Here is a 228,276-nt window from a genome sequence, read left to right as displayed (position 1 = left end):
CGCGGGGCGATTTCGAGGGTGGGATCCGTCTTCAGCCGGTAGTACTGCCTGATGATGTGCAGGACCGACAGATGCTGGCGCTTGTATTCGTGGATCCGCTTGACCTGGATGTCGAACATCCAGCTGGGGTCCAACTGCACGCCCGTCGCAGTCTGCAGGAAGTTGGACAGCCGAGCCTTGTTGGCCCGCTTGACCTCTCGCCACTGCTGACGGAACTCGGGGTCGTCGACGAACCCCTCCAGTCCACGCAGGCGGTCGAGGTCGGTCAGCCAGCCGTCGCCGATGGTGCTGTCGAGCAGTCCGCGCAGACCGGGGTTGGACAGGGCGAGGAAGCGCCGCGGCGTCACACCATTGGTCTTGTTGGAGAAGCGTTCCGGCCACAACTCGTAGAAGTCCTTGAGAACGCTGGCCTTCAGCAGGTCCGAGTGCAGGGCCGCAACACCGTTGATTGCGTGGCTGCCCACGGTGGCGAGGTACGCCATCTTCACGGTCTGGCCGCCGTCCTCACCGATGAGCGACATCCGGCGCACCCGCTCGACGTCGCCGGGGAACTTCGCCCTGACCTCGTCGAGGAATCGGCTGTTGATCTCGTAGATGATCTCGAGGTGCCGCGGCAGCGATTCGCCGAACAGGCCGAGCGACCACTTCTCCAACGCCTCGGGAAGCAGCGTGTGGTTGGTGTAGCCGAACGTGGCCACCGTGATCGCCCAGGCTTCGTCCCAGCCGAGTCGACGTTCGTCGACCAGGATCCTCATCAGTTCGGCGACGCCGATGGACGGGTGAGTGTCGTTGAGCTGGATGGCGAATCGCCTCGGCAGCTCGTGCAGAGACACGTCGGCCAGGTCGTCCATGATGTGCACGATGTGCTGTAGCGAGCACGACACGAAGAAGTACTGCTGCAACAGCCGCAGCCGCTTGCCCGCCTCGGGCTCGTCGTTCGGGTAGAGCACCTTGGTGACGGTCTCGGAGGTGACCTCCGACTCGACCGCCTTGTAGTAGTCGCCGGTGTTGAAGGCGTCCAGCGCGAACGACTCGACCGCGCGGGCGCTCCACAGCGTCAGCACGTTGCAGGTGTGCACGCCGTAGCCCTGAATCGGCGTGTCGTACGCGACGCCCTTGATGACCTGCTTGGGCACCCAGCGGATCCGGTCGAAACCCGAGTCGTCGATGTAGTGCTCGGTATGGCCGCCCCAGTTGACGGGGTAGTTGACGTCGGGTTTGGCGATCTCCCAAGGGTTTCCGTTGGCCAGCCAGTTGTCGGTCAGCTCGACCTGCCACCCGTCGGAGAACTCCTGCCGGAAGATGCCGAACTCGTAGCGGATGCCGTACCCGATCGCCGGACGCTCCAGGGTGGCGAGCGAGTCGAGGTAACACGCCGCCAACCGGCCGAGGCCACCGTTGCCGAGACCCGGCTCGGGCTCGCAGGCGAGAACCTCGTCGTAGTCCTGGCCCAGCGAGGCCAGTGCCGTGCGGGCGGCGTCCTCGATCTCGAGGTTCAGCAGATTGTTTCCGAGCTGGGGTCCCATCAGGAACTCGGCCGACAGGTAGCAGGTTACCTTCGCGCCGCTGTCGAGCGACTGCTGGGTCGAGGCGACGCGGTTGTCCTGCATGCGGTCGCGGACCGCCAGGGCGAGCGCCCGGTAGTAGTGGTCGGGCCGCAGGGCGGCGGCCGGGCGTCCGATCGTGTAGCGAAGGTGGTCGGTGATCGCCACTCTCAGATCGGCGGCGTCCAATCCGGACCGGAGATGGGAGGCTTCTTCTGCTGCTGTACTCACGACGTCGGTCACCGCGCGATTGTGGCAGCTACGCGTGCACGGCGCACTCGCAGTGCCCGACGCGCAGGTGAACGCCCGGTGCTCATCCCGCGCCCTTGCCGTTGTCGACCCGGTACACGGCGCCGTGGACCGCGGCGGCGTCGTCGCTGGCCAGGAACGCAATCACCTTGGCGACGTCGGCGGTGTCCATGAACCCCCGCGGCGAGGCGATGCGCATGATCAAGTCCCAGTCGGCGTTCTCGGGCGCCTCGAATTCGGTGGCCTGGGCCGTCGGCATGCCGCCGGGGCACACCACGTTGACGCGCAGCTTGTCCTTGGTGAACTCGACGGCCAACGCCCGGGTCAGACCCACCAGCGCGTGCTTCGCGGCGCAGTACCCCGCCGAGTACACCTCACCCTCGACCCCGGCGATGGAGGACACGTTGACGATGTTGCCGCCCACCTCCAGCAGGTGCGGAAGGGCCGCGCGGGACAGGTAGAACGGACCGTTCAGGTTGACCGCCAGGTCACGGTCCCAGTCCGCGTCGGACATCGTCGTCGTGTGGCGCATCTGGTGGAACCCCGCGACGTTGACCAGGACGTCGAGCTTGCCGAAGGCCGCGACGCAGTCGGCGACGGCCTGAGCGCAGGCGGCGGGCGTGGTGATGTCCACCGACGAGAACCTGCCGCCGGGAACGTCGGCGAACACCTCGCCCATCCGGTCGGCGTCGCGGGCGATCCCGAAGACCGTTGCGCCCCGCTCGGCGAACACACGTGCCGTCGCGGCCCCCAAACCTGCCGACGCCCCGGTGATCAGCGCGACCTTGCCAGTCAGATCAGTCATGCCTGGACCCTCTCACGCCCAACCGCGTGCGCCGGTGCGCATCGGGCAAACCGCTGACTTCGGAGCGGTCGCGCTGCGATACTCGGGTCATGACGATCGCCCGGGTGTTCGCCGCTGCCGCAATTCTGTTCACCTCGACGCTCGGCTTCGCCGGTCCTGCCAGCGCAGACCAGGTGATGGAGGGCGTCTACAGCTACACCCAGGGCGACCTGAAGGCGGAGTGGACGATCTACCCCAGCTGCGTTCCCACCGTCGGTGACCTGCGCGACAACCTCGAGCTTCCGGTGGCGTGCCGACTGCACGTCTCGCCAAGCACGCCGAGGGTCAGCGGCGGCGACGCCCGCCTGACCGGCGGGCAGTGGGCGTTCTCCACCAACATCAAGGAGGGGTTCCCGTGCCCGGACGGGGGCTGGGTGCCCGTCGTGGAGACCTACAAGTTCGACGACCTGACGATGGCCGGTACGCGCTCGGTGGCCAACAGTGCGGCGTGCGACGGTCAGGTCGGCCCGAAGATCGTCGTCTCGCCGTTCACCATGGCGTTCGCGCGGCCGCTGCCCATCCCGGTCGACCGGTATCCGCTGTATTGCGACCCGGCCGGCCTGAAGCGGTGCCGCTGACATGAGCAAGCGAATCGTGGTGTGGGGCACCGGTTTCGTCGGCAGGATGGTGATCGCCGAGATCGTGAAGCACCCGTCGTTCGACCTCGTCGGCGTCGGTGTCAGCAATCCCGAGAAGGTGGGCCGCGACGTCGGCGAGATCTGCGGGCTCGGCGCCCCGATCGGCCTCACCGCCACCGACGACGTCGACGCGCTGATCGCGCTCAAGCCGGACGCGGTGGTGCACTACGGTCCGACGGCCGCGCACGCCGACGACAACATCGCGCTGATCACGCGGTTCCTCCGGGCCGGCGTCGACGTGTGTTCGACGTCGATGACGCCGTGGGTGTGGCCCAAGATGCACCTGAACCCTCCCAACTGGATCCAGCCGATCACCGATGCCTGCGAGGAGGGTCGGTCGTCGTGCTTCACCACCGGCATCGACCCGGGTTTCGCCAACGACCTCTTCCCGATGACGTTGATGGGGCTCTGCTCGGAGATTCGCACGGTGCGGGCGTCGGAGCTGCTGGACTACACCAACTACGAAGGTGACTACGAGTTCGAGATGGGCATCGGGCGGCCACCCGAGCACCGGCCGCTTCTCGAGACGCCGGACATCCTGGTCTTCGCTTGGGGCGCAACGGTTCCGATGATCGCCCACGCCGCGGGCATCCAACTCGACGAGATCACCACCACCTGGGACAAGTGGGTGACGCCCGACGAGCGCAAGACAGTCAAGGGCGTCATCGCACCGGGCAACGTCGCCGCCGTCCGCTTCACCATCAACGGAATCTTCAACGGCGAGACGCGAATTCAGCTCGAGCACGTCAACCGGATCGGACAGGACGCCGCCCCGGACTGGCCGTCGGGAAGCGACAACGACGTCTACCGGGTCGACATCGAAGGCACCCCGAGCATCTTCCAGGAGACGGCCTTCCGGTTCACTGACGGGTCCGGACGCGACGCCGCGGCGGCGGGCTGCCTCGCCACCGGCCTGCGCGCACTCAACGCGGTGCCCGCTGTCAACGACCTGCCCCCGGGCTGGGTGACCCCACTGGATCTGCCCCTGATTGCTGGACAAGGCACAATTCGATGACGTGGCAGACGGAATAGGGCTCTCGGTCGGTGCCACCGCTTTGCGGGCGGTGGCAATAGGCCGGTCCGCGGTGACCCGATCGCCGGTCCTGACGCGCTACCCCCACCGGCCCGCGGAAGTGGGCGTACCCAGCGAGAACCCCAACCTCACCGAGCGCGGACTGATCATCACCGACTTCGTCGACCGCGTCGGCGACCCGGTGCCCATCGTCGCGCCCGACGGCTCGTCGCACCGAGCCGAGAGCCTGCTCGCCGAGGCGCTGCGGTCACTGCTGGCCGCGCTGACCGGCGGCCGGCCGCCCACCGAACCGGTCGGGGTTACCCACCCGGCCCACTGGGGACCGGCTGCCGTCGAGGCCCTGCGCCGCGAGCTGGACGGGATGACGCTCGGCTCCGACGCCACCGCGGCACTCACCGCCCTTCGGGACGACCCTGGCGTGCCGAGCCGAGGCGTCGTCGCGCTCTGCGACGTCGGCGGAACCGGCACCAGCATCACCCTGGCCGACGCCGCCAACGGGTTCGCCCCGATCGGGCCCACCGTCCGACACCCCGACTTCTCCGGCGACCTCGTCGACCAGGCCCTGCTGACACGCATCGTCGGTGACCTCGCGGCGTCGGGATCGGTCGACCTGTCGTCGACCTCGGCGATCGGGAACCTCAACAGGCTGCGTGGTCAATGCCGCGCGGCCAAGGAGCGCCTGTCGACGTCGGCGAGCGCGTCGGTGACCGTGGACCTGCCCGGCCGGCAGTCCGAAATCAGGATCACCCGCGCCGAACTCGACGAAGCGGTCCGCGAACCCCTGGCCGGATTGTTGGACGCCGTGCAGGACACGTTGCAGCGCAGCGGGATTCGACCCGGCGACCTGGTCGCGGTGGCCACCGCCGGCGGCGGTGCGCTGATCCCCGCCCTCGTCACGTCGCTGTCGGAGCACCTCCGGGTTCCGGTCGTCACGTCGGCGCGGCCCGAGTTGGCCGCAGCGATCGGCGGCGGCCTCTCCGCGGCGCGCGGTCTGGTACCCGACGACGCGACCGCGATGGCGCCCGCCGCCGTCGCCCCGATCGCGCCGCTCCCGCCCGTCGACCAGAGCGCACCCGCGTCGTCGACGTTCCGGGCCTTGGCCTGGTCGGACGCCGAGCACATCCCCGAACCCGAGCCGGCGACCCAGGAACCCGACGTCGAATACGCCGACCCCCGGCCGCCGATCGCCTTCGTCGACGACGAGGACGACGCTGCCGAGCCTCCGCCGCCGTGGTACCGCACGCCCGCCGGGATTATCGCCGCCGCTGCGGCTGCGGTGCTGGTGGCCGTCGGTACCGCCGGCTACCTGCTGCTGCGAGACGACGAGTCGCCGGCGTCCACGCCGGCCACGACCACTCAAGCCCCACCGCCGTCGTCCGAGGTCAACCCACCGCCGGCGGAGCCACCGGCGGAGGTGCCGCCCGAGCAGCCCGCGCCGGAACAGACCGTCGTCCAGCAGGCGCCCCCACCACCGGTGACGGTGACGCGGGAGGCGCCGCCCCCGCCAGCCACCACCACCGAGGCGCCGCCTCCGACCACCGAGGCCCCGCCGCCGACCACCACCACCGAGGCGCCGCCGACGACCACCCAGCCACCGCAGACGTCGACCACGCAGCCCCCGGCCATCCCGACGCTGCCGTACCAGACCATCCCCGGTCTGCCCTTCGTTCCGTCACCGTTCCAACCGCAGCAGCCCTAGGCTCGGGGGCATGACTGCTGTATCTCCGCGCACCGACGGTTTGCTGTTCAACCCGCACCACTACGACGGATCCGAATTCGACGCCGAGACGCGCCGCCTGCTGCGCGCCACCATCGACTTCTTCGAGGGCCAGGGCAAGAAACGCATCCTCGACGACGACCTCCGGGCGCAATGGCCCGCCGACTTCGTCGAGTTCGTCAAGCGGGAGAAGGTCTTCGCCACCTTTCTGACGCCGTCGGAGTTCGCCGACGGCAATCCGGACAAGCGGTGGGACGGCGCCCGCAACGCCGCCCTTGCCGAGATCCTCGGCTTCTACGGGCTGACCTACTGGTACACCGAGCAGGTCACCATCCTCGGTCTAGGTCCGGTCTGGCAAAGCGAGAACAAGGACGCCAAGTTGCGGGCCGCCGACGACCTCGACGCGGGCGAGGTGATGGCGTTCGGGCTCTCCGAGCGCGAACACGGCGCCGACGTCTACAGCACCGACATGGTGCTGACCCCGGCCAGCGAGGAAGACGTCGCCGACGGCATCCTCTACCGGGCGTCGGGGGAGAAGTACTACATCGGCAACGGCAACGTCGCGAGCCTGGTGTCGGTCTTCGGCCGCCGAGGGGACGTCGAGGGCCAGGACGGCTACGTCTTCTTCGCCGCCGACAGCCGCCACGAGAACTACCACCTGGTCGACAACGTCGTGCACATGCAGATCTACGTCAGCACGTTCCGCCTCGAGAACTATCCGGTGCGCGCCGAGGACATCCTGCACACCGGGGTGGAGGCCTTCAGCGCAGCGCTCAACACCGTCAACGTCGGCAAGTTCAACCTGTGCTCGTCGTCGATCGGAATGTGCGAGCACGCCTTCTACGAGGCGATCACCCACGCGCAGAACAGGATTCTGTACGGCAACCCCGTCACCGACTTCGGCCACGTCCGGGCCAACTTCGTCGACGCCTACTCGCGGATGATCGCGATGAAGGCCTTCAGTCGGCGGGCGGTCGACTACTTCCGCAGCGCCAGCCTGGACGACCGCCGCTACCTGCTGTTCAACCCGATGACCAAGGCGAAGGTCACGATGGAGGGCGAGACCGTCGTGCGCTCACTCCACGACGTCGTCGCCGCCAAGGGCTACGAGAAGAACACCATGTTCCGCGAGGTAGCCCAACTCATCGGATGCCTGCCGCGGCTGGAGGGCACCGTGCACGTCAACGTGGGCCTGGTGCTGAAGTTCATGCCCAACTACATGCTCAATCCCCGTGTCTACCCAGAGATTCCGACGCGCAACGACGCGGCCGACGACACCTTCTTCTGGAAACAGGGTCCGACCCGCGGAGCGGGTGCCATCCAATTCGCCGACTGGACACCGGTATACGAGCAGCACCAGCACGTCCCCAACGTCGGCGTGTTCTACGAGCAGGCCAAGGCGTTCCGCGACATGTTGCTCACGGCCGCACCGGACGCCGCGCAGGCCAAGGATCTCGACTTCATGCTCAACGTCGGACACCTCTTCTCGTTGATCGTCTACGGGCAGCTGATCCTCGAGCAGGCGGCCCTCACCGGCCTCGACGACGACATCGTCGACCAGATCTTCGGCTTCCAGGTCGACGACTTCAACTCCTATGCCATTGCGCTACAAGGAAAGCCGACGTCAACCCAGGCGCAGCAGGACTGGGCATTGGGTGCCGTCCGCAAGCCGGTGCCCGACGCGGCGCGGTTCGGTCGCGTGTGGGAGCGGGTCAAGGCATACGACGGCGCCTACGAAATGACGCCCTGACCGACAGTTAGTGGTGCGCGCGCTGCTGCTTCTCGATGACGACCGCCGCCAGCGGAATGCGCACCTCGGCGGGGGCGGCGGTCAGCCGTTCGGCGACACCGGCGCTCAGCTGGTCGACGAAGCCGGGGCGGCGGTCGACGGGAAGGGCGGCGGCCAGGGTCGGAAACGCGATGATCCTGAGGAACGCCGCCCACCTCTGACCGAACTCCTTGGCCTTCTTGTCCGTTCGATACTGCGCCCAGAATCTGTCCTCGCCGCCGAACACCTCGAGATGCTGGACGGTAAGCTTCTCGAACGTGCCGGACGGTGCGAACGGTGAGAGAAAGTCACGGGTGCGCCGCGCGGTGAACGGGATCGACATCGCCCGCGACTCGTCGTCGGTGAGCACCTTCTGCTCGACCAGGTCGGCGAGCGTTTCGGACGTGGCGTCCAACAGGGGCCGGTAGCCGACGTCACCGTCCTCGTCGACCGCCATGGTCATGACCACCAACCGTCCGCCGGGGCTGAGCTCACGACCGCGGAACGCGACGAACTCGTGCCAGTCGCGGGCGGCCTGCCGCTCGTAGGCGGCGCGCACCTCCGTGTCGCGGCTGAGCGCCGCCAGCAGGTGGTCGGGGACCGGCATCGGCGGGCGTGACAACCACTGCACCGACCACGCAGACCAGGCCAGGTTCACACTGTTCGACGGCAGGATCTGGGAGTAGAACGAGCGACCGACCGCGGAGGCGAACGTCGACTCGTCCTTCTTCAGATAGGTGTCGGGATCGTCGCTCAGGGTGCGGAAGAGTTCGGTGAAGTCGTTGTCGGGGATGTCCGTGTGGGTCACCAGGATCGAGTGCTCGGGCCGGGTCCGCTTGCGTAGCGCGGCGATCGCCGCGCTGACGGGCAGAAGGGAATTGTGCCCCGTCGCCGCACCGTAGTCGGCGATCACGACGGGTCGCGGTGACCGCGGCAGGGGAACGCTCGCGGCGGCCTCGGTGAAAAGAGTTGTCGCCCGGTGCAACCCGGCCGCCTGCAGTCGTGAGGCGGCGGTATAGGAGGCACTGGTCATCGGCTCGGGCCGCACCACCGCACTCGATTCGGGCATACCGTGAACGGTAACGCCTCTGCCGCTCCGGCGTGACAGACTGCGTGCCATGAAGAGCTCGACCGCGCCGCGCATCCTCACCGTGGTCGCCGTGTTGACGATGGTCGCCGCCGGGATCGGGTTCGTCGTGACGCTGATCCTAAACGCCTTCGTATTCGACGAGTACGACGCATACGGCGAGGTTCCGATCCCCGGGTCGAGCAGCGTGCAGTTGCCCGCAGGTGAGGTCACGGTGACCTTTCACACGGTGCTCGTCGGGGCCAGCGGCAACGGGTTGCCCGTTCCTCCGCTGAACTATCGGATGACGGGGCCCGACGGAACCGACCTGCAGCTCGCCGAGGACTACGGCGGCATGACGACGGTGAACAACGACGCGCGCGTTCGCATCGGGTACCTCCACGTCCCGGCCGCGGGCGCCTACGACGTGAAGTTGGACGGCAACGTCAGCGCCTACCTCAACCCCTCGCTGGCCTTCGGCCACGGCAGCAACTACGGCCACCTACCGTGGATTCTGGCGGCGATCTTCGGCTTCGCCGTCGTCGACCTGATCGTCGTGCGGGTCTGGGCGGCCCGGACGAGGCGACGTGACGTGAACCCACCGCCGTGGGCTGCGGACGACGACGTGCCAACGCCGATTCGGGCGGTCCCCAGCTACGCGTCCTCCGAGGATGCCATTCGGGTGCGAACCCTGGAATCTCTTGCTCGGCTGCGGGATTCGGGCGCGCTGACGCCGGACGAGTACGACGCGGAGAAGAAGCGGGTGCTGGACGGCCGCTAGCGGCCGGATGCGGAGAGGATCGACCGTAGCTTCGCCAGAGCGGGAACCGCGGCCGCCACGGCCGCTCGTTCGTCGGGGTCGAGTTCGCTCATCGCCGCGGTCAGGATCGCTTCGCTCGCAGCGTCGTAACGGCGCAGGAGCTCCAACGCCGTCGCGGTCGCGGTGACGTGGACGCGGCGGGCGTCGTCGACGTCGCGGGTCAGTTCGATGAGGTGCGCCCGCTGCATCGTCTTCATCAGATTGCTGACCGTGGGGCGGGCCAGTCGGAGCTGCTCGGCGATTGCCGGCGGTCCCAGCCCCGGTGTGTCGGCGACGGTGCGCAGCACCTCGATGTGGGTCTCGGGGAGGTCGGGGAGATCCTCGGCCAACCGGGTCGCGCGGAGCACGGCGCGGCGCAGCGGACCGAGCGTGCGCGAGAGCGCAGCGGCATTCGACAATTATGTTCCTAACAAACATAGTTTGTTCTAAACTGAAATCGTGAGCATCGACGACACTACCGACAGTGACCGCGCCTCGGACGTGAACGGGCTGGTCGGACACCGTTTCATCTACACCTACGCCAACGGGTGGCAGTACGAGATGTACGTCAAGAACGCCACCACCATCGACTACCGGATCCACACCGGCCACGTCGGCGGCCGGTGGGTGCGCGATCAGGCGGTCGACCTCGTCACCCTCGCGCCGGAGGTCTACAAGATCTCCTGGACCGAGCCCACCGGAACGAGCGTCGTCGTCAACGTCATGCCTGCCCTGCGGCGACTGCACGGCACGATCTTCTTCCCCGAGTGGATTCGCCTCGACGGATCCAAGACCGTCCTGTTCCAGAACGAGCACCTCGACGAGATGCGGGCCTACCGCGACGCAGGCCCGACCTATCCGATCTACGTCGTCCCCGAGTTCGCCGACATCACCCTGTTCGAGTACGTGGGCGTCGACGACCAAACCATCGTCGCCGCGGCACCTGCCGACCTGCCACCGGGCTTCGCCGACCGGCGCAACTGACGCCGTGACGGAGAAGCCCCCGCTGCTTCTGCTGCACGGCGTGACGATGTCGGCCGCCGCCTGGGACGACGTCGTGCCCCTGCTCGCTGACCGGTTCGACCTCATCGTTCCCACCGCCGCCGGCCACCGCGGTGGGCCGAGACTTCATGGCCGGCCGACCATCGCAGCCCTCGTCGACGCCACCGAGGCGCTGCTCGACGAGCGCGAGTTGGCTACGGTGCACGTGGCAGGCAACTCCATGGGCGGGTGGATCGCTGTCGAACTAGCCCGTCGCGGTCGGGCCCGATCGGTGTGCGCGTTCTCTCCGGCGGGCTTCTGGACCGCAGGCGCGCACGACGAAACCCACGCCACCGACACGCTTCGTCGCACCCGAAAGCTGGCCGCGGCAACGAGATTCGTCGCTCCTGCCGCACTGGGGGTGCCGCTGGTTCGCCGGTTGGCGATGCGCGACGTGGCCGAACGTGCCGATCGCCTCACCCGTCGCCAGGCCGTCGAGTCGACGCGCGACCTACTCGGGTGCGACGCCGCCGACGACCTGCTTGGCACCACCGAACAGGTCGAACCGTTGGGTCGCACGTGCCCGGTCACCATCGCCTGGGCCGACGGTGACCGCATCTTCCCGCCCGAGGTCAACGGCGTGACCGCGCGGCAGCGAATCCCGCACGCGCACTTCGTCATGCTCCGCGGCGTCGGCCACGTCCCGATGATCGACGATCCCGCACTGTGTGCGCGGACCGTCGTCGACGCGACCGAGCGCGACGCCGACTAACTGCCGTTCTTGACCCACTCGTCGTAGTTGACGAGCTCGTCGCCGATCACCGTGGTGTCACCGTGACCGGTGTAGACCACGGTGTCGGCCGGCAGCGTGCCGAGGCGCTCGGAGATCGACGCCAGGATGGTCGGGAAGTCCGAGTAGGACCGGCCCGTCGCACCGGGGCCACCGCTGAAGAGGGTGTCGCCGCTGAACACCGCACCGAGGTCGGGGGCGTACCAGCAGACCGAACCGGGCGAGTGGCCCGGGGTGTGCAGCGCCCGCAGCTCGACGTCGCCGGCCCGCAGCACCAGGCCGTCCTCGACGCCGCGAAAGTCCTCGTCGGGGTGCGTCATTCGCCACAACACGTCGTCGGCCGGATGCAGCAGGACCGGTGCGTCGAGGGCCTTGGCGAGTTCCGGGGCGACGGTCACGTGGTCGTTGTGACCGTGGGTGCAGACGACGGCGACCACGTTGCGGCCCGCGACGGCCTCGACGATGGGCTCGGCGCTGTGGGCGGCGTCGAAGACGATCACCTCCTTATCGTCGCCGACGATCCAGATGTTGTTGTCGACGTCCCAGCTGCCGCCGTCAAGCTCGAAGGTGCCGCTGGTGACCAGTCGTTGGATGGCGCCCACTAGAGGATCACCACCGAGCGCAGAACCTCACCGGCGTGCATCTTGTGGAAGGCGTCTTCGATCCCGTCCAGGCCGATGCGCTCGGAGACGAACTTCTCCAACGGCAAACGGCCCTGGCGGTAGAGGCTGATCAGGGTGGGAAAGTCACGCTCGGGCAGGCAGTCGCCGTACCAGGAGGACTTCAACGAGCCGCCGCGGGAGAAGAAGTCGACCAGCGGCATCTCCAGCGTCATGTCGGGCGTCGGAACGCCGACCAGGACCACGGTGCCCGCCAGGTCGCGGGCGTAGAACGCCTGCTTCCAGGTCTCCGGGCGACCCACCGCGTCGATGACGACGTCGGCGCCGTTGCCGCCGGTGAGGTCCTGGATGGTCTCCACGACGTCGAATTCGCGGGCGTTGATCGTGTGGGTGGCGCCAAAGTCGCGCGCCCAGTTCAGTTTCTGCTCGTCCATGTCGACGGCGATGATCATCTTCGCCCCCACCAGGGCGGCCCCGGCGATCGCGGCATCGCCGACGCCGCCGCAGCCGATGACCGCGACGGTGTCGTCACGCTGGACGTTCGCGGTGTTGATCGCCGCGCCGATGCCGGCCATCACGCCGCAGCCGATCAGTCCTGCGACGGCGGGGTCGGCCTCGGGGTCGACCTTGGTGCACTGTCCTTCGTGGACGAGGGTCTTGTCGGCGAATGCGCCGATACCCAGGGCGGGGGTGAGTTCGGTGCCGTCGGTGAGGGTCATCTTCTGGGCGGCGTTGTGGGTGTTGAAGCAATACTGGGGGCGACCGCGCTTGCAGGCGCGGCACTGCCCACACACCGCGCGCCAGTTGAGGACGACGAAGTCGCCGACCTCGACGTTGGTCACGCCCTCGCCGATCGACTCCACGGTGCCGGCGGCCTCGTGGCCGAGCAGGAACGGGTACTCGTCGTTGATGCCGCCTTCGCGGTAGGTCAGGTCGGTGTGGCAGACCCCGCACGCGATGACGTCGACGACGACTTCGCCGGGACCGGGGTCCGGGATCACGATGTCGACCAACTCGACAGGCTGCTTCTTGGACCGGGAAATGACACCACGCACCGTCTGACTCATGGCCTACAACCTAGCCGCCGAGGTGCGATCCTTGGTCGGTGATCCCCGCTCTCTTTTTGTCCCACGGCGCACCGCCGCTCGTCGACGACGACAGGTGGGTGTCACAGCTGGTCGGGTGGTCCGCGGAGCTGCCTCGACCCGAGGCGATCCTGGTGGTGTCCGCCCACTGGGAGGCCGCCCCGCTGACCATCGGCTCCACCACCACCGAAACCCCACTGACGTACGACTTCTGGGGCTTCCCGCAGCGCTACTACGACGTCACCTATGACGCGCCGGGTGCGCCAGAATTGGCCCGGCGCGTCGAGGCGATGATGCCCGACGGCGAGACCGTCGCCCACGACCCGAACCGCAGGCTCGACCACGGCGCCTACGTGCCGCTCACGGTGATGTACCCGGACGCCGACATCCCGGTGCTGCAGATGTCGATGCCGACGCTGGACCCGCGGCGGCTGTTGGAACTCGGCGCGCGGCTGCGGCCCCTTCGCGAGGAAGGCGTCCTGATCGTTGGGTCGGGGTTCACCACGCACGGCCTGCCGTACCTCACCGACCCGACCCCGAACGCTGCGGCGCCGACGTGGTCGCAGGAGTTCGACGCCTGGGCCGCCGAGCAGTTCGCCGCGGGTGACCTCGACGCGCTGCTCGACTTCCGCGCCAAGGCGCCGGGGATGCCGTACGCGCATCCGACCGTCGAGCACTTCGCGCCGCTGTTCGTCGCGCTCGGGGCGTCGGCGGATCCCGAACAGATCCCGACCCAGGTCGTCGACGGCTTCTGGATGGGTCTGGCGAAGAGGTCGGTCCAACTGTCGTGACCGCGCGTCAACTGCTGCCACAACTCGCCGGTGACCAGATGTTCGTCACCGACGGGGGTCTCGAGACCGACCTGCTGTCGCACTACGGCGTCGACCTGCCGTACTTCGCGGCGTTCCCCCTTCTCGAGCACGCCGACACCCGCGAGGTGCTCCGCCGCTACTACGCGAGCTACCTCGACATCGCGCGTTCGCACCGAACCGGTTTCGTCGTCGAGTCGGCCACGTGGCGTGCCAACCCCGATTGGGCTGCCCGGCTTGGCATTTCACCCGACCGGCTCGACCAGCTCAACCGGCGGGCGATCGAACTCGCCGAAGAGGTGCGCGCCGCGGCGGCCGCCGACGGGATCACCGCGGTGATCAGCGGCTGCGTCGGGCCCCGCGAGGAGGCGATGACCGCCGCCGAGGCGCAGGACTACCACGCGCCGCAGATCGCGTCCTTCGCCGCGACCACCGCGGACCTGGTCACCGCGGTCACCATCAACGACGCCGCGGAGGCCGTCGGCATCGTCAGGGCCGCCGCGGCCGTCGACGTCCCCGCCGCCGTCTCGTTCACGGTGGAGACCGACGGACGGCTGGCCACGGGACAGTCGCTGCGGGAGGCCGTCGAGCAGGTCGACGCCGACACCGGAGCCAGCGCGGCCTACTTCATGGTCAACTGCGCCCACCCGACCCATCTGGCGACGACGTTCGACGACGGTGACTGGCTGCGCCGGGTGGTCGGTCTGCGGCTGAACGCCTCCACGCGGAGCCATGCCGAGCTGGAGGAAGCCGAGGATCTCGACGAGGGCGATCCCGAGGACTTCGGCGCGGGACTCGCGGCGCTGCGCGAGCGGCTGCCCGCGGCCACGGTGTTCGGCGGGTGCTGTGGCACGGACACCAGACACGTGGCGGCGATCTGGCGTCGCCTGGCCCCGCACTAGGCTCCCTCGACATGTCAGCTCTGGACGTCCTCGGCGAATGGCCGGTCACCAACGCCGCTGCCGCGGTGGTCGGGCCGCACGGTGTGCTCGCGTCCCACGGAGACGTCGCCCGCAGGTTCCCCCTGGCGTCGGTGACGAAGTTGCTCGTCGCCCGCGCGGCGCAGGTGGCGGTGGAGGAGGGCGCCGTCGACCTCGACACCCCGGCGGGCCCGCCCGGCTCGACCGTGCGGCATTTGCTCGCCCACACCTCCGGCCTCTCGATGCGCTCGCCCGACGTCATCGCCGAGCCCGGCACGCGCCGGATCTACTCGAACGCGGGGTTCGCCGTGCTGGCGGCGGCGTTGGAGCAGGCCACCGAGATTCCCTTCGACCGCTACCTCGCCGAAGCCGTCTTCGAGCCGCTCGACATGGGCGCGTCGGCGCTGGTGGGTGGCGCGGAGGCCGCCGGGTTCGGGGGAGAGGCGTCGGTCGCCGATCTCGCGCTGTTCGCCGTCGAGCTGCTGCGCCCGACGCTGGTCTCGGAGCAGATGCACGCCGACGCCGTCGCGGTGCAGTTTCCCGGTCTCGCGGGGGTGTTGCCCGGTTACGGCAGCCAGCGGCCGAACGACTGGGGGCTCGGTTTCGAGATCCGCGACGGCAAGTCCCCGCACTGGACCGGTTCGCTGAACAGCGCCGCGACCTTTGGGCACTTCGGCCAGTCGGGCACCTTCATCTGGGTCGATCCGGTCGCCGACCTGGCGCTGGTCGCACTCACCGACCGCGATTTCGGCGAGTGGGCGCACCCGCTGTGGCCGGCACTCTCTGATGGAGTGCTGAGAGAATTCGGGACACACTAGCGCAACACCCGCCTCACAGGGCACAATAGACACGCACGAAACAACTGCATCTTTTTGGCGCTCAGCAGGTCGTCGGGGAAGACGTCCCTATTGAGCCGAAGGAGCAGATGATGCGTGCGTCGAACCAGTTCGCCGACACGGCCACCGGTGTGGTGTACGTCCACGCCTCGCCCGCGGCGGTATGTCCACACGTGGAGTGGGCTCTTTCGTCGACCCTGTCGGCAAGGGCGAACCTCAAGTGGACACCGCAGCCCGCGATGCCTGGACAGCTCCGTGCCGTCACCAACTGGGTAGGTCCCGTGGGTACGGGAGCTGCCCTGGCCAACGCGCTGCGGTCATGGTCGGTGCTTCGTTTCGAAGTCACCGAGGACCCCAGTGAGGGAGTCGACGGCCACCGCTGGTGCCACACTCCGCAGCTTGGGCTGTGGAACGGCGTGATGAGTGCCAACGGTGACGTCATGGTCGGCGAGATGCGACTGCGCGGGCTGATGGCCTCCGGCGCCGACGCCATGGCCGCCGAGATGGACACCGTGCTCGGTACCGCATGGGACGAGGCGCTCGAAGAGTTCCGCGGCGGCGGCGACACGGGCGAAGTCACCTGGCTCAACCGCGGGGTCGGCTAGCCGCTCGCGTCGGCACGTCCGGCACGAGGCATAACTGGTGGCGGCCGCTGACGGCGTGTCGTCGCCATGGCTTATGTCTCGCGGGAAGGCTCACCCCGCTGGCCGCAGGATTCGTAGCGCGCCGGGCACCGCGGTCACCTCGACCGGTAACGGGCAGACGAACTCGCCGTCGGCGTAGGCGTTGATACCCGGGGAGTCGACGGTGATCACCTTTGCCCTGGCCGTCCGCACCTGGTCGAGGTCCACGTGCGTGCCCTTGAACACCGTGGGAAACAAGCGGATCAGCTTGGCGCGCGACGCGGACTGCACCATCGTCACGTCGAGCTGGCCGTCGGAGTGGTCGGCGTCCGGGCAGATCAGCATGCCGCCGCCGTAGCTTCGGGTGTTGCCGAACGCCGCCAGCGTCAGGTCCGTCACCACCTCTTCGCCGTCGAAGGTCAACCGGAACGGCAGCAGGCGCAACTTCGAGATCTCGGCGACCATCGCGAGGTTGTAGCGCATCCGGCCGTGCGGCCACGTCATCCGGTTGGTCCGATCGGTCACCAGCGAGTCGAAGCCGGCCGCCATCACGGTGCCGAACCAGCGGACGGTCCCTTCGGCGCCCGTGATCCGGCCGAGGTCGACCGTCTCGGCCACCCCGTCGACGACGACGTCCGCCGCCGCCTCGGGCTTCTTGGTGGGGATACCGAATTCGCGGGCATGGTCGTTGCCGGTGCCTGCCGGGATGATGCCGAGCGGAATGTCGTTCTGCGCCAGCGTCTGCAGCGCCAGCGAGACGATGCCGTCACCGCCCACCACGACGAGGGCGTCCATCCCGCGTTCCAGCGCTCCCTCGACCAGGCGACGCGCATGGTCGGCGTCGGTGCCCGCGATGGCGACCACGTCGACCCCGCGGCGGTGGAACTGGGCGATCGCCCGCTCCGCCACGTGGGTGGCGCCGCCGTGCCCGGACGCTGGATTGGTCAGCACGGTGATGCGGCCGAGCGGCGCCTGGCTCACGGGATCAGCTTGCCGGGGTTGAGGATTCCGGCGGGGTCGAGCACCGCCTTCACGGCGCGCAGCACCTCGACACCGAGGTCGCCGATCTCGTCGCGCATCCACGGCCGGTGGTCGGCGCCGACGGCGTGGTGATGGGTGATGGTCCCGCCGGAGTCGACGATGGCCGCCGACGCGGCGGTCTTCGCCGTGCGCCACTGCTCGATCGGGTTGCCGCGCTGCCCAGCCACGACGGTGAAGTACAGCGAGGCTCCGGTCGGATACACGTGGGAAATGTGGCACAGCACCAGCGCCGGGGTGCCGGTTTCGGCGAGCGACGTCGTCAGGGCCTCGGTGACGGCGGACTTCAAGGTGGACAGGTTCGACCAGTTCGTCGCCGTCTCCAGCGTCTCGCACAGCGCCCCGGCCGCCAGCAGCGAGTCGCGGAGGTACGGCGCGCCGAACCGGCCGTGCTCCCACGCCTTCGCGGGCTCCTCGCCGAGGCTGGTGCCGCCGTGCGCCGCGACTACCGCCCTGGTCTCGGCGTGTCTGCTCTCGGTGTGGGCGGCCGTGCCCTCGAACGCGGTGATCGCCAAACATCCACCGGTGACCGTCTTTTCGCCGATGCTTTCGGTAGTGGCGAGGTTGACGCCGGTCTCGGCTTCGTCGGACAACCGGATGACGGTGGGGCCGGTGCCGTTCTGTACGACCGCTCGCAATGCGGCTGCGCCGGTGCCGAAGTCGGGGAACGACCACGCCTCGTATCGGGTGGTCTCTGGGACGGGGTGCACCCTGACCCGAACTCTGGTGATGACGCCAAACACGCCCTCGGAGCCGACCATCAGCTGACGCAGGTCCGGTCCGGCGGCGGACGCCGGCGCGCGGCCCAGGTCCAGTACGCCCGCGGGGGTCACCACGCGCAGACCGCGGACCATGTCGTCGAAGCGTCCGTATCCCGCCGAGTCCTGTCCCGAAGACCGTGTCGCCGCGAAGCCGCCGATGGTGGCGAACTGGAAGCTCTGCGGGTAGTGGCCGAGTGAGAAGCCTTGGGCGCCAAGCAGTTCTTCGGCGTCGGGTCCGGTGACCCCGGCGCCGAGCTCGGCCTCACCGGACACCTCGTCGATGCCGTGCAACGCGTCGAGGCGGCGCAGGTCGAGTGACACCACGGCCTTGAAGTCACCCCGGGCGGGATCGAGGCCGCCGACGACGCTGGTGCCGCCCCCGAAGGGGACGACGGCGATGCTGCTCTTGGCGCAGTGCCGAAGGATCTCCGCGATCTCGTCCTCGTCGGCAGGCAGCAGCACCGCGTCCGGCGCGTCCTGGACTCCGGTGCCGTTGCGGCGCAACAGGTCCAGGGTTGACTTGCCGCCGGCGCGCAACAGCCTGGCGTAGTCGTCGGTGACGCAGTGCGCCTCGCCGACGACGGCTGAGAGCGCCTTGCGGTCGGCGTCCGAGAGTGCCGACGGGCGCACGTGCACCTGGTCGGCCGCTGGCTCGGGGGCGGGTTCGGTCGTGACCCCGAGGGCCTGGACGAGAAGTGTGCGGATGCCGTCGGAGAGGGGTTTGGCCGCCGCCGGGTCGCCCCAGGCGTTCCACTTCATCGGGGGCGTTGACTGGTCGTGCGATCGGGTCATGCGTTACAGTATTACAGATCATGTCAATCAGTAACGAAGAGCGGTCGGCGACGGTCGAGGAGCGCATCCTCGCCGCGGCCGCCGACTGCGTGCTGGCCTTCGGTGTCGACCGCGTGACGCTCGCCGAGATCGCCCGCCGCGCAGCGATCAGCAGGCCGACGGTCTACCGCCGCCATCCCGACACCCGGTCGATCCTCGCCGCCCTGCTCACCGCGCGGATCACCCACGCCCTCGACGCCGTGCCCAGCGCGGGCGTCGGACGCGAACCGCTCGTCGACCGCGTCGTCGGCGTCGCCCAGCTGGTGCGCCGCGACGACGTCGTCATGTCGGTCCTTCGGCAGGACCCCAACCTCGCGATGTCCTATCTCTCCGAACGGCTCGGCACCAGTCAGCAGATGCTGCTCGACACCGTTGCCGGCGAGATCAAGTCCGCGCAGGACGAGGGCAGCGTGCGGCCCGGCGACGTCCGACAACTGGCCGTGATGTGCCTGCTGATCACGCAGTCGACGATTCTGGCGGCGCAGATGGTCGAGGCCATCCTGCCCGCCGACGACCTGGTCACCCAGCTGACCCACGCCCTGAACGGATACCTCGCGCCATGACCAGTCCAGCCCTCAACGCCGCCCGGCGCACCGCCGACCTGAGCGCGCTCGGTGACACCGCCCGGGTCGACGTCGTCGTGATCGGCGGCGGCATCACTGGAACCGGGATCGCGCTGGACGCGGCCTCCCGCGGGCTGTCGGTGGTCCTGGTCGAAAAGCACGACCTGGCCTTCGGGACCAGTCGGTGGAGTTCGAAACTGGTGCACGGCGGCCTGCGCTACCTCGCGACCGGCAACGTGGGCATCGCGCGCCGTAGCGCCGCCGAACGCGGAATCCTGATGACGCGCAACGCTCCTCACCTCGTCACGGCGATGCCCCAGCTGGTGCCGCTGCTGCCGTCGATGAGCGGCGCCTCCCGGGCGCTGGTCAGATTCGGCTTCGCTGCGGGCGACGGGCTGCGCAAGCTGGCGGGCACGCCCGCGTCGACCCTGCCGAGGTCTCGGCGAGTGGACGCGGCGCGGGCCGTCGACCTGGTGCCGACGGTGCGCCGAGACGGCCTCGACGGCGCCTTCCTGGCCTACGACGGCCAGCTGGTCGACGACGCCCGACTGGTCGTCGCGGTCGCCCGCACCGCCGCCCAGCACGGCGCGCGCATCCTTACCCGCGTCGCCGCGTCGGACGCCACCGGCACGTCGGTGCGCCTGACCGACCAGCTGACCGGCGAGACCGTCGACGTGACCGCCCGTGCGGTGGTCAACGCCACCGGCGTGTGGGCCGGCGACGTCGACCCGTCGATCAGGCTGCGCCCCAGCCGCGGCACGCACCTGGTGTTCGACGCCGCGGCGTTCGGCAATCCGACTGCGGCACTGACGGTTCCGATCCGCGGCGAGACCAACCGGTTCGTCTTCGCCATGCCTGAACAGCTCGGGAGGGTGTACCTCGGTCTGACCGACGAGGACGCGCCGGGGCCCGTCCCCGACGTGCCCGAACCCACGGCCGCCGAGGTGTCGTTCCTTCTCGACACCGTGAACACCGCACTCGACGTCGCGCTGACGACCGACGACGTGGTCGGCGCATACGCGGGGCTGAGACCTTTGATCGACACCGGCGCGGGCCGCACGGCCGACGTGTCCCGCGAGCACGCGGTGGTGGAGTCGGCCAACGGGGTGCTCAGCGTGATCGGCGGCAAGCTCACCGAATACCGCTACATGGCCCAGGACGTGTTGGACCGCGCGGTGGCGTTGCGCGGACTGCCCGCCGGCCCGTGCCGCACCGGCAATCTGCCGTTGGTCGGTGCGCCCGCCAACCCGGTGTCGACGCTGCGGACGTCGCTCGAGCTGCCGTCGTCCCTCGTCGCGCGGTACGGCGCCGAGGCGCCCAACGTCGTCGCCCAAGCCACCTGCGACCGGCCCGGTGCGGCGGTGGCCGACGGAATCGACGTCATCCGAGCCGAATTCGAGTACGCGATCACCCACGAGGGTGCGCTGTCGGTCGACGACGTCCTCGACCGCCGCACCCGCATCGGGCTGGTGGCTGCGGACCGAGCGAAGGCCGTCGTCGCCGCCGAGGAGTTCCTCGCCGCGCGATGAGTTTCGCCGCCGCGGCGTGTCTCAACGACCATGAGACGACTGATCACGAACACGTTCCTGACCCTCGACGGCGTCATGCAGGCTCCCGGCGGTCCCGAGGAGGACGCCGACGGGGGATTCGACCTGGGTGGGTGGTCGGTGAACTTCTGGGACGAGCACATGAACCAGACCATGGGAGAGGCCATGGGGGTGCCGTTCGACCTGGTGTTGGGCCGACGTACCTACGACATCTTCGCCGCGCACTGGCCACGCGCCGGTGACGACGACGGCGCCAAACCCCTCAACGAGGCCACCAAGTACGTCGCCTCACGACAGCGGCCCGCCTTGGAATGGCAGAACTCGGTGCTGCTCGACGACGACGTGCCCGCGGCGATCACTGCGCTGAAAGAGACCGACGGACCCGAATTGCAGGTGCACGGCAGCGCCGACCTGCTTCAGACGTTGATGCGCCACGACCTGATCGATGAATACCGGCTGTGGATCTTCCCGGTGCTCGTCGGCACCGGCAAGCGACTGTTCGCCGACGGCGTCGTGCCCGCAAGGCTCGAGCTGGTGACGAGCTCGGTCTCGACGACCGGTGTGGTGATCGGCACCTACCGTCCGGCAGGTGCCGTCACCATCGGTTCGTTTGCGCTGGAATGACTTACAGCGGGATGTTCTTGTGGCGACCGCGACGTGCGGGGGCCTCGGCCAGCGCCTGGGTGAGCAAGCTGCGGGTGTGCGGCGGGTCGATCTTCGCGTCGACGACACCGATCTCGATGGCGCTGTCCACGCCACCCGCGATCCGCTCGTGCTCGGCCGCCAGCTGCTCGTGCAGGGCCTCGCGGTCCTCGGGGGCGGCGGCGGCGAGCGTGCGCTTGTGCAGGATGCCGACGGCGGGCTTGGCGCCCATCACGGCGACCTCGGCGTTGGGCCACGCGAAGACCTTCGTCGCACCCAGCGAACGCGAGTTCATCGCGATGTAGGCGCCGCCGTAGATCTTTCGCGTCACCAGCGTGACGCGAGGAACGGTGGCCTCACCGAACGCGTGCAGCAGCTTCGCGCCGCGGCGGACGACGCCACCCCACTCCTGGTCGACGCCGGGCAGGTAGCCGGGCACGTCGACGATGACGACGATCGGGATGCCGAACGCGTCGCACAGGCGAACGAATCGGGCTGCCTTCTCGGCACTTTCGGAGTTCAGGCAGCCGCCGAGACGCAGCGGGTTGTTGGCGAGCACGCCGACGCTGCGGCCGGCCAGCCGACCGAGGCCGACCACCATCGACGGCGCCCACTTGGACTGGAACTCGTCGAACGGCGCGTCCTCGTCGAGCAGCGCGGAGATGAGCGGGTGCACGTCGTAGGCGCGACGGGCCGAATCCGGCAGCAGCGCGCGCAGGTCGGAGTCGCCCGCCTCGGCCTTGGTGCGGTCGAAATGCCCCTGCTGGCAGAACAATCCGATCAACCGGCGGCCACGCTCGTAGGAGTCGGCCTCGTCGTCGGCGACGATGTGGCAGACGCCCGACTTCTTGTGGTGGGTGTCCGGTCCACCGAGGGACGCCATGTCGACGTCCTCACCGGTGACGCTGCGCACGATGTCGGGTCCGGTGACGAAGACGCGGCCCTCGGGCGCCATGATGACGACGTCGGTGAGCGCAGGCCCGTAAGCCGCTCCGCCGGCGGCGAATCCGACGACGATGGAGATCTGGGGGATGTAACCCGACGCCCGGATCATGGCCTCGAAGACGAGGCCGACGGCGTGCAGGGCCTTGACGCCCTCGGCCAGTCGCGCGCCACCGGAGTGCCAGATGCCGATGATCGGGCTCTGCTCCTCGATGGCGGCGTCGTAGGCGTTGACGATGTGGGCGCAGCCCTCGACGCCCATGGCGCCACCCATCACGGTGCCGTCGGTGCAGAAGGCGATGGTGCGCACGCCGTTGACCGTGCCGGACGCCGCGAGCACGCCCGAGCGGTCACGCTCGTGGAGCAGTTCCACGGTGCCGTCGTCGAAGAACGTACGCAGGCGTAGCAGGGGGTCACGCGGGTCGAGGGACTCGTCTACCGTCTCGGGCGCCATCGTCGTCATCTCTAATCTCCTGTATCTCAGTACTTCCCGAAGGCGATCGCGACGTTGTGTCCGCCGAATCCGAATGAGTTGTTGATTGCGTACTCGTAATTGCCGCGGCGTGGTTCGCCTGCGACCACGTCGAGATCGATCTCTGGATCGAGGTTGTCCAGGTTGAGCGTTGGCGGGACGACGCCGTCCCGCAGTGTCAGCACCGTGAGGATCGACTCCACCGCGCCGGTGGCGCCGACGGAGTGGCCAAGCGCCGACTTCGGTGCGTAGACCGCAGGCCGGTTGCTGCCCAGTGCGTTGTTGATGGCCTTGCCCTCGGCGACGTCGCCGACCTGCGTGCCGGTCGCATGGGCGTTGACGTGGTCGATGTCGTCGGGTTGGAGGCCGGCGAGCTGGATGGCTCGCGTGATGGCCTGTCCGGCGCGGTCGCCGGTCGGGTCGGGGGCGACGATGTGGTAGCCGTCGGAGGTGATCCCGGCGCCCATCAGCCGCGCAATGATGTTGGCGCCGCGCGCCTTTGCGTGCTCCTCGGTCTCGATGACCATCAAGCCGGCGCCCTCGCCGAAGACGAAGCCGTTGCGATTCTGGTCGAACGGCTTGCAGGCTCCGGCGGGGTCGTCGTTGGTGGTGGACAACACGATTCGCATCTGGGCGAACCCGGCGATCGGAACCGCTTCGATCCTGGTTTCGACACCGCCGCAGATGGCGATGTCGGCCTCACCGAGGACGATGCTGCGCCACGCGTTGGCGATGCCCTCACTGCCGGAGGCGCACGCCGACACCGGAGTGATGACGCCTGCCTTGGCGTGCCGGTCGAGGGCGACCGCGGCGGCGGGGGAGTTGACCACGTACTTCTGTACGGCCAACGGGGAGACGGCAGAGATGCCGTTCTCCTGCATGCCGTCGTAGGCGTAGAGCAGCTCCTCGGTGCTGCCCATGCCGGTCCCGATCGAGACCATCAGACGCCTGGTGTCGACGTCGGGCGAGCCCGCGTTTTCCCAGGCGCGCCGTCCCACGACGGTCGCCATCTTTTGGAGATAGGAGAGTCGACCGAGTTCGTCTGGCGTCAGCTCACTCTCGAAGTCCTCGAGCAAGTGACCACCGATGCGAACCGGAAGGTCGTACAGGTCGACGAAGTAGTCGTCGAGTGTGCGAATGCCACTTTCGCCGTCCTGCAGACGCTTCCACGTGCCCTCGGTGTCGGTCGCCAATGCGGTCGTCATCGCACATCCGGTGACGACCACATTGGGGAGACCGCTCCCCGTGGCTAGACGGGTCAACTCTGCCAATCCTCTCCGTGCCCAGGGCGCTTAGTAGCGCCCAAAGGCCAGGGCGACATTGTGTCCACCAAACCCGAACGAGTTGTTGATGGCGTACTGGTAGTCACCGTATCGAGGCTCACCCGCGACGACATCGAGATCGATCTCGGGGTCGGGCGTCTCGTAGTTGAGCGTCGGCGGGATGACGCCGTCGCGCAACGCCAGCACCGTCAGGATCGACTCCAGGGCGCCGACGGCACCGATGGAGTGGCCCAGTGCCGACTTCGGGGCGTACACCGCGGCGTGCTCCACACCGGCGGACCGGATGGCGTTTGCCTCGGCGACGTCGCCGATCGAGGTGGACGTCGCGTGCGCGTTGACGTGGTTGATGTCCTTGGGGGACAAGCCCGCCGTCTCGATCGCCCGCTTCATCGCGTGGCCGGCCCGGAGGCCGTCCGGTGCAGGAGCCACCATGTGGAAGGCGTCCGACGAGATGCCGGCACCCATCAGTCGGGCCAGCGGCTTGGCGCCGCGGGCCAGGGCGTGTTCCTCGGTCTCGATGATCATCATCGCGCCCGCCTCGCCGAAGACGAAGCCGTCGCGATTCTTGTCGAACGGTCGAGACGCAGCCTCGGGGTCGTCGTTCCTGGTCGACATCGCCCGCATCATCGAGAACGCCGCGATCGGCAGCGCCTCGATCATGCCTTCGACGCCACCGCAGACGGCGAAGTCCGCGTCACCCATCACGATCTGGCGCCATGCGTGAGCGATGGCCTCCGAACCGGACGAACATGCCGAGACAGGCGTGATGACGCCGGCGCGGGCACCGAGTTCGAGGCCCACCACTGCGGCAGCACCGTTGGGCATGACCATCTGGACGGCGAGGGGGGACACCTTGCGGGGGCCACCCTCGTTCATCGCGTCGTACATTTCGACGATCTTCTCGCCGCCACCGAGGCCCGTGCCGATCACGACCGAGAAACGGTCGGGATCGACCTCGGGCCTACCGGCGTTCTCCCACAGTTGATTGCCGACGTACTTGGACATCCGCTGGACATACGACATGCGTCGGTGTTCCAGACGGGACATCAGGGGGTCGAGGGGCTCCGCGAGGTGCCCGCCGATCTTGACCTGGAGATCCCACTTGCCGACGAAGTCGTCGTCAAGCACGCGGATGCCGCTCTCGCCCGCCAGCAGACCCTTCCACGTGCTCTCGATGTCCGGAGCGAGCGCAGTGGTCGCCGTGACGGCGGTCACGACGACGCTAGGGAAGGACCCGTTAGCAGTGGAAGGGCGGGTCACGAAGTGAACTTGTCGCGCAGTGCGGCGGCAGCCTCGGGGTTCTCTTCCTCGAGCTTCTGGATGTAGGCGACGACGTCACCGACGGTGCGCAGACCGGCGAGGTCCTCGTCCGGGATCTTCACGCCGTACTTGTCTTCGGTCTGAACGGCGATCTCGACCATCGACAGCGAGTCGATGTCCAGGTCGTCGACGAAGGACTTCTCGGGGGTGACCTCAGACGGCTCGATGCCGGTGACCTCTTCGATGATCTCTGCGAGACCCGAGATGATTTCCTGCTGGCTGGCGCCCACTATGGCTCCTTCTATTCTGTGTTTCTCGGTGCGCCGGCACCCCCTGCTGGAGTGCCGACATGAGTTTTCTGGCTTAAAGCTCGGAGAGCCCGTCCAGGTCTGCGGGTGTCTTGACGGCGTACGTCGGTACTCCCCGAAGTTCTCGTTTGGCGATGCCCACCAGCGTTCCCGCGGGCGGGAACTCGATGATCGCGGTGACCTCGCGCTGGCGCATGGTCTCGGTGCACAGGTCCCAGCGCACCGGCTGCGTGAGCTGGGCGACCAGCTTGGCGACGGCGTCGGCTGCCGAGGCGACGGGCTGGCCGTCGGCGTTGGACAGCAGGCTGGTGGTGGGCGCACTGGCGGTGACGGCGTCGGCCGCTGCGGAGTAGCCGTCGAGTGCCGATGCCATGAAGTGCGTGTGGAACGCGCCCGCCGTGGCGAGCTTGCGCACCCGGGCCTTGGCCGGGGGATCCTCGACCAGCTTGTCGAGGGCGGAGATGGCGCCTGCGGCGACGATCTGCCCTGCGGCGTTGCGGTTGGCGGGCACCAGGTCGAGTGCCTCGAGGCGAGCGAGCACCTCGGCTTCGTCACCTCCGAGCACCGCGGCCATGCCGGTCGGCTCGACCGCGCAGGCCTTCGCCATCTCGGAGCCGCGGGTGGCGGCCAGGCTGACGGCGTCGTCGGCGGAGAGCACCCCGGCGATCGCGTAGGCCGCGATCTCGCCGACCGAGTGGCCCGCGACGACGGTGTCGGCTCCGGCCAGCAGGCCGCGCTTGGTCATCTCGAGGTGTGCGAGCAGGGTGGCGGCGACGACGAGGGGTTGCGTGACCGACGTGTCGGTGATCTCCTCGGCCGTTGCCGTCGTGCCGAGCCGGGCCAGGTCGAGCTTGATCGAATCGGACCACGCTGCGATGCGTTCGTCCGCGCCGGGCAGCTCCAACCACGGCGAGAGCATGCCGGGAGTCTGCGATCCCTGTCCGGGAGCGAGCAGCGCAAGCACGGGTGTTTGGGGCACGGATTAAGAAAACACTGTGAAACCGGTTTTGTGCGGTGTAAGAGATTATGAACCTGGTCTTATGTTTTTGTGGGGAACCTACAAAACTGCATGTGATGGGACTGCAACGAGATCGGATTGCGACCAATCATCCGAGAAACGAAGCGACATCACGGTCGCGTCGGGCTGTTACCTGGGCCACCGGAGCGTTTGTCGTGCTGGCGTGCGTCGTCTGTCGACCGAGCCTGCCGACCGTCGACGCCACCCTGAGAACGTAGGCGTCGCGAGGCAGTGTGGGATCGCGCCCGGTGAAGTCCGCGATGCGTTTGAGACGGTAGCGGACGGTGTTTGGATGAACGAACAATATGCGCGCACAGGCTTCGATTGCGCCCCCGGAATCGAGGTAGGCGTCGAGGGTCTCCATGAGTGCCGGACCGGCTTCGGCGAGCGGCCGCATCACGTCGGAATCGAGCGCGGCGATCGCCGACGGGTCACCGAGCAAGGCCCGCTCCGGCAACAGCTCGCGGGCCGAGACCGGTCGAGGCGCCCCGGTCCAACCGGCGACGGCGTTCATGCCTGCGATGGCCTCCGCGGCGCTGTAGTGAGCCGCCACCAGCGACGCCGCGAACGGGCCGATGACCACCGGTGCGTCGGCGAACACCTCGAGTAATTCACCGAGGAACTTGTCGGTCGGGGTCAGATGACCCGAGACGATCGCCACCAGCCAGGTGCCGTGCACGTCCGACAGCGCCGCCCGTCCGTTGCGGGTGACGATCGCGTGGACGTCCTCGCTGGCGAACTCGGCGCGGCCGGGTTGGGGAAATCCGACGAGTACCGTCGCCGGTGCCGTGGCGTCCCAGTTCAGGGCCGCGGCTTGGGACTGGAGCTGCGGGCCGATGTCGCCGCGGACCACCGCGTCGACGACGTTGGCCTCCATCCGGGTGTCCCACGCGCCTCGAGCCTCGGCGGCGTCGGCGTACCCGGATGCCGCGGCGAACGCCAGGTTGCGGCTGTAGCGCAGGATCCCGATGGTCAGCGCCGTCGTCTGCTCTTCGTTGCGCGCCAGCATGGGCACGGCGTCCTCGAAGTGCTCCATCGTGACCCGCACCATGTCGACGGTCTGCCGCAGGGCGATGCGACGTGTCAGCTCCTGGGGAACCAGCGCGAACGCCTCGGCGGTGTAGCCGACGTCGCCGCGCGGGTTGCGCATCCACTCGGCGAAGTTGACCAGCGCCGTCTGCACGACCAGCTGGACGCTGGCGCGTTGAGATGCCTCCAGGTCGGCGAAGAACGGCAGTCGGTCGCCCATCACGTGGACGGCCTCGGTGGCAAGGCGACCGGAGTACTGCTTCACGCGACGGACGAGCGATTCGGGTACCGATTCCAGCACTTCGAGTGAAGACGCCGGGGCTTCGTCGGCCTGTTTGTCGGTCACTTCTAAAACATACGCCCGATTACTGGTGGAAACCTCTAAAACGTCGCACCAGTTTCTCTGTCGAGTGTGCGGTGAGATCGCGATTTCGCGTCCGCACGCGATCTCACCGCACACTCGATGGGTTGGAGCGGGCTAGGCGCCCGGCCCGGGATCCGACGTCTGCACCGGAGCCGCCATCACGTCGTCGATCTGGTACTGCTTGGCGGCGGCGATCGCCACCGACGGGTCGATCTCGCCGTCCCGCGCGAGGGCCTCCAGCACCGCCACCACGACCGACTCGGCGTCGGTGTTGAAGTACCGGCGCGCGGCAGGCCGGGTGTCGGAGAAGCCGAAACCGTCGGTGCCGAGCGTGACGTAGGTGTTGGGCACCCACGGCCGAATCTGCTCGGGAACCGCCCGCATCCAGTCCGACACCGCGACGACGGGGCCCGCAGTGGACTCCAGCACCTTGGTGATGTACGGGACCGGGGCCTTGCGGTCCGGGTGGCGGAGCAGTTCCTTCTCCACGGCGATTCCGTCCCGGTTGAGCTCACCCCAACTGGTCACCGACCACACGTCGGCCGCGACGTCCCAGTCGGCCGCGAGCAGATCGGCGGCCCGAAGTGCCTCGGGCATCGCGACGCCGGAGGTCAGGATCTGCGCGACGTTACTGCGCTTCTCCTTCGCCGCCCGATACCGGTAGATGCCCTTGAGCAGGCCTGAAGGATCGAAGTTCTCGGGCTCGGCCGGCTGGACGTACGGCTCGTTGTAGATGGTGATGTAGAAGAAGACGTTCTCGGCGTCCTCGCCGTACATCCGGGCCAGGCCGCTCTCCACGATGTAGGCGATCTCGTAGGCGAACGCCGGGTCGTAGGCCACCACGGCGGGATTGGTGGCCGCCAGCAGCATCGAATGCCCATCCGCGTGCTGCAGACCCTCACCGGTCAGCGTCGTACGCCCCGCGGTGGCGCCGAGGACGAAACCGCGAGCCATCTGGTCGGTCGCCGCCCACAGCCCGTCGCCGGTGCGTTGGAAGCCGAACATCGAATAGAAGATGTACAGCGGAATCATCGGCTCGTTGTGCGTCGAGTACGACGTGCCCACCGCGGTGAACGATGCCGTCGACCCCGCCTCGTTGATGCCCTCGTGCAGAATCTGGCCGAGGTCGCTTTCCTTGTAGGCCAGCATCAATTCGGCGTCGACCGAGGTGTACAGCTGGCCGTTGCGGTTGTAGATCTTGAGGCTCGGGAACCACGAGTCCATGCCGAACGTGCGGGCCTCGTCGGGGATGATCGGCACGATGCGCTTGCCAATCTCCTTGTCCCGCAACAACTCCTTGAACGTGCGGACGATCGCCATGGTGGTGGCGACGGACTGCGTGCCCGACCCCTTCTTGAGCGACTTGTAGACGTCGCGGCTTGGCAACGGCAACGCCTTGGCCTTGTTGCGCCGAGCGGGCACGAAGCCGCCGAGGGTCCTGCGCCGATCCAGCAGGTAGCGGATCTCGGGGGCGTCGGGCCCGGGGTGGTAGTACGGCGGCAGGTACGGGTTTTCCTCGAGCTGGGCGTCCGTGATCGGAATGCGCTGAGCCTCGCGGAAGTCCTTGAGATCCTGCAGGGCCAGCTTCTTCATCTGGTGGGTCGCGTTGCGGCCCTCGAAGTGCTTGCCAAGCGTGTAGCCCTTGATGGTGTGGGCCAGGATGACCGTCGGCTGACCCTTGTGCTCCATCGCGGCCCGGTAGGCGGCGTAGACCTTGCGGTAGTCGTGTCCACCGCGCTTGAGGTTCCAGATCTCGCCGTCGGTCATGGGTTCGACCAGTGCCTTGGTGCGCGGGTCACGGCCGAAGAAGTGGTCGCGGACGTAGGCGCCGTCGTTGGCCTTGTACGTCTGGAAATCACCGTCGGGCGTCGTGTTCATCAGGTTGACCAGGGCGCCGTCCTTGTCGGCGTGCAGCAGGGCGTCCCATTCGCGGCCCCACACCACCTTGATGACGTTCCAGCCCGCACCGCGGAAGAACGACTCCAGCTCCTGGATGATCTTGCCGTTGCCGCGCACCGGTCCGTCGAGGCGCTGCAGGTTGCAGTTGATGACGAACGTCAGGTTGTCGAGACCCTCGTTGGTCGCCACCTGGAGCAGGCCCCGGCTCTCCGGCTCGTCCATCTCGCCGTCGCCGAGGAACGCCCACACGTGCTGATCGGAGGTGTCCTTGATGCCGCGGTCGTTCAGATAGTGGTTGAACCGCGCCTGGTAGATGGCATTCATCGGGCCGATGCCCATCGACACCGTCGGGAACTCCCAGAAGTCGGGCATCAACCGCGGGTGCGGGTAGGACGGGATGCCGCCACCGGGATGAGAGTGCTCCTGGCGGAACCCGTCGAGCTTGTCCGCGGTTAGCCGGCCCTCGAGGAACGCGCGCGCGTAGATGCCGGGCGACGCGTGGCCCTGAATGAACACCTGGTCGCCGCCGCCGGGATGGGACTTGCCGCGGAAGAAGTGGTTGAAGCCGACCTCGTACAGCGCCGCAGACGAGGCGTAGGTCGAAATGTGGCCGCCCACACCGACTCCGGGGCGCTGCGCGCGGTGCACCATGATCGCGGCGTTCCACCGGATCCAGGCGCGATACCGCCGCTCGACGTCCTCGTCACCGGGGAACCACGGCTCCAACTCGGTCGGGATCGTGTTGACGTAATCCGTCGACGTGAGCGCCGGAATGGCGACCCGCTGTTCGCCAGAACGCTCCAACAGGCGCAACATCAGGTACCGCGCGCGGGCCGGTCCGGACCGCTCGAGCAGAGCGTCGAAGGACTCCAGCCACTCGCTGGTTTCTTCCGGATCGATGTCGGGCAGGTACGAGGCAACGCCCTCGCGAATGACGCGGACCCGGTCGGGTTCGCTTGCGGTGCCAGAGTTTTGGGCCAGGTCCTGGCGCGCGAACTCGGTGGTCAACTGCAACTCCTCGGTAGACGTGATCGGGGGCTCGTGGCCCCTTCACACGTGATTTTCGTCGTGATCCATAGCGACGTGTCCATCGTGCCCCTATCGTGCCGTAGATGCTCGGGCGGGGTGGGGCCTACTGGGAACCGACGAGCAATCGGGCAAACCGGTACGGTCTGAAGGCGTGACGACATGGGGGCGAGCCGGGCGGCTGCGTGCCGTCGGCCTCGTCGCCGGGGTCATGGCCGGGCTCGCGATGATCGTCGTCGGATGCACGTCCATCACCCAGGGAACCGCCACCTACGACGCCGCCGAAGCCCCCGAGTACCGCGCGTCCGTCCAGTCCTCGATCGCCGTGTCGGAATCCGAGCGGCAGGTCGCGGTGACCAAGGCTGCGGTGCACACGTCCTGCGACGCCTTCGGCTCGAGCAGTGTGGCCGCCGTCGACGCCGTCAACGACTACGTCGACGCCTTCAACAACGACGCGCCGGACGCACCGGGCAAGGTCGGACCGGCCGTCGACGCCCTCAACCGCAGCGCTGACCAGGTCACGGGCAGTCTGTCCGGGCCGCTGGCGCCGGAGCTGACCGACGCGCTGAACGGCTGGGCGGACTCCTCGCGGAAGATGGCAGGGGTGCTGGCAGGCAACCCAGGACCCGACGAATTCAACGTCGCAATCCGTGAACTCAACGATTCGAAGACCGCCGCGGGGACCGCCTGTGAGGCCGCATATTGATAATTCGGTGTGCCAGGCGTCGAGCGAATGCCCACGGCGTGCGACGATAGGAAAAGATGACACGCTGGCTGAAGGAGGAACAGGTGGTTGCGGCGGACTCGCCGAACTACGCCCGAAAGCTGGGCATCGAGAAGAATCAACTCGTCCAAGAGCTTGGTTGGGACGAGGACACCGACGACGACATCCGGTTCGACATCGAAGACGCATCTGGTGCCGAACTGCTGGATGAGGACGCCGAAGACGTCATCGACGTGGTGCTGCTGTGGTGGCGCAACGACGACGGCGATCTCGTCGACCGACTGATGGACGCCATCACGCCCCTCGCCGAAGACGGCGTGGTGTGGGTGGTGACGCCCAAGACCGGACACCCAGGACACGTCAAGCCGTCCGACATCGCCGAATCCGCGCCGACGGCCGGTCTCATGCAGACCTCGTCGGCCAACCTCGGAGACTGGATCGCCAGCAGGCTGGTCCAGCCGAAGTCGGGTCCCACGGGGCGGCGCTGACGACCGTGCTGGACGTGGGCGCCCAGGCGCCTGACTTCACGCTGAAGGACCAGGACGGTCGACCCGTGACGTTGCGGCAGCACCGTGACGTCACGGACGTGCTCCTGGTGTTCTTTCCGCTTGCCTTCACCGGCATCTGCCAGCGCGAGCTCGACGACATCCAGACCCACCTGGCCGACCATGACGGCACCCAGGCCCTCGCGGTTTCGGTGGGGCCGCCGCCCACCCACAAGGTGTGGGCGAAGCAGAGCGGCTTCACGTTCCCGTTGCTGTCGGACTTCTGGCCGCACGGGCAGGTCGCCCAGGCCTACGGGGTGTTCAACGACGACGCCGGATTCGCGAACCGGGGCACCTTCGCCGTCGACCGGGCAGGCATCGTCCGGTACGCCGCGATGGTGGGGCCGGGGGAGACGCGCGACCACTCCGTCTGGGCCGAAGCCTTGGCGGCGGTACGAGGCGGCTGACGGGATTTCCCGTCGTGGCGCTCGGCCGTGTAGCTTGTCCGAGCACGGGCGTGTAGCTCAGTGGTAGAGCTCTGGTTTTACACACCAGCGGTCGTGGGTTCGATCCCCTCCGCGCCCACCAAGGTCTCAGCAGGTCACGGACGGGGTTCACCCCATCAGCACCGGTTGGATGTCCAGCCCGTGTCGGATGTGGGCGTCGTCGACCAAGTCGTCGACCGTCTGTCTGGCGTGTACCCCGCTGTAGACCAGCCACATCGGAAAAGCGTCCAGGTTCAGATCGCGCAGCTGTCGAACCAGTGCATCCAGGAGCGCGGCAGTCGCATCCCTTCCGACGTACTCGACGACGATGCACGGCGTCACTCCCGCGTCGGAGAAGGACGCCAGACGTCTGCCGATGACCCCCTCCTCCAGTTCGGTGCGCCCGATTCGCATGGGGAGGAGATGTGGACGACGGCGGACGTCCACCGTGGGCGTTTCAGAGGCGTAGCGGCGGTCGGTCTGGAACTTGAGGACCTTCTCGAAGAGGTCGGCTCGTGAACCGACGTTCTTGACCAGGAGGGGGGTGAGGGACAACCGGGGCGTGTCCGTAGGAGACGCCACTCGACGCCGATGTTCGCGGATGAGGCTCGAGGTGACCTCGGCCGAGACCGGGGCGATCTCGTCGTCACGGTGGACGGCTGGACGATTGGCGGCACGATAGTCGGCAGGAGTCTGTGTGAACCAGTCGGCGAAACAGCGGGTGAAGTACTTGACGTCGGAGAATCCGCACCGCGCCGATATGTCACGCATCGTGTATTCGGTTGTGAGCAGCAGCCTCTCGGCGAGCATGACACGGGCGGCGTTCACGGCGTTGGTGAAACCAATTGCGGCGGTGTCCTTCACGAAGTGCGATACGTAGGACTTGGAGTAGTGGTGTTCTCGCGCCACTTCGTCGAGCAGATCCCGGCTGTCGAGGTGGGTCTGGACGTAGGCCATGATGCTCAGGAATCGTTGACGCGCAGCGGAGGTGAGCGGCCGGTCCCGCTGGTAGTAGTCGGCGAGGGAGTACCCGGCGCACAGCGCCTGGACCAGGTCTGCGGCCGACTTGTCCGCGTCCGGGTAATCGGCGGCCTCGATCGTGTCGAGCAGCAGGCCTCTCAGCAGCGCTTCCTGTCGTCGGTACCTCGGCAGGTCGAAGGACTCGCAGGCGAACATCATGTTGGCGACGAAGGGGTCGACGTCCCGAAATGCCTCGAGGTCGACGTGCAGCACCGCGGTCGCGTTGTCCGGTGACCCGACGTGGACGTGGGGGTCGGCCCGATTCAGGACGGCGTAGTCACCGGCGTCGAGGTCGAAGGTCTCACTGCTGACCCGGGTCTTCAGGCTGCCGCGCAGGACGTAGACGATCTCGAGCGCGTTCGGGTGGGCGTGGAGGTTGGTGTGTCCGATGGCGACGACTGCTGCGCTGACCCGGGTTCCGGGCGCGAAGCCGATGGGTACGTCGAGCACCCGACCACGGTAGTCCCGCGTGTCAGGTCACCGCTGGTTGACGCGATTCGTCGACGGCGCCGCCGTCGTCCTCGGACATGTCGATGTCCTTGGGTGGACTGCGGAAGCCCTTGGTGGTGACGCCGAGGTAGACGACACCGGCGGCGAGCCAGACGAGCCCGAGGATCTTGGCGTGAACGTCGACGTTGTAGAGCAGTGTCGCGCAGACTGCCATCCCGATGCCGGGAAGCAGCAGGTACCGCAGGAGGTCAGTGCCGGTGCGCCGGCGTCCGCGGATGACGAAGTGACTGATGACTGCGTAGTTGACCATGATGAAGCCACTGAGCGCTCCGAACGCCACCAGTGCGGCTGCGCCAATCAGGTTGTCGGCGTAGAACACTGCGGTTAGGGCGATGGCCGACATCAGCAGGATGTTGTTGACCGGTGTTTGAAGGCGTTCGTTGAGCGTTCCGAAGAAGCGCCGGGGCAGCACGCCGTCTCGGCCCATGCCGAAGAGGATGCGAGACGCCGCGGCCAGGCCGGCGATGGCGCAGATCATGCTCGCCAAGTTGTCGGTGATCAGGAACGCCGTCGACAGGGTGTCTCCACCAACGCGGACGAGCAACTCGAAGATGCCGGCGTCGGGATCTTCGAGCTCGGTGGCGGCGCCCGGCCACGCGATCTGCAGGAAGTAGGAGATGACGGAGAAGCCGATGCCGGCGGCGATCGGGACGATCAACACCGCTCTTGGCATCGTGCGAGCCGGGTCGACGGTTTCCTCGGCCATCGTCGACACCGCGTCGAATCCGAGGAAGGACGCGGCCAGGATGGACGCAGCCCACAACACGTCGGGGCCGTTGAAGGTGTCCGGATTGAAGAGCGCGGCGGAATCGACCAGCGTGCCACTGCCGTTGCCCTGCAGGACGAACGCGACGACGATACCGATGAGGACCAGGGCGAACAGGATCTGCGCGGCGACGATCACGGTGTTCACCCCGGCGGCCAATTTGACGCCGACGATGTTGGTGACGGCTCCGATGCTCGTGGCCAGCACCACCCACACCCAGACCGGTACGGCGGTGACGAACTCGTTCATGTAGATGCCGATGAGCAGATAACACACCATCGGCAGCAGCATGTAGTCGAGCAGCATCACCCAGCCGGTGAGGAAGCCGAGGTGCGGGTGCACGGCCTTGCGCACATAGGTGTAGGCCGAACCGGCAACCGGGAATGCCCGCACCATCTGCGCGTAGCTGTAGGCGGTGAAGAACATGGCCACGGTGGTGGCGATGTAGGCCAGCGTCATCATGCCGCCCGTGAGGGTGGTGACGACGCCGTAGTAGTTGAACACCACCGTCGGCGCCAGGTAGGCCAGGCCGAACACCACCAAGTTGCGCAGGTTCAGCACGCGCTTGAGGTCAGTCATTCGGCAAATGTAGAGAGGATGGAGCCGTCGGGGGGAGTGCCAAGCCGCATCACAGCCGAATCGTCCTGCGGACTCAGCATGATCGTCATGTCGCGCCACACGGGCGGACCCATAGGTTCCATTCATGGGAATGGTGCTGACCAACGCGAAGGTGTACACCGCCGACCACGACACGCCGGTGGCCGACACCGTGGTGATCGAAGACGGGTTGATCACCTACGTCGGTGACGCAGACTCGTGGGTCGACGAAAGACGTTTGCCCGTCTACGATCTCGGCGGCCGGTGTGCCGTGCCCGGGTTCGTGGACTCGCACACCCACCCGAGTATGGTCTCGCAGAGTTTCTGGCACGTGCGCCTGCCGTGGACCACCGACGTCGACGAAATCCTGCGCTTCATCCGCGAGTACGCCGAGGCGCATCCGCCGGAGGAGGTGCCGTTCCTGTACTTCGAGTACTACCCCAGTGCCACCTTCCGTGACGGTGCGCCCACCAAGGAACTGCTGGACACCGCGGTCTCGGACCGGCCGTGCCTCTGTCAGGACTTCAGCGAGCACGAGCACTGGGTCAACAGCAGGATGCTCGAACTGATGGAGATCACCAGGGACACACCGGATCCCGTACCGGGACTCGAGATGTTCGTCCGCGACGAGAACGGTGATCCCACGGGCCTTCTGCGCGAACTCGTACACCTGCACTTCATGGACGGGCTCTACGAGAAGATCGGGTGGACGCCGCCACAGGAGCTCACGGCAGAGCGGGTCGGCAGGTTCTTCCGGTTCATGACCGAGCACGGGGTGACGGCCGTGTTCGAAGCGCTGGTCGAAGACGACGAGATCCTGAAGGCGGTCGTCGAGCTGGATCGGCGCAATGAGCTCAACGTGTATTACGAAGGCGCGCTGCGCTTTCGTGGGTTGGAGGATCTTCCCGACACGATTCGGCGGCTGAAGCGCTACCACGCGGAGTATTCGAGCGCCCGTGTCGGCATGAACACGCTCAAACTGTTCCTCGACGGCACCAACGAAAGCGGTAACAGCGCCGTCCTGGCGCCGACCTGCAGCCACGCGTCGGAAACTCACCACGGGGACATTGGTCTGGACGTCGACGAACTCACCAGCTGTTTCCTGCTGTGCAACCGCGAGGGTGTGGACGTCCACATCCACCTGGTCGGTGACCGAGCCTTTCGGGTGGCTTGTGACGCGGTGGAGGCGGCCCGCGCGACGCTCCTCGCCGACGGTGCCCGATGGACTGTTCAGGTGACGTTGGCGCACTGTGAACTCGTCGATCCCGGTGACATGCACCGTCCCGGCGAACTCGGGATCATGGTGAACTGGACGGCGCACTGGGCCGGGGGATACTTCGGGGAGGGCGCGAAGAAGCATCTTGGTGACGAGCGGTGGAACCGCATGTACCGCTTCAACGAAATGGCCCGCGGTGGCGCCAATGTCGCATTCTCGAGTGACGTCGTGACCGCCTACGAGCTGCACAGGGGCAATCCGCTGCTGGGCATGCAGGTTGCCGCGACGAGGATCGACCCCGAGTATCCCCTCGACCCCGCGGTGTATCCGGGCAGCGTGCGGCCCACGGCGGATGCCGCACTGTCGCGTGAGCTCCTGCTGGACGGCTACACGATCAACGGAGCGAGGCAGATGCGGTTGTCGGATCGGATGGGCTCCTTGACGGTCGGCAAGGTCGCCAACGTGACGGTGCTGAGTCACGACCTCTTCGACGTCCCGGCCGGTTCGCTCGGCGAGATCAAGGTCGACGCCGTGCTCTTCGAGGGGAATGTCGTCGCCGGTTCGCTGTGAACGTCGCGACCGCCGTCCGTGGAGGTGGTCATTCGCACTCGACGCAACGCTCGGCCTGACGATCCACCACGCGACCGCCAGTGCAAGGATGTCCAGCGATGAACACTCCCGAACCCAACCTCGTCGCAGGTGTGCCCCGGGGGCGCATCGTCGTCGCGTCGATGGTCGGCACCACCATCGAGTTCTACGACTTCTACGCCTACGCCACCGCGGCCGTCACCGTCTTCCCGCACCTGTTCTTCCCCAAGGGCGATCCGACGACCGCACTGCTGGCGTCGCTGGCGACCTTCGGCTTGGCGTTCGTCGCCCGTCCGCTCGGGTCGATTCTGTTCGGACACTTCGGTGATCGGATCGGTCGCAAGACCACGCTGGTGGCGTCGTTGCTCGTCATGGGCATCGCGACGTTCCTCATCGGTGTCTTGCCGACCTACCACCAGGTCGGTCTGCTCGCTCCCGCGCTGCTCGCGGTGATGCGCTTCAGCCAGGGCCTGGCGCTCGGTGGGGAGTGGAGCGGCGCGGCGCTGCTCGCGACCGAGACGGCGAAACCCGGCAAGAGAGCCTGGGCGGCGATGTGGCCGCAGCTCGGCGCCCCGTTCGGCTTCCTGCTCGCCAACGGCGTGTTCCTCATCCTGGTGCTGTGGCTCGGGTTCGACACCGCCAATCCCGATCTCGACGGTGCGTTCCTCACCTGGGGTTGGCGAATCCCCTTCCTGCTCTCTGCGGTGATGGTGGCCATTGGGTTGTACGTCCGGCTGCGGCTGACGGAAACCCCGGTGTTCTCCCGTGCCGTCGAACGTGGCGAGAGGCTTCGCGCACCGGTGGCCGAGGTCTTCCGAAAGCACTGGCGCCAGTTGATCATCGGCACCTTCGTCATGCTGGCCACCTACACCTTGTTCTACGTCGTCACCACTTGGGCGCTGAGTTTCGGCACGGGCAAGAAGGCCGCCCATGGCGGTGGGCTGGGCATCCCGTACCTCGAATTCCTCCAGCTGCAGTTGATCTCGGTGCTGTTCTTCGCCGCGATGCTGCCCGTCACCGGCCTGCTGGCCGACCGATTCGGCCGCAGGGTGACACTGTTGGTGATCACCGTCGGGATCATGATCTTCGGCACGACCTTCGGACTACTGCTGAGCCCCGGCTCGGCGACGACGACGTCCACGCTGGTGTTCCTGATCATCGGCATGACGTTGATGGGACTGACGTTCGGACCGATGAGTGCCGTTCTGCCAGAACTGTTCCCGACGAACGTCCGATACACCGGATCCGGCGTCGCCTACAACGCCGCGAGCATTCTCGGCGCCGCGATCGCTCCCTTCGTCGCGACGTGGCTGGCGACCACCTACGGGGTGGCATGGGTGGGGGTGTACCTGCTCTCGGCAGCTGCGCTCACCGGCATTGCGCTGCTGGTGATGCGCGAGACGCGGGACACTTCGCTCGACGAGGTCGGGCAGACGGTGGCTTAGCCAGCCCGTTTAGACGGAGGTCGGTGGGTGGCGAGGGCACGAAATGCGGGCATGGGAGTGGCGTCGTGCTCACCGGTCAGGACGTGGATCCCAACGTGGTCCGCACCGGCGGTCACGTGTTCGTCGAGGCGCCGGTAGATCGCTTCTGGGGAGCCGTGGACGACGAGGGCATCGATGAGGCGGTCACTGCCGGCACCGGACACGTCGTCCTTGGTGAACCCGTGGCGCTGCAAGTTGTCGGTGTAGTTCCGCAGGCCTAGATAGGGGTGTTGCACCGCCGGACGGCCGATGCTGCGCGCCTGCTCGGCGTCGTCGGTCATGACCACCTTCTGCTCCGGTGCGAGGAATGCCTGGGCCCCCAGGATGTTTCGTGCGTGTTTTGTGTGTGCCGGCACGGTGAGATACGGGTGGGCGCCAAGGGTGCGGCGTCCGGCGAGGTCGAGTGTCCGTGTGCCGAGCGCGCCGATCACCACGGCGTCGGCGGGGACCCGCTCGTGCAGGAGCACGTCGACGTAGTCGGTCATCCGCTGCAGTGGTGCTTGGTAAGAAGGTCGCTTCTCGGGGTGTCCCAGCCCGACGCCCAGCAACAGGCGGGGACCGTGTCGGTCGACGATGCGGTGGTAGTGGCGAGCAAGGCTGTCTGCGTCGTCGTTCCACATGTTCACGATGGCGGTCGCGATCACCGCGGTGCGGGTCGCGGCGAGCATCTCCTGCAGGAGGCGCATGTCGCCGACCGGTTCGGCTCCGATGCCGACCCACACCGTGCGAAAACCGAGGTCTTCGAGTTCGGCGGCGTATGCGATCCGTGACCGTCCCAAGCCCGGGTGCAGCCATGCCCCGTAGGCGCCAAAACGCTCGTTCATGCACATTCCTTTGGTTGCAGAGAACTCAGTCGTCGTCCGTCGGCGGACGCTCGGACGACGCTGACGAAGAGCGTGCAGTCTGCCCCTACGGGAGGGTCAACGGCTGCATCTACAGCGCGGCGAATGCCGCGCGGAGACGGTCGTCGAGATTGCCGCCGCCGCGGGCATAGAGCGGCCCGCATCCGTCGGAGAGCACTCGTTGCAGGCGTGCCATCCCGCGAGCGCTCACGCGCCGCGGCGAATGCAGTCGCAGGGTGATGCGGTCGATCACGTCTTGCGCCGCCGCGACGTTGTCGCGGTTGACGGGCACCGTAGGAGTTCCAAGGGGGCGGCCTCGACGGGATTCGACGACGGCGCGGCGAAGTGCACGGGCGACCGAGTAGCGCTCGTCATCGGACTCGAGGCGAGCGGCGCGGACGGCCAGTGCGCTACCGGTCGGTCCGACGAACCCCACTGCCAGCTGTCGGTCGAGGTAGTCCGCGAAGAGTCGCGCTGCCAATTGCGCGCGCCACGACGTTCGTTGTACCGCAGTCACGGGGCGGTCGACGCCGGTGTTGGGGGTCATCTGGTGTGCATGCTCGTTCACGATCGTCCTCGATGTGTTTCGACGGGTTGTTGCACGGCGTGAAACGTGCGCGGAGCCGTTCTTATTCGCGCTGACCCAGATGTCACCCGACCGACGCGGGTCGGTCGCTGGTGCATCCCTGAAATTCATGAATCGAAAATGACTGCACAAGAACAGTATTGAGCTCTCATGTGGCCGACCTGACCCGGGATCGTGGACTGCGAACGGCGAGGGGCGCTCAAGCAATTCCTTGACGGGAATGCAACATGCAATATATTGGTTGACAGCGACGAGGTTCAATTGACGCCCGATGGGCGCACCTCGACCCGGAGAGGGCATCGATGATGTTTCGAAACTTCAAGACGGCGATGACGGCCGGTGTTGCCGTGGCGGCACTGACAGTTGGATGCGCAGGGGCGCAAGCCACGGAGGAGGCCGCGTCGGGCGACAAGCCGACGGTGGTGCTGGTCCACGGGGCGTTCGCCGACTCGTCGAGCTGGAACGGAGTCGTCAGATCACTGGAGGCTGACGGATATCCGGTGATCGCGGTGGCCAATCCGCTGCGAGGCCTGGCCAGCGATGCGGGACACGTGCGCAGCGTGGTCGACGGCGTGCAGGGTCCGGTCGTGCTGGCCGGCCACTCCTACGGCGGGTCGGTGATGAGCCAAGCCGCCGACGGTCTGCCCAACGTCAAGGCTCTGGTCTACATCGCCAGCTTCATCCTGGAGGCGGGGGAGAGCACAGGGGACTTGGCGGCGAAGTTCCCCGGTGGCCAACTCGGCCCCGCGCTGAAGGCGCTGCCCGTCCCGCTGCCCGGCGGGAAGGAGGGCAGCGACCTCTACATCGAGCAGGACCAATTCCGCAGGGTGTTCGCCGCGGACGTTCCGGAGGACGTCACGGCGTTGATGGCTGCTACTCAAAGGCCTATCACCGCAGCCGCATTGGAGGAACCGGCCACCAAGGCCGCCTGGAAGACCATTCCGTCGTGGAACTTGGTCACCACCGACGATCTCGCCATCCCGGCGGAGTCCATGCGGTTCATGGGGAAGCGGGCGAACTCGCACACGCTCGAGATCAAGGCATCTCATGCGGTGGCGGTGTCGCAACCCGATGCCGTCGCGGACTTCATCACCCAGGCCGCAGACTCCACGCTCCGCTGAGTGCCACCCGAGAAAGGAACGGACACATGGAGATAACCGAACAAAACATCACCGACGTCGCCGCGGAACGTTGGTCGACCGCCCACGAGCCTCGGGTCGCCCAGATCATGCCGACACTGGTTCGGTACCTACACGACTTCGCGCGCACGGTCGGGCTCACCGAATCGGAATGGTCAACCGCCGTCAAGTGGCTCAGCCGCACGGGCCAGATCAGCGACGACAAGCGCGAAGAGTTCATCCTTGCCTCGGACGTCCTGGGTCTGTCGATGCTCGTCGTCGACGTGAACCACCGTTTCGACCCGGCTGCCACGCCGGCGACGGTGCTCGGCCCATTCCACGTCGACGGCTCGCCCGCGTTCGAGTTCGGTGCGGACATGTCCGACGGGGTGCCCGGGACACCGCTCTTCATCGTCGGCACCGTCCGTCGAGTGGATGGCACGCCGGTGGCGGACGCGGTGCTCGACGTGTGGCAGGCCGACGCCGAAGGTGCCTACGAGGCCCAGCTGGACGTCGACGAGGCGCGCTTGCGCGGGAAGTACACCTCGACGTCGACGGGAGCTTACTGCGTGCGGACGATCGCACCGGTCGGCTACAGCATTCCGATGGATGGTCCAGTCGGCGAACTGATTTCGCAAACCGACATCAGCCACTACCGACCGGCGCACGTCCACTTCCTCATCGACGTGCCGGGCTGTGAACCACTGGTCACCCACCTGTTTCCCAAGGGCGCCCATTTCCTGGACAGCGACGCGGTGTTCAGCGTGAAGAGCCAACTGATCGTCGACTTCGAGCGCCGTGCGCCAGGGCCTACGCCTGACGGCGGCGTATGTAAGGTCCCCTGGCTGTTCGCGCGTTACGACTTCGTGCTGCAACCACGGAACCCCAACCACTGACGTCGGCGCGACCCTCGCCGACGCAATCCCCAATCAACGAGTGACGAAAGTGTGGAAGACATGACGACTACCAGCAGTACATCCGACCGTTACGACTACGTGGTGATCGGCGCCGGCTCGGCCGGATGCGTCATCGCCGCCCGACTGTCCGAGGATCCGTCCGTCCGGGTGCTGTTGCTCGAGTCGGGGACGGCCGACACCAGACCCGAGATCGCCACGCCGCCGGCCTGGCCCTCTTTGTGGGGGACCGACGTCGACTACGCCTACGACACGGTCCCGCAGACGAATGCCGATGGCCGCAACCGAAACTGGCCACGCGGGCACACGCTCGGTGGCAGCGGCAGCATCAACGCGATGGTGTTCCTGCGAGGCCATCCAAGTGATTTCGACGCCTGGGCCAAGGCCGGCTGCACCGGCTGGGACTACGAGTCGGTGCTGCCCTACTTCCGGCGCATGGAGACGGTCAACGGCCGTGACCCGCAGTACCGCGGCACCGACGGGCCCCTGCACCCCGCGCCCGCCTCGTCCGAGGTTGCCAACCCCGTGTCCCAGGCGTTCCTCGACGGTGCCGTCGCGGCAGGCTACCCGCTGACCGACGACTTCAACGGCGCCACCGCCGAAGGCGCCGGGTGGCACGACCTGACGATCACCCAGGGTGCGCGGCAAAGTACCGCCGCGGCATACCTGCACCCGGTGAGTCATCGGCCAAACCTGACCATCTCCACCGAGTCCCGGGCGCGGCAGCTGCGGTTTGAAGGGAACCGCTGCGTCGGAGTCGATTTCGATCGAGGTGGGCGACTCGTCACCGCCCATGCGGATGCCGAGGTCGTGCTGAGTGCGGGTGCGGTGGATTCGCCCCGGTTGCTGCTCCTGTCCGGGGTGGGGCCGGCCGCAGAACTGCGCGCCGCCGACGTCACCGTGGTGCACGACCTTCCAGGGGTGGGGCGCAATCTGCACGACCACCCGCTTTGCGGTGTCGTGTACGAAGCCGCGCAGCCGGTGCCCGCCGGCCAGACCAACCTCGCCGAGACGTCGATGCTGTGGCGCAGCGACGACTCGCTCACCGGTCCGGACATGCAACTGATGTTCATTCACGTGCCGTTCCACCTGCCCCACCTGGTGACGCCGGTGAACAGCGTCACCTTCGGCATCGCCACGGTGCCCGACGCCAGGGGTTCGATCCGCCTCGCGGGGCCAGACCCGGCGACTGCGCCGCTGATCGATCCGAATTACCTTGGTGCGGAGTCCGACGTGCGACGGATGATGCACGGCCTGGCCGTGGCACGCGAGATCGCGACCAGTGAACCGTTCCGGCCATGGCGCGGTCGTGAGGTGCTGCCGGGGCCCGATGCCACCGACGAGAAGGCGCTGCGCGCATTCCTGGCGCACAACACCGGCACGTACTACCACCCAGTTGGCAGCTGCGCCATGGGAACTGGGTCCGAGGCGGTGGTGGACCCGGAGTTGCGCGTGCACGGACTGACGGGCCTACGGGTGGCCGACGCCTCCGTCATGCCCAGAATCGTGCCCGTCAACACCAATGCCGCAGCGATCATGATCGGCGAGAAGGCCGCCGACTTGATCCGCGGGCGCTTCACGTCTGAACGGTGAACCTGGCATAAGATATTTTGCATGCCGGTGCCAGCTGAACACGGAAGACATCGACGGTCGCTGTTGCGAGACCAGGCATACGTGTCAATCAGGGATGCCATCGTCAACGGAACCCTCGCACCCGGGGAGACGTTGCGCGATCCCGAACTGGAGAAGTGGCTGGGAATCAGTCGCACTCCGATCCGGGAAGCGATTGCCCGGCTGGAGACGGCCGGCCTGGTTCACACGTTGCCTGGTCGGTCGACCGTGGTCTCGACCATCGAGCGCAAGGCGGTACTCGACGCACAGGACGTCGCAGCGTCCCTCCACGCGCTTGCGGTCCGGATCGCCGTTCCGCTGATGGGCAAGGGCGAGTACGCCGCGTTGACGCGGGCGAACAAGGAGTTCGCCGGTGCGGTCTCCGCGAAGGACGCCGAGTCCGGGATGCGCGCCGACGACGCGTTCCACGACATCTTCGTCGTCGCCAGCCTCAACGAGGTGATCCCGGTCGTCCTCGAACAAGTCACCCCGGTGCTTCGCCGAGTCGAGTTCTTGCGCTTCTCTTCGCTTTCGGGCCGTCAGTCGATAGCGCAGCACAAGCGGATCATCGAACTTTGCCGTCACGGCGATGCGGAGGGCGCCGCGGAGGCCACCCGGCAAAACTGGGAAGCCCTGTCGCCGATCTTGGACGAGCTCGACGCGGAATGACGGCGTCAGCGACTCTGCGGCGACAGGGCTCCGGCTAGCGTGTCCAGGACGTCGTCGTTGACGCGGTAGTACGCCCACTTGCCCCGCTGATCGCGGCTGACGAGGCCGACGTCGACGAGCATCTTCATGTGGTGGGACACCGTGGGTTGGCTCAGCCCAAGCGGTTCGGTGAGGTCGCAGATGCACGCTTCGCCGCCGTCTGATGCCGCGATCAGTGACACCAGCTTAACCCGCGCCGGGTCGGCGAGCGCCCTGAACATCGATGCGAGTCGTTCGGCGGCAACGGTTTTCAAAATGCCGCCGGTCAAGGGCGAGCAGCAGGCCGCCAGGTCGGCTGTCGTCACGGAAGCGGCCATGCCGTCCATCGTGCCACACGCATTGACAACTATCGATGCGTTGCGGACGATGGGACCCATCGAAGAACGTCGATGGAAGGAGCGCGGCATGTCGGAGTTGCCCGTCGTGGTGATCGGCGCCGGACCGTTGGGCCTGGCGGCTGCCGCCCACCTGCTGGAGCGCGGCTTGGTGCCGCTGGTGCTGGAGGTTGGGCACGGTCCGGGATCGGCAGTCGAGCAATGGGCGCACGTGCGCACCTTCTCGCCCTGGCCCGAGCTCGTCGACCCCGCCGCCGCCCGGCTGCTCGAACCGACCGGATGGGTGGCCCCGATGGCGGGCTTTCCCACCGGCCGCCAGTGGGTCGACGAGTACCTCGCACCGGCCGCGGCCGCCCTCGGTGAGCACGTGCACTACGGCACGCGAGTGCATGCGGTGACCCGGCTGGGCCGCGATCGGCTGGTCAGCCCCGGCCGCGCCGACGTTCCGTTCGTCGTCCACACGTGCAACGCCGATGGGCCCAATGTACGGGTTCGGGCACGTGCGGTGGTCGACGCCTCGGGTACCTGGGGCCAGCCCAATCCGGCTGGAGCCGACGGTGTTCCGGCCCTGGGGGAGCGGGAGGCCGTCGCCGCCAGCCTGGTGAGCTACGTTCCGCCGACGCCGGAATTGACTTCGACAGTCGCGGGCAAGCACGTCGTGGTCGTCGGCAGCGGGCATTCGGCGATGACCGCGGTGATCCAGCTCGGCGAGGTCGCGCGCGAGGCCCCGTCGACGAGGGTGACGTGGGTGCTGCGCCGCGGCGTGACCGACGGAACCTTCGGCGGCGGTGCCGCCGACGAACTTCCCCAGCGTGGTGCCCTTGGGGTGCGATCGCGTGACGCCGTGGAGTCGGGGCTGGTCTCCCTCGTCACCGGATTCCGGACCGAACGCGTCGACCTGGTGGATGGGCGGGCCGTGGTCGTCGCCGATGAGGGTCGTGCGCTGCCGCCAGCCGACCACGTCGTCGTCCTCACCGGGTTCCGGCCGGACCTGTCGTTCCTGTCCGAGATGCGCATCGAATTGGATCCGATCATGCAGGCGCCGGTGCGGCTGGCCCCGTCGATCGACCCCAACGCGCACTCCTGCGGGAGCGTACTGCCGCACGGCGCAACCGAACTCGCACATCCGGAGCAGGATCTCTACATCGTGGGGATGAAGTCCTACGGGCGTGCGCCGACCTTCCTGGCGATGACCGGCTATGAACAGGTCCGTAGCATCGCCGCCGAACTGGCCGGTGACCACGAGGCCGCGCGACGCGTCGAACTCACCCTCCCCGACACCGGGGTGTGCAACGGCGCAGGGCTGTTCGACGGTCCCGAGGAGGATGGCTCGGCCGGGTGCTGCGGTTCGGCACCGACGTTGACACTCAATACGATTGGCGGATGACGCCCGGACCCGCGCAAGCGCCACCCGCATCCCACCGGTTGCGCTGGGTGCTGACCACGCTGTGCGTCACCGAGATCACCAGCTGGGGCGTGCTGTACTACGCGTTCACCGTTCTGTCCGAGCAGATCAGTGCCGACACCGGCTGGTCGGCGCCGGCGGTCACCGCGGCGTTCTCGGCGGGCCTGGTGACCGCGGCGGTGGTGGGAATCCCGGTGGGGCGGTGGTTGGACCGCGTCGGCCCGCGCTGGATCATGACGGCCGGGTCGGCACTCGGTTGCGTGTCGGTGGTCGCGGTGGTGGCTGCGCCGAACTACGGCGCGTTCGTCGCGGCGTGGATCGTCAGCGGGGTGGCGATGAGCGCGGTGTTCTACGCACCCGCCTTCGCGGCGCTGACCCGATTCTTCGGCGCCGACGCGGTGCGGGCGCTCACGGTGTTGACCCTTGTCGCCGGTTTCGCCAGCACCGTGTTCGCGCCGCTCACCGCGGCGTTGTCGGCGCACATGGACTGGCGCCGAACATATTTGGTGTTGGCGTTGATCATGGCGGTGGTCACCATCCCCGCCCACTTCTTCGGACTTCGGCGCCCGTGGCCGCCGGTGGTGACGCACCACGTCGAATCCCCCACGCGCACAGCGCGCAGCGGCGCATTCGTGGCGCTGGTCGCGGCGTTCGCGCTCGCCGGGCTGGCGTCGTACGCGGTGATCGCGAACCTGGTGCCGTTGATGGGCCAACGCGGCATCAGCACCGGCGCGGCGGCCGTAGCACTCGGGCTCGGTGGCGCCGGCCAGGTGCTCGGGCGGCTGGGCTATCAAACTCTGGTGCGGCGCGTCGGCGCCGTCACCCGAACGGTGATCATCATGGCCGGGGTCGCGGCCACCACGGTGCTGCTCGGAATGTTCGCTGCCTATGTAGCTTTGGTGGCGGTGGCCATCGGGGCGGGAGTGATGCGCGGCATCATGACGCTGCTACAAGCCACGGCCGTCACCGAACGGTGGGGTGCGACCCACTACGGCCATCTCAGCGCATATCTCAACGCTCCCGTCATGATCGCCACCGCCGTCGGCCCGTTCGTCGGCGCCGCACTGGCCAGCCTGCTCGGCGGGTATGCCGCCATGTTCGTGGTCCTCGGCGCGGTCGCGGCCGTTGGGGCGCTGCTGGCAGCGGCGTCCCGGCCGCGAGTCATGGAGCGGTAAGCGTCGAATGGAGGCGTCGCACGCGGGCGGCGATGTCGTCGCGGATCAGGCGCATACGTTCGAGGCCGTCGACGCCCCGTTCGGAGGGTTCGTCGGTGTCCCAGTTCTCGACCCTGGTTCCCGGCAGCGGATCGAGACGGGCTTCCCGGCCCAACGTCACCACGACGTCGACCTCGCGGGCCAGCGCGTAGTCCACCGGCGTTGGCACCTCGGCGGTGATGTCCACGCCAACCTCCAGAAGTGCTTGCGCGGAAAGACCGTTGACGGTCGTGCCGGGTGCGGTGCCCGCTGAATGAACTTCCACGGTGTCGCCGGCCAGTTGGCGCATCAGTCCGGCGGCCATCTGTGACTTGCCGCCGTTCTTCACGCAGACGAACAAGACGGACGGTGTGGTCACGATGCCCCCTGTCCCGTCGAGGCGGCCTGGTGTTGGTCGGCGAAACGGCGGCGCAGTGCCAGTGACACGTACACCAGGCCGACGAGGACGGGCACCTCGATCAATGGGCCGACGACGCCGGCCAAGGCTTGGCCGGAGGTGGCGCCGTAAGTGGCGATCGCAACGGCGATCGCCAGTTCGAAGTTGTTGCCGGCCGCGGTGAATGCCAGGGTGGTGGTGCGTTGGTAGCCCAGCCCGATCGCGGCGCCAAGAAGGTAGCCGCCGCCCCACATGACAGCGAAGTAGACGAGCAGCGGGAGCGCGATCCGCACCACGTCCAGCGGTCGGCTGGTGATCTGTTCTCCCTGCAGCGCAAAGAGAATGACGATGGTGAACAACAGACCATAGAGCGCCCACGGCCCGACGCGAGGCAGGAACGTGGACTCGTACCAGTCGCGGCCCTTGACGTTCTCACCAAGTCGGCGCGACAGGTATCCGGCAAGGAGGGGGATGCCGAGGAAGATGAGTACCGACTTGGCGATCTGCCACGGCGAGGTGCTGATGGTGGTCTGCTCCAGCCCGAGCCAGCCGGGTAGCACCGTCAGGTAGAACCAGCCCAGGACGGCGAACATCACGACCTGGAAGATCGAGTTCAGTGCGACCAGCACGGCGGCAGCTTCGCGGTCACCGCAGGCGAGGTCGTTCCAGATGACGACCATGGCGATGCAGCGGGCCAAGCCCACGATGATCAGTCCGGTGCGGTACTCGGGCAGGTCCGGGAGCATCAGCCAGGCCAGCGCGAACATCAACGCCGGGCCGAACACCCAGTTCAACAGCAGTGAACTGAGCAGCAGCTTGCGGTCTCCGGTGACGGTGTCGAGGCGGTCGTAGCGAACCTTGGCCAGCACCGGGTACATCATGATCAGCAGGCCGAGGGCGATCGGCAGCGAAATGCCTTCCAGCTGAACGCTTTCCAGTACGGTGTTCAACCCGGGTATCCAGCGGCCCAGCAGCAGGCCGGCGACCATCGCGACACCGATCCACACCGGAAGCAAGCGGTCCAGGGTGGACAGCTTCGCCGCCACCGGCGAGGCCGAGGTCACGCGGTCACCGGCGTGGCGAGATCAAGCAGGGCCGAGATCTCTTGCAGCGCTTTGGGAACGACGGCGTAGTACACCCAGGACGCCCGGCGTTGCGAGGTCAGCAGACCTGCGTCGCGCAGCACCTTGAGATGGTGCGACACCGTGGGCTGCGACACGTCCACGCCCACGGAGACGTCGCACACGCAGGCCTCGCCGCCGGCGTGGCTGGCGATGGCGCTGAACAACCGCAACCGCACCGGATCGGCGAGCGCCTTCAGTTTCTTGGCCATCTCGACCGCGGCGAGCTCGGTCAGCGGCTCCCGCAGCAGCGGTGGCCTGACGCAGCAGTCATCCGCGGCCCCGGTTTCTGGATTCGACACTTGTCGATATTGACCGATATCGAATCAGTGCGCAAGCGGGTGACGGAGTCGTCGCACTGGTGCGACTGGGCTAGTCGGGGGGGCGCGCCATCCGCTCGAGTAGGGCGTAAGTGGCCGCAGGGTCTTCGGCCGCACGCCAGAGGCGATGGTCGGCCGGCAGGGCTCGAAGGGCGGCACGAACTGCACGGCGGTCGTCGGGACGGGCCTGACCGATCACCGCGCGTGGATCGCGCAGTGCGACTTCCGACATCGCGATCAAGTCCTGGGCGTGGCGTTCCGGGTCGCGGAGGTCGACTGTCCACGCCCGGGCCTTGGCCACCAAGCTCCCGAGGAGGGTCGGTCGGCGGACGTAGCCAACCCGGTCGTCGAGGCGGATCGGCAGGCTCGGCTCGAGTCAGTGCTTGATTTCCACCGTCGGCCTGCAGGCCACGTCGTCCTGAACCCGTTGTCGGGTAACGCCGTTGGCGATCGAACCCTTCGGGAATCATGACGTCGATCGTCGTTCTGCCCCGGGTGAAGCGGTAGCCAAACCCGTCGCTGGTCGATTGTTCGGCGAATCCGCGGCCGGTCAGGTACGTCGTGGTCCCTCTCAGCGCGTCGCGCCGCGTCCACACTCCGACTACCAGGTCCCCGTCGTCGGTCGGTCGATGTGCCGGGCTCCCGCGCTCGACGAGCTGTAGCGCGGTCATCTGTCCGCCGACCAGCACCCATGGCGGCGGGTCGGTCTCCTCGAAGTCCAACAGCGTCGTCCACATCGCGTGTTGGTATTCGGGCATGTCGGGCAACTCGACTGGTTCCCGGAGCACGGTTGGAATCTTCTGCGGCGTACTGCGCAGCAGTTCCTCCCAGGTGCTCAGGTCACCACGGGTTACCGCGGGAGTGTTGCCTGAGATCAGTTCGCGAAGCGCTCGGATGTGGTGGTCGCGGTCATCGTGCATCAGCGCGGGCGCAAGCCCGACACGGGTGCACAACCGGTCGACTGCTCGTTCGACGCCAGCTGCGTCGGCGGGGGCCTCGTCGGGTCGGGACGCCCGAGCGGTGCGGAAAATTTCGGTCGCGCTCGACAGTGACTGACCGGTGATCGCGGCGATGGCCGCCAACGCCTCCGCGCTGCCCGGGCCGGGCGTCACGTCCCCTGGATCCCGCGAAGCGCTTCCGAGATCAGCCGGCATCCCGCAGCGTGGGTGCGTGCATCCGTGTCGTCGGCGAGGTCGACGCCTGCGATGAGCCGCGGTGCCTTCGTCAAGTCGGCTATCGCCGCATCGGTAACCCGCAGGGTCAGATTGCCGCGGACGCTGTCGATGAGAACGTACGTCTTCTCGAGCTCGCGGCGGGTGTGTTCGCTGACGTAGGCGTCGGCGGCGCCGCCCGTTGCCAGTCCGAGGTTGTAAGTGTCGGCGGCGCTGATGCCCGTGGGTGTGACGCCACGGGCTTCCAGGAGCTCGACCAGGTCGCGTTCGCCAATTCGGTAGCGGTGCAACGACTGTGCCCGTCGCGACAACCATCGCCGAACCAATGCGCAAGTGTCGACTGTGCTGGCCGTGGCGTGTACGAGGCGGTTGCGCAGGCGATGCCGCTCGGCGGAGGAGATGCCGTCGGCAAGGTCGTCGCACAAGGCGGCGGCGGCCCACGCTATGCGAGGAGCGAAGGGTCGTCCGGTGGCACCGGCGGCGACGAGATCGGCTTGTCGGTCCAAGCTGTCGGCATCCACGAGCCACTGGTTGCCAGCGCGTGTGGCCGCCAAGTTCCCCGCGGCAATGAGTGCACGCACCCGTGAGGCATGTACACCCAGTCGTTGGGCGGCCTCCCGCGTGGTGATCACAACAGCCATGTGCACAACTATAGCGGTTACGCTATATATGTGTCTATGTCGACCTCGTCGATGCGGGCGAATCTCAGTCCAGGTCGGCGAGGGTCCTTCGCGCGGCTTCCAGTTCGGCTTCGAGGGCGGCCACCTTGGCGGCCTGCTGGGAGCGGGCCTCTTCGATGACCGCGTCGATCGGCGTGGAGAGGTCGTCGTGCAGTTCCTTCGCCGCCCGGGAGACGGCGGCCGCGGCGACCGCGAGGTCGCGAGCCAGGAAGGTGGTGCCCTGCTTGAGTTCTGCGCGCCATTCGCCGTCGGCGGTGCCGATGACGGTTAGGGTCAACTCGAGCGTCTTGGTCTTCTTGCCGGCCGTCTTCCGCGGCGCCTTGACGGGCTTTTCCTCGGTCGCGGCGACTACTTCGGGTTCGGGGGTGGGCTCGGTGGTGGGCTCAGTGCCGGGTGCGCGGGCGGCCGCGACGGGGGCGACGAACTCGGTGGACGGCGCTTCTGCTGTCATGGTGTCTACGGTCATCGGTGCGGCTCTCTCCTTCGGAACGGCGCCCGCATTCGGCGGGGCGCTGCGGGCAAATCCATTAGAACACGCGTTCGATGGTGCGCGGTGGACGGGCGCCGTCCGGCGTTCGGGGTGAGGCGATCGGTACACGTCGGCCACCGTCGATTTGACGCCTGCGCTGAATCTGGCAAACGAAGAATCGCTGCCCGATCTGGTCCGGCGACCGCCACCGGCCGCGATCTTCGATGGTGAACGGTCGTCGACTGAAACGTTTTCGGTGGCCGCGTGTGAAACGCCATCCTTGATCTTCATTCTTTGTGCCCAATTCGACTATGACGGGCAGACGGCAAATCAAATGTCCCGATGACGCGCGATTTCGGGGCTACGAATCACACCGGCCATTAATTTGCTGAAGTCACCGAACCGGGTCGACTGCGGGTTTGTGCTCGGCGCTTTCACCTCGAGTAAACGCGCTGATCAGATGCATTTATGCAGAAAATTGTGGGTTGGGTCACATGGCAACGGGGCATCACTTAACTAGCGCGGTTCCACGCAGACCGTCGAGCCGCGAAGACGTATTCAGGAAAGGAAATGTGCCATGCGGCAACGCGCTGACAGGAGCTGCCACTCACCGGCTTACAAAATCGTCGTCGCGGGGGTGGCGACCTTGGCCATCTCCGCAGTCGGCGCCACCACGACGGTGCCGACCGTGCGCACGATGGCGACGAACGTCGTCCCTCTCGCGGCGATCGACGAATCCAGCGACACCATCGGATTCGCCGACTCCGACCTGTACGGCATGACGCCGACGCAGATCGACGCCCAGCTCGACCAAATGCAGGCGATGGGCGTGGAAGACGTCCGGGTGATGATTCCGTGGGCCGGAGTGGAGTTCTATCCCGGCTACTACAACTGGAGCACCGTCGACTACATGGTCAACGCCGCCGACTCGCGCGGCATGGGTGTGCTCGGCGTCATCAACTCCACCCCGTTCTGGGCGACCGAACCGGGGCAACCCGCCCTGAGCGGCGCTCCCGCGTCGCCCGACGCCTACGGGCAGTTCGCCGGCACGGTAGCCGAGCGCTACGCGGGAAAGGTTGGCGCCTACGAGATTTGGAACGAGCCCAACGCGTACCTGTTCTACGCGCCGCAACCCGACCCGGCGGGTTATACGAACCTGCTGAAGGCCGCCTACCCGCAGATCAAGGCCGCCGACCCAGACGCCACGGTCATCGGCGGCGTCGTCGGCTCGGTGGTCACCTACGGCAACTTCACTATGAACCCGATCGACTTCGTCGACGGGATCTACGGCGCAGGCGGAGAGCCGTACTTCGACGCCCTGTCGTTCCACCCCTATCAGTACACGACCCCGTTCTCCGATGGCGGTTATCTGCCCGACTCGCCGATCAACCAGCTGGCGGCCGTACACGACCTGATGGTCGCCAACGGCGACGGCGACAAGCTCATTTGGGCCAGCGAATACGGCGAGCCGAGTTCAGTTGCCGGAGAGGCCAATCAAGCCGACTACCTCCAGGACATGCTCACGACGTGGCGGACGCTCGACTACACCGGTCCGACGTTCGTGTGGACTCTGCAGGATCGCAACACCGCGAGCACCGACCCCGAGGACACCTTCGGCGTCGTCCGCTCCGACGGCACGTGGAAGCCAGCGGCCTACGTGATTCGTGAGTTGACGTCACGAGGTGACTCGACGCCCGCCTTGGCGCGGATGGCACTCGCCCTGCCCGAGACGCAGCAGGAGGCGCCCGCCGACCTCGTCACCCCGCCCGTCATCGCCGAGACCCCGACCCCCTCGTTCGCTACCACCGACCTTCGGCAGCCGATGGATGCCGTGGTGCAGGTCGCCGTGCCCGCCCGCGAGAGGTCGGTTGCGGCGCAGGCGAAAGACGTTGCCATCCAACGCAAACTGGACCGGCAAAGCCGACGCGCGGAACGCGAGGCTCAGGCACCGTCGGTGCCGAGGGCCGCAGCGGATGGTCCCAGGCGTTCGGCCGCGGCACCCGAGAAGGAGCCTGCGGCCGCGTCGAAGCCAGACGCGGGCAAGCGACACGCGGACAAACGCGATGCGGACAAGGGCGAGCGCCGCGGTGACGACCGTCGACGGGACCGCCACGAAGGGCACCGCGGCTGACGCCGACGGCGGCGGCGCACCGCCCTCGTGAGACGCTGCCGGGGTGTCCCAGTCCATCCGTCGCGGCAGAGCCGTCGGTCTGGCCGCGGGATACCTGGCCGACGTGCTGTGGGGCGACCCGCGCCGGGGCCATCCCGTGGCGGCCTTCGGCACCGCGGCGATGTCGTTGGAACGGCTGACCTACTCCGATCGCCGGCTCGCCGGTGTCGCGCACACCGGGATTCTGCTCGGAGGGCTCGGCGTGCTCGGCGGGGTGGCCGAGCGAATGGCGGCGCGGCGCGGACCGGGTTGGACGGCTGCGGTCACGGCCGCCGCCACCTTCGTCGTGTTGGGTGGGACGTCGCTGGGCCGCACCGGGGCCGACATGGCCCGTCGGCTCGAGAACGGTGACCTCGACTCCGCCAGGGAGTTGGTGCCGTCGCTGTGCGGGCGCGATCCCAACTCGTTGGACGAGGAAGGCATCGCGCGGGCCACGGTCGAGTCGGTCGCCGAAAACACCGCCGACGCGCAAGTGGCACCGCTGTGGTGGGGCGCGGTCGGCGGGGTGCCCGGCCTACTGGTCTACCGGGGAGCCAACACCCTGGATGCGATGATCGGCCACAAGTCGCCGCGCCTTCTTCAGTTCGGTTGGGCGGCAGCCCGATTCGACGACGTCGCCAACTACCTGCCCGCCCGCGCCACGGGGCTCCTCACGGTGCTGTGCGCACCCGTCGTCTCGGGATCCCCGCGGGCGGCGGTGGCCGCCTGGCGCCGCGACGCCGCCAGCCACCCGAGCCCCAACGCAGGGGTGGCCGAAGCGTCGTTCGCCGGCGCCCTCGGCGTGAGGCTGGGCGGGCCAACGCAATACGCCCACCGCCTGGAGATCCGGCCGACGCTGGGGGAGGGCCGCGCCCCTGACGTCGCCGACGTCACGCGGTCGGTGCGGTTGTCGCGCGCCGTTCAGCTCGCCGCTGCGGTCGCGGCGGTGATGGTCACTGCCGTCTGCCGTAACGGTCGGCGAGTTTCTGCTCCGCGGTGAGCGGCGCCGGCGTGGCGGCCCGCGAATCGCTCTGAGCTTTCTCCCGGCGGCGCTGCTTGACCTCGGCCAACACGAAGTACCCCACGCCGATCGGCGCGATGATCCCGAACGCGATCCACTGGATGCCGTAGGACAGGAACGGCCCCGCGTCGAGATGGGGGAGGCCGATCACCCCGAGCCCGCCGGGCTGACCGTCGACGAGTTGAAGGTAGGACCCCGTCAGCGGAACGCCCGTCACCTGGGCCACCTGGCCGGGGTTGATCGAGTACACCTGCTGAATTCCGTTCTCGCTGAACGGTTCCTTGCCGACGACGACGGATTCGGGATCACGCAACCGGGCGGTGATCGTCACCGTCCCGGTAGGAGGTGCGGCGAACTCCGGCACGTCGGTGCCGCGGTCGGGTTTGACGTAGCCGCGGTCGACGAGAACGGTGGGGCCGCCGTCGACGTGGAACGGCAGGAGCACCTCATAGGCCGGGTTGCCGTCGACGACGCGCAGGCGCACCAACACCTGGGCCTCCGGCTGATACCTGCCGGTGGCGGTGACCTGTCGCCACTGGTCGCCAGGCGCCGAGGAATCCTGTTGCGGCAGAAGCGTCGTCACCGGAACCGGTGCCTGGGACACCGAGTTGGAGATCTGGGCGTTCTCCCGAGACGTCGTCGTGTTCTTGCCAAGCTGCCACGGTGCCAGCACGGTGAAGCACAGGTACGCAAAGGCGATCGCGACGACGTAGAGCGCGAGCCATTGTGGCTTCAACAAGAACGCGAAGCGTCGGAGGGCAGGAGCGGAGCGACCCGGGGATTCAGTAGGCATCAGCTCGCGGCCTCGCGTGCGGCGAGTCGGTCGTCGACCCAGGCGTGCAGCCCGGGCAGCGACGCTTCGATAACGGCGAAGGTCTCCTCGTAGTCCTCGAGCGTCCCGTAATAGGGGTCCTCGACGTCCAACGCGTTGGCCGCCGAGCGAGGGTCGAACGAGCGCATCATCCGGATCCGGTCCTCGGCCACGCCGAGATCCCGCAGGATACGGACGTGGTTGCGCCCCATCGCGACGACCATGTCGGCCGCCATGTGGTCGTCCCCCACGTGGGACGCCTGGTGCGACGTCGGATAGCCGTGCTCACGCAGTACGTGGACCGCCCGTTCGTGGGCGGGGTCTCCGACGTGCCAGCTGCCCGTTCCCGCGCTGGAGACCCGAACCGCCTCTGCGAGGCCGCGTTCGGCGATCTGATGGGCGAACATCTTGTCGGCCATCGGGGACCGGCAGATGTTGCCCGAGCACACGAACGTCACGTGCAGCTGAGTCCAATCCCCGGGTCGCTGCGCTCCTGCCCGCCGGTGCTCAGACACCGAGCACCTCCCGCAGATCGGCCATCGTCGCCACGTGCTTGAACGCGCTCACCGCGTCGGGACCGTCGAAGTCCGAGGCGCCGTAACCCCATTCCACGACCACGGTGTCGATGCCGTGACTGGCCGCGCCGAGCACGTCGTGGGAGCGGTCGCCCACCATCAGCACCCGCTCCGGCAGTGGTCCGAGTTGGGCCAGGGCATGGGCTACCACGTCGGCCTTGGCCGAGCGAACGCCGTCGGTGCTCGCTCCGGCGATCACCTCGAAGTGCTCCTCGATGTCGAAGTGCTCGATGATTCGTCGGGCCGTCACCTCGTTCTTCGAGGTGGCGACCGCCAGTCGCACCCCGGCCGTGCGCAAGTCGGTCAGGAGGTCGGTAACGCCGTCGAAAAGGCTGTTCATCGACCAGCCCCTGGTGGTGTAGTCGGCGCGGTAGGCAGCGAAGGCCTGATCCGCCCGATCGCCGAGGCCCATCGCCGCCAGCGTCTGGTGCATGGGCGGGCCGACGACCAGGCTTGCGAGGTCGCCGTCGGGCACTGCCGCACCGATCTCACCCAGCGCCTGGCGGAAACTCGCCACGATGCCGGGAGCGGAATCGGTGAGCGTACCGTCGAGATCGAATAGGACCAGCTGGGGACTCACCGCTCCATTGTCTACTGTCTTGTTGTGAGCAGTCTTTCCCGGTCGCCGGGACCGCAGGGTGGCGGCGTCTACGCGACGACCGCCGAGCCCCCGTCGGGGCTGTTGAACTCCCTTTCTGCGCTGGTGGCGTCGTACGCTCTCGTCGAGGCAACGGCAGGGGAGGGACGGCGATGAGCGCGCGGTTGGCCGACGTGATCGAGGTGCTCGAGCACGCCTACCCGCCCGCGTTGGCCGCGGAGTGGGATTCGGTCGGGCTGGTCTGCGGCGACCCCTCCGAGTTCGTCGAGTCGGTGACGATCGCGGTCGACGCGACGCCGTCCGTCGTCGCCGAGGTACCCGACCGGGGCCTGCTTCTCGCCCACCACCCGCTGCTGCTTCGCGGAGTGGACACAGTGGCGGCGAGCACCGCGAAGGGTGCGATCCTGCACCGCCTGATCCGTAGCGGCAGCGCGCTGTTCACCGCCCACACCAATGCCGACTCGGCCAACCCCGGGGTCTCGGACGCGCTCGCCGAGGCGCTGGGACTGATCGTCGAGGACGTCCTGTCGCCGGTGTCGGACGGCACCCGGCTCGACAAGTGGGTGGTCTTCGTCCCCGCGGCGGACGCCGACGCGGTGCGCACGGCCGTCTTCAATGCGGGTGCGGGCGCACTCGGCGACTACTCGCACTGCAGCTGGACCGTTGCGGGCACGGGGCAGTTCCTGCCGCACGACGGTGCAACGCCGGCCATTGGCACCGTCGGTGCGGTCGAGTACGTCGCCGAGGAGCGCATCGAAGTCGTCGCACCCGCCCGGGTGCGGGCCGCGGTGCTCGGTGCACTGCGCCATGCGCATCCGTACGAGGAGCCCGCGTTCGACGTGGTTGCCTTGGCGGCCTTGCCGTCCGACGTCGGCATCGGCCGCATCTGTGCGTTGCCGGTCCCGGAAACGCTGCGCGCGTTCACTTCTCGGGTGAACCGTGGCCTACCTGCCACCTCCTGGGGAGTGCGGGCGGCAGGCGATCCCGACGCCGTGGTCTCGCGAGTTGCGGTGTGCGGCGGGGCCGGTGACTCACTTCTCGACACCGCGGCGGGCGCCGGCGTCCAGGCCTACGTCACCGCCGACCTCCGACATCATCCGGCCGACGAACACCTCCGTACCTCCGACGTCGCCCTCGTCGACGTTGCTCACTGGGCGAGTGAGCAACCCTGGTGCGGTCAAGCCGGGGCGTTGCTAGGCAAGCACTTTGGTGGCGCGCTCGACGTGCGCGTCAGCCCGGTCCGGACGGATCCATGGAATCTAGAGAAGGACACCAGCACCACATGAAAGCCGAAGAGTCACAACAGCGGTTGGTTCTCGAACTGGCCGCGGTCGACGCCGAACTGAGCCGCCTCAACCACCAGGCCACGCACCTCGACGAGCAGCAACGGCTCGACGCCGCCGAAGCCGAGCACCGCGAAGCCGGTGACGGACTCGCGGTGTTGGGAATCGCCCTCGACGATCTCGACGGCCAGGCTGCCAAGTTCGAGGCCGAAATCGACGGGGTGCGCAAGCGTGAGGATCGTGACCGCGGCCTGCTCGACGGTGGCACGGTCGACTCCAAGCACGTCGGGGAGATCCAGCACGAACTCGAAACGCTGCAGCGACGTCAGGAAAGCCTCGAGGATTCGCTGCTGGAGATCATGGAGCGTCGCGAGAAGCTGCAGAACGACCAGGCGGCGCAACAGAGCCGGGTCGACGAGACCCAGACCAACCTGACCGCTGCCGTCGCAGCCCGCGACGAAGCGCTGGTGCTCATCGAGGAATCCCGGCACCAGGCGGTGGCCCGGCGCGAGAAGGTGGCCGCATCGGTGCTCCCCGAACTGGTCGAACTCTACGAGCGTCAGCGGGCTCTCGGCGGCGTCGGAGCCGGTCGACTGCAGGGGCGACGGTGTGGCGCGTGTCGCATCGAGATCGACATGGGAGAGCTGTCCCGCATTTCGGCCGCCCGCGAGGACGAGGTGCTCCGTTGCCCCGAATGCGCCGCAATCCTGGTGCGGGTGAGGGACTTCAAGTAATGAAGGTGATCGTCGAGGCGGACGGCGGATCGCGCGGAAATCCCGGTCCCGCCGGTTACGGCGCCGTGGTCTGGTCGGCAGATCACTCGACGGTACTGGCCGAGCGCAAGGACGGCATCGGGCGAGCCACCAACAACGTCGCCGAGTACCGAGGTCTGATGGCGGGCCTCGAGGCGGCCGCGGAGGTGGGCGCGACGGAGGTCGCCGCGCGGTTGGATTCGAAGTTGGTCGTCGAGCAGATGTCAGGGCGCTGGCGCGTGAAGCACCCCGACCTGATCCCGTTGCGGGAACAAGCGGTGGAGTTGACCCGCGCCTTCGACGGTGTCACGTTCGCGTGGATACCGCGGGCCGAGAACTCCCACGCCGACCGGCTGGCCAACGAGGCGATGGATGCGGCGGCCGAGCAGGTCGGGACGGGCGCGGCGGCGGCCGAAGTGGTGTCACCGGCGGGCTGGACCGGTGCGCGCGGTGCGCCGACCCGATTCTTCCTGCTGCGGCACGGGCAGACCGCACTGTCGGTGGACCGCCGCTATTCGGGCCAGGGCGATCCTCCGCTGACCGAACTGGGGCGGCAACAGGCCGAGGCGGCGGCCCGCTACCTCGGCAAGCGGGGTGGCATCGCGGCGGTCGTCTCGTCGCCACTGCAGCGCGCCCACGACACCGCGTCGGCGGCGGCCAAGGAACTCGGGCTCGACGTGACCGTCGACGACGATCTGATCGAGACCGATTTCGGCGAGTGGGAGGGTTTGACGTTCGGCGAAGCGGCGCAACGGGATCCGGAGGTGCACGGCGCGTGGCTGCGTGACACCAGCGTCGCCCCGCCCGGTGGGGGAGAGAGCTTCGACGCGGTCGCGAAGCGGGTGCGACGGGCGCGGACTCGGATCATCGCCGATTACGGCGACGCGACCGTTCTGGTGGTGTCGCACGTGACGCCGATCAAGTCGATTCTGCGCTTGGCGCTCGACGCGGGGCCCGGCATCCTCTACCGCCTGCACCTCGACTTGGCCTCGCTGTGCATCGCAGAGTTCTACCCCGACGGCGGGTCGTCGGTGCGGCTGGTCAACGAGACGTCGTACCTCGAGTAAGGCTCGGCATCAGAACCTCGTCGACCAACGCGCGCACCGTCTCCTCGGTCGGCGGTCGGTCCGCGACCAGGGAGCGGAACACCAGATAGCCGGGCAGGACGTCCCAGATCTCCGGGTTGATCGCCTCGGCCTGAATCTCCCCGCGTGCGACGGCGTCACCGAGCACCTCTCGGATCAGGACGTTGCGGTGATAGATGAACTTCTCCTGCATGGCGGCGCTCAGGGCTTCGCTGCGGGACATCTCGTTGAGCACCGCGCGCATGGTGCTCGCGTGTTCCCGGCTCTGCGCGCAGACCGCCGTGCCCATGGCCAAGAGGTCAGTGCGGAGCGAACCGGTGTGCGGATGGACCGCAGACTCACGGGTGCCCTCGATGAACGCCGCCAGCACGAGGTCGGCCTTCGACGGCCAGCGCCGGTACATCGTGGACTTGCTGGCCTTGGCCTCGGTGGCCACGGCCTCGACCGTCAGACGTTCATATCCGTGTTGCTGCAACAACTTCAGCGTCACGGCGAGGAGTTCGGCCTCACGAGCGCTCCATGGACAGCCGTCAGTTCGAACTGACGGATCCGTCGAATCGGAGACCATACATACACCTCGTGCGCAAGGGGTTGGGACGACTTGCACCGCCCCGTACCGTACCGTACCGTCTCTCAGGTCGCTCTTAGTATGACTAAGAGAGGGCAATCGGATGGATGCCGCGTCGCCGGCTGTCGAAAGGCGTACGGGTGAGCAAGCTTTCGATCGGACGTGTCCTCAAGCGGCAATGGACCGTCATCGTCGCAGTAGTGGTGGTGGGCCTCGTGGTCTTCAGCGTCACCCGGCTGCACGGGATCTTCGGGTCCGACAACCAGGTGTCAAGACCAAGCGCCGATTCGCTGGAGAACACCGGATACAACCCCAAGCGAGTCCTCTTCGAGGTGTTCGGCACCCCCGGCGCGACGGCCACCATCAACTTCCTCGACGAGCACGCCCAACCCCAGCGCGTCGACGACGCCCCGTTGCCGTGGTCGCACACCTTGACCACCGACGACCCCACGCTCTTCGCGGATCTGCGCGCCCAGGGTGACTCCGCTCCCATCACCTGCCGCATCACCGTCAACGGCATCGTCAAGGACGAAAGGTCCGCTAGCAACGTGAACGGATACATCGCTTGCCTGGACAAGTCCGCATGAGCCAGCACGCTGATCAGAGCTCGCAGGAGAGGTCGCGGCCCGCGCGGCTGATCTGGACGCTGGCCCTGCCAATCCTGTTGCTGTGGATCGCGATAGCGGTGTTGAGCAACGTCATCTCGCCGCAGCTGGAGACGGTCGGTGAAGAGCGGTCCGTGGCGATGAACGCACCGGATTCGCCGTCGATCATGGCGATGCGCCACATCGGGCAGAAGTTCGAGGAATTCGACTCCGACAGCGCGGCCATGGTCGTCCTCGAGGGCGACGAGAAGCTCGGCCAGAATGCCCACGACTACTACGACGTCCTGGTCAAGAAGCTCAACGCCGACACCACCCACGTCGAGCACGTTCAGGACTTCTGGGGTGACCCCCTGACCGCGGGCGGCGCCCAGAGCAAGGACGGCAAGGCCGCTCTCGTGCAGGTCTATCTGCGGGGCAATCAGGGTGAGGCGCTGTCCAACGAGTCGGTCGACAGCATCCGCACGATCGTCGCCGACACCCCGGCTCCGCCCGGCGTGAAGGCGTACGTCACGGGCGCCGCACCGCTGATCACCGACAACTTCGAGGTCGGCAACGCGGGCACTCACCAGGTCACTGCGATCACCTTCATCGTCATCGCCGTGATGCTGCTGATCGTCTACCGATCGGTGGTGACCATGCTCATCATGCTCGTGGTCGTGGCCGTGGAGCTGATGGCCGCCCGAGGCGTCGTCGCGACGCTGGCCCACCAGGGCGTGATCGGCCTGTCGACCTACGCGACCAACCTGCTGACCCTGATGGCGATCGCCGCGGGCACCGACTACGTCATCTTCCTGGTCGGCCGATATCAGGAAGCCCGCAACCGGGGACTAGAGCGCGGCGACGCGTACTACGACATGTTCCGCGGGACGGTGCACGTCATCGTCGGCTCGGGCCTGACCATCGTCGGCGCCGTGGCCTGCCTCTACTTCACCCGGCTGCCGTACTTCCAGACCCTCGGGGTGCCCGCCGCGCTCGGCGTGCTGGTGACGCTGATGGCGGCGTTGACACTTGGCCCCGCCGTCATCGTGATCGTCTCCCGGTTCGGACTACTCGAGCCCAAACGCAAGGTGCGCAACTCCGGATGGCGCCGCATCGGCACCTCGATCGTCCGGTGGCCCGGCCCCATCCTGGTGGTGTCACTGGCCATCGCCGCCATCGGCGTGCTCGCGCTGCCGGGGGCCAAGATCAGCTACGACGGCCGGCCGTATCTTCCCGATACCGCACCGGCCAACGTGGGTTACGCCGCGGCCGAGCGGCACTTCTCCGAGGCGCGGTTGAACCCGGAGCTGTTGATGATCGAATCCGACCACGACATGCGCAACCCGTCGGACATGCTGATCCTGGAACGCGTCGCCAAGGCCGTGCTGCACACCCCGGGCATCGCGCTGGTGCAGTCCATCACCCGACCGTTGGGTACGCCGATCACGCACAGCTCCATCCCGTTTCAGATCAGTGCCCAGAGTGCCGGGCAGATCATGAACCTGAGCTACCAGCAAGCACGAGCCCAGGACATCCTCAAACAGGTGGACCAGACCAGCAAGTCCATCGCCGTCCTGCAACAGCAGTTGGAGCTGCAGAAGCAGAGTGCTGCGGCCACCGACGAGCAGGTGCAGGCCTTCCACGACACCGTGGGAACCATCAACGAAGTGCGGGACAACCTCGCCAACTTCGACGACTTCTTCCGGCCGTTGCGCAACTACTTCTACTGGGAGCCGCACTGCTTCGACATCCCGTCGTGCGCGGCACTGCGGTCGGTATTCGACTCGTTGGACGGCATCTCCGCACTCAGTGACCAGTTCGCCAAGGTCACCGCCAGCCTCGACAAGCTCAACGCCCTGCAGCCGCAACTGATCGCGTTGATTCCGCCGCAGATCGACATTCAGGAAGCCAATCGCGATCTGTTGCAGTCGAATTACGCCACCACCGGCGGCACCAACACCCAGAGCCAGGAGGCGCTGAAGAACGCGACCGCACTGGGCAAGGCCTTCGACGACGCCAAGAACGACGACTCGTTCTACCTGCCGCCCGAGGCCTTCGACAACGCCGACTTCAAGCGTGGCCTCAAGTTGTTCATGTCGCCGGACGGCAAGGCCGCCCGGATGACGATCACCCATGAGGGCACGCCGGCCACGCCCGAGGGCATCTCGCACATCGACGCCCTGCGGAACTCCGCGTTCGACGCGATCAAGGCCACCCCGTTGTCGGACGCCAAGATCTACGTTGCAGGCACCGCGTCGACCTACAAGGACATCCAGGAAGGGTCGACCTACGACCTGCTGATCGTGGCGATCGCCGCGATCGCCCTGATCCTGCTGATCATGGTGTTCATCACCCGCAGCATGGTCGCCGCGGTGGTCATCGTCGGCACCGTCGTGTTGTCGTTGGGTGCCTCGCTGGGGCTCGCGGTTCTGGTGTGGCAGTACATCTTCGGCATCGAGCTGTACTGGATCGTGCCCGCCCTGGCGATCATCCTGCTGCTGGCGGTGGGAGCGGACTACAACCTGCTGCTGATATCGCGGTTCAAGGAGGAGATCGGGGCGGGCCTGAACACCGGCATCATCCGCGCGATGGCCGGCACCGGCGGTGTCGTCACCGCAGCCGGCATGGTGTTCGCCGGCACCATGGCCTCGTTCGCCTTCAGCGACCTGATCGTCCTCGGCCAGATCGGCACCACCATCGCCCTGGGTCTGCTGTTCGACACGCTGATCGTGCGGTCGTTCATGACGCCGTCGATCGCCGCGATGCTCGGCCGCTGGTTCTGGTGGCCACTGAACGTCCGCACCCGCCCCGCGAGCCAAATGTTGCAGCCCTTCGGATCCCGCATCTCGGTACGCAAACTCCTCGGACCCGAGACCAAGGACACCGGCTCAAGCGTGTAGGTGCAGCCGCTCGCCGTGCGGTCCCAGGATGACCACCGCTTCGACGGGTCCGTCGACGGCACCGAACCAGTGCGGCGTCCACGTCGAGAACTCGACGGCCTCACCGGGTTTGATGGTGAAGTCGCGCTCGCCGAGGATCAAGCGCAAGCGGCCGGACAGCACGTACATCCAGTCCTGGCCGTCGTGCACCGGGAACTCGTCGGGCGGAGTGCGCCTGCGCGCGCTAACGCGAATCTTGAAGGCGTGCAGGCCTGCCGCGGGACCGTTGTGCGTCAGCGGCCAGTAGGTCACCCCGTCGTGCGTGTGAGATGCACCCTTCACCCTGGGGTCCTCCGTGGCGGGTGCCCGCAACAGGTCGTCGGTGCTCACCGACAGCGCCGCCGCAAGACGGGGGAGGTGGTCGAGCGCCAGCCTGCGCTTGCCCGACTCCAGCCGACTCAACGTGGAGACGTCGATGTCGGCCTTCGTCGCGACCTCGTCGAGCGTCAGCCCACGCTGGGTGCGCAATTCGCGCAGTCGGCGTCTGACCCGGAGGTCCACGTCATCGGTGCCCTTTGCCTGCATGGCAAATGATGTTGGCAGATGTGACCGCAGTCGGCAAGGTGGTACCCATGGACGTCACGGAATGGGATTGCGTCGTCATCGGCGGCGGAGCGGCAGGTCTGAGCGCGGCACTCGTGTTGGGCCGCGCCCGGCGCCGCACGCTCGTCGTCGACGCGGGCCGTCAAAGCAACCTGCCCGCACACGGAATCGGCGGACTCCTCGGCCACGACGGTCGACCCCCGGCAGAGTTATATGCAATGGGCCGTGCGGAACTCGCGCAGTACCCCACCGTCGAGGTGCGGCCCGGTGAGGTCACCACAGGCGTGGCCGACGGCGCCGGCTTCACGCTTGGCCTCGCTGACGGCAGCCACGTCCACACCAGGCGAGTGCTGTTGGCCACGGGCATGGACTACGTGGCACCACCGATCCCTGGGCTGACCGAACTGTGGGGACGGTCGGCGTTCCACTGCCCGTTCTGCCACGGGTGGGAGGCCCGCGACCAACCGCTAGCCGTGTTGGCCAGCGGCGAGCGCGCCGTGCACATGGCGCTGATGCTGCGCGGGTGGACCGACGACGTCGTCATACTCACCAACGGCCCAGCCGGTTTCACCGCCGACGTGCCGACAGACGAACGCGAAATCGCCGGATTCGTCTCCGAGGCAGGCGAACTGGTCGCCGTGGAGTTCGCCGACGGCGACCGGCTGGCCCGCCGCGGCGTCCTGGTGGCGGCAACCTTGCGACAGCGGAGCGACCTGGCCGCCCAACTCGGCGTCGCGATGGCGCCACCGGGACCCGTCGCCGAAGATGCCGTCGCCGTCGACGCGTTCCACCGCACCTCGGTACCCGGCGTGTTCGCCGCCGGCGATCTCAGCGCGTCGATGCCACAGGTCGCCGCGGCGATCGCGGCGGGCTCGCTGAGCGCCGCGGCCGTCGTCCAAAGTCTGCTCGCCGACGACGTCGGCCTGCCCGTGCCACCATGGCCCAACCAGAAGGAGAATGCCGATGTCACAGCATGACGATCAGAATGCCCAGGAGTTCTGGGAAGCGCATTACGGAGAGCGCGAACGCATTTGGAGCGGCCGGGTCAACGCCCAGCTGCCCGGCATCCTCGCCGGCGTCGAGCCCGGCCGGGCTCTCGACCTCGGCTGCGGCGAGGGAGGCGACGCCGTCTGGCTGGCCGAGAACGGCTGGCAGGTGAAGGCGGTCGACATCTCCGACACGGCCATCGGGCGCGCTGCCGCCGCGGCCGACGCGCGAGGAGTCCGCGATCGCATCCAGTTCGAACGCCACGACCTCTCGGACACCTTTCCCGAGGGCACCTTCGACCTGATCTCTGCGCAGTTCCTGCACTCCACGGTGCGCCTGGAGCGGCCCCAGATTCTGCGCAACGCGGCCGACGCCGTGGCCCCCGGCGGCAGGCTCGTCATCGTCGACCACGCCGCACCGCCGCCGTTCTCGAAGAAGGTCCCGCACGACCACCCGTTCCCCAGCCCCGAGGAGGTGCTCGCCGAGCTCGACCTGCCGGACGCACAGTGGGAGAGGGCCCGCGTCGACGTCGTGGAACGTGACGGCACCGACCCCGACGATCAGCCGTTCACGTGGCGCGACAACGTGATGGTGCTGCGGCGCCGCGCCTGAGCGTCGGCGTCCACTCGGCGTCCACTGCGGGAAAGTGCGAGTAGCCGTGACGGCCACCGCAGAGTCGGGCCGGTGCCAGCCTCGGCCCGACTCGCGGAGTACGGTGATCAGCGCGGACGAGTTGGCCGGGCGGCCGCGGCATCCAGGTTCGCCTGGACGTCGAGGAAAGTCCGGACTTCACAGAGCAGGGTGATTGCCAACGGCAATCCGAGGTGACTCGCGGGAAAGTGCCACAGAAAACAGACCGCCACCCCCGGGTGGTAAGGGTGAAACGGTGCGGTAAGAGCGCACCAGCATTCCGGGTGACCGGAGTGGCTAGGCAAACCCCACCCGAAGCAAGGCCAAGAAGGCCGCAACCTCGTTGTGGCTGCGCAGACGTTCGAGGGCTGCTCGCCCGAGCCTGCGGGTAGGCCGCTCGAGGCACCCGGTGACGGTGTGTCCAGATGGATGGTCGCCGCCGTGCCGTCAGTCATGACGGCACGGAACAGAATCCGGCTTACAGGCCAACTCGTCCGCCCCCCTTGGCCTGAAAGATCAACTGGTCGACGTGTCGGGTCGCCGGAATCGGGCCACAAGTGTAGAAACCGTCCCGCCGGTCGGGAGCCGCGCTAGGTTGCGACGCATGGGGGCTTCTGTTATCGATGTAATTCCGTCCGACCAGTATCGTGCCCGCGCCGTACTCGCCACCCCGAAGGGCAAGTTCACCGCGCTGGTCGAGTCGAACACCTCGCTCGATCAAGGGGCGACTGGCTGGGTTGCCGCGCTCACTCCGCTGGCGATGAAGATGCGATCTCCCATCCACACCAACGCCGTCGTCGACGAAGAGTTCTCGACAAACCTGATTGAGGTGCAGCGGCTTCTGGCTTCGTGGTATCACGACCTTCATCCCGTACCGGTGGAAGCACCTACGCGCCGCCTCGAGGCCCCCGCGGGCCGCGGGATCGGGTCGTTCTTCTCAGGTGGAGTCGATTCGTTCTACTCAGCCCTCGCACCCGAAGTCACCCACCTGGTGTTCGTTCACGGCTTCGACATCCGCATCGACGACAACGTGTTGGCCGAGAAGGCGTTGTCCAGTGTCCGGAAGGCCGCCCGCGAGTTGGGCAAGGAGCTGATTGAAGTTCGGACGAACATCCGAGGATTCAGCGACCGATCATCGCATTGGGGATACCGATATCACGGCGCGGCGATGGCCCACATCGGCCATCTGCTCGCCGAACATCTCGAGACGGTCTACTTTCCGTCGTCGTATGACGACGGCACGTTGATGCCGTGGGGCAGCCACCCCCAACTAGACCACTTGTGGTCGAGTTCCTGCGTGCGGTTCGTGCATCACGGTTTGTCGGCTCGCCGGGTGCAGAAGATCATGCGGCTGGTCGACTGCGCTCCGGCGATGGAACATCTCCGTGTGTGCTGGCTTCATCCCGACAGCGTGTACAACTGCGGCAAATGTGAAAAGTGCATCCGTACCGTGATAAGCCTGCAAGTCGCCGGCGGTGCGGGCCGGTGCCGAACGTTGCCCGCGGCCGTGCCCGTCGAGGAGATCGCGAAACTACCGATCACCAATCACGGCAGTCTCGTTTTCGCGGAACAGAATCTGGAAGCACTGCGGGAGTCGGGCCGCAACGATCCCGAGCTCGAGGAGGCGTTGGAGCAGTGCATTCACCGCGGGCACCGGCGTGAGGCGAGACGCGAACGGCTGTCCAATCTCGTGGCGCCCCTGACCCGAAGATGATCCCTCGCCCCTAGCCGGCGGCGCGCGCCGCCTTCTTGAGCTGGGTGAGCGCCGCGTCGAGCTGCTCCTCGGCCCGCCGGGCGATCTCCGACTCGAGCTGGAACAGCACGCCGTAGGTGAAGGTGTCCTCGCCCGCTTGGTGCGCCGTCACCGCCTCCTCGGACAAGTGCGTGCGACTGACGACGCTGTCCTGGTGATCCCCGAGCAGCGACTGGATCGACTTGGCCTTGTCGGCCACCTCGTCCTCACCGAGAGCCGACGCCGTGTAGCGAAGCTGCTTGGCGCGTTTGCGGATCGCGTGCAGCGCCTCGTCGGCGTCCTCGGGGGAGACCGTCTCGTCCGCGGCGGCGGCCTCGGCCTTCTTCGCGGACTTGCGAAGCTTGCGATAGGCCGCGGCGACGGTGACCGGCTCGTGCGCCGCACCGCTCTGCGTCGGCACCGGCTCCGCGGTGAGCAGCGCCTCGAGACCGTCGAGCAGCCGGAAGTAGCGCTCCGAGCGCATCGCCACCAACGACCGCTTCCAGCCGGCGCGATACCGCCGTTTCGCACCCTCGACGAGCCGTTCCCGGACCGGTCCCCGAATGAGCTCGGCGGGCAACTCCTCGAGCACGGTCTCGTACTTCTCGGCCAGCACCTCTGCGTCGCGGGCGCCCCCGAGGATTCCGGCCAACACCCGAAGCTCCTCGAGCAGCCAGGAATCGTCGGCGATGCCGAACGACTCCTCGGAGGCGCGCAGCAGGCTGCGGATCTTGCGCGTGGTCACCCGCATCTGGTGAACGGAGTCCCAGGCGTCGGCTCGAACTGCCCTGTCCCACACCAGAAGTTGCTCGACCTGCTCGGCCACGGCGCGGTGCACCGGATCATCGGAACGCGGCACCGACTCGGCCGCGGGAGTGCGCAGCACCTTCGCCAGCTTCGAGCCGTGCCCGGCGGGTTCGGCGCCCGCGTCGAACAGTCGATTGGCCAGTCGGTCGAGCAACGCCGCGCCGCCGTCGGAACCGGCGTCGCCCAGGAGTTCGAGTTCCCACTCCCGCCACTCCTGGGGCTCGTCGTCGCCCTCCGCCGATGCCCGGACGCTGTCGTCGCAGAACTCGGCCAGCGCCTGACCCTCCGGCCCGTACAACACGTCGACGGTCCGGCTGGTCGAGATTCGCGCGACCGGGCGAATCGGCCGGTCCCGCACGATCGCCAGCACGACGTCGCGCAACTCGTCGGGCACCGTGTCGTCGGGGGCGCCCGAATCGTCGAGCGGGGTGCGGACCTCGGTCCTCGCGTCCGCACCTGCGGGAAGCTTCAGATGCCAGCCCGCGTCGGGGCCACCGGTGCGGCGGCGCAACGTGATCCGATGCCTGGCCAGATCCTGATCCGGGGTGTCGTAGTAGACGGCGTCGAGCTGCTGAACGGGGGAGCGTTCCACCGTCGCCACGGTGGACAGCCCGCCGAACGACGGAGACACGGTGGCTGGGGTGACCGCAAACTTGCGTTCGACCTCCGTGTGGCGCGACGGTTTGCGCTTTTGGGCTGGCATCTTCACCTTCGGCTCGATTATGACGTTGGTGAACAGGTTGCCACATCAAGGTGAACGAACGGCCGCACGAGCCCCAGCCCCCGTCGACGGGTGCGATAACGTCTCGCCATGCCCGAATTCGAAACGCTGAAGTTCGCCCGGTCCGGACCCGTGATCAGCATCGTTCTGGCTCGACCCGAGGCCGCGAACGGCATGAACGCCACGCTGACCCGCGAGCTCGCCGAGGTCGCCGCACTCTGCGACGACGACACCGCCAAGGTGGTCACACTCACCGGTGAAGGCAGGTTCTTCTGTGCGGGAGGCGATCTCAAGGCAGTCGCCTCCGCCGACAGCCCCGGAGCGTACGTCAACGGCATGGCCGAGGACCTGCACCGCGCGATGTCGACCTTCGCCAGGATGGACGCGGTGTTGATCACGGCGGTCAACGGTGTCGCCGCAGGCGCGGGCTTCCCACTCGCGGTGTCCGGCGACCTGGTGCTGGCAGCCGAGTCGGCGTCGTTCACGATGGCCTACACGAAGGCCGGCCTCAGCCCGGACGGCGGCTCGTCCTACCTGCTGCCCCGCCTGATCGGACTCCGCAAGACCCAGGAACTGATGATCACCAACCGCGTGCTCACCTCCGCCGAGGCGGCGCAGTGGGGGCTGGTCACCACCGTCGTCCCCGACGCCGAACTGCCCGCCGCGCTCGACGAGCTTGCCGCCCGAACCGCTTCTGGGGCAAGGAATTCCAACGCCGCAGTCAAAGAGCTGCTGCTGACGGCCTACGCGGAGAGCTTCGAAGACCAGGTGGCCCGCGAAGCGCGGTTGATCTCCGAATGCGCCGATTCGGCCGACGGCAAGGAAGGCGTCGCCGCGTTCCTCGGCAAGCGCAGGCCCGACTTCGCCTAGCTAGAAGGAGTGCTCCTCGGCCGGGAACGCTCCGGTCGCCACGTCGGCGGCGTATTGCGTTGCCGCGCGGCGCAATTCGTCACCGACGGCACCGAACTGCTTGACGAACTTCGCGGTGCGGCCCGCCGTCATCCCGGCCATGTCCTGCCAGACGAGGACCTGGGAATCGCAGTTCGGCCCCGCGCCGATACCGATCGTCGGAATGGTCAGCTTGCCGGTGATCTGGGTGGCCAACTCGGCGGGAACCATTTCCAGCACGACGGCTATCGCTCCCGCCTCGGCGACGGCGATGGCGTCGTGGACGGTCTGCTCGGCGGCGTCACCCCGGCCCTGGACGCGGAAACCGCCGAGTCCGTTGACGCTCTGAGGCGTGAACCCGATGTGCGCCACCACCGGTATGCCGGCCTGCGTCAGGGTCGCGATCTGCTCGGCGACCCGCTCGCCGCCTTCGAGCTTCACCGCGGCAGCACCGGTTTCCTTCATGAAGCGCGTCGCGGTGGCCAAGGCCTGCTGCGGACCGGCCTCGTAGCTGCCGAACGGAAGATCGGCCACCACCAGCGCGTGCGGGGCGCCCCGCACCACGCCGCGCACCAGGGGGATCAATTCGTCGGCCGTGACGGGCACCGTGGTGTCGTAGCCGTAGACCACGTTCGCCGCTGAATCGCCGACCAGCAAGACGGGGATCTCGGCCTCGTCGAAGATGCGCGCGGTGGAGTAGTCGTAGGCCGTCAGCATGGCCCACTTGTGGCCCTCGGACTTCCACTTCAACAGGTGGTGAGTGCGGACTTTGGTCCGCGGAGCTTGCGGAGCGGCCGATTCGGCCGAAGTACGCGCAACTGGAGAATCGGTGGCAGCACCGTAAACCGTCATTTCAGACATCGTCGTCCTCAATCTCGTCGATTCATTCCTCGAGGCCCATCCGGGTCCCCGGGTCATCTGACACAGCAAGTGTGTCACCCCGACCGGAGAAGGTGAACCGTCGATCGAGTGCAGTTCCTCACACCCGAACCGCTAGCGGGCCTAACATCAGCGACATGCAACGGCTCAGCGGACTCGACGCCAGCTTCCTCTACCTCGAAACCGCCGCACAGCCACTACACGTGTGCTCGATCCTGGAGATCGACACGTCGACCATTCCCGGCGGCTACAGCTTCGACCGCATGCGCGACGCCCTGAACCTGCGCATCAAGGCCATGCCCGAGTTCCGGGAGAAGCTCGCCGACAACCGGTTCAACCTCGACCATCCGGTGCGGGTGGAGGACAAGGACTTCGACGTCGACCGGCACCTGCACCGCATCGGGCTTCCGGCACCTGGCGGACGGGTCGAATTGGGTGAGATCTGCGGGCACATCGCCTCGCTGACCCTGGACCGCAGCAAGCCACTGTGGGAGATGTGGATCATCGAGAACGTGGCGGGCACCGATCCGCACGACGGCGGCCGGCTCGCCATCCTCACCAAGGTGCATCACGCCAGCGTCGACGGCGTCACCGGGGCCAACCTGATGTCGCAGCTGTGCACCACCGAAGCCGACGCACCCGCACCCGAGCCCGTCAAGGGCGTGGGTGGCGGAACGGACCTCGAGATCGCCGTCAGCGGCGCATTCAAGTTCGCCACCCGGCCGTTGAGCCTGGCCAACGTGGTGCCCGCGACGCTGTCGACCGTGGTCGACACGGTCCGTCGGGCACGCAACGGTCTGACGATGGCGGCACCCTTTGCGGCGCCCAAGACCCGGTTCAACGCGACGGTCACCGGACGCCGCAACGTCGCGTTCGCCCAACTCGACCTCGAGGACGTCAAGACCGTCAAGAACCACTTCGGCGTCAAGGTCAACGACGTCGTGATGGCGTTGGTGGCCGGGGTGTTGCGGCGGTTCCTGCTCGACCGTGACGAACTTCCCGACAGCACGTTGGTGGCGATGGTCCCGGTGTCGGTGCACGACAAGTCGGACCGCCCCGGCCGCAACCAGGTCTCCGGCATGTTCGCCAGCCTGTACACCGACATGGACGACGCGGGTGAGCGGCTGCGGGCGATCGCCGGCGCGAACTCCGTTGCCAAACAACATAGTGCGGCAATCGGGGCGACGCTGCTGCAGGACTGGTCGCAGTTCGCGGCGCCCGCGGTGTTCGGCGTCGCGATGCGCGTCTACGCCTCGAGTCGGCTGACGAGTGCGGTGCCGGTGCACAACCTGGTGGTGTCCAACGTGCCGGGACCACAGGTGCCGCTGTACTTCCTGGGTGCACAGGTCAACGCCATGTATCCGCTGGGACCGATCTTCCACGGATCGGGGCTCAACATCACCGTGATGTCGCTGAACGGCACACTCGACGTCGGCCTGATTTCCTGCCCCGAACTGCTTCCCGATCTGTGGGACATGGCCGACGACTTCGAGGTGGCGCTCAAGGAGTTGTTGGACGCCACTCGGTAACACCCTCAACTGGGCCGACGACGCGTCATGGCAGCATGACAGCCATGAACCTCAGACGCGGGGTCCTCGCGGCCGTCCTAGTGGTGTTGCTGGTGGCCGGCTGCAGCACGGTGGTCGACGGACGTGGCGTCATCGCCACGCCGAGGCCGGGCACCCCGATCGACTGGTCGCAATGTGACGTCGCGGCGTCGGACGTCCGCATCCCGGCGGGCGCCGAATGCGGAAAGCTCTCGGTACCGGTCGATTACACGAAGCCCGACGGTGACGTGGCGCGCCTGGCGATGATCCGCTTCAAGGCGACCGGGGACAAGATCGGTTCACTCATCATCAATCCCGGCGGGCCCGGCGAGTCGGGTGTCGGAGCGGCGGCCTCCTTGGTTGGCGCGATGCCTCCCTCCATTCGTGAACGCTTCGACCTCGTCGGCTTCGATCCCCGCGGAGTCGGCGCGTCGACGCCGGCGGTGTGGTGCAACTCAGATGCCGACAACGACAGGCAACGCGCCGACGACCAGGTCGACTACACCCCAGAAGGTGTCGCCCACATCGAATCCGAGACCAAGGACTTCGTCGCGCGCTGCGTCGAGAAGATGGGCAACGAATTCCTCGCCAACGTCGGAACGACAAGCGTGATAAAGGATCTCGACGCCATGCGGGCGGCGCTCGGTGACCAGAAGCTGACCTACCTTGGCTACTCCTATGGCACCCGCATCGGGTCGGCGTACGCGGAGGCCTACCCGCAGAACGTTCGCGCGATGATCCTCGACGGCGCGGTCGACCCCAACGCCGACCCGGTGGAGGCCGACATCCGTCAGGCCGCCGCCTTCCAGACCGCGTTCAACGACTACGCCGCCGACTGTGGCAAGAGCCCGAACTGCCCGCTCGGAACAGACCCCGCCAAGGCGGTCGACGTCTACAAGAGCATGGTCGAGCCCTTGGTGAAGGACCCGGCCAAGACCAGGGACCCGCGCGGGCTCAGCTACAGCGACGCCATCGTCGGCACCATCCTTCCGCTCTACTCGCCGAATCTCTGGCGCCACCTCACCCAGGCACTCTCCGAGCTGAAGAACGGCTCCGGTGACACCATGCTCAAGCTCGCCGACCTCTACATGGGTCGCGACGAGGACGGGCGCTACAACAATTCGACCGACGTCCGGGTCGCGGTCAACTGCGTCGACGAGCCGCCGATCACCGACCGCAAGACCGTCGTCGACGAGGATCGCCGCGTCCGTGAGGTTGCCCCGTTCATGAGCTACGGGCAGTTCACCGGAAACGCGCCGCTTGGCACGTGCGCCTTCTGGCCGGTGCCCGCCACGTCCAAGCCACACCGAATCTCCGTCGCGGGTCTGCCTCCCGTCCTGGTGGTGTCGACGACCAACGACCCCGCGACGCCGTATCAGGCGGGCGTGGACCTCGCCAAGCAACTCGGCGGCACGCTGCTGACGTTCGACGGCACCCAGCACACCGTCGTGTTCCAGGGTGACAAGTGCGTCGACGACATCGCCGCCAAGTACCTCGTCGACGTCGTGGTGCCGCCGCCCAACTCGACCTGCTGACGCCCAGGTCACCGTCGGATCACCGTCCGGTTGCCGAGTAGTGTCTGGCCGAGCCCCACTCGGCCACCGAACACCTTTGCGTGCAACGATGTTCGCCATGTGGTTGGTGGGCAGGCTGATCGCGGCACTGCCCGCCATCGTGGTGGCGTCGACGGTGCTCGGTCCGGTGGCAACGGCGTTCCCCGAGGTTTCGCCCGAACTTCAATACGGGCAGCCCCCGGTCTGGGGGAGCTGCGCAAGCTTCCTCGGGTCCGCCGCCGCGCTGCCGACCGCGCAGTGCGGCACTGTCAGCGTGCCCGTCGACTACGCGAAACCCGAAGGGCCGCAAGCACAGTTGGCGGTCATCCGGGTGCCTGCCACCGGGGACCGGATCGGCGCGTTGATGGTCAACCCCGGCGGACCCGGGGCGTCTGCAGTCGACGCCGTCGCGGCGATGGCAGGCAGCGTCGGCGACAACGACGTCACCCGCCGCTTCGACCTGGTCGGCTTCGATCCACGCGGCGTCGGGCGCTCCACCCCGCAGGTACAGTGCCGCAGCGACGCCGACTTCGACGCCTACCGCCGCGAAGCCCTCACCGACTACAGCCCCGCCGGGGTGGCCCGCATCGAGCAGATCTATCAGCAGATCGCCCAAGAGTGCGTCGCCCGCACCGGCCAGGACTTCCTCGCCAATGTCGGCACCGCCTCCACCGTGCGCGACATGGACGTCGTCCGAGCGGCACTGGGAGAGAACCAGATCAACTACCTCGGCTACTCGTACGGAACCGAACTCGGCGCCAGATACGCCGAACTGTTCGATGACCGCGTGCGCACCATGGTCCTCGACGGCGCAGTCGACCCGGACGCCGATCCCGTCGCCGAGAACGTCCGGCAGCTCGCCGGCTTCCAGACGGCGTTCGACGACTACGCCGCCGATTGCGCGCGGTCCGTCGACTGCCCGCTCGGCCAAGACCCGACGCAGTTCGTCGCGCGCTACCACCAACTGGTCGACCCGTTGGTGCAACAGCCAGGTCCGACGTCGGACCCGCGGGGGCTCGGCTATCAGGACGCCATCACCGGCACGGTCAACGCGCTCTACACCCAGCGCTACTGGAAGTTCCTGACCAGTGGGCTGCTCGGCCTGCAGCGTGGCACCGACGCCGGTGACCTGTTGCTGCTCGCCGACGACTATCAAGAGCGCGACACCACAGGGCACTACACCAACCAGCAGGACGCGTTCTTGGCGATCAGATGCGTCGACTCGCCGTATCCGACCGACCCCGCCGTATGGGCCGAAGCCGACCGGCAGGCGCGGGCCGCCGCGCCGTTCATGGCCTACGGCGAGTTCACCGGGCTGGCTCCCAGGGACGCCTGCGCCATGTGGCCGGTGCCCCCGACGTCGGCGCCCCACGCGGCGTCGTCGCCCGGCCCCGGCAAGGTCGTCGTCGTGTCGACGACCCACGACCCGGCGACGCCGTACCAGGCCGGAGTGGACTTGGCCCGCGAAATGGACGCGTCGCTGATCACCTTCAACGGAACCCAACACACGGTCGTCTTCAACGGCGACGCCTGCGTCGACTCCGCCGTCGTCAGCTTCCTGGTCACCGCGAGCCCCCCTCCGCCGAACCTTCAGTGCTAGCCGGCCCTCTTGTTGGGTAGCTGCGCACCATATGCAGCAGGCATGTAACACGGAATTAACAGCGGGTGCCTACGCTTCGCACATGGATCGGCAGAAGGAATTCGTGCTCCGGACGCTCGAGGAGCGTGACATCCGATTCGTGCGGCTGTGGTTCACCGACGTGCTCGGATACCTCAAGTCCGTGGCGATCGCGCCTGCCGAGCTGGAGGGCGCCTTCGAAGAGGGCATCGGCTTCGACGGCTCGTCGATCGAAGGCTTCGCGCGCGTGTCGGAATCCGACACCGTCGCCCGCCCGGATCCGTCGACGTTCCAGGTGCTTCCCTGGACCACCAGCGCAGGCAAGCACCACTCCGCCCGCATGTTCTGCGACATCACCATGCCCGACGGGTCGCCCTCCTGGGCGGACTCGCGGCACGTGCTGCGCAGGCAACTGGCCAAGGCCAGCGAGCTCGGCTTCTCCTGCTACGTACACCCGGAGATCGAGTTCTTCCTTCTGCAGCCCGGTCCGTACGACGGCTCCGAGCCGGTTCCCGCCGACAACGGCGGCTACTTCGACCAGGCGGTGCACGACTCGGCCCCCAACTTCCGCAGGCACGCGATCGACGCGCTGGAGTCGATGGGTATCTCGGTGGAGTTCAGCCATCACGAGGGCGCGCCCGGCCAGCAAGAGATCGACCTGCGGTACGCCGACGCGTTGTCGATGGCGGACAACGTGATGACGTTCCGCTACGTCGTGAAGGAGGTCGCCCTCACCGAGGGCGTCCGGGCGACGTTCATGCCCAAGCCGTTCTCCGAATATCCCGGCTCGGCGATGCACACCCACATGAGCCTGTTCGAGGGTGACGCCAACGCCTTTCACACCCCCGACGACCCGCTGCAGCTCTCGGACATCGGCAAGTCGTTCATCGCCGGCATCCTCGAACACGCCAGCGAGATCAGCGCCGTCACCAATCAGTGGGTCAACTCCTACAAGCGCCTGGTGCACGGCGGCGAAGCCCCCACCGCGGCCTCGTGGGGTGCGGCCAACCGGTCGGCGCTCGTCCGGGTGCCGATGTACACGCCCCGCAAGGCGTCCTCCCGGCGCATCGAGGTGCGCAGTCCCGACTCGGCCTGCAACCCCTACCTTGCGTTCGCCGTGCTGCTGGCCGCGGGGTTGCGCGGCGTCGAGAAGAACTACGTACTCGGGCCGCAAGCCGAGGACAACGTCTGGAATCTGACTCCGGAAGAACGCCGCGCCATGGGCTACAAGGAGCTGCCGGGCAGCCTCGGCGTCGCCCTCGGGGAGATGGAGAATTCCGAGCTGGTCGCCGAAGCGCTCGGCGAGCACGTCTTCGACTTCTTCCTGCGCAACAAGCGCGCCGAGTGGGAGAACTACCGCAGCAACGTGACGCCGTACGAACTGAAGGCCTACCTGTCCCTGTAGTGCCGTCGCCAGTGCCGTGGCCGAAACCCCCTGCGTTACCTTGATGGGGTGGCAAAACCCGCGACGCAGCGCCCGACGCTGCCCAGCGTCGGCAGACTCGGATTGGTCGAACCTCCGGCGCGTGCGGACCTCGATCGGCTGGGCTGGACCACCGACGACTACGTAGAGCTGCTGTGGTCGCTGTCGCGTGCCCCCGACGCCGACACCGCGCTGAGGACGATGGTGCGTCTCGCGGACGCACTCGAGGACGGTTGGGACGAACTCAACCGCGCCCTCGTGAAGGACCGCGGGCTACGCGGCCGGCTGTTCGGCGTGCTCGGTTCGTCCCTGGCGCTCGGTGACCACCTCGTCGCGCAACCGACCTCGTGGCACCTGCTGTCGGGCCAGATCACGCTGCCGAGCGCGACCGAGCTGCGCCGCATCTTCACCGAGATGGCCGAGAACACTTCGGAGACAAACGATTTGCGGGTGCTCTACCGCGACCGGATTCTGGTGCTTGCGGCGCTCGACCTGGCCCCGACCGTCGAGAACGAACCCGTGCTGCCGTTCCCGACGGTGGGGGAGCACCTGGCCGACCTCGCCGACGCGGCGCTGGCGGCGGCGCTCGTCATCGCGAACAGGACCGTGTGCAAGGACGACACCCCACCGCGACTGGCCGTCATCGCGATGGGCAAGTGCGGTGCGCGCGAACTGAACTACGTCAGCGACGTCGACGTCATCTTCGTCTGCGAGAAGGCGGACGCCATCACCGCGAGGGTGGCCGGCGAGATGATGCGATTCGCCGGCGAGGCGTTCTTCGAAGTCGACGCCGGGCTGCGGCCCGAGGGCAAGAGCGGCGAGCTGGTTCGCACACTGGAATCCCATGTGGCGTACTACGAGCGGTGGGCCAAGACCTGGGAATTCCAGGCTCTGCTCAAGGCCCGCCCCGCCGTGGGGGACGCCGAACTCGGCGAGCAGTACGTCACGGCGCTGATGTCGATGGTGTGGGCGGCCTGCGAGCGGGAGGACTTCGTCTCCGAGGTGCAGAAGATGCGCCGCCGCGTCGAACAGCTCGTGCCCGCCGGCGTCAGGTCCCGTGAGATCAAGCTCGGCACCGGCGGTCTGCGCGACGTCGAATTCGCCGTCCAGCTGTTGCAGTTGGTCCACGGCCGCAACGACGAATCGCTGCACGTGGCGTCGACCGTCGACGCCCTCGCGGCGCTGGGGGACGGCGGCTACGTCGGCCGTGACGACGCCGCGAACATGACTGCCTCCTATGAGTTCCTGCGGCTCCTCGAGCACCGCCTGCAACTGCAGCGACTCAAGCGCACCCACATGCTCCCCGAAGCCGGTGACGAAGAGGCGATGCGATGGCTGGCCCGCGCCGCGCACATGCGCCCCGACGGTCAGCACGACTCGCTCGGCGTGCTGCGCGAGGAACTCAAGCGCCAAAGTCTGCGGGTGTCGCGCCTTCACGCCAAGCTCTTCTACCAACCTCTGCTGGAGTCCGTCGAAGGCAACGCCGTCGGACTCTTGCCCAGCATGTCGCCCGAGGCGGCCGAACGTCAGCTCGCCGCATTGGGATACGAGGGTCCGCAGAGCGCGCTGACCCACCTGGCCGCGCTGACCGGCAGCACCGGCAGACGCGGGCGGGTGCAGCAGGTGCTGCTGCCGACGCTGCTCGATTGGCTGTCCGACGCGCCGGACCCGGACGCCGGACTGCTGGCCTACCGCAGACTCAGCGACGAAATGGCCGAGCAGCGATGGTTTCTCGCCTCACTGCGCGACGAGGGTGCTGTGGCCAAGCGGCTGATGCACGTGCTCGGCACGTCGGCGTTCGTGCCAGAACTCCTGATGCGGGCACCCGAGGTGATCCGCCAGTACGCCGACGGCCCGTCGGGACCCAAGCTGCTCGAGGTCGAACCGGAGAGCCTGGCCCACGCGCTCGTCGCGTCGGCTAGCAGGCACACCGACCCGTTGCGTGCGATCGCCGCGGCGAGAACGCTGCGACGCCAAGAACTGGCCCGGCTGGCGTCGGCGGACCTGCTCGGCATGCTCGAGGTCACCGAGGTGTGCCGGGGGCTGACGTCGGTGTGGGTTGCGGTGCTGCAGGCCGCGTTGGACGTCGTCACCCGCGCCAACTCGCCGAAGGACGGCCCACCCGCCAAGATCGCCGTGATCGGCATGGGCAGGCTCGGCGGTGGGGAACTGAGCTACGGGTCCGACGCCGACGTCATGTTCGTGTGCGAACCATCGGGCGGCGCAGAGGAATCCGTTGCGGTGAAGTGGTCGGTCACCATCGCCGAACAGGTTCGCGCACTGCTGGGCACGCCGAGCGCCGACCCGCCGCTCGAGGTCGACACCAACCTGCGACCCGAGGGTCGTAGCGGGCCGCTGGTGCGCACTCTCGCGTCCTACGAGGCGTACTACGCGCGGTTCGCCCAGACCTGGGAGGTGCAGGCCCTGCTGCGGGCGCACCGCGTCGCGGGCGACGAGGACCTCGGGTACCGCTTCCTGCTGATGGCCGACAAGACCCGTTATCCATCCGGCGGGGTGTCCGCCGAAGCGGTGCAAGAGATTCGGCGGGTGAAGGCGCGCATCGACGCCGAACGCCTGCCTCGCGGCGCCGACCCGAACACGCACACCAAGCTGGGCCGCGGTGGGCTCGCCGACGTCGAGTGGACCGTCCAGCTTCTGCAACTTCGCTACGGCCACGAAATCGAGTCACTGCACAGCACGTCGACGCTGGACACCCTCAACGCCATCGGCGCCGCCGAACTGATCGCCGAGGGCGACGTCGACGTCCTACGGCAGGCCTGGTTGACCGCGACGAAGGCGCGCAACGCGCTGGTGTTGGTGCGCGGCAAGCCAACCGACCAGCTCCCCGGGCCGGGCCGCCAGCTCAACGCGGTGGCCGTCGCGGCCGGGTGGGACAACAGCGACGGCAGCGAGTTCCTCGACAACTATCTGCGGGTGACCCGACGCGCGAAGTCGGTCGTGCGACGGGTCTTCGGAGAATGAGCGCGGACTTTCCGTTCGACGTCGTCACCGCCGAGGAGTACGAGCGTCAGCAGGTGGTGCACGGTGCGCTGACCCACGCCATCCGCGAACTGATCGACGCGGGCATTCGCACTGACGTCGACGACGACACCGCCCACGAGGCCAGGGCCGCCATCGAGGCGGTCACGGCCCGGCTGCGCGGCACCCAGCGCGCCACCACGTCGACGCTGCGGCACGCCGACACCGGACGGCCCCTCGCGTGGGCGAATCCTGCGGTGGGCCTTCGCAATGCGATCGCGCCGCCGATGAACATCCACCACGAGGACGGGGGCCGGTGCTGGTCCGAGTTCGACCTCGGGTTGGCCTACGAGGGGCCACCGGGACTGGTGCACGGCGGCATCTGCGCGCTGGTGCTCGACCACCTCCTCGGAGAGGTGGCCAGCGACGGCCTGACCAAACCGTTGTTCACCGGCACCATCACCTTGCGCTATCTGCGTGGCACCCCACTCGGTGCGGTGCGCGCCGAGGCGTTCGTCGAGAGGACCGAGGGCATCAAGACCTTTGCGCGCGGGTATCTCGGCGACGCCAACGGGTGGACGGTGGAGGCCGACGGGGTGTTCATCATGCCGGCCTGGGCGAGGGATACCGGAGGGCAGGAGCGCAGCGACCCGGGGGTGTGTACGCGGTGAAGTTCTACGTCAGCCCTGCGTTCCTGCCAACCCGTGAAGTCGTCGAATTGGCAAAGGCGGCAGACGATCTCGGCTACGACGGCTTCGGGATCCCCGACCACGTGGTCAACCTGGAGAAGCTGGCAACGCCCTACCCGTACACCAAGGACGGGGAACGCCGCTGGCCGCCGTTCACCGACTGGCCGGACCCGTGGGTGCTGATCGGGGCGCTGGCCTTGGTCACCGAGCGGCTGCACTTCGTCACGACTGTGTACATCCCTGGCATGCGTGACCCGTACTCCGTGGCGAAAGCCGTTGGAACGGCGGCACATTTGGCCAATGGTCGGGTGGAGTTCGGCATCGGCGTCGGGTGGTGTTCCGAAGAGTTCGCGTTGATGGGCCAGCGCTTCGACCGGCGGGGCAAGCGCACCGACGAGATGCTCGAATTGCTTCGTGCGCTGTGGCAGCCAGGATGGGCCGAATTCGACGGGGAGTTCTATCAGACGCCGCGCCTGGAGATGGAGCCGACGCCGCCGCCCATTCCGATCTACGTCGGGGGACTGAGCGACGTCGCGCTCCGTCGGGCGGCTCGCAACGACGGCTGGATCGGTGATCTGATCACCACCGACCGCGCCATCGCGAGTGCCCGACGGCTGCGCGAACTACGCGCCGAAAACGGGCTCGGGATGGAGGATTTCACCATCCTGACCCCGCTCGTCGATGCGGTGAGCATCGCGGACTACGACCGTGCCGAAGCCGCCGGAATCACCCACATCCTGACCCAGCCGTGGATGTTCTATTCGGGCCCGGAGGCCACCACGGCGGAGAAGATCGACGGGATGAAGCGCTTCCGCAAGGACTTGGAGCTGGACCGGTGACCGGCCTCTAGGTCAGCTCCGGGTGCGGGTCGCGGACACTGCGCCCGTGCGGCGCCGAGCGTCGATGGCCCACGCGCCGCCGCCGGTGAACACCAGCAGGAAGAACGCGAAGCAGTAGAGGACCGCAGGCTCGCCACCGTCGACCAGCGGGATGACGCTCTTCGGCAGGTGCTGGGTGAAGTATGCGAAGGCCATGGTGCCCGACGCGAAGAAGGCCGCGATACGGGTGAACAAGCCGAGTCCGATGAGGACGCCGGTCACCAGCTCGATGACACCGGCGTACCAGTACGGCCAGAGACCGACGGGGGCCTGCTGTTCGGCCATCGGCCAGCCGAAGAGGTGAGAGGTGGCGTGGCACAGGAACAGCAGCGCGAAGACCACGCGGAAGATGCTCAATACGGCGGGGGCGTGGGGGGACAGTCTGGCGTCAAGATTCGTCAGCATGGCGGTGACTCTACTATCCGGACTTCGGTCCGCATAGTCGTACCTCGCGCCGACACGACGAAGCCGGGCGGAGTGAACTCCGCCCGGCTTCGTTTGCTGACTAGGCGAGCCGATTACACGTCACATCGGCGAGCCGATCACACGTCGTAATAGAGCGCGAACTCGTACGGGTGCGGCCGGATCTGGATCGGCATGATCTCGTTCTCGCGCTTGTAGGAGATCCACGTCTCGATGAGGTCCTCGGTGAACACGCCACCCTCGGTGAGGTAGTCGTGGTCTTCCTCGAGACGGTCGATCACCGCGGACAGCGACGTCGGGGCCTGAGGAATGTTCGCGGCCTCCTCGGGAGGAAGCTCGTAGAGGTCCTTGTCGACGGGCGCCAACGGCTCGATCTTCTTCTTGATGCCGTCGATGCCTGCCATCAGCATCGCCGCGAACGCCAGGTACGGGTTGCCCGAGCTGTCCGGGCAACGGAATTCGAGGCGCTTGGCCTTCGGGTTGTTGCCCGTGATCGGGATGCGGACGCACGCCGAACGGTTGCGCTGGCTGTAGACCAGGTTGATCGGAGCCTCGTAACCGGGCACCAGACGCTTGTAGGAGTTCACCGTGGGGTTGGTGAACGCCAGCAGCGACGGCGCGTGGTGCAGGATGCCGCCGATGTAGTGACGCGCCAGGTCCGACAGACCCGCGTAGCCCGACTCGTCGTGGAACAGCGGCTTGCCGTCCTTCCACAGCGACTGGTGGGCGTGCATGCCGGAACCGTTGTCACCGAACAGCGGCTTGGGCATGAAGGTGACGGTCTTGCCGTTCTTCCACGCCGTGTTCTTGATGATGTACTTGAACAGGTTCACGTCGTCGGCGGCGGCCAGCAGGGTGTCGAACTTGTAGTTGATCTCGGCCTGGCCGGCGGTGCCCACCTCGTGGTGGCCGCGCTCCAGGATGAACCCGGCGTTCTGCAGGTTGGTGGCCATTTCGTCGCGCAGGTCGACGTAGTGGTCGTAGGGCGCGACGGGGAAGTACCCGCCCTTGGGCCGGACCTTGTAGCCCAGGTTGGGGCTGCCGTCGGCTTCGAAGGGCTCGCCGGTGTTCCACCAGCCCGACTCGGAGTCGACCTCGTAGGAGGTGCCGTTGATCTTCGAGTCGAAGGTCACCGAGTCGAAGATGTAGAACTCGGCCTCGGCACCGAAGAAGCAGGTGTCGGCGATGCCGGTGCTGGTGAGGTAGTTCTCCGCCTTGCGAGCCACGTTGCGCGGGTCGCGCGAGTAGGCCTCACGGGTGAACGGGTCGTGCACGAAGAAGCTCAAGTTGAGCGTCTTGGCGTGCCGGAACGGGTCGATGCGCGCGGTGTTGGGATCCGGCAGGAGCATCATGTCGGACTCGTGGATGGACTGGAAGCCCCGCACGGACGAGCCGTCGAACGCCAAACCGTCCTCGAACACGCTGGCGTCGAACGCCGACGCGGGGATCGAGAAGTGCTGGACGACGCCCGGCAGATCGCAGAAGCGAATGTCGACGTACTCGACGTTCTCGTCCTTGATCAGCTTGAAGATGTCGTCTGCAGTCTTTTCTGGCACTGAGAATTCTCCTTTGACTGGTGATCCGCCGTTCGACGCTAAGGACACCATATTGCGCGGCGGTCAAAGGCATGTTGCGCCGACGTTACGCAGTGGTGGTGCCGGACGCTCACCCTATGCTGGTTTGATGGCCCGCACCTTCGGTTCCTGGCTCTCCGGCCCGCCACCGTCCGAAGCTGGCGACGCCAGCCAGGGACCCAACGACTTCGCCGGCCAACGCCTTGGCCTGCCCCAGTCCGGGCCGGGCTCACTCGTCGGCACGGGGCGACGGGTCTTGGCCGTCACCCTCGACTGGCTGATCGCGATGGGTCTCACGTCGCTGGTGGGTTCGGTGGACCGCAGCGGCACGCTGGCCGATCACCGTGCACTCGTCCTGGAAGTGATCTGGCTGGTGCTCGGCGCGGTGTCGGTACGCCTGTTCAGCTTCACCCCCGGCCAACTGGCGCTGGGGCTTCAGGTGGTCTCGGTCGACCACCGGCAGCACGTCGGCATCGGCCGCTCCACGATCCGCGTGCTGCTCGTCGCACTGGTGATTCCCGCCCTGTTCACCGACGCCGACGGCCGCGGCTTCCAGGACCGGTTGACGGGAACCGCCATCGTCAGGCGCTAGACCTCGTGGCGGATCTGACCGTTCATCATCGTCATCGTGACCTTCGCCCGGTGAATGTCGTGTGGCTCGACGGTCAGAATGTTCTCGTCCAGCACGATGAGGTCGGCCAGCTTGCCGGTCTCGAGTGAGCCGACCTTGTCGTCGAGCCGGATCTGATGAGCCGCCCCGAGCGTGTTGGCGTGCACCGCCTCAGCCACCGACAACCGCTGGTCGACGGGTTCCAACACCGGTGAGTCCGGCTGCCCGATGAGTTGCCGGGTGACGCCGATCTGGATCGACTCCAACGGCTTGTACGTCGAGAAGTAACCTGCCGCAGGCCAATCCGTGCCCAGTGAAATGCGGCCGCCCGACTTGAGCACCTCCTGGGGCCGGTAGAGCAGGTCCTTGCGCGGGGAGCCGTACCTGGCGCCCATGTTCGTCACGGTGTCCGGATCGGCCGACATCCAGTTCGCGGAGAACTGCGCGATGACGCCGAGTTCGCCGAACCGCGGATTGTCGGAGTCCTCGACGTAGACCAGATGCGCCACGGCGTGGCGGCGCTCGCGCGACGGGTTGGCCTTGATCGCCTCGGCGATGGCGTCCAGTGCGACGCGGGCGGTGCGTTCGCCGCAGGCGTGCACGTGCAGGTCGAAGCCCGCGGCGTCGACGTCGCGCACCACCTGGTGCCACTGCTCCTCGGTGAAGGGCGACCCGCCGGTGCTGTCGGGGTTGTCGGCGTAGGGCTCGACCAGCCAGGCGGTGTAGCCGCCTTGGGTGCCGTCGCCGACGATCTTCACCACCGTGGCGTGCACCAGATCGGTGGAGATGCGATTGCGCAGCTCGGTCATCTTGGCCACCGTGTCGTCGACCGGCGGTCCCTTGATCGCATAGGACGCCACGACGCGGAACGGCAGCTCGCCGCGTTTCTCGGCGTCGACGTACAGCTCGAGGATCGCCCCCTGGTCCTCGCCGATCGGCGGCACCCCGGCGTCGAACACCGACGTGATGCCCGCCTCGGCCGCCTTCGGCGTCCACGACGCCAGCAGCGTGGCCATGGTCTCGGGGGAGATGGGTTCGACCGCGTTGACGATGCTCAGCACGGCGACGACCTCGAGGACGTACCCGGTGGGGTCACCGTTGGCGTCACGGGCGTAGTAGCTGAAGCCGGGGATGGGATCGGGGGTCTTGCGGTCGACCCCGGCGATCTGCAGCGCCTTCGAGTTGACCCAGAGGCTGTGGCCGTCGATGGCGAAGAAGAACGCGGGACGGTCCGGAAGGATCCGGTCCAGGTCCGCGCGCGTGGGCCCCTCGGGCCCGAACATGTCCACGCGCCAACCAAATCCGCGGACCGGACCGTCCGGATTCGCCTTGGCGTACGCCTCGATCGCGGCGAGCGCATCGGCACCCGTCGGCAGCTGCAGGTCGAGCCCCGAGGTCAGAAAGGCGCCCATGAACGGATGGATGTGAGCCTCGACGAAGCCGGGCATGAGCAACCGCCCGTCGAGGTCGACCACCCGGGTTCCCTCGCCGACCTGAGCCATCGCCCCCGCCTCGTCGCCGACGTGGGTGATTGTGTTGCCCGTGACCGCGAGGCCCTTGGCCCACGGGTCGGCGCCGGTGACGGTGTAGATCGGGCCGTTGCGGAAGACGAAGTCGGCGGGCTTGCCTGCGCTCGGTTCGGCCGCCGGGGTGCCACTGGACGAGGCCGACTCCCCGCTCGGCGAGCACGCCGTCATCGCCGTCGTCGCCGCGGCCACGGCCGCCACGGTGAGCACCGTCCGTCGGGTCGCCCGCGCGGCGCCGAACGACGCGAAGTGTGGCGCCCACTGGCATGCAGTACACATCGAAGCCCCCCAAAGGCGTCAAAGTCCATGGCCGGAACGCCATTTGGAGCCCGTCCAGCGGACGGGCGCAGTGGGGAGATTATCTGGTGACCCGGAAATCGGGGCCGAATTGCCCTACTTGCGACGGACGGTGCGCTGCACGCCGCGCATCTTCGCACCGGGAGGCAACGGACCCTTCGGCATGGCGGCCGGTCCCATCCGGGAACCCAGCGCTGCCAGCCGCGACTCCAGCGAGTCCATCTGCTTGGCCGTGATGTTGGCGGGCAGCTTGGTGAGGTGGCGCTCCAGCTTGGACAGCGGCACCTCGCCCTCGCCGTTGCCGACGACGAAGTCGTAGATCGGGATGTCGCCGATGAGCCGGGCGGTCTTCTTCTTCTCCTGCGCCAGCAGCGGCTTGACGCGCGTCGCCGAACCCTCGCCGACGAAGATCACGCCCGGCCGGCCGATCACGCGGTGCACCGCGTCGAAGTGTCCGGTCGCCGCGACACCGGGGGTGACGCGCCACTTGCCCCGCAGGTTGTCCAAGGCCCAGGCGGCCGCGCCAGTCTGGCCCTCGGCCTTGCGGTACACCGACTTCTGCGCACGACGCCCGAAGATGATGAACGCCACCAGCAGGCCGAGCACGATGCCCAGCGGGATCAGCGTCACGTAGGTGAACACGTTGCCGACGACGACGCCGATGACCACCGCGATCGCCACGATCAGCACGAACGCGCCGATCATGTACGGCAGGAGTCGGGTGTCCTCCTTGCGCTGAATCTGGAACGCCTGCCAGAGCTGACTGCGGCGCTCCTTGGATGCGGCCTTGCGGGCAGCCTTCGCCTCGGCCTTGGCGGCCTTGTCGACAACGGGCTTGCGGGTCTTCGCCATCGGATCAGGATACGGGTGGTGCGTTATTCGTCCGCAGTTGCGCCGCCTGCGCGTACAACTTGCCAGCCCGGTAGGACGACCGCACCAACGGACCGGCCAGAACACCGGGGAAACCAAGCTCCTCGGCGAACTTGCCGTGCTCGACGAACTCCTCGGGCTTGACCCACCGCTCCACCGGATGATGGCGAGCCGTCGGCCGCAGGTACTGGGTGATGGTGATGATGTCGCAGCCCGCCTCGTGCAGGTCGACCAACGCCGTCCGCACCTCCTCGGGGGTCTCACCCATGCCGAGGATCAGGTTGCTCTTGGTGACCAAGCCGTAGTCCCGCGCCGAGGTGATCACCGAGAGGCTGCGGTCGTAGCGGAACGCCGGGCGGATGCGCTTGAAGATGCGCGGGACGGTCTCGACGTTGTGCGCCAACACTTCTGGCCGCGTCTCGAACACCGTCTCGAGCTGTTCGGGGATCGCGTTGAAGTCGGGGATGAGCAGTTCGACGCCGGTGTTCGGGTTGAGTGCCTTGATCTGGCGCACCGTCTCGGCGTACAGCCACGCCCCGCCGTCGGGCAGGTCGTCGCGCGCGACGCCGGTGACGGTCGAGTACCGAAGGCCCATCGCCTGCACGCTCTCGGCGACGCGGCGGGGCTCGTCACGGTCCAACTCCGACGGCTTGCCGGTGTCGATCTGGCAGAAGTCACATCGCCGCGTGCACTGCTCGCCGCCGATGAGGAACGTCGCCTCGCGGTCTTCCCAGCACTCGTAGATGTTGGGGCAGCCGGCCTCTTCGCAAACGGTGTGCAAGCCCTCGCGCTTGACCAGGGCCTTGAGTTCCTTGTATTCGGGGCCCATCTTCAGCTTGGTCTTGATCCACGGCGGCTTGCGCTCGATGGGAGTCTCGGCGTTGCGTACCTCGAGGCGCAGCAGCTTGCGGCCGGTCGAGGAAACGGGCAGCTGGGAGATCTCGGACGGTTCGACGGTCACTTCGACAATGCTAGCGCTGGTCGGCCGTCGAGGGAGTCGGGCACCGCCACGGCCACGACGTCGGCGACCTCGTCGACGGTGATCCGGCGGCCGAGTTCGGCCGTCAAGGACGTGACACCTGCATCGGAGATGCCGCACGGCACGATCGAGGTGAACGCGGAGAGGTCGGAATCACAGTTGACCGCGAAGCCGTGCAGGGTCGTCGCGCGCGCCACCCGGATGCCGATGGCGGCGATCTTGCGGGCCGGTCGGCGGTCGTCGCCGGGAACCCAGACACCCGACCGGCCCTCGACGCGACCCGTCGCCAGCCCGAAGCTCGCGCACACCGCGATCAGCGCATCCTCCAGCCGGCGGACGAACTTCACCACGTCCAGTGGCTGAGCCAGGCCGATGATCGGGTAGCCGACCAACTGACCGGGACCGTGCCAGGTGATCTTCCCGCCACGGTCGGTGTCGACGACGGGGACGTCGGAGGCCACCGGGCGCTCGTGCGGCTCGGTCCGCCTGCCCGCCGTGAAGACCGGGGGATGTTCGAGCAGCAGCAGGGTGTCGGGGCCGCCGGCCACCCGGGCGTCGGCCAGCTCGCGCTGCATCTGCCACGCCCCGAGATAGTCAACCGAACCCAGTCGTCGCACGACGATGTCGGTGTCCGCCGACCGGACCGATGCTGCGCCCATGCCGTGAACGGTACGCGCGTCAGGAACCCTTCGGCGCGGTGACGTAGGCCATCGCCTCGCCGATCGTGTGGTGGCGAAACTCGAAGCCGGCCCGCTCCAGCGCCGCGGGAATCGCGCGCTGCCCGCCGAGGAGCCCCTCCTCGGCGAACTCGCCGAGGACGGCGCGCAGGGCGAACCCGGGAACCAGCATCGGCGTCGGCCGCTTCAGTGCCCGCCCAAGTGCGGCGGTGAACTCGGCGTTGGTGACCGGCGCGGGTCCGGTGCCGTTGACGGGTCCGGCGAGGTCGTCGCGTTCGATGGCGAACAAGAGCGCCCGCACCTCGTCCTCGAGGCTGATCCACGGCATGTACTGCCGACCGTTGCCCAGTCGCGCGCCGAGACCGAAACCGAAGAGCGGCTTGAGGCGCGCAAGCATGCCGCCCGCGGGGGACAGCACCAGACCGGTGCGCATCAGCACCACCCGCACGCCCGCGGCCGACGCCGTCTCGGTCGCCGCCTCCCAGTCCCGGCAGAGACCGGCGAGAAAACCGTGACCCGCGGGCCCCGATTCGTCGACGACGTGGTCACGCGTGTCGCCGTAGTAGCCGACCGCGCTCGAGTTGACCAACACCGGGACACCGGATTCGACGACTGCCCGCGACAGCACCTCGGTCGGGCCGATCCGGCTGTCGCGCAGGCTCTGCTTGAACGCGCCCGACCACCGCTTGTCGGCGACGCCGACGCCGCACATGTTGACGACGGCGTCCGCGCCGCGCAACGCACTCGCGTCGAACTCACCGGTGTCCGGGTTCCAGAAGATCTCGTCGGCGGTGGCCGGTGCGCGTCGCACCAACCGCAGCACTCGATGGTCGGCGGCCCGAAGAGCCGACGTCAGCGCCGAACCGATCAGACCCGAGGAACCCGCAATCGCGATGACGGCATTTCGCACGAGGCCTACAGTCCGAGGTCGGCCTCGAACGCTCCCTCTTCGAGACGCCGTTTGACCGTCGTCAGGAATCGGCCGGCGTCGGCCCCGTCGACGAGGCGGTGGTCGTAGGTCAGCGGCAGGTAGCACACCGACCGGACACCGATCGACTCGTTGCCGTTCTCGTCGACCACGACGCGCGGACGCTTGACGATGGCACCGGTGCCCAGCATCGCCGCCTGCGGCGGAACCAGGATCGGCGTGTCGAACAGCGCGCCCTGGCTACCGATGTTGGTGATCGTGAACGTGCCGCCGGACAGCTCGTCGGGCTTCAGGTTGCCCGAGCGCGCGCGTGCCGCGATGTCGGCGATCGCCCGTGCGATGCCGCCCAGGGACAGATCGCCGGCGTTCTTGACGACGGGGGAGAGCAGACCCTGTTCGGTGTCGACTGCGAAGCCCAGGTGCTCGGCGTCGTAGTAGGTGATCTCCTTGGAGTCCTCGTTGTAGCTCGCGTTGACGTTCGGGTGCGCCTTGAGGGCGTCGATCACCGCGATCGCGAAGAACGGCAGGTACGTGAGGTTGACGCCCTCGCGCTCCTTGAACGTCGCCTTCGCGCGGGCCCGCAGCGCCACGATCTTGGTCAGGTCGACCTCGTGCGTCTGCGTCAACTGCGCCGTCGTCTGCAGCGATTCACGCGTCTTCTTGGCGGTGATCTGCCGGATGCGGTTCGCCTTCTGCGTGGTACCGCGCAGGTGCGACAGCTCTGGCGCGGCGGCGGCAGGTGCCTTGGCGGCCGGGGCCTGGGCTGCGGCCGGTGCGGGCTCGGCGGCTGCCGGCGCCTTTGCGGCTTCCGCCGCGGCGAGCACGTCCTGCTTGCGGATGCGGCCCCCCACGCCGGTGCCCTTGACCGAGGTCAGGTCGACGCCGTTGTCGTTCGCCAGCTTGCGGACCAGCGGCGTCACGTACGGGCTGCCGTCGGACGCGGGTGCCTCGGCCGGGATGGCCTTGGGCTGCGGCTTCGGTTCGGCCTTGGGTTCCGGCTTTGGCTCGGGCTTGGGTTCTTCCTTGGGCTTCTCGGCCTTCGGCGCGGGCTCTGGCTCTGGCTCCGGCTCTGGTTCGGGCTTGGACTCCTCCGCCTTCGGCGCGGCGTCGGCATCGGTGTCCGTCTGCTCTTCGCGCGAGCGCTCATCGCCGATCTTGCCCAGTTCGCCACCGACCGCGACCGTGTCGTCCTCCTCCGCGGTGATCGACAGCAGGGTGCCTGCGACCGGCGACGGAATCTCGGTGTCGACCTTGTCGGTGGACACCTCGACCAGCGGGTCGTCGACCTCGACGGTGTCGCCGACGTTCTTGAGCCAGCGGGTGACGGTGCCCTCGGTGACGGACTCGCCCAGTTCGGGCATCACGACCGAGGTGGACTTGCCTCCACCGCTGCTCGGCTTGGCGGCCGGCTCTTCCTTGGCTTCGGGCTCGGGCTCGGGCTCCGGTTCTGGCTCGGGCTCCGGCTCGGACTTCTCCTCGGCGGCGGGAGCGCTCTCGCCGCCGTCGCCCTCGTCGGCGTCGCCGATCGTGCCGAGGTCGCCGCCGACCTCGACGGTGTCGTCCTCATTGGCGATGATCTTGGTCAGCACGCCCGCGGCGGGTGACGGGATCTCGGTGTCGACCTTGTCGGTGGACACTTCCAGCAAGGGCTCGTCGACCTCGACGGTGTCGCCTTCTTGCTTCAGCCATCTCGTGACGGTCCCCTCGGTGACGCTCTCACCAAGTGCGGGCATCTGGACGGTGATGGCCATGTGATGTGACTCCTCGAACGGTCGCTCGTAACGGTCGAAAATGCTCGCTGCCCATCCTGTCACGTCCGGGCCCGCAGGTCGTCGCAGACCGGCCGAGTTGCTCCTCTGGCACCATTGAAAGCTCGATCGAAGGGAGTTGAGGTCCAGTTGGGACTGTTCGATTCGTTCCGCCGACGCGGCTCCAAGGGCGGCTCCGACCGTCGAGACCCCGCGGCCGACCTCAAATACCTGAAGCAATGGGCGGCCGAACACCACGGCGTCGAGGCCTTCGTCGAACCCAAGACCACCGTCACCGAGGTGACCGTGGTGCTGGTGGCCGCCGACGGCGAATGGACCCGGCGCCGGGCCGGCGGCGACAAGGGTGCCCGCCAGCTCTCCGACAAACTCGACATCCCGGTCTACGACGTCCAGAAGGTCGGCTACCCCCAGCGCATGCGCGACTTCGACGCCCGCCGACGGATCGAACGCAAGCGCGAACTCAGACGGGAACTCGAAGATGACTGACGTGACGCAGACGACCGTCGCCAGTGCCGACGGCGTGCGCATCGCGGTCTACGAACAGGGCAACCCCACCGGGCCGACGATCGTCATGGTGCACGGCTGGCCCGACTCGCACGTGGTGTGGGACGGCGTCGTCGTACTGCTCGAGGAGCGCTACCGCGTCATCCGCTACGACAACCGCGGCGTCGGCAAATCGGCTGTGCCCAAGCATCATTCGGCGTACACCATGGCGCGTTACGCCGACGACTTCGACGCCGTCGTCGGCGCCCTGAGCCCGGCCCAACCCGTTCACGTCCTGGCCCACGACTGGGGCTCGGTCGGCATCTGGGAGTACCTGTCCCGGTCGGCGGCCGCCGACCGCGTCACCTCCTTCACCTCGATCTCCGGCCCGAGCGCTGAGCACCTCGACCGCTTCGTCGCGACCCGAATCCGGCGCCCGTACTCGCCGCGACAGTTCACCCGCGGTGTCGCGCAGTTCCTGCGGCTGACCTACATGGCCGCCAACTCGATCCCGGTGCTGGCGCCGGTCGCCGTCCGGGCGGCGTTCCGCGCTGGGCTGCTCGACCGCATGCTGGCCAAGGACGGTGTGCCCGCGCATCGGATCCACCACTCCGCGGACCTCGTCGACGACGCCGTCAACAGCATGAAGGTCTACCGGGCCAACTACTTCGGGTCGCCGGCCGTCGACCGGGCCGAGGGCCGAGTCGACGTGCCGGTGCAGCTCGTCGTCGCGAGCGGCGACCGGTTCGTGCGGCACTACGTCTACGACGACGCCGCGGCCTGGGCGTCGCGGCTGTGGCGCCGGGACGTCGTCGCCGGCCACTGGGTTCAGCTGTCGCACCCTCAGACGGTGGCCGACGCGGTCGCCGAGTTCGTCGACCACCTTGGCGGCGCCACCCCCGCCCGCGCCCTGTTGCGCGCCGAGGTCGGCAGGACGCGCGGCACCTTCGGCGACTCCCTGGTGTCGGTGACCGGCGCGGGAAGCGGCATCGGCAGGGAGACCGCGCTGGCGTTCGCCGGCCAGGGCGCCGACGTCGTCGTCAGCGACGTCGACGAGGCCAGCGTCGCCGAGACGGCCGCGATGATCACCGCGCGCGGCGGCGTTGCCCATCACTACGTGCTCGACGTCGCCGACGCCGAGGCCGTCGAGGACTTCGCCGAGCGGATCTGCGCCGAGCACGGCGTCCCCGACGTCGTGGTGAACAACGCGGGCATCGGCCACGCCGGCTCGTTCCTGGACACCCCCGCCGAGCAGTGGGACCGCGTGCTGGAGGTCAACCTTGGCGGCGTGGTCAACGGCTGCCGAGCCTTCGCGAAGCGGCTCGTCGACCGCGGCACCGGTGGCCACGTGGTCAACGTGTCGTCGATGGCCGCCTACGCACCACTGCAGGCGATGAACGCGTACTGCACGTCCAAGGCCGCGGTGTACATGTTCTCCGACTGTCTGCGGGCCGAACTCGCCGCCGCCGGAGTTGGCCTGACGACCATCTGCCCCGGCGTGATCGACACCAACATCGTCAACACCACCCGGTTCGACGCGCCCGCGGGACGCGGAGGCCAGGTCGCCGGGCGTCGCAAACAGCTCGAGGCGATGTTCGCCGCCCGGCGCTACGGCCCCGACAAGGTCGCCAAGGCCATCCTCTCGTCGGTCGCCAAGAACAAGGCGATCCGCCCGGTCGCGCCGGAGGCCTACCTGCTCTACGGCACCTCGCGGATCGCACCGCAGGTGCTGCGCAGCACCGCGCGCGGCTCGGTGATGTAACCCGGCGCCTCAGAGCTGGGACGCACCGCCGTCGACCGTCAACTCCGCGCCGGTGGTGTACGTCGCGTCGAAGCCCAGAAAGGCGATGGCCTTCGCCACCTCCTCGGGCTCCCCGAGGCGACCCATCGGGTTCACGGCCCGCTGCGCCGCGAGGAATTCGCTCGCCGCCTCGGCAGGCATGGACCGTTCGAGGATCCCGGTGTCGACTGGGCCGGGAGAGACGGCGTTGACCCGGATCCCTCGGTCGACCAGTTCCGCCGCGAACGTGCGGGTCATCGACCGCAGCGCGGCCTTGGTCGCGGAGTAGACGCTCGTCGTCGCGATGCCCTTGCGGTTGGCGATCGACGTCGTCAACACCACCGCGCTGCCGGGAGGCATGAGCGGGACGAAGCGCTGCACGGTGAAGAACGGTGCCCTGGTGTTGACGGCGAACTGGTCGTCGTACTGCTCACCGGTGGTGTCCTCGATCGTGGCTGCCGCCGTCGCGCCTGCGTTGAGCACCAGCAGGTCGACGCCGCCGAACTCGGCGGCCGCACGGTCGGCGAGACCGTCGACGTCCGCCACGTCGCGACGGTCCACCACCGCCCGCGGACCGAGGGCGGCCGCGGCGGCCGCCAACGACGCGGGGGTCCGGCCGGTGACGAGAACCCGGGCCCCGCCCGCGTCCAGCAGCTTGGCGGTGGCGAGGCCGATGCCGCTGGTCCCGCCGGTGATGACAACCCGCTTACCGTCGTAATCTGACATGTGAATCCCTTTCTTGGACAACTGATTAGAGCTGCGAGTCGCCGCCGTCGACGACCAGTTCGATGCCCGCGACGAACGTGGCGTCGAAGGCCAGGAACGCCACCGCGGGCGCGAATTCGCTCGGCTGGCCGAAGCGCCTCATCGGGTTGCTCGCGGTGAACGCGGCCTTGAGCTCGGCGGCTCGCTCCGGCACCTCCTTCTCCAACTTGCCGGTCTCGATCGAGCCAGGGCTGACGGCGTTCACCCGGATGCCCCGCGGCAGCAACTCACGGCTCAGCGTGCGGGCCATCGACCGCAGCGCGGCCTTGCTCGCCGAGTAGACGCTGAGCGCGTCCCAGCCCGTCTGATTCGCCGTCGACGTCGTCAGCACCACACCACTGCCCTCGGCCATCAGCGGCGCCAGCTTCTGCACCGTGAAGAACGGGCCCTTGGTGTTGATCGCGAACACGTCGTCGAAGGTCTGCTCGGTCACCGCGTCGAACGGATCGAAGCTGCCGATGCCCGCGTTGACGACTAGGGCGTCAACCCTGCCGAACTCGGCGCGCACCCGCTCGGCCAGCGCGTCGATCTCCGTCAGCGAGCTGGTGTCGCTGCGCACGGCGACGGCACTGCTGCCCAGTTGCTCCGCCGCGTCGTCGAGCGTCTCCTGGGTTCGTCCCGTGACGAGGACGCGTGCGCCCTCGGCCACCAGATGCCGGGCGGCGGCCAGCCCGAGGCCGCTGCTTCCGCCGGTGATCACTGCCGTCTTGCCGTCGTATCTACCCATGCAAAGGAGTCTCTGGCAGTTCGGCAGGGGTGTCCAAGACCCGTTCGGCACCCCGTCATGCCGAAACGGAATGGCGGCGCCGGAATAGCCGCGGTCGGCGGCTGGGTTGAACCCGCCCATGAGGACTTGCCGGTGAACGACTTCGGAACCGACCTCGAACTGCGGCTGGTGCGGTACTTCACCGTCGTGGCCGAGCAGCTGAACTTCGGACGGGCCGCGGCCGAGCTCCACATCGCGCAACCGGCCCTGAGCCGCCAGATCCAGCGGCTGGAACGGCAGCTGAGCGCGCCGCTGTTCGACCGCACGCCGCGTGGCACGGTGCTCACCGACGCCGGCAGGGCATTCCTCCCGGAGGCACAGGCCCTGCTGCGCGCCGCGCACCGGGCCACCCTGACCGCACGGGCCCACGCGCCTGCGGGCAACGTCGTCGTCGGCTACGTCGAGGACCTTGTGGTCACCTCGGCGATCCGTGAATTGCGGATTCGCCACCCGCAGGCGACGATCGGCACCCGCCACCTCGAATGCCACGACGGGCGCATGCTCGCCGACGGCCAGGTGGACGTCCTGGTGGCCCGCGCTCCGCTGCCGCACCCGGCCGACGACGTGCACGTCACGCTGCTCTACGAAGAGCCGCGGATGCTGGTGCTGCCGGCCGACCACCACCTGGCCGGGCGGGCGTCGGTGTCACTGCAGGACTTCGCCGGCGGTCTGCCCGTTTACTGCGCGCACGGCGCACCCCGCTCGATCTATCCGACCGACGCCGGCTCGCTAGCGGCGGGCCCCGTCGTCGAAAGCTTCGAGGACAGACTGGAATTGGTCGCCAGCGGTCAGGCGGTGGCGGTGGTCCCAATCGGTGACCGGCGCAGCTCGTTGCGCGCCGACCTGGCGTCCGTGCCGATCGACGACGTCCCCGCCAGCGAGGTCGTCGTCGTCACCAGGGTCGGCGACGCGAACCCACTCGTCGCCGACTTCGTCCGCGCCGCCCAAACCCACCTGGTGCCGGTGGCGGCGTAGCCCGTCAGCCGTTGGCGGCGATGTCCTCGAGGACGGCGAACATCGTCCGCGTCGGCACGCCGGTGCCGCCCTTGCCGGTGTAGCCCCACGGGCCGCCGGTGTTGTACGCCGGTGCGGCCACGTCGATGTGGGCCCACTGCACGCCATCGGCGACGAACTCACGCAGGTACACCCCGGCCACCAGCATGCCCGCGTACCGGGAGCCGCTGACGTTCGCGAGGTCGGCGACCGTCGACTTGAGGTCGTCCTTGAGCTCGTCGGGCAGCGGCATCGCCCACCCGTTCTCGCCGACGGCCTGCGACAGCGTCGCCACGCGGTCGCGGAACTCGTCGTTGCCCATCACGCCAGGGGTGCGGGCGCCGAGCGCGACGGTCTGCGCACCGGTCAGCGTCGACGTCTCGATGAGGTAGTCGGGCCCGTCCTCGCACGCCCGCACGATCGCGTCGGCCAGGATCAGCCGGCCCTCGGCGTCGGTGTTGAGCACCTCCACGGTGATGCCGCCGTACTGGGTGAGGACGTCACCGGGCCGCTGCGCGCTGGCCGACGGCATGTTCTCGGCCATCGGCACCGTCGCGACGACGTCGATGGGCAGGCCCTGCTTGGCGGCCAACACCACGGTCGCGATGACGGCGGCGGCGCCGCCCATGTCGGAGGTCATGTGATGCATGTTCGCGGCGGGCTTGATCGAGATGCCGCCGGTGTCGAAGGTAATTCCCTTGCCGACCAGGGCGACCTTCTTGGGCTTGCGGCCCTTGCCGCCCTTGTGGGTCAGGCGGACCAGCCGCGGCGGCCGGGTCGAACCCTTGCCGACGCCGACGATGCCGCCGTAGCCGCCCTTCTCAAGGGCCTTCTCGTCGAGCACCTCGACCTGCAGGCCGACCGACTCGCCGAGAGCCCGGGCGCGCTTGGCGAATTCGTCGGGGAACAGATGACTCGGCGGGGTGTTGATCAAGTCCCGAGCCGTCGCGACCGCGGTCGCGACGTTGGTGCCGCGGACGGCGTCGACCTTCGCGCCCTTCGCCGTCGACAACACCGTGATCTTGGCCAGACCCGGCTCCTTGGGGGCGGTCTTGGTGCTGCGGTAGTCGGTGAAGCGGTACGCGCCGAGGATCAGACCCTCGACCGTCGCCGCCACGTCGAGCTCGGACAGCGTCGTCACGACCTGCTCGACGCCGCTCAACGACCGCGCCGCCACCCCGGCGGCGCGCCGGATCACGTCGCCCGACCACTCGTCGCGCGACTTGCCGAGGCCGACCGCCAGCACGCTGGCGACGGGCAGGGCGGGGATGACGAGGCGAGAGGTCTGCTCGCTGCCGCCCTTGGCGCCGAGCGCCTTGAGTGCCACCTCGATCTCGCCGACGGCCTCGGCGTCGAGGAAGGGATTCGGGACGACCCGTGCCCGATCGTCGTCACCGGTGGCGACGGGAACGATCAGCACCGCAGCCCCGATGCCGCGCTTGGGCAGGCCGGTGGAGACGATGACGGTGGGGGACTGGTAGCCGGGTGCAGTGCTCACGGAAGTCACCCTAGCCAGGGGCGGTCGACCGTCGCGACCGCGCGACTTCTGCACGATGGTTGCCGTAGCCGGGAAAGCGCAGCCCTGGCGCAGAAGTCGACGGCGGCCAGCCAGGCATTAGTGTGGTTCGCCGTGAGTGACAACCTGCTGAAGGGTCCGCTGGAGGACCGCCACCGCGAACTGGGGGCGAGCTTCGCCGAATTCGGGGGCTGGCTGATGCCGGTGTCCTATGCGGGAACCGTCAGCGAGCACAACGCCACCCGCAACGCCGTCGGCCTCTTCGACGTCAGCCACCTCGGCAAGGCCCTGGTGGTCGGGCCGGGCGCCGCCGACTACGTCAACTCGACTCTGACCAACGACCTTCGTCGCATCGGACCGGGCAAGGCCCAATACACGTTGTGCTGCAACGACTCCGGTGGTGTGATCGACGACCTGATCGCCTACTACGTCTCCGACGACGAAGTGTTCCTGGTGCCGAACGCGTCCAACACCGCCGCCGTCGTCGCCGCCCTGCAGGCCAAGGCGCCCGCCGGGCTGACCATCACCGACGAGCACCGTTCGTTCGCGGTGCTCGCCGTCCAAGGCCCGAAGGCGGCCGAGGTGCTCGCCGCGCTGGGACTGCCGACCGACATGGACTACATGGGCTACGCCGACGCCGAATTCGGCGGGGTGCCCGTGCGGGTCTGCCGGACCGGTTACACCGGCGAGCACGGCTATGAACTGCTACCCGAATGGGACCGCGCCACGGTCGTCTTCGACGCGCTGGTCGACGCCGTCACGGCCGCAGGCGGCGAACTGGCCGGACTCGGCGCCCGCGACACCCTGCGCACCGAGATGGGCTACCCGCTGCACGGCCACGAGCTGTCACCCGAGATCTCGCCGCTGCAGGCCAAGTGCGGCTGGGCCATCGGCTGGAAGAAGGACGCGTTCTGGGGCCGGGAGGCGTTGCTCGAGGAGAAGCAGGCTGGCCCGCGCCGGGTGCTCCGTGGGCTGAAGGCCGTGGGGCGCGGCGTGCTCAGGGCCGACATGACGGTGCTCGACGGCGACCGCCCGGTGGGCGTCACCACCTCGGGAACCTTCTCTCCGACTTTGAAACTGGGCATCGCCCTGGCGCTGGTCGACGCCGACGCAGGCATCGCCGACGGTCAACGGGTGGCGGTCGACGTCCGCGGCCGGGCACTCGAATGCGAGGTCGTCGCACCGCCGTTCGTAGAGGCTAAAACTCGGTAGTCACGGGTTATACAATCGGCACATGACTGGTCCCCTCGACTTCACGCTTGCCCGCAACGCGAACCCGGCAAGCGACGAAGTACGGACCGGAATCCTGGCCGATCCCGGGTTCGGCCGGTACTTCACCGACCACATGGTGACGATCGACTACAACGAGGCCGACGGCTGGCACGACGCCAAGGTGCAGCCGTACGGCCCGATCCAGCTGGACCCGTCCGCGGTGGTGCTGCATTACGCCCAGGAAGTCTTCGAGGGCCTGAAGGCCTACCGCTGGGGCGACGGTTCCATCGTGTCGTTCCGGCCGGAGGCCAACGCCGCCCGACTGCGTAACTCCGCCCGTCGGCTGGCCATCCCCGAGCTGCCCGACGAGGTGTTCCTCGAGTCGCTGCGGCAGCTGATCGCCGTCGACGGCGACTGGGTGCCCGCCGCGGGTGGCGAGGAGTCGCTGTACCTGCGCCCGTTCATCTTCGCCACCGAGCCGGGCCTCGGCGTGCGGCCTGCCGTCGAGTACCGCTACATGGTGATCGCCTCACCCGCTGGCGCCTACTTCAAGGGTGGCCTCAAGCCGGTCTCGGTGTGGCTGTCCACCGAGTACGTGCGGGCCAGTCCCGGCGGCACCGGTGCGGCGAAGTTCGGCGGCAACTACGCCGCGTCTCTCCTCGCGCAGGCGGAGGCGACCGAGCACGGCTGCGACCAGGTGGTCTGGCTGGACGCCATCGAACGCCGCTACGTCGAGGAAATGGGTGGCATGAACCTGTTCTTCGTTCTCGGCAGCGGTGGCACCGCCCGTCTTGTCACCCCGGAACTCAGCGGCTCCCTGCTGCCCGGCATCACGCGAAACTCGTTGCTGCAGTTGGCAACCGACGCGGGATTTTCGGTCGAGGAACGCAAGATCGACGTCGATGAGTGGCAGAAGAAGGCCGCCGCAGGGGAGATCACCGAGGTGTTCGCCTGCGGCACCGCCGCGGTGATCACCCCGGTCTCGCACGTGAAGTCCGGCGACGGCGACTTCACCATCGCCGACGGCGAGCCAGGCGAGGTGACGATGGCGTTGCGTGACACCCTCACCGGCATCCAGCGCGGCACGTTCGCCGACACCCACGACTGGATGACCCGGCTCGGCTGAGTTAGCCGACCGCCAGTCCCAGCGCGGCGATCGTCGTCGTCAGCTCGACGCATGCGCCCAGCACGTCGCCGGTGACGCCGCCGAACCGGCGGACGCAATGTGCCACCAGCACGGCGCTGATCGCGACCGCCACCACCACCGCGACGGGTCCCTGCCACGGCCGGTCGGTGGCCAAGACGGCGCCAGCCGCGAGCGCGACGACCCAGGCTGCCGCCACCCACACCGGTTGCGTACCGGCCACCAACGACGCCATGGTGCCGCCCGGTGCGGCCGGCACGCCGCGACGACAGGCCACCACCACCGCCACCCGGCCCGCCACCACGGCCACCACGACCGCGACCGGGTCCAGCATGGTGAACGTCAGGCCCTGGACCACGATCGCCACGACGATCGCGGCGACCCCGAACGGGCCGGCGGGCCCGTCGCGCATGACGGCCAGCGCACGCTCCGGCGGCCCGTAGCAGCCGAGCCCGTCGACGGTGTCGGCGAAGCCGTCGACGTGCAGGCCTCGGGTCGCCAGCAGCAGGATGGTCACCACGGCCATGCCTGTCAACGGGTTCCCTGCGCCGAACGCGTGCGCGGCCAGCCACGCACCCGCCGCCGCCACCGCGCCAAGGGCCACCCCGACCACGGGTAGCGCGGTCAGGGCGCCACGACCGAAGGACTGCCGGGTGCGCACCGGCACGACGGTGCCGAACGCGAAAGCCGATGCGACGGAGCCGATCACGTGGACGGTCGCCCCTTGACCGTCAGGGGCTGGCCCGCGACGACCAGGACGACCTCGTCACAAACGGCGGCGAGGCGTTGATTCAAGGTCCCCAGCGCGTCGGCGAATCGGCGACCGGACTCGGTGGCGGGCACCACCGTCAGCCCGACCTCCGGACTGACGAGGGCGAGCGGCCCGCGGAATTCGCCCACCGCGGTGACCAAGTCGTCGACGTCGGGTGTGACGTCCCCGCCGGTCCACGCGTCCCGGCGGTCCATGACGGCGACCAACCAGCCGCCGACGTCGTCGACCAGGGTGGGAACTTCGGGGTCAGTACGCAAATGCGTTGCCACGTCGGTGCTTTCGACGGTCGACCACCGATCGGGTCGGCGCTGCCGATGGGTCGCGACCCTGGCCGCCCACTCGGGACCGTCTGAGACCGCACCGGTGGCCACGTAGCGGACCTCACCTGAGGTGGCGGCGCGGCTGATCGCCGCTTCCGCCCACTGCGACTTGCCGGATCGGATGCCGCCGAGCGCGAGGACGCGCACGTCGAATCAGGCGATCGTGGCGCCGCGCTCGACCTGGGGGCGGGGTGCCCGCATGCGGCGCAGCTGAGACGCCCGACTGGCGGCGTAGAAGCCGAGCTTCCAACCACTTTCGGTGTTGTCGGGGAACTTCGCGTCGACGGCCTTGTTGACCCGCCGTCCGATCAGAACCCCGTCGATCACCATGACGGCCACCAGTCCGAGCATCACGAACTGCACGTAGTACTGAATCTCGACCGACGGCAGCGACAGCATCACGAACACCAGGGCGAGCGCGGCAGGCATGAACAGCCCGAGCAGGTTGCGCCGCGCATCGACGATGTCGCGCGTGTAGCGGCGCAGCGGGCCCTTGTCGCGAGGGAGCAGGTACGAGTCCTCACCCGACATCATCTTCTCGCGGCGGTCAGCCATCGCGGCGCGGCGCACCAGCTTGTCGGCCTTGCGCTCTTCCTTGCTCATCGTCTGCTTGGCGGCCTTCTTGCGCTTGCGCGCCTCCGCCGACGTCATCGGAGCAGGCGCGACCGGACCGCGGCTGCGGGTCTGGTTGCGCTTGGGGGTGGGCCGTCCCTTCGGAGCGGTGGCCCGCGCCCTGGCCTCCTGCTCGGCCACGGACATCCCGGCGACGGAGGAGGACGCGTCGCTCTCCTCGGGTGGGGGATTGTCCTTCTTGCGACCCAGCAGATTCACGCCTCCCAGGTTACTTACATCCTGGCGGCGTCCGACATGCGCCTCCGATCTGCCGCGTGGCCGGGGCCGGTTCCCCTTACCCTTCGGGGGTGACGATCCACGACCTGCGTGTCCTCATCGCCCCCGACTGCTACGGCGACAGTCTCACCGCCGTCGAAGCCGCCGAGGCCATTGCCACCGGCTGGCGTCTCGGCAGGCCGGGGGATCGGTTGACGCTCGCGCCGCAGTCCGACGGCGGCCCCGGCTTCGTCGACGTGCTGGCCAACCGCTTTGGCGGCCTCCGGTCAGCGCAGGTCAGCGGGCCACTGTCCGCCGAGGTCACCGCGGAGTGGGTCTTCGACGCCGACTCGGCGACCGCCTATGTCGAATGCGCCCAGGCCTGCGGTTTGGCCATCCTCGGCGGACCGCCGACCGTGCAGACCGCCGTCGACGCGCACAGCCGCGGCGTCGGCCAACTCGTCGACGCCGCTCTGGTGGCAGGTGCATCCCGCATCGTGGTCGGATTGGGCGGCAGCGCCTGCACCGACGGCGGACGCGGCCTCGTCGATGCCCTCGGCGGGATCGAAGTCGCCGTGGCGCGGCTGGCCGGGGTGGACCTGATCGCCGCCACCGACGTCGAACATCCCCTGCTCGGGCCGAGGGGCGCGGCCCACGTGTTCGGACCGCAGAAGGGCGCCGACCCCGCGACCGTCGACCTGCTCGAAGACCGGATGACCGCATGGGCCGACACCCTCGAGGCGGGCACGGGCCGCACCGTCCGCGACGAACCTGGTGCGGGCGCGGCAGGCGGCCTCGGAGCGGCGCTGATGGCGCTGGGCGCCCGCCGAGAGTCGGGTGCCGCCGTCATCGCCGAGCACACCGACCTCGACGGCGACGTGGCGGCCGCCGACGTAATCGTCACCGGCGAAGGCCGATTCGACGACCAGTCGCTGCACGGCAAGGTGGTCAGCGCGCTGGCCGCGGGAGCCCGGCACGCCCCCGTCCTGGTGTTGGCCGGCCAGGTCACCCTCGACGAAACCGCCCTCGCCGGGGCGGGCATCGCCGCCGCCCACTCGATCAGCGACTACGCCGGATCGGTCCAGCTCGCGATGGACGACGCCGCGCGGCAGCTCACGGGACTCGCTGAGCAGACGTCGTCACGCTGGGCCGCCGCCACGAGTCGGGAATAGCGCGCAGGCAAGGTACCGTTGAGATATCCGACGCATGACAATGCCCAGGGAGTAGGAATGACTGTTCAGGACGAGTCGACCACGACTACCACCGCCGCTCACGGCGCCATCCTCACCGACGCTGCCTCGGCAAAGGCCAAGTCGCTGCTGGACCAGGAAGGCCGCGACGACCTGAAGCTCCGCATCGCGGTTCAGCCTGGCGGCTGTGCAGGTCTCCGCTACGAGCTCGCATTCGACGACCGGTCGCTCGACGGCGACCTGAACGTCGACTTCAGCGGTGTCACGCTGACCGTCGACCGGATGAGCGCTCCGTACCTCATGGGTGCGACCATCGACTTCGTCGACAGCATCGAGAAGACCGGCTTCACGATCGACAACCCCAACGCCGGCGGATCCTGCGCCTGCGGCGACTCCTTCAACTGAGTCCCTGCCGCGCAATTCCGGCTGGTTAGAACTGGCCGGAATTGCGGGGCAGATACGAGCACACCAGGATGTTCTGATCCTGGAGTAGCAGTTGAGCGATGCCTTGACGTTCGACTTCGCCCTGGTTGCGACCGGCCGGGGTTGCCCGCATCGTGAAGAGCACCTGCGACTGAGTGGGTGACCAGGTGACGATCTTGTCGATCGACGACACCTTCACCTCGTCGTACTGACGGCGGAAGGCATCGCTGGTCAGATTGGCGAGCGTCATGTCCGATCGACGATCGGTGACCGCGTCGAAGAACCCGCACGAATTGTTGCGGGCCACGGTCTCGTCGTCACCCTTGGCCAGCGCGTCCAAATACCCCTGAATGGCCGTCGCCGCCGAAGCGTCGGTCACCCTGACCTCGTCACCACCGCTGCGCTCGGCGATCACCACCGCCGCGACCACGGCAGCCACCAACGCGACGACCGACAGCCCGATCAGCGCGACGCGCCGTCCCCGCCGGGGCGACGGATAGTCGACCGGCGGCGGCAACGTGCCTGGATACGCCGCCGGCACCGGTCCCGGGTACGGCTGGGGGCCGGGCGGCCGCATGCCGGCGGGCGGAAACGGCTGATGCGGCAGCGATTCCGGGTACGGGGACTCGGGGTACGGGATTGGACCAGCCATGACGTTGTTAGGCTAGCGCACCGACCTGCTAGTTAGTCTTAGGTAGACGGCTTAACCAAATGAAGGGCATAGCTTCGTGACGATTGTGGTGACCGGATCCATTGCGACCGACCATCTGATGAAGTTCCCCGGCAAGTTCTCCGAACAGCTGCTGGCCGACCACTTGCAAAAGGTGTCGCTGAGCTTCCTGGTCGACGACCTCGTCCTGCACCGCGGCGGAGTCGCAGGCAACATGGCCTTCGCCATCGGCGTCCTCGGCGGTGACGTCGCGCTCGTCGGCGCGGCGGGCAAGGACTTCGACGAATACCGGACCTGGCTCGACGAGCACGGGGTGGACTGCTCCAACGTCCTGATCTCCGAAAGCGCCTACACCGCGCGGTTCGTCTGCACCACCGACGAGGACATGGCCCAGATCGCGTCGTTCTACCCGGGTGCGATGTCGGAATCCCGCAACATCAAGCTCGCCGACGTCGCGAAGAAGGCCGGCGAGATCGACCTCGTCATCGTCGGCGCCAACGATCCCGAGGCGATGTTCCTGCACACCGAGGAGTGCCGCGCGCTCGGACTGGCCTTCGCGGCCGATCCGTCGCAGCAGCTGGCCCGCCTGTCGGGTGAGGAGATCCGCAAGCTCATCGACGGCGCGACCTACCTGTTCACCAACGACTACGAGTGGGATCTGCTGCTGCAGAAGTCAGGCTGGAGCGAGGCCGAGGTGATGAACCAGATCGGACTGCGCGTGACCACGCTCGGCCCGAAGGGCGTCGACCTGGTGTCCGGTGGCAGTTCAGGCGGCACCACCATTCACGTCGACGTCGTCCCCGAGACCCACCAGGCCGACCCGACCGGCATCGGCGACGCGTTCCGCGCAGGCTTCCTGACCGGACGCGCCGCCGGACTGAGCCTCGAGCGGTCCGCGCAGCTGGCCTCACTCGTCGCCGTGCTGGTGCTCGAGGCGACCGGCCCGCAGGAGTGGACGTGGGACCGCGACGCCGCGATCGAGCGACTGTCGGCGGCCTACGGCCCCGAAGCCGGCCAGGAGATCGGCGCGACGCTGGCCTGACGGCCTACAGCTGAACCGGATACGTCGGTTCGGCGATCTGAGGCACCACGCTGCGCTCGACGAAGATCGCGTGCCACAGCATGAAGATCAGCACCGTCCACAGTCGGCGGCTGTGATCGGCCGCGCCGGTCCGGTGTTCGTCGAGCATCCTGGCCACCGCGGGCTTGTCGACCAAGCCGTCCGTCTGGGACGACGCGAGCGTCGCGTGCGCCCAGTCGAGCAGTTCGCCCGACCGTAGCCAGTGCCGAATGGGCACCGGGAAGCCAAGTTTCGCGCGGTTGAGCACATGGGCAGGCACGATCGGTTCGAGCGCGCGACGCAGGGCGTACTTCGTGGTGGTCCTGGTGATCTTCTGGTCGAAAGGCAGCCGGGACGCCACCTCGAACACCTCGGGGTCCAGGAACGGCACCCGCAGCTCCAGCGAGTTCGCCATCGTCATCTTGTCGGCCTTGACCAGGATGTCGCCGCGCAACCACGTGAACAGGTCGACGTACTGCATCCGCGCCACCGGGTCCCAACCCTCGGACTCGGCGTACAGGGGAGCAGTCACGTCTGTGTGCGTCCACTCCGGTCGGAAGCCCGGCAGCACCGCACGCAGTTGCGCGTCGGAGAAGCTCCTGGCATTGCCGTAATACCGTTCCTCGAGCGTCAGCGACCCGCGGTGCAGCAGACTCTTGCCGCGCATGCCGTCGGGCAACGGCCGCGACGCCTTGCCCAGGCTGCGGCGCAGCCGGCCGGGGACGTAGTCGAAGGCCTTGAGCGACAACGGTTCCCGATAGATCGTGTAACCGCCGAACAACTCGTCGGCACCCTCGCCGGACAACACCACCTTGACGTGCTTGCGCGCCTCGCGGGCGATGAAGAACAACGGCACCAAGGCCGGATCGGCCACCGGCTCGTCCAGATACCAGACGATCTCGGGCAGCGCGGCCACGAACTCGGCCTGGCTGACCACCTTGGCCACGTGCCGGGCGCCGATCGCCTCGGCGGAGGCCACCGCGACGTCGATCTCGGAGAAGCCCTCACGTTCGAAGCCCGTGGTGAACGTGATCAAGCGGGGGTTGTGGCGCATCGCCAGCGCCGCGATGGCCGTCGAGTCGATGCCACCGGAGAGGAACGCGCCCACCGTGACGTCGGCGCGCATGTGCTTGGCGACCGAATCCTCGAGCACCGCGGTGATCTCGTCGTACCTGCTCTTCTCGGCACCCGCGACGAACGGCACCGCCGAGAACCGCGGCACGAAGTAACGCGTCACCGCCGGGGCCTGACCCGGGCGGATCCTGGCGTAGCTGCCCGACTCCAGCCGCCGCACGCCGCGGTGCAACGTCTCGGGTTCCGGCACGTACTGCAGAACGGTGTAGTGCTGCACGGCGCGCTCGTCGACGCCGAGGTCGACACCCGCCACCGACGCGAGGTCGAGGAGCGACTTCTTCTCGCTGCCGACGATCGTGCCTGCGGTGCCGGTGGCCATGAACATCGGCTTGATGCCGAACGGGTCGCGCGCACAGAACAACTCTTCGTCCACCGAGTCCCACAGCGCGAAGGCGAACATGCCGCGCAGCCGGTTCAACGCCTCGGTGCCCCAGTGGTGATACGCGGCAAGGATCGCCTCGCCGTCACCGTCGGTGGCGAACTCGGCGCCATGTTCGGAGCGCAGTACCTCTCGCAATTCCAGGTAGTTGTAAATCTCCCCGTTGAAGACCAGCTTGTAGCGGCCCGGCTGCTCGGGTGGACCCCAACTCAGCGGCTGATGGCTGTGGGCGATGTCGATGATCGACAGCCGGTTGAAGCCCAGCACCACGGTGGGGTCGGCGTCGTCGTCCGCCCAGGTGCCCGGCTCGTCCGGCCCGCGGTGACGCATGAGGTGAGTGGCCCCGGACACCGCGTCCACCAGCCCGGCGGACGACTCTGCGGACGGGTTACGTAAATAGGCCAGCAGTCCGCACATCGCGCCAGTATGCCGAATCGCCAGGGGTCACGGAACCGACACCCCGGTCGCTTCGCTCCAGGCCTGGGGCGTGGTCTACGCTGCGTAGTATTCGCCTGGTTTCACCCACTTCTAGGAGGCACCGACGTGACCGCACGCGGGTTCCGGATGGTGGCGTTGTCGGTTGTTCTCGGTGGGACATCGCTCCTGCTCAGCGGCTGCAGCTGGTCTGAGGCTCTCGGCCTCGGCTGGCCCAACGGCATCACCCCCGAGGCCAAGCTCAACCGGGAGCTGTGGATCGCCTGCGTCATCGCAGCGCTGGTCGTCGGCGCCATCGTCTACGTCATGTTGTTCTGGACGAGCGTCTTCCATCGCAAGAAGAAGACCGACACCGACATGCCCCGGCAGTTCGGCTACAACATGCCGCTGGAACTGGTGCTGACCGTCGTGCCGTTCCTCATCATCTCGGTGCTCTTCTACTTCACCGTCGTGGTGCAGGAGAAGATGCTGCACAAGGACCCCAACCCCGAGGTGGTCATCGACGTCACGGCCTTCCAGTGGAACTGGAAGTTCGGATACCAGAAGATCGCGTTCAAGGACGGCACGCTGAGCTACGACGGCACCGACGCCGAACGCAAGGCCGCCATGGTGTCCAAGCCCGAAGGCGTCGACGAACACGGCGAAGAACTCGTCGGCCCGATCAAGGGACTCAATCCCGAGGATCGCACGTACCTGAACTTCGACAAGGTCGAGACGACGGGCACCAGCAACGAGATCCCGATCCTGGTGCTGCCCAAGGGCAAGCGCGTCGAATTCCAGATCGCGTCCGCAGACGTCATCCACGGCTTCTGGGTGCCCGAGTTCCTCTTCAAGCGCGACGTGATGCCGGATCCCAAGGCCAACAACTCCGACAACGTCTTCCAGGTCAGCGAGATCCAGGAGACCGGAGCATTCGTCGGGCGCTGCACCGAGATGTGCGGCACGTACCACTCGATGATGAACTTCGAAGTGCGGGTCGTGGAGCCCAACGTGTTCAAGGCGTACCTCCAGTACCGCATCGACCATCCCAACGGAACCAACGCCGACGCGCTCGGAGCGGTGGGTCTGCCCGAGTTGGCAGTCACGACGCACCCGTTCGAATCGCGGCGCGGCGAGCAGGTTCCGATGGCGAGCAAGTAGGGACGACGACTCATGCACATCGAAGCGAGACTGTTCGAGTTCCTCACCGCGTTCTTCGCGGTCTGTGCGATCGGCTACGGCACGCTCACCGGGATCTACGCCCTCGGCGGCATCGAGTGGGCAGGCACCACGGCGCTGGTCTTGACCACCGGCCTGTCGCTGATCACCGGCACGTTCTTCCGATTCGTCGCCCGGCGCCTCGACACGCGCCCCGAGGACTACGAAGACGCCGAGATCTCCGACGGCGCAGGGGAGTTGGGCTTCTACAGCCCCAGCAGCTGGTGGCCCCTTCTCATCGCGCTTTCGGCGTCGGTGACCGCCGTGGCGATCGCGATGTGGTTGCCGTGGATGATCTTCGCCGGTATATGCATGGTGCTGGCAACGGCCGCCGGTCTGGTGTTCGAGTACTACACCGGACCCGAGAAGCACTGATCCCGTACGGCCGAAGGTCACGATAAAGGCCTCACTTGACCGACGGGACGTGCCTCGGAAGCCTTCGGCCCGTCACGTTCGGTAAGGTTGCCGAGGCACGACCACCAGTCACGACCCCGACGTTGACGTCGCGCCGACCGGGCAGTCGAAAAGGACAGGCGTAGATGAGCGGGCCGAATCCCCCAGAGTCGGATTCTCCAGGATCGAAGTCACTGGGGCCGAACGAACCGGCTCGGGACGCACCCAAGACGGGTGAAACGGAGATCTACTCGCGGGCGTACTCCGCCCCCGAATCCGAGCAATTCACCAGCGCACCGTACGTCCCACCGGACTCCGCGCTGTACGACTACGACTCCTACGATCCGAACTCCGACGACGACGCCACCCCGCCGCGCTGGCCCTGGGTGGTCGGCGTGGTCGCGATCGTCGCCGCGATCTCCCTGGTCGTGTCGGTAGCCGTCCTGGTCACCCGCACGGACAGCGAGACGCTCGCCACCCCGGGAACCAGCACGACGACGTCGGTGCCGCCGGTCCAGGACGAGATCACGACGACGACACCGCCGCCTCCGCCGCCCCCGCCCACCAGCGAGGAGCCGCCACCGCCACCCCCGGAGACGATCACCGTCACCCAGGAGCCTCCGCCGCCGCCCCCACCGCCTGCCGTCGAAGCGCCGCCCCCGGCGCCACCGGCGGAGACGGGACCGCCGCCTGCGACGTCGGCCGCTCCGGCAGGACCGCGGTTCATCACGTACTCCGTGACGGGGACCAAGGCACCGCTGGACCGCATCTCGGTGACCTACACCGACGCGTCCGGCAGGCAGCGCACCCAGCAGAACGTGTACATCCCGTGGTCGCTCACCGTCACGCCGATCTCGATGTCGGAGTTCGGCTCGGTGCAGGCGTCGAGCCTGCTGCGACTGAGCAAGTTGAACTGTCAGATCACTACTAGCGACGGGCAAACCATCGCCTCACAGCAGAACAACGACTGGCAGACGAGCTGCTGATGACCGTTGACATCGAGAATGGTGCGGTGGGGTCCTCTGACTCGCGTTCTCGCCCCGGGACACCCGATCGAACCGACCGCATTCTGGTCGTCCTCGCCATCGCCCTGTGGCTGACCGCCCTGGGAGCCGGGGTGGCGGCCGTCGTCGCACTCGTCGACCTGGCCAACGCGCACACGACCGGTGCGGAGAAGTCCGACACCCCATGGCTGCTGTACACGGTGATCGGCGTGTCCGCCTTGGTGATCATCGGGGCGATCCCGCTGCTGCTGAAGGCGAGGCAGTCCGCGGTCGCGAGTGCCCCGGCCCGTTCCCAGTCGCCGGACGACGGTGCGAGGTCGGGCGGCACGCCGTCGGTGGCACAACGGCTACAGCCGTTCGGTGCGCCGGTGTTGCGTCGGTACTCGACGCCGCCTGCCGGCCACCGGGTCGGTTTCCCGACTGCGGCGGTCGAGCAGATCTGGCTGCGCTGCACCGCCAGCATTGCGGCCGCGATGGGCGCTGCCGCAACGGGAATCGGGGTGGCCACCTACCTGATGGCTTCCGGTCACGAGACCGCGTCGTGGATCGTGTACGCCGTCGCCGGTGTCATCACCCTCGGCATGGTCGCAGCGCCGCTGACGTTCCTTCGCCAGTTGCACGGCGTCCTCGAGTCGGCCAGCTAGCCCGACCGCCGCGTGCACCGGCCCGCCGGGCCCATAGTTCACCGAGTGTGTGGGCTCTGGATGATAAGTGCGGGTGGCGACGTCCACTAGCCACACAGTCGACGACTGACGTCGGGGTGGGGGAGTGGGGCCAGGCCGGGCCCACCGGCTGACTGCGACGTGCGGGCGACGGTGTCCGCAAGCCATACAATCGGCAACGAATGTGGTTGTCCCACAGACGAACAACGCCCCCGACCTTCGTCGGGGGCGTTGTTCGTTCGTGTCTAGCAGACCGTCAGTGATCTCCGTTGGAGCTGTGGCCGTTGGAGCCGTGACCATTCGAGCCGTTGCCGTTGCCGTTGGTGTGCTGCCGCTGCTTGAGGGCGGTGATGGCGCGGTGTTCGGCGGCGTGGGCGGCGTCGACCAGGGCGGTCTGTTCGCCTTCGGGGTCCGGGAACAGGAAGTTGCCCGTGCCCGGTGCGCCGGCGGAGCCCAGCTTGTTCATCCGCTTGGGCAGTGGTGCGCCCTGGTACTCCAGCGGGATGGGGTGGCCGTGGTCGTCGACCGGTCCCAGTGGCTGGTGCAGTTCGACGTACGCGCCGTGCGGCAGCCGCTTGAGGATGCCGGTCTCGATGCCGTGCTCCAACACGGCGCGGTCGCTGCGCTGCAGGCTGATCGCCCACCGGATCCACGTGGTCGCATTCAGGGACACATGGAACTTCAGCGCGATGATGTCGTTCATGCAGGCGAAGGTCAGCACGATGTACAGAGCGATGGCCATCGCGCCGATGGCGGTGCGGACCGGTGCGTCGCGGGGGCGCTGCAGCAGGTTGTGGTGCGCGGTGTCCTTGGAGAACCGCTTCTCCAGGAACGGGTAGATGATCAGCAGCATGAAGACCAGGCCCATGATGAGGGCGACTGCGACCGCAGCGGGCACGGTGTGCCCGAACGGGTAGAGCTCCCACGCCGGCCACATGCGGGCCAGGCCGTCGGTCCACATCATGTAGAAGTCGGGCTGTGAACCCGCCGAGATCTGCGACGGCTTGTAGGGGCCGAGCTGCCAGATGGGGTTGATCTGGAGGAGGCCGCCCATGAGGCCGAGGATGCCGACGGTCATGGCGAAGAATGCGCCCGACTTCACCGCGAACACCGGCATGACGCGGACGCCGACGACGTTGTGTTCGGTGCGGCCGGGGCCGGGGAACTGGGTGTGCTTTTGGAACCAGACCATCGCCAGGTGCACCCCGATCAGCGCCAGGATGATGCCCGGGATGAGCAGGATGTGCAGGGCGTAGAGCCGGGGGATGATGATGCTGCCGGGGAAGTCTCCACCGAAGCCCACACGATGAGTTCTAGGGGATGATGCCCGGGATGAGCAGGATGTGCAGGGCGTAGAGCCGGGGGATGATGATGCTGCCGGGGAAGTCTCCACCGAAGAGCGCCCAGTGCAGCCAGGTGCCGATCAGCGGCATGCCCAGGGTGATCGAGGAGAACGCCGCGCGAAGGCCGGTGCCCGAGAGCAGGTCGTCGGGCAGGGAGTAGCCGAAGTAGCCCTCGAACATGGCCAGGATCAGCAGCAGCGACCCGATCACCCAGTTCGCCTCGCGGGGGCGGCGGAACGCGCCGGTGAAGAACACCCGGGCGAGGTGGACCATGATCGATGCGGCGAACAGCAGTGCGGCCCAGTGGTGGACCTGGCGGACGAACAGTCCGCCGCGCACTTCGAAGGAGATGTCCAACGCGGTTTCATACGCGCGGGACATCTGAATGCCGTTGAGCGGCTGGTAGACCCCGTGGTAGGTGACTTCGGCCATCGAGGGGTCGAAGAACAGGGTCAGGTACACGCCGGTGAGCAGCAGCACGATGAAGCTGTACAGCGCGATCTCTCCGAGGAGGAACGACCAGTGCGTCGGGAACACCTTGTTGAGCTGGCGGCGTACCGCCGCCGACGGGTGATACCGCGAATCGATCGCATCACCCTGATGGGCGGCNCAGTGCGTCGGGAACACCTTGTTGAGCTGGCGGCGTACCGCCGCCGACGGGTGATACCGCGAATCGATCGCATCACCCTGATGGGCGGCCAATTCAGCTAATTTAGGACTCATGAGGTCCGCTCCCAGAATGCCGGTCCGACGGGTTCGATGAAGTCACCGTTTGCCACCAGGTAGCCATCCTTGTCGATGGTCACCGGAAGTTGTGCCAATGCCCGCGCGGCCGGACCGAAGATCGGCTTGGCGAAGTGCAACGCGTCGAACTGCGACTGGTGGCACGGGCAGAGAATGCGATACGTCTGCTGTTCGTACAGCGACGACGGGCAGCCGAGGTGCGAGCAGACCTTGGTGAAGGCGAACAGGTCACCGAAGTTGAAGCTCTCCTGGCCCCGACGCTTGACCACCCGCGAGATGTCCTCGGGCCGGATGCGGATCAGCATCACCGGGTTGCGCACGCCCATCGCGATCTCGTTGAGCAGTTCGTGGGACTCGTAGGTGGAGCCGTCTCCGTCGGAGGCCCGCCACGGGAAGACCGTCTCCATGCCGCCGGCGTCGATGTCCTCCGGGCGCATCTTGACGAACGGGGAGCTGCCCGGCTGGCCGGTGGCGCGCGCCAGGAAGATGGTCTCGCCCGTGAAGCGCGGGGTCCAGCCCGACGTCCACAGCACGGCCTTCTTGCCCTCGGCCGTCGGGACGACCGGCTTCCACGGGTTCTTGATGATGCCGCCGATGAAGGCGACCGCGGTGCCAAGGCCGAAGGCGCCGAGCCCGATGCCGAGCGACAGGCCAATCAGCTTGCGGCGCTTGAGGGTCGAGGTCTCCAAGGCGTCGGTCAGGTTGGCCGCCGTCGCCCTGCGCTCGAGCTCGGGGGACCGGCCGTCGTGGCGGTCCTGGATCGAGATCTCCTCGGGGATGAACTTCTTCTGGAAGAGCACCGCGCCGATCCCGATCGCCAGGATCGAGAGGCCGAACGTCAGACCGTAGAGCGGGGTGGCCAGGCTGTAGACGAATTCACCCGCCGAACCGTAGGGCTGGTACTCCCACGGCCAGAACAAGAAGACCAGCAGCAGCGCCAGTCCGAGCACGCCACCGAACAGCAGCCAGTAGGCCACCGTGCGTTCGGCGCGCTTCTCGGCCTTGGTGCCCTCGATGGGCCAGCGGGCCTCCTTGAAGACCGTCTCGACGCCGTCGATGCGACCGCCAAGCGCGACGAGTTCCTCGCGGGTCATGGCCGCCAGCTCGGCGTCGGTGGGCTGATTGGTGACGGTGGCGCGCTCGGAGGTGTCGGTGCCCTCCACCTCTGCGCGGGTGCCGTTGCCGTCGTTCACGTTGTCGGTCATGCGCGCGATCCCACCCACATAGCGGCGCCGATGACGGCGACCATCCCGATGATCCAAGCCGCCATGCCTTCTGGCGCGGGGCCGAAGCCGCCGAGGCCGTAGCCGCCCGGATCGGGCGTCTCGGTGGCCTGGCGAACGTAGGCGACGATGTCGTGCTTTTCCTCCGGGCTGAGTTGGCGGTCGGAGAACTTGGGCATGTTCTGGGGGCCGGTCAGCATCGCGGTGTAGATCTGGGCCGGAGTGGCCTCGTCCAGCGGCGGTGCGTACTTGCCGGAGGACAGCGCGCCGCCCTTGCCGGTGAAGTTGTGGCACGACGCGCAGTTCAGTCGGAACAGGTCGCCACCGCGGGCGACGTCGTTGCCGAGCAGGTCGGCGTCCGCCACGGCGCCGTTGGCGTCGCGGGGGGTGACGGGTCCGCCGCCGTTGGCCTGCACGTACGCGCCGAGGGCGTCGATCTGGTGCTGGTCGAAGATCGGGTCCTTGCGGGGGGCCTGGGCCTCACCGCGCATCGCGGGCATGCGGCCGGTGCCGACCTGGAAGTAGACCGCCGCGTCGCCGGTGCCGATGAGGCTGGGGCCGCGGTCGGGCACGCCCTGAAGGTTCGCGCCGTGGCACGTCACGCAGGAGGTCTCGAAGAGCTGCTTACCCGTGCGCAGAAGCGCGAGGCTGGACTCGTCGGCGACCGCGACCTGCGGCTTGGGCGTCAGGGTGGCCGCAATGCCACCCGCGACGAGAAGTCCGGTCAGAAGCAGCAGTGCTCCTGACACGCGTCGGCGCAACCGACGGCGAGACTTGTTGGTCATCGATCCCCTTCTCATCGGCTGTTCTGGTGACTGATCGTCGGAAACGCTCATCGCCCGCCCTTATCGCACAAAGTAGATGACGGCGAACAGTGCGATCCAGACGATGTCGACGAAGTGCCAGTAATACGACACCACGATCGCGGCGGTGGCCTGCGCCGGCGTGAACTTGCTCATCCGTGTGCGGGCCAGCAGGAACAGGAAGGCGACGAGACCACCGATCACGTGCAGGCCGTGGAAGCCGGTGGCGAGGTAGAACACCGAGCCGTAGGCGCTGCCGGGGATCGTCGTCCCGTGCTCGACCAGGTGGATGTACTCGTAGCCCTGGCCGCCGACGAAGAACGCGCCCATCACGAACGTCAGCAGGTACCACCGCCGGAGGCCGAATACGTCGCCGCGTTCGGCGGCGAACACGCCCATCTGGCAGGTGAACGACGATGCGATCAGCACCAACGTCACCGGCACGGCGAGGAACAGGTTCAACTCGGTCGGGGCGGGCGGCCAGTCACCGCCGGCTTGCGCCCGCGCGGTGAAATACATCGCGAACAGACCAGCAAAGAACATCAATTCGCTGGAAAGCCACACGATGGTGCCGACACTTACCATGTTGGGACGGTTCAGCGAATGCACGCGAGCAGTGATCGCGGTTCCCGAGGTCCCTACAGCACTCGTCACGTCAAGAAGTATGACGCTTTGTAGTTGTCGAACTCCACCCGGGGCACGACATTCGTAATAATCAGTTGGTGACATCTGAGAATTCCCAGACCTGGCCGCAGGTTCTCGGCCGCTTGACCACCCGACGCGCACTCGCAGTTGGGCAGGCCGGGTGGGCCATGGACCAAATCATGACCGGTGTGGCGACCCCGGCTCAGATCGCCGGGTTCGCGATCTCGATGAAGATGAAGGGACCGACGTCGGCGGAGGTGAAGGAACTCGCCGACACCATGTTGAAGCACGCCCACCGGGTGCCGACCGACGTCATCGGTACGGCCGCGGTGGACGTGGTCGGCACCGGCGGTGACGGCGCCAACACCGTCAACCTGTCGACGATGGCCTCCATCGTGGTGGCGGCGAGCGGCGTCCCCGTCGTCAAGCACGGAAACCGGGCGGCCTCGTCGCTGTCCGGGGGAGCCGACACCCTCGAAGCGCTCGGCGTGCGGCTCGACTTGAGTCCCGAGGACGTGGCGCGCTGCGTCGCCGAGGTCGGCATCGGTTTCGCGTTCGCCCCGCAATTCCACCCGTCCTACCGGCACGCCTCGACGGTGCGCCGCGAGATCGGCGTTCCCACCGTCTTCAATCTGCTTGGACCGCTGACCAATCCGGCGTCACCGCGGGCCGGACTGATCGGATGCGCCTGGGGTGACCTCGCCGAGGTGATGGCAGGCGTGTTCGCGACGCGAGGTTCGAGCGTTTTGGTGGTGCACGGCGACGACGGTCTCGACGAGCTCACCACGACGACGACGAGCACCATCTGGCGCGTACAGGCCGGCACCATCGAACGCCTGATCTTCGACCCGGCGGCCTTCGGCTTCGCACGCGCCGAGCTGAGCGAGCTGACCGGAGGCGACGCCGAGGCCAACGCCGCCTCGGTTCACGAGGTGTTCGGCGGCGCAACCGGTGCCGTGCGCGACGCGGTGATCCTCAACGCCGCGGGTGCGATGGTGGCCCACGCCGGGCTATCCAGCGACGCCAAATGGGTGCCGGCGTGGGAGATCGGCCTGGAGCGCGCCGCCAAGGCGATCGACTCGGGGGCGGCCGAGCAACTGCTCGCGCGTTGGGCGCGGTTCACCCAGGAGCTCTGACCCGTCGGTTTGGGCGGCGGCCAGCCGTGCGGAGCGGGCCGCCGCCGCCCACGCCGCGTGCCTGCCCGCCGCCGTGAACGGGGTGGCGTAACCGCTCCCGTCGGCGCTCTCGGCCCGGACGATGCGCACCCCCGGCTCGACGAGCCAGCGCGCGATCAGCCCTGCCTCCTCGACGAGTGCGCCGCCCAGCGGTGCCGGCTCCCGCAGGATTGACTGCGCGGCGGCGCCGATGGCGTCGACGACCGGCATCGGCGGGACTCCGCGGCGAGCGGTGCCCGCCGCGGCGAGCTGACCGTTCCTGACGATCGCGAGGTGCCAGCCTCCCGCGCCGTCCGGTTTGGCGGCGACAAGCTCGTCGACCGCGACGAGGGCGCCGAGGCGTTGGCCGCGCCACACGGTGTCGATCGCGGTGGCGGTGTGGTCGCGCATGCGCGCCGCGGTCTCGTACTTGCCGCACTCGGCGAGCGTTCGGATGTGGGCCAGCGCCCCGCGCAGCGCCGAGTCGTCCGCGCCGGAGATGAGGTTGGCGGCCTTCGCGGGGCCCGCGGCGTACTCGACGGGACCGACGTCGCGGCCGGCCGGGCACGGCGACAGCTCCACCTCGGGGCAGGACGGCCCGTGGAGCGACGAACGGGCCAGCCGGGTGGTGCAGGTCCGCACGCCCGTGAAGCGGGCGAGCAGCGCGGCGGTCTCGACGGCGTCGGCGCGGGCCCGGAACGGGCCGATCGCCCGGTCGTGCTTGGGCGCCCGGACGACCGAGAACCTCGGGAAGGCCTCGTCGGTGAGTACCACCCACCACCACCGGTGCGGAAACTTGGAGCGACGGTTGTACGGCGGAGCGTGCGCGGCGAGCAGCCTGAGCTCCCGGACGCCTGCCTCCAGCTCGTGGGCGCACTCGACGTGGTCGACCCGCGTCGTCAGCGACGCCATTTCCTTCATCCGGGTGCGCGGGTCGCTGCCGTTGAAGTACTGCCCGACCCGCCGCCGCAGGTCCACCGCGGTGCCGACGTAGAGCACCTCGTCGGACGGGCCGCGGAAGAGGTACACCCCGGGGCTGCGCGGCAGCGCGGTGGCGAGATGTCGGTTGCGGCGCTGGGCGGGGCTGACGTCGGGCAGGTAGGAGCGGAGCTCACCGAACGTGTGGATGCCCTGGTTGCCGACGCGTTCGATGAGCGCGTGCAGCACGTCGACGGTGGCCCGCGCGTCGTCGAGGGCGCGGTGCGTTGGTCTGGTGCTGGCCCCGAACAGCTGGGCCAGCGCCGAGAGTCGGACGCTCGGGGCCTCGTCGCGGGTCAGCACCCGGCGGGCCAGCTTCACGGTGCACAGCACGGGCGGCCGCTTCCACGACAGCTGAAGGCGTTCTGCGGCGGCGCGCAGGAACCCGACGTCGAATCCCGCGTTGTGGGCGACGAGCACCGCGCCCTTCGAGAACTCGAGGAAGGCGGGCAGCACCGAATCGATGGTGGGGGCGTCGTACACCATGGCCGTGGTGATGCCGGTGAGCGCGACGATCTTCGGCGGGATGGACCGCCCGGGGTTCACCAGGGTGGCGAGTTCGCCGATCACCTCGCCGCCACGGACCTTCACCGCACCGATCTCGGTGATGGCGTCGTAGTTGCCGCCGAACTCGTCACCCTTGGCTCGGCTGCCGGTGGTCTCGAGGTCGACGATCACGAACGTCGTGTCGCGCAGGAACATGTCCGCCAAAGTGGCTGCATCGTCGCCGAACGCCGCGTCGACGTCGCCGAAGCTCAGCTGCTCCATGGCAGGGGACGGTAGGCGGCCCGACCGACATCTGCTCACATCCGTGTAATTCGCGTGTCCGGGGGTTTGTCGGTGCTCGTCGTTAGCGTGCGCTCATGACTCGAAGGAAGGTATGACGGCCATGACTCGACCAGAGGAGACTCGACACGAGGCGGGACCGGACCTGTCGGAAACATCGGGGTCCGACGCCGGGACCCTGCACATCGACTGCGACGACTGCGCCGTGCGCGGACACGGCTGCCAGGACTGCGTCATCAGTGTTTTATTGGGCGTTCCCGACACGTTGCTGGCCGACGAGCGCCAAGCGCTAGAAGTCCTCGCAGACGCCGGATTGGCGCCTCGGCTACGGTTGGTACCGATTCACCGGAGGCGCGCCGACGGGGTCGCCTAGCGGCCCTGGAAGTCGCGGGCAGCGAAAAATTCCCGCGACGCCTGTTAAATTTGCGTCCTCTGTTGGACAACCCCGATGCCGTTTCGTAACCTATCTGAGACCTAACGCAGTTCGAGCGGCGCTCTAACGGCAGTTGAAGGACGCGAAATCTTGAGGTTTAACGCTATGCACCGGAGTGCACGTGCTCTTCGGCGACCGATTGTTGGTGCAGTAGCTGGAGTGATGGTCTTCGGTGGGGTGCTTGCGGGAACTTCGCAGGCCGACCCCGCTGCTGATGCTCTGGCAAAGCTCAACGAGCTGTCGCGGCAGGCCGAGCAGACCACCGAGGCAATGCACAGCGCCGAGTTGGATCTCAACAACAAGCTTGCGGCACAACAGGTTGCCGATCAGAAGCATGCAGCGGACGCCGCCGCCGTCGACTCGTCGAAGGCGCAACTGGCAACCTTTCAGTCCTCCGTCGACAAGGTTGCCGCGGCCCAGTACATGGGCGGCCGCACCGACGGTCTCGACGCCATGCTGACGGCCAATTCGCCGCAGGGCCTCATCGACCAACTCGCCGTCCAGCGGGTGATGGCCACCGAGATGTCGGCCCAGATGACCAACTTCAAGAGCAGCAGCGTGTTGGCGACCAACGCCGAAGTGGAGTCCGCAAAGTCGGCCGCCGACGCCAAGACCGCTGCCGAGCAGGCCGCCGCAGTGCGCGCGGATCTGCAATCCAAGCAAAGCAAACTCCAAGTGCAGATGGCGATCGTCAAATCGCAGTACACCGCCCTGACGCCCGCCCAGCGGGACGCCCTGGCCGCGATCCCGCCGACGCCGCCCGTGCCCGCCGCGCCGGACGCGCCGCCGCCGCCGGACGTGCTCGCCTCCGCACCGGACGGCATCAATCCCGGTGACTTGGCTCCGCCAGAAGCCGCCCCCGCTGCGCCCGCCGAGGGCGAAGGCATGGTCGCCGTTCAGGCCGCGCTGACGCGCATCGGTTCGCCCTACTCGTGGGGCGCCGCTGGTCCGGGCGCCTTCGACTGCTCCGGTCTGGTCATGTGGGCCTTCGGTCAGGCGGGGGTCAACCTCCCGCACTCGAGCCAGGCGCTCGCCCAGGGCGGCCAGCCCGTGTCGATGGATCAGATGCAGCCCGGTGACCTCATCACCTACTACTCCGACGCCTCGCACGTCGGCATCTACATCGGCGACGGAATGATGGTGCACGCCTCGACGTACGGCACCCCCGTGCGGGTCGCCCCGATGGACAATGCGCCCATTCACAACGTCCGCCGCTACTAAGAAGCCGCTACTCGGCCTGCTTCTGCTCGTCGAGCTCGCCGTCGCGGTGGTGCTGGTGCTCCGTCCCGGGGGCGGCGCACCCGAAGCGCCAGCTGCACCCACCGCGACCCACGCGTCCCTCGACGTGCCGACGACGCCGTCGGACCCGCTGGTGCTGCGGGACGGCCGGACCGTCTCGCTGATGTCACTCGGCGGAGCCCAGACCGCCGATCTGGAGAGCCGGGTCTGGGGCGAACTCGACGGAGCCGCAGATGCGGTCACCTCGTTCTGGGGTGACCAATGGCCACGCAACATCGTCATCGTGCTGACCCGGACCGACGAAGAGTTCCGCGCCCTCGGCGTCCCCGATCCGGACATCGCCGCCGCAACCACCGCCCAGCGGATCGTCTTCGCGCCCGGCGCGAGCTCGATGAGCGACGCGTCGCTGCGAATCGTCCTGCGCCACGAGCTCTTTCACTACGCCTCGAGAAGCCGCACCGCCGCCGACGCGCCGCGCTGGCTCACCGAGGGGGTCGCCGACTTCGTCGGTCGTCCGCCGACGCCCAAGCCGGACCGCCGAGGCGCCGACGCGCTCGCGCACCTGCCGTCGGACGCCGACCTGGACACGGTCGGCGCCGTGCGGTCGCTGGCCTACGACAGGGCGTGGTGGTTCAGCCGATTCGTCGCCAGCCGCTACGGCGCCGACGCGCTGCGCAAGCTGTACGTCACCGCGTGCGAGCCGGGGCATCCCGACCAGGCCACCGCCATCAAGCAGGCCCTCGGCGCTGACCCGCCCCAGGTGGTCGCCGCGTGGCGCGCCTGGCTCGGCGGATAGCGGGTGGCCAACGTCCTGTTGGTGACCAACGACTTCCCGCCGCGGCGCGGAGGCATCCAGTCCTATCTCGAGAACCTGGTCACCGAACTCGTCGTCAGCGGTGAGCACACCATCACGGTCTACGCGCCGACGTGGAAGGGCGCCGACGACTACGACCGGCAGGCCGAGCGCGCTGACTCCCCGTTTCGGGTCGTCCGGCACCCGACGACGTTGATGATCCCTGAGCCGTCGGTGGCACGGCGGATGAGACGGCTCATCGGCGAACACGACGTCGAGACGGTGTGGTTCGGCGCCGCCGCACCCCTTGCTCTGCTGTCGCCGCTGGCGCGCCGCGCCGGAGCGACGCGGATCGTGGCGAGCACCCACGGGCACGAGGTGGGCTGGTCGATGCTTCCGGTCGCCCGAACGGCGTTGCGGCGCATCGGAAACGACGCCGACGTCGTCACGTTCATCAGTCAGTACACCCGCAACAGGTTCGCCGCGGCCTTCGGACCGCGCGCCGCGCTGGAGCGGCTGTCACCGGGCGTCGACGTCGACAGGTTCGAGCCCAACTCGGTGGCCAGGGCGCAGATGCGGGCCCGCTACGGGCTCGGCGACCGGCCGGTCGTGGTGTGCGTGTCTCGGCTGGTGCCACGCAAGGGTCAGGACATGCTGATCCGCGCATTGCCCGCGCTGCGCGAACGGGTGCCGGGGACGCGGTTGGTCATCGTCGGCGGCGGCCCCTACCTGGACGACCTCCGACGGTTGGCGCACTCCTTCGGCGTCGCCGAGGACGTGGTGTTCACCGAAGGCGTGCCCGCCGAGGAATTGCCCGCCCACCACGCGATGGCGGACGTCTTCGCGATGCCGTGCCGGACCCGGGGCGCGGGGCTCGACGTCGAAGGCCTCGGCATCGTGTACCTGGAGGCGTCGGCAATGGGCGTGCCGGTGGTCGCCGGCGATTCCGGGGGTGCGCCGGAGTCGGTGCTCGACGGCACGACCGGTCTGGTCGTCGACGGATGGGACGTCGGGTCGATCACCGCCGCCGTCGGAGACCTGCTGGCCGACCCCGACCGCGCCGCCGAGATGGGCAGGGCGGGCCGAGACTGGGTCGTCGACGAATGGCAGTGGCGCACCAAGGCGCAACGGCTCTCGCAACTACTCGCCGGTTAGTTTCCCGGCTTGGCGTAGAGGGCCTCGACGTCGGCCGCGAACTTCTCGGCGACCACCTTGCGCTTGACCTTCAACGTCGGCGTCAACTCGCCGGTGTCCTCGGTGAAGTCGACGGGCAGAATGCGGATCTTGCGAATCGACTCGGCGTGCGACACCGCCTGGTTGGCGTCCTTGACGGCCAGGTCGACCTCGGCGAGCAGGTCGGGATCCTCCGCCAAGTCGCCGACGGTGGCCGACGCGTCCTTGCCGTTGCGCTGCTTCCACCCGGGGAACGCCTCCGGGTCGATCGTGATCAACGCCGCGATGAACGGTTGGGCGTCGCCGACGACCATGGCCTGGCTGATCATGGGATGGGCACGCAGCCGATCCTCCAGCAGGGCCGGGGCGACGTTCTTGCCGCCCGCGGTCACGATGATCTCCTTCTTGCGACCGACGATGGTCAGGAAACCGTCGTCGTCGATCGCGCCGAGATCGCCGGTGTGGAACCAGCCGGCTGAGGTTCCATCGCTCCTCGCGTCCGCAGTGAACACGGCGTCGGTCTCCGACTGGTTTTGCCAGTACCCGCCGAACACAACCCCGCCACTGACGAGGAGCTCGTCGTCGTCGGCGAGGCGCATTGCGTTGCCGGGCAACAACTTTCCTACCGACCCGACCTTCACGTCGTCGACCCGGTTGACGGTGATCGCCGCACTGGTCTCGGTGAGGCCGTAGCCCTCGTAGATGGTGACGCCGACGCCGCGGTAGAAGTGTCCGAGCCGGGCGCCCAGCGGCGCGCCACCGGAGATCGCGGCACGGCAGTTGCCGCCGAGCGCGGCCCGCAGCTTGCCGTAGACCAGCCGGTCGAACAGGGCGTGCTTGAGGTTCAAAACCAAACCCGGACCTGCTAGTTTCTTCCCCGAGTCGCTTCGCTCCCGCCCGCTGGTCGCCTTGGCCTCGCTCCACGCGATCGCGGTGGCGGCGGCCGCGGCGAAGATCTTGTCCTTGCCGCCGTCGCGAGCATTCTGCTCGGCCGTGTTGTACACCTTCTCGAACACACGGGGCACCGACACCACGAGCGTCGGCTTGAAGACCCCGAGGATGGGCACCAGATTCTTGACGTCGCTGGTGAACCCGAGCGTGACCTTGTTGCTGAAGGCCGCAATGGTGATGGCGCGGGCCAGCACGTGCGCCAGCGGAAGGAACACCAGCAGCTTCTCGCCCCTGTCGAGGAGGGCGGGGAAACACGCTTTCGCACCGCGCATTTCGTGCAGCAGGTTGGAGTGCGTCAGCTCGCAGCCCTTGGGTCGGCCCGTGGTGCCCGAGGTGTAGACCAGCGTCGCGACGTCGGCCGACCTCACGGCCTCGAGCCGGGCCGTCACGGCCTCCGGGTCGGTGTCGGCGCCGATCCTGGCGAGCTCGTCGAGCGCGGCCGGACCCGTTCCGTCGACGCGGTACACGTGGCGCAGGGCGGGCAGTTCGGCCTTGAGCCGTTCGATCTTGTCGAAGTGTTCGTCGGTCTCGGCGAACGCCGCCACCGCGCCCGAGTCGGACAGCACGAACCGAATCTGGTCGACGGAGCTGGTTTCGTAGATCGGCACCGTCACCGCGCCGATCGACAGGATCGCGAAGTCGACGATCGGCCACTCGTAACGGGTCGCCGACAGGATCGCCACGCGGTCACCCGCCTGCACGCCCTCGGCGATCAACCCGCGTGCCGTCGAACGCACGCGGTCGGCGACCTGCGCGCACGTCACGTCGGTCCACGACCCGTCGACGAGACGCTGGATGACGACGTGGTCCGGGTCGTCGGCCGCATGGGAGAACACGGAGTCGGCAACGGTGTCGTGCTCGCCGACGGTGAACGATGCGGGGACGCTGAACTCGCGCACGATCTGGGCCCTTTCCGACGGGTTGGCCTGGGGTGGACGGATACTTGGACCCATACCCAGTGATGGCAGCCTAGTCGGCCGCCAACCGCCCGCGGCGGCTCGTGTGTGAAGGTGTGAGCGATGAACAGCATCCAGGTGGCGGACGAAACGTTCGTGTGCGCCGACCCGGCCGACGTCGGCGCGGCGATCGCGGACCCGGTGAGTTGGCGGCGATGGTGGCCCGATCTGCGGCTGACGGTGGTCGAGGACCGAGGTCCCGCGGGACACCGCTGGACCGTCACCGGGGCTCTGACCGGCACCATGGAAGTCTGGCTGGAGACGTCGTCCGACGGCGTGATCCTGCACTACTTCGTGCATGCCGAGCCGTCCGGAGTGGCGGCCTGGGAGCTGGCCAAGATGAACCTCGCGAAGGCCAATCATCAGCGTCGCGTGGCGGGCAAGCGAATGGCGTTCGAGGTCAAGCAGAAGCTCGAGGAGTCACGTGCAGTCGGAGTGTCCCGGCTCGCGTAGGTGGTTGATTGAGGACTCCAGACTGGGGTACGGGTACATTTCGGGTCGAATGGACGTGAGTCCAGTAGCGCTCTAGGACCCGGGGAAGTGATCACGTGGCGGACAAGACTGCGCAGACGATCTACATCGACGCCGAGCCCGCGACGGTGATGGACGTCATCGCCGACATTGGCTCCTACCCGGACTGGGTTGCCGAGTACAAGGAGACCGAGGTCCTCGAGAGCGACGACGAGGGCTACCCGAAGAAGGCGCGGTTGGTGCTCGACGCCGCCGTGCTCAAGGACACCATGGTGCTGGCCTACACCTGGCCCGCCGACCGCACCTCGGTGCGGTGGTCGCTGGTGTCGAGCTCCCTGCTGAGGGCCCTGGATGGCGCATACCTGTTGTCTCCCAAGGGCTCCGGTACCGACGTCACCTACGAGCTATCGGTCGACCTGGTCATTCCGATGATCGGATTGCTCAAGCGCAAGGCCGAACGCCGGCTCACCGACACCGCATTGAAGGACCTGAAGAAACGAGTCGAGGCTGACTGAGAGCAGCGATCCGGGCCGACCTTCCGCGGCCGGCAGTGCCAGGATCAGCCTCTTCGTCGGCAAGGGTGGAGTAGGCAAGTCCACCTTGGCGACTGCCGCCGCGGTGCGCGATGCGCGCAGCGGCCTGCGAGTGCTGGTCGTGTCGACCGACCAGGCCCATTCCACGGGTGACGTCCTCGGCATCCGCGTGACGCCGACGGGGGAGCGCCAGCCGACGAGGGTCTTGGCCGAGCTCGACGCGGGCAGCGACGCCGGGTCCGGCGGCTCCCTCGACGTCCTCGCCCTGGACACCCTGGCGCTGCTCGAACGGCGGTGGCGACAGGTGGCCGGTGTGCTGGCCGCCCGATTCCCCGAGTCCGATCTTGGAGACGTTGCACCGGAAGAGCTTTCGGCGTTTCCCGGCATTCAGGAGGTGCTCGGCCTCGACGAGGTGGCCGAACTGGCCGCCTCTGGTCAGTGGGATCACGTGGTCGTCGACTGTGCGTCCACCGCCGACGCCATGCGGATGCTGACCCTGCCCGCGACGTTCGGGCTCTACCTCGAACGGGCCTGGCCGCGGCACCGCAGGCTGTCCATGGGCGACGAGGTCGCCTCCGCGGGCATCGTCGAACTGGTGGAACGGATCGCCGCCAGCACCGAACGCCTCGGCGAACTCCTCACCGACGCCGCCCTGGTGAGCGCGCACCTGGTGCTCACCCCCGAACGGGTGGTGGCCGCCGAGGCGGCCCGAACGTTGGGGTCGCTGGCACTGATGGGAGTGTCGGTGCACGAGCTGATCGTGAATCAAGTGTTGGTACAAGACGATTCATACGAGTACCGAAACCTGCCCGAGCACCCGGCATTCGACTGGTACACCGAGCGGATCGCCGAACAGCGCCTGGTCCTCGACGAACTGGACGCCACGATTGGCGACGTCACCCTGGTGCTCGTCCCACACCTCGCGGGGGAGCCCATCGGACCCAAGGCGCTTGCCGAACTGCTCGACGCCGCCAGGCACCGGGACGGATCGGCGCCGCCGGCGCCCGTGCGGCCGGTGGTCGACCGAGAATCCGGATCCGGACTCGATGCCGTCTATCGGATGCGGTTAGAGTTGGCGCAGGTCGACCCGAACTCGCTGACGCTGGGCCGGGTCGACGACGACCTGATCATCGGCGCCGGTGGCATGCGTCGCCGGGTTCGGTTGGCGTCCGTCTTGCGGAGATGCACCGTGATGGACGCGCAACTGCGCGGCGGTCAACTGACGGTGCGCTTTCGACCGAATCCCGAGGTGTGGCCGGCATGAGCGACTTCCACACCGACCTTCCTCCCGAGCTGCGCCAGCTCGCGCAGTCGATCCTGAACAAGCTGGACCCCGCCGTGAGAATGGCCGCCGCCCGCGCCACCTCGGGCAGCGAGGGCAAGTGCCAGCAGGTGTGGTGCCCGGTGTGCGCCCTTGCCGCGTTGGTGTCCGGCGAACAGCACCCGCTGCTCGGCGTCATCGCCGAACACGGCGTCGCGTTGCTGTCGGTGGTCCGCGCGATGACCGACGCCATGACCGACGCCGCGGGCCCCGGTTCCGGCGGTCCCGACACCCCGTCGCCGCCGACCGACCCTCGACCCGGCGGCGATCCGCCGCCGTCCGCGCCGGGCCATTACCAACACATCCCCGTCAGCGTCGAGGACTGACCCGCGACTGGGTACAGTTGTCGCAGGGCACCGTCCGGGAGCCCGCCGCGGGAGGCTCGATGTGGTATTGGCTCTTCAAATACGTCTTCATGGGCCCGCTGCTGACCTTGGTCGGTCGCCCGAAAGTGGTTGGGCTGGAGAACGTTCCGGACCGCGGCGCCGTCATCCTCGCCAGTAATCACCTCGCCGTCGCCGACAGCTTCTACAAGTGCCTGGTGGTCCGGCGTCGGATCACCTACCTGGCCAAGGCGGAGTACTTCACCGGCACCGGACTCAAGGGCTGGTTCACCCGCTGGTTCTACACCGCCGCCGGACAGGTCCCGATCGACCGGACCGACGCCGACGCCGCACTCGCCGCCCTCACCACCGCGAAGCGCATCCTCGGCAAGGGCAAGGTCCTCGGCATGTACCCGGAGGGCACCCGCTCGCCCGACGGCCGTCTCTACAAGGGCAAGACCGGCATCGCCCGGCTGGCGCTGGAGACCGGCGTCCCCGTCATCCCGGTGGCCATGGTCGGCACGGACGACGTCAACCCGCCCGGATCGAAGATGTGGCACTTCGGCCGCGTCGAGGTCCGCTTCGGCAAGCCGCTGGACTTCTCCCGGTTCGAGGGCCTCGCGGGCAACCGCTTCATCGAGCGCGCCGTCATCGACGAGGTGATGTACGAGCTGATGCAGATGTCCGGCCAGGAGTACGTCGACCTGTACGCCGCCGACGTGAAGGTCGCACTCGAAGGTGGGGCCGGCGGATCCGACGGCACGCCTCCCGCCCGGATGCCGACCTCCGCTGCGGGCTAGGTCGCCGCGTGCGCCGGTGTGGCGTCCGCGTTCGCCCCTGAGCCGTCGCGCTCGCGCAGCGTGACCGCCCCCGACACGGCGATCAGGGCCAGCGCCCACCACACGTAGGAACCGCCGAGGAGCTGGCGCCACAGCGCGGCGGACGTCTCCTCGTGTTCGACCATCAGGTGAATCGGCACGAAGTAGGTCAGCAGGATTCCGACGGCGCTGAGGACACCCATCGCGACGCTGCGATAGCGCACCCCGAGCACGCCCGTCGTGATGATCGCCGGTAACGCCCACACCCAGTGGTGCGACCACGACACCGGCGAGACGACCAAGCCGAACATCGCCACGCAGATCAACGCCAGCACCGCCTGGTCGCCGGCCCGCACCGAGGCGGTCTCGCCAGGCCGCAGCACCCGGCGAACCGCCCACCAGGTCAAGCCGAGCACCGCGAAGCAGGCGACCAACCACACGAAGAACCGCGGCGTTTCACCGAGCCCGAGGCGGGCCAGGGTGCCCGCGATGTTCTGGTTGGTCAGATAGGTGGCGGTGCCGATGCGGTCGGTGTCGCGGATCGTCTGAGTCCAGTACTCCCACGAATCCCTGGCGGCCAGCATGAATCCGACGGCCGTCGCCACCACCGCCGACGCCACGCTCGTCAGCAGCGCCCTGGTGTCGCGCCGAAGGAGGAAGTACAGCAGGAACACGGCGGGCGTCAGCTTGAGCGCGATGGCCACGCCGAGCAGCAACCCCCGCGGCCATGGCGTCTTCTTCGGCACGCAGTCGGCGATGACGAGCGTCATGAGCACGACGTTGATCTGGCCGAACTCGAAGTTCGACCGGATGGGCTCCAGATAGACGGCGGCCGGGGCGACGATCGCCGCGGCCAGCCAGCAGCGGCGTTGCCACCCGTCCAGCACCCCGAGGCGGGTCAGCACGATCGCCGTGGTGACCATCAGCAACACGAAGGTGACGGCCGTGATGCACGCGCTCGCCGCGTTCAGCGACAGCATCGCGAACGGAGCGAAGACGGCGGCCGCGAGCGGTGGGTAGGTGAACGGCAGGTCGAGGCCGGCGACGGTGTGGAAGAGCACGCCGTCGCGGTAGAGGGACGTTCCGTCGAGCCACGCCCGACCGCCCATCCGGTAGACGTCGATGTCGATGCGATAGGGGGTCACGGCCAGCAGCCGCCACCCCGCCCAGACCACCGCCGCGACGGTGAGCAACTGGAACAGCCGCCATCCCGCGCCTGCCCACCACGCTCCGCTGCGGAACTGCCGAATTCTCATGTCGCGGACCAGAGTATCGGTGGCCCCCGGCGAGTCGGGGACCATCCGGTCCACGACGCGCGCAGGTCGGCGTAAGTTTTGCGGGTGTTCGACGATTGGAAGTTCGACTTCGGGCTCGACTTGGCGATCCCGCCTGGCCGGCAACCGCTGATGTGGTGCCTGATCGCGTTTCTGCTGACGTTCCTGGTGACGCGCACGATCGTCCGATACATCCGGCACAACGAGAACAACAACGCCGACGGCACCCCGCCCAAGTGGTGGCAGCCTCGGAACATGGGTCACGGGACGACCCACATCCACCACGTCGTCATCGGTGTGATCCTGGTCATGGTGTCCGGGGTGACGATGGTGACGCTCGCCGTCGACGGCGGCGTGCCGGAGTTCACCGTCGCCGCCATCATGTTCGGGATGGGCGCGGCCCTGGTGCTCGACGAGTTCGCGCTCATCTTGCACCTGCAGGACGTGTACTGGTCCGAGGACGGCCGCACCTCGGTGGACGCGGTGTTCGCCGCGGTCGCAGTGGCCGGGTTGCTCATCCTCGGCTTCAACCCGTTGTCGTTCTTCGACATCGACATCTGGCGCCAGGACCAGACGCTGCTGGCTCGCGGCGCCGTCATCGGAATAGCCCTGATCACCCTGGCGCTGGCCGTGATGGTGTTGCTCAAGGGAAAGGTGTGGACCGGTTTGGTGGGCATGTTCATCACGCCGCTGCTGATCGTCGGCGCGATTCGGGTCTCGCGCCCGCATGCGCCGTGGGCGCGGTGGCGCTACGGGCGCAGGCCCCGCCGGATGCACCGGTCGCTGGAGCGGGAGCGTCGGCTGCGCCGCCCCGTCGTGTCCGCCAAGCTCTGGCTGCAACACGTCATCGCGGGCGAGCCGCACTTCCCCGACGACGTCGAGGTCGACGCCCAGCTCGACCGGGAGATCCATCCGGCTCCGGCCCCGGTGGGGACGGACGCCTCCTGATGCGCTACTTCTACGACACCGAGTTCATCGACGACGGCCGCACCATCGACCTGATATCGATCGGCGTGGCAGCCGAGGATGGCCGCGAATATTACGCCATTTCAACCGAATTCAACCCGGAGCGGGCCGGCGCCTGGGTGCGCAAGCACGTGCTGCCGAAGCTGCCGTCGCCGTCGTCGAAACTGTGGAAGTCCCGGCGTCAGATCCGCTCGGACCTCGAGGACTTCTTCGACGTCGACGGCGACGAGACCATCGAATTGTGGGCCTGGGTGGCCGCCTACGACCACGTCGTGCTGTGCCAGCTTTGGGGGCCGATGACCGATCTGCCGCCCGCGATCCCGCGGTTCACCAGGGAGTTGCGGCAGTTCTGGGAGGACCGCGGATCACCGCGAATGCCGCCGCGGCCGAGGGACACCCACGACGCGTTGGTCGACGCCAGACACAACCTGACGAGGTTCCGCTTGGTGACGGGTCTCTCCGGACATGACGAGGACCCCGACGACGACGATGACGGGTCCTGGGCCGCACGCTCCTGAACTGCGGCGATGCGCGGGACCGGGATGCAAGGGGAGGGTCCGCGCGCAGTTACCATGGACGGGTGAACTGGACCGTCGACGTGCCCATCGACCAGCTGCCGGAGCTCCCGCCGCTGTCGAGTGACCTCCGCGAGCGGCTCGACGCCGCCCTCGCCAAGCCGGCTGCCCAGCAGCCGAGCTGGCCCGCGGACCAGGCCAAGGCAATGCGGACGGTCCTGGAGAGCGTGCCGCCGGTGACCGTGCCGTCGGAGATCGAGCGGCTCAAGGGCCACCTCGCCGACGTCGCGCGCGGAGAGGCATTCCTGCTCCAGGGCGGCGACTGCGCCGAGACGTTCGTCGACAACACCGAACCGCACATCCGGGCCAACATCCGCACGCTGCTGCAGATGGCCGTCGTGCTGACCTACGGCGCCAGCATGCCGGTGGTCAAGGTCGCGCGCATCGCCGGCCAGTACGCCAAGCCGCGGTCGTCCGACGTCGACGCGCTTGGCCTCAAGTCCTACCGCGGCGACATGGTCAACGGGTTCGCCCCCGACGCCTCGGTGCGCGACCACGACGCCTCGCGACTGGTGCGCGCCTACGCCAACGCCAGCGCCGCGATGAACCTGGTGCGGGCCATGACGTCGTCCGGACTCGCCTCGCTGGAATCGGTGCACGACTGGAACCGCGAGTTCGTCCGCACCTCGCCCGCGGGTGCCCGGTACGAGGCGCTGGCCGCCGAAATCGACCGCGCGCTGCGGTTCATGAGCGCGTGCGGCGTCAACGACATCAACCTCCAGACCGCCGAGATCTACGCCAGCCACGAGGCGCTGGTGCTGGACTACGAGCGGGCGATGTTGCGGCTGTCCAACGAGTTTCCCGTCGAGGCGCCCGAACCGCGGCTCTACGACCTGTCGGCGCACTACGTGTGGATCGGTGACCGCACCCGCCAACTCGACGGCGCGCACATCGGTTTCGTGGAGACCATCTCCAACCCGATCGGCGTCAAGATCGGGCCGACGACGCCGCCAGAGTTGGCCGTCGAGTACGTCGAGCGTCTCGATCCGCACAATCAGGCGGGACGCCTGACGCTGGTCAGCCGGATGGGAAACGGCAAGGTGCGCGACCTGCTGCCGCCGATCATCGAGAAGGTGCAAGCCACGGGCCGTCAGGTGATCTGGCAGTGCGACCCGATGCACGGCAACACCCACGAGTCGTCGACCGGTTACAAGACACGGCACTTCGACCGCATCGTCGACGAGGTCCAGGGCTTCTTCGAGGTGCATCGCTCGCTGGGCACCCACCCCGGCGGCATCCACGTCGAGATCACCGGTGAGAACGTCACGGAGTGCCTCGGTGGCGCGCAGGACATCTCGGACGCCGATCTGGCCGGGCGCTACGAGACGGCGTGCGACCCGCGGCTGAACACCCAGCAGTCCCTCGAGTTGGCCTTCCTGGTCGCCGAGATGCTGCGAGGCTAGAACAGCCCCTGCAGGTTGCTGCCGAGCGTCCACGCTCCGGCGGCGACAAGTGCGGTGAGCGTCAGAATGCCGACCGACCAGAACATCGTCACGCGTCGGCCGCGTTGCCTGGCCCACTCCAGCTCGTCGATGTCGATACCCGCGAATTGGCCTGCGGCGTAACCGCGTTCGGGACGTTCCCAATCGCCGGGGCCGCGCGTCATCTCCCGGGTGTGTTGACGCGGCGCCGGTGGGGGAGCCACGTCACGGGTGGGCAGGATCGGCGTCGGTGGCGCCGGGGCCGCAGTCGCCTCGGTGGTGTGCTCGTCGCGGTCGTCCAGCCGGCTCTGAAACTCCGCCGACGCGACGTGCTGAGCGGAGTTCGCCGGCGCAGGCACCCGGAACGACGGCAGGCCCAGTTCGGTCACGACGGCGTCGAGGTCGGCGCCCATCGCCGTCGCGTCGGGATAGCGGTCCCCTGGCGTGCGCCTCGTCGCCCGCCGCACCAACTCGTCGAATTGCGGCGGCACCCCCGTGATCGCCGCACTGGGCGGCGGCACGTCGTTGTCCATCCGCTGGTACGCCACGGCGAGCACGCTGTCACCGGTGAACGGGGTGCTCCCGGTGAGCAATTCGTAGGCGAGGATGCCGACGCCGTAGACGTCGCTCTCGGGGGTCGCGTCGCCGGTTCCGACCTGCTCGGGTGACAAATAGGCGGCGGTGCCCAGGATCACACTCGTCGAGGTGATCTTCGCCTCGGCGACGGCGCGGACCAAACCGAAGTCGGCGATCTTCACCTCGCCGTCGTCGGAGATCAGCACGTTCTCCGGTTTGATGTCGCGGTGCACCAACCCCGCCCGGTGCGCCGCCGCCAGACCCCCGAGGATCGGCGTCAGCACCGCGGCGACGGCGTGCGGCGGCATCGGACCGCGCTCACGGAGCAGCTCACGCAGCGTTCCGCCTTCGATCAACTCCATGACCAGGTACGGAAGGCCGGCGCCATGGTCCCCGAGGCCCTGGTCGTAGACCGCGACCAGCCCGGGATCCTTCAGCCGCGCGACGGCGCGGGCCTCGCGCTGGAACCGCACCAGGAACTGGGAATCGCCCGCATAGCGGGAATCCATCACCTTCAGCGCCACCGGACGGTCCAGCCGGAGATCCAGTCCGCGGTACACCGCGGACATCCCGCCCGTGGCGATCAGGGCGTCGACGCGGTACCGCGCATCCAACACGATGCCGACGAGCGGGTCCGATCGTTGGCTGGTATCCACGCACGCATCTTAGACTCGGACCGGTGAGCAACATTCCGGCTGCCGACGACGTTCTGGACCCCGACGAAGCCGTCTACGACCTGCCCGCCGTGGCGTCCATCCTCGGCATCCCGGTGACCAAGGTGCACCAGCACCTGCGCCAGAAGCACCTCATCAGCGTCCGCCGCAACGGCGTCCTGGTGGTGCCCAAGATCTTCTTCGACGACAAGAACCACGTCGTGAAGAGTCTGTCGGGCCTCCTGGTCGTGCTGCACGACGGCGGCTACAGCGAAAACGACATCGTCCGGTGGCTCTTCACCCCGGACCCGTCGCTGACCCTCAGCCGTGACGGCACCGGAGAGGTCGTCGAGAACGCCCGGCCGGTCGACGCGCTGCATTCGCATCAGGCCCGCGAGGTGGTTCGCCGCGCTCAGGCGATGGCGTACTAGGACCGGCCTACGGGGCGGCGGGGGCCTTCTCGGCCTCCGCGCTCTCGGGGGACTTCGCCAGCGAATACCACGCCACCGCCGCACACGCGGTGGCGAGCCCGACGTGCAACCACGAGTACATGCCGTGTGAGCCGTCGGGCTTGAAGATCACCATGATCCACGTCGAGAACCCCGCGATGACCGCGATCGACTGCCTGCTCTGCGCCAGCGCCGACAGCACGGCCAGCGGCCACGTGTAGTACCAGGGGAGGGCCGCGGGGACGAACAACACCACGACGAGCATCGCCAACGCGATTCCCGTCAGGGCCTCCCGGTCGTCGTGGCGGAACCGCCACCACAGCAACGGAAGTGAGATGGCGATGATCGCCACCCCGGCGATGCGCGTCACCTCGAGGACGGCATAGAAGTTCACCGGCAGGAACAGGCCGCCGATGGCGTTGACCAGGTTCGCCACCGCGGTCGGCACCGTGAGCCAGTTGATGATCTTCACCGAGCCCGCGAGCGCAGTCAGCCAGCCGAGCCCGACCCCCGCCAGCCACGACACCACGGCGAACACCACCACGAAGATGAGCGCCGACGCGCCGGTGGCCAAGCCGAAGGCACGCGCAGGCCCGAGACCGCGTTTCTCCCTGAGTCGGTGCATCCACATCCACACCATGAACGGCAGGGCGATTCCCGCCGTCGCCTTCACCGCAACCGCGATGGCGATCAGGCTGACGCCCCACACCGGTCTGTTCTGCAAGGTCAGTGCGATGGCCGCCATCATCAGGCCGACCATCAGCATCTCGTTGTGGACACCACCCATCAGGTGGATGATCACCAACGGGTTGAGCACGCAGATCCACAGGGCGGCAGGCCCGTTGGCCCCGACGTGGCGCGCGATCCGCGGGGCGGCCCAGATCAGCATCACCAGCCCGGGCAGCATGCAGAGCCGCAGCAGCATGGTGCCCTCGATGACGTGGTCGCCGACCACCATCGTGACGAACTTGGCGACCAGGATGAACACCGGGCCGTACGGGGCGGTCGTCGTCGTCCAGATCGGGCTCACGTCGTCGAGCAACGGATTGGGGTTCTCGATCGGGCCGACGACGTAGGGGTCGAATCCGTCGCGCAGCAAGGCTCCCTGTGCCAGATACGAATACGTGTCGCGGCTGAACACCGGCGCGCTCAACAACAGTGGCGTCAACCAGAACCCGGTCGTCGCCAGCATCGTGTACGTGGTCGCGGTGCGGTCGACGACCCGGCGGCCCAACAGCAACCAGGCGATCAGCATCGCCGCGACGCCACCCCACAACAGCAGCGACGAGAACACCAGACCGTGCCCAAAACGCAACCAGGACAGGGAAATCGACTCGAGCACCGGATCGTGCAACCGAGTGCTGCCCGCGCCGAGGCCACCGAGGGTGATCAACACCGCACCGAGGAAGCCCAGACGAGCCGGTCGGCCCTCCCGGGACGCGGCGAATGCGGTCAGGCGCGAGACGTGGCTCCCGAAACGGGATTTCGGTTGGCGCGCGGCGGTCGGAGTCGTCATGCGCCTCAGGCGGTCCGGTTCGACGCCAATCTGGCGAGCTCGGCCAGACCGACCTTGGCGTCGGCGTTGACGTCCGCCGCGTCGAGGAGGGCAAGGGCCTGCCCGGTGAGCAGCTCGATGCGGGCCTCGACGGCGGCGAGCGCACCCACGGACTCGATGACCTGACAGAGCTCCCGAACGTCGGCCTCGGAGAGCTCGGTGCCGATCGAGGTGCGCAACATCTTGGCGGCCAACGGGTCCGAGGCGTCGGCCCGTTCGACGGACTCGGCGAGCAGCACGGTGCGCTTGCCCGACCTCAGGTCGTCACCGGACGGCTTGCCGGTGACCGCGGGGTCGCCGAAGACTCCGAGGACGTCGTCGCGCAGCTGGAACGCCACCCCGAGGTTGGTCCCGACCTGATGGAAGGTGGCCTGCACCTCGGGCCGGTCGGCCGCCGCCGCCGCACCGAGCTGCAGCGGCCGCGTCACCGTGTACGAGGCGGTCTTGTAGGTGTTGACGTTCATGGCGGACTCGACGGTTTCGGCACCGCTCGCCTCGGCGACGATGTCGAGGAACTGTCCGCCGAGGACCTCGGTCCGGATGTCGGCCCACACCTTCTGGACGCGGCGGTGGGCGTCGGCAGGCAGGTCGGCGGAGGTGACGATGTCGTCGGCCCAGACCAGGGACAGGTCGCCGAGCAGGATGGCGGTCGACAACCCGAACTGTTCGGAGGAGCCGTGCCAGTTGCGCTCGCGATGAAGGTCGGTGAAGTGCCGGTGCACGGTGGGAAGTCCGCGACGGGTGGCCGAGGCGTCGATGACGTCGTCGTGCACCAGCGCGCAGGCGTGCAGCAACTCGAGCGCGGAGAACAGCAGCAGCGCGTCGGAGTCCGCCTTCGGGGTGGCGGGGTGATCAGCCGGTCCGACTGCCCGCCAGCCCCAGTAGGCGAATGCGGGACGCAGCCGCTTGCCGCCGCGGAGGACGAACTCCTCGAGGGCGGCCGTCATCTCCGCGTAGTCGGCACCGATGTAGGCGGCGCCGGCGCGGCGCGTGGTCAGGTATTCGCGCAGTCGATCGGTGACGGCGCCCGCCAATTCCGTGGCCGACGGTGTCGCGGCAGCATTGACGCTCAGCGCCCGCCCCTTTCACTACGAAGAACCCTCAGACTAGTGCGATCCATCAGCGCGAGTCGTGCGGGTTGGCCATCACCGGGCTGCGGTCACGGCTGTTCCAGGCGACGCCGCCGACGACGAGGGCCACCAGGAACGCGGCGACGCCCATCCAAATCGCCGCGCCGGCAAACGAGCGTGCGCTGGGGTCGGTGTAGCGGGCTTGGGCGTTCATCGTGCTGACCACGCCCGGCTTGAGCGTCCACTGGACGACGTCGGAGGACACCTGTTCGCCGTTGGTGGAGGTGACGTCGCCGGGGAACGCGACGTTCAGCGACACGTCGGCGTCGGGATCGTTGAGCGAGGTGAGGTCCGCCCGGCCTTCGAGGATCACCAGGTCACCGGCGCGTCGCAGCGAGATGTCCACCCCGGCGGCGTCGGCGTTCATGTTGGCGAGCTGCGGCAGCTCGGCGAACGTCAGGTCGGAGAAGACCGCCTGGGAGCCGACGTAGTCGTCGCGCTCGTACGGCGACACCGACACCTTGTTGGCGAAGGGCAGGCTGTTGAGCAGCTGCGGGCCCTTGTCGTCGCCGTCCTTGGGCTTGGCCGCGGCGATGATCTGACCCGACACCCGGTCGTCGGGGGACACCGTGATCGACGCCCGCACCCGGACACAACCCGCGATCATGGGCGCGATCAGGACCAGCAAAAGCAAAGCGAGCAGGCGTTTGCGGCGGGTTGGCACCCCGACATGGTGCCAGACCGATGCCCTCGTCGACGTACTAGAGCGGCAGATTCCTACCGAGAATGGCGAACGGCCGCGGATCCCCGGCGAAGTGGTAGCCCCTGATCACGTCGGTGAACCCGAGGCGGCGGTACAACCGCCACGCCCGGTTGGCCTCCTCGTCGACCTCGGGGGTGGAGAGCAACACCTGCGGCTCCGAGCGACCCAGCAGCAGCCGACGGACCAGCGCCTCACCGAGCCCCTGCCCCTGCGCCCGCGGGTGGACGTGTACCTCGGTGAGCTCGAAGTAGTCCGTCGTCAGCTCCACGATGCGCGCCCTGTCGGCGCCGCCACGCTCCAGGCCCTGGACGACTTGCTGTTGCCACCACTGGTCGGGGGCGCCGCAGTAGCCGTACGCCACCCCGAGCATCGGGGCCGAGGTCAGCGGCGGCCCGTCGGGGTCGTCAGGGGAGCGGTCGGGGACCTCGACGGCCGCGACGGCCGTCCAGCCCCGTCTGTGGGTGTGCTCGACCCACATCGAGGCACGCTGATCTTCGGTGCCGCGGGGATAGCGCATGGCGTCGACGTAGATGCCGAGGGCGTCCCCGAGACGCCGTTGCATGTCGCCGGGTGACAAGTCGATCAGGAACGTGGCCAACCTCAAAATGCCCTTCGCGCTGTTGCCGATTCGACGTCATTATCCGGTCAGTGACGCGGGATCCCGCCACCGGCGGGGCACGAACTACAATCGAGGCCTGACGTCGGTTCGGGGGCTACCTCGAAGTGACTCGGGGAAGTAGGTGGTACGCGCCGGATTCTGCTCGTATCATGATGGCAAGGGTGCCCCGCAATTCGCGGGCGTACGTATTTCGAACGCACGGCCGCAATTTCGCGGCCGCAGCAGGGACGCAACATGGGAGGCGCGGATGCCACTCTCCGATCATGAGCAGCGCATGCTCGACCAGATCGAGAGCGCTCTTTATGCCGAGGACCCCAAGTTCGCGTCGAGTGTGCGCGGCGGGAATCTCCGGGCACCGTCGGCGCGTCGTCGCCTGCAGGGCGCCGTCGTCTTCATCGTCGGTCTGGCGTTGCTCATCTGTGGTGTCGCGTTCCGGGCCACCCAGATCAGCGGGTTCCCCGTTCTCAGCGTCATCGGCTTCATCCTGATGTTCGGCGGGGTGGTGTACGCCATCACCGGTCCGCGCGTCGCGGGTGGTCGTGAGGGCGCCGCACCGGAGCCCAATTCGAACCAGCAGAAGCGGGCCAAGGGCGGCAATTCGTTCTCCAGCCGCATGGAGGAAAGGTTCCGCCGCCGCTTCGAGGAGTGACGACTGCGTCATCTGAGGGCAGCTCCGTATGGAGCTGCCCTTTTTCTTTGCGTTCGACACGCCGCGGTGGACGCGTGGCGGTGGGTGGTCAGCCCTTTCCCCCCACCGCGCCCCACCACCAGCCCCACATGCCTCTAGCTGGCCTTTTCGTGTCGTAGGCCGGCATCGTCGACCATTCCCGGCCCGAAAACAGCCCGTTCGTGGTGCGCGGTGGGGGCTTGTGCCCGTCTTTTGCCAATGAATGGAGCAAAGTGGGGGATCGTGGGGTAATGTGGCGGACAACGGAGCGGCTAGGGCTCCGCTAGTTCGGCAGCAGGCGGAGGTGACGGGATGTTTCTCGGCACCTACACGCCCAAGCTCGACGACAAGGGGCGGCTCACGCTGCCCGCCAAGTTCCGCGAAGCACTGGCAGGGGGGTTGATGGTCACCAAGAGTCAAGATCACAGCCTCGCCGTCTACCCAAGAGCGGAATTCGAGAAGCTCGCACAGCGGGCATCGCAGGCATCGCGGAGCAATCCGGACGCCCGCGCCTACCTGCGGTACCTTGCCGCGGCGACCGACGAACAGCACCCAGACGCACAAGGCCGGATCACCCTGTCGGCCGACCACCGGCAATACGCAGACCTCTCCAAGGAGTGCGTGGTGATCGGCTCGATCGAGTACCTGGAGATCTGGGACGCCCGAGCGTGGCAGGAATACCAGTCGACCCACGAAGAGAACTTCTCCGCGGCCAGCGATGACACCCTGCGCGACATCATCTAGAACGACCGTTGACACCGGCCAAGCCCTTGCAAGGTGGCCTCTGCCCGAACCGGCCCTGACGTACTTCCCCAACGCCAGGTCCGCACTCTCGGGCAGGGACCTCCCTGCAAGGGCAGGCACACATGTCCCCGCCACTTCTTGCAAGGGTGCTGCTGTTATGTCCGACCGTCACCCACACGACCCGGTCCTCCTCGACCGCTGCGTCGAACTCCTCAAGCCCGCCCTGACCCGGCTCAGCTCCGACGGCGCGGGCGCGGTCCTCGTCGACGCGACCCTCGGCGCCGGCGGCCACGCCGAACGCTTCCTCACCGAACTCCCCGGTCTTCGTCTCGTCGGTTTGGACCGGGACCGCACCGCCCTGGCGATCGCGGGAGAGCGACTGGCCCCCTTCGGAGACCGCGTCGAATACGTGCAAACCCGGTACGACGGGTTCTGGGCCGACGACACCGTCGTGGACGGGGTCCTCTTCGACCTCGGCGTCTCGTCGATGCAACTCGACCGCGCCGAGCGCGGCTTCTCCTACTCACACGACGCGCCGCTCGACATGCGCATGGACCAGGACGCGCCACTCACGGCAGCCGAGATCCTCAACACCTACGACAAGAGGGCTCTGACGAGGATCCTTCAGGAGTTCGGCGAGGAGCGCTTCGCCAGCCGCATCGCGGGTGAAATCGTCCGGCGCCGCAGCCAGAAACCGTTCGAGACCACCGCCGAACTGGTCGAGGTGCTCTACGACGTCATCCCCATTCCCGCTCGCCGCACCGGGGGACACCCCGGCAAGCGCACGTTCCAGGCGTTGCGCACCGCGGTCAACGGTGAACTGGACTCGTTGCGGTCCGCGATCCCGTCGGCTCTCGCGGCGCTGCGCCAACACGGCCGGATCGTGGTGATGGCCTACCAGTCGCTCGAGGACCGAATCGTCAAGGGCGAGTTCGCCGCTGCGACCGCCTCGCGAACCCCGGCCGGCCTTCCGATGGAACTTCCCGGCCACGAGCCCTACTTCGTCCCGCTCACGCGGGGCGCGGAAAAGGCAGGGGACGACGAGATCGCCCTCAATCCGCGCAGTGCGTCCGTTCGGCTGCGAGCCCTCGAGAAGCGGACCTCGGAAAAGATCGTCAGAAGGGAAGGTTCGTGATGGCCAAGCGACGAGAAGCGATGCGTGGCTCTGACGAACGCAAGCGGGGTAAGCGCGCACCCCGTCCTTCGGGTGAGGCGGCAGCGCAACGGCGCCCCGTCGACGCGCCGCCGCGTGGCCGCCGGACGACCCGCGAGCAGCGCCCAGAACACTCGCGGCCACACACCGGCCCGATGCCACGGCCCGCCGACGGACCGGTACGGCCCAAGAACGCCGCCCAGGCCAAGGCCCGAGCCAAGGCCCGAAAGGCCAAGGCGCCCAAGGTAGTTCGCCCGCCCCTTCGGGAACGCCTGCTGGTCCGGCTGTCGTCGGTCGACCTCGACCCCCGCAGGTTCGTCACCAGGGTGCCGTTCGTGGTGCTGGTGATCGGAGCGCTCGGAGTGGGCCTCGGCGTCACGCTGTGGCTGTCGACCGACGCCGCCGAGCGGTCCTACGAGCTGGGCCGTGCCCGCCAGGTCAACCAAGCGTTGATGCAGCAGAAGGACGGCCTCGAGCGCGACGTCCTCGAGGCCCAAGCCGCGCCCGCGCTGGCCGAGGCGGCGCGCAACCTCGGCATGATTCCCTCCCGCGACACCGCGCACCTGGTGCAGGACGCGTCCGGCAACTGGATGGTCGTCGGCACGCCCAAGCCCGCCGAGGGCGTGCAACCGCCGCCGCTGAACAGCCCGCTGCCCGATCCGGCACCGCCCGCAGCGCCCGCGGCGCCCGCCCGGCCTGCGCCGCGCGTCGTCGACCCGCGTGAGGTGGCCGTACACATGCCGCCCGCCGGGACGGCCGTGCCGAACCAAGCGCTGCCCAACCAAGCTGTGCCCAATCAAGCCCTGCCCAACCAAGCGCTGCCCAACCCCGAGGTGCCCGTGACCGGCGCGCTTCCAGGGGCTCCGGTCATTCCCGTCGTACCGGGACAGGCTCCGCTCGCGGCCGTCCCGACTCCGCCGCTGACCCCGGGCGCGGTACCCCTGCCGCCCGACGCCGCCACGCTGCACCTCGACTCGCCGCAGGGGCCAGCGCTGCCCGGCCCGGCGCCGGTTGACCCCGCCGCGCCGGCCGCACCGGTGCTCGTCCCGGGACCCCCCGCATGAGCCGGCCCGGTTCGCCACATCCCGCCAACGAGCGCCGCACCCGCAAACCCGTCGCCGACGACGGTTTGCGCAGCGCCTCCTTCGCGTTCCGTCATCGGATCGGCAACGGCGTCATGGTCGTCGTCCTGCTCCTGGCCGCAGGCCAGCTCTTCATGCTTCAGGTGCCACGCGCCGAGGGCCTCCGCGCCGAGGCGGCCAGTCAGCTCAAGGTCACCGACGTCGAAGAGGCCGTCCGCGGAAGCATCGTCGACCGCAACGACGACAAGCTGGCCTTCACGACCGAAGCGCGCGCACTGACGTTCCAGCCCACCAAGATTCAGAAGCAACTCGTCGAGGCCCAGGGCAAGAAGCCCGACGCACCCGATCCGGTGAAGCGGCTCCGGGAGATCGCCAAGGGCGTGTCGGGTCTGCTGAACAACAAGCCCGACGCCGACACCCTCTACAAGAAGCTGTCGGGCAAGGACACCTTCGTCTACCTGGCCCGCGCCGTCGACCCGGCGATCTCCGACGCCATCATCAGCAAGTACCCGGAGGTGGGCGCCGAGCGGCAGGACATCCGCCAGTACCCGGGCGGATCCTTGGCGGCGAACATCGTCGGCGGCATCGACTGGGACGGTCACGGACTGCTCGGCCTCGAAGACTCCCTGGACTCCAAGCTGGCGGGCACCGACGGGTCGGTCACCTACGACCGCGGCTCCGACGGCGTGGTGATCCCCGGCAGCTACCGCAACCGCCACGACGCCGTCAACGGCTCGACGGTGCAGCTCACCCTCGACGACGACATCCAGTTCTATACCCAGCAGCAAGTGCAACAGGCGAAGAACCTCTCGGGCGCCAAGTCGGTGTCGGCCGTCGTGATGGACGCCAAGACCGGCGAGGTCCTCGCGATGGCGAACAACGACACCTTCGACCCCAGCCAGGACATCGGCCGTCAGGAAGACCGTCAACTCGGCAACCCGTCGGTGTCCTCACCGTTCGAGCCGGGGTCGGTCAACAAGATCATCACGGCGTCGACGGCGATCGAGAACGACCTCACCAACCCCGACGAGGTGCTCCAGGTCCCGGGGTCGATCAACATGGGCGGCGTCACCGTGCGCGACGCGTGGGCACACGGCGTGATGCCGTACACCACCACCGGAATCTTCGGGAAGTCCTCCAACGTGGGCACGCTGATGCTGGCCCAGCGAATCGGTCCCGAACGCTACGCCGAGATGCTCGACAAGTTCGGCCTCGGCCAGCGGACCGGGGTCGGCCTGCCGGGCGAGACTGCGGGCCTGGTTCCGCCCATCGACCAGTGGTCGGGCAGCTCGTTCGCCAACCTGCCGATCGGACAGGGTCTTTCGATGTCACTGCTGCAGATGACGGGGATGTACCAGACCATCGCCAACGACGGCGTCCGCATCCCGCCGCGAATCATCAAGGCCACCATCGCCTCCGACGGCACCCGCACCGAGGAGCCGCGGCCGGAAGGCGTCCGCGTGGTGAACCCGGGAACGGCTGAGGCCGTGCGAAACCTGTTGCGGGCCACCATCCAGAAGGATCCCACCGGTGTTCAGCAGGGCACGGGGTCCGGCGCCGCGGTGGAGGGCTATCAGATCGCGGGCAAGACGGGAACGGCGCAGCAGATCAACCCCGCGTGCGGCTGCTACTACGACGACGTCTACTGGATCACCTTCGCGGCGATGGTGCCCGCCGACGACCCGCGTTACGTCGTCGGCGTGATGATGGACAACCCGCACCGCACCGCCGACGGGTCGCCTGGCACGACGGCGGCGCCGCTGATCCACAACCTGTCGGCGTGGCTGCTGCAGCGGGAGAACGTGCCGCTGTCGCCCGATCCCGGACCGCCACTGGTCCTGCAGGGCTGAGCCCAGGAATTTGGCCGCTAAGGTGTCATGGCCATGAACTTGCGTCCCTCGAGTCCCGCCGGTGACGACCTCGCCGCATTGGCCCAGCGTGTGCACGCAGAGCTTCGGGTCGCCTCAGAATCACTGCGATCACCGCGGGTCACCGGGGTCACGCTGCGCAGCCAGGACGTCCAGCCCGGCGATCTGTTCGCCGCGCTGCCAGGCGCCCGGTCCCACGGCGCGAAGTTCGCCGCGGACGCCGTCCGTCAGGGCGCCGTCGCGCTGCTGACCGACGAGGCGGGCGCCCAGGTCATTGCCGGCAGTACGGCCGTGCCCCTTCTGGTCCATTCCGCGCCGAGGTCGGTGCTCGGAGACCTGGCGGCAGAGGTCTACGGCAGGCCGTCGGAACACATGCGCGTGATCGGGGTGACCGGCACCTCCGGCAAGACCACCACCACCTATCTGGTGGAGGCCGGGCTGCGGGCCGCGGGACGGGTGACCGGCCTGGTCGGCTCGGTCGGCATCCGCATCGACGGACGCGACGAGCCGAGCGCGCTGACCACGCCTGAGGCGCCGGACCTGCAGGCGCTGTTCGCGGTGATGCTGGAACGCGGGATCGACACCGCGGTGATGGAGGTGTCCAGCCACGCGCTGACGCTGGGTCGCGTCGACGCGGTCCACTTCGCGGTGGGCGGTTTCACCAACCTCTCGCGTGACCACCTGGACTTCCATCCCACGATGGAGGACTACCTCGACGCCAAGGCGCGCCTGTTCGAGCCCCAGTCGTCAACGCACGCAGACGTTTCGGTGGTCTGCGTCGACGACGACGGTGGCCGCGCCATCGCCGCCCGCGCCGAGCGGCCCGTCACGGTGAGCGTCGCGGGCCACGAGGCGGACTGGCGGGCCCAGGACGTACGCACCCTCGACGGCGGCGGGCAGGAGTTCCTCGCCGTCGACCCGGCGGGTGTGCACCACCGACTGCGGATCGGCCTGCCAGGGCACTTCAACGTCGCCAACACCCTGCTGGCCGCCGCTCTGCTCGACGCGGTGGGCGTGTCGCCGGAGCAGGCGGCGCCTGGGCTGCGGACGGCGACGGTGCCCGGTCGGCTTCAGCCGATCGACTGCGGCCAGAACTTTCTCGCTCTTGTCGACTACGCGCACAAGCCGGGCGCACTGCGCGCGGTGCTGGAGACGCTGCGCGCCCAGACTCGCGGCCGCATCGCGGTGGTCGTCGGGGCCGGTGGCAACCGCGACCCCGGCAAGCGGGCGCCGATGGGTCGGGCGGCCGCCGAACTGGCCGACCTCGTCGTCGTCACCGACGACAATCCCCGTGACGAGGACCCCGCCGACATCAGGGCGGCCGTCGTCGCGGGAGCTGCAGGCGGTCCCGCCGCGGTCGAGGAGATCGGTGATCGGGCGGCCGCCATCGACTTCGCCGTCGGGTGGGCACGGGAGGGTGACGTCGTGCTGGTGGCGGGCAAGGGACACGAGGCCGGGCAGACCAGTCACGGCCAGACCCGCCCATTCGACGATCGCGACGAATTGGCTCGCGCACTGAACGCCCTCGGAGTGACGCCGTGATTCCCATGACGCTGGCCCAGATCGCCGACATCGTCGGCGGTGAGTTGGCCGACGTCTCGGTCGAGGAGGCGCAGACTCTGGTCGTCACCGGAAGCGTCGAGTTCGACTCGCGCGCCGTCACCCCCGGCGGGCTGTTCCTGGCACTGCCCGGGGCGCGGTCCGACGGGCACGACTTCGCCGCGGGCGCCGTGGCGGCGGGTGCGGTCGCCGTGCTGGCCGCCCGTCCGGTCGGCGTTCCCGCCGTCGTGGTGCGGCCCGATGCCGTCCCGGCGGATTCCGGGGCCAGCGTGCTCGAGTTCGACTCGGACGGATCGGGCGCCGCGGTGCTCGAGGCGTTGGCCAAGCTGGCCGCCGCGGTCGCCGCGGAGCTCGTCGCCGGCGGGCTCGTCGTCGTCGGTGTCACCGGGTCGTCGGGCAAGACGTCCACCAAGGATCTGCTGGCCGCGGTGCTCGAACCCCTCGGCACGGTCGTCGCGCCGCCCGGGTCGTTCAACAACGAGCTGGGCCATCCGTGGACGGTGCTGCGAGCCACCACCGACACCGACTACCTAATCCTGGAGATGTCGGCACGTCACACCGGCAACATCGCCGCGTTGGCGCGGATCGCCCCGCCGTCGATCGCCGTCGTGCTCAACGTCGGCACCGCCCACCTCGGGGAGTTCGGCTCGCGGGAAGCCATTGCCGCGACGAAGGCTGAACTGCCGCAAGCGGTTCCGGCGTCGGGAGTGGTAATTCTGAACGCCGACGACCCGGCGGTGGCGGCGATGGCCGAGCTGACCGCCGCGCGCGTGGTCCGCGTCGGGCGGTCCGTCGGCGCCGACATCTGGGCCGACGACGTCATGCTCGACGAACTGGCCAGGGCGCGGTTCACCCTGCATGCCGCCGGCGGACAGATCGAGGTGGCGCTCGCCGTGCACGGCGACCACCAGGTGTCCAACGCGCTGTCCGCGGCGGCCGTCGCCCTGGAGTGCGGCGCGACCCTCGAGCAGGTGCGGGACGCGCTCGCGGCGGCCGGACCCGTGTCACGGCACCGCATGCAGGTCGCCACCCGCGCCGACGGCGTGACGATCGTCAACGACGCCTACAACGCCAACCCCGATTCGATGCGCGCAGGGCTCAAGGCGCTGGCCTGGATGGCCCGCGGCGGATCCGATCCCGGCGCCGACCGTCGCCGGAGTTGGGCGGTCCTGGGGGAGATGGGCGAACTCGGCGAGGACGCGATCGCCGAGCATGACAGCATCGGTCGACTGGCAGTGCGCTTAGATGTGTCTCGACTGGTCGTCGTCGGAACCGGGAGATCAATGAGCGCCATGCACCACGGGGCGGTGATGGAGGGGTCATGGGGCAGTGAGTCCGTCATGGTCGCCGACACCGATGACGCCTTGGCGCTGCTCCGCGACGAATTACGCGGGGGAGACGTGGTCTTGGTGAAGGCCTCGAAGTCGGCGGGTCTTGCTGCGCTGGCCGACGCGCTCGTAGCCGATCAGGCCACCGGATGAGGCAAATTCTCATTGCGGTCGGCATTGCGTTGACGGTGTCGATCCTGTTGACGCCCGCGCTGATCCGCGTGTTCACCCGGCAGGGCTTTGGGCACGAGATCCGCGAAGACGGTCCGCCAAGCCACCACAAGAAGCGTGGCACGCCGTCGATGGGTGGCGTCGCCATCCTGGCGGGCATCTGGGCCGGCTACCTCGGCACGCACCTGGTTGGCCTGGCCTTCGACGGCGAAGGGCCGTCGGCCTCGGGCCTGCTGGTGTTGGGGTTGGCCACGGCACTGGGCGCCGTCGGCTTCGTCGACGACCTCATCAAGATCCGGCGTTCACGCAATCTCGGGCTCAACAAGACCGCCAAGACGGTCGGCCAGCTGGCCGCCGCGGTGCTCTTCGGCGTGCTGGTCCTGCAGTTCCGCAACGACGACGGCCTGACACCCGGCAGCCCGGAGCTGTCCTACGTCCGCGAGATCGCGACCGTCACGCTGGCACCCGCGGTATTCGTGCTGTTCTGCGTCATCCTGGTCAGCGCCTGGTCCAACGCGGTGAACTTCACCGACGGGCTGGACGGCCTCGCGGCCGGTGCGATGGCGATGGTGACGGCGGCCTACGTGATCATCACGTTCTGGCAGTTTCGCAACGCGTGCGCGTTCAGCCCCGGCCTCGGGTGCTACAACGTCCGCGATCCGCTGGACTTGGCGTTGGTCGCTGCGGCGACGGCGGGTGCCTGCATCGGCTTCCTCTGGTGGAACGCCGCGCCGGCGAAGATCTTCATGGGCGACACCGGGTCGCTTGCCTTGGGCGGGATCATCGCGGGACTGTCGGTGACCAGTCGCACCGAGATGTTGGCGATCGTCCTCGGGGCGTTGTTCGTGGCGGAGGTCACGTCGGTCGTCGTGCAGATCCTGGCGTTCCGCACGACGGGTCGGCGGGTGTTCCGGATGGCGCCGTTCCACCATCACTTCGAGCTGGTGGGGTGGGCGGAGACGACGGTCATCATCCGGTTCTGGCTGCTCACGGCCATTGCGTGCGGTTTGGGGGTGGCACTCTTCTACAGCGAGTGGCTCGCCTCCGTGGGTGCGTAGCCAGCGCTTCACCGGGCGGTCATTCCGCGACACGCGTCGGATGTCCACCGACCTCGGGCTGTGACGGGGGAGGATTCTGGGGTGCTAGTGACAAATGAGCCAGTTGTGAACAATGTGACTCATGTGACGAGTGCGGCCCGGTAGGCACCGTGACCGACATCTTCGCTAGATTGCGCCGCAGCAAACCCCACTCCGGCAACGGCGCCACCGCAACCAGCACGGTCGACGCCGTCCCCCGCACCCGGTTCGGGGCCTGGCTGAGCCGACCCTTGACGTCGTTCCACCTCGTCACCGCCGTCGCCGCACTGCTCGTCACGCTCGGGCTGACCATGGTGCTGTCCGCTTCGGGGGTGCACTCCTACGACGAGGACGGCTCCCCGTGGGCGATCTTCGCCAAACAGGTCCTCTGGACCGTCGTCGGCCTGGTCGCCTTCTACATCGCCCTGCGCACGCCGGTGGCGCTGATGCGCAAGCTGGCGTTCCCCGGCTTCATCTTCACGATCATCCTGTTGATCCTGGTCCTCATCCCCGGCATCGGTAAGCTGTCCAACGGTTCCCGCGGCTGGTTCGTCGTCGCAGGCTTCTCGATGCAGCCCTCGGAGCTGGCCAAGATCGCCTTCGCCATCTGGGGTGCGCATCTGCTGGCCACACGCCGGATGGAGCGCGCGTCGGTGCGCGAGATGCTCATCCCGCTGATCCCGGGCGCCTTCATCGCACTGTTGCTCATCGTGCTGCAACCCGACCTCGGCCAGACCGTCTCGCTCGGCATCATCCTGCTGGGCCTGCTGTGGTTCGCCGGCCTGCCGCTGCGAATCTTCCTGAGCTCGATGGCGGCAGTCGTGGTGGCCGCCGGCATTCTGGCCATGTCGGCGGGCTATCGATCCGACCGGGTGCAGTCGTGGCTGAACCCGGGCGACGACATGCAGGGCTCTGGCTACCAGTCACGCCAAGCCCGCTACGCGCTGGCCAACGGCGGCATCTTCGGCGACGGGCTTGGTCAGGGCACCGCCAAGTGGAACTACCTGCCCAACGCCCACAACGACTTCATCTTCGCCATCATCGGAGAGGAACTCGGCTTCGTCGGCGCGGCCGGGCTGCTAGGCCTCTTCGGTCTTTTCGCCTACACCGGCATGCGCATCGCGCGGCGCTCCGCGGACCCCTTCCTGCGACTGCTGACCGCCACGACCACGCTCTGGGTGCTCGGCCAGGTCTTCATCAACGTCGGCTACGTCGTCGGCCTGCTGCCGGTGACGGGCCTGCAGCTGCCGTTGATCTCCGCGGGTGGGACGTCGACGGCCACGACGCTGTTCATGCTGGGCATCATGACCAACGCGGCGCGCCACGAACCGGATGCGGTCGCCGCCCTGCGGTCCGGTCGCGAGGACCGGTTCAACCGGCTGCTGCGACTGCCGTTGCCGGAGCCCTACGTCCCGTCCCGACTCGAGACGGCGCGCGACCGGTTGCGGACACGACCGGACAAGCCCCCGCGATCCCCGAAGCCGCCCAAGCCCCCCAAGTCCAAGGCCAAGTCCGCCAAACCCGCGGCGGCCAAGGCCGGCCCGAAGAAGCCCACGTCGAAGGCGGGTTCCAAGGGCAAGCCCACGCCCGTTCGCAAACCTGCCGAGGATCGCAGACGTGGCGCGGCGGAACCGGCCGGCAGGACGGCGAGGGGCGCAGGGCATCATGGAGACCGTCAGCGTCAGTCGAGTCGTCGGGCTCGCCCTCTGGAAGGTCAGCGTTACGGGTGAGCAACCCTGGTTTCCCTCGCGGTGCGGTCTCCGGCGGGCAGGATCGTAGCGACGGGCGAGTCGTGTCCGGCGGGCAGGAGCGCAGCGACGGGGGAATCGTTTCGGTGGTCCTCGCCGGCGGAGGCACCGCAGGGCACATCGAGCCCGCGATGGCCGTCGCCGACGCCCTCGTCGCGCTCGACCCAACGGTGCGGATCACCGCCCTCGGTACCGCGCGCGGCCTGGAGACACGGCTGGTTCCCGAGCGCGGTTACGACCTGAAGCTCATCACGCCCGTCCCGTTTCCCCGCAAACCGTCCGGCGACCTGGTCCGGCTCCCGCTGCGGGTCCGTTCCGCGGTCCGGCAGACGCGGGCGATCCTCGACGAGGTGCACGCCGACGTGGTGATCGGCTTCGGCGGCTACGTCGCCCTGCCCGCCTACCTGGCCGCTCGCGGCGGCGCCTCGAGACGAAGCGTCGTGCCCGTCGTCATCCACGAGGCCAACGCGCGTGGGGGCTGGGCCAACCGGGTCGGTGCCCGTTCGGCGCGGCGCGTCCTGGCGGCGGTGCCCAATCCGGGTCTCGGCCGACGCGTCGAGGTGGTCGGGGTCCCCGTGCGCGAATCCATCACGTCCCTTGATCGGATGGCGCTGCGCGCCGAGGCACGGGCACACTTCGGCTTCTCCGACGACGACAGGGTGCTGTTGGTCTTCGGCGGCTCACAGGGCGCGCAGTCGCTCAACCGGGCCGTCTCCGGCGCGGCCGACGACCTCGCCGCGGCGGGCATCGCGGTGCTGCACGCGCACGGCCCGAAGAACGTTTTGCAGCTGCGCGTGCCGACGGTCGGCGACCGTCCCTACGTCGCCGTGCCCTATCTCAGCCGGATGGACCTGGCGTATGCGGCTGCCGACCTGGTCATCTGCCGGTCGGGCGCGATGACGGTCGCCGAGGTGACCGCGGTGGGCCTGCCGGCGGTGTACGTCCCGCTGCCGATCGGCAACGGCGAGCAGCGGCTCAACGCGTTGCCCGTGGTCGGCGCCGGTGGGGGCTTGCTGATCGCGGATGCGGATCTGACACCCGAGTTCATCACCGAGACGGTCCGCGTGCTGCTGTCGGATCCGCCGCGGTTGACGGAGATGACGGCGGCGGCGACCCTGGCCGGTCACCGTGACGCCGCGCGCCGGGTCGCCGAGGTCGCGCTCGAACTGGCCACCGAACACCGGGGCGCGCGATGAGCCCGAGGGAGTTGCCGCCCGCGCTGCAGCGGGTGCACATGGTTGGCATCGGCGGCGCGGGGATGTCCGGCATCGCGCGCATCCTGCTCGACCGCGGCGGTCTGGTGTCCGGCTCGGATGCCAAGGAGTCGCGCGGGGTGGCTGCGCTCCGCGCCCGTGGCGCCCAGGTCAGGATCGGACACGACGCGTCGTCGCTCGACATGTTGCCCGGTGGGCCGACCGTGGTGGTCAGCACCCACGCGGCGATACCCAAGGACAATCCCGAACTCGTCGAAGCCCAGCGCCGCGGCATCCCCGTCATCCTGCGACCCGCGGTGCTCGCCAGTCTGATGGACGGCTACACCACGGTGATGGTGACGGGCACCCACGGCAAGACCACGACCACGTCGATGATCGTCGTGGCGTTGCAGCGCAACGGGTTCGACCCGTCCTTCGCCGTCGGCGGCGATCTCGGCGAGGCGGGAACCAACGCGCACCACGGCAGCGGCGCGATCTTCGTCGCCGAGGCCGACGAGAGCGACGGCTCACTGCTGCAGTACACCCCCGACGTCGCGGTGGTCACCAACATCGAGGCCGACCACCTCGACTTCTTCGGCACCGTCGAGGCGTACGTCGCGGTGTTCGACGAGTTCGTCGGTCGGCTACGGCCCGGTGGCGCCCTGATCGTCTGCGCCGACGATCCTGGAGCGGCGGCACTGGGCGACCGCGCGGCCGCCCTCGGCGTCCGCGTGCTGCGCTACGGCAGTGCTGGCGTGGATCTTGCCGGCGCGCTGGTGAATTGGCAGCAGCAGGGCATGGGAAGTGTCTCCACCGTCGACCTCGCCGGAGAATCCCAGCCGAGGGGTATGCGGTTGGCGGTGCCCGGCAGACACATGGCTTTGAACGCTCTCGGGGCACTGCTGGCTGCGGTGGAAGCGGGCGCGGACGTCGGCACGGTGCTCGACGGCCTCGCGGCGTTCGAAGGCGTTCGGCGTCGACTCGAGTCGGTGGGCACGGCGGCGGGCGTGCGCGTCTTCGACGTCTACGCGCACCATCCGACCGAGGTGCGCGTGGATCTCGAGGCGCTCGTCGCGGTCGCAAGGCCGGGCCGCTGCATCGCAGTGTTCCAGCCCCATCTCTACACGCGCACCGAGACCTTCGCCCGCGAGTTCGGGCAGGCGCTGAGCCTGGCCGACGAGGTGTTCGTGCTCGACGTCTACGCCGCCCGCGAGCAGCCCATCGCCGGCGTCAGCGGGGCGAGTGTCGCCGAGCACGTGAGCGTCCCGGTGCGATACGTCCCCGACTTCTCCGCGGTCGCGGATCTGGTGGCGGGTTCGGCGCGACCGGGTGACGCGGTGGTGACCATGGGTGCGGGCGACGTCACCCTGCTCGGTGGGGAGATCCTGACCGCGCTGCAGTCGCGGGCCGGACGTGACGCGCCGGGGGCGCGGTCGTCGTGACCGGGCCGACCGACGAGCCGGACGTCGCCGACGACCTCGGGGCTGAGGTAGCGGGTGACGAGGCTCCCGACGTGGCTTCAGGCGAGGTCCCCGACGAGGCTCCCGGTGACGTTCCGGGCGAGGTTCCCGGAGACGTCGTCGCACGGACCGACGACGGTCCCGACGACGCGGACGACTTCGAGGGACCCCGACGGCGTGCCAGGCGGGAACGCGAGGAGCGGCGCGCGGCCCAGGAACGGGCGACGGCCATCGAGCTCGCCAGGCGTGAGGCGAAACGACGCGTCACGGGGCGCGCCGTCGACGAGCCGACTCCGCCGACCCGTGGTCTGATCAGGGGTCTCAAGGCGTTGATGTGGTCGGCGCTGATCAGCGTGCTGGTCGTGGGGGCCGGTCTGCTGCTGTACTTCACGCCCATCATGTCGGCTCGCGTCATGGCGATCACGGGTTTGGTGACGCTCACTCAGGAACAGGTTCAGCAGGCCGCCGCGGTGCCGGCTGACACGCCCTTGTTGCAAATCAACACCGACGCCGTCGCCGATCGGGTCGCCACCATTCGGCGGGTGGCGAGTGCCAGGGTTCAGCGGGAGTATCCGTCGACCCTGAGGATCACCATCGTCGAGCGGGTTCCGTTGGTGGTCAAGGACTATCCCGACGGCTCGCACCTCTTCGATCGCGACGGGGTCGACTTCGCCACGGAGCCGCCCCCGCCAGGGCTTCCGTACCTCGACGCCGACACGCCCGGTCCGAGTGACCTGCCGACGTTGGCCGCACTTCAGGTGCTCACCGCCCTGCGCCCCGAGGTGGCCGGGCAGGTGAGTCGCATCGCGGCGCCGTCGGTGGCGTCGATCACCCTGACCCTGTTCGACGGTCGGCTGGTGATCTGGGGGACGACGGATCGCACCGACGAGAAGGCGCTGAAGTTGGGTGCGCTGTTGACGCAGCCGGGGACCACCTACGACGTGTCGAGTCCGGATTTGCCGACGGTCAAGTAGGCCGTCCCAACGAGATTCGCGCGAACGCGTCGAAAATCTCCCGGCGTGTCACGGCGCGCCTGCGGCGATACGTCGCACGCTCGCCCTACCGTTCTGTTTGCGCGAAACTACTTGACATAACTCTAAGCCTATGGTTGAGGTTGAGAGTTGGCCCAGGAGGAAGACTACCGATGACACCCCCGCACAACTATCTCGCAGTAATAAAGGTGGTCGGCATCGGTGGCGGCGGCGTCAACGCCGTCAACCGGATGATCGAGCAAGGACTCAAGGGCGTTGAGTTCATCGCCATCAACACCGACGCGCAAGCGCTGTTGATGAGCGACGCCGACGTCAAGCTCGACGTCGGCCGGGACTCCACCCGCGGCCTCGGCGCCGGCGCCGACCCCGAAGTCGGCCGCAAGGCCGCCGACGACGCCAAGGACGACATCGAGGAGCTGCTGCGCGGCGCCGACATGGTCTTCGTCACTGCAGGCGAGGGCGGTGGCACCGGCACCGGTGGCGCTCCCGTCGTCGCGACGATCGCCCGCAAGCTCGGTGCGCTCACCGTCGGCGTGGTGACGCGACCGTTCTCCTTCGAGGGCAAGCGCCGCTCCAATCAGGCCGAGGCGGGCATCGCGGCGCTCCGGGAGAGCTGCGACACGCTCATCGTGATCCCGAACGACCGCCTGCTGCAGATGGGCGACGCCGCGGTCTCGCTGATGGACGCCTTCCGCAGCGCCGACGAGGTTCTGCTCAACGGCGTGCAGGGCATCACCGACCTGATCACCACCCCCGGCCTCATCAACGTCGACTTCGCCGACGTCAAGGGTGTCATGTCCGGTGCCGGCACGGCGCTGATGGGCATCGGCTCGGCGCGCGGTGACGGCCGCGCCCTGAAGGCCGCCGAGATGGCGATCAACTCGCCGCTGCTCGAGGCCTCCATGGAAGGCGCGCTCGGCGTGCTGCTGTCGGTGGCCGGTGGCAGCGACCTCGGTCTCTTCGAGATCAACGAGGCCGCGTCGCTGGTTCAGGACTCCGCGCACCCCGAGGCCAACATTATCTTCGGCACCGTGATCGACGACTCGCTCGGCGACGAAGTGCGTGTCACCGTGATCGCCGCGGGCTTCGACGCCGCCGGACCCAGCCGCAAGCCCGTGGTGGGCGCCGGCGTCAGCGGACCGTCGGTCGCCGCGGGCACCTCGGGCAAGCTGCGGCCGCCGTCGGCGTTCGATCCGGACCCGGCGAGCGTTCCCGTGCACACCAACGGTGCGACGGTCAGCATCGGCGGCGGCGGGGATGACGACGACGACGTCGACGTGCCCCCGTTCATGCGTCACTGATTCCGGAGAGCCCCCGAGGTTCGGGATACTGGGCAGCGTGACCCGACGCATCAGATGTGTGACGACGACAAGGGATGGTGGCGCCTCGGCGGCACCGTTCGACACGTTCAACCTTGGCGATCACGTCGGTGACGACCCGGCTGCGGTGGCGGCCAACCGTGCCCGCCTCGCAGAGTCGGTCGGCCTCGGCCCCGACGGCATCGTGTGGATGAACCAGGTGCACGGCGACCGCGTCGTCGTGGTGGACGGGCCGGTCGTCGGCGCCGTCGACGCCGCCGACGGGTTGGTGACGACTCGGCCGGGCTTGGCGCTGGCCGTCGTGACCGCCGATTGCGTTCCCGTGCTGCTGTCCGATCCGAGGGCCGGCGTCGTCGCGGCAGTCCACGCGGGCCGGGCGGGTGCCAAGTTGGGCGTCGTGGCGCGGGCGGTGGAGGTCATGCTGGCCAACGGCGCGCACGCCGAGGACGTCTCGGTGGTGCTCGGTCCTGCGGTCAGCGGCCGCAACTATGAAGTGCCCGACGACATGGCCGCCGACGTCGAGGCGGCCCTGCCGGGTAGCCGGACCACCACCGCGCGTGGCACCGCGGGACTCGACCTGCGGTCGGGGCTTGCCATGCAGCTGACCGAACTCGGAATCACCGCCGTCGCCGTCGACCCGCGCTGCACGGTCGACGACCCGAACCTGTTCAGTCACCGCCGGTCCGCGCCCACCGGCCGCCTCGCCTCCCTGGTGTGGATGGAATGACGTCAGCCCGCGCCACCGAACTCGCCGAAGCCCTTGCGGCGCTGAGGAAACGGGTCGACGACGCCGCGGCCGCGGCGGGTCGTGACGCCGCCGAGGTCGAACTCCTACCCGTCACCAAGTTCTTTCCGGCGTCCGACGTCGTCGAGTTGGTGCGCCTCGGATGTGACGCCTTCGGTGAGTCTCGGGAGCAGGAGGCGTCTGCCAAGGCCGCCGAACTGGCCGAATACGTGGGGCAGTCCGGCGGGCCGGTGCTGCGGTGGCACATGGTCGGGAGCATTCAGCGCAAGAAGGCGCGCGCGGTGGCGGGGTGGGCCTACGCCGTGCACTCCGTGGACCGGGGTGTCGTCCTCGAGGCGCTGGGCCGGGCGGCGGCCGAGGCGCTGGCCGACGGCACGCGCGACGCCCCGCTGCGGGTCTATCTGCAGGTGAGTCTCGACGGTGACCCCGATCGGGGTGGCGTCGACGTGAGTCGACCGGACCTCGTGGACGAGCTGTGTGCGCTCACTCACGACACCGACGGGTTGGACTTCGTCGGCCTGATGGCGATCCCGCCGCTGCACGCCGACAGTGCGGAGTCCTTCGCGCGTTTGGAGGCCGAACTGGAACGGGTACAGGCCTCTTACCAGCAGCGTCTCGGTCTCTCCGCGGGTATGTCGGGTGACCTCGAGACGGCGGTGAAACACGGCTCGACGTGTGTGCGTGTCGGTACCGCTCTTATGGGAGCCCGTCCTCTAACGTCTCCCTGAGTAGTCACTCCAGTCACATCTTCATCACAGACAACACGAATTTCAGTCATCAGAAGGGCTTCCGATGAGCACACTGCATAAGGTCAAGGCCTACTTCGGTATGGCGCCGATGGACGATTACGACGACGAGTACTACGACGACGACGACCGCACGTCGCGCAGCGCGTACCCACGTCGCCCCCGCGAGGACCGCTTCGAGGACGAGGGTTACGCCCACCCCGCCGAGGGCCGTGGCTACGACGACCGGATGGACCGTCCCGTCGGCCGCGAGTTCGAACGCGAAATGGCCGGGGCCCCAGCGGGTTACCGCGGCGGATACGCCGACGAGCCCTCCTTCCGGGGACGGCACGACTTCGAGCGTCCGCGTTTCAACACGCTGCGTGGCGCCACCCATGGTGCCGTGGCGATGGAGCCCCGTCGCATGGCCGAACTCTTCGAGGCGGGCAGCCCGTTGGCGAAGATCACGACCCTGCGTCCCAAGGACTACAGCGAAGCCCGCACCATCGGCGAGCGCTTCCGTGACGGCACGCCCGTGATCATGGACCTGGTCTCTATGGACAACGCCGACGCCAAACGTCTCGTCGACTTCGCCGCCGGGTTGGCCTTCGCCCTGCGCGGTTCGTTCGACAAGGTCGCCACCAAGGTCTTCCTACTCTCCCCGGCCGACGTCGCCGTCACCGCCGACGAGCGCAAGCGCATCGCCGAAGCCGGCTTCTACGCCTACAAGTGACCGCCTGCGTAGGCTGGTCGTAGACCGAGTCTCTTTCGACTCGTCTTCCAGCTCTACCCACTGTCACCACCGCCCGGAGTGAGGTCGCTCAGTTGTCGCTGTTCTTTTCGATCCTGGGCTTCGTACTGTTCGCGTTCTGGCTCCTGCTCATCGCGCGGGTGGTCGTCGAGTTCGTGCGCTCGTTCGCCAGGGACTGGCGACCGCGAGGCTTCATGGTCGTCGTCCTAGAGGTCATCATGACGGTGACCGACCCCCCGGTGAAATTGCTTCGCCGCATCATTCCGCAGCTCACGATAGGTGCGATCCGCTTCGACCTGTCGATCATGGTGCTTCTGCTCGCCGCGTTCATCGGCATGGAGTTGGCCTGGAGCCAGTAGCGGGAGCCCGTGTGCGGGCCACCGCCGGCGGGTCCACGGAGTCTGAAATTCGCTCTTAATCTGGACCTCAACCGCAACCGCCGGGTCTACTGTGACAGGATGGACGCCAGTTACTTCCGACATGGCTTCCATATGACACCGGTTGACGGTCCAGACCTCAAGGGGGCAGACGATGCCGCTTACACCAGCCGACGTCCATAACGTCGCGTTCAGCAAGCCGCCGATCGGTAAGCGCGGTTACAACGAGGACGAGGTTGACGCCTTCCTCGATCTCGTCGAGAACGAGTTGACCCGCCTGATCGAGGAGAACGCCGACCTCCGTCAGCGCGTCTCCGAGCTCGACCAAGAGCTCTCGAGCGCACGCTCGGGTAGCGGCGTGCAGGCCACCCAGTCGATTCCGCAGTACCAGCAGCCCGAGCCGGAGCCCGAGCCCGTCGCGCCCCCGCAGCCCGCATACGAGGCACCGCAACCGGTCGCCGCCGTCGAGCAGCAGCCGGCCAGCGAGGACTCGCACATCAGGGCCGCGAAGATCCTCGGCTTGGCGCAGGACACCGCCGACCGTCTGACGGGCACCGCGAAGGCGGAGTCCGACAAGATGCTCGCCGATGCGCGGGCCCAGGCCGACGCAATGGTCAACGAGGCACGCACCACCGCGGAGACCACGGTGTCCGAGGCCAAGGCACGCGCCGACGCCCTGCTGTCGGATGCGCAGACGCGCTCCGAGACGCAGCTTCGGCAGGCTCAGGAGAAGGCCGACGCCCTGCAGGCGGACGCCGAGCGCAAGCACTCCGAGATCATGGGCACGATCAACCAGCAGCGCACCGTCCTCGAGGGTCGGCTGGAGCAGCTGCGCACCTTCGAGCGCGAGTACCGCACGCGCCTCAAGACCTACCTCGAGTCGCAGCTCGAAGAGCTCGGCCAACGTGGTTCGGCTGCGCCGGTTGACTCGACCGCGAACAACGACGGCGGCGGGTTCAACCAGTTCAACCGGGGCAACAACTGATCGGTGTCTGATTCATGCTGATCGTTGCGCTAGTCCTTGCCGTCATCGGCCTCGCCGCGCTGGTGACCGCCGTGGTCACCAGCAACGAGCTGATCGCCTGGGTGTGCATCGGTGCCAGCGTGATCGGCGTGCTGCTACTCATCGTCGACGCGCTGCGGGAACGCTCGCGGGGTGACGAGGCCGTCGGGTCCGACGAAATCGACCACGACGGCGACGTCGAGACCACCGTTATGCCGGCAGTGACGGAGCACGAAGCCGCGGAGGACTACCCCGACGAGCCAGTCGACGTCCCCGCCGAGCACGAGCACGACCCGAGCACCGTCGCCGTCGAGTCCCACGACGGTGTCACCTCGGATGCCGACTCGGCCAGTACCCCAGAAGCCAAGCGCGACTAGCGGTTTAGTGCGGCCCGCACCTCGTCCGTTTTAGTGCGGCCCGCACCTCGTCGTCACTGACCTGGTGGAAGTCGGCGAACACCTGGCCGACGGCCTCGAAGCGTCGGGGCACCGTCGCGATCACGACGTCGTCGGCCTCACCCCGTAGCAGTTCGGGCACTGACCGCGGCCCGACCGGCACGGCCACGATCACCCGCGTCGGCCCCGCCACCCGCACCGCGCGAATGGCGGCGAGCATCGTCGCCCCGGTGGCGATGCCGTCGTCGACCAGCACCACCGACCGGCCCGCCAGCCGTGGCGGCGGTCGCGTCCCGCGATAGGCGGTCTCGCGCCGCGACAACTCCTCGGCCTCTGCGGCGACGACGTCCTGCAGTTGGGCGTCGCTGATCCGCAGGCTCTGCAACACGTCATCGTTGACCACCACGCCGCCACCGCTGGCGATCGCGCCCATCGCCAGCTCGGGCCAGCGCGGGACACCAAGCTTGCGGACCACGAAGACGTCGAGCTCGGCGCCCAGTCGACCGGCGATCTCGGCGGCGACCGGTACGCCGCCCCTGGCCAGTCCGAGCACCACGACGTCAGACCCGGCGTAGTCGGCCAGCATGTCCGCGAGGACTCTGCCCGCCGCGCGGCGGTCCCCGAACGTGCGCTCAGCTGATGGCCCGATTCGGGGATCGTAGGCCGGTGAGCCGCCGACCGGGTGCAATCCGTCATCGCAGCAGCTACGAATGGATGTCGTGGGCATCGAGTACGAGAGCGTCGTCGACCATCCGCTGGACGAGGTCTTCGCCTGGCATACCCGGCCCGGCGCGATGCCGCGGCTGGTGCCGCCGTGGCAGCCGATGACGGTGGTCTCGGAGACCGCGTCGGTGGCCGACGGACGTGCGGTGCTCGGTCTGCCCGCCGGCCTGCGGTGGGTCGCGCAGCACGAGGGTGCCGAGTACGACCCGCCGCACCGCTTCGTCGACCAACTGTCCTCAGACGGCCTGCGGTCGTGGCCGCCGCGCATCATCGGGACCTGGCGCCACACCCACGACTTCAGCGCGGCGGGGCCGGACGCCACCCTGGTCCACGACCGCGTCGACGCCCCGGTCCCGGCGGCCGCCCTCCGGCAGACCTTCGTGTACCGCCATCGCCAACTGGCCGACGACCTCGACGCCCACCGCGACGCCGCCGAAGCGGGTTTCCAGTCCAGGACGATCGCCGTCACGGGAGCGTCCGGTCTCGTCGGCTCGGCGTTGGTCGCGCTGCTGACCAGCGGTGGCCACCGGGTGATCCGACTGGTTAGGCACGCTCCCACCGGCCCCGACGAGCGCCGGTGGAATCCGGATGCGCCCGCGGCCGATCTGCTGGACGGCACCGACGCGGTGGTGCACCTCGCCGGTACGTCGATCGCGGGCCGCTTCACCGACTCCCATCGCGCGGCGATTCGGGACAGCCGCATCGAGCCGACGCGCAAGCTCGCGGAGGTCGCCGCCCGCCCCGGTGGCCCGACGACGTTCGTGACCGCCTCTGCGATCGGCTACTACGGGTATGACCGCGGCGACACCCCGCTCGACGAGAACAGCTCACGCGGCGACGGCTTCCTGGCCGACGTCGTCGCCGACTGGGAGGCCGCGGCCGCACCGGCGTCCGAGGCCGGCCGGCGCGTGGTGGCAGTGCGCACCGGCATCGTGCAAGCCGCCCGCGGCGGAACCCTCAAGCTGATGCGGCCGCTGTTCGCCGCCGGGTTGGGTGGCAGGCTTGGCAGCGGCCAGCAGTGGCTGTCGTGGATCGGCATCGACGACCTGGTCGACGTGTACTACCGCGCGCTCTACGACGAGCCTCTGACCGGACCCGTCAACGCGGTCGCGCCGAACCCCGTGCGCAACGTCGACTACACCGCTGCGCTGGCGAAGACCATGCATCGACCAGCGTTGCTGCCGGTGCCCGCGTTCGGTCCGCGGCTGCTGCTCGGCAGCCAGGGCGCCCGCGAACTGGCCGAGGCCAACCAGCGCGTGCTGCCCGTGAAGCTGCAGAACGCGGGACACCGCTTCCGCCAGCCGTTGGTAGGCGACGCGCTGGCCCACCAGCTGGGCCACGCTCAGGCCTGAGCGATCCCGTCCACGAACGCCCGGACCAGCGCGTGCACCCGTTTGATGGCGCTCTCCAGCTCGGCCCGGGTGGCGGTGCGCAACCGGTCGGCGTCGAGGCCCAGCGCGGCGAGTTCGTCGACGCCGTTGCCGGCCAGCCACATCTCGAGCAGGAGCTCGTCGACCTCGGGGTGGAACTGCAGGCCCATCGTGGCGCCCATGACGAATGCCTGGGAGGCGTTCGAATTCCTGGCGATCTCCACCGCCCCGGGAGGGACGGTGAAACGGTCGAAGTGCCACTCGAACCACGGTCCGCTCGGCACCAGTTCGGTCCGCGAGGCGTCGACGTCGAACCAGCCGACCTCGGGTGCGGGGGAGCGGGTGACCGAGCCGCCCAACGCGTGGGCGATGAGCTGGCCGCCGAAGCACACTCCCAGCATCGGGACCCCCGCCGCGTGTGCGTCCCGCACCATCGCCGCCTCCGAGTCCATCCACGCGAACCCGTCGTTCACGCCCCACCGGGAGCCGAGGGGGACGACCACGTCGTAGGCCGTCGGGTCCGGCATCGTCGCGTCGAATGCCGGATCGCCGGCTTGAGCGGCGCTGACGACCTCGAAAGTCGCGACGTCGTAACCGCATTCGGTGAACGCGTCTCCCAGCATCGCCTCGGGCGCAGTGGGATCGTTGTAGAGGAACAGCACCGTCTTCGCCACCGCTAGAGGATACGGGCGAACGGTCCTACTTCGCAGGCGGCACCGGCGGCGCGTGGTCCGGGGCCAGCTCGGCGCCGAGCCGACGGAACAACAGTTGTGCGGCGTTCGAATAGCCGCCGTGGTCGTCGAACGCCTCCGGCGCGAAGGTCACCGCCACGGCGATGGCGATCTTCGCCTGCGGTAGGTAGGCCTCGACGGCGGCGTACCCGGCGAACATCGGGTTCTGGAGAAGCCAGTCGCCGGAGACGACGATGCCGAGGCCGTAGGTGTAGCCGTCGGTCATCGGAGCGCAGGTCTCGCATCCCGGCATGGCCCGCGTCCTACCGCGTAGCGACGTGGACACCATCTTCTCGTAGGACTCCGGGCTCAACAGCTTGCCCGAGCCGACGCCCACCGCGGTCGCCTCGAGGTCGTAGATGGTGGAGGTCTGGATTGCGCCGTGGGTGATCGTCCACGACGGGTTCCAGAAGGTGCTCTCCTCGTAGAACGGAACGCCCGCCGGGATCCTCAGTGCCTCGCGACGCTCCGAGGTGAACGCGTGCAGCACGGGCGCCGGGATCTCGGCGGTGTCGGAGTTTGCCGTGCCGGTCAGGCCAAGTGGCCGTAACACCTTGTCCGACAGCAACTTCGGCATCGACTCACCGGTCGCCTTCTCCAGGGCCAGCCCGAGCAGCACGTAGTTGGTGTGTGCGTAGTTCCAGTTGGTGCCCGGCGCGTAGCGCAGCGGCTGGTTGACGGCGAAGGCCAGCAGCTCCTCCTGCGTCCACTGCCGGAACGGGTCGGCGTACAGCGCGTCGTCCATGGCGGTGTTGCCGATGACGTAGTCGACGTAGCCAGACGTCATCTGCGCGAGCTGACCCAGCGTGACCTGATCGGAGTGCGGCACGTCTGGCAACCACGTCGACAGCAGGTCGTCGAGACGGACTGTGCCCTCGTCGACCAGACGCAGCAGCAGCGTCGAGACGTACGAGATGGCGACGGCGCCGTTGCGGAAGTGCATGTCGACGGTGGCGGGCACCCCGGTGATGGACTCGCCGAACGCCCGGGTGAGGACGTCCTTGCCGTCTTGGGTCACCCGGACCAGCACCGCACGCAGGTGCGCCTGTGCCATGACGTCGTCGACGATCTTGGTGATCGCGTCGGTCCGGTAGTCCGCGGTGTTCGCCGGCGCAGGCGTCGGACGGGGTGCGCAACTGGTCAGCAGAAGGCCCGAACACGCCAGCGCACAAAGTGTTCGGCGCAGCGACATGCGCTGAGCATGGCAGCCGGCTCACCGGCACAGGGCCGGTATCGCGAATCCCTCCCGCTAGGAAGGGATGTCGAGCAGCTGTTCGAAGAACCCGCCGAAACCACCGTGCCGGTCGACGAGGTGCACCTCGAGGATCCAATGGCACTGCTGGCCCGCTGAGTCGGTGCGGCGCATCGGGTCGGGGTTCGCCGCGGCGATGTAGCTCGCCATCTTGTCGCCGCTGATGCGCACGTGCGGGAACTCGCCGACCAGATGGCCGACGTGCTCTCCCGTGTGATCCCACCCGGCGTCGCGAATCAGTCCGAGCACGTGGGCGTACAACTGCGCCCCCGTGATGTCGGGGTGCGCCTCGAAGTACTCCCGGCCGGCCTCCCAGATCCGCGGCAGGTCGTCGGCGAGCCGGTGCTTGGCGGGGTCGTCGCCAAGGACGTAGGTCCGGCCGAAGTCGGCCTCCCAGTCGGAGAAGATGGGACCGAAGTCGAGGAACACGATGTCGTCGGCCCCGATCTCACGCTCGGGCGGGTTCTCGGCGTAGGGCTCCATGGTGTTGGCGCCGGCGCGCACGATGCGCTTGTGCCAGAACTTCCTGACGCCGAGCAGTTCGTCGGCGAGCTCGCGGATCTGGTCGCTGAGCTGGCGTTCGCCGACGCCGGGCACGATCAGCCCGCGCGCCACCACCTCCTCGAAGAGGGTGTTGGCCTTGCGTTCGGCGTCGCGAAGGGCTGCAGCAGTCGAGCTGTCCCGGGTCGATGCGTCCATCACCCTATTCTGCGCGGCGTGCCCGGTAGCGGCGCTCGGGCCTGCCCGCGCCGTACTGCAGACGCAGCTCGAGGGCGCCGGCGCCGAGGAAGTGCTCGAGGTACCGGCGCGCGCTGACCCGCGAAATGCCAACCAGCTCAGCACATTCCGCCGAGGACACCTCGCCGGCGGTGCGCGCGGCGTCGAGCACCAGCTGTCCGGTCACCTTTCCGAGGCCCTTGGGTAGCGCGTCGTCGGAGGTGGCTCCCGCCGCGCCGCCCTGGCTTCCGAACAACGAGTCGATCAGGGACTGGTCGGCTCCCGATTCCGAGGACAGCGCGTCGGCGCGGGCGGCGAAGGCTTCCAGCTTGGCTTGCAGCTGGGGAAATTCGAACGGCTTGATCAGGTAGTCGGCCGCGCCGCCGTCGAGCGCCCCGCTGACGGTGTCGAGTTCGCGGGCCGCGGTGATCATGATGACGCCGACGGCGTCACCGGCCGACCGGAGCCGCTTGAGCACGTCCAGACCCGTCATGTCGGGCAGGTACACGTCCAGCAAGATGAGGTCGGGCTGCAGGGCGCCGGCCATCTCGAGGGCCTCCGACCCGCTGCGCGCCGCACCGACCGTGGAGAATCCGTCGACGCGGTCGACGAACTTGCGGTGAATCTCGGCGACCATGAAGTCGTCGTCGACGACGAGCACGTCACGCATGTTCGGCCAGCCTCGCCGGCGGAAGGTTCACCCGGAAGCACGCCCCGCCGGACGGTGCGTCGGTCACGTCGACCGTGCCGCCCAGTTGCGCGCTCACCAGCCGGACGAGCGCCAAGCCGATGCCGCGCCCGCCGGGAACGTCGGGTTTGGAGGTGACGCCCCTGGCGAAGATCTCCTCCCGAAGATGCTCGGGCACACCGGGTCCCGAGTCGGTGACCGTCACGGTTAGTCCCTCCGCGTCGTCGAGGTGGACGGTCACCCGCGCCTCGGGCGAACCCTCGGACACGTCGACCGCATTGTCGATGAGGTTACCCAGCAGGGTGATGACGTCGGTCGACAGTGCGGGGTCCAGCGCCGAGAGGTGTGAGTCGCCGTCGATCGTCAGGGCCACGCCGCTTTCGGCGGCCAGGGACGTCTTTGCGATCAGCAGCGCCGCGACGGCCGGGTCGGAGACGAGTTGGGTTACGGCGTCACTGATTTCGGCACGGCGGCGGGTCAGCGCGCCGACGAAGTCGTGGACGGAGTCGTACTCGCCGAGCTGAACCAACCCCGAGATGGTGTGCAGCTGGTTGGCGAATTCGTGGGTCTGGGCGCGCAGGGTGTCGGTCACGCTCTTGTGCGACGAGAGTTGGCCCTGCATGGACGCCAACTCGGTGCTGTCACGCATGGTGGTGACCGTGCCGATCCGCCTGCCCTGGCTGGTCGCGGCACGACGGTTGAGCGCCAACACCCGGGTGCGGGTGACGATCACGACATCGGATTGGGCGTCCCGCCCGTCTCCGCCCGCCAGCAGGAACTCGGTCACCGCCGGATCGAGGTCGACCTCGTCGACCCGGCGTCCCACGGCACCGGCACTCACGTCGAGCAACGCCTGGGCGCTGTCGTTGAGCACGGTGATGACGCCGTCGTTGTTCACGGCGACCACGCCTTCTCGAATGCTGTGCAACAAGGCTTCTCGATGTTCGGCGAGGCTGGCGATCTCGGCGATCTCCAGCCCGCGGGTCTGCCGTTTGATGCGCCGCGACAGCAGCCAGGACGCCATCGTCCCCAGAGCGGCGCCGAGTCCGAGGTACACCAGGAGCCGCTCGCCCGCACCGCTGAGCAGCTGCCACACCGACGGGTAGCGCTCGGACACCGACACGACGGCCAAGACGACCCCGTTGATGTCGTTGATGGGGACCTGGCCCGCCAGGCTGTGCACGCCGTCGACGTCGAGATCCCCGAACCAGGCCCGGCCGTGTGCAGCGCCGCTGTCGGTGAGGTCCAGCCTGCGACCGATGTGCGACGGATCCGTCGACACCCGGACGACTCCGGAGGGGTCGGCGATCTCGGCGAGCTCGGCGCCGGACAGGGCTACCGCGCGGTCGACGTCGGGGGCCAGGATCTGCGCGGCGAACGGATCGGCGAACCGTTCGCGGACGATCGGCGTCGACGCCAAGTTCTCCGCGACCGCGATCATTCGTTGTCCGCGGACGTCACGGAACTCGTCGGTGGACTGCGTGACAGACACCGCGGCGACGGCCGCCAGCACGATGGCGATCACGACCAACTGGAAGACCAGGAACTGGCCGGCAAGGCTGCGGGTACGACGCGTGGCGCGGTCGGCGCGGGCCTGTCCCACACGTCTCCAGGGTGATCGCAACGACCACAACTTCCTTTGCGTTCGAAAGAGTGACCTGTGTCACCTCGGGGGTCCAGTATTGCTGAGCATCACACTCAAGCGAATTGGGACGACCCTATGAGAGCACGACCTCCTAGAACGACGCGCATTCTCGCGTTCCTGATCAGCCTCGCGCTCGCGGCCGCGTTCGCGACCGGCTGCGGGGTGACGCGCGGCAACGACGACTCCGGCCTGCACCGGCTGCGAATGATGGTGCCCAACAGCCCCGGCGGTGGGTACGACCTGACCGCCCGCACCGCCGTCAAGATCATGGAAGACGACGACATCACCGGTCGCGTCGAGGTTTTCAACGTCATCGGCGCAGGCGGCACCGTGGCCATGGCCCGGCTGATGAACGAGAAGGGCAACGGCGACCTCATGATGATGATGGGGCTCGGCGTCGTCGGCGCGGTCTACACCAACGGGTCCAGTGCTCTGGCCACCAATGCGACCGCGCTCGCGAAGGTCGTCGAGGAGCAGGAGGGCATCCTGGTGCCCGCCGACTCCCCGTTCAAGACGATGGACGACTTCGTCGCGGCGTGGAAGGCCGATCCGGCCAAGGTCACCATCGGCGGCGGTTCCTCGCCGGGCGGTCCCGACCACCTGTTCCCGATGGAGACCGCACGCGCCGTTGGCGTCGACCCCAAGAAGGTCAACTTCGTCTCCTACGACGGCGGCGGCGATCTGCTCACCGCACTGCTCGGGCAGAAGATCGCGGCGGGCACCTCGGGTCTCGGCGAGTACGTCGACCAGATCGAGGCCGGTCAGGTCAGGGTTCTCGCGGTCTCGGGCGACAAGCGCGTCGAGGGCGTCGACGCACCGACGCTGAAGGAAGCCGGAGTCAACCTCACCTTCACCAACTGGCGTGGCGTCCTGGCCCCGCCGGACATCTCGGAGGAGTCCAAGCAGGTGCTCGTCAAGACACTCGAAGAATTGCATGCCACCGACGCTTGGAAGGAGGCCCTGGTGAAGAACGGTTGGAGCGACGCGTTCATGACCGGAGCACCGTTCGAACAGTTCCTCAAGGATCAGGACCAACGCGTCTCCACGACGTTGACCGAGTTGGGGCTGCTATGACCGAGCCGATCGAGAAGCCGGCGGAGCCGCCGGTGACGACGCAGGAGCAGCCGGAGCCCACCGTCGACCGGGCGCAATACCTGGTGTGCGCGGTGCTGGTGCTGGTCGGCGCGTTCATCATCTACGACGCGCTCAACCTTCCCGGGGGCTTCGCCAAGGTGGATCCCGTTGGGCCACGGCTGTTTCCGATGATCATCGGGATCGGTCTGTTGGTGATGGCTGCCATCCTGGCGATCGCCATCCCACGCGGCTCGAAGGGCGAGGCGGATGCGGGGGAGGACATCGACCCGAATCGGCCCAGTGACTGGCGCACCGTCGGTCTGCTGGTCGCGATCTTCGTGGCCACGATCCTGCTCGTCCTGCCGCTGGGCTGGGCGATCACCGGCGCACTGATGTTCGCCGCGTGCGCAACGGTTCTCGGCAGCAAGCACTACGTGCGCAACATCGTGATCGGTGCGGTGCTGAGCACCGCGAGCTTCTACGCGTTCTACTCGGGGCTCGGAATTCCGCTGCCCGCAGGCATTCTGGATGGGATTCTCTGATGTTGGACAATCTGGGCTGGCTTCTCCAGGGCTTCGAGCAGGCCGCCACGCCGATGAATCTGCTCTACGCCTGCATCGGCGTGCTCCTGGGCACCGCCGTCGGCGTCCTGCCCGGCATCGGGCCCGCGATGACGGTGGCGCTGCTGCTGCCCATCACCTACAACGTCAGCCCCAGCGCGGCGTTCATCATGTTCGCCGGCATCTTCTACGGCGGCATGTACGGCGGGTCGACCACCTCGATTCTGTTGAACACCCCAGGTGAGTCGTCGTCGGTGATCACGGCGATCGAGGGCAACAAGATGGCCAAGGCGGGCAGAGCCGCGCAGGCGCTGGCGACGGCGGCCATCGGGTCGTTCGTCGCGGGCACCATCGGCACCCTGCTGCTGGCGCTCTTCGCCCCGGCGATCTCACGCTTCGCCGTCACCCTCGGCGCGCCGTCCTACCTGGCGATCATGCTGTTCGCATTGGTCGCGGTCACCGCGGTGCTCGGCTCGTCGAAGCTACGCGGCGGCATCTCATTGTTCCTCGGGCTGGCGATCGGACTGGTCGGCATCGACTCCCTGACCGGGCAGGCCAGGGCCACGTTCGGGCTGCCGCAGTTGTCCGACGGGATCGACATCGTCGTGATCGCGGTGGCGATCTTCGCCCTCGGCGAGGCCCTCTGGGTCGCCGCGCACCTGCGGCAGAAGCCGGCCGAGGTCATCCCGGTTGGAAGGCCGTGGATGGGCAAGAGCGATTGGCAGCGGTCGTGGAAGCCGTGGCTCCGCGGGACGGCGTACGGCTTCCCGTTCGGCGCGCTGCCCGCCGGTGGCGCCGAGCTGCCCACGTTCTTGTCTTACATCACCGAGAAGAAGCTCTCCAAGCATCCCGAGGAGTTCGGCAAGGGTGCCATCGAGGGTGTCGCGGGTCCGGAAGCGGCGAACAACGCGTCGGCGGCGGGCACCTTGGTGCCGATGCTGTCGCTCGGCCTGCCGACGAACGCGACCGCCGCGGTGATGCTGACGGCGTTCGTGTCCTACGGAATCCAGCCCGGCCCGACGCTCTTCGACAAGGAGCCGCTGCTGATCTGGACGCTGATCGCAAGCCTCTTCATCGGCAACTTCCTGCTGCTGGTGCTGAACCTTCCGTTGGCACCGCTGTGGGCGAAGCTGTTGCGGACCCCGCGGCCGTATCTCTACGCGGGCATCCTGTTCTTCGCGACGCTCGGAGCTTTCGCCGTCAACATCCAGCCGCTCGACTTGGTGCTGCTGTTGGTCTTCGGCCTGCTCGGGCTGATGATGCGGCGGTTCGGCCTCCCGGTTCTGCCGCTGATCATCGGCGTCATCCTCGGACCGCGCATCGAACGTCAGCTGCGGCAGAGCCTTCAGTTGGGCGGCGGCGAGTGGGGGAGCCTGTTCACCGAGCCGGTGGCGATCGGCGTGTACGTCTGCATGGCGTTGCTGCTGCTGGCGCCGTTGGTGCTGAAGCTGATGAACCGCAGCGAGGAGACGCTGCTGCTGGTTGAGGATGACAAGGATCAGAGAGAGAAGGCCCAGGCGTGACTGACGAGCGCTTGCGCGAGGAACCGACTGGCACTGACGAGCGCTTGCGCGAGGAGGCGAAATGATAGTCGTCGGATACACCGCGGACCAGTACGGCCAGGCCGCGCTGGAACACGCCATGACCGAGGCGTCGGTGCGGGGGACGGGTCTGCTGGTCGTCAACTCGACCAAGGGCGACGCGTACGTCGACCCGGCCTTCGCAGGAGCCCCCGAGGTGCACGACGTCGAGGTGCGGCTGAGGAACAGCGGCTTGGCGTACGAGCTGACCCAGCCGGTGGGCGTCGACCCCGTCGACGAGCTCCTCACGGTGATGGACCGTCCCGATGCCGAGCTGTTGGTAATCGGAATTCGGCACCGCAATCCGGTGGGAAAACTGCTCTTGGGAAGTGTGTCCCAACAGCTGCTCCTCGAATGTCAGAAGCCGGTGCTGGCCGTCAAACCAGCCCCGTAGACCAGGCATCGACGCAAGCGTCAATATCATTTGCTGCTGGCGAACTGGAGATTGGTCGAAGAATGGCAGGGAACATTCGCATCTCGCCTTTAAAGCGATCATGATCGCAAATGGCGAGACCGCCTGGAAACGCTGCCGTGCAATTGCAATATCCCCCGTGAAGTGGGGCTTCGCGGAGTTGGCCGGACGGCGCCGGGGTCGAGACACCCCGGCGTCGACCGTCTGACGGCCGATACCTCCGCAATTTCCGCCGCAGCGCCGTCACAGGCCACTTCTGCGGATATCCCTGGTGCAGCGGGGTTCAATCGACCCGTTACCCGTCGGTAACCGGTCGCGACACTCCGAGGCCTCGCCACGCGAGGGCTGCCCGCCACCGCGGGAACTCCGCATGCGGGCGAATCGTTGGGTCGGCGGCCAAGAGTGAGCCAGGCCACCGCCGTCGCTCCGGGTTGTGCCGATCACTAGATTGCTGTGTGGGTCCGCTGCTCGTCCCCGCATGGGCGCCTCGGTCCCGGTTTACTACCCCTGAACTGCTGTTATCAACGACGCCGTCAATCCGTCCTTGCGCGGACCGATGAATCAACACGTTGCTGTGGCTGGCCAAATTAGGGTCGGCTCGTTCATGGGTACTTTGCCAGAATCCCGCCGCCGGTTCGATTGGCAAGCCGCCGTTGGCGTCGCTCAGCAAATGAAATTCAAGATCGACGGGGCGATTGAAAAATTTCTCCAGCAAAGTAGTGCATCCGACCATTACGGAGTTATAAAGTTTGCCCATCGGTCTCATCCCAACGCAGGAGATTCACATGCAACGCGCCATCCGCTCGCCATTGACCGCAGGTATCGCTCTCGTAGGTGCAACCGCCATCGCGATTGCTCCCCTGACGCCTACTCCGCCGAGTCTGAGCATCAAGGCAGACCAGATTTCGACGGTCTTCGCCGAATACACCCCCACCGGCTTGGCGTCTGCACTCGCCGACCTCACCGCCGGCGCCACGCTGGCCTTGGCCCAGGGCGCCCAGGGCCTCGGTGTCACGGGCTCGAACGCACTGTTCAACTTCGGCACCGCGGGCAACGCGCTCAACCAGACCGTCGGAACGTTCGGCAACACGTTGTCGGCGACCACCATCGGCGCACTGGCGACGATCGCCGCGAATCCGCTCAACCCGGGCGCCTACCCGGCCGCATTGGCGCTTCTCATCGCGGGCGGCAGCCAGGGGCTGAGTGCAGCCGCGTTGGGACTCGGCGTGACGGGCAACTTGGCGAACTATGCGGTGGGTGCGTTGGGCACCAACCTGCTGGCCACCCTTGGCCAGGTAGGCACCACTCTCAACAACGCCGTCGGTCAGGCACTGGCGGACCTCACCCCCGACCTGCTGGCCGCGGTGGGGACCCTCGCAACCGGGGCCGCGCTGGCATTGAGCGATGCCTACGTGGGACTTGCGACCGCGGGCACGCAGGCACTGGCCGGCGTCGGAGCCGGACTCGGCACCGCGCTGGCGGGTCTCGGCACCGCCGGGGCGTTGGCCTTCGGAGGGATTGTCCAAGCCGGCGCGGTCGGCCTCAACGGCATCGGCAACACGATCGGCACGGGCCTGGGGACCATCGGTACGGTCGGCGCATCGGGACTGGCGACCGCGGGCGCTGCCGGCGCCGCGATCGCCGGCGGCGGGGTTGGCGCACTGACGGCCATTCTCGCCAATCCGTTGAACCCCGCGAACTACGCGGTGGCGCTCGGCTCGCTGCTGACCGGCACGTCCGTCGGGCTGACGACCGGTCTGGCCGGACTCGGCACCACGGGTGCGCTGGGCCTTGCCGGCCTCGGCGACACGCTCGCCGCCGGGCTGGCCACCATCAACAACGTTGCCGCGGCCCTCGGCCCGGTCGCGCAGGCAGGCGCCGTCACCCTCGCCTCGGCGGTTGGCGGTGGCGCTGCGGCGCTCGCCGGCCTCGGACAAGCGGGTGCGACCACCCTTGCGACCGTCGGCGGCGTCGGTGCCACGCTGATCAGTGCGATCACGACCGCACTCGGACTGGCGATCGGGCCTGCCCCGGTCGCCGCATCCGCGGCCCGCGTGGCGTCGCTCGACGCCGGCCAGGTCTCCACGCTGGCCGTCACCCCCGGAGATCTCGCGGCCGCGGCCGCCGTGGTCCTCGCGGGCACGGGGCAAGCCGTCGGAGAAACGCTGACGGGCATTCGGGACGCCGGTGCGATCGGGCTGCAAGGCCTCGGCGTGACCGGGGTTGCCGCCCTTGGGGCCGCAGGCGCGACGGGTATCGCCGCGCTGGGGGCTGTCACCGTCACGGGCGCTACCGCGCTGCAGGGCATTGGCGTCACGGGCGCAACGGCTTTGGCTGCGATCGGCAAGACCGGCGGCGCCTTCGCCGCCGGTGGCGTGGGCGCTGTTGCGGCGATCCTCGCCAACCCGCTGAACCCCGGTAACTACGCGGCCGCGCTGCAGTCGTTGGCGACCGGTGGCGTGACCGGGTTGGCTCAGGGGCTCGCCGGGGCCGGAGCGACGGCCGCGCAGGCTCTCGCGTACGGAACGGCGACGGGGGCTCAGGCTCTTGCCGGCATCGTGAACACCGGCGCCCAGGCTCTGGCTGGTGCTACGAACACGGCCGCGCAGGGTCTGGCGACCGCAGGCGCCGTCGGTGCCAAGGGGTTGGCGACTGCCAACCAGGTGGCCGGCACGATCGACACCACGATCAAGACGGCAGCCGGGATCATCTCGGGCCCATCGGCCACTCAGGCGAACAAGGGTTCGGCCGACGTCCAGAGCAGCGCCAAGCTGGACAAGGGCACTCCGACGGCCGTCACCGCCGGAACGACCACGCCGGGAACCGACGTGACGCCGACGAGCAGCGATGCCAAGCAGGCCGCGAAGGACGCGAAGGCGGCGGCTGCGAAGGAGAAGCAGGAGGCCAAGGCGGCAGCTGCGAAGGCCAAGCAGGAGGCCAAGGCAGCGGACAAGAAGGCCAAGCAGGAGGCCAAGGCGGCAGCTGCGAAGGAGAAGCAGGAGGCCAAGGCGGCTGCAGCGAAGGCTAAGCAGGACGCCAAGGACGCCGCCAAGCAGGCTAAGCAGGACGCCAAGGATGCGAAGTCTGCATCCGGTGCCGGCGGCGACACCAAGTCGGGCGCCGCGGCGGCCTAGCCGGGCAGCAGCGACGTAAAGGCGATGGGCCCCTCCCGACGGAGGGGCCCATCGTCGTCTGCCATGCCTCTACATTGCCGTCAATATTCGGTTTGGCACGTCGCGAGGCCTGGGTACACCCGAGCCATGGTCGACACCCGGTCGGCGGCTCACACCGCCCACGACAACGTATGGTTCGAACGCGTGGCGCGAGCGGGCTTTGCGGCCAGCGGACTCCTGCACCTTCTGATTGCCTTCATCGTCGCGCAATTGGCGCTGGGCGCCGGCGGAAACGCCGACCAGTCCGGCGCGTTGGCGACGCTTGCGGCTCAACCCGGCGGCGCGGTCATGCTGTGGGTGGCTACGGTCGTTCTCGCCGCGCTCGGCGTCTGGTACCTCGTCGAGACGTTCCTCGAGGACGACGCCAAGCATCGGGTGAAATCGGCTGCCGTCGGCGTGGTCTATCTCTCGCTGGCCTTCTCGGCAGGCAAGTTCGCGATGGGCAGTGGCAAGTCCAGTGGTCAGCAGAACGCAGGCCTGAGTGCCGAGATGATGAAATCCGGTTGGGGCAAGGCGGTTTTGATCGTCATCGCGCTTGGCATCATCGGGGTCGGCGGCTACCACGTATACAAGGGCGTTACGAAGAAGTTCCTTGAGGAACTCGACGTGTCGGGCGGCACCGCCGTCACCTGGGTGGGAATCGTCGGTTACGTCGCCAAGGGCTTGGTCCTGGCGGGTGCGGGCATCCTGGTCATCGTCGCCACCTTCACCGCGGACCCCGCGAAGGCATCCGGAATCGACTCCGCGGTCAAGACTCTGGGCGCCGCACCGTTCGGCAAGTTCCTCCTACTGCTCGCCGCAGTCGGCCTCGCCGCCTACGGCGCGTATGGCTTCGTCCGCGCCCGGCACGCAGACATGTGACGGCTCAACCGCATTCGCGGCTCAGCAGGATCGAGCCGTCGTCCTCCAGACGCACGGGATGCGTGCGGACGCCCGGCCCACTGCCGGTCGTCTCGGCACCGCTGGTGAGGTCGTAGGTTCGGCCATGCAGCGGGCATACCACCAAGTCGTCGTCGGTGAGCCCGTCGGCCAGCGGGCCGCCTCGGTGCGGACACACAGCGCCAAGCGCCCGTAGCGTGCCGTCCCGCATGCGGTAGACGGCGATCTGCTCACCGCCGACGGCGAAGGTGCGTCCCTCGCCGACCGGAATCTCCTCGACCCGTCCGACCGTGACGTAGCTCATCATCGCACCGGAACCTGGGGGAGCGGCAGCAACGGCAGCGATGACCGGAACTGCCCCTCACTCGCGGGCTCGCGTCCGTCCAGCCACGGGTCACGGTAGGCGGCAACGGATCTCGCCATGTGGGCGTCCAGCTGCGCCGCCAGTCCGTCGGCGTCGTCGACGACCACGGCCCTGATGTGCTCGATGCCGACCCGAGGCACCCACGCGTAGGTGCGCTCCAGCCAGTTCGCGCTCTCCCGGTAGTACTGCAGGAAGCGACCGGTCAGCGTCATGACCTCCGCGGCGTCGTCGACGGTGGCGAGCAGGTCGCCCTTGCGGATGTGCGCGCCTGCGGCACCTCCGACGTAGATCTCCCACCGGCCGCCGTCCACCGCGACGACGCCGAGGTCCTTGCACAGTGCCTCCGCGCAGTTGCGGGGACACCCGGTGACGGCGAGCTTCATCTTGGCCGGGCTCGCCAGCCCTTGGAAGCGTTCCTCGATGGCGATGCCCAGCGCCGTCGAGTCGCCGACGCCGAAGCGGCAGAAGTCGCTGCCGACGCAGGTCTTCACGGTGCGAAAGCTCTTGCCGTACGCGAATCCCGACGGCATGTCGAGGTCCGCCCACACCGCGGGCAGATCCTCCTTCTTGATGCCGAGCAGGTCGATGCGCTGACCTCCGGTGAGCTTGATCATCGGGACGTCGTACTTGTCGGCGACGTCGGCGATCGTGCGCAGCTGGTGCGAATCGGTGACCCCGCCCTTCATCTGCGGGACCACCGAAAACGTCCCGTCGCGCTGGATGTTGGCGTGCACCCGATCGTTGACGAAGCGGGCGTCCCGCTCGTCGACGAACTCATCGGCCCACATCGTCTCCAGCAGTGAGGCCAACCCCATCTTCGAGCCGGCGTCATGCCTGCCGTCGGGCGCCAAGGCGGCGAACACCGATGACACGGAATGCAATTGGAGTTCTCGGATCATGGTCATCAGCGTCGGCTTGTCGTACGGGATGCCGGGGACGTACCAACTGGCCGACGGGTCTTCGGTGACCGCACCGCCGGCCGCCCACTCCACCACCTGGGCGACGAGTTGCTTGCACGAGCCGCAGCCCTTGCCCGCCTTGGTCGCCTTCATGACTCCGGTGACGGTGTTCTCGCCGCCGCGCACGCAGGCCACCAGCGCGCCCTTCGAGACGCCGTTGCAATTGCAGACCTGCGAGTCGTCGGACAGCTCGGAGACTCCGACCGCCACGGCGGGCGTGCCGATGTCGAACAGCATCGAGACGCGTTCGTCGGGCAGCGGCAGTCCGCTGTCGAAGGCTTGGGTCAGGAACGACACCTTGCTGACGTCCCCGACCAGGGTGGCGCCGACCAATTTGCCGTCGCGGATGACGATCGTCTTGTACACCCCCCGCCGTGGTTCGGAGAACTGGACGAACTCGTCGTCGGGCAGTTCCGGGCCCTTCAGCCCCATCGACGCGACGTCGACCCCGGCGACCTTGAGCTTCGTTGCGGTGCGCGAACCGTGATATGCCGCAACGGTGTTGGCGCCTGTCAGGTGGTCGGCGAGGACGGCGGCCTGTTCCCATAGCGGCGCCACCAGCCCGTAGACCTGGCCCCGGTGCTGGGCGCATTCGCCGACGACGTAGACGTCGTCGTCGTCGACCGAGCGCATGTGGTCGTCGACGACGATGGCGCGTTCGACGGTCAGTCCGGCGCGTTGTGCCAGCCCGACGTTCGGCCGGATGCCCGTGGCGACGACGAGCATGTCGCAGTCGATCGACGTGCCGTCGGCGAACACGATGCCGGTGAGCCGGCCGTCGTCCGACGTGGTCACCTCCGTGGTGCGCTTGTCGACGTGCACCCGGATTCCGACGCCTTCGACGGAACTGCGCAGGATCACCCCGGCGGGGTCGTCGAGTTGGGCATTCATCAACGTGGGTCCGGCATGGACGACGTCGACGGCCAATCCGCGGTTCTGCAGTCCGCGGGCGGCCTCGAGGCCGAGCAGTCCGCCGCCGATCACGACCGCCTTGGTGCGGTGCGCGGCCTCGGTGATCATGCCGACGCAATCGTCGAGGGTCCGGAAGCCGAAGACGCCGTCGGTGAGGTTCTTGTCGTCGGCCCACAAACCGGCCATCGGCGGGAAGAACGACCGGCTGCCGGTGGCCAGGATGAGCTTGTCGTACCGGGTGGCGGCGCCGTCGTCGGAGTGCACGATGCGGGCATAGGGGTCGACGCGCACCACCCTGACGCCGGCCCTGAGGCTGATCCCGTTCTCGGCGTACCAGTCGACCTCGTTGAGGTAGATCTCGCTGGGGTCGTCGCTGCCAGCGAGAACGTTGGACAACAGGATTCGGTTGTAGTTCCCGTAGGGCTCGTCACCGAAGACGGTGATGTCGAATGATTCCGACCCGGCGCGAGCGAGAATCTCCTCGACCGCCCTGATGCCGGCCATCCCGTTGCCGACGACGACGAGCTTGCGGCGGACGACGTCGGTCACTGGATCTGCACCAGGCCGAGGTCGACGACGACCGTTCCGGTGCACCCGCGTGGTGCGGCGACGTGAAGTTCGAGAACCGAGTCGGCGAGCAGGTCCTCAACCACCCTCAGTGCGACGTGGGTGGCGTTCTTCGCGCCAATGGGGAAGTAGCGCAACGGCTTTCCGTTGCAGAACAGCACGACCGAGATCATGTCCTCGGTGGAGTTGCCGCCGCGAAAGTAGACGGGTTGGGTCGTCGTGCCCGCCGGGACGACGTAGCGCAGCGAGTCGTCGATCAACAGCGGCTCGTCCAAGCCCTTGCCCTCGAACGCGAATGGACCTTGCAGAAAGACCGGTGTGCTGCCATCGCTCATCGCACCGAAGCTAGGTCGACCGTGTTTCGGCATCGTTTCGTCGGTACGTCCACTGTGGACACGATCGCCTCACCTGCACCCGGTGACACGTGTGAGGCAGTGTTGACACAGTCGACACGGCCGGGCAACGGATGCGGAATGGCCTGACCGTAAACCTGATTCAACACCTTCCAAGGAGAATCAGTGATGCCGCTCACCCGCGACCGCAACATAGAACACTGGGACGCAGAAGACGTCGCCGCCTGGGACGCAGGTGGAAAGGACGTCGCCAAGCGCAACCTGATCTGGTCCATCGTCGCCGAGCACGTGGGCTTCTCGATCTGGTCCATCTGGTCGGTCATGGTGCTGTTCATGCCGCAGGCCGTCTATCACATCGACGCCGCAGGCAAGTTCTACCTGGTGGCGATGCCGACACTGGTCGGCGCGTTCATGCGGATTCCGTACACCGTCGCCCCGGCCCGCTTCGGCGGCCGCAACTGGACCGTCATCAGCGCGCTGTTGCTGCTGATCCCGACGGTGCTGACGCTGTGGGTGATGAAGCAGCCCGACACCTCGTATACGACGTTCATGGTCGTGGCGGCGTTCGCCGGCTTCGGTGGCGGTAACTTCGCCTCGTCGATGACCAACATCAACGCGTTCTACCCCCAGCGGCTCAAGGGTTGGGCACTGGGGCTCAACGCCGGCGGCGGGAACATCGGCGTTCCGGTCATCCAGCTCATCGGATTGTTCGTGATCTCGGCGATCAGCAACACCGCACCCGAGATCGTCTGCGCGATCTACCTCGTCGCAATCGCCCTCGCCGCCCTCGGTGCGGCGTTCTTCATGGACAACCTCCGCAATCAGCGCTCCAACCTCGGAGCGATGGTAGAAGCGTTGCGGTACAAGCACTCCTGGGTGATGAGCTTCCTCTACATCGGCACCTTCGGCTCGTTCATCGGCTTCAGCTTTGCGTTCGGGCAGGTCATGCAGATCAACTACCTGGCCGGCGGCGACACCGCCGCGCAAGCGTCGTTGCACGCCGCGCAGATCGCGTTCATCGGACCGCTGCTGGGGTCCGTCGCACGACCGTTCGGCGGCAAGCTCGCCGACCGCATCGGCGGCGGCAAGGTGACGCTGTACGTCTTCGTCGCGATGATCTTCGCCGCGGGCATCCTGGTCGGAGCGGGCGTGCTGGACGACGCCGCCACCGGAGCACCCACCGGCGGGCAACTGGCCGCTTACGTCGTCGGCTTCATCCTGCTGTTCATCCTGTCCGGCATCGGAAATGGTTCCACCTACAAGATGATTCCGTCGATCTTCGAGGCGAAGGCTCAGGGCAAGGAGGGCTTGAGCCGCGAGGAGAAGGCGTCGTGGTCGCGCAGCATGTCGGGTGCGCTGATCGGGTTCGCCGGTGCCGTCGGCGCGCTGGGCGGCGTCTTCATCAACATCGTGCTCAGGGCGTCCTACGTCGGCGACGCGAAGTCCGCGACCAACGCGTTCTGGGTCTTCCTGGGCTTCTACGTGGTCTGTGCGGTGACGACCTGGTTCGTGTTCCTGAGGATGCAAACTCGGGCCCACACCGGCATGCCCGTCGGCAAGTCCGCTGAACCCGTTGCCGCGGGCTGATCCCGTGACCGTCACGACCAGGACCGCGTGCTCGTATTGCGGTGTCGGCTGTGGCATCGAGGTGCAGACTCGAACCGACACCGCTGACGGCAAGCCGGTAATCGCGAGGGTGTCGGGGGATGCGTTGCACCCCAGCAATTTCGGTCGGCTGTGCACCAAGGGCGCCACCCATGCCGAGCTGATGGCCGCCGACGGCGACCGGTTGAGCGCGGCCCTGGTACGTCCGTCGCGTGGCGAGCAACCCGTGGTGACGCCGGTCGACGAGGCCGTCGCCGAAGCCGGCCGGCGGCTACGGGCGATCGTCGATGAACACGGCCCCGACTCGGTGGCGCTGTACGTGTCGGGTCAAATGTCGATCGAGGCACAGTATCTGGCGACGAAGTTGGCCAAGGGCTTCCTGCGGACGGTCCACATCGAGTCGAACTCGCGGCTGTGCATGGCGAGCGCGGGCACGGGTTACAAGCAGTCGCTGGGCGCGGACGGCCCGCCGGGGTCGTACACCGACTTCGACGCCGCCGACCTGTTCTTCGTCATCGGGTCGAACATGGCCGACTGTCATCCGATCCTGTTCCTGCGCATGGCCGAACGCCTCAAGGCCGGGGCCAAGCTCGTCGTCGTCGACCCGCGCCGCACGTCGACGGCGGAGAAGGCCGACCTCTTCCTCCAGATCGCCCCCGGTACGGATCTCGCGCTGCTCAACGGCATCCTGCACCTGTTGGTCGAATCCGGTGACGTCGACGCCGCCTTCATCGCCGAACACACCGAGGGCTGGGACGCGATGCCGGCCTTCCTCGCGGACTATCCGCCCGACGTCGTCGCGGAGATCACCGGCTTGGCCGAGGCCGACATTCGGCTGGCGGCGCGGATGATCGCCGACTCCGGGGAGTGGATGAGTTGCTGGACGATGGGACTCAACCAGAGCACCCATGGCACGTGGAACACCAACGCCATCTGCAACCTCCATCTGGCCACCGGTGCCATCTGTCGGCCGGGTAGCGGACCCATGTCGTTGACGGGGCAACCGAACGCCATGGGCGGCCGCGAAATGGGCTACATGGGGCCGGGACTGCCCGGCCAGCGGGTCGTGACCTCGGCCGGGGACCGTGCGTTCGTCGAACGGGCGTGGCAGCTCGAAGCTGGCACCATCCGTACCGACGTCGGCCCTGGAACGGTCGACATGTTCAGGCAGATGGCCGACGGCGACATCAAGGCGTGCTGGATCATCTGCACCAATCCGGTTGCCAGCGTGGCCAACCGCAAGACGGTGATCACCGGTCTCGAGTCGGCGGAGCTCGTCGTCACCCAGGACGCCTACCGGACGACGGCGACCAACCACTACGCCGACATCGTCCTGCCTGCGACGTTGTGGGCCGAGGCGGACGCGGTGATGGTCAACTCGGATCGCACCATGACGCTGCTGCCGCAGTCCATCCCCGCCCACGGCGACGCCAGACCCGACTGGCAGCTGATCTGCCAGGTCGCCGGGGCGCTCGGCTTCGGCGAGCACTTCGGGTACGCGTCGGCGTCGGAGGTATTCGACGAGATCCGCGAATTCTCGAACCCGCGAACCGGTTACGACCTCCGGGGCGTCACTCACGACCGTCTTCGGCAGGGCCCGGTGCAGTGGCCGGCGCCGTCGCCCGGTGAACCGGGTGGAGACGTCGACCGCCACCCCATTCGCTATCTGAACGACGGCGTGAGCCAGGACCTGTTCGTCGACGGCGACGGACACCGCCCGAAGCTGGCCTTCCCGACCCCGTCGCGGCGCGCGGCCTTCCACCCCCGACCGCACATGACCGCCAGTGAGCTGCCCGACGACGACTATCCGATGGTGTTGAACACCGGTCGCCTGCAACATCAATGGCACACCATGACCAAGACCGGGAAGGTGGCCAAGCTCAACAAGCTCGACCGTGGGCCGTTCGTGGAGATCCACCCGCTTGACGCCGAGGCACGCGACATCATCGACGGTCAGCCCGTCGAACTCGCGTCGCGGCGCGGGCGCGCGGTGCTCCCCGCGGTGGTGACCGACCGGGTCCGGCCGGGCAATTGCTTTGCGCCGTTTCACTGGAACGACGAGCACGGTGAGTACCTTGCCGTCAACGCGGTCACCTCGGACGCCGTCGACCCGGTTTCGCTGCAGCCCGAGTTCAAGGCGTGCGCGGTGAGGGTGCGGGCCGCCGGGCCGCCACCCGAGCCGACCGGTCGGATCGACTCGATCGGCTCGGTGCTCGGGCTCGACGACCAACCCGTGCCGGTCCTCGCCGAGGCCGAGAAGCAATACCTGGCAGGGTTCTTCCACGCCCTGCCGGCGAACGTCGAGGGTGTTCCGGTGCTGCCGGCCGAGGCTCCGGTGGGATCCGTTGTGCGGCGCTACGTCGACGGGATGCTCGCGGGACGGTACTCCAGAATCGACCCGGCCGACCGAACCGGTGCGCCGATCGGCCCCCGGCCGTTGGTGCTCTGGGCGTCGCAAACCGGGACCGCCGAGGACTTCGCTGCGCGGGTGGCCGACGGTCTCGGGCCGGCCACGGTGATGAACATGGACGACTGTCAGCTTTCCGAGTTGGCCGATGCGGGTGAGGTTCTCATCGTCACCAGCACCTTCGGTGACGGGGGACCGCCGGACAACGGCGCCGACTTCTGGACGCGCCTGGCGGCGGCCGACGCGCCGGCACTGGACGGCGTGCGGTACGCGGTGCTGGGCATCGGCGACCGGTCGTATGACGACTTCTGCGGGCACGCCAGGGCCGTGGACGTCCGGCTCACCGAGTTGGGGGCCACCCAGCTGACCGAACGCGTCGACTGCGAGGCCTACGACGACGAGCCGATGACGAAGTGGACTCAGAAGGTGTCCGCTCTGGTCGGTGCCGGCGCAACCCCGGCGCCGGTGCGTCCCACGGCACCGTTCACCAGGACCAGCCCCGTCGACGCGCCGCTGAGTCGCAACGTGTTGCTCACCACGCCGGGCGCGGCAAAGGAGGTGCGGCAGTTCGGTTTCGACGTCTCCGAGCACGGCGTCGCCTATGCCGTCGGGGACGCGCTGGGCGTCTATCCCGTCAACGCGGAGGAGACGGTGCGGCGCTGGCTCGACGCGACCGGGTTGGCCGCCGACGACGTGATCGAGGTCGACGGCGTCGACATGGCGCTTGGCGAGGCGTTGACGTCGCGCTACGACATCTGTCGCGTCACGCCGAACCTTCTCGACTTCGTCGTCGAGGGGAGTGCAGCAGCCGCGGGATCGCTACGGACCCTGCGTCGCAGCCGCGCCGAGTTGGACGAGTGGCTTCGAGGCCGCGACGGGGTCGACGTCGTCACCGAGTTCGCCGTCCGCGCCGAGCCGGAGCAGTGGCAAGACGCCCTGGTGCGGCTGACACCGCGGTCGTACTCGATTTCGAGCAGCCCGCTGGTCAGCCCGCACGAGATTCAGCTGACCGTGTCGGTCGTCCGGTATCGGGGCGGTGACGGGCAACGGCGCGGGGGAGTGTGCTCGACGTTCCTCGCCGATCGGGCGTCGCGGGCGTCGGTGTTCCTGCAGCCGTCACCGCACTTCCGGCCGCCCGAGGACGGCTCGGCGCCGATGATCATGGTGGGTCCGGGTACCGGCGTCGCACCCTTCCGCGGCTTCCTCCAGGAGCGCCGTGCGCTGGGACACACCGGGCGCAACTGGCTCTTCTTCGGTGATCGGCATCGCGCCGAGAACTTCTACTACCGTGACGATCTCGAGGACATGGTCGCCGACGGCCTGTTGAGCCGGCTGGACTTGGCGTTCTCGCGCGACCAGCCCCAACGGGTGTACGTGCAGCACAAGATTCGCGACTACGGGGCCGACCTGTGGCGCTGGCTCGAGGACGGCGCCCACTTCTACGTCTGTGGTGACGCGAGTCGGATGGCCAAGGACGTCGACGACGCGTTGACCGCGGTCATCCGCGAGCACGGGGGGCTGTCGAGCGAAGGGGCACACGACTACAAGCGCGAGCTCGTCGCCACCAAACGCTATGTGCGGGACGTGTACTGACCCGCCGGCGACCACCCGTGACCGTCACCTCGTAGGTGTAGGTTTTCAGTTCATGGCCGCACCTACCGTGAACGTGAATCTGCCGGGCCGCCTTGGCGACCCGACCATGGAAATGCGCACCGATCCACGCGCCGATCCCCGAATGCTGGCGGCCATCGCTCCCTTCGGCCTCGACGCGAAGGCACCCGAGTTGTCCGTCACCAGGGACTCCCCGCTGGAGGATCTGCTTGCCGTCGCAGCGGCCACCGAGCAGGGGTTCGACGGACTGTTCGGCGCGCTGCTCGCCGACGTCCCTGCCGCCCAGGGCGTCGAAACCCGGAACCTCACCATCACCGGGGTCGACGGCAACGACATCGCGTTGTACGTGCATCGCCCGATCGGGGTGTCGATGCCCTTGCCGGGCCTGCTGCATCTGCACGGCGGCGGCATGGCCATCCTCTCCGCAGTCGACAAGGGCGCCGCGCTGTGGCGCGAGCATCTGGCGGCCCGCGGATGCGTCGTCGTCGGGGTGGAGTTCCGCAACTCCGGCGGCGCGCTCGGGCCGCATCCGTTCCCCGCCGGCCTGAACGATTGCGCCAGCGCGCTGGACTGGATGCACGCGCAGCGCGAGGGCCTCGGGTTGACGTCGATCGTCGTGACGGGCGAATCGGGCGGCGGCAACCTGTCGATCGCGACGGCGCTCAAGGCCAAGCGCGAGGGCAGGCTGGACCACGTCGACGGGGTGTACGCACAGGTGCCGTTCGTCTACGGCGGTTACGACGTTCCCAATCCCGCGCTGCCGTCACTCGTCGAGAACGAGGGCTACATCCTCAGCCCGTCGGTGATGACGCTCATGGCGGCCCTCTACGACCCCACTGGGGAGCACACCACCAACCCGCTGGCGTGGCCGTACTACGCGAGTGAGGAGGATCTGCGGGGTCTGCCGCCGCACGTCGTCACCACCGACGAGATCGACCCGCTGCGCGACGAGGGACTGGCGTTCCTGCGGGCACTGCAGCGGGCGGGAGTCGACGCCACCGGCCACACCTACAACGGTGTCGGCCACGCCTGCGAGCAGTTGATGGGAGCGTTCGTGCCCGACCTCTTCGAACGGGCCCTGCACGACGTCGTCGACTTCGCTCGCGGGGTGAGCAGAACGCTGGATTGACCAGCGCTGAAGAGAAAAGAGTGTCCGAGGGGGGACTTGAACCCCCACAGACCTCCCAGGTCAGGACTACAAAACGCCGACCAGCTCTGAAACACATCTCTGTAGTTCACCCGAGATGTCCGTGTTTCCGGCAGGTTTGTGTACAAACGGTGTCCACGACCGTTGGCGGCGTGACACCCCACGGCCGACCCGGCCTCATCGTCCAGGCGCTAGACGTGGCGGTGCGAAGGGCGCTGCCCTCACTTTCCGCAACCGAAGGCACGGTCAACACGGTGCCGCTGAAGGTTCCTACCGCCGACGTACCACTGCGCGGACCGGACCGGCGGCAACCACGGCGAACGGAAACTCGACGAGGAATTCGTCAGCTGCTGCGATTCTCCGCTGCAGCCTTGTGAATGGCGGCCTTGAGTTCTTCGTAGACACACTCCCGCGGACCGAATTTTTCTATCAGCGGTCCGAGTCCAATCGTCTTCTGCTCCGGCATGTTTCGGTCGAGCTTGCTCTTGGGCACCACATAAAACTTCCATTGCGCGACGTCGAGCGGCTTGATGTGATCGCGGTCCTCACCTTCGAGCAGGCAGAAGACCTACACGTCCGCGCTTCGCTGTGCAAGGGTCGCTGAGATGTTGGTGCGGGAATCCCAGCCCTTTGCGGGGCGGATGCCGAACTTGATCGTTGATAGCCGGGTTTGCTCCCATGTTTGCACGTAGGCAGCTGATTTCACTTCTACCTTGACATCGCCGATCTTGAGGTCGTACTGGTCCCATTCGACGCGCTTCGCGTCGTGAATGCCGAGCGCTGTGGCCACGATGTACTCAGCCAGCACGCCGCGGTTTGTGTTAGAGAGCAGGTCGTCGTACGCCCACTCCCAGAATCCCTGTTTGCTCGGGTGAGTCATCGCCGAGCCTTCAACGCTTGTGCAGTCCCCTTGCCCAGTACGGTCGTCACGTTGTGCCGGTCGATGTCGTCGAGGGTCAGCACCGCTTCGGGCCGGGTGATCCGCTTCATGTCCCCGGCAGTCGGCTGCGGCACCAGCAGTGCCAGTTCGCGCGCCTCATAAATGTCGATATTCGTATATATCCACTGGCTCTGATCGGCGAGCTCGTGGTCGACGCTCACGAACCAGTTCGCCATGAATACCTGCAGGTGCGGGATCAATGTCCACACCTTGCGCCGGATTAGCGGCGACCGCACATCCGGCCGGGTGAATGCGAGCCAGGCCAGTGCTCCGCTGTCGGCGTCGGTGAGCTTCCAGAACGCCCGGCCGTTGTGCGCCAGCGGCCTGGTGGCGGCGATGTTCTGTCCGGCTTCGCGGGCCAGCCTTCTGTAATCGGGAAAAGTGTCGGTGTAGTTGGGAACGGCGTCGAAGTAGTCGTATGGCATGGCTAGCCCCGCTCTCCCAGCGGCTCGCCGCGAACGTCGTCCATCAATCGCATCCCTCATCCGGCGGAACCAGTGCGCCGGCTTGCCGACCGTCGAGTCGCCCGGCGCCGCGAACCCTCCGGCCAGGAATTATGCCGCAGTGGTACGTCAGTCATCCCGAACTCGGCCGACCCGAGAGACGAGGTGGTGTCACGGCGTAAGTCAACTGGTCTCACACCGGTGTCCAAAACGACAGACAGACGACATCGCGGCCGAGAAAATTACACGGCCCGTGAGAATCGACGGCGGTATCCGCTCATCCACAGCTTCGTGAGGACCAGCGGCCAGCGGCGTAGGGATTGCGGTCGCCAGGCTCGTTGAACGTCGCCGACAGCGCCGCATAACCGCGGTCTAGCTGCGGCGCTGCGCGATTCTTAGTTGTGTCCGAGGGGGGACTTGAACCCCCACGCCCATTAGTAGGGCACTAGCACCTCAAGCTAGCGCGTCTGCCATTCCGCCACTCGGACAAGCGGGCTAAGGCTAACGGATTTCGGTGCCCGGACCAAAACGCGGGATCGGGGGCAGTGGTACGAATGGTGCCGTGACTGACGTTCTCCCCGGTTCCCCCGGCCCACACGACGAGGTCGTCGAGCTCGTGAGCTCGCTGATCAGGTTCGACACGTCCAATACCGGCGAGCTCGAAACCACCAAGGGCGAGGCCGATTGCGCCCGCTGGGTGGCAGAGCAGCTCACCGAAGTCGGGTACGAATGCGAGTACGTGGAGTCCGGCGCCCCGGGCCGGGGGAACGTCGTCACCCGGCTGCGCGGTGCGGACTCCAGCCGGGGCGCGCTGCTCGTGCACGGGCATCTCGACGTGGTTCCCGCCGAGGCCGCCGACTGGAGCGTGCACCCGTTCTCGGGTGCGGTCTCCGACGGCTACGTGTGGGGGCGCGGCGCGATCGACATGAAGAACATGATCGGCATGATGATCGCCGTCGCGCGGCACTTGAAGCGCACGGGCACCGTGCCGCCGCGGGACTTGGTGTTCGCCTTCGTCGCCGACGAGGAGGCGGGCGGCAAGTACGGCTGCGGGTGGTTGGTCGAGAACCGTCCCGACCTCTTCGAGGGCGTCACCGAGGCGATCGGCGAAGTGGGCGGGTTCTCGCTGACGGTGCCGCACCGAGACGGGGGCGACAAGCGCCTGTACCTGATCGAGACCGCCGAGAAGGGCATGCGGTGGATGCGGCTCACCGCGCGCGGCCGTGCGGGGCACGGCTCGTTCGTCCACGACGACAACGCCGTCACGACCCTCGCAGGCGCGGTGGACCGGCTTGGTCGCCACCAGTTTCCCATCGTGCTCACCGACACCGTCGCGCAGTTCCTGACCGCCGTCGGCGAGGAGACCGGGCACTCCTTCGACCCCGATTCGCCGGATCTGGACGGCGTGGTCGCCAAGCTGGGTCCGATCGGGCGCATCGTCGGTGCGACGCTGCGCGACTCGGCGAACCCGACGATGCTGAAGGCCGGCTACAAGGCCAACGTCATCCCTGGCTCGGCCGAGGCGGTGGTGGACTGCCGGATCCTGCCCGGCCATGCGGGGGAGTTCGAGGCCACCGTCGACGAGCTGATCGGCCCCGACGTCACCCGGGAGTGGATCACAGACCTGCCCGCCTACGAGACCACCTTCGACGGTGACCTGGTCGACGCCATGAACGCCGCACTGCTGGCGGTCGACCCGGACGCGCGCATCGTGCCGTACATGCTGTCGGGTGGCACCGATGCGAAACACTTTGCCCGCCTTGGTATTCGGTGCTTCGGCTTCATCCCCTTGCGGCTGCCGCCGGAACTGGACTTCGCCGCGTTGTTCCACGGCGTCGACGAGCGGGTACCCGTCGAATCGCTGACGTTCGGCACCGAGGTTCTCGAATGCTTCCTGCTGAACTGCTGACCACCACCAGAGTTCCATCGAAAGGATCTTGATGAGCACCCCGTACGACAACCTCCCCAAGCTGCCGACCTTCACCCTGACGTCGACCTCGGTCACCGACGGCCAGCCGCTGTCGAACGATCAGGTCAGCGGCATCATGGGCGCAGGCGGTTCCGACGTCTCCCCGCAGCTGAGTTGGTCGGGATTCCCCGAGACGACCCGCAGCTTCGCGGTGACGATGTACGACCCCGACGCCCCGACCGCATCGGGCTTCTGGCACTGGGCGGTGGCCAACCTGCCGGCGACCGTGACAGAGCTGCCCGAGGGTGTTGGCGACGGCAGTCACAGCGGGTTCCCCGGCGACGCGATCACCCTTGCCAACGACGCCAGCCTCAAGCGCTTCATCGGTGCCGCCCCGCCCGCCGGTCACGGCCCGCACCGCTACTTCATCGCCGTGCACGCCGTCGACGTCGAGAAGTTGGACATCCCCGAGGGCGCGACGCCGGCCTACTTGGGCTTCAACCTGTTCAGCCACGCCATCGCCCGCGCCGTCATCATGGGCACCTACGAGCAGAAGTAGCACCCGGCGGGGCGTTAGCGCGCGGCCGACCCGACGGCCTCGGCCAGCGACGTGAAGCCGCCGGCATGCAGCCGTTGGGCAAGGCCGTCGTGAATGTGCTTGGCCCACAACCCTCCGCCGTAGACGAAGCCGGTGTAGCCCTGCAGCAGTGACGCGCCGGCGGTGATGCGCTCCCAGGCGTCGTCGGCGGTTTCGATGCCGCCGGCACTGACGAGCACCAGTCGGTCGCCGACGCGGCCGTGCAGGCGCTGCAGCACCTCGAGGGAGCGGTGGGCGACGGGCGCCCCGGAGATGCCGCCAGCGCCCAACTCGTCGACCCCCGGGGTGGCGAGGCCGGCCCGCGAGATGGTGGTGTTGGTGGCGACGATGCCCGCCAAGCCGAGTTCGACTGCGAGATCGGCGATGTCGTCCACGTCGGAGTCCGACAGGTCGGGTGCGATCTTCACCAGCACCGGGGTCGTGGTCTCGGCGCGGACGGCGGCCAGGATCGGACGCAACGATTCGACCGCTTGCAGATCGCGAAGGCCGGGGGTGTTGGGGGAGCTGACGTTGACGACGAGGAATGACGCGAGCGGACCGACGAGGCGGGCGCTTTCGGTGTAGTCGGCAACGGCGTCCTCGGCCGGTGTCGCCTTCGTCTTGCCGATGTTGGCCCCGATGGGCACCTCGGAGTCGTGGCGGCTCAACCTCAGCGCCAGCTCACCCGCACCGTGGTTGTTGAAGCCCATCCGGTTGAGCAGCGCCCGGTCCTCGGGCAGCCGGAACATGCGCGGGGCGGGGTTGCCCGGCTGCGGGTGCGCGGTGACGGTGCCGACTTCCGCGTAGCCAAAACCCAAGGCGCCCCACGTGTTCAGGCCGGTGCCGTCCTTGTCGAAGCCGGCGGCGAGACCAACCGGTCCTGGGAACCGCACGCCGAACACGGTGCTGGCGAGGACGGGATCGTGCGGGGCCAGCCACTTGGCCAGGATCCGGCGCAGCGGCCCGAGCGCGGTGATCAGCCGCAGGAACGCGAACACCAGGGTGTGGATTCGCTCGGGTGGGACCAGGAAGAAGATTCGTCGCAGCGCGCGGTAGATCACGAGGCGGGCTGACCGTCGACGCCGGCCCACACGGCAGACTTCCTGCGCCGCAACAGAACTCGACGACTTCCGTCGGTGTACAGGCGCACCCTGGTCAGCTCCCACCCTCGATACTCGGCTTCGATCGACAACCGGACCGACGCGGACACCCGCGTCACATCGGGAGGCAGCCGCAGTGGCACCCATTCGTAGTCGTCGGAGAGGTCGGCTTCCCACGCGGCGGGCATGCGTCCGCGCTGATGGCCACTCACTCCGGCGACTTTCTCTTCGCGCAAGCGCTCATCGGCCAGCCCCCGGGATCACTTGCACGCCAGCACCCGATCCGGACACCACGAAGAGCGTCCCGGTCTTGTCGTCGTATGTCATGGAGTTCGGCTGCTGCACGGTTCGATAACGCACCTTTTCGACGGGTATTCCGGTCGCCAGATCGTAACCAACGACGGTGTTCGTCGCAGTTTGCGACACCCAGGCCAGCCGCGACGAGCCGGCCAGGGCGAACGGCGCACCTGGCACCGGATACTGCTGCCGCAACATCAGCGGGTCGGCGCCGAACACCAGCAGGGCCTGCCCGCGGGTGTCGGCCACCAGGATGCGGCCCGCCGGGTCGGCGGCCATGGTGGTGGCTCCCTCGCCGGCGCGAAGGGCGTGCTGCTGCCTGGTGCCCGACGGGTCGACCGTCGTGACCGACGTCTGGCCCCTGTCCAGCACCGCGACCGTGTCGCCTTCTGCGACAAGCGCATCGACGTGGGCGAAGATCTGGAGTCGAGCTCCGACCGCCGTGGCGGAGCTCAGCGTGTAGACCGCTCCGGATGCGCTGCCGAGGACGATCTTGCCGTCTGCGCGGCGGGTGATGGCGGTGAAGTCGGTGTCGTCTTCGCCGTCGACGTCCAATCTGGCCACCGCGTCGCCCGCGCCGAGGTTCACCGCGAAGTAGCCGCCCTTGGTCGCCGCGTACACCGTCCCGCTGCCGTCGCCGACGATCGCGGTCGCCGGGCTGGGCAGCGCGACGGTGCGGGACGGGCCCGTGAGCGGGAACGTGACCAGGGCCGAGCCGCCCGCGGCGTCACTGCTCAGAACGACGGAAGACGACGTGGCGGCGTCGAAGACGACGGCCTCACCACGCCCGGCCAGCGGACGCACCGACCCGGCCGGCGCCTCGGCCGCCGCGGGGGAGACGGCCGCTTGCGCGGGCGAGATGGTCGGTGGGGGACTGTCGGCGGCCTTGGACCCACAGGACGCGAGGGCAACCGTCGTCACGAGCACGGCGACGCTGTGAACCAGGCGACGCCTCGGTGTTGTGAGCGATGGCAAAGGGTAGACCTCAACGGTGCGATGGGAATGGCGAATGAAAGGCCAGTTTAGGCACGCCGCGGAAATGCCCCGGCGGTATGGTTCGGACATGGGCCGGGCAACCGTCGACGACATGTCCGGAAGCGAGTTCGGCGTCGAGGTCGTGTCGACTGGCATGCACGCCAGCGGGTTTGGCCGAGTCGGCGACGGCAGGAGTTTCTCCTTCCACGTCGACCGGCAACAGCTCAACGTCGAGGTGTACCGCCCGCGGCTGACGGGCCCCGTCCCTCAGCAGGAGGACGTCGTCGCCGCCGCGAGTCGCAGTCTCGCGCACGTGGACGTTGCCGACGAGCGCAGCTTGACGGCGGCCGTGCGCGACGCCGTCAACGAGGCTCAGCCGGTGCCGCGCACAGCTCGCTGACGGTGAGCCCACGGTACGGTCGTCGGCGTGATGGACATGTCGTGGCTGCAGGTGGTCGTGTTGTCGGTGGTCCAGGGCCTGACCGAGTTTCTTCCGGTGTCCAGCTCCGGCCATCTGGCGATCGTGTCGCAGATCTTCTTCGCCGACGACGCCGGCGCGTCGTTCACCGCGGTCAGTCAGCTGGGCACCGAGCTCGCGGTGCTGATCTACTTCGCCAAGGACATCGGCCGCATCCTGGTGGCGTGGTTCGGCGGCCTGCGCGATTCCTCCCGCCGGACCTCCGACTACTGGCTGGGCTGGTGGGTGATCATCGGCACCATCCCGATCGGCGCGGCCGGGCTGATCTTCAAGCACTACATCCGCGACGACGTCCGCAACCTCTGGATCATCGCCACGGCCCTGATCGTGTTCTCCGCCGTCATCGCCGCCGCCGAGTACTTCGGCAAGCAAACCCGGCCAATAGAGCAGTTCACGTGGAAGGACAGCATCGTCATCGGCGTCTCCCAATGCTTGGCCCTGATCCCAGGGGTGTCCCGGTCGGGCGCGACCATCAGCGCCGGCCTGTTCATGGGCCAGGAGCGCGAGGCAGCCGCCCGCTTCGGCTTCCTGCTGGCCATTCCCGCCGTCTTGGCCTCGGGGCTGTATTCGCTGCCCGACGCCTTCCACCCCGACGGGCGGGGGATGAGCGCGTCGGGGCCGCAGCTCGCGGTCTCGGTCGCCATCGCCTTCGTGGTGGGTCTCGCGGCGGTCTCCTGGTTCCTGAAATTCCTGGTGCGCCACGGCATGTACTGGTTCGTCGGGTACCGCGTGATCCTCGGGGCGGCACTGCTCGTCCTGCTGGGCACCGGCACGATCGCGGCGCAGTGAGATGACGGTCATCCTGCTCCGACACGGTCGGTCGACGTCGAACACCGCGCACACCCTCGCTGGTCGCTCCGAGGGGGTCGACCTCGACGACAAGGGCCGTGAACAAGCCGAAGCGGTGGTCGCCCGTGTCGCCGACCTTCCGATCAAGGCGATCGTGAGGTCGCCGCTTCTGCGCTGTGAGCGAACGGTGGCGCCCCTTGCCGCGGCACTCGGGCTGGAACCCGTGGTCGAGGAGCGGCTCTCCGAAGTCGACTACGGCGCGTGGACCGGATGCAAGATCGGCGACCTCTTCAAGGAGCCGCTGTGGGCGGTGGTCCAGCAGCAGCCCAGCGCCGCGGTGTTCCCCGACGGGGAGGGGCTGGCGCAGGTTCAGGCCAGGGCCGTCGCGGCGATCCGCGAACACGACCGCACCCTCGCCGAGCAGCACGAAGGCGACGTTCTGTGGATTGCCTGTACGCACGGCGACGTCATCAAGTCGATCATCGCGGACGCGGTGGGGAGCCATCTGGACAACTTCCAGCGCATCACCGCCGACCCCGCGTCCATGAGCGTCATCCGGTACACCTCGGCGCGCCCATTCGTGCTTCACGTCAACCACACGGGCCCCGCCTTGACCGCCGCGCTCCTGGCCAAACCCGAGCCCTCGGGTGACGCCGTCGTGGGTGGTTCCACCGACTGACCCGTTCGATCGCCCCGCCCGCGCCGTCCGTCGAATTACGGCTGCGGCCCCCATACCGGTATTTTGGGAGGTGTCATGGCCCGTTCGATTCACGTCTTCCGCTCACCCGACCGATTCGTGGCCGGGACCGTCGGGCAACCTGGCGACCGGACGTTCTACCTTCAGGCCGTGCACGACGAGCGAGTCGTCTCGGTGATCCTGGAGAAGCAACAGGTGGCGGTGCTCGCCGAGCGGATCGCCGCGCTGCTGCTCGAGATCAACCGCCGCTTCGGCACCCCGGTGCCGCCGGAGACGACCGAAGTCGAGGACCTGAGCCCTCTGATCACGCCGGTCGACGCGGAGTTCCGCGTCGGCACGATGGGTTTGGGCTGGGACTCCGAGGCCGAGACCGTGGTCGTGGAACTGCTCGCGGTGTCGGAGACGGAGTTCGACGCGTCGGTGGTGCTCGACGACGCCGAGGACGGTCCCGACGCGGTCCGGGTGTTCCTGACCCCGGAGTCGGCGCGCGAGTTCGCCGCCCGCTCCAACCGCGTCATCTCCGCGGGTCGGCCGCCGTGCCCGCTCTGCGACGAGCCACTGGATCCCGCGGGACACATCTGTGTGCGCACCAACGGCTACCGACGAGGTGCCCTGGCGGAATCCGACGATGACACCGACTTCTGAGGACGAGGCACTTCGTAGCGGCACGCTGACGGTCCTCGGCCGCATCCGCTCGGCGAGCAACGCCACGTTCCTGTGCGAGGCACGTCTCGACGATCGGCTGGCGCACTGCGTGTACAAGCCCGTCGCCGGCGAGGCGCCGCTGTGGGACTTTCCCGACGGCACCCTCGCGGGCCGCGAGGTGTCGGCGTACCTGGTGTCGGCGGCGTTGGGTTGGAACGTGGTGCCGTACACCGTCCTTCGGGACGGACCGGCGGGGCGCGGGATGGTGCAGCGGTGGGTCGACCAGCCCGGTGACGTCCTCGACGACACCGAGGTCGACGACACGGCCGACGAGGATCTCAACGCCAGCCCCGACCTGGTCGACCTGCTGCCCGCCGGTCACGTGCCGCCCGGCTTCCTGCCCGTTGTGCAGGCCTACGACTACGCCGGTGACGAGGTGACCCTCGTCCACGCCGACGACGCGCGCCTGCGCCGGATGGCGGTGTTCGACGTCCTGATCAACAACGCCGACCGCAAGGGTGGTCACATCCTGGCTGGCGTCGACGGCGGGGTCTACGGCGTCGACCACGGTGTCAGCCTGCACACCGAGGACAAGCTCCGCACGGTGCTGTGGGGGTGGGCGGGCAAGCCGGTCGACGACGACACGCTGCGTGACGTCGCGGGCCTGCGGGACGCGCTGCTCGGTGATTTCGACCAGACGCTGCGGCCGCACGTCACCAATCGCGAGATCGACTCGCTGTATGCCAGAACCGTTGGTCTGCTGGAGAACCCGGTGATGCCGTCGCCTGATCGGCGCAGGCCGATCCCGTGGCCGGCGTTCTGACCTTCGTGTTCTACGCTCGTCGTCATGACTGATCACGATCACGCCGCCGCCCGCAGGGAGATCGCCGACGCCCTCCAGAAGGCGCTCGACCGCCGCCACGAGGTGCTCGACGCGATCGTCGAAGCCGGTGACAGAGCGGCCGCCGTCGAGGCCATCGCGACGCTGCTCGACACCTCGCCCAAGGGCGGCGAGGCCGTGATGACGATCTCGTTCGACCAGCTCACCAGGGATTCGCGGCGCAAGATCGCCGAGGAACTCGAGGATCTGAACAAGCAGCTGACCTTCACCCTCGGCGAGCGGCCTGCCAGCTCGGGGGAGAGTCTGTCGCTGCGGGTGTTCTCCTCGGACACCGACCGCGACCTGTTCGTCGACCGCACTTCCGACGTCGGCGCCACGGGCGACGGGTCGGGCGCGCCTGCGGGCTCCATCGACGACGAGATCAGCGCCGCGCTCGGCCGGGTCTCCAACGAAGAGGCGGTGTGGTTCGTCGCGGAGGAAGGTGCCGACAAGGTCGGCATGGTCTTCGGTGAGCTCGTCGGCGGCGAGGTCAACGTCCGCGTCTGGATTCACCCCGACCACCGTCACCGCGGTTTCGGGACGGCCGCCCTGCGGCGCTGCCGTTCGGAGATGGCGGCGTACTTCCCCGCGGTGCCCATGGTCGTGCGCGCCCCCGGCGTCACGCCCAAGTAGGACCCGATTAGCCCCCACATCAGCGATGCGGCGCTCGCCGCGGAGGTGGCCGCCGAGGCCGGTCGGATGCTCGTCGCGCTGCGCGCCGAGATCGGCTTCGACGACTACTACGATCTCGGCGACGCCGGTGATCGGCGTGCCAACACCCTGATCCTGAACCGGCTCCACGAGCACCGGCCCGACGACGCCGTCCTCTCCGAAGAGGCGGCCGACGACCTGTCGCGGATCCGCGCCGACCGGGTGTGGATCGTCGACCCCGTCGACGGCACCCGGGAGTTCTCGACGCCGGGGCGCACCGACTGGGCGGTGCACATCGCGCTGTGGCAGCGCACGACGGGATCGGACGGCGACATCACCGACGCCGTGGTCGGATTGCCCGCGCTCGGCGAGGTGTATCGCAGTGACACCGTGGCGGCACCGCCGCCGCGTGAGCCGGGCCCCATCCGGATCGCGACGAGCCGCCACCGCCCGCCCACGGTGCTGTGGTGGCTGCGGGACATGCTCGACGTCGAACTGGTCGGCATCGGGTCCGCAGGCGCCAAGGCCATGGCCGTCGTCCGGGGCGACGTCGACGCCTACGTCCACGCCGGCGGTCAGTACGAGTGGGATTCTGCGGCGCCCGCCGGGGTGGTCATGGCAGCGGGTCTGCACGCTTCGCGGTTGGACGGGTCCCCGCTGCGCTACAACCGGCGCGACCCGTATCTACCCGATTTCGTGATGTGCAGGCCGGAGCTTGCCGGCACCCTGCTCGAGGCGATCCGGTCGGTGTTTTGAGTGAACCGGGAATGGATTCGCTCTGCCCGTTGTCGCACATTGCGAACAACCACCGTCGGAGGCTGACCTGAACGCACACCCTAGAGTCGTAGCCATGCAATCGTGGCCTGCGCCGACCGTTCCGCAGCTCACCGGTGTGGGAACGCCGTTGCGCCTCTTCGACAGCGCCGACCAACAGGTGCGTCCGGTGGCAGCGGGTGAGACAGCGACCATGTACGTGTGCGGCATCACGCCGTACGACGCGACCCACCTGGGCCATGCGGCGACCTATCTGACCTTCGACCTGGTCTACCGGGCGTGGCTCGACGCGGGCCATCGGGTGCATTACGTCCAGAACGTCACCGACGTCGACGACCCGCTGTTCGAGCGGGCGGCGCGCGACGGCATCGACTGGCGCGACCTCGGGGCCCGCGAGACCCAGCTCTTCCGCGAGGACATGGCGGCGCTGCGCGTCCTTCCGCCGCAGGACTACGTGGCCGCCACCGACGCGATCGCCGAGGTGATCGAGCTGGTGGAGAAGATGCTGGCCTCAGGTGCGGCGTACGTGGTGGAGGACGCCGAGTATCCCGACGTGTACTACCGGGCCGACGCGACTGCGCAGTTCGGCTACGAGTCGGGGTACGACCGCGAGACCATGCTGCGGCTGTTCGCCGAGCGGGGCGGGGACCCCGACCGGGCGGGCAAGGGCGACGCGTTGGACGCGCTGCTGTGGCGTGCGGAGCGGCCGGGCGAGCCGAGTTGGCCGTCGCCGTTCGGTCCTGGTCGGCCGGGGTGGCACGTCGAATGTGCCGCCATCGCTCTTGACCGCATCGGCACCGGGCTCGACCTCCAGGGCGGCGGAAGCGATTTGATCTTCCCGCACCACGAGTTTTCGGCCGCCCACGCCGAATCGGTCACGGGGGAGCGACGTTTCGCCAGGCACTACGTCCACGCCGGGATGATCGGCTGGGACGGTCACAAGATGAGCAAGAGTCGAGGCAACCTGGTGCTGGTGTCGAAGCTTCGTGCCGAGGGCGTCGACCCCGCCGCCATCCGGCTGGGTCTGCTTGCCGGGCACTACCGTTCCGACCGGTACTGGAGTGACGCGGTCCTCGCCGAGGCGCAGGACCGGCTGGCCCGGTGGCGCGCGGCGACGGCCCTGCCGTCCGGACCCGACGCCACCGACGTGGTCGCCAGGGTCAGGCAGTACCTCGCCGACGATCTCGACACTCCCAAAGCCCTTGCCGCACTTGATGGTTGGGTTGCCGACGCGCAGCAGTACGGCGGCGACGACGTCGAGGCACCCGGCCGGGTGGCGGCGGCCGTCGACGCGTTGCTCGGAGTCGCGCTCTAGTCACGAGGTACCTTGCCGCCCATGGCTTCGGTTGACGGCAAGGTCGTGTTCATCACCGGTGGTGCGGCGGGGGTCGGCGCGGAAGTCGCCAGGCGGTTGCACGCCAAGGGCGCTCGGCTGCTGTTGACCGACGTCGACGCGGGCGCGCTCGCCAGCTTCGCCGCAGCACTCGGCGGTGACCGGGTGTTGACGGTGACCGCCGACGTCCGCGACCTGCCTGCCATGGAGGCCGCGGTCGACGCCGGGGTTCAGCGCTTCGGCGGCGTCGACGTCGTGGTCGCCAATGCGGGCATCGCCAGCTACGGGTCGGTGCTGCAGGTCGACCCCGCGGCCTTCAAGCGGCTGATGGACGTCAACGTCCTCGGGGTGTTCCACACCGTGCGGGCCGCGCTGCCGGCCATCGTGGAGCGTCGGGGTTACGTACTGGTCGTGTCGTCGCTGGCCGCCTTCACCGCCGCCCCGGGATTGGCGCCATACAATGCCAGCAAGGCCGCGGTGGAGCAGTTCGCGAACGCGTTGCGGCTCGAGGTCGCCCACCACGGCGTCGACGTCGGATCGGCGCACATGTCGTGGGTCGACACGGCGATGGTGCGCGACACCAAGACCGACCTGTCCACCTTCGGCGAGATGTTGTCCAAACTCCCGTATCCGGTGAACGTCACCACGTCGGTGGAGAAGTGCGGCGCCGCCTTCGTGGACGGCATCGAGGGGCGGAAGACCCGGGTGTACTGCCCGCGCTGGGTGGGTGCGCTCCGGTGGCTCAAGCCGATCATGTCGACCCGCCTCGGCGAAGCCCCCATCAAGAGGTTCGTGCCCGACCTCCTGCCTCGGATGGACGCCGAGGTGGTCGCGCTTGGACGTTCGACGAGTGCCCATTCCGAGGCCCTGGATACGCCCCCGACCACGTGACACCCCGCCAATCGAGGATCCGGGGCCGGTAGGCGCTCCGATGGTTTGATGATGTCGTGAAGTCGACACACCTCCGCCGGGCTCTGGCCGTAAGCGTCGCGGCGGTGCTCGTCACCGTCATGGCGGCCTGCGCGAAGAGCGAGAAGCCCGAGGTCGTCGGCTCCGCGCCGCCGCCACCACCGTCGTCGGCGATCAGCCCCGAGCAGGCCAGGGCGATCGCGAAGGAGGCCTACGTCTACGGCTTCCCGATGGTCGACGACTACCGCGTCATGTACTCGTACTTCGTGGACAAGGGCGACGCCGAGTACAAGGGCGGCTGGAACGAAATCCACAACACCGCACGGGTTTTCACGCCGGCCGACACCACGATCCAGACGCCGAACTCCGACACGCCCTACTCGGTCGTGGGAGCCGATCTACGCACCGAGCCACTGGTGCTCACCGTGCCGCCGGTCGAGCAGGACCGGTACTTCTCGCTGCAATTCGTCGACCAGTACACGGCGAACTTCGCCTACGTCGGCAGCCGGACCACCGGCAACAGCGGCGGCAAGTACCTTCTGGCAGGGCCCAATTGGACGGGGGAGAAGCCCGCGGGCGTCAACGAGGTCATCCGGTCCGACACCGAGCTGGCGCTGGTGCTCTACCGCACCCAGTTGTTCGAGCCGCTGGACTTGGACGCCGTCAAGCGGATTCAGGACGGCTATCGGGTGGAACCGCTGTCGGTCTTCCTCAAGCAGCCGCTGCCACCGCCGGCCCCCGCGATCGACTTCGTCCCCGCCCTGACCCCGGACCAGGAGCGCACCTCACCCCAGTTCTTCGACATCCTGAACTTCGTCATGAAGTTCACCCCGACGCTGCCCGCCGAGAAGGCCATGCGGGACCGGTTCGCCACCATCGGCATCGGTCCCGACGGCACCTTCGACGCCGAGAAGCTCTCACCGGAGATGCGCACCGCGGTCCAGGACGGCATGGCCGACGCCTGGGCCGAACTCGACGCTCTGAAGAAGAACGAGATCGACACCGGAAAGCTGTCCTCCGCCAGCCTGTTTGGCACCAAGGAGGACCTCAAGGGCAACTACCTGAACCGGATGGCCGGCGCGGTGTTCGGCATCTACGGCAACACCGCCGCGGAGGCGCTCTACCCGAACTTCTCCGTCGACGCGGCGGGCGCGCCGCTCACCGGCGCCAACGCCTACACCTACCACTTCGCCCCGGGCCAGCTGCCGCCCGTCAACGCGTTCTGGTCGTTGACGATGTACGGGCTGCCGAAGAGCCTGCTGGTGGCCAACCCGATCAACCGCTACCTGATCAACTCGCCGATGCTGCGCGAGCTGGTCCCCGACGCCGACGGCGGCTACACGCTGTACGTGCAGCGCAATTCGCCAGGGCCGGAGCGCGAACCCAACTGGCTGCCGGCCCCCGAGGGCCCCTTCTCGTTGGTGCTGCGGCTCTACTGGCCCAAGCCCGACGCGCTGGACGGTCAATGGCAGGCACCGAAGCCCGAGAAGGTGGTGACGTGACACGCCTCCTGACCGACCCCGAGCTCATCGCCGAACTCGAACCAATCGTGGAAGCCGGCCTCAACCAACACTTCGCCACCACCAAGGACTGGTCCCCGCACGATTACGTGCCATGGTCCGACGGCTCCAACTACGCCGCCCTCGGCGGTTCGGAATGGGAACTCGAACAGTCACCCCTGTCCGAGCTGGCGCGCATCGCCATGGTCACCAATCTGCTGACCGAGGACAACCTGCCGTCGTATCACCGCGCGGTCGCCGGGTACTTCACCGTCGACGACGCCTGGGGCACCTGGGTGAACCGGTGGACGGTCGAGGAGAACCGGCACGGGATCGCCCTTCGCGACTACCTGGTGGTCACCAGGGCCGTCGACCCGATGGAGCTGGAACGGGCCAGGATGCTGCAGGTCACCTCCGGGTTCAGCCCGGGGCAGCAGGGGCAGGGCGACGTCGCGCCGGAATCGTTCCTCGACGCCGCCGCCTACGTGACGTTCCAGGAGTTGGCCACCAGGGTGTCGCACCGCAACACCGGCAAGGCGTGTGACGAACCCGTCGCCGACGCGCTGCTGAAGCGCATCGCGTTCGACGAGAACCTGCACATGATCTTCTACCGCGGCCTGACCGGGGCGGCGCTGGACCTGACGCCCGACCGTGCCATGCGCTCCATCACGCGGATCCTGGTCAACTTCGCGATGCCCGGCTTCTCGATCCCGAACTTTCGTCGCAACGCGGTGACGATGGCCGTCGGCGGCATCTACGACGCCCGCCAGCACCTCGACGAGGTGGTGTTGCCGGTGCTGCGCAAGTGGCGGATCTTCGAGCGCACCGACTTCACCGCCGACGGCGAGCGCAGCCGCGACGAGCTGGCCGCGTTCATCGAAAAGCTGGAGATCGAGGCGGTCAAGTTCGAGGACGCCAAGGGCAGGTATCTCGAACGCGCCGCGCGCAAGGCGGACCGCGTCGCCGCGAAGGCGCTGGTCTAGCCCCTCGTCTCCCCGCGAAAGCCCGGCCCACGCCGGCGCAGGTACCGCTCGAACTCCGCGGCCAGCGCGTCTCCGTCGATCTTGCCGAGGGCCTCGGTCATGTCCACCTCGGCGTCGCCGCGCTCCTCGAGCGTCTGCACGTATTCGGCGATCTCGTCGTCGTCGGCGGTCATCTCGCTGACGGCCTGTTCCCATTCCTCGGCTTGGATCGGCAGATCGGCCAGCGGCACCTCGATGTCGAGGACGTCCTCCACGCGCCGCAGCAACGCCACCGTCGCCTTGGGGTTCGGCGGCTGCGACACGTAGTGCGGCACCGCGGCCCAGAACGTCACGGCCGGGATTCCGGCGGCCACGCAGGCGTCCTGGAAGACGCCGGCGATGCCCGTCGGCCCCTCGTATCGGGTCTCCTCGAGGCCGAAGAACTTGGCCGATTCGGGGGAGTAGGCGGCACCGGACACCGGCACCGGCCTGGTGTGCGGCGTGTCCGCCAGGAGTGCGCCCAGGATCACGACGGTTTCGACGTTGAGCTTCTCGGCGATGGCCAGCAACTCGGCGCAGAACGTTCGCCACCGCATGTTGGGCTCGACGCCGTGCATCAGCACGATGTCGCGGTCGCTGCCAGGCGGGCGGCAGTGCGAGATGCGCATCGAGGGCCACACCAGCTCGCGGGTGACGCCGTCGATCTGGCGAATCACCGGGCGATTCACCTGGTAGTCGTAGTAGGACTCGTCGTCGATCTCGACGATGGTGTCGGCCTCCCAGATCACGTCGAGGTGCTCGAGCGCGTCACTGGCCGCGTCACCGGCGTCGTTCCAGCCTTCGAAGGCTGCCACGATGATGGTGTCCTGCAGGTTGGGCAGGTCTGTCACCAGGCAAGCGTAAGCCCTGCCCGGCACCGGCGAGCGCCATCACCGGGCGGGTCGCCGTACGCGCTGGCGGCGCCGTGAAATACGTTCGGCTGCACTCTCGTTACCCTGGGTAACCAAGACCGCAGGACGTGGGCGTCCGGTCTTCTGTCGAGCGACGACGTAGACTTGCTCGGTCGAGAGGCGTTGCAACGGTTGTCGGAGGGCTGAATCCTCTAGACATCCGCCACGCTCGGCGGAGTTAAGGACGCCTTCCGTTACGGAAGGAGTGCACGTGGACGCCCATGAGCCAAGCTTTACAGCGAACGTCCGCCCCGACTGCACCGAGGAACTGACCGCTGCCCTGCGGCAGCGAATCATGGTGATCGACGGCGCGATGGGCACGGCGATCCAGCGGGACCGGCCAGACGAGGCCGGCTACCGCGGCGACCGGTTCACGGAGTGGCCAAGCGCGCTCCAGGGCAACAACGACCTGCTGACCCTGACGCAGCCGCAGATCATCGAGGGCATCCACCGCGAATACCTCGAGGCGGGCGCCGACATCCTCGAGACCAACACGTTCAACGCGAACGCGGTCTCGCTGGCGGACTACGACATGGCCGACCTCAGCTACGAGCTGAACTACGCGGGCGCCGCCCTGGCGCGGGTGGCGGCCGACGAGTTCAGCACCCCGGACAAGCCCCGCTACGTCGCGGGAGCGCTCGGGCCGACGACGCGGACGGCGTCGATCTCGCCGGACGTCAACGACCCCGGTGCCCGCAACGTCTCCTACGACCAGCTGGTCGCGGCGTACCTCGAGGCCGCCAACGGTCTGGTCGACGGTGGTTCCGACCTCATCATCATCGAGACGATCTTCGACTCGCTGAACTCCAAGGCGGCGGTGTTCGCCGTCGAGACGCTGTTCGAGGAGCGCGGCCGGCGCTGGCCGGTGATCATCTCGGGCACCATCACCGATGCCTCCGGGCGGACGTTGTCCGGTCAGGTCACCGAAGCATTCTGGAACGCCATCAGGCATGCGAAGCCGCTCGCGGTCGGCCTCAACTGCGCGTTGGGCGCGCCGGAGATGAGGCCCTACATCGCCGAGGTGGGGCGCATCGCCGACACCTTCGTGTCCTGCTACCCGAACGCCGGCCTGCCCAACGCCTTCGGCGAGTACGACGAGTCCCCGGAGAGCCAGGCTGCCTACATAGCCGAGTTCGCCGAGGCCGGCCTGGTCAACCTGGTCGGTGGGTGCTGCGGAACGACGCCGGCGCACATCGCCGAGATCGCCAAGGTCGTCGAGGGCGTGGCGCAGCGCGAAATTCCTGTGATCGAGGTGGCCACCCGGCTCTCGGGTCTGGAGCCGCTCACCATCACCAACGACTCCCTGTTCGTCAACATCGGTGAGCGCACCAACATCACCGGCTCCGCCCGGTTCCGCAACCTGATCAAGGCCGAGGACTACGACACCGCCCTGTCGGTGGCCTTGCAGCAGGTCGAGGTCGGTGCGCAGGTCATCGACATCAACATGGACGAGGGCATGATCGACGGCGTCGCCGCGATGGACCGGTTCACCAAGCTGATCGCGTCCGAGCCCGACATCAGCCGCGTCCCGGTGATGATCGACTCCTCCAAGTGGGAGGTCATCGAGGCGGGCCTGAAGAACGTCCAGGGCAAGCCAATCGTCAACTCGATCTCCATGAAGGAGGGCGAGGAGAAGTTCGTCCGCGAGGCCCGGCTGTGCCGCAAGTACGGCGCGGCGGTCGTCGTGATGGCCTTCGACGAGCAGGGCCAGGCCGACAACCTGGAGCGCCGCAAGGAAATCTGCGGGCGCGCCTACCGGATCCTGACCGAAGAGGTCGGCTTCCCCGCCGAGGACATCATCTTCGACCCGAACTGCTTCGCACTGGCCACGGGCATCGAGGAGCACGCGACCTACGGCATCGACTTCATCGAGGCCTGCGCCTGGATCAAGGAGAACCTGCCGGGGGTGCACATCTCGGGCGGCATCTCGAACGTGTCGTTCTCGTTCCGCGGCAACAACCCCGTCCGCGAGGCGATCCACGCGGTATTCCTCTTCCACGCCATCAAGGCAGGCCTGGACATGGGCATCGTCAACGCGGGCGCGCTGGTGCCGTACGACTCGATCGACCCCGAGCTGCGGGACCGCATCGAGGACGTCGTGCTCAACCGTCGCGAGGACGCGGCGGAACGGCTGCTGGAGATCGCCGAGCGGTTCAACAGCTCCGAGAAGGCCGACGATCCCGTCGCCGCCGAGTGGCGCAGCCTCCCGGTTCGCGAGCGGATCACCCACGCCCTGGTCAAGGGCATCGACGCCAACGTCGACGCCGATACCGAGGAGCTGCGGGCCGAGATCGAGGCGGCCGGCGGGCGGCCCATCGAGGTCATCGAGGGCCCGCTGATGGACGGCATGAACGTCGTCGGCGACCTCTTCGGTGCGGGCAAGATGTTCCTGCCCCAGGTCGTGAAGTCGGCCCGGGTGATGAAGAAGGCCGTGGCGTACCTGCTGCCGTTCATCGAGGCGGAGAAGGATGACATCGCGGCCGCGTCCAGGGCGAGCGGAGCGACGGGGGATGTCAAAGCCAAGAAGGACACCAACGGCACGATCATCATGGCGACGGTCAAGGGCGACGTCCACGACATCGGCAAGAACATCGTCGGCGTCGTGCTGCAGTGCAACAACTACGAGGTCATCGACCTCGGTGTGATGGTGCCCGCCCAGAAGATCCTGGATGCGGCCAAGGAACACGACGCCGACATCATCGGGCTGTCCGGCCTGATCACCCCGTCCCTGGACGAGATGGTCAACTTCGCCGTCGAGATGGAGCGTCAGGGGCTGACGATCCCGCTGCTGATCGGTGGCGCGACGACGTCGCGGGCGCACACCGCGGTGAAGGTGGCGCCGCGTCGCAGCGGTCCGGTGGTCTGGGTCAAGGACGCGTCCCGGTCGGTTCCGGTCGCCGCCGCGCTGCTGGACGACAAGCAGCGGCCTGCCTTGCTGGAGGCCACCGACAAGGACTACGCCGCCCTGCGCGAGCGGCACGCCCAGAAGAGCGAACGGAAAATGCTCACGCTGGAGAAGGCGCGGGCCAATCGGACGCCGGTCGAGTGGGAGGGCTACACGCCGCCGGTGCCCGCGCAAGGCACGGGAGTTCGAGAATTCCTCGACTACGACTTCGCCGAGTTGCGGGAGTACATCGATTGGCAGCCGTTCTTCAACGCATGGGAGATGAAGGGCCGATTCCCCGACATCCTCAACAACCCGGTCTCCGGCGAGACGGCGCGCAAGCTGTACGAGGACGCCCAGGAGATGCTCGACACCATGATCAAGGAGAGGTGGCTGACCGCCAACGGCGTGATCGGCTTCTTCCCCGCGAACGCGGTCGGCGACGACGTCGAGGTCTACACCGACGACACCCGGACCGAGGTGCTGACCACGTTGCGCAACCTGCGCCAGCAGGGTGAGCACCGAGACGGCATCCCCAACCGCAGCCTCGGTGACTTCATCGCGCCCAAGGAGACTGGGCTGGCCGACTACGTCGGTGCCTTCGCCGTCACCACCGGGCTCGGCATCCGCGACAAGATCGACGAGTTCAAGGCGGCGAACGACGACTACAACGCCATCCTGCTCGAGTCGCTCGCAGACCGGCTGGCAGAGGCGTTCGCCGAACGGATGCATCAGCGGGTTCGCAAGGAGTTCTGGGGTTTTCAGCCCGACGAGCAGCTCGACAACGAGGATCTGATCGGCGAGAAATACGTCGGAATCCGTCCAGCCCCCGGCTACCCGGCCTGCCCCGAGCACACCGAGAAGGCGACGCTCTGGGACCTGATGGACGTCAAGGAGCGCACCGGCATCGAGCTGACCGAGTCGATGGCGATGTGGCCAGGCGCCGCCGTCAGCGGCTGGTACTTCTCGCACCCCCAGTCGCAGTACTTCGTGGTCGGCCGGATCTCCCAGGACCAGGTGGCCGACTACGCGAAGCGCAAGGGCTGGACCCTGAAGGAAGCCGAGCGCTGGCTTGCCCCCAATCTCGGCTACAACCCGGAGGACTGACCTGATGCTTGCAGTGTTGTGGGACATGGACGGCACCCTCGTCGACTCCGAAAAGCTGTGGGACGTCTCGCTGCAGGCGCTCTACGGGCGCCTCGGTGGCGTGATGACCCCCGAGGTGCGGGACAGCACGGTGGGCAGCTCGTCGGAGGGTCTGATGCGCATCGTGTACACCGATCTGGGCCTGGCTCACGATCCGGTTGCGATGGAGGAGTCGGCGGACTGGTTGCACGACTACACCGGCGACCTCTTCGAGCAGGGCCTGACGTGGATGCCCGGTGCGCGGGAGATGCTCGACGCGTTGACCGCCGCGGGCGTCCCGATGGCGTTGGTCACCAACACGCGCCGCGGGCTCACCGAACGCGCGCTGAAGAGCATTGGCAGCCACTACTTCTCGGCGTCGGTCTGTGGTGACGAGGTCGAGAACGCCAAGCCCGCACCGGACCCGTATCTGCGTGCGGCCGGACTGCTGGGCCTCGAACCCGCGCAGTGCCTGGCCGTCGAGGATTCGGTGACGGGGTCGTTGGCTGCCGAGGCGGCCGGGTGCCCGGTGCTCGTCGTACCCAACGACGTCGAGGTGCCCGAGGGGCCCCGGCGTCACCACGTGGCGTCGTTGACCGAGGTCGACGTCGATTCGCTGCGCGCGATTCACGAACGGTTGAGCACTCTCGCAGGCGTTGCTGGCGGTATGGGATCGCAATCAGAGCACTGATTTCGCTCGACGCCAGGGTTCGCCAGTAACGGGTGCGTTCAAGATCGGCGAAATGCCAAGTGGCATACGGCCATTTCGAGCGTCGCAGTGTCCTATCGTGATGTGTCGAGCTTCACGCAGCGCTGCGAAAGGAACCTCCATGGCTGGTCAGGGTCCCCCGGTATCCGACGAGCCGTCGGCGATCTCGGACGAAGACTTCTCCTCCGGCGGTACCGCCGTCCGAATCGCCTCGGTCGCCGCGTTGGGCGGCCTGCTCTTCGGCTACGACAGTGCGGTGATCAACGGCGCGGTCAAGTCGATCGAGGAGCAGTTCCAGGTCGGTTCGATCGAATTGGGGTTCGCCGTGGCGTCGGCGCTCCTCGGTGCCGCGGTCGGTGCAATGACGGCGGGCCGCATCGCCGACAAGATCGGCCGCATCTCGGTGATGAAGATCGCCGCGGTCCTGTTCTTCATCAGTGCCATCGGGACGGCGTTCGCGCCCGAGGTCATCACCCTGGTGGTCTTCCGCGTCATCGGCGGCATCGGCGTCGGTGTCGCATCGGTGATCGCGCCCGCCTACATCGCGGAGACCTCGCCGCCCCGGATTCGAGGCAGGTTGGGTTCGCTGCAGCAGCTGGCGATCGTGCTGGGCATCTTCCTGTCCTTCGCGATCAACACCCTGCTGCAGACCATCGCAGGAGGTGCCAGCAAGGACCTGTGGTTCGGCCTGGAGGCCTGGCGCTGGATGTTCTTGGTGATGATGGTGCCCGCGATCGTGTACGGCGTGTTGTCCTTCACCATTCCGGAGTCACCGCGGTATCTCGTTGCCAGCCACAAGATCCCGGAAGCCCGCAGGGTGCTGAACCTGCTGCTCGGCGAGAAGAACCTCGAGATCACCATCGATCGCATCAAGGAGACCCTCGAGCGCGAGGACAAGCCGTCCTGGAAGGACATGCGCAAGCCGGGGGGCAGCTTCCTCAGCTTCTACGGCATCGTGTGGGTGGGTCTCGGGCTGTCGGTCTTCCAGCAGTTCGTCGGCATCAACGTGATCTTCTACTACTCGAACGTGCTGTGGCAGGCGGTCGGCTTCAGCGAGTCCGAGGCAGCGTGGTCAACCGTGATCACGTCGGTGATCAACGTGGCGACGACGCTCATCGCCATCGCGCTGATCGACAAGATCGGCCGCAAGCCGCTGCTGCTCATCGGTTCCACCGGCATGGCCGTCACCCTGCTGACGATGTCCGTCATCTTCGCCAACGCCACGGTGGGAGCCGACGGCGTCCCGGCCCTCCCCGAGGGCACCGACATCATCGCGCTGATCGCGGCGAACCTGTTCGTCGTCGCGTTCGGAATGTCGTGGGGCCCGGTGGTCTGGGTGCTTCTTGGCGAGATGTTCCCGAACCGCATCCGCGCTGCGGCCCTCGGCCTCGCCGCGGCCGGGCAGTGGGTGGCCAACTGGCTGATCACCGTGTCGTTCCCCGAACTGCGGAGTCACCTGGGCCTGGCGTACGGCTTCTACGGTCTCTGTGCGGTGCTGTCCGGACTGTTCGTGTGGAAGTGGGTCATGGAGACCAAGGGCGTCTCACTGGAGGACATGCACGGCGCGATCGTCGCCGGGGACAAGGCCGCGAAGACCGCCTGAGGCGGCTCGGCGGGAAACCGCCGTGACTTCACGGGCGGTGACGTGGAACAATCGCCTGCCGTGAAGACCTTCGACGCGTTGTTCGCCGAACTGAGCGAGCGCGCGCAAACCCGACCCGCAGGTAGTGGCACCGTCAAGGCACTGGACGGCGGCGTGCACGGACTGGGGAAGAAGGTCCTCGAGGAGGCCGGCGAGGTCTGGCTGGCCGCCGAACACGAGAGTGACGACGAACTGGCGGGGGAGATCAGCCAGCTCCTCTACTGGACGCAGGTCCTGATGATCTCGCGGGGTCTGACCCTCGACGACGTGTACGCCAAGCTGTGAGCGATTCGCAGGCGAACGGCATGCTGCGCGTCGCCGTGCCCAACAAGGGCGCGCTCAGCGAGTCGGCCGCCGAGATCCTCTCCGAGGCCGGCTACCGCCGCCGCCGCGACCCCAAGGACCTGACCGTCGTCGACCCGGCGAACAACGTCGAGTTCTTCTTCCTGCGGCCCAAGGACATCGCGATCTACGTCGGATCGGGTGAGCTGGACTTCGGCATCACCGGCCGCGACCTCGCGCAGGAATCCGATGCACCCGTCCAGGAGCGGCTGGCGCTCGGCTTCGGCTCCTCGAGCTTCCGGTACGCCGCGCCTGCGGGGCGCGAGTGGACCGTCGCCGGGCTCGCCGGCAAGCGCATCGCCACGGCCTACCCGAACCTGGTCCGAAAGGATCTGGCTGCCAAGGGCATTGAGGCCACCGTCATTCGTCTCGACGGCGCCGTCGAGATCTCGGTGCAGCTGGGCCTCGCCGACGTCATCGCCGACATCGTCGGGACGGGCCGCACCCTTGGTCTGCACGGCCTGGTGGCCTTCGGTGAGCCGCTGTGCGACTCGGAGGCCATCCTGATCGAGCGCGCCGACCCGGATCCGACGACGGCACGGGCTCGCGACCAGCTCGCCGGCCGCGTCCAGGGCGTGGTGTTCGGCCAGCAGTACCTGATGCTCGACTATGACTGCCCGCGAACGGTTTTGGACCAGGCGACGGCGGTCACCCCCGGACTCGAGTCGCCCACCATCGCGCCGTTGGCCGACCCGGCGTGGGTCGCGGTGCGCGCACTGGTCCCGCGAAGGACCGTCAACGCCATCATGGATGAGCTGGCAGGCATCGGTGCCAAGGCGATCCTGGCCTCTGACATCAGGTTCTGCCGCTTCTGAGCTTTCAGTGTTAACTTTCCACCCATGACGCAAGTCCTGGTGATCGTGTTGGCACTGCTCATCGGCGTCGTCGCCGGGCTTCGCGCACTGACCCCGCCTGCGGTCGTCGCATGGGCCGCGTGGCTCGGCTGGCTTCCCGTCGACGGCACCTGGGCTCAGTGGGTCGGCAATCCCATCACGGTCGGCGTGCTCAGCGTCCTGCTGGTCGTGGAACTGGTCACCGACCAGCTGCCCAAGACCCCTAGCCGCACCGTGCCACCACAGTTCATCGCGCGACTGCTGACGGCCGCCTTCGCCGGTGCCGTCATAGGAGCGGGAACGCACCACACGATTCTCGGCATCGGTGCCGGCATGATCGGTGCCGTCCTCGGAACGCTCGGCGGCTACCAAGCTCGCAGCCGACTGGTCGCCGCCAACGGCGGGCGTGACCTGCCCGTCGCACTGGCCGAGGACGTACTCGCGGTGCTCGGTGGCTTCGCCGTCGTCGCCGTCGCGTCGACCGTGTTCTGAGGATCGGTACGTGACAACGAGATTCGACGCGATCATCGTCGGCGCCGGCCAGGCGGGACCCCCGCTGGCGGGCAGGCTGACCGCCGCAGGCAAGACGGTCGCGGTCATCGAGCGCAAACTGGTCGGCGGCACGTGCGTCAACACCGGCTGCATCCCGACCAAGACGTTGGTGGCCAGCGCCCACGTCGCCCACGCCGCGCGCCGCGGCGCCGACTACGGAATCGGCACCGGCGAGGTGACAGTCGACATGGCAAAGGTGAAGGCGCGCAAGGACGAGATCAGCCAAGGCGACCGACACGGCCTGGAAACCTGGCTCGCGGGCATGGACGGGTGCACCTTCATCCGCGGCCACGCCCGCTTCGAGGGGCCCCACACCATTCGGGTGGACGACCAGGTGTTGGAAGCCGATCAGATCTTCCTCAACGTGGGCGGTCGCGCGACCGCGCCCCCGATCCCCGGGCTCGCCGACGTCGACTACCTGACCAACGTTGGCATCCTCGACCTGGACGTCGTGCCCGAGCACCTGGTGATCATCGGCGGCAGCTACATCGGGTTGGAGTTCGCGCAGATGTACCGGCGCTTCGGCGCCCGCGTCACCGTCGTCGAGCGCGGTCCGAGGGTGACCGCCCGCGAGGACGAGGACGTGTCCGCCGCGATCCAGGAGATCCTGGAGGGCGAGGGCGTCGACGTGCACGTTGGCGCGACCGGCATGAGAGTCGTCAAGCACGACAACGGTTCTGGGTTCGACCTCCATCCGCGCGACGGCGCCGACCCCATCTCGGGCAGCCACCTGTTGGTGGCGACCGGGCGCAGGCCCAACACCGACGACCTCGGGCTCGACGTCGCCGGAGTCGAGACCGACGAGCGTGGTTACGTCGTCGTCGACGACCAGTTGCGCACCACGGTCGACGGCGTCTGGGCGATGGGGGACTGCAACGGCAAGGGCGCGTTCACCCACACCTCGTACAACGACTTCGAGATCGTCGCGGCCAATCTGCTCGACGACGACCCGCGCCGGGTCAGCGACCGCGTGCCGACCTATGCGTTGTACATCGACCCGCCACTGGGCCGGGCCGGCCTGACCGCCGACGAGGTCCTCAAGTCGGGGCGCAAGGCGCTGGTGGGCAAGCGGCCGATGACCAAGGTGGGCCGCGCCGTCGAGAAGGGCGAGACCCGAGGCTTCATGAAGGTGGTGGTCGACGCCGAGACCCACGAGATCCTCGGTGCGTCCATCCTCGGAGTCGGCGGTGACGAGGTGGTCCAGGACATCCTCGACGTGATGACCGCAAAGCTGCCGTACACGGCCATCTCACGGACGATGCACATCCATCCGACGGTCAGTGAGCTGCTGCCGACGATGCTGCAGGACCTGACCCCGCTGAATTGACCTGAGGCTCAGCGCCGTTGCACCAGCAGCGTCTGGACCGACGTCCCGACGAAGCCGCGGCGGTCAAAGATCTCCGCGGTGGTCGCGCCGATCCCGTCCGGGCCGATCGACGCGCGAGAACGCAGCGCGAAGTCCTGCCCCTCTGGCGCCCGGTGCAGGTGCACGGAGGTGTCGGTGTTCATGAACAGGAATCGGTCGGGGTCGAGCACCGCGCCGACGCCGTTGGCGGAGTCGACGACCATGGCGAGCCGCTGCACGGCAGTGGTGTCCTCGCCGGCCACCAAGGGCACCAGGGCGCTGAGCCAGCCGACCGCGGCCTCACCCGGTGCGGTGGCCTGAGTCCGCCAGCTGACCTTCTCCAGATACCCGGGCGCGCCGGCCCAGCCGTGGGCGTGCGGCACGCTCTCACCCTCGACGAGGGGCGGGTAGCGATCGGTGGCCACGTCGGCGGTGTCGGATGTGGCCAGCAGCCAGGCGGTCACCCGGGCAACGGGCCGGTCGACGTCCACCGGCGTCATCTCGGCGGCCAGCAGTGATATGCGGGCCCCCGGCCGCATGGTCCAGGCCCGCACTCGCACCGGCGCGACCGGAATCGCCCCGAGGATGTCGAGTGTCAGCCTTCCGATGCGCTGACCGCCGGGCGCCGCCAACTCCTCGACGGCCTTGGTCAGCAACGCCAACGGTGGTGACCCGTGCTGGATGTCGCTGCTCCAGTTGCTTGCCGTGCTCGCGGTCGACTCGAAGACCTCGGCGTCACCGTCGGAGTCCAGCCGACGGTAGAAGGAGTCGGTCACGCGGCGGGCTCCACCGGTACCGGCCAGCCGGGATAGGGCGGCGGCGTGCCGCCGAACGTCGGGCAATGCTCGTGGTGGGCGCACCAGTCGCACATCCGTGACGGCTTGGGCGGGAAATTGCCTGTCACCCCGGCCGTTTGGATGGCCTGCCACATCGCCATCAGCGTCTTCTCGAAGCGCACCAGCTCGTCGAGGTCGGGGGTGTAGTCGAGCACCTGCCCGTCGGCGAGGTACAGCAGCCGAAGGCGGGCGGGGAGCACTCCGCGGGACCGCAGCAGTGCGACGGCGTAGAACTTCATCTGGAACAACGCCTTGGCCTCGGCGAGTTCACGGGTGGCCGACGGCGCCTTGCCGGTCTTGTAGTCCACCACCCGCATCTCCCCTGTGGGTGCGACGTCGATCCGGTCGACGAACCCGCGCAGCAGCGTGCCGTCGGACAGCTCGACTTCCACTCGCTGTTCGCAACTCTCGGGATCGAACCGCGTCGGATCCTCCAACCGGTAGTACCCGGACACCAGCGCACGGGCCTCGTCGAGCAGCTTGTCCCGAAGCGCCGGATCTACGTCGTCGGCGAGCTCGGGCCGGGAGGCGGTCATGTCCTCCCACGCCGGTTCGACCAACGTCACCGCGGTGGCGGGCACCCGGCTGGCCGCGGGCAGCGCGTAGAGCAGCTCCAGCGCCCCGTGCACGACCGTCCCGCGGACCTGGGCGGGTGAGGACGGCTCCGGCAACCTGTCGATGGCGCGGAGGCGATACAGCAGCGGGCACTGCTTGAAGTCGCTGGCCCGCGACGGCGACAGGGCGGGACGCCGCGTCGGCGCGCTCACGTCCTCGGTCACTGCCTCCGTCATGAGAGGGAGCCTATGACGCGCCCCCGACAACCCCGCGCACCGGAGGCGGCGGGTCTGCTGGCAGGCTGATCAGCTGTGAAACGCACCGGGCCGCTCGACGTCGGCGATCGTGTCCAGCTGACCGATGCCAAGGGCAAGCACTACACGATGGTGCTCGCCGCCGGCGGCGAGTACCACACCCACCGCGGTGGCATCGCGCACGATTCGATGATCGGGCAGCCCGAGGGCAGCGTCGTCAAGTCCGCGAACGGTGATCCGTTCCTGGTGCTACGCCCGCTGCTGATGGACTACGTGCTCTCGATGCCCCGCGGCGCGCAGGTGATCTATCCGAAGGACGCCGCGCAGATCGTGCACGAGGGCGACATCTTCCCCGGCGCGCGCGTGCTGGAGGCGGGGGCGGGATCGGGCGCGCTGACCTGCTCGCTGCTGCGTGCCGTCGGCTCCGAGGGCACCGTAGTGTCCTACGAGCTGCGCGAGGACCACGCCGTGCACGCCGAGCGCAACGTCGTGACGTTCTACGGTGAGCGACCCGCGAACTGGGACCTCCGCATCGCCGACCTGAAGACCTACGACGGACCGCAGGTCGACCGCGCTGTGCTCGACATGCTGTCGCCATGGGAAGTGCTCGAAGCGGTCGCAGGAGCGCTCGTCCCCGGCGGCGTCTTGATCGTCTACGTCGCCACGGTGACGCAGCTGTCGCGGATCGTCGAGGCGCTGCGGGAGCAGCTGTGCTGGACCGAGCCGCGGGCCTGGGAGTCGCTGCAGCGGGGCTGGGACGTCGTCGGCCTCGCCGTGCGCCCACAGCACTCGATGCGCGGCCATACGGCATTCCTGGTCAGCGCGCGCAAGCTGGCGCCGGGAACCGTGACGCCCGCCCCGTACCGGCGTAAGCGCTTCGCCACCTAGCGAGGAGGTTCGCGCCCGACGAGCGGCAGCAACTGGTCGGCGGTGCGCTTGGACAGCTGCCAGTCGTTCCGGAGCGGGGCGAACTCCATCGGGAACATGAACGGGCGAACCTGCGGATTGGGGGAGCCGATTGTGACGGAGGCGATGACGTGCCCCGGGTCGCCACCCCACCGGAGGTCGGCGGCGTCAACCGCCAGCGGGCTGAAACCACTGGCGACGAGGGCCTCGCCGAAGTTCTTCAGCGCCGGCACGTCCTCGACCGTGGCGTACTGCACCAGGGCGACCTTCTGCTCAGCGGGAATCGAAGTGTCGGCCAGCCGGTAGAGGACACCGGTCAACTGGTCGACCGCGGGCAGCGGCGCGACCGTGGGCATCGCGGGGCGCATCGTGCCCGTCGTCGGACGGGGGCTCTGCGGTCCGGCCGCGGGTCGTTCGGCGGCGCACCCGCCAAGCCAGAGCGCCGCCACCAGGGTGGCGGCGCTCAGGGTCAAGCCTTGGGTGCGGTGCACTCAGCCGTTCGACGACAGCAGTGCGAGGGCGGACTGCTTGGAGATCTGCCAGCCGGTCGGGCTGGGGCCTGCGACGAACGTGACCGGTTCGGTCTTGGTCGCCCCGGTGTTCGCGGTGGCAGTGACGTTCGCTGTGGCGATCCCACCATCGGAGTCGACGTCGGCGACGACGAAGCTCAGCGGGAAGTACCCCTTGGCCGCGGCCTTGTTGTACTCGCGGTCCGCGGCGATGCCTTCGATGCGGCCGAGGCCGCCTTCGATGTAGGAGCCCTTGGCGCCGGAGAACGAGCCTCCGCCGGCGAGGCCGGTGAGCGTCTGGAGCAGGGGCGCCTGGAGATCCGGCGCCGGTGCCTGCGGGAGTGGGATGCCGATGACTACCGGCTGGATGGCCGCCGTGGACGATGACGCGCCCGAACCGAGGCTCGATGCAACGGACGTCACACCACCCGCTGCTGCGGCCACGACGGCAACTGCTGCCACGCCGGTAACGAGGGTTTTCAGGATCACGGCTGTCCTTTCAATCGGTCAAACTCTTCAAGGAGGCTAACAGTGTTGCTGGTGTGTCGAATTCCTAGAGCACACACAAAGACTGAATCGCCGGTAGCGTTGAAGGTGTTACTGCACCAACTTTCGGTGCGGGGAGGGGCGCAACATGAGTGAGTCACAGCCCATGTCCAGTGGCGAAGCTGCCGAATTGGAAGAACTGCGACGCGAAGCCGCCGCGCTTCGCGAGCAACTCGAGCAATCGGTGGGGCCCGACAGCGGCCTCCGAAGTGCTCGAGACGTCCACCAACTCGAGGCGCGCATCGACTCGTTGGCGGCGCGTAACGCCAAGCTGATGGACACCCTCAAGGAGGCCCGTCAGCAGTTGCTGGCGCTGCGTGAAGAGGTCGACCGCCTTGGTCAGCCGCCCAGCGGATACGGCGTTCTGCTCGGAAGCCACGAGGACGACACCGTCGACGTGTTCACCTCCGGTCGCAAGATGCGGCTGACGTGCTCGCCGAACATCGAGGTGAAGGATCTCAAGCAGGGCCAGACCGTCCGCCTCAACGAGGCGCTGACCGTCGTCGAGGCCGGTGCGTTCGAATCCGTCGGCGAGATCAGCACGCTGCGCGAAATCCTCGGTGACGGGCATCGGGCGCTCGTCGTCGGGCATGCCGACGAGGAACGCATCGTCTGGCTTGCCGAACCACTCGTCGCCGCGGAGTTCTTGGTCGAGGACCCCGACGCCGAGGACTCCGACGACGATCGGCGGCCCAGGAAGCTGCGTCCCGGTGACTCACTGCTCGTCGACACCAAGGCCGGCTATGCGTTCGAGCGCATTCCCAAGGCCGAGGTCGAGGATCTGGTGCTCGAAGAGGTGCCGGACGTCAGCTACGAGGACATCGGTGGCCTGACCCGGCAGATCGAGCAGATCCGCGACGCCGTCGAGCTGCCGTTCCTGCACAAGGACCTGTACCGCGAGTACTCGCTGCGCCCGCCGAAGGGCGTGCTGCTCTACGGGCCTCCTGGGTGCGGCAAGACGCTCATCGCCAAGGCCGTGGCCAACTCGCTGGCCAAGAAGATGGCCGAGGTTCGTGGCGAGGACGCCCGCGAGGCGAAGTCCTACTTCCTCAACATCAAAGGTCCCGAACTGCTCAACAAGTTCGTCGGCGAGACCGAGCGGCACATCCGCTTGATCTTCCAGCGGGCTCGCGAGAAGGCGTCCGAGGGCACCCCGGTCATCGTGTTCTTCGACGAGATGGACTCGATCTTCCGCACCCGCGGTACCGGCGTCAGCTCCGACGTCGAGACCACCGTCGTCCCACAGCTGTTGAGCGAGATCGACGGCGTCGAGGGCCTGGAGAACGTCATCGTCATCGGCGCCTCCAACCGCGAGGACATGATCGATCCGGCGATCCTGCGGCCCGGCCGCCTCGACGTCAAGATCAAGATCGAGCGGCCGGACGCCGAAGCGGCGCAGGACATCTTCTCGAAGTACCTGACCGAGAATCTGCCGGTGAACGCCGACGATCTCGCCGAGTTCGGCGGCGATCGGGCACTGACGATCAAGACCATGATCGAGAAGGTCGTCGACAGGATGTACGCCGAGGTCGACGAGAACCGGTTCCTGGAGGTCACCTATGCCAACGGTGACAAGGAAGTCATGTACTTCAAGGACTTCAACTCCGGCGCGATGATTCAGAACGTCGTCGACAAGGCCAAGAAGTTCGCGATCAAGTCGGTGTTGGAAAGCGGTCAGCACGGTCTGCGGATCCAGCATCTGCTGGACTCGATCGTCGACGAGTTCGCCGAGAACGAGGACCTGCCCAACACGACGAACCCGGACGACTGGGCCAGGATCTCGGGCAAGAAGGGCGAGCGGATCGTCTACATCCGCACGCTCGTCACCGGCAAGAGTTCGTCGGCCAGCAGGGCCATCGACACCGAGTCGAACCTGGGGCAGTACCTCTAGCAGAGGTGGATCAGCGCGGCCTCGTAGATGTAGACCGCGTCGTCCTCGGTCACGCTGTCGGCCGTGTTCTCGTAGATCGCGGTGACCGTGGTGGCTTCGGGCACGCCGTGCTTGACGTCCGTGCAGATCGTGTAGCCCATCTGCAGGGCGATGTCGGTCGAGCCCGTGAAGTCGTTGTCGGCCAGGTCGGAGAGATAGCTGTCCTGGTCGGCATGCGCCGTTCCCGCGCCGGCCAGGCCGACCGCAATCGTCGCGGCAACGATCGGTAGCACCATCTTCTTCATCGTCGATCCTCCAAATTGTCCGATGCTGCCCCCTGTTCGCCACCTAACGGGCGTTCATCGTCGGTAAGCAGCATTCGCGCAGTTTAGGGCCAGATTGATCCTCACGCAGCCCAATCGAAGAGGTTGCTCTACCGCTGCTGTCGATCGTGTTCGATTACCAAATATGCGTCGCGACCTGCGAGGCTCACGGCCACGTCGGCGATCAGCGGGTCGAAGAACCGCTGCCGGTACAGCGGGTCGACACTCGTGCTGACCGTGAAGTACAGCCCGGAGAGCACCGCGACGAACAACGACATGTGCACGACCGTCTGCGGAATCGGAATGTGGACGCCGAACCACGTTCCGGCGCAGGGCGGTTGGCCGACGGCGCAGGTCTGCTCGCCCGACCACAGGACGGCGACGTCGTAGGGGACCGCGACGATGCCGAGGGCGAGGAAGAAGGCGAACAGGCCTGCGGTGAAGAAGACCACCTGGATTGCCTGGGACACAACCATCACGGCGACGACGTTGATCTGTTCGGCGCGCGACAGCGGCGTGCGGGGGATCTGTTCACCCGGTGCCACGGCCAGCGGCGTTCCGGTCAGGAGGCTGGCCTGGTCGGTCTGCTCGGCCCGGTCGTCGCGCAGCGCCCGCACCTCGTCGCGGATCGTCGTCACCATGAAGGCCAGCGCGACGAGGGCGAGAAATCCGATCACCTGCCACAGCCGTTGGCGCGTCATGCGGGCGGCGAGCTGCCAGAGCTCGCCGGTGAAGTAGACGACCACGGTCAGCATCAGCAGGGGCAGGGCGCGGCTCATCAGCGTGCCGAGCGCGCCGAACTGTACCCACGCGAACCGGAACGCCCAGCCGGCGATCGAGCCGAACCCGATGTACGTGAGCCAGACGGCCAGCAGGGTGATGGCGACGAACGCGGGCGCCTCTGCAGCCGCCGCGGCCGACCATCCGCTGACCGTCACCGGCATCACGACCACGAAGATCGCCATGACCAGCAGCGCTGCCGTGCGGCGGCCCGCCTCGCCGAGGGTGGTGTCGAGGCGGTGCAGCACGTACAGCGCGAAGGGTGCGGCGACCAGGACGACGGCGATGACGCCGAGGCGCAGGGTGTACCCGTAGTCGGGGGAGTCGCCGGTCACCTCGGCAAGCAGCATGGTCACGGCGGTGAGTGCACCGACGCCGCTGACCATCGGTGCGGAACGCTCGATCAGATTGCGTGACCGCACCCGCCTGGCGAGCACCAGTGGCAAGCCGCGATGCAGAAACCACTCGTGGACCTGCTGCATGTCGGGCACGGCAAACATTGTGATGGACTGGTGACCGCTATGGCGAGACGACGCACTGCGAACTGGGGCATATCGGCGCGCTCGGCGTTCGTCGCCGCGACGGTGGTCTTCGTCGCCCTCGGCATCGCGGGAGCCGGGCTCGCCGCGATCCTGTACCGAACCATGTTGTCCGGCATCGACTCCGCCGCGGCAACCAGGGTCAGCGAGATCTCCGCGGAGGTCGTCGAACGTGGCGCGGTGGGGCTGGACCCGGTGCTGCTGGCCACCGACCAGAGGATCGTGGCGGTTCAGGTGATCGCCAGGGACGGCACGGTCGTGCGACGGTCGCAGTCGGCTCCCGACACGCCGCTGGTCGCGATGAACGACGTGGGCGTCGGGATCCGCATCGGGATGCCCGAGCAGTCCTCACCCCTCGGCAGCATCCGCTTCAGCGCGCAGACGGTGGTGGGTCCCGACGATCGGTACACGATCTTGGTCGGGGAGGGCAGCGCGACGATCGCATCGACGGTGTGGGCGGTGGTCGTCGCCCTTGCCGTCGCCGCGCCGGTGGTGGTCCTGGTGTCCGGGGTGGCGACCTACGTGCTGGTGCATCGCTCCATGAGGTCGGTCGACGACATCCGCTCAAGGGTCGCCGACATCACCACCTCCGATCTCACCGAACGCGTTCCGGTGCCGGACAGTCGCGACGAGATCGCGGCGCTCGCCGTCACGATGAACGAGATGCTGGCCCGCATCCAGGCGGGCCACGACGCGCAGAAGCGGTTCGTCGGCGACGCGTCGCACGAGCTGAGAAGCCCGCTGACGACCATCATTTCGGCCCTCGAGGTGGCGGCGGCCCACCCGGAGGTGCTCAGTGCCGAGCTCGCCACCACGACGTTGATGCCCGAGGCGCTGCGCATGAAGGCCCTCATCGACGATCTGCTGTTGTTGGCGCGGGCGGACGAGCGTGGTCTCGAGATCGGACGCGAAGACGTCGACCTCGACGACCTCGCGGCCGAGGAGGTCGAGCGACTCCGGCGCGACAGCGCTCTCGAGGTGCGCGCCGACCTGGAGCCGGCCCGGCTGACCGGTGACCCCGTCGCGCTGTCGAGAGTTCTGCGGAACTTGCTGAACAATGCTGCGCGCCATGCGGTTTCGCAGGTAACGGTGACCGTTAGGCAGGGTTCGGGAGCCGTCCTGCTGGAGGTCGCCGACGACGGGCCGGGCATCTCGCCCGCGGATCGCGATCGTGTCTTCGACCGCTTCGTCCGGCTGGACCCCGACCGGTCCAGAAGCGCGGGCGGTACGGGCCTTGGCCTGGCGATCGTCCGCGAGATCGTGCTGGCCCACGGCGGAGACGTGAGCATCGGTGGCCCTGGGACGACGGTGACGGTTCAGCTGAGATCTTCGGACGCCAACCGGTAGCCGACACCGCGGACGGTTTCGATCGTCCTGGTGCCGAAGGGGATGTCGATCTTGCGCCGCACGTAGCCGACGTACACCTCGACGACGTTGTCGGCACCTTCGTAGTTGGCGTCCCACACGTTCTGCAGGATCTGGGCCTTGGTGACGACCGAATCCTTGTTGCGCATCAGGTATTCGAGCAGCCCGTACTCGCGGGGAGTGAGCGAGATCGCGACGTCGTCGCGGTGCACCTCCCGCCTTGACGGGTCGAGCGACAGGGTCCCTGCCTCGAGGATGGCGGGACGCTGCGGTGCGGCCCGCCGCACCAGGGCCTTGAGTCGGGCGACCAGAACGATGAACGAGAAGGGTTTGGTCAGGTAGTCGTCGGCACCGAGGTCGAAGGCGTCGGTCTGGTCGTATTCGCCGTCCTTGGCGGTCAGCATCATCACCGGTGTCCAGATTCCGCGGGAACGCATGTGCCGCAACACTTCGTATCCGTTGAGGCCCGGCAGCATGATGTCGAGGACGACGACGTCGAAATCCTCCTCGGTGGCCCGCGCCAACCCGTCGACCCCGGTCGCCACGGCCACCACCGTGAACCCCTCGGCGCGCAACCCGATCAACAGGGTCGAGGCCAGCAGCTGTTCGTCTTCGACGACAAGGACTCTCATCTGTCGTTCATCGACCTTCCCGAACGTAGGCCCGGTAGCGGTTGCGCGCCACCAGATTCAGCCGCAGGTCGTCGACCAAGGGGTCGAGGAACTGCTTGCGGTATTCGCCGTCGCCGACCGATCGTGCGCTGACGTACATGAACGTCAGCGCGCCGAGGAACATCGTGACGTGGATCAGGGGCTGTGGCACCGGCAGTGTCATGCCGAACCAGGTGCCCTGGTCGGACCCGTTGGTGGTCCATGCCGCCAGGACGGCGGGGCTGAGCACCAGCAGACCCATGACGAAGAAGATGGCCGCGGTGACGATCGCGACCATGGCGATCTGGGTGATTTGCGAGGCAATCACGACGAAGACGACGTTGGCCCGTTCCGTCGGCCGAAGCCGGTCACCGCGGACCGGGTCGGGCATCGAGGCGAACGGGGTCTTGGCCAGTCGAGGGGTGTCGGATTCGCGGGTGCTCCCGTCCCCGAGCACCGGTCGTGTTCTCTCCACGACACCGCTGCAGAGGAACGCGATGGCGATGACGACCATGAACCCGACGACCAACCACATGCGGTCGCGGCCGATCTTGTTGGCCATCGACCAGACGAATCCGTTGAAGAAGACCAGCACGGTCAGCAGGACGACGGGCAGCGCCCTGGTGACGAGGGCGCCGGCGCTGGCCAGGTGGGACACCGTGAGGCGGACGGCCCAACCGAGCACCGATCCCACTCCGAGGCCGTTCAGCACCAGGATCAGCACCGTGATCTGGGCGATCGTGACGACGTCGGCGAACCGATCGGCCCACGAGTGGTTGACCAGCGCGCATCCGACCGCCACGACGACCGACGCCGTCGCCGCGCCGCGGCGCCCTCGCGAGCCGTCGACCCGGGACACCAGCCAGCTGACCAGGACGGCGAGGGGGAGCATCGCCGCCAACACGACGAGGATGAGGACTTCCGCGGGAGTTGGGTTGTCGTCGACGTCGACGACCTGGCCGCCGTCGGTGACGTCGACGAGCGCGAGGCACGCGAGCACCGTGGCGTACGCGGCGAGCGCCGGGGCCGACCGTGGCCACAATCGGCGCCACCGTGCTCGCCTGGTCAGGACGGATGGCAGACCGCGCTGCAGGAACCAGGATTCGGCCGCGACGCGGTCGGCGGCCTCACCCACGGCGAGCCCGCCAGACCAGCAGTCCACTCTGAACGCCGAGCGCGATCGAGATCATGGAGATCAACGTCCCCGTGAACACCGTCGTGCTGTCGGTGCCAAGCACCTCGGTCACCCCCATCAGCCCCAGGGATCCGGGCACCAAGAGCCAGAAGCCCGGCAGAATCAACGAGATCGCGGCGGGGGACCCCGGTCGGCGCGCCACCGCGAGTGCGCACACGGTGAGGGCGAATCCGCCGCCGAAACCCGCGGCGTACGTGCCCAATACGGCGTTGCCCGCAAGCTGGCCGACGTAGGCGATCGTCAGCATGGCCAGCATCCAGGGCAGGAACCGCGTCGGGGAACCGAACGACAGCATGGCGCCCACCCCGTACAACGCGATGCCCAGCCACGGTGCCCACGGGCCGAGTCGGTCGACGTGCGCGACGCTCAGGTGCGAATCGGAGATGCCTGCGACCTGGGCGGCGACCAGAATCCCGAATGCCAACTGCGCCATCCGCATCAACCCGGCGACCAGCCGACTGGCGCCGGAAACCAGCTGCCGCGAGGACAATTCGGCGACGGCGAGGGTGATCGCCGCGCCGGGAAGGAAGGTCGCCAGCGGCGGCGCCAACGCCCGCAGGCTGGCGTCGGCGATGTGCAGTCGGTCGGCGGCAGTGAAGGCGACCAGTGACACGGTGAACGCGCACAGGGTCGGAAGCAGTTGCTGTACTGCGTCGTTGCGGCGGGCCAGCTCGCACATCACCCCGACCATGGCGCCCAGCACCACCGCCATCAGGAGCGTCAGCGGGGCGGGCTGCAGGATCAGGGACAACCCGGCGCTCTGCATCGTGTAACCGATGACGCCGACCCACGCCGGAAATCGGTTGGGCATCTGCCAGATTCGCGTCAGCTCGGCCTGGCCCTCGGCGGGGGTGACCGCTCCCGACTCGGCCTGCGCGATGAGTGTGGCCAGTGGGAACGTCTGGTCGAACCGCAAGTCCTCGTCGGGGTGAGCGATGAAGAGCCGACCGCCGCCGCTGGACGTGCCGACCTGAACGTAGTTGGGCAGCGCCAGGTACTGGGTCTCCAGGTCGTATGCCCGTGACGTCGCAACCATGGTGTTGCGCACCATCGTCACCGGATAGTTCGCCGCCGCCATGGCGGCGCCAAGGGCGGCGACGAACTGCATCGCTGCGGCGTCGTCGGGCTCGGGGGGCACGGGTTAGTTGACCAACTCGGGTGCCCGGCTCGCAACCATGGGCCTTCCCCTACGCTGAGTGCATGCAACGGATCATCGGTACCGAGGTCGAATACGGCATCTCATCGCCGTCCGATCCGACCGCCAATCCGATTCTGACGTCGACGCAGGCGGTGCTCGCCTACGCGGCCGCCGCCGGCATCCAACGGGCGAAGCGGACGCGGTGGGACTACGAGGTCGAATCGCCGCTGCGTGACGCGCGCGGCTTCGACCTGAGCCGGGCGAGCGGGCCGCCCCCGATCGTGGACGCCGACGAGGTCGGCGCCGCGAACATGATCTTGACCAACGGGGCCAGGCTCTACGTCGACCACGCCCACCCCGAGTACTCCGCCCCCGAGGTGACCGATCCGCTGGACGCGGTCATCTGGGACAAGGCGGGGGAGCGGGTGATGGAGGCGGCCGCGCGGCACGTCGCCAGCGTGCCCGGCGCAGCCAAGCTGCAGCTCTACAAGAACAACGTGGACGGCAAGGGCGCGTCCTACGGCACCCACGAGAACTATCTGATGAGTCGTCAGACGCCGTTCTCCGCGGTGATCGCCGGCCTGACGCCGTTCCTGGTGTCGCGCCAGGTCGTCACGGGCTCCGGTCGCGTCGGCATCGGTCCTGCCGGTGACGAACCCGGCTTCCAGCTGACGCAGCGCGCCGACTACATCGAGGTGGAGGTCGGCCTCGAGACGACGCTCAAGCGCGGCATCATCAACACCCGCGACGAGCCGCACGCCGACGCCGACAAGTACCGCCGCCTTCACGTCATCATCGGTGACGCCAACCTTGCCGAGACGTCGACCTATCTGAAGGTCGGCACCACCTCGCTGGTGCTCGACCTCATCGAGGAAGGCCCGGCACACGGGCTCGACCTCTCCGATCTCGCCCTTGCGCGCCCCGTGCACGCCGTGCACGTCGTGAGCCGCGATCCGTCGCTTCGGGCCACCATCGCCCTTTCCGACGGCCGCGAGTTGACTGCCCTTGCGCTGCAACGGATTTACCTCGACCGGGTGGCCAAGCTCGTCGACGCGCGGGATCCCGATCCGTCCGCGACGAAGGTGCTCGAAACCTGGGCGACGGTGCTGGACCTGCTGGAGCGCGACCCGATGGAGTGCGCGGAGATTCTCGACTGGCCGGCCAAACTGCGGCTCCTCGAAGGCTTCCGGCAGCGCGAGAACCTCGGTTGGTCCGCGCCGCGACTGCACCTGGTGGACCTCCAGTACTCCGACGTCCGCCTCGACAAGGGTCTCTACAACCGGTTGGTGGCACGCGGGTCGATGAAGCGCCTCGTCACCGAGCAACAGGTGCTCGACGCGGTGCACAATCCGCCGACCGACACGCGCGCCTACTTCCGCGGCGAATGCCTTCGTCGGTTCGGCGCAGACATCGCCGCTGCCAGCTGGGATTCGGTGATCTTCGACCTCGGCGGAGACTCGCTGGTGCGAATTCCGACGCTGGAGCCGTTGCGCGGAAGCAAAGCCCACGTCGGAGCGTTGCTCGACTCGGTGGACAGCGCAGCGGAACTCGTCGCCCAGCTGACCACCTGACGACCGGCATTCTGGGAGTCGACCGGTAGGGTGAAGTAACTAGCAGGGCTTAACACGAGCAGGAGGCAGCGATGGCTCAGGAGCAGACCAAGCGTGGTGGTGGCGGCGGCGATGACGACGACCCCACCGGCAGCACTGCGGCCGGCCAGGAGCGTCGCGAAAAGCTCACCGACGAGACCGACGATCTGCTCGACGAGATCGACGACGTGCTCGAAGAGAACGCGGAGGACTTCGTGCGGGCGTATGTCCAAAAGGGCGGACAGTGACCTGGCCGCATAACGATCGGCCGTCTTCCTTCCCCCTCAGTCTCGGAACCTCGATGGACACGTCGTCGTTCTTCGAGCTGTTGCGCCGGAACTCCCCGCATCTGCTCCCCGCGGGTCGGTCGGCTGGCGACCTGACGGTGAGTGACGCGCTTCCGCACGGCACCACGATCGTGGCCATCAAGTTCCCCGGTGGCGTGCTGATCGCGGGCGACCGCCGCTCGACGCAGGGCAACATCATCGCCGGGCGCGACGTCCAGAAGATTCACGTCACCGACGACTACACCGCGACCGGCATCGCGGGCACCGCGGCCATCGCCGTCGAGTTCGCCCGGCTGTACGCCGTCGAGCTCGAGCACTACGAAAAGGTCGAGGGCGTTGCACTGACCTTCGCGGGCAAGGTGAATCGACTGTCGATCATGGTGCGCGGCAATCTTGGTGCCGCCCTGCAGGGTTTCGTGGCACTGCCCCTGTTGGTGGGTTACGACCTCGACGATCCCAACCCCGACGGAGCCGGACGCATCGTGTCGTTCGACGCGGCCGGCGGCTGGAACGTCGAACTCGAGGGCTACCAGTCGGTGGGCTCGGGCTCGATCTTCGCGAAGTCGTCGATCAAGAAGTTGTACTCGCGGGTGACCGACGCCGACTCCGCGTTGTCGGCGGCCGTCGAGGCGCTCTACGACGCGGCCGACGACGACTCCGCGACCGGTGGCCCCGACCTGGCGCGCGGCATCTACCCGACCGCAGTGGTCATCGACGCCAACGGAGCGGTGGAGGTCACCAGGGACCGTATTGCCGCCCTCGCCCGTGAAGTCATCGAAAGGCGTTCCCGTGACGAGTCTTTCGGCATCGATGAGGGGACGGTAGAGCTGTGAGCTTTCCGTACTTCATCTCGCCAGAGCAGGCGATGCGTGAGCGCTCCGAGCTCGCGCGCAAGGGCATCTCCCGCGGCCGCAGTGTCATCGTCCTTGCCTATGCGGGCGGGGTGCTGTTCGTCGCGGAGAACCCGTCGCGCTCCCTGCAGAAGGTGTCGGAGCTGTACGACCGGGTCGGTTTTGCCGCGGTCGGCCGGTTCAACGAGTTCGACAAGCTGCGGGTCGCAGGAATCCAGTTCGCCGACACCCGCGGTTACGCCTACGACCGGCGCGACGTCACGGGCCGTCAGCTCGCGAACGTGTACGCCCAGGCGCTCGGCACGATCTTCACCGAGCAGGCCAAGCCCTTCGAGGTCGAGCTGTGCGTGGCCGAGGTCGCGCACCACGGCGAGACGAAATCGCCTGAGCTGTACCGCATCACCTACGACGGATCCATCGCCGACGAGCCACACTTCGTCGTGATGGGTGGCACCACCGAGCCGATCATCACGGCGCTCAACGAGTCCTTCACCGAGAACGCGAGCTTGGAGGAGGCGGTGAAGATTGCCGTCGACGCGCTGAAGTCGGGCATCGCGGCGGCCACCGGTAACGGCGCCGAGCCCCGCACACTGGGCCCGGCGACGTTGGAGATCGCGGTCTTGGACGTGAACCGCCCTCGGCGCGCGTTCCGTCGCATCACGGGTTCGGCGCTCGAGGCGCTGCTCCCGGAGGAGCAGGCCGAAGCGGGTTCCTAGACGATCTCGTCGAGATCGTCACCCCTGCCGGTGGCGATCTCCTTGATCTTGTGGACCGAGTGGGTGGCGATGTCCATCGAACTCGAGACGATGCCCTCGACCCCGGCGGTGACGTCACCCTTGAGGATGTGTCCCGCGCTGTCGACGATGTCGGCGGACCGCTCGACGGCGTTGGTCGCGATGTCCTTGACCGACTCGATTGCGTCCCTGGGGTTGAAGCCCATCAGTTTCTCCTCTTCACTACGACATACGACGACATTTCGCCCCACCGTAGCGGTCAGCCGGCCAACACGATGTGCGGGCGGTCCCCGGTGATGACCGCCAGCACGTTGCGCCACGCGTCGGAACCCACGGCGGCGAGGACGTCGGTGTGGGCGCTGGGACCGGCCATCAGTCGCCCGTCGTCGTAACGACCGGTGGCCAAGTGGATGACGCCGGGCATCTCGTCGGGGTCGGCGCCGTGGGATCCACCGGCGATGCCTTGGACCAGCTGAATGGGGTCTCCCGGCGCCGTCATCGAGAACCGCAGGACGTGGGGATTGCGGTTGTGCCAGTCGCCGGGGTCGTCGACGCCGAAGCCCGCGCCCGCCGCCGCGGCGTACAGCGTGCGGTCGGCTGTCAGCCCCAATGCCTCTGCCGTGCCGAGGATCGCGCCGCCGTACGAGTGCCCGACGTAGGTCACCGGAATGCCGAGTCCCCGTCCGGCCGCGGCGGAGTCCACGGCGGCGTCGACGGCGCGGCTGAACGAGGCCAACCGCGGGGCCATGTCGATCGCGAAGCGTGGGCTCGCCGCCTCGACTAGGGCGCCGACCGCGGTGTCGTCGGCCGGGAAGGGCCCGCCGAGGTAGGTGATCGCGGCGACCTCGCCCCGCGTCGCCGACACGAACTGGCGCGCGGACCTGGTGACGCCTGCCGAGCCCGCGACGGTGGTGTTCATGCCGGGCACCAACACCGCGACGCTGGTCGCGCGGGTCAGGTCGCCGTTGAGTTCGACCAGGGTGTCGCGGGTGGGGTCGAACGCCAGGATCTTGCGGTCGACGCGGTCCGCACCGCCGGTGGGGTCGTCGATCTCACCGAGCAGGCCACGGTAGAAGGTGCCGCGGTCGGCGGCGGCTCGGTCGCCGAGTCCCTCGACCACCGCCTGGGCGACGGCGGTGCGATTGGCGGCGATCCGCACGTCCCAGGCCGCCGCGTCGGAGTTGCCGAGTGACGGGTCAACCGGGTGGTCCATGGCGGCCAGGGCGTCGCGGAGGTCGCGGGCGGCGTCGTCGTCGGCGGCCCCGAGCGCGTCCAACGCCTCGGCGATCCGTTGCGACAGTTCGACGCCACGGTCGGCGAGTATCCGGTCGACCACGGCCGCGTCGCCGCCACACAGGAGCACGAGCAGGTCCGGCGGCTCCGCGGCCGGGACCACCGACCCGTCGTCCCGCACCACGAACCCCTCGTCGCGTGCCGCGTCGACCCGCGCCGCGACCTCGGCCTGCGCGGCGGCGATCTGGTCGGCGCCATCCCTCGCGGCGACGGCTGCCAGGACCAGTGCGCGGGCCACCGCGTCACCGTCGGCGGCAACGATGGCCGCCTGCCGGGCTGCTGCGTCACCGCTGACGCCCGCCCACGGCACGGACGACCGGGCCGCGATCGAGGCACCGAGGTGGACGACGCGGGCGGCGTCGTCCCACGCGTCGGCCAGTCGGCGCAGCGCGTTGGGACGCCAGGCGGCGGCCTGGCCGAGCGTCGGCGCGCTCACCGCGGTGCCTGCAGTCGTCCGGCGTGGCGCTCGTCGGCGTGCTGAAGACCCGCCGTCGCCGACGAGGTGGCCTCGGCCCACGCCCGCATGGCCGCGGCCACGTCCGCGACCCGGTCCTCGAGACCGGTGGTCGCCACCGTGGCCGCGATCGCCGATCCGGCCAGGTCCTCCGCGGTGTCGGCGGGCCACCCGATGTCGTCGAGCGCATCGGCTCCGTCCCGAACCCGCTGCGCCAACGCGCGCACCTCCGCCGCGTTCATCCCGACTTCGCCCATGCCCGACGATGGCAGGTCTTGGCGACACCTCGCTCAATTCATCCACAGGCGCGACGAGTGGCGGTCACCACACGGCGCACCGGCAACCCGTAAGCTCGTCCATGTGCAGCGGCGAATCATGGGCATTGAGACCGAATTCGGTGTGACGTGCACTTTTCACGGTCACCGAAGGCTGTCTCCCGACGAAGTTGCCCGCTACCTCTTCCGGCGCGTGGTGTCGTGGGGGCGTAGCTCCAACGTGTTCCTCCGCAACGGGGCGCGTCTCTACCTCGACGTGGGGTCACACCCCGAATACGCGACGGCCGAGTGCGACAGCCTGATTCAGCTCGTCACCCACGACCGCGCGGGCGAGCGCGTGTTGGAGGACCTTCTGGTCGACGCCGAACAGCGCCTCGCCGACGAGGGCATCGGCGGCGACATCTACCTGTTCAAGAACAACACCGACTCGGCGGGCAACTCCTACGGGTGCCACGAGAACTACCTCATCGTCCGAGCGGGGGAGTTCTCCAGGATCTCCGACGTTCTGCTGCCGTTCCTCGTCACGCGCCAATTGATCTGCGGCGCAGGCAAAGTGCTGCAGACGCCGAAGGCCGCAGCGTTCTGCCTTAGCCAGCGCGCAGAGCACATCTGGGAGGGCGTGTCGAGCGCGACCACCCGCAGCAGACCCATCATCAACACCCGCGACGAGCCGCACGCCGACGCCGAGAAGTACCGCCGGCTGCACGTCATCGTCGGCGACTCGAACATGTGCGAGGCCAGCACGATGCTCAAGGTGGGCACCGCCGCGCTGGTCCTCGAGATGATCGAGGCGGGCGTCCCGTTCCGGGACTTCTCGCTGGACAATCCGATTCGCGCGATCCGCGAGGTCAGTCACGACCTGACCGGGCGCCGCCCCGTGCGGTTGGCCGGCGGCAGGCAGGCCAGCGCGCTCGACATCCAGCGCGAGTACTACAGCCGCGCGGTCGAACACCTCCAGACCCGTGAGCCCAACGCCCAGATCTCGCAGGTGGTCGACCTGTGGGGGCGTCAGCTCGACGCCGTCGAGAGCCAAGACTTCGCCAAGGTCGACACCGAGATCGATTGGGTGATCAAGAAGAAGCTGTTCGAGCGCTACCAGGATCGGTACGACATGGAGTTGTCCGATCCCAAGATCGCGCAGCTCGACCTGGCCTATCACGACATCAAGCGCGGCCGCGGCGTGTTCGACGTGCTGCAGCGCAAGGGGCTGGCCGCCCGCATCACCACCGACGAGGACATCGACGCGGCGGTCAACGAACCGCCGCAGACCACCCGCGCCAAGCTGCGAGGCGAGTTCATCACCGCCGCCCAGGCCGCGGGCAGGGACTTCACCGTCGACTGGGTTCACCTCAAGCTCAACGACCAGGCCCAGCGCACGGTGCTGTGCAAGGACCCGTTCCGCTCGGTCGACGAACGCGTGAAACGCCTCATCGCGTCGATGTAAGTGGCGCCCCGCGGCACGCCTTAAGCTCGCTGGGTGGGGATCTCCAAAGTCGAGCGCTTGATGAACCTCGTCATCGCGTTGCTGTCGACCCGCTCGTTCATCACCGCGGAGCGCATTCGAGAGACCGTGTCCGGCTACGCGGACAGCCCCAGCGACGAGGCGTTCTCACGAATGTTCGAGCGGGACAAGAACGAATTGCGCGACCTCGGCATCCCGTTGGAGACGGGACGGGTGTCGTCACTCGACCCCACGGAGGGCTACCGGATCAACCGGGAGGCCTACGCGCTGGCTCCCGTCGAGCTGACCGCGGACGAAGCGGCGGCGGTCGCGATGGCGACCCAGCTGTGGGAATCGCCGGAGATGGTGACGGCGACCCAGGGCGCGCTGCTGAAGTTGCGGGCGGCCGGCGTGGACGTCGACGCGCCGGAGTCTGCGGTCGCCATCACCACCACCGCCGCACTGCCCGGCCTGCGGGGGTCGGAGGACGTGCTGGGAATCCTGTTGGCGGCGATCGACTCTGGGCAGGCGGTCCAGTTCAAGCACCGGTCGTCGCGCAGCGAGCCGTACACCGAACGCACCGTCGAGCCGTGGGGTGTCGTCACCTATCGCGGACGCTGGTACCTGGTGGGCCACGACCGCACCCGGCAAGCCACCCGAACGTTCCGGTTGTCGCGCATCGACGCCGACGTGACGGCGATCGGACCGCGGGATGCGGTGCACCGTCCGGACGGCGTCGACCTGCGCCACATCGTGCATCTCGCGGTGGCCGACGCGCCGCCGAGTGCGCAGGCCCGGGTGTGGGTGGCCGAGGGCCGCGGCACGGCGTTGCGTCGCCAGGCGGTCGCCACGACGCCGCGGGCGTTGGCGGGACGCGCGGGTG

At 68.1% G+C, this 228,276-nt stretch carries 213 protein-coding genes, 2 tRNA genes, 1 other RNA gene and 3 pseudogenes (2 of these 219 running past the window's edge); 131 read left to right on the top strand and 88 right to left on the bottom strand.

Annotated elements, in window-relative coordinates; all coding sequences use genetic code 11:
• Both ASD37_RS18025 and ASD37_RS18020 read right to left on the bottom strand, forming a co-directional pair.
• Positions 1-1,787, bottom strand: the 5' portion of a protein-coding gene (locus ASD37_RS18025) for a glycogen/starch/alpha-glucan phosphorylase (RefSeq protein WP_056554173.1). The gene continues 703 nt to the left of window position 1, outside the view; only the first 1,787 of its 2,490 coding nucleotides appear in the window; the start codon lies at positions 1,785-1,787; its stop codon lies off the left edge, out of view.
• A gap of 70 nt (positions 1,788-1,857) precedes the next feature.
• Positions 1,858-2,598, bottom strand: coding sequence for an SDR family NAD(P)-dependent oxidoreductase (locus ASD37_RS18020; RefSeq protein WP_056554170.1), 741 nt, complete (start codon positions 2,596-2,598; stop codon positions 1,858-1,860).
• Positions 2,599-2,687: 89 nt separating this feature from the next.
• Between ASD37_RS18020 and ASD37_RS18015 the strand changes: the two genes are divergently transcribed.
• From ASD37_RS18015 to ASD37_RS18000, 4 genes are read left to right on the top strand one after another with little or no spacing between them, the layout of a single operon-like run.
• Complete coding sequence (locus ASD37_RS18015) at positions 2,688-3,215, top strand: hypothetical protein (protein WP_056554166.1); 528 nt, start codon at positions 2,688-2,690, stop codon at positions 3,213-3,215.
• Position 3,216: 1 nt separating this feature from the next.
• A complete protein-coding gene (locus tag ASD37_RS18010; RefSeq protein WP_056554163.1) occupies positions 3,217-4,290 on the top strand; it encodes a dihydrodipicolinate reductase in 1,074 nt (357 codons plus the stop codon).
• A gap of 1 nt (position 4,291) precedes the next feature.
• Positions 4,292-6,007 (top strand): Hsp70 family protein, encoded by a 1,716-nt coding sequence (locus tag ASD37_RS18005; protein WP_056554160.1) that lies wholly within the window; start codon positions 4,292-4,294, stop codon positions 6,005-6,007.
• A gap of 10 nt (positions 6,008-6,017) precedes the next feature.
• Entirely contained in the window at positions 6,018-7,775 is a 1,758-nt protein-coding gene (locus ASD37_RS18000) for an acyl-CoA dehydrogenase family protein (RefSeq protein WP_056554157.1), read from the top strand.
• A 7-nt stretch (positions 7,776-7,782) separates the two neighbouring features.
• Here ASD37_RS18000 and ASD37_RS17995 read toward each other — a convergent pair whose 3' ends face one another.
• Positions 7,783-8,862, bottom strand: a complete 1,080-nt coding sequence (locus ASD37_RS17995) for an SAM-dependent methyltransferase (protein ID WP_056555394.1) — start codon at positions 8,860-8,862, stop codon at positions 7,783-7,785.
• Positions 8,863-8,911: 49 nt separating this feature from the next.
• Here ASD37_RS17995 and ASD37_RS17990 point away from each other — a divergent pair, with 49 nt between their 5' ends.
• A complete protein-coding gene (locus tag ASD37_RS17990; protein WP_056554155.1) occupies positions 8,912-9,640 on the top strand; it encodes an SHOCT domain-containing protein in 729 nt (242 codons plus the stop codon).
• On the opposite strand, the gene ASD37_RS17985 is transcribed toward ASD37_RS17990, so the two are convergent.
• Positions 9,637-10,077, bottom strand: a complete 441-nt coding sequence (locus tag ASD37_RS17985; protein WP_056554151.1) for a MarR family winged helix-turn-helix transcriptional regulator — start codon at positions 10,075-10,077, stop codon at positions 9,637-9,639. The two genes, ASD37_RS17990 and ASD37_RS17985, sit on opposite strands and share 4 nt — an antisense overlap.
• A 46-nt stretch (positions 10,078-10,123) precedes the next feature.
• Between ASD37_RS17985 and ASD37_RS17980 the strand changes: the two genes are divergently transcribed.
• Positions 10,124-10,642 carry a phenolic acid decarboxylase gene (locus ASD37_RS17980; protein ID WP_304438722.1) on the top strand — a complete coding sequence of 173 codons (519 nt, stop codon included), beginning with the start codon at positions 10,124-10,126 and terminating at the stop codon, positions 10,640-10,642.
• Between the two features lie 4 nt (positions 10,643-10,646).
• Positions 10,647-11,411, top strand: coding sequence for an alpha/beta fold hydrolase (locus ASD37_RS17975; protein WP_235568456.1), 765 nt, complete (start codon positions 10,647-10,649; stop codon positions 11,409-11,411).
• On the opposite strand, the gene ASD37_RS17970 is transcribed toward ASD37_RS17975, so the two are convergent.
• Complete coding sequence (locus tag ASD37_RS17970) at positions 11,408-12,031, bottom strand: MBL fold metallo-hydrolase (RefSeq protein ID WP_056554145.1); 624 nt, start codon at positions 12,029-12,031, stop codon at positions 11,408-11,410. The two genes, ASD37_RS17975 and ASD37_RS17970, sit on opposite strands and share 4 nt — an antisense overlap.
• Positions 12,031-13,116, bottom strand: coding sequence for an S-(hydroxymethyl)mycothiol dehydrogenase (locus ASD37_RS17965; RefSeq protein WP_056554142.1), 1,086 nt, complete (start codon positions 13,114-13,116; stop codon positions 12,031-12,033). The genes ASD37_RS17970 and ASD37_RS17965 overlap by 1 nt, the downstream gene beginning before the upstream one ends.
• Positions 13,117-13,157: 41 nt before the next feature.
• On the opposite strand from ASD37_RS17965, the gene ASD37_RS17960 reads away from it, so the two are divergent.
• From ASD37_RS17960 to ASD37_RS17945, 4 genes are all read left to right on the top strand, one after another.
• A complete protein-coding gene (locus tag ASD37_RS17960) occupies positions 13,158-13,925 on the top strand; it encodes a dioxygenase (RefSeq protein ID WP_056555388.1) in 768 nt (255 codons plus the stop codon).
• Entirely contained in the window at positions 13,922-14,845 is a 924-nt protein-coding gene (locus ASD37_RS17955) for a homocysteine S-methyltransferase family protein (protein ID WP_235568455.1), read from the top strand. The genes ASD37_RS17960 and ASD37_RS17955 overlap by 4 nt, the downstream gene beginning before the upstream one ends.
• Before the next feature lie 11 nt (positions 14,846-14,856).
• Positions 14,857-15,681, top strand: a complete 825-nt coding sequence (locus ASD37_RS17950) for a serine hydrolase (RefSeq protein WP_056554139.1) — start codon at positions 14,857-14,859, stop codon at positions 15,679-15,681.
• Between the two features lie 110 nt (positions 15,682-15,791).
• Entirely contained in the window at positions 15,792-16,304 is a 513-nt protein-coding gene (locus tag ASD37_RS17945; protein ID WP_056555382.1) for a DUF3145 domain-containing protein, read from the top strand.
• Positions 16,305-16,394: 90 nt separating this feature from the next.
• On the opposite strand, the gene ASD37_RS17940 is transcribed toward ASD37_RS17945, so the two are convergent.
• Both ASD37_RS17940 and ASD37_RS17935 read right to left on the bottom strand, forming a co-directional pair.
• The gene (locus tag ASD37_RS17940) at positions 16,395-17,303 is read right to left on the bottom strand and encodes a diacylglycerol kinase (protein ID WP_056554136.1); all 909 of its coding nucleotides are present in this window, start codon (positions 17,301-17,303) and stop codon (positions 16,395-16,397) included.
• The gene (locus tag ASD37_RS17935; protein ID WP_082570279.1) at positions 17,300-18,880 is read right to left on the bottom strand and encodes an FAD-binding oxidoreductase; all 1,581 of its coding nucleotides are present in this window, start codon (positions 18,878-18,880) and stop codon (positions 17,300-17,302) included. The genes ASD37_RS17940 and ASD37_RS17935 overlap by 4 nt, the downstream gene beginning before the upstream one ends.
• Before the next feature lie 50 nt (positions 18,881-18,930).
• Here ASD37_RS17935 and ASD37_RS17930 point away from each other — a divergent pair, with 50 nt between their 5' ends.
• From ASD37_RS17930 to ASD37_RS17920, 3 genes are read left to right on the top strand one after another with little or no spacing between them, the layout of a single operon-like run.
• A complete protein-coding gene (locus tag ASD37_RS17930; RefSeq protein ID WP_156720982.1) occupies positions 18,931-19,515 on the top strand; it encodes a TetR/AcrR family transcriptional regulator in 585 nt (194 codons plus the stop codon).
• Positions 19,512-21,044, top strand: a complete 1,533-nt coding sequence (locus ASD37_RS17925) for a glycerol-3-phosphate dehydrogenase/oxidase (RefSeq protein ID WP_056554127.1) — start codon at positions 19,512-19,514, stop codon at positions 21,042-21,044. The genes ASD37_RS17930 and ASD37_RS17925 overlap by 4 nt, the downstream gene beginning before the upstream one ends.
• 30 nt (positions 21,045-21,074) lie before the next feature.
• Entirely contained in the window at positions 21,075-21,686 is a 612-nt protein-coding gene (locus ASD37_RS17920) for a dihydrofolate reductase family protein (RefSeq protein WP_056554123.1), read from the top strand.
• A 1-nt stretch (position 21,687) separates the two neighbouring features.
• Here the strand turns inward: ASD37_RS17920 and ASD37_RS17915 are convergent, their stop codons facing one another.
• The 7 genes from ASD37_RS17915 to aceE form a co-directional block, all read right to left on the bottom strand.
• Positions 21,688-23,109 (bottom strand): acyl-CoA carboxylase subunit beta, encoded by a 1,422-nt coding sequence (locus ASD37_RS17915; protein WP_056554120.1) that lies wholly within the window; start codon positions 23,107-23,109, stop codon positions 21,688-21,690.
• A 17-nt stretch (positions 23,110-23,126) separates the two neighbouring features.
• Positions 23,127-24,389 (bottom strand): 3-oxoacyl-ACP synthase KasB, encoded by a 1,263-nt coding sequence (gene kasB, locus ASD37_RS17910; RefSeq protein ID WP_056554117.1) that lies wholly within the window; start codon positions 24,387-24,389, stop codon positions 23,127-23,129.
• 21 nt (positions 24,390-24,410) lie between these two features.
• Positions 24,411-25,661 (bottom strand): 3-oxoacyl-ACP synthase KasA, encoded by a 1,251-nt coding sequence (kasA, locus tag ASD37_RS17905; protein WP_056554113.1) that lies wholly within the window; start codon positions 25,659-25,661, stop codon positions 24,411-24,413.
• Positions 25,658-25,951 (bottom strand): meromycolate extension acyl carrier protein AcpM, encoded by a 294-nt coding sequence (gene acpM, locus ASD37_RS17900; RefSeq protein WP_056554110.1) that lies wholly within the window; start codon positions 25,949-25,951, stop codon positions 25,658-25,660. Before acpM ends, kasA begins: the two co-directional genes overlap by 4 nt.
• A 73-nt stretch (positions 25,952-26,024) precedes the next feature.
• Entirely contained in the window at positions 26,025-26,933 is a 909-nt protein-coding gene (locus ASD37_RS17895) for an ACP S-malonyltransferase (protein ID WP_200959939.1), read from the bottom strand.
• 142 nt (positions 26,934-27,075) lie between these two features.
• On the bottom strand, positions 27,076-28,362 hold the full coding sequence (locus ASD37_RS17890) for a CdaR family transcriptional regulator (protein ID WP_056554104.1): 1,287 nt from the start codon (positions 28,360-28,362) through the stop codon (positions 27,076-27,078).
• Between the two features lie 132 nt (positions 28,363-28,494).
• On the bottom strand, positions 28,495-31,287 hold the full coding sequence (gene aceE / locus ASD37_RS17885) for a pyruvate dehydrogenase (acetyl-transferring), homodimeric type (RefSeq protein WP_056555379.1): 2,793 nt from the start codon (positions 31,285-31,287) through the stop codon (positions 28,495-28,497).
• 172 nt (positions 31,288-31,459) lie between these two features.
• Here aceE and ASD37_RS17880 point away from each other — a divergent pair, with 172 nt between their 5' ends.
• From ASD37_RS17880 to ASD37_RS17865, 4 genes are all read left to right on the top strand, one after another.
• A complete protein-coding gene (locus tag ASD37_RS17880) occupies positions 31,460-32,011 on the top strand; it encodes a hypothetical protein (RefSeq protein ID WP_370073065.1) in 552 nt (183 codons plus the stop codon).
• 56 nt (positions 32,012-32,067) lie between these two features.
• Entirely contained in the window at positions 32,068-32,517 is a 450-nt protein-coding gene (locus ASD37_RS17875; RefSeq protein ID WP_056554101.1) for a DUF3052 domain-containing protein, read from the top strand.
• A gap of 5 nt (positions 32,518-32,522) precedes the next feature.
• Positions 32,523-32,981: a peroxiredoxin gene (locus tag ASD37_RS17870; RefSeq protein ID WP_056554098.1), complete on the top strand. Its 459-nt coding sequence runs from the start codon at positions 32,523-32,525 to the stop codon at positions 32,979-32,981.
• Between the two features lie 46 nt (positions 32,982-33,027).
• Positions 33,028-33,102: transfer RNA gene (locus ASD37_RS17865), tRNA-Val, on the top strand.
• Between the two features lie 26 nt (positions 33,103-33,128).
• On the opposite strand, the gene ASD37_RS17860 is transcribed toward ASD37_RS17865, so the two are convergent.
• Positions 33,129-34,469, bottom strand: a complete 1,341-nt coding sequence (locus ASD37_RS17860; protein WP_056554095.1) for a helix-turn-helix domain-containing protein — start codon at positions 34,467-34,469, stop codon at positions 33,129-33,131.
• 22 nt (positions 34,470-34,491) lie between these two features.
• Entirely contained in the window at positions 34,492-35,874 is a 1,383-nt protein-coding gene (locus tag ASD37_RS17855) for an APC family permease (RefSeq protein ID WP_056554093.1), read from the bottom strand.
• Positions 35,875-35,998: 124 nt separating this feature from the next.
• Between ASD37_RS17855 and ASD37_RS17850 the strand changes: the two genes are divergently transcribed.
• Positions 35,999-37,678, top strand: coding sequence for an amidohydrolase (locus ASD37_RS17850; protein ID WP_056554090.1), 1,680 nt, complete (start codon positions 35,999-36,001; stop codon positions 37,676-37,678).
• 98 nt (positions 37,679-37,776) lie between these two features.
• Positions 37,777-39,141 (top strand): MFS transporter, encoded by a 1,365-nt coding sequence (locus ASD37_RS17845; RefSeq protein ID WP_056554087.1) that lies wholly within the window; start codon positions 37,777-37,779, stop codon positions 39,139-39,141.
• On the opposite strand, the gene ASD37_RS17840 is transcribed toward ASD37_RS17845, so the two are convergent.
• Both ASD37_RS17840 and ASD37_RS17835 read right to left on the bottom strand, forming a co-directional pair.
• Complete coding sequence (locus ASD37_RS17840) at positions 39,138-40,004, bottom strand: TIGR03620 family F420-dependent LLM class oxidoreductase (protein WP_056555373.1); 867 nt, start codon at positions 40,002-40,004, stop codon at positions 39,138-39,140. The two genes, ASD37_RS17845 and ASD37_RS17840, sit on opposite strands and share 4 nt — an antisense overlap.
• Positions 40,005-40,113: 109 nt before the next feature.
• Positions 40,114-40,590, bottom strand: a complete 477-nt coding sequence (locus tag ASD37_RS17835; RefSeq protein WP_235568454.1) for a hypothetical protein — start codon at positions 40,588-40,590, stop codon at positions 40,114-40,116.
• 320 nt (positions 40,591-40,910) lie between these two features.
• On the opposite strand from ASD37_RS17835, the gene ASD37_RS17830 reads away from it, so the two are divergent.
• From ASD37_RS17830 to ASD37_RS17815, 4 genes are read left to right on the top strand one after another with little or no spacing between them, the layout of a single operon-like run.
• Positions 40,911-41,729, top strand: coding sequence for an alpha/beta fold hydrolase (locus tag ASD37_RS17830; protein ID WP_156720953.1), 819 nt, complete (start codon positions 40,911-40,913; stop codon positions 41,727-41,729).
• A gap of 26 nt (positions 41,730-41,755) precedes the next feature.
• Positions 41,756-42,622, top strand: a complete 867-nt coding sequence (locus ASD37_RS17825; RefSeq protein WP_056554084.1) for a dioxygenase — start codon at positions 41,756-41,758, stop codon at positions 42,620-42,622.
• A 60-nt stretch (positions 42,623-42,682) separates the two neighbouring features.
• The gene (locus ASD37_RS17820; RefSeq protein ID WP_056555364.1) at positions 42,683-44,233 is read left to right on the top strand and encodes a GMC family oxidoreductase; all 1,551 of its coding nucleotides are present in this window, start codon (positions 42,683-42,685) and stop codon (positions 44,231-44,233) included.
• Positions 44,234-44,254: 21 nt separating this feature from the next.
• Positions 44,255-44,920 carry a GntR family transcriptional regulator gene (locus ASD37_RS17815; RefSeq protein ID WP_056554081.1) on the top strand — a complete coding sequence of 222 codons (666 nt, stop codon included), beginning with the start codon at positions 44,255-44,257 and terminating at the stop codon, positions 44,918-44,920.
• Positions 44,921-44,925: 5 nt separating this feature from the next.
• Here the strand turns inward: ASD37_RS17815 and ASD37_RS17810 are convergent, their stop codons facing one another.
• Entirely contained in the window at positions 44,926-45,285 is a 360-nt protein-coding gene (locus tag ASD37_RS17810) for a helix-turn-helix transcriptional regulator (RefSeq protein WP_056554079.1), read from the bottom strand.
• A gap of 79 nt (positions 45,286-45,364) precedes the next feature.
• Here ASD37_RS17810 and ASD37_RS17805 point away from each other — a divergent pair, with 79 nt between their 5' ends.
• The gene (locus ASD37_RS17805; RefSeq protein ID WP_056555361.1) at positions 45,365-46,681 is read left to right on the top strand and encodes an NAD(P)-binding domain-containing protein; all 1,317 of its coding nucleotides are present in this window, start codon (positions 45,365-45,367) and stop codon (positions 46,679-46,681) included.
• Positions 46,678-47,874 carry an MFS transporter gene (locus tag ASD37_RS17800; protein WP_056555358.1) on the top strand — a complete coding sequence of 399 codons (1,197 nt, stop codon included), beginning with the start codon at positions 46,678-46,680 and terminating at the stop codon, positions 47,872-47,874. Before ASD37_RS17805 ends, ASD37_RS17800 begins: the two co-directional genes overlap by 4 nt.
• Here the strand turns inward: ASD37_RS17800 and arsB are convergent.
• The 5 genes and pseudogenes from arsB to ASD37_RS17765 form a co-directional block, all read right to left on the bottom strand.
• Positions 47,861-49,353: pseudogene (gene arsB, locus ASD37_RS17790) on the bottom strand (ACR3 family arsenite efflux transporter). The gene ASD37_RS17800 and the pseudogene arsB overlap by 14 nt on opposite strands.
• Positions 49,350-49,622 carry a metalloregulator ArsR/SmtB family transcription factor gene (locus ASD37_RS17785; protein WP_082570278.1) on the bottom strand — a complete coding sequence of 91 codons (273 nt, stop codon included), beginning with the start codon at positions 49,620-49,622 and terminating at the stop codon, positions 49,350-49,352. The pseudogene arsB and the gene ASD37_RS17785 overlap by 4 nt, the downstream one beginning before the upstream one ends.
• Positions 49,623-49,782: 160 nt before the next feature.
• A complete protein-coding gene (locus tag ASD37_RS17780) occupies positions 49,783-50,031 on the bottom strand; it encodes a hypothetical protein (protein ID WP_056554067.1) in 249 nt (82 codons plus the stop codon).
• Between the two features lie 807 nt (positions 50,032-50,838).
• Entirely contained in the window at positions 50,839-51,543 is a 705-nt protein-coding gene (locus ASD37_RS17770) for an excisionase family DNA-binding protein (protein ID WP_156720951.1), read from the bottom strand.
• Between the two features lie 64 nt (positions 51,544-51,607).
• A complete protein-coding gene (locus tag ASD37_RS17765; protein WP_056554058.1) occupies positions 51,608-52,048 on the bottom strand; it encodes a DUF6319 family protein in 441 nt (146 codons plus the stop codon).
• Between the two features lie 649 nt (positions 52,049-52,697).
• Between ASD37_RS17765 and ASD37_RS17760 the strand changes: the two genes are divergently transcribed.
• On the top strand, positions 52,698-54,182 hold the full coding sequence (locus ASD37_RS17760) for a cellulase family glycosylhydrolase (RefSeq protein WP_162253279.1): 1,485 nt from the start codon (positions 52,698-52,700) through the stop codon (positions 54,180-54,182).
• A gap of 43 nt (positions 54,183-54,225) precedes the next feature.
• A complete protein-coding gene (locus ASD37_RS17755; protein ID WP_235568452.1) occupies positions 54,226-55,200 on the top strand; it encodes a cobalamin biosynthesis protein in 975 nt (324 codons plus the stop codon).
• On the opposite strand, the gene ASD37_RS17750 is transcribed toward ASD37_RS17755, so the two are convergent.
• The 3 genes from ASD37_RS17750 to ASD37_RS17740 are packed head-to-tail and all read right to left on the bottom strand — an operon-like array spanning position 55,154 to position 57,187.
• Positions 55,154-56,014 carry an SURF1 family protein gene (locus ASD37_RS17750; protein ID WP_056554052.1) on the bottom strand — a complete coding sequence of 287 codons (861 nt, stop codon included), beginning with the start codon at positions 56,012-56,014 and terminating at the stop codon, positions 55,154-55,156. The two genes, ASD37_RS17755 and ASD37_RS17750, sit on opposite strands and share 47 nt — an antisense overlap.
• Positions 56,014-56,547: a low molecular weight protein-tyrosine-phosphatase gene (locus ASD37_RS17745; protein ID WP_304438715.1), complete on the bottom strand. Its 534-nt coding sequence runs from the start codon at positions 56,545-56,547 to the stop codon at positions 56,014-56,016. The genes ASD37_RS17750 and ASD37_RS17745 overlap by 1 nt, the downstream gene beginning before the upstream one ends.
• Entirely contained in the window at positions 56,540-57,187 is a 648-nt protein-coding gene (locus tag ASD37_RS17740) for an HAD-IA family hydrolase (RefSeq protein ID WP_056554049.1), read from the bottom strand. Before ASD37_RS17740 ends, ASD37_RS17745 begins: the two co-directional genes overlap by 8 nt.
• 24 nt (positions 57,188-57,211) lie before the next feature.
• Between ASD37_RS17740 and ASD37_RS31530 the strand changes: the two genes are divergently transcribed.
• Genes ASD37_RS31530 through ASD37_RS17725 form a run of 4 tightly spaced genes read left to right on the top strand, consistent with a single transcriptional unit; the run spans position 57,212 to position 60,307 of the window.
• On the top strand, positions 57,212-57,361 hold the full coding sequence (locus ASD37_RS31530; protein WP_156720949.1) for a hypothetical protein: 150 nt from the start codon (positions 57,212-57,214) through the stop codon (positions 57,359-57,361).
• The gene (locus ASD37_RS17735) at positions 57,358-58,491 is read left to right on the top strand and encodes a YqfO family protein (protein ID WP_056554046.1); all 1,134 of its coding nucleotides are present in this window, start codon (positions 57,358-57,360) and stop codon (positions 58,489-58,491) included. The genes ASD37_RS31530 and ASD37_RS17735 overlap by 4 nt, the downstream gene beginning before the upstream one ends.
• Positions 58,488-59,222, top strand: a complete 735-nt coding sequence (locus ASD37_RS17730; RefSeq protein WP_056554043.1) for a zinc ribbon domain-containing protein — start codon at positions 58,488-58,490, stop codon at positions 59,220-59,222. The genes ASD37_RS17735 and ASD37_RS17730 overlap by 4 nt, the downstream gene beginning before the upstream one ends.
• Positions 59,222-60,307: a bifunctional RNase H/acid phosphatase gene (locus tag ASD37_RS17725; protein WP_056554040.1), complete on the top strand. Its 1,086-nt coding sequence runs from the start codon at positions 59,222-59,224 to the stop codon at positions 60,305-60,307. The genes ASD37_RS17730 and ASD37_RS17725 overlap by 1 nt, the downstream gene beginning before the upstream one ends.
• On the opposite strand, the gene ASD37_RS17720 is transcribed toward ASD37_RS17725, so the two are convergent.
• Positions 60,282-60,893, bottom strand: a complete 612-nt coding sequence (locus tag ASD37_RS17720) for a TetR/AcrR family transcriptional regulator (RefSeq protein WP_056554038.1) — start codon at positions 60,891-60,893, stop codon at positions 60,282-60,284. The two genes, ASD37_RS17725 and ASD37_RS17720, sit on opposite strands and share 26 nt — an antisense overlap.
• Positions 60,894-61,033: 140 nt before the next feature.
• On the opposite strand from ASD37_RS17720, the gene ASD37_RS17715 reads away from it, so the two are divergent.
• Both ASD37_RS17715 and ASD37_RS17710 read left to right on the top strand, forming a co-directional pair.
• Positions 61,034-61,480 carry an MmpS family transport accessory protein gene (locus ASD37_RS17715; protein WP_235568451.1) on the top strand — a complete coding sequence of 149 codons (447 nt, stop codon included), beginning with the start codon at positions 61,034-61,036 and terminating at the stop codon, positions 61,478-61,480.
• Entirely contained in the window at positions 61,477-64,377 is a 2,901-nt protein-coding gene (locus tag ASD37_RS17710) for an RND family transporter (protein WP_056554031.1), read from the top strand. The genes ASD37_RS17715 and ASD37_RS17710 overlap by 4 nt, the downstream gene beginning before the upstream one ends.
• Here the strand turns inward: ASD37_RS17710 and ASD37_RS17705 are convergent.
• The gene (locus ASD37_RS17705; protein ID WP_056554026.1) at positions 64,366-64,941 is read right to left on the bottom strand and encodes a helix-turn-helix domain-containing protein; all 576 of its coding nucleotides are present in this window, start codon (positions 64,939-64,941) and stop codon (positions 64,366-64,368) included. The genes ASD37_RS17710 and ASD37_RS17705 overlap by 12 nt on opposite strands.
• 47 nt (positions 64,942-64,988) lie before the next feature.
• On the opposite strand from ASD37_RS17705, the gene ASD37_RS17700 reads away from it, so the two are divergent.
• The 4 genes from ASD37_RS17700 (at position 64,989) to ASD37_RS17690 (ending at position 68,290) form a co-directional block, all read left to right on the top strand.
• The gene (locus tag ASD37_RS17700; protein WP_056555349.1) at positions 64,989-65,936 is read left to right on the top strand and encodes an NAD(P)/FAD-dependent oxidoreductase; all 948 of its coding nucleotides are present in this window, start codon (positions 64,989-64,991) and stop codon (positions 65,934-65,936) included.
• Entirely contained in the window at positions 65,923-66,558 is a 636-nt protein-coding gene (locus ASD37_RS17695; RefSeq protein WP_056555347.1) for a cyclopropane-fatty-acyl-phospholipid synthase family protein, read from the top strand. The genes ASD37_RS17700 and ASD37_RS17695 overlap by 14 nt, the downstream gene beginning before the upstream one ends.
• Positions 66,559-66,675: 117 nt before the next feature.
• An RNA gene (gene rnpB, locus ASD37_RS20250) (RNase P RNA component class A) lies at positions 66,676-67,073 on the top strand.
• A 107-nt stretch (positions 67,074-67,180) separates the two neighbouring features.
• The gene (locus tag ASD37_RS17690) at positions 67,181-68,290 is read left to right on the top strand and encodes a hypothetical protein (protein WP_056554023.1); all 1,110 of its coding nucleotides are present in this window, start codon (positions 67,181-67,183) and stop codon (positions 68,288-68,290) included.
• Between the two features lie 10 nt (positions 68,291-68,300).
• Here ASD37_RS17690 and ASD37_RS17685 read toward each other — a convergent pair whose 3' ends face one another.
• Positions 68,301-69,818 (bottom strand): CYTH and CHAD domain-containing protein, encoded by a 1,518-nt coding sequence (locus tag ASD37_RS17685; RefSeq protein WP_056555344.1) that lies wholly within the window; start codon positions 69,816-69,818, stop codon positions 68,301-68,303.
• A gap of 108 nt (positions 69,819-69,926) precedes the next feature.
• Here ASD37_RS17685 and ASD37_RS17680 point away from each other — a divergent pair, with 108 nt between their 5' ends.
• Entirely contained in the window at positions 69,927-70,706 is a 780-nt protein-coding gene (locus tag ASD37_RS17680; protein ID WP_056554020.1) for an enoyl-CoA hydratase/isomerase family protein, read from the top strand.
• On the opposite strand, the gene panB is transcribed toward ASD37_RS17680, so the two are convergent.
• Complete coding sequence (gene panB / locus ASD37_RS17675) at positions 70,707-71,585, bottom strand: 3-methyl-2-oxobutanoate hydroxymethyltransferase (RefSeq protein WP_056554017.1); 879 nt, start codon at positions 71,583-71,585, stop codon at positions 70,707-70,709.
• A 155-nt stretch (positions 71,586-71,740) separates the two neighbouring features.
• Between panB and ASD37_RS17670 the strand changes: the two genes are divergently transcribed.
• From ASD37_RS17670 to ASD37_RS17640, 7 genes are all read left to right on the top strand, one after another.
• A complete protein-coding gene (locus tag ASD37_RS17670) occupies positions 71,741-73,132 on the top strand; it encodes a wax ester/triacylglycerol synthase family O-acyltransferase (RefSeq protein WP_056554014.1) in 1,392 nt (463 codons plus the stop codon).
• Between the two features lie 44 nt (positions 73,133-73,176).
• Positions 73,177-74,685, top strand: a complete 1,509-nt coding sequence (locus ASD37_RS17665; protein ID WP_056554012.1) for an alpha/beta hydrolase — start codon at positions 73,177-73,179, stop codon at positions 74,683-74,685.
• A gap of 88 nt (positions 74,686-74,773) precedes the next feature.
• Positions 74,774-76,303 carry an alpha/beta hydrolase gene (locus ASD37_RS17660; protein ID WP_056554010.1) on the top strand — a complete coding sequence of 510 codons (1,530 nt, stop codon included), beginning with the start codon at positions 74,774-74,776 and terminating at the stop codon, positions 76,301-76,303.
• An 82-nt stretch (positions 76,304-76,385) separates the two neighbouring features.
• A complete protein-coding gene (gene glnA, locus ASD37_RS17655) occupies positions 76,386-77,726 on the top strand; it encodes a type I glutamate--ammonia ligase (RefSeq protein WP_056554007.1) in 1,341 nt (446 codons plus the stop codon).
• Between the two features lie 48 nt (positions 77,727-77,774).
• Positions 77,775-80,726 (top strand): bifunctional [glutamine synthetase] adenylyltransferase/[glutamine synthetase]-adenylyl-L-tyrosine phosphorylase, encoded by a 2,952-nt coding sequence (locus tag ASD37_RS17650; RefSeq protein ID WP_056554003.1) that lies wholly within the window; start codon positions 77,775-77,777, stop codon positions 80,724-80,726.
• Complete coding sequence (locus ASD37_RS17645) at positions 80,723-81,394, top strand: PaaI family thioesterase (RefSeq protein ID WP_056554000.1); 672 nt, start codon at positions 80,723-80,725, stop codon at positions 81,392-81,394. Before ASD37_RS17650 ends, ASD37_RS17645 begins: the two co-directional genes overlap by 4 nt.
• Positions 81,391-82,251: a TIGR03619 family F420-dependent LLM class oxidoreductase gene (locus ASD37_RS17640; protein WP_056555342.1), complete on the top strand. Its 861-nt coding sequence runs from the start codon at positions 81,391-81,393 to the stop codon at positions 82,249-82,251. The genes ASD37_RS17645 and ASD37_RS17640 overlap by 4 nt, the downstream gene beginning before the upstream one ends.
• 12 nt (positions 82,252-82,263) lie before the next feature.
• Here the strand turns inward: ASD37_RS17640 and ASD37_RS17635 are convergent, their stop codons facing one another.
• Both ASD37_RS17635 and glnA (ASD37_RS17630) read right to left on the bottom strand, forming a co-directional pair.
• Positions 82,264-82,695 (bottom strand): DoxX family protein, encoded by a 432-nt coding sequence (locus ASD37_RS17635; protein ID WP_056553997.1) that lies wholly within the window; start codon positions 82,693-82,695, stop codon positions 82,264-82,266.
• A 137-nt stretch (positions 82,696-82,832) separates the two neighbouring features.
• Entirely contained in the window at positions 82,833-84,269 is a 1,437-nt protein-coding gene (glnA, locus tag ASD37_RS17630; protein WP_056553995.1) for a type I glutamate--ammonia ligase, read from the bottom strand.
• A 127-nt stretch (positions 84,270-84,396) separates the two neighbouring features.
• Between glnA (ASD37_RS17630) and ASD37_RS17625 the strand changes: the two genes are divergently transcribed.
• Positions 84,397-84,879 carry an RDD family protein gene (locus ASD37_RS17625; RefSeq protein WP_056553992.1) on the top strand — a complete coding sequence of 161 codons (483 nt, stop codon included), beginning with the start codon at positions 84,397-84,399 and terminating at the stop codon, positions 84,877-84,879.
• On the opposite strand, the gene ASD37_RS17620 is transcribed toward ASD37_RS17625, so the two are convergent.
• The 6 genes from ASD37_RS17620 to sucB all read right to left on the bottom strand — a co-directional run bounded on the left by ASD37_RS17620 (position 84,876) and on the right by sucB (position 91,925).
• Positions 84,876-86,702 carry an amidohydrolase gene (locus ASD37_RS17620; protein WP_200959923.1) on the bottom strand — a complete coding sequence of 609 codons (1,827 nt, stop codon included), beginning with the start codon at positions 86,700-86,702 and terminating at the stop codon, positions 84,876-84,878. The genes ASD37_RS17625 and ASD37_RS17620 overlap by 4 nt on opposite strands.
• Positions 86,703-86,816: 114 nt before the next feature.
• Positions 86,817-87,572 carry a DUF4191 domain-containing protein gene (locus ASD37_RS17615; RefSeq protein ID WP_056553987.1) on the bottom strand — a complete coding sequence of 252 codons (756 nt, stop codon included), beginning with the start codon at positions 87,570-87,572 and terminating at the stop codon, positions 86,817-86,819.
• Between the two features lie 4 nt (positions 87,573-87,576).
• Complete coding sequence (lipA, locus tag ASD37_RS17610; RefSeq protein WP_056553984.1) at positions 87,577-88,551, bottom strand: lipoyl synthase; 975 nt, start codon at positions 88,549-88,551, stop codon at positions 87,577-87,579.
• The gene (gene lipB / locus ASD37_RS17605; RefSeq protein WP_056553981.1) at positions 88,548-89,228 is read right to left on the bottom strand and encodes a lipoyl(octanoyl) transferase LipB; all 681 of its coding nucleotides are present in this window, start codon (positions 89,226-89,228) and stop codon (positions 88,548-88,550) included. Before lipB ends, lipA begins: the two co-directional genes overlap by 4 nt.
• A 19-nt stretch (positions 89,229-89,247) precedes the next feature.
• A complete protein-coding gene (locus tag ASD37_RS17600; RefSeq protein ID WP_056553979.1) occupies positions 89,248-90,156 on the bottom strand; it encodes a TIGR01777 family oxidoreductase in 909 nt (302 codons plus the stop codon).
• A gap of 5 nt (positions 90,157-90,161) precedes the next feature.
• Positions 90,162-91,925 (bottom strand): 2-oxoglutarate dehydrogenase, E2 component, dihydrolipoamide succinyltransferase, encoded by a 1,764-nt coding sequence (gene sucB, locus ASD37_RS17595; protein WP_056553976.1) that lies wholly within the window; start codon positions 91,923-91,925, stop codon positions 90,162-90,164.
• Between the two features lie 147 nt (positions 91,926-92,072).
• On the opposite strand from sucB, the gene ASD37_RS17590 reads away from it, so the two are divergent.
• On the top strand, positions 92,073-92,429 hold the full coding sequence (locus ASD37_RS17590) for a hypothetical protein (RefSeq protein WP_056553973.1): 357 nt from the start codon (positions 92,073-92,075) through the stop codon (positions 92,427-92,429).
• Positions 92,422-94,188 carry an SDR family oxidoreductase gene (locus tag ASD37_RS17585; protein WP_056553970.1) on the top strand — a complete coding sequence of 589 codons (1,767 nt, stop codon included), beginning with the start codon at positions 92,422-92,424 and terminating at the stop codon, positions 94,186-94,188. The genes ASD37_RS17590 and ASD37_RS17585 overlap by 8 nt, the downstream gene beginning before the upstream one ends.
• A 9-nt stretch (positions 94,189-94,197) precedes the next feature.
• On the opposite strand, the gene ASD37_RS17580 is transcribed toward ASD37_RS17585, so the two are convergent.
• Complete coding sequence (locus ASD37_RS17580) at positions 94,198-94,932, bottom strand: SDR family oxidoreductase (RefSeq protein ID WP_056553967.1); 735 nt, start codon at positions 94,930-94,932, stop codon at positions 94,198-94,200.
• A 25-nt stretch (positions 94,933-94,957) separates the two neighbouring features.
• A complete protein-coding gene (locus tag ASD37_RS17575; protein WP_056553964.1) occupies positions 94,958-95,698 on the bottom strand; it encodes a glucose 1-dehydrogenase in 741 nt (246 codons plus the stop codon).
• Positions 95,699-95,830: 132 nt separating this feature from the next.
• Here ASD37_RS17575 and ASD37_RS17570 point away from each other — a divergent pair, with 132 nt between their 5' ends.
• The gene (locus ASD37_RS17570; RefSeq protein WP_056553961.1) at positions 95,831-96,712 is read left to right on the top strand and encodes a LysR family transcriptional regulator; all 882 of its coding nucleotides are present in this window, start codon (positions 95,831-95,833) and stop codon (positions 96,710-96,712) included.
• Positions 96,713-96,716: 4 nt separating this feature from the next.
• Here the strand turns inward: ASD37_RS17570 and ASD37_RS17565 are convergent, their stop codons facing one another.
• Entirely contained in the window at positions 96,717-98,228 is a 1,512-nt protein-coding gene (locus ASD37_RS17565) for a leucyl aminopeptidase (RefSeq protein ID WP_056553958.1), read from the bottom strand.
• A gap of 120 nt (positions 98,229-98,348) precedes the next feature.
• On the opposite strand from ASD37_RS17565, the gene gcvT reads away from it, so the two are divergent.
• On the top strand, positions 98,349-99,458 hold the full coding sequence (gene gcvT, locus ASD37_RS17560; RefSeq protein WP_056553956.1) for a glycine cleavage system aminomethyltransferase GcvT: 1,110 nt from the start codon (positions 98,349-98,351) through the stop codon (positions 99,456-99,458).
• A gap of 22 nt (positions 99,459-99,480) precedes the next feature.
• Positions 99,481-100,584 carry a branched-chain amino acid aminotransferase gene (locus tag ASD37_RS17555; protein WP_056553952.1) on the top strand — a complete coding sequence of 368 codons (1,104 nt, stop codon included), beginning with the start codon at positions 99,481-99,483 and terminating at the stop codon, positions 100,582-100,584.
• Position 100,585: 1 nt separating this feature from the next.
• Here ASD37_RS17555 and ASD37_RS17550 read toward each other — a convergent pair whose 3' ends face one another.
• The 3 genes from ASD37_RS17550 to ASD37_RS17540 are packed head-to-tail and all read right to left on the bottom strand — an operon-like array spanning position 100,586 to position 102,525.
• The gene (locus tag ASD37_RS17550; RefSeq protein WP_056553949.1) at positions 100,586-101,311 is read right to left on the bottom strand and encodes an adenosylcobinamide-GDP ribazoletransferase; all 726 of its coding nucleotides are present in this window, start codon (positions 101,309-101,311) and stop codon (positions 100,586-100,588) included.
• Positions 101,308-101,841 (bottom strand): bifunctional adenosylcobinamide kinase/adenosylcobinamide-phosphate guanylyltransferase, encoded by a 534-nt coding sequence (locus ASD37_RS17545; protein WP_056553946.1) that lies wholly within the window; start codon positions 101,839-101,841, stop codon positions 101,308-101,310. The genes ASD37_RS17550 and ASD37_RS17545 overlap by 4 nt, the downstream gene beginning before the upstream one ends.
• 6 nt (positions 101,842-101,847) lie before the next feature.
• Positions 101,848-102,525 (bottom strand): DUF3043 domain-containing protein, encoded by a 678-nt coding sequence (locus ASD37_RS17540; protein WP_056553943.1) that lies wholly within the window; start codon positions 102,523-102,525, stop codon positions 101,848-101,850.
• A gap of 89 nt (positions 102,526-102,614) precedes the next feature.
• On the opposite strand from ASD37_RS17540, the gene ASD37_RS17535 reads away from it, so the two are divergent.
• A complete protein-coding gene (locus tag ASD37_RS17535; protein ID WP_235568450.1) occupies positions 102,615-103,694 on the top strand; it encodes a glycerate kinase in 1,080 nt (359 codons plus the stop codon).
• Positions 103,695-103,751: 57 nt separating this feature from the next.
• The gene (locus ASD37_RS17530) at positions 103,752-104,117 is read left to right on the top strand and encodes an iron-sulfur cluster assembly accessory protein (protein WP_056553940.1); all 366 of its coding nucleotides are present in this window, start codon (positions 103,752-103,754) and stop codon (positions 104,115-104,117) included.
• Between the two features lie 25 nt (positions 104,118-104,142).
• Here ASD37_RS17530 and ASD37_RS17525 read toward each other — a convergent pair whose 3' ends face one another.
• Positions 104,143-104,787, bottom strand: coding sequence for a hypothetical protein (locus tag ASD37_RS17525; RefSeq protein WP_056553937.1), 645 nt, complete (start codon positions 104,785-104,787; stop codon positions 104,143-104,145).
• Between the two features lie 76 nt (positions 104,788-104,863).
• On the opposite strand from ASD37_RS17525, the gene ASD37_RS17520 reads away from it, so the two are divergent.
• Positions 104,864-105,847, top strand: a complete 984-nt coding sequence (locus ASD37_RS17520; RefSeq protein ID WP_056553935.1) for a carbohydrate kinase family protein — start codon at positions 104,864-104,866, stop codon at positions 105,845-105,847.
• Positions 105,848-105,851: 4 nt separating this feature from the next.
• On the opposite strand, the gene asnB is transcribed toward ASD37_RS17520, so the two are convergent.
• The gene (gene asnB, locus ASD37_RS17515) at positions 105,852-107,795 is read right to left on the bottom strand and encodes an asparagine synthase (glutamine-hydrolyzing) (protein ID WP_056553933.1); all 1,944 of its coding nucleotides are present in this window, start codon (positions 107,793-107,795) and stop codon (positions 105,852-105,854) included.
• Between the two features lie 147 nt (positions 107,796-107,942).
• On the opposite strand from asnB, the gene ASD37_RS17510 reads away from it, so the two are divergent.
• The 4 genes from ASD37_RS17510 (at position 107,943) to ASD37_RS17495 (ending at position 111,051) form a co-directional block, all read left to right on the top strand.
• Entirely contained in the window at positions 107,943-108,953 is a 1,011-nt protein-coding gene (locus tag ASD37_RS17510) for a cytochrome c oxidase subunit II (protein WP_235568482.1), read from the top strand.
• 12 nt (positions 108,954-108,965) lie between these two features.
• Entirely contained in the window at positions 108,966-109,385 is a 420-nt protein-coding gene (locus ASD37_RS17505; protein WP_056553927.1) for a cytochrome c oxidase subunit 4, read from the top strand.
• Between the two features lie 164 nt (positions 109,386-109,549).
• Positions 109,550-110,389, top strand: a complete 840-nt coding sequence (locus ASD37_RS17500; protein ID WP_056553926.1) for an MmpS family transport accessory protein — start codon at positions 109,550-109,552, stop codon at positions 110,387-110,389.
• Positions 110,389-111,051 carry a DUF2561 family protein gene (locus tag ASD37_RS17495; protein ID WP_056553922.1) on the top strand — a complete coding sequence of 221 codons (663 nt, stop codon included), beginning with the start codon at positions 110,389-110,391 and terminating at the stop codon, positions 111,049-111,051. Before ASD37_RS17500 ends, ASD37_RS17495 begins: the two co-directional genes overlap by 1 nt.
• 274 nt (positions 111,052-111,325) lie before the next feature.
• Here ASD37_RS17495 and ASD37_RS17490 read toward each other — a convergent pair.
• The 4 genes and pseudogenes from ASD37_RS17490 to ASD37_RS17475 form a co-directional block, all read right to left on the bottom strand.
• Positions 111,326-113,021: pseudogene (locus tag ASD37_RS17490) on the bottom strand (cytochrome bc complex cytochrome b subunit); the annotation flags it as partial.
• Between the two features lie 110 nt (positions 113,022-113,131).
• The gene (locus tag ASD37_RS17485; protein WP_056555335.1) at positions 113,132-114,361 is read right to left on the bottom strand and encodes a ubiquinol-cytochrome c reductase iron-sulfur subunit; all 1,230 of its coding nucleotides are present in this window, start codon (positions 114,359-114,361) and stop codon (positions 113,132-113,134) included.
• Positions 114,358-115,179, bottom strand: a complete 822-nt coding sequence (locus ASD37_RS17480) for a c-type cytochrome (protein ID WP_200959937.1) — start codon at positions 115,177-115,179, stop codon at positions 114,358-114,360. The genes ASD37_RS17485 and ASD37_RS17480 overlap by 4 nt, the downstream gene beginning before the upstream one ends.
• Before the next feature lie 45 nt (positions 115,180-115,224).
• The gene (locus tag ASD37_RS17475) at positions 115,225-115,836 is read right to left on the bottom strand and encodes a heme-copper oxidase subunit III (RefSeq protein ID WP_056553916.1); all 612 of its coding nucleotides are present in this window, start codon (positions 115,834-115,836) and stop codon (positions 115,225-115,227) included.
• Positions 115,837-115,904: 68 nt separating this feature from the next.
• On the opposite strand from ASD37_RS17475, the gene trpD reads away from it, so the two are divergent.
• Positions 115,905-116,963 (top strand): anthranilate phosphoribosyltransferase, encoded by a 1,059-nt coding sequence (trpD, locus tag ASD37_RS31010; RefSeq protein WP_162253277.1) that lies wholly within the window; start codon positions 115,905-115,907, stop codon positions 116,961-116,963.
• Here the strand turns inward: trpD and ASD37_RS17460 are convergent.
• A pseudogene (locus ASD37_RS17460) lies at positions 116,901-118,727 on the bottom strand (DEDD exonuclease domain-containing protein); the annotation flags it as partial. The gene trpD and the pseudogene ASD37_RS17460 sit on opposite strands and share 63 nt — an antisense overlap.
• Positions 118,728-118,848: 121 nt before the next feature.
• On the opposite strand from ASD37_RS17460, the gene ASD37_RS17455 reads away from it, so the two are divergent.
• From ASD37_RS17455 to ASD37_RS17440, 4 genes are all read left to right on the top strand, one after another.
• Positions 118,849-119,118, top strand: a complete 270-nt coding sequence (locus ASD37_RS17455) for a hypothetical protein (RefSeq protein ID WP_235568449.1) — start codon at positions 118,849-118,851, stop codon at positions 119,116-119,118.
• Positions 119,119-119,283: 165 nt separating this feature from the next.
• Positions 119,284-120,399 (top strand): peptidoglycan hydrolase RipC, encoded by a 1,116-nt coding sequence (ripC, locus tag ASD37_RS17450; RefSeq protein WP_056553903.1) that lies wholly within the window; start codon positions 119,284-119,286, stop codon positions 120,397-120,399.
• Positions 120,368-121,213: a peptidase gene (locus tag ASD37_RS17445; RefSeq protein WP_056553900.1), complete on the top strand. Its 846-nt coding sequence runs from the start codon at positions 120,368-120,370 to the stop codon at positions 121,211-121,213. The genes ripC and ASD37_RS17445 overlap by 32 nt, the downstream gene beginning before the upstream one ends.
• Before the next feature lie 3 nt (positions 121,214-121,216).
• Positions 121,217-122,365 carry a glycosyltransferase family 4 protein gene (locus ASD37_RS17440; RefSeq protein ID WP_056553897.1) on the top strand — a complete coding sequence of 383 codons (1,149 nt, stop codon included), beginning with the start codon at positions 121,217-121,219 and terminating at the stop codon, positions 122,363-122,365.
• Here the strand turns inward: ASD37_RS17440 and ASD37_RS17435 are convergent.
• Positions 122,362-124,233 (bottom strand): long-chain fatty acid--CoA ligase, encoded by a 1,872-nt coding sequence (locus ASD37_RS17435; protein ID WP_056553894.1) that lies wholly within the window; start codon positions 124,231-124,233, stop codon positions 122,362-122,364. The genes ASD37_RS17440 and ASD37_RS17435 overlap by 4 nt on opposite strands.
• Positions 124,234-124,353: 120 nt before the next feature.
• Between ASD37_RS17435 and ASD37_RS17430 the strand changes: the two genes are divergently transcribed.
• The 5 genes from ASD37_RS17430 (at position 124,354) to ASD37_RS17410 (ending at position 127,738) form a co-directional block, all read left to right on the top strand.
• Positions 124,354-124,743 carry a polyketide cyclase / dehydrase and lipid transport gene (locus ASD37_RS17430; RefSeq protein WP_056553892.1) on the top strand — a complete coding sequence of 130 codons (390 nt, stop codon included), beginning with the start codon at positions 124,354-124,356 and terminating at the stop codon, positions 124,741-124,743.
• Positions 124,744-124,838: 95 nt separating this feature from the next.
• A complete protein-coding gene (locus tag ASD37_RS17425) occupies positions 124,839-125,276 on the top strand; it encodes an SRPBCC family protein (RefSeq protein WP_056553889.1) in 438 nt (145 codons plus the stop codon).
• On the top strand, positions 125,269-126,558 hold the full coding sequence (locus ASD37_RS17420) for an ArsA family ATPase (protein WP_082570218.1): 1,290 nt from the start codon (positions 125,269-125,271) through the stop codon (positions 126,556-126,558). The genes ASD37_RS17425 and ASD37_RS17420 overlap by 8 nt, the downstream gene beginning before the upstream one ends.
• On the top strand, positions 126,555-126,941 hold the full coding sequence (locus ASD37_RS17415; RefSeq protein WP_056555329.1) for a hypothetical protein: 387 nt from the start codon (positions 126,555-126,557) through the stop codon (positions 126,939-126,941). Before ASD37_RS17420 ends, ASD37_RS17415 begins: the two co-directional genes overlap by 4 nt.
• A gap of 59 nt (positions 126,942-127,000) precedes the next feature.
• Positions 127,001-127,738, top strand: coding sequence for a 1-acyl-sn-glycerol-3-phosphate acyltransferase (locus tag ASD37_RS17410; RefSeq protein ID WP_056553883.1), 738 nt, complete (start codon positions 127,001-127,003; stop codon positions 127,736-127,738).
• Here the strand turns inward: ASD37_RS17410 and ASD37_RS17405 are convergent.
• Positions 127,735-129,012, bottom strand: coding sequence for a glycosyltransferase 87 family protein (locus ASD37_RS17405; protein WP_056555326.1), 1,278 nt, complete (start codon positions 129,010-129,012; stop codon positions 127,735-127,737). The two genes, ASD37_RS17410 and ASD37_RS17405, sit on opposite strands and share 4 nt — an antisense overlap.
• A 150-nt stretch (positions 129,013-129,162) precedes the next feature.
• Between ASD37_RS17405 and ASD37_RS17400 the strand changes: the two genes are divergently transcribed.
• The 3 genes from ASD37_RS17400 to ASD37_RS17390 all read left to right on the top strand — a co-directional run bounded on the left by ASD37_RS17400 (position 129,163) and on the right by ASD37_RS17390 (position 131,974).
• Complete coding sequence (locus ASD37_RS17400; RefSeq protein WP_056555323.1) at positions 129,163-129,978, top strand: hypothetical protein; 816 nt, start codon at positions 129,163-129,165, stop codon at positions 129,976-129,978.
• Complete coding sequence (locus ASD37_RS17395) at positions 129,978-130,514, top strand: polyadenylate-specific 3'-exoribonuclease AS (RefSeq protein ID WP_056553880.1); 537 nt, start codon at positions 129,978-129,980, stop codon at positions 130,512-130,514. The genes ASD37_RS17400 and ASD37_RS17395 overlap by 1 nt, the downstream gene beginning before the upstream one ends.
• 62 nt (positions 130,515-130,576) lie before the next feature.
• Positions 130,577-131,974 carry a class II 3-deoxy-7-phosphoheptulonate synthase gene (locus ASD37_RS17390; protein ID WP_056553877.1) on the top strand — a complete coding sequence of 466 codons (1,398 nt, stop codon included), beginning with the start codon at positions 130,577-130,579 and terminating at the stop codon, positions 131,972-131,974.
• On the opposite strand, the gene ASD37_RS17385 is transcribed toward ASD37_RS17390, so the two are convergent.
• Positions 131,971-133,224, bottom strand: coding sequence for a protein kinase (locus ASD37_RS17385; RefSeq protein WP_056553874.1), 1,254 nt, complete (start codon positions 133,222-133,224; stop codon positions 131,971-131,973). The genes ASD37_RS17390 and ASD37_RS17385 overlap by 4 nt on opposite strands.
• A gap of 23 nt (positions 133,225-133,247) precedes the next feature.
• On the opposite strand from ASD37_RS17385, the gene ASD37_RS17380 reads away from it, so the two are divergent.
• On the top strand, positions 133,248-133,652 hold the full coding sequence (locus ASD37_RS17380; protein ID WP_056553871.1) for an Rv2175c family DNA-binding protein: 405 nt from the start codon (positions 133,248-133,250) through the stop codon (positions 133,650-133,652).
• 7 nt (positions 133,653-133,659) lie between these two features.
• On the opposite strand, the gene ASD37_RS17375 is transcribed toward ASD37_RS17380, so the two are convergent.
• From ASD37_RS17375 to ASD37_RS17360, 4 genes are all read right to left on the bottom strand, one after another.
• The gene (locus tag ASD37_RS17375) at positions 133,660-135,186 is read right to left on the bottom strand and encodes an alpha-(1->6)-mannopyranosyltransferase A (RefSeq protein ID WP_056553868.1); all 1,527 of its coding nucleotides are present in this window, start codon (positions 135,184-135,186) and stop codon (positions 133,660-133,662) included.
• A 5-nt stretch (positions 135,187-135,191) separates the two neighbouring features.
• The gene (gene idsA2 / locus ASD37_RS17370; protein ID WP_056553864.1) at positions 135,192-136,259 is read right to left on the bottom strand and encodes a bifunctional (2E,6E)-farnesyl/geranyl diphosphate synthase; all 1,068 of its coding nucleotides are present in this window, start codon (positions 136,257-136,259) and stop codon (positions 135,192-135,194) included.
• A gap of 85 nt (positions 136,260-136,344) precedes the next feature.
• Positions 136,345-136,962 (bottom strand): DUF3153 domain-containing protein, encoded by a 618-nt coding sequence (locus tag ASD37_RS17365; protein ID WP_200959936.1) that lies wholly within the window; start codon positions 136,960-136,962, stop codon positions 136,345-136,347.
• 94 nt (positions 136,963-137,056) lie between these two features.
• Positions 137,057-137,656, bottom strand: a complete 600-nt coding sequence (locus ASD37_RS17360) for an N-acetyltransferase (RefSeq protein WP_056553858.1) — start codon at positions 137,654-137,656, stop codon at positions 137,057-137,059.
• 268 nt (positions 137,657-137,924) lie between these two features.
• Between ASD37_RS17360 and ASD37_RS17355 the strand changes: the two genes are divergently transcribed.
• The 19 genes from ASD37_RS17355 to ASD37_RS17265 all read left to right on the top strand — a co-directional run bounded on the left by ASD37_RS17355 (position 137,925) and on the right by ASD37_RS17265 (position 158,016).
• Positions 137,925-138,326 (top strand): DUF3040 domain-containing protein, encoded by a 402-nt coding sequence (locus ASD37_RS17355; protein WP_056553855.1) that lies wholly within the window; start codon positions 137,925-137,927, stop codon positions 138,324-138,326.
• A 330-nt stretch (positions 138,327-138,656) separates the two neighbouring features.
• Positions 138,657-139,088, top strand: a complete 432-nt coding sequence (gene mraZ / locus ASD37_RS17350) for a division/cell wall cluster transcriptional repressor MraZ (protein ID WP_056553852.1) — start codon at positions 138,657-138,659, stop codon at positions 139,086-139,088.
• 157 nt (positions 139,089-139,245) lie between these two features.
• A complete protein-coding gene (gene rsmH / locus ASD37_RS17345) occupies positions 139,246-140,223 on the top strand; it encodes a 16S rRNA (cytosine(1402)-N(4))-methyltransferase RsmH (RefSeq protein WP_056553850.1) in 978 nt (325 codons plus the stop codon).
• A 20-nt stretch (positions 140,224-140,243) separates the two neighbouring features.
• Positions 140,244-141,305: a hypothetical protein gene (locus ASD37_RS17340; RefSeq protein ID WP_370073064.1), complete on the top strand. Its 1,062-nt coding sequence runs from the start codon at positions 140,244-140,246 to the stop codon at positions 141,303-141,305.
• Positions 141,302-143,173: a penicillin-binding protein 2 gene (locus ASD37_RS17335; RefSeq protein ID WP_056553845.1), complete on the top strand. Its 1,872-nt coding sequence runs from the start codon at positions 141,302-141,304 to the stop codon at positions 143,171-143,173. The genes ASD37_RS17340 and ASD37_RS17335 overlap by 4 nt, the downstream gene beginning before the upstream one ends.
• Positions 143,174-143,206: 33 nt before the next feature.
• On the top strand, positions 143,207-144,733 hold the full coding sequence (locus ASD37_RS17330) for a UDP-N-acetylmuramoyl-L-alanyl-D-glutamate--2,6-diaminopimelate ligase (RefSeq protein WP_056555321.1): 1,527 nt from the start codon (positions 143,207-143,209) through the stop codon (positions 144,731-144,733).
• Positions 144,730-146,232, top strand: coding sequence for a UDP-N-acetylmuramoyl-tripeptide--D-alanyl-D-alanine ligase (gene murF / locus ASD37_RS17325; RefSeq protein ID WP_056553843.1), 1,503 nt, complete (start codon positions 144,730-144,732; stop codon positions 146,230-146,232). Before ASD37_RS17330 ends, murF begins: the two co-directional genes overlap by 4 nt.
• Complete coding sequence (gene mraY, locus ASD37_RS17320) at positions 146,229-147,308, top strand: phospho-N-acetylmuramoyl-pentapeptide-transferase (RefSeq protein ID WP_056553840.1); 1,080 nt, start codon at positions 146,229-146,231, stop codon at positions 147,306-147,308. Before murF ends, mraY begins: the two co-directional genes overlap by 4 nt.
• 170 nt (positions 147,309-147,478) lie before the next feature.
• Positions 147,479-149,056 (top strand): putative lipid II flippase FtsW, encoded by a 1,578-nt coding sequence (gene ftsW / locus ASD37_RS17315; protein WP_235568479.1) that lies wholly within the window; start codon positions 147,479-147,481, stop codon positions 149,054-149,056.
• 62 nt (positions 149,057-149,118) lie between these two features.
• Positions 149,119-150,270 (top strand): undecaprenyldiphospho-muramoylpentapeptide beta-N-acetylglucosaminyltransferase, encoded by a 1,152-nt coding sequence (gene murG / locus ASD37_RS17310; protein WP_056553834.1) that lies wholly within the window; start codon positions 149,119-149,121, stop codon positions 150,268-150,270.
• Positions 150,267-151,709 (top strand): UDP-N-acetylmuramate--L-alanine ligase, encoded by a 1,443-nt coding sequence (gene murC, locus ASD37_RS17305; protein ID WP_056553831.1) that lies wholly within the window; start codon positions 150,267-150,269, stop codon positions 151,707-151,709. Before murG ends, murC begins: the two co-directional genes overlap by 4 nt.
• Entirely contained in the window at positions 151,706-152,701 is a 996-nt protein-coding gene (locus ASD37_RS17300; protein ID WP_056553828.1) for a cell division protein FtsQ/DivIB, read from the top strand. Before murC ends, ASD37_RS17300 begins: the two co-directional genes overlap by 4 nt.
• A gap of 170 nt (positions 152,702-152,871) precedes the next feature.
• On the top strand, positions 152,872-154,020 hold the full coding sequence (gene ftsZ / locus ASD37_RS17295; protein ID WP_056553825.1) for a cell division protein FtsZ: 1,149 nt from the start codon (positions 152,872-152,874) through the stop codon (positions 154,018-154,020).
• A gap of 37 nt (positions 154,021-154,057) precedes the next feature.
• On the top strand, positions 154,058-154,765 hold the full coding sequence (gene pgeF, locus ASD37_RS17290) for a peptidoglycan editing factor PgeF (RefSeq protein WP_200959922.1): 708 nt from the start codon (positions 154,058-154,060) through the stop codon (positions 154,763-154,765).
• Positions 154,762-155,511 carry a YggS family pyridoxal phosphate-dependent enzyme gene (locus ASD37_RS17285; RefSeq protein WP_056553822.1) on the top strand — a complete coding sequence of 250 codons (750 nt, stop codon included), beginning with the start codon at positions 154,762-154,764 and terminating at the stop codon, positions 155,509-155,511. The genes pgeF and ASD37_RS17285 overlap by 4 nt, the downstream gene beginning before the upstream one ends.
• Before the next feature lie 64 nt (positions 155,512-155,575).
• The gene (locus ASD37_RS17280) at positions 155,576-156,241 is read left to right on the top strand and encodes a cell division protein SepF (RefSeq protein ID WP_056553819.1); all 666 of its coding nucleotides are present in this window, start codon (positions 155,576-155,578) and stop codon (positions 156,239-156,241) included.
• Between the two features lie 92 nt (positions 156,242-156,333).
• Positions 156,334-156,618, top strand: a complete 285-nt coding sequence (locus ASD37_RS17275; protein WP_056553817.1) for a YggT family protein — start codon at positions 156,334-156,336, stop codon at positions 156,616-156,618.
• Positions 156,619-156,790: 172 nt separating this feature from the next.
• Positions 156,791-157,621, top strand: coding sequence for a DivIVA domain-containing protein (locus ASD37_RS17270; RefSeq protein WP_056553814.1), 831 nt, complete (start codon positions 156,791-156,793; stop codon positions 157,619-157,621).
• A gap of 14 nt (positions 157,622-157,635) precedes the next feature.
• Positions 157,636-158,016, top strand: coding sequence for a hypothetical protein (locus ASD37_RS17265; protein WP_056553811.1), 381 nt, complete (start codon positions 157,636-157,638; stop codon positions 158,014-158,016).
• Between the two features lie 4 nt (positions 158,017-158,020).
• Here the strand turns inward: ASD37_RS17265 and ASD37_RS17260 are convergent, their stop codons facing one another.
• Positions 158,021-158,620: a phosphoribosyltransferase gene (locus ASD37_RS17260; RefSeq protein WP_235568448.1), complete on the bottom strand. Its 600-nt coding sequence runs from the start codon at positions 158,618-158,620 to the stop codon at positions 158,021-158,023.
• A gap of 133 nt (positions 158,621-158,753) precedes the next feature.
• On the opposite strand from ASD37_RS17260, the gene ASD37_RS17255 reads away from it, so the two are divergent.
• A complete protein-coding gene (locus ASD37_RS17255) occupies positions 158,754-160,109 on the top strand; it encodes a TIGR01777 family oxidoreductase (protein WP_056555312.1) in 1,356 nt (451 codons plus the stop codon).
• Here the strand turns inward: ASD37_RS17255 and ASD37_RS17250 are convergent.
• The 5 genes from ASD37_RS17250 to ASD37_RS17230 are packed head-to-tail and all read right to left on the bottom strand — an operon-like array spanning position 160,100 to position 165,118.
• Positions 160,100-160,801: a type 1 glutamine amidotransferase gene (locus ASD37_RS17250; protein ID WP_156720944.1), complete on the bottom strand. Its 702-nt coding sequence runs from the start codon at positions 160,799-160,801 to the stop codon at positions 160,100-160,102. The two genes, ASD37_RS17255 and ASD37_RS17250, sit on opposite strands and share 10 nt — an antisense overlap.
• Before the next feature lie 25 nt (positions 160,802-160,826).
• Complete coding sequence (locus tag ASD37_RS17245; RefSeq protein ID WP_056553807.1) at positions 160,827-162,050, bottom strand: serine hydrolase domain-containing protein; 1,224 nt, start codon at positions 162,048-162,050, stop codon at positions 160,827-160,829.
• Between the two features lie 57 nt (positions 162,051-162,107).
• Entirely contained in the window at positions 162,108-162,809 is a 702-nt protein-coding gene (locus ASD37_RS17240; RefSeq protein WP_056555306.1) for a M24 family metallopeptidase, read from the bottom strand.
• 4 nt (positions 162,810-162,813) lie between these two features.
• On the bottom strand, positions 162,814-163,497 hold the full coding sequence (locus tag ASD37_RS17235) for a response regulator (RefSeq protein ID WP_056553805.1): 684 nt from the start codon (positions 163,495-163,497) through the stop codon (positions 162,814-162,816).
• Complete coding sequence (locus ASD37_RS17230; RefSeq protein ID WP_056553802.1) at positions 163,490-165,118, bottom strand: ATP-binding protein; 1,629 nt, start codon at positions 165,116-165,118, stop codon at positions 163,490-163,492. Before ASD37_RS17230 ends, ASD37_RS17235 begins: the two co-directional genes overlap by 8 nt.
• 117 nt (positions 165,119-165,235) lie before the next feature.
• Here ASD37_RS17230 and ASD37_RS17225 point away from each other — a divergent pair, with 117 nt between their 5' ends.
• The 6 genes from ASD37_RS17225 to ASD37_RS17200 all read left to right on the top strand — a co-directional run bounded on the left by ASD37_RS17225 (position 165,236) and on the right by ASD37_RS17200 (position 172,820).
• A complete protein-coding gene (locus ASD37_RS17225; RefSeq protein ID WP_056553799.1) occupies positions 165,236-166,234 on the top strand; it encodes a tripartite tricarboxylate transporter substrate binding protein in 999 nt (332 codons plus the stop codon).
• Positions 166,231-166,776: a tripartite tricarboxylate transporter TctB family protein gene (locus ASD37_RS17220; protein WP_056553796.1), complete on the top strand. Its 546-nt coding sequence runs from the start codon at positions 166,231-166,233 to the stop codon at positions 166,774-166,776. The genes ASD37_RS17225 and ASD37_RS17220 overlap by 4 nt, the downstream gene beginning before the upstream one ends.
• A gap of 2 nt (positions 166,777-166,778) precedes the next feature.
• On the top strand, positions 166,779-168,317 hold the full coding sequence (locus ASD37_RS17215; RefSeq protein WP_056555303.1) for a tripartite tricarboxylate transporter permease: 1,539 nt from the start codon (positions 166,779-166,781) through the stop codon (positions 168,315-168,317).
• A gap of 61 nt (positions 168,318-168,378) precedes the next feature.
• Entirely contained in the window at positions 168,379-168,768 is a 390-nt protein-coding gene (locus ASD37_RS17210; RefSeq protein ID WP_056553794.1) for a universal stress protein, read from the top strand.
• Positions 168,769-169,571: 803 nt separating this feature from the next.
• Positions 169,572-171,920 (top strand): hypothetical protein, encoded by a 2,349-nt coding sequence (locus ASD37_RS17205; RefSeq protein WP_056553791.1) that lies wholly within the window; start codon positions 169,572-169,574, stop codon positions 171,918-171,920.
• A 126-nt stretch (positions 171,921-172,046) separates the two neighbouring features.
• Entirely contained in the window at positions 172,047-172,820 is a 774-nt protein-coding gene (locus ASD37_RS17200) for a DUF1206 domain-containing protein (RefSeq protein WP_056553789.1), read from the top strand.
• A gap of 4 nt (positions 172,821-172,824) precedes the next feature.
• On the opposite strand, the gene ASD37_RS17195 is transcribed toward ASD37_RS17200, so the two are convergent.
• From ASD37_RS17195 to ASD37_RS17185, 3 genes are read right to left on the bottom strand one after another with little or no spacing between them, the layout of a single operon-like run.
• Entirely contained in the window at positions 172,825-173,142 is a 318-nt protein-coding gene (locus tag ASD37_RS17195; protein WP_056553788.1) for a Rieske 2Fe-2S domain-containing protein, read from the bottom strand.
• Positions 173,142-175,622 (bottom strand): nitrite reductase large subunit NirB, encoded by a 2,481-nt coding sequence (gene nirB / locus ASD37_RS17190; RefSeq protein ID WP_255354884.1) that lies wholly within the window; start codon positions 175,620-175,622, stop codon positions 173,142-173,144. The genes ASD37_RS17195 and nirB overlap by 1 nt, the downstream gene beginning before the upstream one ends.
• On the bottom strand, positions 175,619-175,975 hold the full coding sequence (locus ASD37_RS17185; RefSeq protein ID WP_056553785.1) for a hypothetical protein: 357 nt from the start codon (positions 175,973-175,975) through the stop codon (positions 175,619-175,621). The genes nirB and ASD37_RS17185 overlap by 4 nt, the downstream gene beginning before the upstream one ends.
• 186 nt (positions 175,976-176,161) lie before the next feature.
• On the opposite strand from ASD37_RS17185, the gene ASD37_RS17180 reads away from it, so the two are divergent.
• The 3 genes from ASD37_RS17180 to ASD37_RS17170 are packed head-to-tail and all read left to right on the top strand — an operon-like array spanning position 176,162 to position 182,745.
• Complete coding sequence (locus ASD37_RS17180) at positions 176,162-177,580, top strand: NarK/NasA family nitrate transporter (RefSeq protein ID WP_056555296.1); 1,419 nt, start codon at positions 176,162-176,164, stop codon at positions 177,578-177,580.
• Between the two features lie 4 nt (positions 177,581-177,584).
• Positions 177,585-181,598, top strand: coding sequence for a bifunctional nitrate reductase/sulfite reductase flavoprotein subunit alpha (locus ASD37_RS17175; protein WP_056553782.1), 4,014 nt, complete (start codon positions 177,585-177,587; stop codon positions 181,596-181,598).
• Positions 181,599-181,650: 52 nt separating this feature from the next.
• Complete coding sequence (locus tag ASD37_RS17170; protein ID WP_056553779.1) at positions 181,651-182,745, top strand: alpha/beta hydrolase fold domain-containing protein; 1,095 nt, start codon at positions 181,651-181,653, stop codon at positions 182,743-182,745.
• Positions 182,746-183,331: 586 nt separating this feature from the next.
• Here the strand turns inward: ASD37_RS17170 and ASD37_RS32315 are convergent.
• The 3 genes from ASD37_RS32315 to ASD37_RS17155 form a co-directional block, all read right to left on the bottom strand.
• Positions 183,332-183,643 (bottom strand): hypothetical protein, encoded by a 312-nt coding sequence (locus tag ASD37_RS32315; RefSeq protein WP_235568447.1) that lies wholly within the window; start codon positions 183,641-183,643, stop codon positions 183,332-183,334.
• Entirely contained in the window at positions 183,640-184,128 is a 489-nt protein-coding gene (locus ASD37_RS17160) for a hypothetical protein (RefSeq protein WP_056553775.1), read from the bottom strand. Before ASD37_RS17160 ends, ASD37_RS32315 begins: the two co-directional genes overlap by 4 nt.
• 420 nt (positions 184,129-184,548) lie before the next feature.
• A tRNA-Leu gene (locus tag ASD37_RS17155) sits at positions 184,549-184,634 on the bottom strand.
• Between the two features lie 74 nt (positions 184,635-184,708).
• Here ASD37_RS17155 and ASD37_RS17150 point away from each other — a divergent pair.
• Together ASD37_RS17150 and ASD37_RS17145 are read left to right on the top strand one after the other, a co-directional pair.
• Complete coding sequence (locus tag ASD37_RS17150) at positions 184,709-186,055, top strand: M20/M25/M40 family metallo-hydrolase (RefSeq protein WP_056553773.1); 1,347 nt, start codon at positions 184,709-184,711, stop codon at positions 186,053-186,055.
• Positions 186,056-186,086: 31 nt separating this feature from the next.
• Positions 186,087-186,614 carry a YbhB/YbcL family Raf kinase inhibitor-like protein gene (locus ASD37_RS17145; protein ID WP_056553770.1) on the top strand — a complete coding sequence of 176 codons (528 nt, stop codon included), beginning with the start codon at positions 186,087-186,089 and terminating at the stop codon, positions 186,612-186,614.
• Positions 186,615-186,628: 14 nt separating this feature from the next.
• Here ASD37_RS17145 and ASD37_RS17140 read toward each other — a convergent pair whose 3' ends face one another.
• From ASD37_RS17140 to ASD37_RS17130, 3 genes are read right to left on the bottom strand one after another with little or no spacing between them, the layout of a single operon-like run.
• The gene (locus ASD37_RS17140; RefSeq protein ID WP_056555293.1) at positions 186,629-187,690 is read right to left on the bottom strand and encodes a quinone-dependent dihydroorotate dehydrogenase; all 1,062 of its coding nucleotides are present in this window, start codon (positions 187,688-187,690) and stop codon (positions 186,629-186,631) included.
• The gene (locus ASD37_RS17135; RefSeq protein ID WP_369832365.1) at positions 187,690-187,920 is read right to left on the bottom strand and encodes a DUF5703 family protein; all 231 of its coding nucleotides are present in this window, start codon (positions 187,918-187,920) and stop codon (positions 187,690-187,692) included. Before ASD37_RS17135 ends, ASD37_RS17140 begins: the two co-directional genes overlap by 1 nt.
• Positions 187,921-187,972: 52 nt before the next feature.
• Complete coding sequence (locus tag ASD37_RS17130; protein ID WP_056553765.1) at positions 187,973-189,004, bottom strand: YncE family protein; 1,032 nt, start codon at positions 189,002-189,004, stop codon at positions 187,973-187,975.
• 88 nt (positions 189,005-189,092) lie between these two features.
• On the opposite strand from ASD37_RS17130, the gene ASD37_RS17125 reads away from it, so the two are divergent.
• The 11 genes from ASD37_RS17125 (at position 189,093) to ASD37_RS17075 (ending at position 198,642) form a co-directional block, all read left to right on the top strand.
• On the top strand, positions 189,093-189,404 hold the full coding sequence (locus tag ASD37_RS17125) for a hypothetical protein (RefSeq protein WP_056553762.1): 312 nt from the start codon (positions 189,093-189,095) through the stop codon (positions 189,402-189,404).
• A gap of 36 nt (positions 189,405-189,440) precedes the next feature.
• On the top strand, positions 189,441-190,271 hold the full coding sequence (locus ASD37_RS17120; protein WP_056555290.1) for an undecaprenyl-diphosphate phosphatase: 831 nt from the start codon (positions 189,441-189,443) through the stop codon (positions 190,269-190,271).
• 1 nt (position 190,272) lies between these two features.
• Entirely contained in the window at positions 190,273-190,950 is a 678-nt protein-coding gene (locus tag ASD37_RS17115) for a histidine phosphatase family protein (protein WP_056553759.1), read from the top strand.
• 75 nt (positions 190,951-191,025) lie between these two features.
• Positions 191,026-191,613 (top strand): DUF3090 domain-containing protein, encoded by a 588-nt coding sequence (locus ASD37_RS17110; protein ID WP_056553756.1) that lies wholly within the window; start codon positions 191,026-191,028, stop codon positions 191,611-191,613.
• Positions 191,597-192,436, top strand: a complete 840-nt coding sequence (locus ASD37_RS17105) for an SCO1664 family protein (RefSeq protein WP_056553753.1) — start codon at positions 191,597-191,599, stop codon at positions 192,434-192,436. The genes ASD37_RS17110 and ASD37_RS17105 overlap by 17 nt, the downstream gene beginning before the upstream one ends.
• Before the next feature lie 24 nt (positions 192,437-192,460).
• Positions 192,461-193,126 (top strand): GNAT family N-acetyltransferase, encoded by a 666-nt coding sequence (locus tag ASD37_RS17100; RefSeq protein WP_056553749.1) that lies wholly within the window; start codon positions 192,461-192,463, stop codon positions 193,124-193,126.
• Positions 193,127-193,192: 66 nt separating this feature from the next.
• A complete protein-coding gene (locus ASD37_RS17095; protein ID WP_056555286.1) occupies positions 193,193-193,900 on the top strand; it encodes a 3'(2'),5'-bisphosphate nucleotidase CysQ in 708 nt (235 codons plus the stop codon).
• Between the two features lie 94 nt (positions 193,901-193,994).
• A complete protein-coding gene (mshC, locus tag ASD37_RS17090; protein WP_056553747.1) occupies positions 193,995-195,233 on the top strand; it encodes a cysteine--1-D-myo-inosityl 2-amino-2-deoxy-alpha-D-glucopyranoside ligase in 1,239 nt (412 codons plus the stop codon).
• A 21-nt stretch (positions 195,234-195,254) separates the two neighbouring features.
• The gene (locus ASD37_RS17085; RefSeq protein WP_056553744.1) at positions 195,255-196,142 is read left to right on the top strand and encodes an SDR family oxidoreductase; all 888 of its coding nucleotides are present in this window, start codon (positions 195,255-195,257) and stop codon (positions 196,140-196,142) included.
• Positions 196,143-196,261: 119 nt separating this feature from the next.
• Positions 196,262-197,662 carry a DUF1254 domain-containing protein gene (locus ASD37_RS17080; RefSeq protein ID WP_056555283.1) on the top strand — a complete coding sequence of 467 codons (1,401 nt, stop codon included), beginning with the start codon at positions 196,262-196,264 and terminating at the stop codon, positions 197,660-197,662.
• Positions 197,659-198,642 (top strand): acyl-ACP desaturase, encoded by a 984-nt coding sequence (locus ASD37_RS17075; RefSeq protein ID WP_056555280.1) that lies wholly within the window; start codon positions 197,659-197,661, stop codon positions 198,640-198,642. The genes ASD37_RS17080 and ASD37_RS17075 overlap by 4 nt, the downstream gene beginning before the upstream one ends.
• Here ASD37_RS17075 and ASD37_RS17070 read toward each other — a convergent pair.
• Complete coding sequence (locus tag ASD37_RS17070; protein WP_370073063.1) at positions 198,639-199,511, bottom strand: PAC2 family protein; 873 nt, start codon at positions 199,509-199,511, stop codon at positions 198,639-198,641. The two genes, ASD37_RS17075 and ASD37_RS17070, sit on opposite strands and share 4 nt — an antisense overlap.
• 355 nt (positions 199,512-199,866) lie before the next feature.
• Between ASD37_RS17070 and metH the strand changes: the two genes are divergently transcribed.
• The 7 genes from metH to ASD37_RS17035 all read left to right on the top strand — a co-directional run bounded on the left by metH (position 199,867) and on the right by ASD37_RS17035 (position 208,985).
• Entirely contained in the window at positions 199,867-203,562 is a 3,696-nt protein-coding gene (gene metH, locus ASD37_RS17065; protein ID WP_235568477.1) for a methionine synthase, read from the top strand.
• A 4-nt stretch (positions 203,563-203,566) separates the two neighbouring features.
• Positions 203,567-204,271 carry an HAD family phosphatase gene (locus ASD37_RS17060; RefSeq protein ID WP_056553735.1) on the top strand — a complete coding sequence of 235 codons (705 nt, stop codon included), beginning with the start codon at positions 203,567-203,569 and terminating at the stop codon, positions 204,269-204,271.
• Positions 204,272-204,410: 139 nt separating this feature from the next.
• Positions 204,411-205,892, top strand: coding sequence for a sugar porter family MFS transporter (locus tag ASD37_RS17055; protein ID WP_056553731.1), 1,482 nt, complete (start codon positions 204,411-204,413; stop codon positions 205,890-205,892).
• A gap of 42 nt (positions 205,893-205,934) precedes the next feature.
• On the top strand, positions 205,935-206,216 hold the full coding sequence (locus tag ASD37_RS17050; RefSeq protein WP_056553728.1) for a phosphoribosyl-ATP diphosphatase: 282 nt from the start codon (positions 205,935-205,937) through the stop codon (positions 206,214-206,216).
• A 20-nt stretch (positions 206,217-206,236) separates the two neighbouring features.
• Complete coding sequence (gene hisG / locus ASD37_RS17045) at positions 206,237-207,088, top strand: ATP phosphoribosyltransferase (protein ID WP_056555276.1); 852 nt, start codon at positions 206,237-206,239, stop codon at positions 207,086-207,088.
• Positions 207,089-207,112: 24 nt separating this feature from the next.
• A complete protein-coding gene (locus ASD37_RS17040) occupies positions 207,113-207,598 on the top strand; it encodes a DUF4126 family protein (RefSeq protein ID WP_056553725.1) in 486 nt (161 codons plus the stop codon).
• Between the two features lie 10 nt (positions 207,599-207,608).
• A complete protein-coding gene (locus ASD37_RS17035) occupies positions 207,609-208,985 on the top strand; it encodes an FAD-containing oxidoreductase (protein ID WP_056553723.1) in 1,377 nt (458 codons plus the stop codon).
• An 8-nt stretch (positions 208,986-208,993) separates the two neighbouring features.
• On the opposite strand, the gene ASD37_RS17030 is transcribed toward ASD37_RS17035, so the two are convergent.
• Together ASD37_RS17030 and ASD37_RS17025 are read right to left on the bottom strand one after the other, a co-directional pair.
• On the bottom strand, positions 208,994-209,779 hold the full coding sequence (locus tag ASD37_RS17030; RefSeq protein ID WP_056553720.1) for a thioesterase family protein: 786 nt from the start codon (positions 209,777-209,779) through the stop codon (positions 208,994-208,996).
• On the bottom strand, positions 209,776-210,630 hold the full coding sequence (locus tag ASD37_RS17025) for a RecB family exonuclease (protein WP_056553717.1): 855 nt from the start codon (positions 210,628-210,630) through the stop codon (positions 209,776-209,778). The genes ASD37_RS17030 and ASD37_RS17025 overlap by 4 nt, the downstream gene beginning before the upstream one ends.
• Before the next feature lie 75 nt (positions 210,631-210,705).
• Between ASD37_RS17025 and ASD37_RS17020 the strand changes: the two genes are divergently transcribed.
• On the top strand, positions 210,706-211,536 hold the full coding sequence (locus ASD37_RS17020; RefSeq protein WP_082570215.1) for a tRNA (adenine-N1)-methyltransferase: 831 nt from the start codon (positions 210,706-210,708) through the stop codon (positions 211,534-211,536).
• Here ASD37_RS17020 and ASD37_RS17015 read toward each other — a convergent pair.
• Positions 211,533-212,045 carry a hypothetical protein gene (locus tag ASD37_RS17015; RefSeq protein WP_200959921.1) on the bottom strand — a complete coding sequence of 171 codons (513 nt, stop codon included), beginning with the start codon at positions 212,043-212,045 and terminating at the stop codon, positions 211,533-211,535. The two genes, ASD37_RS17020 and ASD37_RS17015, sit on opposite strands and share 4 nt — an antisense overlap.
• Positions 212,046-212,552, bottom strand: a complete 507-nt coding sequence (locus ASD37_RS17010) for a nuclear transport factor 2 family protein (RefSeq protein ID WP_056553714.1) — start codon at positions 212,550-212,552, stop codon at positions 212,046-212,048.
• 145 nt (positions 212,553-212,697) lie between these two features.
• Here ASD37_RS17010 and arc point away from each other — a divergent pair, with 145 nt between their 5' ends.
• Positions 212,698-214,500 (top strand): proteasome ATPase, encoded by a 1,803-nt coding sequence (arc, locus tag ASD37_RS17005; protein ID WP_056553711.1) that lies wholly within the window; start codon positions 212,698-212,700, stop codon positions 214,498-214,500.
• Here arc and ASD37_RS17000 read toward each other — a convergent pair.
• Both ASD37_RS17000 and ASD37_RS16995 read right to left on the bottom strand, forming a co-directional pair.
• Positions 214,497-214,784, bottom strand: a complete 288-nt coding sequence (locus ASD37_RS17000; protein WP_056553708.1) for a DUF732 domain-containing protein — start codon at positions 214,782-214,784, stop codon at positions 214,497-214,499. The genes arc and ASD37_RS17000 overlap by 4 nt on opposite strands.
• Before the next feature lie 128 nt (positions 214,785-214,912).
• On the bottom strand, positions 214,913-216,082 hold the full coding sequence (locus ASD37_RS16995) for a hypothetical protein (protein WP_056553705.1): 1,170 nt from the start codon (positions 216,080-216,082) through the stop codon (positions 214,913-214,915).
• A gap of 21 nt (positions 216,083-216,103) precedes the next feature.
• Between ASD37_RS16995 and ASD37_RS16990 the strand changes: the two genes are divergently transcribed.
• Entirely contained in the window at positions 216,104-217,468 is a 1,365-nt protein-coding gene (locus ASD37_RS16990; protein WP_056553702.1) for a HAMP domain-containing sensor histidine kinase, read from the top strand.
• Here ASD37_RS16990 and ASD37_RS16985 read toward each other — a convergent pair.
• The 3 genes from ASD37_RS16985 to ASD37_RS16975 are packed head-to-tail and all read right to left on the bottom strand — an operon-like array spanning position 217,438 to position 220,469.
• Complete coding sequence (locus ASD37_RS16985; RefSeq protein ID WP_056553700.1) at positions 217,438-218,118, bottom strand: response regulator transcription factor; 681 nt, start codon at positions 218,116-218,118, stop codon at positions 217,438-217,440. The two genes, ASD37_RS16990 and ASD37_RS16985, sit on opposite strands and share 31 nt — an antisense overlap.
• Positions 218,119-218,125: 7 nt before the next feature.
• Positions 218,126-219,298: a hypothetical protein gene (locus ASD37_RS16980; RefSeq protein ID WP_235568446.1), complete on the bottom strand. Its 1,173-nt coding sequence runs from the start codon at positions 219,296-219,298 to the stop codon at positions 218,126-218,128.
• Complete coding sequence (locus ASD37_RS16975; protein WP_235568445.1) at positions 219,264-220,469, bottom strand: threonine/serine exporter ThrE family protein; 1,206 nt, start codon at positions 220,467-220,469, stop codon at positions 219,264-219,266. The genes ASD37_RS16980 and ASD37_RS16975 overlap by 35 nt, the downstream gene beginning before the upstream one ends.
• Positions 220,470-220,531: 62 nt before the next feature.
• On the opposite strand from ASD37_RS16975, the gene dop reads away from it, so the two are divergent.
• The 4 genes from dop to prcA all read left to right on the top strand — a co-directional run bounded on the left by dop (position 220,532) and on the right by prcA (position 223,912).
• Positions 220,532-222,040, top strand: a complete 1,509-nt coding sequence (gene dop / locus ASD37_RS16970; protein ID WP_056555260.1) for a depupylase/deamidase Dop — start codon at positions 220,532-220,534, stop codon at positions 222,038-222,040.
• A 71-nt stretch (positions 222,041-222,111) separates the two neighbouring features.
• Positions 222,112-222,306 (top strand): ubiquitin-like protein Pup, encoded by a 195-nt coding sequence (locus tag ASD37_RS16965; protein ID WP_056553697.1) that lies wholly within the window; start codon positions 222,112-222,114, stop codon positions 222,304-222,306.
• Entirely contained in the window at positions 222,303-223,178 is an 876-nt protein-coding gene (gene prcB / locus ASD37_RS16960; protein WP_235568444.1) for a proteasome subunit beta, read from the top strand. Before ASD37_RS16965 ends, prcB begins: the two co-directional genes overlap by 4 nt.
• On the top strand, positions 223,175-223,912 hold the full coding sequence (prcA, locus tag ASD37_RS16955; protein WP_056553691.1) for a proteasome subunit alpha: 738 nt from the start codon (positions 223,175-223,177) through the stop codon (positions 223,910-223,912). The genes prcB and prcA overlap by 4 nt, the downstream gene beginning before the upstream one ends.
• On the opposite strand, the gene ASD37_RS16950 is transcribed toward prcA, so the two are convergent.
• From ASD37_RS16950 to ASD37_RS16940, 3 genes are read right to left on the bottom strand one after another with little or no spacing between them, the layout of a single operon-like run.
• Entirely contained in the window at positions 223,909-224,136 is a 228-nt protein-coding gene (locus tag ASD37_RS16950; protein ID WP_056553688.1) for a hypothetical protein, read from the bottom strand. The two genes, prcA and ASD37_RS16950, sit on opposite strands and share 4 nt — an antisense overlap.
• A 53-nt stretch (positions 224,137-224,189) precedes the next feature.
• Positions 224,190-225,659, bottom strand: coding sequence for an alpha/beta hydrolase (locus ASD37_RS16945; RefSeq protein WP_056553685.1), 1,470 nt, complete (start codon positions 225,657-225,659; stop codon positions 224,190-224,192).
• The gene (locus ASD37_RS16940) at positions 225,656-225,934 is read right to left on the bottom strand and encodes a hypothetical protein (RefSeq protein WP_056553682.1); all 279 of its coding nucleotides are present in this window, start codon (positions 225,932-225,934) and stop codon (positions 225,656-225,658) included. The genes ASD37_RS16945 and ASD37_RS16940 overlap by 4 nt, the downstream gene beginning before the upstream one ends.
• Before the next feature lie 103 nt (positions 225,935-226,037).
• Between ASD37_RS16940 and pafA the strand changes: the two genes are divergently transcribed.
• The gene (gene pafA / locus ASD37_RS16935) at positions 226,038-227,396 is read left to right on the top strand and encodes a Pup--protein ligase (RefSeq protein WP_156720939.1); all 1,359 of its coding nucleotides are present in this window, start codon (positions 226,038-226,040) and stop codon (positions 227,394-227,396) included.
• Between the two features lie 33 nt (positions 227,397-227,429).
• Positions 227,430-228,276: the 5' portion of a YafY family protein gene (locus ASD37_RS16930; RefSeq protein ID WP_156720938.1), read on the top strand. The gene runs 146 nt beyond the window's last position; only the first 847 of its 993 coding nucleotides appear in the window; it begins with the start codon at positions 227,430-227,432; the stop codon falls past the right edge of the window.

Source organism: Mycobacterium sp. Root135, assembly GCF_001426545.1.
In the GTDB taxonomy this organism is placed as follows: Bacteria; Actinomycetota; Actinomycetes; order Mycobacteriales; family Mycobacteriaceae; genus Mycobacterium.
Note: the sequence above shows the minus strand (reverse complement) of the source record. Positions and strands in the feature narration are given on the sequence as shown.

Bases quoted from the DNA above. Each gene is read 5' to 3' on its own strand.
- ASD37_RS17485 (WP_056555335.1), bottom strand. From the start codon at position 114,361: ATGACCGACAACGTGAACGACGGCAACGGCACCCGCGCAGAGGTGGAG.
- ASD37_RS17915 (WP_056554120.1), bottom strand. From the start codon at position 23,109: ATGACGACGATGGCGCCCGAGACGGTAGACGAGTCCCTCGACCCGCGT.
- ASD37_RS17830 (WP_156720953.1), top strand. From the start codon at position 40,911: ATGATGTTTCGAAACTTCAAGACGGCGATGACGGCCGGTGTTGCCGTG.
- arc (WP_056553711.1), top strand. From the start codon at position 212,698: ATGAGTGAGTCACAGCCCATGTCCAGTGGCGAAGCTGCCGAATTGGAA.
- ASD37_RS17770 (WP_156720951.1), bottom strand. From the start codon at position 51,543: ATGGCTGTTGTGATCACCACGCGGGAGGCCGCCCAACGACTGGGTGTA.
- ASD37_RS16950 (WP_056553688.1), bottom strand. From the start codon at position 224,136: ATGGGCTTCAACCCCAGGGACGCAATCGAGTCGGTCAAGGACATCGCG.
- mraY (WP_056553840.1), top strand. From the start codon at position 146,229: ATGAGGCAAATTCTCATTGCGGTCGGCATTGCGTTGACGGTGTCGATC.
- ASD37_RS17180 (WP_056555296.1), top strand. From the start codon at position 176,162: ATGCCGCTCACCCGCGACCGCAACATAGAACACTGGGACGCAGAAGAC.
- ASD37_RS16995 (WP_056553705.1), bottom strand. From the start codon at position 216,082: ATGTTTGCCGTGCCCGACATGCAGCAGGTCCACGAGTGGTTTCTGCAT.
- ASD37_RS17410 (WP_056553883.1), top strand. From the start codon at position 127,001: ATGTGGTATTGGCTCTTCAAATACGTCTTCATGGGCCCGCTGCTGACC.
- ASD37_RS17615 (WP_056553987.1), bottom strand. From the start codon at position 87,572: ATGGCGAAGACCCGCAAGCCCGTTGTCGACAAGGCCGCCAAGGCCGAG.
- ASD37_RS17405 (WP_056555326.1), bottom strand. From the start codon at position 129,012: ATGAGAATTCGGCAGTTCCGCAGCGGAGCGTGGTGGGCAGGCGCGGGA.
- ASD37_RS17705 (WP_056554026.1), bottom strand. From the start codon at position 64,941: ATGCAGGCAAAGGGCACCGATGACGTGGACCTCCGGGTCAGACGCCGA.
- ASD37_RS17680 (WP_056554020.1), top strand. From the start codon at position 69,927: ATGCCCGAATTCGAAACGCTGAAGTTCGCCCGGTCCGGACCCGTGATC.
- ASD37_RS17530 (WP_056553940.1), top strand. From the start codon at position 103,752: ATGACTGTTCAGGACGAGTCGACCACGACTACCACCGCCGCTCACGGC.
- ASD37_RS17455 (WP_235568449.1), top strand. From the start codon at position 118,849: ATGACTCGACCAGAGGAGACTCGACACGAGGCGGGACCGGACCTGTCG.
- ASD37_RS17875 (WP_056554101.1), top strand. From the start codon at position 32,068: ATGACACGCTGGCTGAAGGAGGAACAGGTGGTTGCGGCGGACTCGCCG.
- panB (WP_056554017.1), bottom strand. From the start codon at position 71,585: ATGTCTGAAATGACGGTTTACGGTGCTGCCACCGATTCTCCAGTTGCG.
- ASD37_RS17240 (WP_056555306.1), bottom strand. From the start codon at position 162,809: ATGGACGCATCGACCCGGGACAGCTCGACTGCTGCAGCCCTTCGCGAC.
- ASD37_RS17080 (WP_056555283.1), top strand. From the start codon at position 196,262: ATGGCGGCCTGCGCGAAGAGCGAGAAGCCCGAGGTCGTCGGCTCCGCG.
- ASD37_RS17805 (WP_056555361.1), top strand. From the start codon at position 45,365: ATGTCGGAGTTGCCCGTCGTGGTGATCGGCGCCGGACCGTTGGGCCTG.
- ASD37_RS17025 (WP_056553717.1), bottom strand. From the start codon at position 210,630: ATGACGGAGGCAGTGACCGAGGACGTGAGCGCGCCGACGCGGCGTCCC.
- ASD37_RS17495 (WP_056553922.1), top strand. From the start codon at position 110,389: ATGACCGTTGACATCGAGAATGGTGCGGTGGGGTCCTCTGACTCGCGT.
- ASD37_RS17480 (WP_200959937.1), bottom strand. From the start codon at position 115,179: ATGAGAAGGGGATCGATGACCAACAAGTCTCGCCGTCGGTTGCGCCGA.
- ASD37_RS17510 (WP_235568482.1), top strand. From the start codon at position 107,943: ATGGTGGCGTTGTCGGTTGTTCTCGGTGGGACATCGCTCCTGCTCAGC.
- hisG (WP_056555276.1), top strand. From the start codon at position 206,237: ATGCTGCGCGTCGCCGTGCCCAACAAGGGCGCGCTCAGCGAGTCGGCC.
- ASD37_RS17170 (WP_056553779.1), top strand. From the start codon at position 181,651: ATGGCCGCACCTACCGTGAACGTGAATCTGCCGGGCCGCCTTGGCGAC.
- asnB (WP_056553933.1), bottom strand. From the start codon at position 107,795: ATGTGCGGACTGCTGGCCTATTTACGTAACCCGTCCGCAGAGTCGTCC.
- ASD37_RS17220 (WP_056553796.1), top strand. From the start codon at position 166,231: ATGACCGAGCCGATCGAGAAGCCGGCGGAGCCGCCGGTGACGACGCAG.
- ASD37_RS17120 (WP_056555290.1), top strand. From the start codon at position 189,441: ATGTCGTGGCTGCAGGTGGTCGTGTTGTCGGTGGTCCAGGGCCTGACC.
- ASD37_RS17125 (WP_056553762.1), top strand. From the start codon at position 189,093: ATGGGCCGGGCAACCGTCGACGACATGTCCGGAAGCGAGTTCGGCGTC.
- ASD37_RS17430 (WP_056553892.1), top strand. From the start codon at position 124,354: ATGAACAGCATCCAGGTGGCGGACGAAACGTTCGTGTGCGCCGACCCG.
- ASD37_RS17765 (WP_056554058.1), bottom strand. From the start codon at position 52,048: ATGACCGTAGACACCATGACAGCAGAAGCGCCGTCCACCGAGTTCGTC.
- ASD37_RS17500 (WP_056553926.1), top strand. From the start codon at position 109,550: ATGAGCGGGCCGAATCCCCCAGAGTCGGATTCTCCAGGATCGAAGTCA.
- ASD37_RS16965 (WP_056553697.1), top strand. From the start codon at position 222,112: ATGGCTCAGGAGCAGACCAAGCGTGGTGGTGGCGGCGGCGATGACGAC.
- ASD37_RS17645 (WP_056554000.1), top strand. From the start codon at position 80,723: ATGAGCGCGGACTTTCCGTTCGACGTCGTCACCGCCGAGGAGTACGAG.
- ASD37_RS17395 (WP_056553880.1), top strand. From the start codon at position 129,978: ATGCGCTACTTCTACGACACCGAGTTCATCGACGACGGCCGCACCATC.
- ASD37_RS17945 (WP_056555382.1), top strand. From the start codon at position 15,792: ATGCGTGCGTCGAACCAGTTCGCCGACACGGCCACCGGTGTGGTGTAC.
- ASD37_RS17925 (WP_056554127.1), top strand. From the start codon at position 19,512: ATGACCAGTCCAGCCCTCAACGCCGCCCGGCGCACCGCCGACCTGAGC.
- ASD37_RS17965 (WP_056554142.1), bottom strand. From the start codon at position 13,116: ATGAGTCAGACGGTGCGTGGTGTCATTTCCCGGTCCAAGAAGCAGCCT.
- ASD37_RS17840 (WP_056555373.1), bottom strand. From the start codon at position 40,004: ATGAACGAGCGTTTTGGCGCCTACGGGGCATGGCTGCACCCGGGCTTG.
- ASD37_RS17725 (WP_056554040.1), top strand. From the start codon at position 59,222: ATGAAGGTGATCGTCGAGGCGGACGGCGGATCGCGCGGAAATCCCGGT.
- ASD37_RS17580 (WP_056553967.1), bottom strand. From the start codon at position 94,932: ATGTCAGATTACGACGGTAAGCGGGTTGTCATCACCGGCGGGACCAGC.
- murC (WP_056553831.1), top strand. From the start codon at position 150,267: ATGAGCCCGAGGGAGTTGCCGCCCGCGCTGCAGCGGGTGCACATGGTT.
- ASD37_RS17085 (WP_056553744.1), top strand. From the start codon at position 195,255: ATGGCTTCGGTTGACGGCAAGGTCGTGTTCATCACCGGTGGTGCGGCG.
- ASD37_RS17270 (WP_056553814.1), top strand. From the start codon at position 156,791: ATGCCGCTTACACCAGCCGACGTCCATAACGTCGCGTTCAGCAAGCCG.
- ASD37_RS17685 (WP_056555344.1), bottom strand. From the start codon at position 69,818: ATGCCAGCCCAAAAGCGCAAACCGTCGCGCCACACGGAGGTCGAACGC.
- ASD37_RS17260 (WP_235568448.1), bottom strand. From the start codon at position 158,620: ATGCTGGCCGACTACGCCGGGTCTGACGTCGTGGTGCTCGGACTGGCC.
- ASD37_RS17040 (WP_056553725.1), top strand. From the start codon at position 207,113: ATGACGCAAGTCCTGGTGATCGTGTTGGCACTGCTCATCGGCGTCGTC.
- ASD37_RS17850 (WP_056554090.1), top strand. From the start codon at position 35,999: ATGGGAATGGTGCTGACCAACGCGAAGGTGTACACCGCCGACCACGAC.
- ASD37_RS17720 (WP_056554038.1), bottom strand. From the start codon at position 60,893: ATGGTCTCCGATTCGACGGATCCGTCAGTTCGAACTGACGGCTGTCCA.
- mraZ (WP_056553852.1), top strand. From the start codon at position 138,657: ATGTTTCTCGGCACCTACACGCCCAAGCTCGACGACAAGGGGCGGCTC.
- ASD37_RS17055 (WP_056553731.1), top strand. From the start codon at position 204,411: ATGGCTGGTCAGGGTCCCCCGGTATCCGACGAGCCGTCGGCGATCTCG.
- ASD37_RS17735 (WP_056554046.1), top strand. From the start codon at position 57,358: ATGAGCGCGCGGTTGGCCGACGTGATCGAGGTGCTCGAGCACGCCTAC.
- ASD37_RS17825 (WP_056554084.1), top strand. From the start codon at position 41,756: ATGGAGATAACCGAACAAAACATCACCGACGTCGCCGCGGAACGTTGG.
- ASD37_RS16990 (WP_056553702.1), top strand. From the start codon at position 216,104: ATGGCGAGACGACGCACTGCGAACTGGGGCATATCGGCGCGCTCGGCG.
- ASD37_RS17285 (WP_056553822.1), top strand. From the start codon at position 154,762: ATGACGTCAGCCCGCGCCACCGAACTCGCCGAAGCCCTTGCGGCGCTG.
- ASD37_RS17365 (WP_200959936.1), bottom strand. From the start codon at position 136,962: ATGATCGCGGGTTGTGTCCGGGTGCGGGCGTCGATCACGGTGTCCCCC.
- ASD37_RS17330 (WP_056555321.1), top strand. From the start codon at position 143,207: ATGAACTTGCGTCCCTCGAGTCCCGCCGGTGACGACCTCGCCGCATTG.
- ASD37_RS17185 (WP_056553785.1), bottom strand. From the start codon at position 175,975: ATGAGCGATGGCAGCACACCGGTCTTTCTGCAAGGTCCATTCGCGTTC.
- ASD37_RS17335 (WP_056553845.1), top strand. From the start codon at position 141,302: ATGAGCCGGCCCGGTTCGCCACATCCCGCCAACGAGCGCCGCACCCGC.
- ftsZ (WP_056553825.1), top strand. From the start codon at position 152,872: ATGACACCCCCGCACAACTATCTCGCAGTAATAAAGGTGGTCGGCATC.
- ASD37_RS17700 (WP_056555349.1), top strand. From the start codon at position 64,989: ATGGACGTCACGGAATGGGATTGCGTCGTCATCGGCGGCGGAGCGGCA.
- ASD37_RS17810 (WP_056554079.1), bottom strand. From the start codon at position 45,285: ATGGACGGCATGGCCGCTTCCGTGACGACAGCCGACCTGGCGGCCTGC.
- ASD37_RS17555 (WP_056553952.1), top strand. From the start codon at position 99,481: ATGACTGGTCCCCTCGACTTCACGCTTGCCCGCAACGCGAACCCGGCA.
- ASD37_RS17575 (WP_056553964.1), bottom strand. From the start codon at position 95,698: ATGGGTAGATACGACGGCAAGACGGCAGTGATCACCGGCGGAAGCAGC.
- ASD37_RS17280 (WP_056553819.1), top strand. From the start codon at position 155,576: ATGAGCACACTGCATAAGGTCAAGGCCTACTTCGGTATGGCGCCGATG.
- ASD37_RS17095 (WP_056555286.1), top strand. From the start codon at position 193,193: ATGCTCGTCGCGCTGCGCGCCGAGATCGGCTTCGACGACTACTACGAT.
- ASD37_RS17195 (WP_056553788.1), bottom strand. From the start codon at position 173,142: ATGAGCTACGTCACGGTCGGACGGGTCGAGGAGATTCCGGTCGGCGAG.
- ASD37_RS17660 (WP_056554010.1), top strand. From the start codon at position 74,774: ATGTTCGCCATGTGGTTGGTGGGCAGGCTGATCGCGGCACTGCCCGCC.
- ASD37_RS17525 (WP_056553937.1), bottom strand. From the start codon at position 104,787: ATGGCTGGTCCAATCCCGTACCCCGAGTCCCCGTACCCGGAATCGCTG.
- ASD37_RS17990 (WP_056554155.1), top strand. From the start codon at position 8,912: ATGAAGAGCTCGACCGCGCCGCGCATCCTCACCGTGGTCGCCGTGTTG.
- ASD37_RS17145 (WP_056553770.1), top strand. From the start codon at position 186,087: ATGAGCACCCCGTACGACAACCTCCCCAAGCTGCCGACCTTCACCCTG.
- ASD37_RS17100 (WP_056553749.1), top strand. From the start codon at position 192,461: ATGACTGATCACGATCACGCCGCCGCCCGCAGGGAGATCGCCGACGCC.
- glnA (WP_056554007.1), top strand. From the start codon at position 76,386: ATGGATCGGCAGAAGGAATTCGTGCTCCGGACGCTCGAGGAGCGTGAC.
- ASD37_RS17625 (WP_056553992.1), top strand. From the start codon at position 84,397: ATGGCCCGCACCTTCGGTTCCTGGCTCTCCGGCCCGCCACCGTCCGAA.
- ASD37_RS17340 (WP_370073064.1), top strand. From the start codon at position 140,244: ATGCGTGGCTCTGACGAACGCAAGCGGGGTAAGCGCGCACCCCGTCCT.
- ASD37_RS17665 (WP_056554012.1), top strand. From the start codon at position 73,177: ATGAACCTCAGACGCGGGGTCCTCGCGGCCGTCCTAGTGGTGTTGCTG.
- ASD37_RS17855 (WP_056554093.1), bottom strand. From the start codon at position 35,874: ATGACTGACCTCAAGCGCGTGCTGAACCTGCGCAACTTGGTGGTGTTC.
- mshC (WP_056553747.1), top strand. From the start codon at position 193,995: ATGCAATCGTGGCCTGCGCCGACCGTTCCGCAGCTCACCGGTGTGGGA.
- ASD37_RS16940 (WP_056553682.1), bottom strand. From the start codon at position 225,934: ATGGGCGAAGTCGGGATGAACGCGGCGGAGGTGCGCGCGTTGGCGCAG.
- ASD37_RS17585 (WP_056553970.1), top strand. From the start codon at position 92,422: ATGACTGACGTGACGCAGACGACCGTCGCCAGTGCCGACGGCGTGCGC.
- dop (WP_056555260.1), top strand. From the start codon at position 220,532: ATGCAACGGATCATCGGTACCGAGGTCGAATACGGCATCTCATCGCCG.
- ASD37_RS17000 (WP_056553708.1), bottom strand. From the start codon at position 214,784: ATGAAGAAGATGGTGCTACCGATCGTTGCCGCGACGATTGCGGTCGGC.
- ASD37_RS17845 (WP_056554087.1), top strand. From the start codon at position 37,777: ATGAACACTCCCGAACCCAACCTCGTCGCAGGTGTGCCCCGGGGGCGC.
- ASD37_RS17115 (WP_056553759.1), top strand. From the start codon at position 190,273: ATGACGGTCATCCTGCTCCGACACGGTCGGTCGACGTCGAACACCGCG.
- ripC (WP_056553903.1), top strand. From the start codon at position 119,284: ATGCACCGGAGTGCACGTGCTCTTCGGCGACCGATTGTTGGTGCAGTA.
- ASD37_RS17505 (WP_056553927.1), top strand. From the start codon at position 108,966: ATGCACATCGAAGCGAGACTGTTCGAGTTCCTCACCGCGTTCTTCGCG.
- ASD37_RS17690 (WP_056554023.1), top strand. From the start codon at position 67,181: ATGGGGGCTTCTGTTATCGATGTAATTCCGTCCGACCAGTATCGTGCC.
- ASD37_RS17750 (WP_056554052.1), bottom strand. From the start codon at position 56,014: ATGCCTACTGAATCCCCGGGTCGCTCCGCTCCTGCCCTCCGACGCTTC.
- ASD37_RS17950 (WP_056554139.1), top strand. From the start codon at position 14,857: ATGTCAGCTCTGGACGTCCTCGGCGAATGGCCGGTCACCAACGCCGCT.
- ASD37_RS18000 (WP_056554157.1), top strand. From the start codon at position 6,018: ATGACTGCTGTATCTCCGCGCACCGACGGTTTGCTGTTCAACCCGCAC.
- ASD37_RS17445 (WP_056553900.1), top strand. From the start codon at position 120,368: ATGCGCCCATTCACAACGTCCGCCGCTACTAAGAAGCCGCTACTCGGC.
- ASD37_RS17920 (WP_056554123.1), top strand. From the start codon at position 21,075: ATGAGACGACTGATCACGAACACGTTCCTGACCCTCGACGGCGTCATG.
- ASD37_RS17815 (WP_056554081.1), top strand. From the start codon at position 44,255: ATGCCGGTGCCAGCTGAACACGGAAGACATCGACGGTCGCTGTTGCGA.
- ASD37_RS18015 (WP_056554166.1), top strand. From the start codon at position 2,688: ATGACGATCGCCCGGGTGTTCGCCGCTGCCGCAATTCTGTTCACCTCG.
- lipB (WP_056553981.1), bottom strand. From the start codon at position 89,228: ATGGGCGCAGCATCGGTCCGGTCGGCGGACACCGACATCGTCGTGCGA.
- ASD37_RS17415 (WP_056555329.1), top strand. From the start codon at position 126,555: ATGAGCGACTTCCACACCGACCTTCCTCCCGAGCTGCGCCAGCTCGCG.
- ASD37_RS17355 (WP_056553855.1), top strand. From the start codon at position 137,925: ATGCCACTCTCCGATCATGAGCAGCGCATGCTCGACCAGATCGAGAGC.
- ASD37_RS17670 (WP_056554014.1), top strand. From the start codon at position 71,741: ATGCAACGGCTCAGCGGACTCGACGCCAGCTTCCTCTACCTCGAAACC.
- ASD37_RS17695 (WP_056555347.1), top strand. From the start codon at position 65,923: ATGTCACAGCATGACGATCAGAATGCCCAGGAGTTCTGGGAAGCGCAT.
- ASD37_RS17785 (WP_082570278.1), bottom strand. From the start codon at position 49,622: ATGGCCAAGAAACTGAAGGCGCTCGCCGATCCGGTGCGGTTGCGGTTG.
- ASD37_RS17225 (WP_056553799.1), top strand. From the start codon at position 165,236: ATGAGAGCACGACCTCCTAGAACGACGCGCATTCTCGCGTTCCTGATC.
- ASD37_RS18020 (WP_056554170.1), bottom strand. From the start codon at position 2,598: ATGACTGATCTGACTGGCAAGGTCGCGCTGATCACCGGGGCGTCGGCA.
- ASD37_RS17205 (WP_056553791.1), top strand. From the start codon at position 169,572: ATGCAACGCGCCATCCGCTCGCCATTGACCGCAGGTATCGCTCTCGTA.
- ASD37_RS17110 (WP_056553756.1), top strand. From the start codon at position 191,026: ATGGCCCGTTCGATTCACGTCTTCCGCTCACCCGACCGATTCGTGGCC.
- ASD37_RS17935 (WP_082570279.1), bottom strand. From the start codon at position 18,880: ATGAAGTGGAACGCCTGGGGCGACCCGGCGGCGGCCAAACCCCTCTCC.
- ASD37_RS17160 (WP_056553775.1), bottom strand. From the start codon at position 184,128: ATGCCATACGACTACTTCGACGCCGTTCCCAACTACACCGACACTTTT.
- ASD37_RS17995 (WP_056555394.1), bottom strand. From the start codon at position 8,862: ATGCCCGAATCGAGTGCGGTGGTGCGGCCCGAGCCGATGACCAGTGCC.
- ASD37_RS32315 (WP_235568447.1), bottom strand. From the start codon at position 183,643: ATGACTCACCCGAGCAAACAGGGATTCTGGGAGTGGGCGTACGACGAC.
- ASD37_RS17235 (WP_056553805.1), bottom strand. From the start codon at position 163,497: ATGCGTGACGTGCTCGTCGTCGACGACGACTTCATGGTCGCCGAGATT.
- ASD37_RS17210 (WP_056553794.1), top strand. From the start codon at position 168,379: ATGATAGTCGTCGGATACACCGCGGACCAGTACGGCCAGGCCGCGCTG.
- ASD37_RS17800 (WP_056555358.1), top strand. From the start codon at position 46,678: ATGACGCCCGGACCCGCGCAAGCGCCACCCGCATCCCACCGGTTGCGC.
- ASD37_RS17265 (WP_056553811.1), top strand. From the start codon at position 157,636: ATGCTGATCGTTGCGCTAGTCCTTGCCGTCATCGGCCTCGCCGCGCTG.
- ASD37_RS17200 (WP_056553789.1), top strand. From the start codon at position 172,047: ATGGTCGACACCCGGTCGGCGGCTCACACCGCCCACGACAACGTATGG.
- ASD37_RS17375 (WP_056553868.1), bottom strand. From the start codon at position 135,186: ATGACGACTCCGACCGCCGCGCGCCAACCGAAATCCCGTTTCGGGAGC.
- ASD37_RS18010 (WP_056554163.1), top strand. From the start codon at position 3,217: ATGAGCAAGCGAATCGTGGTGTGGGGCACCGGTTTCGTCGGCAGGATG.
- ASD37_RS17245 (WP_056553807.1), bottom strand. From the start codon at position 162,050: ATGTCGCTGCGCCGAACACTTTGTGCGCTGGCGTGTTCGGGCCTTCTG.
- rsmH (WP_056553850.1), top strand. From the start codon at position 139,246: ATGTCCGACCGTCACCCACACGACCCGGTCCTCCTCGACCGCTGCGTC.
- ASD37_RS17620 (WP_200959923.1), bottom strand. From the start codon at position 86,702: ATGTGTACTGCATGCCAGTGGGCGCCACACTTCGCGTCGTTCGGCGCC.
- ASD37_RS17105 (WP_056553753.1), top strand. From the start codon at position 191,597: ATGACACCGACTTCTGAGGACGAGGCACTTCGTAGCGGCACGCTGACG.
- metH (WP_235568477.1), top strand. From the start codon at position 199,867: ATGGTGATCGACGGCGCGATGGGCACGGCGATCCAGCGGGACCGGCCA.
- ASD37_RS17635 (WP_056553997.1), bottom strand. From the start codon at position 82,695: ATGCTGACGAATCTTGACGCCAGACTGTCCCCCCACGCCCCCGCCGTA.
- ASD37_RS17730 (WP_056554043.1), top strand. From the start codon at position 58,488: ATGAAAGCCGAAGAGTCACAACAGCGGTTGGTTCTCGAACTGGCCGCG.
- ASD37_RS17060 (WP_056553735.1), top strand. From the start codon at position 203,567: ATGCTTGCAGTGTTGTGGGACATGGACGGCACCCTCGTCGACTCCGAA.
- sucB (WP_056553976.1), bottom strand. From the start codon at position 91,925: ATGGCCATCACCGTCCAGATGCCCGCACTTGGTGAGAGCGTCACCGAG.
- ASD37_RS17400 (WP_056555323.1), top strand. From the start codon at position 129,163: ATGTGGTGCCTGATCGCGTTTCTGCTGACGTTCCTGGTGACGCGCACG.
- ASD37_RS17710 (WP_056554031.1), top strand. From the start codon at position 61,477: ATGAGCCAGCACGCTGATCAGAGCTCGCAGGAGAGGTCGCGGCCCGCG.
- ASD37_RS17820 (WP_056555364.1), top strand. From the start codon at position 42,683: ATGACGACTACCAGCAGTACATCCGACCGTTACGACTACGTGGTGATC.
- ASD37_RS17135 (WP_369832365.1), bottom strand. From the start codon at position 187,920: ATGCCCGCCGCGTGGGAAGCCGACCTCTCCGACGACTACGAATGGGTG.
- ASD37_RS16985 (WP_056553700.1), bottom strand. From the start codon at position 218,118: ATGAGAGTCCTTGTCGTCGAAGACGAACAGCTGCTGGCCTCGACCCTG.